Here is a 178,908-nt window from a genome sequence, read left to right as displayed (position 1 = left end):
GCAGTTTCCTCCCCGGAAGTAGGTCGATAGGAGCAGACGGCCGGGGCACGCGGGGCGGCGCTGGTGTCGACCATGCTCGGGTCGGTACCGTGATCCTGCGTACGTCCGTAACCGGTTCGGACGCTGCCCGGATCCCCATTCCGGGCGGCGGCGTGGCACCGTCGGCCCTACGAATATGCCACTCCAGGGGTCTTTCCACACAATTATCCACAGATGTGGAGAACCCTGGGGAACTGTGAAATGCCGTTGCGCGCACGCGTGACAACGCGTTGACCTGCGGATCTCCAGCAAGCTCCGAGCAACACGGGTTGCTGATCCGCTCGGGCGTGGCTAGGGGTGTGGACGAACTCACTGCGATACTCACAGGGTCTGACAGTGATATGCACAGCGCCTCTTCTCGGGCGCACCGTTGCCGCTGGTCGGGCCGCCGGACCCGAACGGGTGGGGCGAGTTTGACCCGCTCCGAGCCGATCAGTACCCTCGTACAGTCACCCTTTGGTGCGGTGGCGGTCTTGTGCTGACCGCGTGTAGGTCGTGATCGACCGACTGTGCGCCAAGACCGACGCGCCGATGATGACCAGAACTGCGATTCATCGCGAGTACCTGTTTCACCGAAAAGCTTCGGGCACCGACTGGTGCCCACTGACTCGAGGAGTGTTGACCGTGGCCAAGGGCAAGCGGACGTTCCAGCCGAACAACCGTCGTCGGGCGCGCGTTCACGGCTTCCGTCTCCGGATGCGCACCCGTGCCGGGCGCGCCATTGTTTCGGCGCGTCGCCGCAAGGGCCGCGCCGAACTCACTGCCTGATTCTCGCTCGCGGACGCTCGGGTGTTGCCTGAGCCGTATCGGTTGCATCATCGTGCCGACTTCTCCCGGACGGTGCGCCGCGGCCAGCGAATCGGGAGGCGCGATCTGGTCGTACATGTGCTCATGCACGGGTATGACGGAATCGTGGACGTGAATAGACGACATGGTGATCCAGCCGAGACGCTGGTCCGCGTAGGCGGGCCGCGCTTCGGCCTGATCGTCAGCAAGGCGGTGGGCAACGCGGTGATTCGACACCGCGTCGCCCGCCGCCTGCGTCATATGTGCGGCCAACTGATCCCGGAGTTGCCCGCCGACGCCGACATCGTGGTCCGCGCGCTGCCCGGCGCGGCGGACGCCTCCTCGGTGGAACTGCTGCGTCAGCTGCGCGGCGCGGTGTACAAGCTCGGGGTCGGATCGGCATGAGCCTGCCTGCCACGATCGGCCGGTTACCGGCGAACGCACTGATCTTTCTGATCGAGTTGTATCGGACCTATGTCTCGCCCACCCGCATGCCGGTGTGCCGTTTCACCCCGACCTGCAGCGAGTACGCGGTCACCGCATTGCGGACGCGCGGACTGTTCGTCGGGCTCGGATTGGCAGCCGTGCGACTGGCCAAATGTGCGCCCTGGCACCCTGGTGGGTGGGACCCCGTTCCGGAGCGGAAGCGAAGCACCGTTCGCACCGCCCCAGGGACCGTGGCAGCCACCGATCCGGCGCCGCAGGAAGCCAGCCTGCAGGCCGACCCGGTGTCGGAGCCGAACGCTTGGAAAGGATCACCGCGCGCGGTGATCGGCGATACGAACGACGGGAGTGCATAGAGCCGTGCTCGACTTCATTTATTACCCGGTGTCCTGGATCTTGTGGTTCTGGCACCGTGTCTTTGCCGCAGTGCCTGGCCTCGGTAAAGAAAGTGGCATCGCCTGGGCACTTGCCGTCGTGTTCCTGGTGTTCACGCTGCGCGTGCTGCTCTACAAGCCGTTCGTCAAGCAGGTGCGCACCACCAAGCAGATGCAGGAGCTGCAGCCTCAGATCAAGGAGCTGCAGAAGAAGTACAAGAACGACCGCCAGAAGATGGCCGTCGAGATGCAGAAGCTGCAGAAGGATCACGGCTTCAACCCGCTGATGGGTTGCCTGCCGATTCTGGCCCAGGTGCCGGTGTTCCTCGGTCTGTTCCACGTGCTGCGCTCGTTCAACCGGACCGGCCATGGTTTCGGCCAGCTGGGACTGTCGATCACCGAGAACGCGAATACGCCGAACTACGTCTTCAACGCGGCCGACGTCCAGTCCTTCCTGAGCGCCCGTATCTTCGGCGCGCCGATCTCGGCGTTCATCACCATTCCGAACACCGAACTGCAAGCCTTCGCCATCGACAATGTCGTCCCGAGCAAGGTGGCCATCGCCGCCGTCGCGATCCCGTTGATGATCATCGCCGGTCTGGCCACCCACTTCAACGCGCGCGCGTCGGTCGCCCGGCAGACACCGGAGGCGGCCGCGAACCCGCAGGCCGCGATGATGAACAAGCTTGCGCTGTGGGTGTTCCCGCTCGGTGTGCTCGTCGGTGGTCCGTTCCTGCCGATCGCCATCCTCCTGTACTGGGTCTCCAACAACATCTGGACCTACGGCCAGCAGCACCTCGTCTTCGGCAAGATGGAGAAGGAAGAAGAGGCCAAGAAGCTGGCCAAGATCGAGCAGCGGGCGCAGAACGCGCCGAAGCCGGGCGCCAAGCCGGTCAATACTCGGAAGAAGACGCCGCAGGATGCGGTCGACGAAGTCATCGATGCGGTGGATTCCGTCGACGCCCCGGCCTCGACCAACGGGACCGGCAAGACCACCGGCAAGGCCGCGGGGCAGCGCAGGCCGGGTGGCCAGAAGCGACCGGGCAACCGGGGCAGGGCGAACCAGAAGCGCCGCCGCTGATCGCATTTCGGTGGCCTGGTCGGCCACCACGCTGAGCAACCCCTTGATCGCGCACCGTCCGGCGGCGTAGCGCCCGGCGAGCGTGATGAGCAGATGAAGGAAACCAAATGACAGTTGAGACCGACGGAGGGGACGCCACAGTGGCGACGACGATGGTGAACGCCGAAACGGACGCCGACGATGTCGTGAATGATGCCGAGGAAGCCCTGATCGAAGAGGGCGAAATCGCGGGCGACTACCTCGAGCAGTTGCTCGACGTGCTCGACTTCGACGGCGACATCGATCTCGACGTCGAGGGTGACCGCGCCATCGTCAGCATTGATGGTGGCCGCGATCTGTCAAAGCTGGTGGGCCGCAACGGTGAAACGCTCGACGCGCTACAGGAACTGACTCGGTTGGCGGTGCAGCAGGCGACCGGTGTGCGCAGCAGGCTCATGCTGGACGTGGCCGGTTGGCGGGCGAAGCGCCGCGAAGACCTGAGCGCGCTCGGTACCGCCGCCGCGCAGCGGGTGCTGGAGTCGGGGGCGCCGGAGTCGCTGGCGCCCATGACGCCGTTCGAGCGCAAGATCGTGCACGACGCGGTCGCGGTGATCGATGGAGTCAGCAGCGAGAGCGAAGGCGTCGAGCCGAACCGGCACGTGGTAGTCGTTCCGTCCTGAGCGAGAGCCGGACACGTCAGGGGCACGGCGTATTTCGTCACCATGACGGGTAAGTGGTTGGATAGGGCCTCTGGTCTTCGGATCGGGGGCCTTGTTCATGTCCGGCAGCTGATTGTCCGCACGTCGCCGCTCCCCTGATCGATTCGAGTTCGGAAGGATGTTTCACGTGGAACGAGATCTCGGTGGAACCACCGCGTTGCCTGCCGAGCTGGAACCACCCGCGACGGCCGCGGCGGTCTTCGGCGACCGACTTGATCTCGCGCGCCGCTATTGCGCGGCGCTCGCCACCGCTGGCGTGGAGCGTGGCCTGATCGGTCCGCGCGAGGTTCCTCGCCTCTGGGACCGCCACATTCTCAATTGCGCGGTGATCGGTGAACTGATCGCCGAAGGCGCCTCGGTCGTCGACATCGGCAGCGGCGCCGGCCTCCCCGGAATCCCGCTCGCGATCGCCCGCCCCGACCTCCGCATCACCTTGGTCGAGCCGCTGCTACGTCGCACCATCTTCCTGAGCGAGTTCATCGAGGCCGCCGGTCTGGACGTCACCGTGGTACGCGGCCGAGCCGAACAATCCGGCGTCATGAAGGAAGCAGGCGGCGCGGACGTAGTCACCTCCCGCGCGGTCGCCCCCCTGGGAAAGCTGGCGCAGTGGTCCCTCCCCCTGCTCCGCGACCACGGCCGGATGCTCGCCCTCAAAGGCGTGAGCGCAGCCGAGGAACTCGCCCGCGACGGCGAGGCCCTGGAGCGGGCTGGCGCAGGCAACGCCACCGTCCTCGAATGCGGCGCCGGCCTCGTCTCCACCCCCACCTTGGTCATCAGCGCCGAACGCCTCCCCCGCGCCGAACGCGCCCCACGCCGCCGCAGCGAGCACGCGGCCGCACGCAAGGAAGCGAAGGCGGCGAAGCGCGCGGGCGACCCGACGCGTGGTCGCAGCCGTAAGACGCAGTAGGGCGGCGGGGCTTCGCCGTCGGCGGTTTCACATGAAACACAAGATGACTCGTAGCCGGACAGGCTGAGTCCGGGCGGCATCGGTAGATCCAAGTTGGCCGCACGGATTCACATGAAACTTAGAACCCTTCGCAGTGCCGGTGGAACTGGACGCACCAACCCGCTGTGCCGGGGGCCGCAGCCCGGCCCTTAAATCGGGAGACAGCCCACTCCCCCGACCCGAAGCCTCGTGGGCGCAGCCAAGATGGCGCGGGTGCGGAGTCGATGTGTGAGTCGCAGGATCGATTCGCACGGGGGCTGTTTCAGGGGAACCACCAATCCTCCCTGCTGGGCACCGGCGGCGGGCTCGTCTCCACCCTTTCGTATTTGCCGGGCGGCACGGCGGTTTCCTGGACCACACCGACCGAATCGCCGCGCGGGCCGATAGGCCGCGCCGCCCAGTCTCCGGGTGGTCCGGGTCGTAGGTATCCCGAGTCTCCAGGTCACCACAGTCCGCGTCGTCGATTGGCCCGCGTCGTGCCGCCGCAGGGATCTCCGGCGCTGCCGGGTGTCCCGGGCGGCGGCCGAGCGGCCCGGTCGCAGAGCTACCGAATGGCCGAGTGGGCGGGTCGCGGGGTCGCCGGTTGCCGAGTCGCGGGCCCGGCGGAATACCGCGTCTGCCGCGGCCGCCGTTCCGCCGGGGTGGCTGGGAGGCCTCGTCGCCGCGCCGCTGCGTGCTGGGTCGCCGGGTCACCGCAAGTCCGCGTCATCGATTCGCCCGCGTCATCCGGCCCTGCCATGTCGGGCGAGTTTCGGAGAGGCTGCACCCGCCGGGCCGCCGGGGATGCCGCGTTGCAGGGTGCCCAAGGCAGCGAATGACCGAGGCACCGATCGGCGATTGACCGTGGCGATTGGCCGAGCAACTGGGGTGACCGAAAAGCGGCGTCGTTAATAGGCCCGCAGCTGCAACCGCAGCACGGGGGCCACCGTGCCGGCGAGGCGCCGCGTTCGTGTGATGGCCAGGTTCCCCGGAGTGGCCGGGGTTGCCGAGTTGCCGCGTGGCAGGGTCGCCGAGTCACCGAGTTCACCGAGTGGCAAGTGGCCGTGTCATGTGGCCGAGTAGCCGAGCCGCTGAAGTCACCGAAAGGCGGCGTCGTTAATAGGCCCATGGCTGCACCGCAGCACGGCGTCGCCGTGCCGGCGAGGGGCCGCGTTCGCCTGGTGGCCAGTCGATGCGCTCCCCGGGGTGCATTGGAGTGGCTAAGTCGTTGGGCGGCTGGGTCGCCGGGACGGTCAGGTCGCCTGGTGGTGGGTCGCCGATTCGCGGGGGTCGCCGAGTGACCGCGCCGCCCGGTCAGGCTGCACCGCGCTGCCGTTTCGCCAGTGGCCAGTGGCCGAGTGACCGGGCGGCTGGGTCGTCGCGCTGCCGGGTGTCAGGGTTGGCCGAGTGGTTGGGTCACCGCGTGGAGTCGTCGCCGGTTGCCCGAGTCGTCGAGTGGCTGGATCACGGTGTCGCAGGGCTGCCGAGTCGCGGGGTTGCCGGGGCCGCGTCGCCGGGGTCGCCGAAAGTCCACGTCGTCGAGAGCCCCGCCGCCGTCGCGCCGGGTCGCCTTGCATGCGAGTGGCCGTGCCCGTTACCACGCTGCTGGGTCGCCGAGCTGCTAGCGGGCCGGTCGTGGGGTTCGCGCCAGGCGCCGAATGTTCCGGTGTCCGAGTGCCCGGTGTCCGAGTGCCCGTTGGCGGGTTGCCCGTTGGCGGGGTGTCCGTTGGCGGGGTGACCGGGCGGCGGGGTGACCGGGCGGCGGGGTGACCGGCGGCTGGGTCTGCTGCGCTGCCGGGGGTTTCCTGGGTGGACCGAGCGGCTGGGTTGAGGCGTCGTCGGGCGGCCGGGTCTCGGGGACACCGGGGACCGAGTGCCCGGTGGCCGAGTGGCGATGTGGCGATTCCGAAGGATCCATTCGCACTTACTGTTTCACGGGAAACATCAACCTCTGTCGGCGCTGGCGGCGGTCGGTCTTCCCACCTCTTTCGGACTTGGCACGCGGCATCGTGGTTTCACATGAAACATCGATGACTGGAGCGAATGGCCGCGAGTGCCGAGAGACCGCACTGCCGGGTCGCCGGACGTCTTCCGTTCGCCCGGGTGGCCGAGCTGAGTCGAAGATTGCCGAGAGGCCGCGTCGCGCTAGCGGGAGGCTGTGCCTGACGGGTGGCTGCGTCGCATCGCTGCCGGGTGTCCGAGTCGCCGGGTCGTCTAGTGGCCGAGCTGAGTCGCCGGGGTCGCCGAGAGGCCGCGTTTGCTGAGAGGCCGGGCTGCCGAGAGGCCGCGTCGCCGCGCCGCACCAGCGAGAGTTCGCGCCAGCGAGAGTTCGCGCCAGCCGGGTGGCTGGTCGCGGTGCTGCCGGGCGGCCAAAGTCACCGGGTGGCTGAGCCGCCGGATCACCGAAAGTCCACATCATCGGGAGGACTGCCGCCGTCACGTCGGGCTGTTCGCCGCAGGCCGGAGTTCGCGCCCGCCGGGCCGCCGCGCTGCTGGGGCGCCGTGTCGCCGAGTGGCTTGGGTGGCTGGCTGGCCAGGGGCGAGTGGCGGGGGGCCAGGTGGCCGCATCGCCGGGTGGCCGCGTCGGGGGTCGTCAGGGTCGTCGGGCCGCCGGACTGCGGGGTCGCGGAGCCGCCTAGCCGCCGGTTCGCCGAGTCGCCAGAGTGCCGAGCCAGCAGTGTCACCGAAAGTCCGTGTCATCGAGAGGCCTGCCGCCGCGCCGGGGTCGCGGGAGCTTGTCGGGTCACGCGCCGCGCTGCAGGGCCGGATGGCCGAGTGGGTGGGTCGCGGTGTCGCCGGGGTGGCCGAGTGGCCGAGTCGCCGTGTCGGGGTGGCCGAGTGGCCGTGTCGGGGTGGCCCAGTGGCCGAGCCGTTGGGTCGCCGAAAGTCCGCGTCGTCGAGAGACCGCCGCTGCACCGCCGCACCCGGGGTCGCCATGCCAGCGAGCGACCGTGCCTGGCCGGATCGTTGGGGGGCGCACCGCCGTCGGAGGGGCGCCGAGCTGCTGGGGGCGCCGAGTGGTGAGTCGCGGAGCGGTGTGGCGCTTCCGCAGGGGCTACTCACATGGGGGGCTGTTTCACGGGAAACATCAACCTCTCCACGGCATCCGGCGGCGTTTGGTATTCACCTCAGTCGTATTTGGCACGCGAGGCTGCGGTTTCACATGAAAAATTGAACCGGCCGCCGCGCTAGCCGAGAGGTGTGCCGCCTGGATCGGCGCGCCTATCGCAGCGCCGGGGGTGGCCGATGACGGAGTCGATGTGGCAGTTCCGCAGGATCTATTCGCACTTCGGCTGTTCCGCAGGAACAATCAGCTCTGTCTGCCGGGCACCGGTTGGCGCTTCGTCTCTACTCCTTGAGTCGTAGATGGCGGGCGGCGCTGCGGTTTCACATGAAACACCGTCCGAGTCGTCGCGCTTGCCCGATAGGACGCCGAAACCCGCGCCGTTGAGAAGCTCGCCGCTGAACCGCCGCCGTACTGGGTGCCGAGTGGTCGGGCGGTCGGTCTGGTCGCCGCGTCGTAGAGAGGACGCACTGCCAGGTCGCCGCGCCCGCACCGCGGCCGGACGCTTCCCCTGGTCGGCCACCGTCACCGGCATGCTCGCCCTCTACGCCGAACTACGAATCCCCCGTCCGTTCAGCCTGATCAGGGCTGGGCCCGGCTAGGAAGCGCTCTCGCACGCTGTCGGGTCGTCGCGCTGCCAGGTTGCCGGGGTGGTCGGGCCGCCGGGATGGCCGGAGTGGCCTTGGTCGGCGGGAGTGGCCGAGTCGGCGGGAGTGCCGAGTCGCCCGGGAAGGCCGAGTCGCCAGGGGTGGCCGCGCTGCAGAGTTGACGGATCGCCGCGGTGCCGGGACCGGAGAGAGACCGCGTCAGTCGATAGGTTGCGCCGTTGGATAGTCCGCCGCCGTGCTGGCGAGTCCCTGGGTCCACCGCGCCGGGAGACGTTGCGCCCGCCGAAACGCCTTGTCCGGTCGGGTCTCCGTGGTCGGAAGCGTCCGGGGCTAACCCGTAAGGACGTTGGTGGGGGCGGGGTTTCATGTGAAACAACGGGGATCAGTGGCTGAATGTGGACAGATTCGCGTGTCCTTTGTGCGTTGCCGCGATTCAGCTTTCTTATCGCGTCCGGTGCTGGCAAGCTAGTGGACGTCGGGCGTGAGCGTAGGTGCCACGGAGGATTTGGTGTCACAGCGGCGAGAGCTCCGCTCGGTCGATCGGGCGCCGCGAACCCGGTTGAGCATCATGTTCGAACCGACACAGCTGTTGATGACACGGCGCCGACGCTCGTCGGAAGCACGTGATCTGAAGTTCTCGGGTTAGGAGCTGTCTATGTCGAGCGGTCCGGCGAATGTTTCACGGGAAACTACGTCGCGTGTACCCGGAATGCTGGACTCCAGCAATTTCGACACGGAGACATTCGGAAGCACACCGTTCGGGAACATCTCCCCCAGCGAGACCCCGATCGCGGCCGAAGCGCAACGCGCCAGCCAGATTTTGCATCCAGGAAAGGTGACAGTGCCGAAACCGCACGAGCAACGCATCATCACCATCGCCAATCAGAAGGGCGGCGTCGGCAAGACGACCACTGCGGTGAATCTCGCGGCTGCCCTGGCGCATCAAGGGATGACTGTCCTCGTGATCGACCTGGACCCGCAGGGCAACGCCAGCACCGCCCTGGGGATCGAGCACCACTCGGGTGTGCCGTCCAGCTACGAACTCCTCATCGGCGAGGTGTCGGTCCGGGACGCGATCCAGCAGAGCCCGCACAACGAGCGCCTGCTGTGCATCCCCGCCACCATCGATCTGGCCGGTGCGGAGATCGAATTGGTGTCGATGGTGGCCAGAGAGGGGCGGCTGAAGGCCGCCATCCAGGAGGCCAATATCGCCGGCTATGACATCGACTACGTGATGATCGATTGCCCGCCTTCGCTCGGCTTGCTGACCGTCAACGCGATGGTAGCGGCCAAGGAGGTGCTGATTCCGATCCAGTGCGAGTACTACGCGCTGGAGGGTGTCGGCCAGTTGCTCCGCAATATCGGCCTGGTGCAGGCGCATCTGAATCCCGACCTGCACGTGTCGACGGTGATTCTCACGATGTACGACGGCCGGACCAAGCTGGCCGATCAGGTCGCCGAGGAGGTGCGCGGCCACTTCGGTGATGTGGTGCTGCGCTCGGTGATTCCACGCAGTGTGAAGGTGTCCGAGGCGCCGGGCTACGGCATGACGGTGCTCGATTATGATCCAGGCTCCCGGGGCGCGATGAGCTACCTCGATGCCGGGCGCGAAATGGCGGCCAGGGCGACGGCGATGGCGCATGCCGCCGCCGAAGCCGCGGAGTGAGCTGGCTGGATGACGGCCGGGTCGGCGAGACCCGGCGTGGTGGCGGAACGAGGAAGGGGTCAGTGGACCGATGAGTCAGGCGAAGAAGGGTGGGCTAGGGCGCGGACTTGCCGCGCTGATCCCGACGGGACCGGCGACGGCGCCGGGGCTCAGCAGTCAAGCGGCCAGCGTCATCGGTCTGGACCCGATCGGGCCGCAGCCCGCCTCGGCGTACCTGCATCGGGTCCCCGACCCGACCGACGACGACCTGGCTCCCGGCGGCGCGGTGTATCGCGAGATTCCGCCGGATCAGATCGAGCCGAATCCGAAGCAGCCACGCCAGGTGTTCGAGGCGGAAGCGCTGTCCGAGCTGGTGCACTCGATCAAAGAATTCGGCCTGATGCAGCCGATCGTGGTGCGTCGGGTCGAACCGGGTGTCGACAAGTATCAGCTCGTCATGGGCGAACGTCGGTGGCGCGCTTCGCAGGAGGCCGGCCTCGCCGCGATCCCCGCTATCGTCCGGGAGACCGCCGACGAGTCGATGCTGCGCGACGCCCTGCTGGAGAACATCCACCGGGTACAGCTCAACCCGTTGGAAGAGGCGGCGGCGTACCAGCAGCTGCTGGAAGAGTTCGGCGTCACCCACGAGGTCCTCGCCGATCGGATCGGCCGGTCGCGGTCGGCCGTGACCAACATGATCCGGCTGCTGAAGCTACCGATCTCGGTGCAGCGCCGAGTGGCGGCCGGTGTGCTGTCCGCCGGGCACGCCCGTGCGCTGCTCGGTTTGACCGCCGGGGCGGACGCGCAGGAGGAACTAGCCAAGCGGGTTGTCGCCGAGGGGTTATCCGTGCGCAGCACGGAAGAAGCAGTCATCCTGGCGAATCAGGAGACGGCGCCGGCACCGGACCCAGCTGCCCCGCCTACCCCGCAGCGCAAACCGATTCACATGCCGGGTTTGCAGGATGTGGCCGATCGGTTGTCCGGGTCGTTCGACACTCGGGTCATCGTGAGCATGGGCAAGCGAAAAGGCCGGATCGTCGTCGAGTTCGGTTCGGTCGATGACCTCGAGCGGATTGTCAGCTTGATGGAACAGAGCAAGCGCGACTTGTGACAGAAGTGACAGAAATAGACTTGTGAAAGCGATAGGTACGCACTCGCGGACGAAACGTCACTGTGACGGCGCGCGGATTTCCGTAAGTTAGCGGAGCGCATGGACTCCCGAACGGACCCGACACAAGTTCTTGACCAACAGCACAGCGACGTGGAATGAGGCGGGTTCTCTTGATCGCTTATTCTTGCTGGCGAGAAAGTATTAGCGAGCGAATCATGTCACTGCGCGCTTCGCGTGTGCCGGAGCCGAGCGTCAGCGAGGCGGCGGCATGAGCGTGGACGAATCGGACAGCTGGAGGCTGAGCAGACCAGTGTCGACCAGCGTCACAGCACTCACTCTCGGCGAGCTGGACCGGCTCCCCGCGCACTCCCGGCGTTGCGTGTTCTGGGAGATGGATCCCGCCGTCGCCGAGGACTCCCGCGGCTTCAGCGATCCGGTCTTCGAAAAGGAAGCCTGGCTCTCCACGGTCCTGCTGGAATGGGGTTCGTGCGGACAGGTGGCGACCGTCGACGGCAATGTCGCGGGGTGTGCCCTGTATTCGCCGCCGAGTGCCGTGCCGCGCGCCACCCTCTTCCCCACCTCGCCGGTCAGCCCGGATGCGGTCCTGCTGACCACGCTGCAGTCCGAATTCCCGTATAAGAACGCTGATGTCGCGAACCAGCTGATGCAGGCCGTGGTGGCCGATCTGGTGCGTCGTGGCGTGCGGGCGTTGGAGTCGTTCGGGATTCGCTCCGATCCGCCCTCGCATGCGCTGTCCGAGCGGTTCGGCTCGATGACGTTGATGGAGCGGATCATTTCGCCGATCAAGGGAGCCGGTTCCAAGGCGCCGGGGTCGATGACCGAGTGTTCGCCGGAAACCTGCATGATCGAGGCCGATTTCCTGGAGGACGTCGGCTTCAAGGTGGTGGCGCCGCACCACAAGTTCCCGCGTCTGCGCCTGGAACTCGACTCTGATCACGGGTGGAAGGAAGACGTAGAGCGCGCGCTCGATCAGCTGCTCGCGGCCGCCGCCATGACTCCCCCGGCGCGCGTAGGAGTGCGCTGAGGCTTCGTCCTGACGATGAAAGCGCCCCTGCCGACGAGATCGGCAGGGGCGCTTTCAGGTATAGCTACATGCGGTCGGCCGCAGCCAATTCCTCTGCCAACAGTTCCGCGAAAGTGTATGTGCCCGTTGGCTGATCGTCTTGACCGAGCAGATACAGCCGCTTGACCGAGATGAGGATGGCCTCGGCGATCACGTCGCGCATCCGCGGGTTGGTGAGCACCGTGGCGTCGTAATCGTTTGTCAGATAACCGATGTCGACCTGAACCGTCGGCATCTTGGTGAGCCGCAACAGATCCCAGGTTCTGGCGTGAGTTCGGCAGTCCTGCAACGAGGTTCGCGCGACAACCTCACGCTGAATGAACCCGGCGAGCACCTGGCCGATCATCGACACCGAGCCGTGCGAGTTGCCGAAGTAGAAACCGGCAACGCCGTTGGCCAGCGGGCTCGGGTTGGTCGCGCAGCGCAGCGAGATCATCAGGTCGGCGTCGAAGGCGTTCGAGGTATCGGCGCGTTCGGCATCGGTCGGGTTGGCACCCCACGGCCGCGACAGGAAGGTCTCCATGCCGGTCGCCGCCATCCGGCCTTCGAGCCGACTTGCCAAGTCCCACAGGATTTCCGACTCGTACACGTCGCCGTATTCGGTCGGTACCGGGTGTCCCTTGTCGGGGCCGCCGAGACCGGGATCGATGACGATGCGCTTGCCGGTCAGCTGCGGACCGGCCCGGTGCACCACCTCTTCCTCGGCGATCCGATGCGGATTGCCGCCGGTGACGCGGGCACCGAGCAGGTCGAGCGAGCGCAGCGTGTCCGGGCCGCAGATGCCGTCGGCGGCAAGGCCGATCTCGCGCTGGAAGGAGGTGAGCCCCTCATGCGTGTGCGGGCCGAAGTAGCCATCGACCCGGTGCACGTAGAAACCGAGATCCTGCAGCTTGCGCTGCAATGTCGCGACATCGTCGCCGTACAGCGGTGCGGAGAGCTGATAGATCAGCGTGCGCGCGCCGAGCCGGTAGGACGCTTCTTTCAGCGCTCGGTAGGTGGCCGGACCGACCACCCCGTCGACGAGCAACCCGCGATGCTGTTGGAACGCGCGGACCGCGGAATCGAGCCGGTGGTCGAACGCGGCCTCGGTATCTTTCCAGTACTCGCGCGCGTCGGCGTGATCGGTATCGACGTGTGCGTGTAGGAACCCGAGACTTGCCAGGGTGCTCCGAACCTCTGCTACGGCTGGACCGCTGTCGCCGTGACGAAGTCGGTGCATGCGTGAGAGCCCTTTCCTTCCGTCAATCCGGGTACCCACTCATGCGTTGGGATACACCTTCGCACGACCGGCGTCGGTCGATTGTCTCAGACCCGGACGGGAATTCGGCATTCCCGGGTCCAGGCATCCTACGGCGCGTCGGTGGATCTCGACGTCCTTTGGCGCCTATGGCAGTACAGCGCCAGGGATCAGATGACGCCGTCGAGTTCGCGCAAAAGGGCGGCTTTGCCCTTCGCTCCGACGATCTGCTTCACCGGCTTACCACCGCGGAACAGCATCATAGTGGGGAGCGAGAGGATCTTGTAATCGCGGGCGGTGTCCGGGTTGGCGTCCACGTCGATTTTCGCGACGGTCAGCTTGTCCGAGTGCGTACCCGCGATCTCCTCCAGCACGGGGGCGACCATCTTGCACGGCCCGCACCAGGAGGCCCAGAAGTCGACGAGGACGGGCTTCTCGCTGAGCAGCACGTCGTCGGCGAAGGACGCGTCGGTGACGGTGATCGTCTTGGCGTTGGCCGTCTTGGCACTGTCGGACATGGGTTCTCCCTTGCTGAATTGCGGCGCTCCCGTGGCCCTTCGTGGTCACGCAAACTACCGCCTTCGGGCCGTCGCTCGCGCTGCGGGCGATGCGACGATGACGACGTCAGTTGGCGGGCACGGCGACCGTGTGACCCGCGTGGTCCAGGGTGTTCGAGCTGATATCGCCCTGCTCGGCGAGCCAGCGCTCGGCGTCGATGGCGGCGCGGCAGCCGGTGCCGGCCGCGGTGATCGCCTGACGGTAGGTGTGGTCGACCAGGTCGCCCGCGGCGAACACGCCGGGCACCTTCGTCGCGGTCGACGGGTGCACCACCTGCACGTAGCCCTCGTCGTCCAGCTCGACCTGGCCACGGACCAGCTCGCTGCGCGGATCGTGGCCGATCGCGACGAACAGGCCGGTAGCGGCCAGCTGGGAGGTCTCGCCGGTGCGGGTGTCGCGCAGGGTGAGGCCGGTCACGCTGGTGTCGCCATGCACTTCGAGGACCTCGGCGTTGAGCACGAACTTGATCTTCTCGTTGGCCTTTGCCCGTTCGAGCATGATGCGCGAGGCACGGAACTCCTCGCGGCGGTGCACGATGGTCACGGTGCTGGCGAACTTGGTCAGGAAGGTGGCTTCCTCCATCGCGGAGTCGCCGCCGCCGACCACGACGATGTCTTGGCCCTTGAAGAAGAAGCCGTCACAGGTGGCGCAGGCGCTCACGCCGCGGCCGAGCAGCTTCTGCTCGCCCGGAACGTTGAGGTAGCGGGCAGCCGAGCCCATGGCGAGGACCACGGCGTAGGCGTGGTAGGTCTCGTCGCCGACGGTGACCGTCTTGATCGGGCCGCTCAGGTCGAGGGCGTCCACGTCTTCGGTGCGGATGTCGGCGCCGAACCGCTTGGCCTGCTCGCGCATCTCTTCCATCAGGTCCGGGCCCATGATGCCGTCGCGGAAGCCGGGGAAGTTTTCCACCTCGGTGGTGGTCATCAGCGCGCCACCGAACTGGGTGCCCTCGAACACCAGCGGCTGGAGCTCGGCGCGGGCGGCGTACACGGCAGCCGTGTAGCCGGCAGGTCCGGAGCCGACGATGATCAAGTCGCGAACTGGCGTACTCATGGGGCCCTTCCGGGAAGATATCAATCGGACGTCTCGGTCAACAACAGCGTAATGGCTATTGTTCCTGCACCGGTCGCCTCCCACGTGAGGTTGGGCTCAGTGCCGACACCGGGGCTTTCGGACACTAACGAGCGCGATTGTCGGGTAGGTCACTCAACCGATGTCTCGGAGTGCCAGGCGCTGGGGATCGTCTGTGGTGCAACCGGTTCCGACGACGAGGGCGGTCAGTTTGGGGGTGCGCGGCCCGGTGAGCAGGATCAGTACCGCGGCCTTGCCCTCGAAGTTGATGTCGTCCGAGCCCAAGATGGTGCGGTCGAGTCCGTTGGCGTGCACGCAGCGTTCGCGAGCGGCCGCGTTGCTGAGTAGGCCGGTGGCATCGTTGCGGCCGAGCGCGCTGAGCATCGCGGGCGAGCCGAGTTCGTCACCGAGTTGCGCGGTGCCGGAGGTCGGTTGCGCGGTCGGCGGGGCGTCGGTGCCGCGCAGTGCGGTGAGTGCGATCGAGGCGCAGGCCACGACCGCGACGGCGGCGGCCGCCGCGGTGAGCCAGCGGAGCCTGCCGCGCCTGCGGTCGTCGAGTGGGATCGGTGCGGCCGATGGCGAGGAAACCGCTGGTGGCGTGGAAACAGCTGGGGCATCGGCTGTTTCGACGTTTGCCGAGGACGGCAGCCGGTAGATGGTCGCGCCCTTTTCGGTGGGTTCCTCGTGCAGATCGAAACCATCGACGAACTGCTCGAGCCGGGCGGCGATGTCGTCGGGCATCGCGTGGATGATGCTGTCGCTGCGGCCGAGCGCGCGCAGTTCGGCGCTGACGTCGTCCAGTGCGTGCACGAAGCGCAGTGCGTCCCCGTCGCGCCGGACCGCGGGCCACAGCTGCTCGCGCAGCTCCGGGGCCACATTGTCGGCGTGCAGGTCGGCGAGCAACTCGGGCGAGAACGGAGGCTGCGGCACGGACCGGGTTGCCATCGCACCTCCAGTGTTCTCATCTGACATCGCGGGGATCCCCTCGAGGGTGGGGACTACATGGACATCGTCTACGGGTTCGTCACTATTAATGACGCATGTCAACTACTTCCGGTTCCCCGGATCGCGCAGAAATTCCAGCCGTTCTTGTAGCCGCTGCCTGCCCCGCGCGCAGCGGCTCTTGATCGTCCCCTCCGGAACACCGAGCATCGCGGCGGCTTCCGCCACGCTATACCCTTCCAGGTCGATCGCAACCAGTGCGGTCCGCTGGTCCGGCGGCAGTGAAAACAGCGCGTGATCGACGACGAGCGACATCTCCAGTTCGGCCACCGCGTCCCGGTCATCGCGTGGTTCCGGCATCGTCTCCGGGGTCAGTGAGACGGCTTTGCGGATCTTGTTGCGCCGGATCCGGTCCAGGCAGGCGTTCACCACGATCGCGTGCAGCCAGCTGCGCACCTCGGCCTCGGCCCGGAACGAGGCCGCCGTGCGGTGTGCCGACAGGAGCGCGTCCTGCAGCGAATCCGCCGCGTCCTCTCGGGTGTAGGAGGTGCGAAGGGCGGTCTGCCACAGATGATCGTTGTGCCTGCGCAGCAGCTCGGCGAAGGCGTGCCGCTGACCGCGCACGTGCGCTTGCAGCAGCTCGACATCGGTGTAGTCATCGCCCACGAACGAGCGTTCGCGGTAGGTGACAGACCGCGATGTCCCCCCGCGGAAATCCTCGTTCAGTTCCGACGACAATGCCAACCCCTTGGACAGCGCTCACGGTGGCGACGGGCATGAACGACCATCACCGAAATTTCGCAGCATCCAGGATCGAAAACACCAGAACCCGGGAAGCTCCCCTGCTGAGAGCGCGAGGAGATCATATCGTCAGTCGCGATCCGGCAGCAACCAAACCGCGGCGGCCCGAGGGGCGAATCCCCAAAGGGGCACAGCACAACCGATTTCGCGAGTGTGTGGGTAACTCATCGAATGCGGGCTGACCCGGCCGACTCAACTGCCGCCGGTCGCCGACGCCATAATCGCGGTACCCGAAGTCCGGCCTGAAAGCGCGGAGGGGCGGTCAAGCCGCAGCGTCGAGACGGATATCCGCGATCGAGGTTTGGAACTGACCACCGGAGTTCCCCAGCCCGGTGATCCAGACGAGCACATAGCGAGCGGCTTGATCGGTGCGTACCGGAATATCGGTGATCCCGTCACCGAGCTTGGCCGTACCGATCAGCTGGGTCTGATCCAGTGTCGGCGAGGCCGTCGGCGAGGTGCGGATCTCCACCGCGGTGCCCGCACTCGGCGAGTTGATCGAGACGTTCGTCAGCTTGGCCGGGCTGGGTAGCGTCGCGAGCAGCCCGACCCCCTTCTTCAGCGCCGGGAACTGCTGGAAGTACTGGTCCGTGCGCCACATCGTGGCGGGGTTCTGGTCCAGCACCGCGTTGACACTGCCGACGCCGTCCGGGGTGCCCTCCGGCGAGAACACCGATACCCCGGTTACCGGGACCGGCACGCCACCCGAGGCGGTAGTCGGCCCCGCGGCCGACGGCGTAGCGGCGGGTGGGCTGTTGTTGGTGGTGAGACCGATATTGCGTTGCTCGTTGAGCGGCGCGTCCGAAGCGCCCGGCGCGAACACGCTCACCATCCACCAGATCACGATGCCGACCACCAGTGCGGCCAGCACGCCGAGGCCGACCATGATCCACATCATCCGCTGGGATCTCTCCCGTTCGGCAGCGAGCAGTTCCGGGTCGGCGAGCGACTCGTCGGGAACCGGCTGCGGCCGCTGGCCGAGGCGGAGCACCGGGATGAAATCGGTCTTCTGATCCACCACCGACGCCTGCTCCAGCACGTGCTGCACGGTCGCGGCGGTGCGTACGCCCTTGTTCGACTCCAGCGAGCGCACCGCGACCGCGGAGATCTCGAAGGGCACCTCGGGTCTTATCTGGCGTGGTTCCACCGGCGTGCCGTCCGGGCCGAAGTCGGCAAGCCGCAACCCTCCGACAGTTGCGGCAGTGCCGGTGACCCCGCCGGAGCGGATCGGCCAGCGGGCGGTGATCAGGGCGTAGAGCATGGCACCGAGGCCGCGCACATCGGACTGCGCGTCCGAGTCGGCCAGGGTGCCGGGGAAGGCGAGCACCGCGTCGCCGGTCGCGCTGATCCGCACCCGGTCCGGGTGGTCGATGGACAGCGATCCGCCGCCGCGATGGGCCAGTTCGGCGGCCGAGGCCAGCGCGCGGATAGCGCGGGCGGCACCGATCGGCGACGGCACGGTTTCGGCCATCTCGCGCAGCGAGCGACCCGGCGTCCATTCGGCCACCACGATGCCGCCGGAGCTGCCGCGCACGACATCGAGTACCCGGGCCAAGCCGGGCGAGTTGATCCGGCCGAGGCGCAGCGTGCGGGACAGAATGGCCTGCGGGCCGTCGTGGCCGGAGTTGTCGCTGGCCTTCTGGTCGGCGTCGACGAAGGTCAGCGCGACCTCCCGGTCGAGCTTGATGTCGAGGGCCTGCCAGAACTTGAGGCCGCGCGCCCCGCCGTGCCCGGCGAGCAGCCGGTATCGGCCACCGGCCACCGACGCGCCGGGAATGAGCTTGGGGCCGCGCGGAGTTCGCCGCGAACCCAGGTTCTCGCCACCGAGCGGTGGCATCTCCGGTGACCCGATCGGGATCATCCCGGTGTCGTACATCGGGTCGCGTGGTGGCAGCTGACTCTGGCGATCGTGCGGACCAGGCTGGGCGGTGCCGGGCACCGGCGCGGCTCCCGGGTGGTCCGGCCCCGGCGCATCCTGATCCTGCGGACCTGCGTCGTGATCCGGCGGCCGGGCGCCGGTCGCACGGTTCACGTACGCGGGATCCGACGGCTGTCCCCCGGATGGCGGAGCATCGGTCGAAAGCCCGCCTGCCGTGGTCGCAGAAGAATCAGCGGCTGGGACGCCGCCCACCGCGTCGTCGCTCACCCTCGGTCCTCCTTCGCCCTGGTATGTCGAGGTTTCGGCGATTTCGCCACTTGTGCTTCTCTGCCGAACAGGGTACGGGAACTCACCCATGCCGGTGATGTCAACGGCGTCGGCTCGGATCACGGGTAGGACCATGGTCTGAGCATCCATGTACGGGTCGAACGCGGGGTACGCCGGAATCGGGTCTGGCCTGCGCAGAATCTGCGTTGCGTATGGGTCGTTGACCGGGCCGTCGAGATCGAGATCCGGCGCGGGCGGGGTCCAGCCGAGGCGGCGGGAGATCGCGACGGTGATGCCGACGACCTCGGGCACCCCGGCCAGTCGCATCAGGCCGAAGGCCACCGTGAACATGACGATCGCCGTGATCGCCACCCGCACGAGTGAGCCGGGGCCACCGAAGGAATCCGTCAGCCGCTCCAGCCCGAGCACCCGGTCCACGATCCACATGACGGCGCCACCGGCCAGCGACGAGAGCACCACTCGGGTGACGGTGCGCCCGACGTTGGACATCCGGAGATCGCCGAGACTGCGGTGCAGCAGGTATCCGCCGATCGCCGCGCCCGCGGCGAACCCGAGGCCGTTCGCGACACCGAGCACGATCACGACCTGATTGCTGTTGCTCGCGATCATCGGGGCCAATGCGGACAGCACGATCTTCACCGCGGTGATGCCGAGGATGATCCAGGTCGGTGTCCACGCCTGTTCTCGGGCGTAGAACACCCGCAAGTGGATCAGCACCAGCGCGTAGGGGATCAGGGCGAAGGCCGACCAACTCACCGCATACCCGAGCCGTTGCGCATCACCCGCGAAGCGGGCATAGCCGAACAGCGCCTGCCCCAACTCCGGGCCCGCCACCGTCAGGAAGGTGACCACGGGGACCAGGGCGATCATGGTCAGCCGGGTGGCGACCGAAAGGTCATCGACCACTGCCGGGGTATCGCCGTCGGCGGCGTTCCGGCTCAGCCGCGGCATGATCGCGGTGAGCACGGTGACGCCCAAGACGCCATACGGCAATTGGAGCAGCAGCCACGTGTACGAGTAGATCGCCGGGCCCGCCTCGTCGGCCGCCGAGGAGACGTGGTTGGCGAAGATCAAGCCGCACTGGCTGATCAGGACGTACAGGATGATGGCGGCACCCATGACGCCGAATTGCTTGAGCCGGGTGTCGATACCCCACAGTGGGCGCAGATCGATACCTTGCCGACGGATCGCGGGCAGCAAGGTGAATGCCTGGGCCACTACGCCGAGCGTGACGCCGACGCCGAGAACGAGCAGTTTCGGATCGCTCATCCGGACCGGGTTGAGGGTGATCTCGCCCGGCGTCAAGGCGTAGAGGCCGAGGGTGACGAGCACGACGACGTTGTTGATCACCGGTGCCCACGCGCCGGGTTTGAACACCTGCCGGGTGTTCAGTATCGCGGTGAACAGCGCGGACATGCCGTAGAACAGGATCGCGGGCAGAAGCAGGAAGGTCAGCGCGGTGGTCAGCGCGGTATTGACCTTGCCGTCAGCGGCCACGAAGACGTGTGTTGCCAAGATCGGCGCGGCGGCGGTGGCCAGCAGCGTGGCGGTGGCCAGGACCACGAAGGCCGCCGTGACGAGCCGCCGCACGAATGCGACGCCGCCGTCGGCGTCTTCCTTTTCGGCGCGCACCAGCGTCGGCACCACCATCGCGGTGAGCACCGCGCCGAGCACCAGTTCGGTGATCATGTTGGGGATCAGGCTGGCGGAGGTGAACGCGCTGGCGATGGCCGGGCCGAGCACGGTCGCCAGCACCAGCTGCTTGCCGAACCCGGTGAGCCGACTGATCAGCGTGGCAATGGCGATCGAACCGGAATCCTTGAGCAGGCGCGCGTTCGAGCTCTGCTGCTGGTCCTCGGTTTTGCCGGGGGCGGGCCACTCCTGAGTGCGCGGGCCTTTGCTCATCCTGGCCGGTTCGGCGTCCGCCGGATCGGGTCGGCGGCGGCGCGGCGGCGGGTACGGCTCCGGCCGGGCTTGCGGCGGAGCGTAGCGCGGCGGTGGCATCCGACCGGACTGCGGCGAGCCGACCGGTATCGGGCCGGACTGCCCAGGTCGCGGCCGAGGCGTTCCGGTCGGAATGGGACCGGATTGGCCGGGTGCCGGACGCGCGGGCCGCGGCGAGTTGGCAGGTGGTGCACCGGGCGCGGGGCGCGGCGAGCTGGTAGGTATCGCACCGGACTGTCCGGGCGCGGGGCGCGGCGAACTGGTGGGAATAGCACCGGATTGTCCCGGCGGTGGTCCAGGACGCTGACCCGGCGGCAGCGGCCGAGGCTGTCCCGGTCCCGGCGGTGGCGCCGCTGGATATTGCCGCTGTCCCGGGTGTGGTGCGGGCGCGGGACGCTGCGGTGGTCCCGGTGGTCTTTGCGGTGGTCCCGGTGGCATGCGCTGCCCCGGCCATGGCTGTGGCGGTGCCGACGGACGACTGACCTGCGGCACTCGCGGCGGGGGCGCGTCGTACGGGCCGGGACTCACGTCCGGCTCCTCGGCCTCCGCCTGCGGCGGTAGCCGTTCCCACGGCGCAACGGGCGCCCGACGGGCCGGTGGACCGTCGCGCCGATCGGATCGAGGCCGATGCGCCGATGAGTCATCGTCGCTCATCATGCCTCCTGCGCCCGGCGGGACAGCGGAACCCGGTCAGCTCGGCGAGCGGCCTCGAGGCTGAATCGCTCACCGTTCCTCCTGGTACTGCCCATCACTCGCACCGCCCCTGCGCCGACGCGAGCCTTCCGCGATTGTCCTCCACTCTGCCACTGTGGTTTGTCGGACGTCCAAATCCGGTAGACGCAGCCGCTGTCCGCGTGGCGAAATCGCACCGGACGGCGGATCGGGACACAGCGGCGGTCGTCGGCTGACCGTCCTTCACTGTGCCTCCTGATGCTCCTGCTGGATGACTCGCTTCTTGGCACGCCGGTACCGGTTGACCCGGCGCCGAGTGCTCGGGTCGAAACCCTCGTCGGCCGGATCGGGTTGGCCGCGGAACCGGCGCCACAAGCGGCGCCCGGCCAACAGGAAGAGCAGTAATCCGGCACATGCGGTAATTATTGCCAGGGCTTGACCATAGGCGTTCGAACGCACCGAAACCGAAGTGGCATTACCCAGCGCGATTCCGTCGGGTGTGGTAAGGGAAATCGGAATGACCAGGTTACGGCTGTCGCTGACCTCGGTCGGGATTTGGAACGAGCGTGTCCCCTTCGGCGGCAGTTGCTCCTCGCCGAGGTCGGTGATCTTCGTCTCGGCGGGTGCCTCGATCAGGAACTTGATCCGGATGGACACCGGCAGATCGTTGCGCGCGACCAGCAGCAACGGGCTCTGCTCGGAGGCGAGGGTGTACACCCCACCGGGCGGCAGCACGGTCACCGAACCATAGATCTTGTCCATCGCCCGCGTGGTCTGATCGATCCGCCGCTGCGCGAAGGTGTCCGCCTGCGTGGCGTCCCCGGTCCGCCGATCGGACAGGCTCAGCACCCGGATCAGATCGTCGCGCAGTGGGTCGAGGAACTGGCGTGGCGTCGGTTCGGCCTCCGGCACCTCGACGAGCGCGCGGGTCAGGTCGCTGATCCGGCGGCCCTGGTCGCGCACCGGCGCCACAAAACGGTCGGGCACGGCGTCCTGTGCCGCCTGCGGCAGGTAGTCCAGCTCGTACGGTTGCGGGTTCGGCGGCTGGGCGACCAGCTCGTGGAAGGGGCGCGGGACGGCGAGGTTGCCGCGCACCAGCAGCTCGATCTGGCGCAGCAGCGCCGTCGCTTCCTCTTTGTTCGCACCCCACTGCTGCGGCGGGACGAGCAGCAGCGAGCGCGGCTGATTCGGCTCCGGGTTCAGCGCCGACCAGGAGATCGCGCCGAGCGCGTCCTGCAGCCGGGCGGCACGGGAGTCGTTGGTGACCTCGTAACGAACCTTGGCGGGCGTGAACGACGGTGTCGGCGGATTCGAGCCGACCGCGGCGAGTGCCGTCGCGGACCAGATGTCGAATGTCGCGGCGTGCAGTGCCGGATCGACGGCCGGGGCGGCCGGATTCCCGTTCGGCACGGCCGGTTCGGCGGCGGGCGGCGCCGGCGCCGGTGCGGGCACGGCCGCGGTGACGCCGGACAGCCGAACCACTTCCGGGGCGGTGTGTTCGGCGGTTTGGTTCACCGTGTTCTGCGTGACGGTGGGCTGGTTCTTGGTGTCGCCTCGGCTGGTGGTCTGTTGTGATGCCTCGGATGTACCCGCCGTGCCCTCCGTGGCGACGGCGGAATCGGCGAGCACCGCCGTCCCGAAGCCATGGCTGCGCAACAAGATTCCGGCACTGGTATCGATGCTGCCGGAATCCGGCAGGCTGACGCCGCGCACCGACTTGGTGGCCAGGATCGAGTCGACGATCTCGGCGGGCGCGTTCATCGCCCGCGCCGACAGATCCGGATCGTTCACCGCCGCCAGCGCCGCGAGGTCGACCTGCGCGAACGGCAGCGCCACCGTGCACATCGACCCGGCCAGTGTGCGCAGCCGGGCCAGCCAGGTCTGTGCCTGCGCGGCTCCGGTGCCCGGCCTGGTCGCGCCGTCGGGATCGGACGGGCTGGCCAGCACCCGGTACCCCTTGGTCATTGCCTGCGCGGTGATCAGCAGATCGGGGTCGACGGCGAGACACACCGAGGTCGCGAGGGTGCGGTCGCGGCCGGGCACCGTGTCGAACACGCTCTCCAATGCGGCGAGCAACTGGTCGAGGCGGCCGCCCTTGCCGAGCGAGGCGGCCAGCTCGTCATCGGTGAGCTCGGCCTTCCCGTCCGCCGACCCCGGGTGGCCCGCCACCAGGCGTGGCCGGTCGGCCAGTGGCCACAGCAGCGTCGTCGCCACCGGCGCGTCGGTCGGCGCGGCCACCGGTTGGCCGGTCTCCGACGAATCGGCGCTGTTCGGCACGGGCGGCAACCCGAGCACCGGGAGCAGGAATCTGGCGTCATCGAGCCGGGCCTGGGTGCCGTAGGCCGGTTCGCCGTTCACGTTCAACAACAGCGGGTACACACCGGGCTTGCTGATATCCAGCGAGGTCGTCGCGCTGGCGCCACCCCCGCGCAGGGGAATGGTCACCGTGAACTTCTTGCGATCGCCCGGATCGAGTAGCGTCGCGATTTCTTCGAAGTCACCGTTCACGTCGTAGTTGACCTGATCCAGCCGCAGGGCCGCGCGAAGGTTGCTCGGCGCGGTGATCGCGGCCGCACGCTGCACGCGGACGCTGATGTCCTCGACCCGGCGATCACCGATATTGGTGACCGTCCCCGAGACGGTGAGGACCGGATCGCTGGTCGTGGTCACCGCGGTCGGCGTCACCGAATCCAGCGACAGCTTCAGGAATTTCGGTCCCGTCGCCGACCCGGTGCCGGTGGGTTGCGCCTGCGCCGCGCCGGGCAGCAGGGTCGGCAGCGTCGTCGCCGAACCGAGGATGGTCAGGACCGCCACGATGATCCGGAACACGCCCACCCGTCGCCCGGCCACCACCCCCGACCGAATCGCTACGCGATGCAGGCCCACCCGTCGCCCGGCCACCACCCCCCACGGAATCGCTACGCGATGCCGCCACACCCGTCGCCCAACCAACCCCCACGGAATCGCTGTGCGATGCCGAAAAGTCTGGGTCATCGCTTGCCGGTCTCCATCCGGTCGATCAGCTTGTTCGCCACCTCGGCCAGGCGCCGTTCGTCAGCGTAGGCCAATCGAGAGTGCAACTCGCTCAACGGGACCCACGCCACTTGGGTGACCTCCACGTCGGCGTCGGATAATTCGCCGCCGGTGGAACGCAATAGGTAATGATGCACGGTCTTGTGTACCCGACGACCGTCGGTGACGAACCAGTAATCGATGCTGCCGAGTTCGGCCACCACCACGCCGTTGATGCCGGTCTCCTCGGCAACCTCACGGATGGCGGTTTGCTCGGAGGTCTCTCCCTCTTCGATATGCCCCTTCGGCAGCGACCACAGCAACCGCCCGCGCCGATCCGTTCGCCCGATCAGCGCCGCGCTTCGCTTCTCCCTCGGGCCGTCCAAGCCATCGACCACAAGCCCGCCAGCTGAGGTTTCGCGCACTGTGCGCATGCGCGGTTTCGCCGCGTTGGCCGCCGAACCGCGGCGCCGAGGCTGGCGGCGTCGACTGTTCGCTCGATCGGCCGGAGACACCAAGCAATCCTACTGTGTTGGATTTGCCCTTCCTGCCGCCCGGCCGCTTCGTGGCCCTCGGGTGTCACCCATCATGAAGCCGGGACTCCCGCCTGCGACGGCGGCGTTGGAACACGACTGTGCGGTCGGCCACGAGTCCATCAGCTGCCGGATGTCGCTACCCGTCGGCACACCCCAGGTTTCGAGCGAAGCGAGACCGAGCATTGCCCGTTCGCGGCCCGTCTCGCGTCCGAGTGGCCGCAGCGCACGCGACGCAGTCGCCAGTCGTGGCCGCTCGGACGCGAGACACCAGGGGGCCGCGAACACGCGGCGCCGCAGGCGCCGCAAATGACACGGTAGGCTGCTATTTCGTGGTTTTGACCGAGTCCGAGGACGCAGAGCTGGATAGACGTACCCGATTGCTGGCTGCTGCGGCGGTGACGTTGGGCGGGCTGTCCGATGTGCTGGAACCGCTCGGCGAGATGTTCGCGGCGCGGGGATATGAGCTGTACCTGGTCGGCGGCAGTGTGCGGGACGCGGTGCTCGGGCGGTTGGGGACCGATCTCGACTTCACCACCGACGCGCGCCCGGAGCAGGTGCAGGAGATGCTGCGCGGCTGGGCCGATCATCTGTGGGACACCGGGGGTTTGGCGTTCGGCACGGTGAGCGGGTCGAAGGGCGGCCAGCAGCTGGAAATCACCACCTTCCGCAGCGACAACTACGACCGGGTCTCCCGCAATCCCGAGGTCACCTTCGGCGACACCCTGGCCGGCGATCTGGTGCGCCGGGACTTCACCGTCAACGCGATGGCCGTGCGGATCGGCGCGGACGGTTCGCTGGAGTTCGTCGACCCGCTCGGCGGAATGGACGCGCTGCTCGCGGGCATGCTGGATACGCCTGCCGCGCCGGAGGATTCGTTCAACGACGACCCGTTGCGCATGCTGCGCGCGGCTCGGTTCGTCGCGCAGCTCGGCTTCGAGCTGCATCCGCGGGTCCGCGAGGCGATCACCGCGATGGCCGATCAGATCGAGCGGATCACTGCCGAGCGGGTCCGGGTGGAACTCGACAAGTTGATCGGCGGCGCGCACCCGATCGATGGCATCAACATCATGTGCGAGACCGGCCTGGCCCAGCGGGTGCTGCCCGAGGTGCCCGCGATGAAGCTGGAGATCGACGAGCACCACCAGCACAAGGACGTCTACTGGCACTCGCTCACCGTGCTGCAGCAGGCCATCGATCTGGAGGACGGCGACCCCGACCTGGTGTTGCGCTGGGCCGCGCTGCTGCACGACATCGGCAAGCCGGACACCAAACGCAACGAGCCGGGCGGCGGCGTCAGCTTCCACCACCACGAGGTGGTCGGGGCGAAGATGGTGCGCAAGCGGATGCGGGCGCTGAAGTACCCCAAGCAGTTCACCGAGGATGTGGCCCGGCTGGTATTCCTGCACTTGCGTTTCCACGGGTACGGCAAGGGGCAGTGGACCGATTCCGCGGTGCGCCGGTATGTCACCGACGCCGACGATCTGCTCCCCCGCTTGCACAAACTGGTCCGCGCCGACTGCACCACCCGTAACAAGCGCAGGGCCGCCGCGTTGCGCGCCACCTATGACGAGTTGGAGTCGCGGATCGAGCGGCTGCGCGAGCAGGAGGATCTGGCCAAGGTCCGGCCGGATCTGGACGGCAACGCGATCATGGAATTGCTCGGTCTGCCACCGGGCCCCGAGGTCGGCAAGGCGTGGCGGTTCCTCAAGGAGCTGCGGTTGGATCGCGGTCCGATGACCCGCGAGGAGGCGGAGTCGGCGTTGCAGGAGTGGTGGAAGGCGCAGGGTTAGAAAAGGCCCACGGGTTGGAGAGGCCCCGGGCTAGAAGACGATCAGGGTGGTTCCGGTGACGATCGCGGAACGGATCTGCGCCAGATCGAACGATCCGGTGATCTCCGGCAGCTCGATCCGGAAGCGCACCAGGTCGCCGTCCCGGGTGGCGTGCACGATGCGCGCCTGATTCGGCAGCTGTTCCAGCAGCAGCGCGGGTGTGCCGATCATCCGTCGCGGGACCCGCAGGCCGAACCAGGTGGCTCGGTGCAGGTCGACGGTGACCCGGTTGTCCGTCACCGAGGCGTCCACCAGCGCCGTCAGCCGTCTTCGGCGGTGCTTGGCGCGGATCAGCCCGCTGTCGTCCACCTCGAGCTGCCAGTCCAGCGGCTGGGTGTTGATCCAGCCGACCAGCGCCGCGGTGGTGACCGTGCCATCGAGGTCGAGCCGCGCGGTCCGCACCTTCGTCGGCACGCCGGGGATCAGGCGAACGCCGTGCGCGATGACGGTCACGGCCTCGATCGGGTGATCGTCCCAGCGCAGCCGGGACAGCACCGTCTTGGTCTGGAAGTGCGCGCCACGGCGCCGGACCTTCAGCACCTGGAGCGTGGCGTGCAGGTCGTGGCCGAGCAGGGTGGCACTCACCTCTTGCCCGCCGAATCGACTGAGGATGCCTTCGCTGAGCACGGTCATCAGGGCGTCCGGCATCAGCGCCGTGACGGTGCCCGCGCCGAGGTCGGCGACCGGATCCACCCAGGAGGTGGTGACGGCGATCCACTGCTCCAACCAGGACTGCTCGAACAGGCGCTTGCCGAGATCGACGGCCCGCAACGGCGACCAGGACTTCGGATCGAAATACGTGGCCATGATTGGTCCGAGCGTACAAGCCGTCGCCGGACTCGACCATCGTGAAGTGACCCAGGTCGCGCTGTTCGCCGGTGAGCTGCGGATAATTCGCCGCGGTCCGGGCATTCTTGCTTGTAGAACGCCGTCGGAACGACAATCAGGTTTCTGTCTCCGACACAACGCCACGGGAAGGTTTCACATGCCGCTGGATCTGAACAGTGATCTCGGCGAGGGCTTCGGGCCGTGGACGATGGGCGACGACGCGGCGATGCTGGACATCGTCACCAGCGCCAACATTGCGTGCGGGTTCCATGCGGGCGATCCCTCGATCATGCGCCGGACCTGCGGACTCGCCGTCGAGAAGGGGGTCAGGATCGGCGCTCACGTTGGGTACCGCGATCTGGCCGGGTTCGGTCGCCGCGAGATCACGATGGTTCCGGCCGAACTGCGCGACGAGGTGCTGTATCAGATCGGCAGTCTCGACGCGTTCGCCAAGGCGGCGGGCGATCGGGTGCGGTACGTGAAACCACATGGTGCGCTCTACCATTCGGCCTCGCGCGACCGGCAGCTCGCGGACGCGGTGCTGGCCGCGATCACCGACTACGATCCCGGCTTGGCGCTGCTCGGCCCGGCCGGAACCCAGCTGGAAGAGGCCGCCGAGGCCGCCAAGGTGCGCTTCGTCGGTGAGGGCTTCGCCGATCGCGCGTACACGCCGACCGGCACGCTCGCCGCGCGCGGCCTGCCCGGTGCGGTGTTGCGTACCAACGAGGCGGTCGCGCAGGCGGTTTCGATCGCCATGTCGGGTACCGCCCGCACGGTCGACGGGTCCGGCGAGGTGGCGGTGCGCGCGGCGAGCATGTGTGTGCACGGCGACACGCCCGCCGCCGTCGAGATGGCCCGGCTCATCCGCACCGCCCTGGACGAGGTCGGGGTGCCGGTCGAACCGTTCGGCTGAAGCATGCACGGCAGCCGTTCGACGAAGGGCGGGGTGCGGTGATGCGCTCGGCACCGGATGATTTCGACCCGGATCGGCTGATCCGGCCTGCTGGTGATCGGGCGTGGCTGGTGCTGCCGTCCCACCGCGGTGAGGTAACGAAACTGGTTGCGGCGCTGCGAATCGGCACGCCGAGTGGCGTGGAAGATGTGCTGCCTGCCGCGGAAACAGTTCTCGTGACGCTGGTTTCACCGGCGTATGCGGAATCCGTCCGCCGCGCGATCGAGAAGATCCTGCGTGGCATGCAACAGCCTGCCGCAGACCAGGATTCGGACATTGTTTCCCGTGGAACACTGCCGGACAACGATTCTCCCGATGATCCGGTGGTGGTTCCGGTGCGCTACGACGGCGCCGATCTCGCCGAGGTAGCGCGACTGCTCGGGATCAGCCAGGCGCAGGTGGTGGCCGAACATACCGGCACGGTCTGGCGGTGCGCGTTCGTCGGATTCGCACCTGGCTTCGGCTATCTGGAGTCCCCCGATGCCCGACTGACCGTGCCGCGCCGGTCACAGGCCCGCACCACGATTCCCGCGGGCGCGGTCGCGCTGGCCGGTGGGTATTCGGCGGTGTACCCGCGCAGCACCCCCGGCGGATGGCATTTGATCGGCACGACCGACCTGCGGATGTGGGACGTGGACCGGGACCCACCCGCCCTGATCCGCGCAGGCGGGTTCGTCCGATTCGTCGACGAGGGGTCCAGCGGATGATCGTGATCGAGCAGGTCGGCCCGCTCGCCACCGTCCAAGACCTCGGTAGGCCAGGGTGGTTCGGCTCCGGTGTCGGCCCGGCCGGTGCGGCCGACCGCTCGTCGTTCCGGCTGGCCAATCGGCTGGTCGGCAATCCGGAGGAGTACGCGGGACTCGAGGTGCTGCTCGGTGGGCTGGTGTTGCGGGCGGATACGCATGTCACCGTCGCGGTCACCGGTGCGCCCGCCCCGGCCGTGGTGGACGCGACACCGGTCGGGCACGCCAGCGTGCTGGAACTCGAGGCGGGACAGGTGCTTCGGCTCGGCCTCGCGACCGTCGGCCTGCGGAGTTATCTGGCCGTGCGTGGCGGAATCGCGGTGCCACCGGTGCTCGGTTCGCGCAGCCGCGACACCCTGTCGGGCATCGGCCCGGTTCCACTGGGTCCCGGCGATACGCTGCCGATCGGGCCCGCGCCGAACACCATTCCGGTCATCGACTTCGCGCCGGTCGCCGATCCGCCCGCGGATATCGTCACGATCCGCGCGGTGCTCGGCCCGCGCGACGACTGGTTCACCGACCCGACAGCACTTTTCGAGGGTGCGTGGGTGATGTCCACCGACACCGACCGGGTAGGGGCTCGGCTGGATCGCCGCGAGGGACCGCCATTGGAACGAACGGTGGAACGCGAACTGCCGACCGAAGGCATGGCCCTCGGCTCGATCCAGGTTCCGCCGAGCGGACAACCGGTGGTGTTCCTCGCGGATCATCCGATCACCGGCGGCTATCCGGTGGTCGCGGTCGTCCTCGACGCGGACGTGGACGCCGTCGCGCAGGCACGACCCGGACAACCCGTCCGCTTCCGCCCGGTTCGAGCCGATCTCAGTTCGGCGAATCCAGCTGGGCGTGCATGAGATACACGTTGTAGCTGTCCCAGGACGAGAGGGTGAAGTACAGGTCCCGGCCGGTCGACCACGGATGGATGAAGCCGCCGTAGGATTTCGGATAGTCGCTGGTGGAGACGAGCTCTACCGGTTCGGTCCACACGCCTTGCGGGCTACCGGCATTACGGATCACGATCGCATTGCGGACCGGATCCAGGTACACCATCTGCCACTGTTCGTTGTCCCGGTCGTAGCGTACCGACAACTCCCCGGCCAGCCCGAGAACCAGTGGGGTGGCCTCGTTTTCCGCCGCGGGCGCCCAGCTGCCATCTACCCAGTATTGATAGGCGGACTTGTTGAGCACGTGGTCCTTCGGCACCCGCGCCAGCCCGATCATCCCCAGGCGTCCGTTGGGCGTACCGAACATGTAGACGTAGTCACCCTGCGGCACCATCGCCGCCACCTGGAACCGGCCGACCCCGAAGAGGTTGTCCCACTTGGCATGCTGATCCTTGGTCCAGGTGCGCCCGTTGTCGTCGGAGTAGGCGAGCCCGCCGAAGTTGCTGCGCCACAGGCCGGGAATCCGGCTCCATCGATTCACCGACATATAGCTCAGATATTGGCGATCGCCGAGGGTGAACCCGGAGGTCGGGATGGTGGTGATCTCCCAGTTCTTGATCTTGCGACTGGTCAGGATCTCGGCGGCGTGGCACGGGCTGTCCTGCACCATGCTGTCCAGCGACAGGCCGTCGGACAGGTCGCGATCGGTGCTGTAGCCCATGACGTTGCTGCGCCAATCCTGGTCTTCCTGACCGGCGCCGCCCACCTGCCTGCCCGCGCCGAAGGTGTCACCGAAGACAACGGCGACCTCGCCCGGCCTCGTCTCCCACATCACGCCGAGATCCGTGCCGTCCACCTGCCAGCGCACATCGGTGCGGTTCTGCGAACCGTGCCCGGTCACCTGACCTGCCAGTTCGACCGACGCGACGCGCGGCCCGGGCACCGCGGCGGCGAGCGGGCCCGGTTCGGCGGGGTGCACTACCTGCGGCGGTGCGGGCTGCGGTGCTGCACCGGGACTGCCGGGCACCGGGATGGGGATGGGTTCGATCTCGGGTTCGATCTCGATGCGCGGCACCTTGATCGGCGCCGTCGACCCCGACGCGGAACCCGAACTCGGACCGTCGCCGGACTCCGGGGCCGGGCTCGGATCAGGGTCCTGCTCAGGTTGTTTCGCGGGATCGCGGACATCGGGACACGGGATATGGCACGGATCGACCGCCAGCGGTTCGGGATCGATCCTGGTGTTGTCCGGTGGCGGGTCGGGTACCGGTACCGGGGTGGGTTGCGGAATCGGCACCGGAATGACGATCCGCTCCGGCAGCTCCACCGGCGGCGGGGGTGGCAGCGCCGGATCACGTTCGCGGTTCAGCGGATCGAAACCGACTTCCCCGCAACTGTTCACCGGCAACGGCGCCCACGGGAACGGACCCGACTGCGCGGCCGGGACGGGGAGCACTCCGCCGATCAGCGCACCGAACAGGACCGGTACCCACGGGAATTTGATTCCGCGTCGGCGCATCACGTCCGGCAGACCCCGCTATTGGGCGGCCCGGGTGAGCGGGTACGACCGGGTTTCGCAACCACCTAGTCGGTTTCGCCGAATATCGGAGTTCTTCGCCGGAAAAGCCATGTGTCGTTGACTCCTGTCGAATCGGGTCGAAGTGAAAATGAACCTACCGGAATGGTGTGTGCGAAATAGGGAACCGAAGGCCACTTGCGCGCGTCCAAACAAATATGAACGAGATCGAGTATGTGTTCGGCACGGGTGACGGTCCCGTGCACGTGTGGTCCAGCCAGGCCGATGTGGAATTGGCCGGGCCGGGTACGGCCGACGCCGTGCGCCTCGACTTCGACGGCGACGGCCTCACCGACGACGCCATGTGGGACACCGCGGGCTCCGGCGTCGCCGACGTGGCGGCGCTCGATCTGGACGACGACGGCGTCCTCGACCACTTCTATACCGATCCCACCGGCCTCGGCACCTGGAACCATCACATCACCGGAACCTCAGCGGACGCCGTCAGCGAACCACTCGACTGGATCGTGCGCACCGATCACCTCGACGCCAAGGAGCACGCCGTCCTGCCCGACGCCAGTGACCCAGCATCGGATTCGGTGCCCGAACAACCGGGTTTCGATGCCGGACAGTTGCCGGAAAACGATCATCCCGCGCCGCCCGCGGACGACCTACCACCGCCCGACCTACCCCACTACTTCGCTCAATGGCTGAACCCGGTCGGACGCCACCTGGACGACGATCCGATCATCGCCTGAATTCCGCGCTCCGGAAATTCACTCCGGTCCCCGGTCGACCGCCGGACCGGTCCGCCGACGCGCATTCAGTGCGATGGCGGCAATGCCCGCGCAATAGATTCCGGCACCCGCCACAATCACCGGCAGCGACCGGCCGTCGTCCGGGATAACCAGCGCGGCGGCGGCAATCGCCAGAATGAAGGCGATATTGAACACCGTGTCCTGCAGCGCGAATACCTGACCGCGCCGCGCGTCATCGATATCGATCTGCATGGTCGCATCGCCGGTCAGTTTGATCGTCTGCCCGGCCAGCCCGAGCAAGAACGCCCCGACCAGCAGCAGCTGATGCGCCCGCTGCACAGCCGACCCGGAATCGGCGAAGGCGATCGGGGTGACCAGCGTCAACTGCACCACCGTCGCCGTCAGCAAGCCGACCACCACCGTCCTCGGCCGCCCGAGCCGCGGAATCAGCAACGGCGCCACCACGGCGGCCACCAGCATCCCCGCCGCGGTCGCGGCAATGGCCACCCCGAACCCGAGCAACCCGCTACTCAACCCGGAACCCTCGGTCGGTGTCTGCCGCAGCACGAGCACCATGATCAAGGTGTTGGTGCCGAACACGATTCGATGCGTGCCGATACCCAGCATCGCGGTGGTGACCTGCACCGACTCCCACACCGCCGTCGCACCCGTGCGCAACCCGGTGGCGATGGCCCGCAGCGCACTCTCGCTCGCCACCTGGCCCGTGTCCGGTCCGAGCACCCGCGGTGCGAACCCCGCCGCCAGCAGCGCGCTCACCACCGACCCGACACCGCTCGCCGCGACCGCCACCGCCGAACCGAAATCACCCGCGCCGATCAAGCCGATCACCGCCACCGAGGTAGCCGCGCCCAGCCCCGCACACCCGGAAGCCACCGTGGCGAGCACCGAATTCATCGGCACCAGCCAGTGCTGAGCAAGCACCCGGGGCAACGCCGCCGACACACCCGACAGCACGAACCGGCTGATCCCCACCACCGCCAACGCCAGCAACAGCAGCGGCGTCTCCCCGATACCGGCGAGCAGCCCCGCGCACACCAGCCCGATCAGCACCGCACGCAGCACATTGGCCACCAGCAACACGGTGCGCCGATCCCACCGATCAAGCAGCGCCCCCGCATACGGCCCGATCAGCGAATACGGCAACAACAACACCGCGAAACCCGCCGCAATGGCCAGCGGATCGGTCTGCCGCTCGGGATTGAACAGAATCGCCCCCGACAATGCCGCCTGAAACATGCCGTCGCCGAACTGACCGGCGAACCGCACCAGCGCAAGCCGCACCACCCCGGGACTCTCCCGCAGCGCGGTCCGCAGCGGAACCGGCCGCTCATCCGAGGGAATGGAAGTCTCCGAACGAGAGGGAATGGAACTCTCCGAGCGACCGGTAGTGGACACGCGGTGAGGTTACTGGGTTTTTGGCCGCGCGGGCGCGGCGTGTTCGCGGCCCCGGGAAGTCTCGCGGCCGAGCGGCCGAGACTTGCGCCTGCGGCGCGTGCGCTTCGGCCACTCGGCCGCGAGACGGGCCGCGAACGGCGCTCGCAAAACTCGCGCGTGGTGGGTAGGTGGTGGGGCGTGACCGATCGTGCGGGGTGTGCCCGCGAGACGGGTCGCCGATGGCGGTTGATGGCTGCGCCGGCGGTCGGGTGTTAGTGCGTAACCTGCGGGGCGTCAATGGGAGTCGGTGACGAGGGCGCTTACTGCCTCGCGCATGTCGGGGGCCATGGGGAGGTCGTGCAAGGCGTCGGCGTCTATCCAGGCGAAGGCGTCGTGTTCGCCGGGGGCCAGCGCGACCTCACCGGGTTCGACGTCTACTACGAAGCTGTATTTGCGCACCTTGGACTTGGTTCTGGTGGCGTAGTCGAAGCCGCCGAGGAAGTCGGTGATGGTGCGCACACGCAGGCCGGTTTCCTCGAACAGTTCGCGCGCGACGCATTCGGCGAAGGTTTCGCCGGATTCGACTCCGCCGCCGGGTAGTTCGTACATGCCGCCGTGGTAGTCGTCGGGTACTCGGCGGACCACCAGAAGTTTGCGGTCGCGGAAGACCGCGACGCCGACGACGAAATGTGCGATGCCGTCGCGGCGCGCCTGGCTGCGGAGTTGTCGCTCGATGCGTGCGAGCGCCTCGGATCGCATCCCGCCGTCACCTCCGGTTACGTTGCCGCACTTCATATTACGAATCCGACACCGCTAGGGTGCCGGGTCGTGCCGCTGTCGTCGGCGGGGTCGCCCACCCGTTCGGCGTACCGGCCGGTTCTGCTCGCCTGACGTTCACCCGCTGGTCGCTCGCGTAAAATGCCGAGTGCAGGACAATTTACTAGGAATGTGGAGTACCGCGACGGATGTGCTCCTACCCTGAAAGGTGATCGGTGCACGGTTCCGAGAGGAGGACCATGATGTCCACACTCACGACACCACACATCGACGTCCATCGAGCAGGCGACCGCATGAAGACGCGGGTGTCCTGGTTGGATTCGAAGCACTCTTTCTCGTTCGGGGAGCACTACGATCCCGACAACACCCACCACGGCCTGCTGCTCGTCAACAACGAGGATGTCGTCTCCCCCGGCCAAGGTTTCGACACGCATCCGCACCGGGATATGGAGATCGTGACGTGGGTGCTCGGCGGCAGCCTGGTGCACCAGGACTCGCTCGGCCACAGCGGCATCATCTACCCGGGCCTCGCACAGCGGATGAGCGCGGGCACCGGCATCCTGCATTCGGAGAAGAACGACTCGTGGCGGCTGGACGGCGCCGAGCACCACGAGCCGGTGCATTTCGTGCAGATGTGGGTGGTCCCCGACGAACCAGGCCTGACACCCGGCTACCAACAGCTCGAGATCGACGACGCGCTGGCGACCGGCAGCCTGGTGACCGTGGCCGCCGGCTTGCCGCGCTACCGCGATCGCACCGCCATCGCCATCAACAGCAGCCACGCGGCATTCCACGTGGCCAGGATGCCCGGCGAGGCCGACCACATCATCGACCTGCCCGACGCGCCGTACCTGCACGTATTCGTCGCCCGCGGTGAGGTGGAGATGGAGGGCGTCGGCACCCTGGACGAGGGCGACGCGGTCCGGCTGACCAGAACCGGCGGCCAACGCGTCATCGCCCGCCGACCGTCGGAAATTCTGGTGTGGGAGATGCACGCGCGGTTGGGCGCCCAGTAAGCCGCGCCGCATTAACATCCGCCAATAGCGCGCGCGATCAGTAGGCGATCCCCGCGCACTCCGCCGGACCACCTCGTCCGGATCGAGCAGCGCGAGGCACCGACGGAGAGGAAGTCCATGTCGCAATATCCGCCTCCCGGCCAGTATCCCCCGCCCCCGGGATACCCGCCGCCGGGTGGTCAGTATCCAGGACAGCCCGCGTACTGGCAGGAGTCGCCGAAGGGCAAGGGGCTGGCGATCACCGCGCTGGTGCTCGGCATCCTCGCGGTGCTGAGCTTCTGGACCTTGGTCGGCGGCTACCTGTTCGGTGCCTTCGCGCTGATCTTCGGCCTCGTCGCGCTGGCGAAGACCCGGTCCGGTCGCGCGGGCGGCGCGGGCATGGCGATCACCGGCGTGATCCTCGGTGTGCTCGGCTTGATCGGCGCCATCGTGGTCACCATCATCGGCTACAGCTTCTTCGTCGACTCCGGTGGCAAGGACTTCTTCGACTGCGTGAACCGGGCGGGCAGCGACCAGTCCAAGATCGAGCAGTGCGAGCGGGACTGGAATCAGCGACTGGAAGACAAGTTCAGCATCACCCTGACACCCGCGCCTACTCCGTAATCGCCGCACAGGCCCTGGTCGCCGCCAGCACATCGCGGAGTTCGCGGCGAAAGCCGTTCTGCGGCGCGGCGATCCAGCTCCGGTAACCGGTGGACTCGTCGGTGGGTGATGGCAGCACGATGTGGCTGCCCGGCAGCGCGACCGAGGCGCAGACGCGGAACAGGTCGGCGAACAGTTCGGTGTCCAGATACGAGTTGTCGGTCGGGCCGGTCAGGAAGGTCCACCGGTTCGAGCGCGGGTGCGCGATGATCGGGCCCGGTCGCTGCTCGGCCTGCGTCTCGGTCAGCCGGTCGCGGACCCGGCGGCCGAGCGCGGCGGGCATGACCACCGCGCCGACCGCGCCGACTTCCAGCATGATTCGTCCCAGCGTGGGATCAACGACGCCGTACAGGCCGTGCTCCTTGCGATACCGGCGGCAGCGGGCGATGGCGTCCTGGATCGCCGTGTAGTCCTGGGCTGAGTAGTCGTGGGACGACGACGAATGACTGTCTTGATCAGTGCGGGACAAACTCATGACGAACCTCGCCTCGATGCGGGTGGATCGCGTGAAGTGGGGAGAATCGACCGCTGGCCCCAGACCCTAACGCCGCGCAACTGGCTTGACAATAGTCACACGCCGGAAAGCCGGCGAGCTACGATCCCCTGTCATGGCACCCGTCTCGCCAACCGTTGCCCGCTGGGAACTGGTGCTCCGGCTGCGGGAGCTGCGCGAACAACGCGGCTTCGATTCGGCCGGCTTCGCCAAGCGGGTCGGCTTCACCCCGGCCAACTGGTCGCACGTGGAAAAGGGCAGGCGCGTGCTCACCACCAACACCATCGGCCCGGTGCTCGAACTGCTCGAGGTGGAGGCCGAGGAGCGCGCGGAGTTGCTCGCGCTGCTGGAGGCGAGCAAGCAGCGGGGTTGGTGGACCAAATCGTCCGCGCTGATCGGGCCCGAACTGCAGCGGTTGTACGGCATGGAATACGGCGCGCAGTGCATACGCAGTTACGACAGCCTGGTCGTGCCCGGTCTCTTGCAGACCGAGGACTACGCCCGTGCGCTGATCAGTGCCGACGTGATGATCCGCCCGGTGCAGGTCGAGCAGCTGGTCGCCATCCGGATGCGCAGGCAGGAGCGGTTGCGCGGCAAGGAGCCGGTCGAGCTCACCGCGGTGATCGGCGAGGGCACCCTGCTGCAACAGACCGGAGGTCCCGAGGTGCTGCGCGGGCAGCTGATCCACCTGGCCGAATTGATCGAGGAGCTCGACACCATCGAGGTGCGGGTCATCCCGTTCGCCGCCACCGCTGGCGCGGTGCTCGGCGGGTCCAGCTTCCATCTCATCGACTTCGCCGGCGAACAGCTGCCGACCTTCGGCTGGGCGGAGAGCGCCGTCTTCGGCGGGGCGGTCGACGATCCGGAATTGGTGCGCGATCTGGGCTTCGCTTACGTTCGCGCACAAGACCAATCGCTGGATCATGACGAATCATCGACCCTGATCAGGACGTATGCCCAAGTGTAAAATCTGGCCATGGCCCCCACCGCTACTCCCCGGTCGGTTTTCACTGACTGGTTCACATCGACTCGGTCGAACAACGGCAATCAATGTGTCGAGGTCCGCTTCGATGGTGACGCGGTGCTCATACGTGACAGCAAATACCGCCGTAACCCGGCAAACCGCCCCGCGGACGAGCCCGTCATCACCGTTACCGCGCGCGAATGGACCACGTTCCTCGACACGCTCCGCCTGCGCGAGCGAACGCCGGGCGTACTGACCGCGCACACCGCGGCCGACGGTCACACCACGCTCCGGCACGGCGATACCGTCCTCGACTACACCCCGCAGGAGTGGGACGCCTTTCTGCTCGGCGTGCGGGACGGCGAGTTCGACCGCATCGCGCTGACCGCCTGACTTGGTAGCAGTCGATACGGTCGGGGACGGACTGTCGCGCGCCCGCCTGTTCGCTCCGCCCGGCCGAGGTCTGTCGACGGCGGCGCCCGGCAGCGCGTTTTCTGCATACTGGAGATCGTGACTTCCGAGCTGACCAGCCCTTCCGGTATCGATCTGTCCTACATCGACCAGGGCGTGCGGGTGCAGGACGACCTGTTCGCGCATGTCAACGGCAAATGGCTGGCCGACCACGAGATACCGGCCGACCGGGCGGTGGACGGCGCGCTGCGCACCCTGTACGACCAGGCGGAGCGGGATGTCCAGGTGATCATCCAGAACGCGGCCGCCGAACCGTCGGAACCGGGCAGCGATGCCCGCAAGATCGGCGATCTGTTCACCAGCTTCATGGACACCGAGACGGTGGCGGCCGCCGGGCTCACGCCGATCTCGGCGGAGCTCGCCGCGATCCATCAGGTCACCGACCGGAGTGCGTTCGCGACCCTGCTCGGCAGTTTGCAGCGCACCGGTGTCGGCGGTGCTGTCGGGTATTACGTCGACACCGACGACAAGAACTCCGACCGCTACCTGGTGCACGCCACCCAGTCCGGCATCGGGCTGCCCGACGAGTCGTACTACCGCCAGGACGAATCCGCCGAGATCCGGGCGGAGTACATCGCACACGTCGGCCGGATGTTCGCGCTGGCCGCCGCCGATCCCCGGATCGGCGCGCTGCTGCCGTCGGACCTGGATACGGTCGGGCAGCGGGTGTTCGAGCTGGAACGCAAGCTCGCCGCCGGACACTGGGACGTGGTTCGTCGCCGCGACGCCGAACGTAGCTACAACCTCACCACTTTCGCCGCACTGACCGCCGACTATCCCGAGTTCGATTGGGCGGCATGGACTTCGGCACTCGCTGCGGGCGTCGACAAGCCCGGCCCCGACTTGTTCGCCGAAGTCGTGGTGCGTCAGCCGGACTACCTACGCACCTTCGCTCAGGTGTGGGCCGAGGAATCGCTGGCCGACTGGCAGGCGTGGGCGGCCTGGCGGGTGATCCGTTCGCGCGCACCGTATCTCACCGATGAGCTGGTCGAGGAGAGCTTCGGCTTCTACGGCCGCACACTGACCGGTGCCAAGGAGAACCGGGAACGCTGGAAGCGCGGCGTTTCGCTGGTGCAGGACCTGCTCGGCGAGGCGGTGGGCAAATTGTATGTGGCCGAGCACTTCCCGCCTGCGGCCAAGGCTCGGATGGTGGACCTGGTCGCCAACTTGCAGGAGGCCTACCGCCGCAACATCGCCCAGCTGGACTGGATGGGCCAGGACACCAGGGCGGCCGCGCTGGCCAAGCTGGAGAAGTTCACCCCGAAGATCGGCTACCCGGACAAGTGGCGCGACTATTCCGACGTGGTGATCGACCCGGCCGATCTGGTCGGCAATTACCGCAACGGTTATGCCGCCGACCACGATCGCGACCTGAACAAGCTCGGCGGCCCGGTCGATCACGACGAATGGTTCATGACGCCGCAGACCGTGAATGCCTACTACAACCCCGGCATGAACGAAATCGTCTTCCCCGCGGCGATTCTGCAGCCGCCGATGTTCGACATGAATGCCGACGACGCCGCCAACTACGGCGGTATCGGCGCGGTGATCGGCCACGAGATCGGCCACGGTTTCGACGATCAGGGCGCCAAATACGACGGCGACGGCAACATGATCGATTGGTGGACCGACGACGACCGCACCGAATTCGGCAAGCGCACAAAGGCTTTGATCGACCAGTACAGCGTGCTGTCGCCCAAGGACCTACCGGACGAGCACACGGTCAACGGCGAATTCACCATCGGCGAGAACATCGGTGACCTCGGCGGCCTCTCCATCGCCCTGCAGGCCTACAAGATCTCCCTCGACGGCGCCGAACCGCCGGTGCTCGACGGCCTCACCGGTCTACAGCGCGTCTTCTACGGCTGGGCCCAAGTCTGGCGCACCAAGGTCCGCACCGAGGAGGCCATCCGCCGCCTCACCGTCGACCCCCACTCCCCACCGGAATTCCGCTGCAACGCCGTCGTCCGCAACATCGACAGCTTCCACGAAGCCTTCGAAGTGAAGCCCGGCGACGCGCTATATCTGGAGCCGACGGAGCGCGTGAAGATCTGGTGACCGGACGCCCCGGCTTTTGCGCCGTGTGACCGGAGTCGATGCAGAGCTCGATCGACTCCGGGCCGGGGAGCGCCGTCAGCGTAGGCGTTCCTCGGTTTCGGAATCGAAGAAGAAGACGTCGTCGAGCTTGGGGCGCAGCCGTAGCTGGTCGCCGAGCGCTACCTGGAAGCGGCGGTCGACTCGGACGACCACCTTGCCCGAGCGGCTGTTCCAGTCTTCGGCCACGCCGTGGCTGTAGACGAATGACTCCGCGCCCAGCTCCTCCAGCAGTTCGGCGGCGACGGTGAGGCCGCCGTCCTCGGTGGTCACCTCCCACGACTCGGGCCGAATGCCGACAACCACCCGCTCACCCGTTTTCGCGGTCCGCGGCAACGGGATTCGCAGATCATCCAGCACCGCCGCCCCGTCGCGCACGGGCGCCTCCAGCAGGTTCATCCCCGGCGAACCGATGAATCCGGCGACGAAGGTATTCACCGGATTGTCGTAAAGCTCACGGGGCGCGGCGATCTGCTGCAATTTGCCGTCCAGCAGCACCGCGACCCGGTCGCCCATGGTCATCGCCTCCACCTGATCGTGGGTGACGTACACGGTGGTGGTGCCGAGCCGCTTCTGCAGCGCGGCGATCTGCGAACGGGTGCTGACCCGCAGCTTCGCGTCCAGATTGGACAGCGGCTCGTCCATGCAGAACACCTGCGGCCTGCGCACGATCGCGCGGCCCATCGCGACTCGTTGCCGTTGGCCGCCGGACAGTTTCGCCGGTTTGCGGTCCAGCAGGTGCTCCAGTTCCAGCATCTTCGCCGCCTCCTGCACCCGCACCAGGGTGTCGGCCTTGTTCATGCCCGCGTTGCGCAACGCGAAGCCCATGTTCTGCGCGACGGTCATATTCGGGTACAGCGCGTAGCTCTGGAACACCATCGCCACATCGCGGGCCCGCGGCGGCAGACCGGTGACGTCCTTGCCGCCGATCAGGATTCGACCCGCCTCCACCGATTCCAAGCCGGCCAGCATGCGCAGGCTGGTCGACTTGCCGCAGCCCGATGGGCCGACGAGGACGATGAACTCGCCATCGGCGATGTCGATTTCCAGGCTGTCGACAGCGGGTGTCGGCGCACCGGGATACAGATGCGTCACCCCGTCGAACTGCACTGTGGCCATGGGCGTCGATCTCCTCGGATGAATTCGCGACGGCGGCCACGCCGAGGTGGCCGCCGACGGGTGCGGGCATTACTTGGGCAGTTTGGGCGTGATCTGCCGGTCGATGATGGCCTGCAGCTGGCTGCTGACATTGGCGAAAACGGTTGCCGGATCGGCGTTCTGCAGCCCGATCTGCTCCAACCCGGTGCCGATGATCTGGTCGCCGCCCGGCACGAACACCCGCGCGTAGTCCTGCGACTTGGTCAGCGGCAGCTGATCGATGGCGACCTTCGCGTTCGGGTTCTTCGCCAGGAAGTCCTGCACGCCCGGGTCGGCGACGGCCGACTTGCGCACCGGCATGTACCCGGTCGCCTGCGCGAAGTACGCCGTGTTCGACGCGTTGGTGATGAACTCGATGAACTTGAGCGCGTTCACTTTTCGCTGGTCGGAAATGCGCGCCGGAATCGCCAGACCGGCGCCGCCGGTCGTGACGCCGGGCCCGTTCGGGTGCGGCAGGAACGCGGTGCCGAACTGCAGTTTGCCTTCCGCGTTCTGCTTGATGCCCTTGAGGTCACCGGTGGAGGCGATGGTCGAGGCGATGACGCCGGTGCCGAAATCGACGGCGATCTGCGGCTTGATCCCCGCGTACTTCTTGGTGTGGATCATGTCGCGCAGGAACTGGCCCGCCGCGATCGTGCCGGGTTCGGTGAACTTCAGCTGCCAGCCGTCGGAGTAGGCGCCACCGAAGGTCCAGTTCGGGCCCTGGAAAGTCCAGGCGAGATAGTTCTTCGCGTCGCCCCAGCCGTGCGCGAGCTTGCCGTCGCCGACCACGGCCTGGATCTTCGGACCCCACTCGTCGAATTCCGGCCAGCTCTCCGGGCCACGGTCCGGCAGACCGGCTTTCGCCCAGACATCCTTGTTGTAGTAGAACAGCGGCGTCGACCGCGAGTACGGCAGCGCGTAGTGCTTGCCGTTGAACAGGTAGTCGGCGGCCAGCGAGTCGACGTAGTCGTCCAGCCGCACACCCGCGGCGCCGAAGTGCCCGTCCAGCGGTTCGATGGACCCGTTGAGCGCGTAGTTGAACCACCAGACATCGGACAGCACAACGACATCGGGCAGTTCACCACCGGAGAGCGCCGCATTGAACTTCTGCGACACCTCCTCGTAGTTCTTGCCCGCGTCGATCAGGTTGACCTTCAGGTCGGGGAACTTCTCGTGGAACCGCTTGATCAGCTCGGTTTCCTGATCCTTCGAGCTACCAGGGTGATTGGACCAGAAGTTGATGGTATTGGCGTCGCCGGACTGCTTGGCGCCACCGCCGGTGCCCGCGCACGCGGTGAGCGCCGCGCCCGCGGCGACGGCACCGGCCAGCCCGATGAATCCGCGCCGGGACAGCGCGGGGAACTGAGAAGTGGACACGTTTGTTCTCCTGTATCTAGTAGGCGCAGCCGGACGGAGTCCGTCTTTGGACCGCGCATGGCCGGAGCGAATGCGGAGGTACGCCTAACCTTTGACCGCACCCGAGGTGAGGCCTTTGATCATGTGGCGTTGCAGCAGCAGGAACACGACCAGGATCGGCAGCATCGTCAGCAACGTGCCCGACATGACCGGCCCCCAGTTGGTGACGCTCGGGTTCTCGGTGTTCTGCAGCAGCGTCAGCCCGACCGGCAACGTGGCGACCTCGGGGCCGTCGGCCATCAGGAACGGCCAGAGGTATTCGTTCCACTCGTTGACCAGCGTGACCACCGCGAAGGCGACCATGGTCGGCCCGGACATCGGCAGCACCACCCTGGTCAGCAGCCGCCACCAATTGGCGCCGTCCATCCTGGCGGCCTCGATCACCTCCGATGGCAGCGAAAGGAAATGGTTGCGCATCAAGAAGGTGCCGAACGCGACCCCGCAGAGCGGAACGATGATGCCCACCAAGGTGTTTCGCCAGCCGAGCTGGGAGACCAGCGCGTAGTTGGAGATCACGGTGATCTGGTTCGGCACCATCAGCGCCGCGATGATCACCAGGAACACCACCGACTTACCGGGGAACCGAAGGAACACCAGCCCGTACGCGCTGAACACGCCGAGCACGAACTTCACCGCCGAGATCACCCCGGTGACGATCAGTGAATTGCTCAGGAAGGTCCAGAACGGCAGCGTTGTGGTGGCATCGCGATAGTTCTCCGGATGCCAGCTGTGTGGCCAGTACACCGCGGGCTGCACGTAGATGTCCGGGCGGGCCTTGAACGAGGTGATGACGATCCAGAACAGCGGAACGCCGACAATGATCAGCACGCACACCATGGCCGCGTAACCGAGCAGCGTCACCCAACGTTGGCGGCGCTGGTAGGAAATCGTGCGGGACAGGCCGCTATTCGCCACAGCCGGATCCTTGATCACTGTTCGTTCCGATCCATGACGCGAACCTGCACCAGCGTGACGACCAGCAGCACCACGAACATGATGGTGGCCACGGTCGCGCCGTACCCGGCGCGGAAATTACGGAAAGATTCCTCGTACACCTGGTAGACCATCGTGGTGGTGCCGGTGCCGAGCGGACCGCCGCGGGTCATCACGTTGATGATGTCGAAGACCTGCAACGAGTTCAGCAGCACCGTGATCGACAGGAAGAATGTGGTCGGGCGCAGCTGCGGCAGCAGCACCTTGGTGAAGGTGGTCCACCGGCTCGCGCCGTCCATCTCGGCCGCCTCCATCAGCTCGGCCCGAACCCCTTGCAGCGCGGCCAGATAAATGACGAAGCTGTAGCCGAGATTCTTCCAGATGTAGGTCACCGTCACCATGAACAGCGCCCAGTGCGGGTCCTGATAGAAGTCGGGCACCTGTGCGACACCGATGCGGTGCAAGACATCCTGGACCAGACCGAAGCTCGGATCGAAGATGAACTGGAAGGCCACGCCGATGGCGGCGCCGGAGATGACGAACGGTGCGAAGATCGCCGAGCGGACCACATTGCGGCCGAACAACTTCCGGTCCAGCAGCAACGCGAGCGCGAGACCGAGCACCATGCTGCCGACCACCGCCGCGAGGGTGAAAACCACTGTGTTGGTGACGATGTCCCAGGAATCCGGCCGACTCCACCACTCGCGGTAGTTGGCGACTCCGATGAAAGTGGCCACCGGATCGGAAATGTTCCAGTCGTAGAACGAGAGCCGGATGTTGTCGATCAACGGCCGGTAGACGAACAGCGTCAGCAGCGCGAGATTCGGCACGACCAAAACGAGGAACAGGGCGTAGTCCTGCCAGGGCCGGTTGCGCAGACCACGTCCGCGCGGTTGGGGCAGTACTCGTTCCGGCCTCGCTCGCACGTCGCGCACTCTACGGACGGGAGCAAACAGTCGGTTAACGCCGGCCCCCCGACCGCTGAACTTCTCGAGCACGCGCACAGTGAATCAAAAAGCCGAACACCACGATCAGCAAACTGCTAATTGATCGTAATGTTCGGCTTCGTGACGTGTCTTGTGCCGCCGGAGCGGCGAACCTGCTAGTCGTTCCAGTCGCCCAAACCGTCGCTGGCGCTCAGCGTTCCGCCCTTGGTGTTCACGATGACGACCGGGTCACCCCGGCGGGTGTTCTCCATGAACCACTTGGCGTTCTCGGTGCTCACGTTCAGGCAGCCGTGGCTGGCGTTGGACTTGCCCTGCTGTCCGACCGACCACGGGGCCGCGTGCACGAAGATGCCGCTGTTGGAGATGCGGGTCGCGTACTCGACCTCGAGTTTGTAGCCCTCGGGATCGGTGACGGGGACACCGTAGGTGGACGAATCCATGATCATCTTGCGCAGTTGCTCGCCGACGATGTAGGTGCCGTTCGGGGTCTCGTGCTTGGGCTTGCCCATCGAGGTCGGCATCGTCTTCACCTCCTCACCATTGCGGGTGATGGTGATGGTGTGCGTGTTGTCGTCGGCCGTGCTGACCAGGGCGTCGCCGATCTTGAAGGCGCTGCGGGTCTCGCCCGCCTGCACCTGCACGTCGGTGTTGTCCGGCCAGAACTCGTTCGGCCGCCAGCGCACCTGCTTGTCGCCGCGCCAGTAGAAGTGGCCCGGCGCCGGCTTCGACGAGGTGATCTTGATGAACTTCTCGGCGGTGGCCTGATCGGTCACCGGGTCCTTGAAGTTGATGATGATCGGCTGGGCCACCCCGACCACCTCGCCATCGGCGATGTTGATCGAGGGCGGCGCGAAGTTCGGCTGCTGCGGCTGTGGCTCGGTTGCCGAACCGGCCGATCCGGAACCGAGCCCGGGGATGGGTTCGGCCTCGGCGGGCGCGACGAGCAGGACACCCGCCGCCGCGATGGTCGCGGACAACAGGGCGCCCGCCCGCAGCCTGCGGGTTAGCTGTGCCCCCCGGCGGCGAGCAGGTAGCGACCCGGTGTGCGAAGCGGCATGCATAGGTTTCTCGTCCATTCCATCTCTCGCGCACACGCGCAGACGCGCGCGTATGTCACGAGATCTCTCATCGGCGTGGGGCAAGCAGAGCGGCCCCACGGGTATTGACGGCCCGACCCTTCGTCCTTCCTACCGTCCAGGTGCGGCTGGAAGCCAGTGGCGTTTCCTATTGATTCAGACAGACCGGCCGGTGTGGTCGCCGTCACATAACCCGTTGTGGGCCATTCGGTTTCGCGAAAGGTACCGGTCAAGTCGGCGAGTCCGGTGTGCCGAATGATCTCGCTGGTCGGTCGCCATGAGGGCGGCGTCAAACGTCTTCGTGATGTAAATCACTCACCACACCGAACAGAATCGGGCGGTGCGGACCGGTTGCTATGTTGTGCGGCACCGAGATTGGCGCACGGCCGTTCGCATACTTCGGGGCCAGGCGCAGCCGCACCCGTCTGCGGGTTCGACCCGCCTAGGAATCGGTCTCGTCGATGACGACGGCCGGTTTGACTCTGCGCACCGTGTTGCGCGCGGTCGCCGCGAGCCGGGCGAGCCGGGCGTCGCCGAGCGCGGTCACCGCGTTGCCGAGTCGGTTGGTGACGAAGGCGACCGACATGCCGAGTTCCGGATCGGCGTAGGCCCCCGAACCACCGACGCCGTAGTGGCCGAACGCCTTTCGCGGTTGCTGCTTGGACATCAGCACCGGGCGGTGGTAGCCGAGGGTGAAGCGCAGTGGCAGGCCGAGCACGTAGTCGCGGCTCTCCGCGGGCTGCACCTGGTTGATGAGGTCGATCGTCTCCGGCCGCAGAAACTGCACGGTTTCGCCGCCGCCACGGCGCTCAACGAAGACCCGGCCCTCGTTGGCCAGCGCCCCATACATTCTGGCCAGCGCGCGCGCCGAGAAGACGCCGTTCCAACCCGGCATCACGGCGTCGTGCACCCGAGGGTCGCGGACCAGTTCGTCGAAGCTCTCCGGCATGCCCGCCTCGGCGAGCCCGCGAATCGGGCGAACCCAGGACAGCACCGACGAGGCGGTGTTCCAGCGGATCCCGGGCGGGCTCAGGTGCGGGAAGATCTTGGCGATCCGATAACGCTCGGCTTCCGGCACCCGGAACCAGAATTCGTCGAGCCCGAGCGGCTCGGCGATCTCCCGGCGCAGCACGTCGGTGAACGATTCGCCGGTGACCCGCTGCACGATCTCGGCGACCAGCCAGCCGAAGGTGATGGCGTGGTAGCCGGAGGTGCGGATACGGCGCGGATCCGGCGGGCTGTCGGCCAGCGCGCGGACCACGGCGCCGTAGTCGAGGATGCCCTCGCGGCCGGGGACCAGGCCGCGCACTCGATGCAGCCCGGCCCGGTGCGAGAGCACATCGCGCACCGTGATGTCGTCCTTGCCGTGCGCGGCGAATTCGGGCCAGTACTGGGCGACCGGCGCGTCGTAGTCGATCAGGCCGCGTTCGGCCAGCCGATGCAGCACGGTGGAGGCGACGCCCTTGCCGGTGGAGAAGGTCAGCGCGACGGTGCTGCCGTTCCAGCGCCGGTCCTTGCCTGCCCAGCCACCCCAGATGTCCACCACCGGCTTGCCGTCGAGGTAGACGGCCAATGCCGCGCCGCCGCGGCTCGGCTGGGTGAACATGCCGAAGAATTGGTCGGCGAGCCGGATGAATCGCGGGTCGACCAGCATCTCTTTGGGCGCGGCCAGCTTGCCCTTCGCCGGGTCGGCGGCGTCGAAGTCGCCCGCTGCCGTTGCCGAAACCATGCGGTCACCTCCTGACCACCGCGCATCGGGTGCGTCCCTCAGGGTAGCTGGTCCACCGGGGTCTGCCAGCGGCCGAAGGGCGTGCTCAGGCACGTGTCGCCGGTACGTGAATTCCAGGCGAAGGCCCCGCCGCCGAGGCACACCACGGTCCGGTCGGCGGTCCGCGCGCCGGCGCGGGACCCGTCGAGGGCGACCGACACAGCGATCGTCGGCGTGCCCGGGTTCGCTGAAATCTGGTTGTGGTCAATGGAACTGAGTGCGATCGCGTCCTGGCCGACGCCGATCGCGATCGGTATCCCGCCCGCACCGTCGCTGGCCCCCACCCCGCCGGCCGCGCCGATGCCGATCGCCATCGCCCCCGCGGTGGCATTCGCGTAGCCGACACCGTCGATTCCCAGAGATTTCGCCTGGCCGAGCAGGTCGGTGGCGGCGCGGCAGGCGGTGCGGCCGTCGATGACGGTGATGTCCGTGCCGTTTTCCGAGGTGCAGTGCACATCGGTTGCTGAGGCCACGGCGGGCAGCCAGAGAGAGGCGAAGACCGCGCCAGCCGAGCAGACAATCGTGCTGATCAGCTTCACGGTGACTCCTCTCGAACTACGAAACTCCACCATACCCAGATCGGTTGCTGGAACCTCGATTCCGCAGTCGAGTCGACGTGCGCGTATGCCATGGTGTATGCATGGCGTGTATTTCAAGCACAGCTAAGTTTTGTTTACTTCGGATTCTTACGGGGGTGTGAGTTCGGAGCGTTACAGCTCGGGAGGACTGTACGTGTCTGGTCAACTGACCTGGGGTCGAGTCGCGTCTGCGGCGTTTATCGCGATGGCCGCCCTAGCGGTGGTCGGCTGTAGCTCCACCATCAGCGGTAGCGCGCAGCCCGCAGTGAACAACGGCACCATCGATGCCGTCTCTACCACCCCGAAACCTTCGCCAGGCAAGCCCACTTCGGGCCGGCCGACCACCAGCAAGCCCACGCCGACCAAGAGCGCCAACATCGACTTCAAGGCCGAGGAGGGCGACTGCGTCACGCTCGGCGGCACCACCTCGAACGCCACCATCGAGAAGGCGTCCTGCGGTAGCCGGGCGGCGAATTACAAGGTGATCGGTAAGGCGCCGAAGAGCTCGCAGTGCGTGAGCGACGCAGACAACTACTACGCCGAGACCCTCAACGGCATCGAGCAGGGCGCGTACTGCCTGGACATCGACTGGGTCGTCGGCGGCTGCATGGACGTCGGCGGCGACGATCCCAAGCGGATCGACTGCACCGGGGCGGCGACCAGCAAGGGCGTCAAGGTCGTCAAACGGGTGGACGGCGCCGACGATGTCAGCGTCTGCGGCAGCGGCACGGGGTACGTCTACGAGGAGCGTCGATTCGTCGTCTGCGTCCAGGAACTCTGACACCGGCGATCTCCCCGCATCCGGCCATTATGTTGAGTCGGTGCGCACCACTGATCTGCCCCGGCTGAAATCGGCCACCGGCCGCTGGATTCTGCTGGCCACCATCCTCGGTTCGTCGGTGGCCTCGCTCGACGCCACCGTCGTGAACATCGCGTTGCCGCGGATCGGGGAGTCGCTCGACACCGATGTGGCCGGGCTGCAGTGGACCTTGAACGGGTACACGCTGACCTTGGCGTCGTTCATTCTGCTCGGCGGCTCGCTCGGTGACCGGCTCGGCAGGCGCAAAGTGTTCGTCTGGGGCACCATCGGTTTCGCGTTCGCCTCGGTGCTGTGCGGCGCCGCGGTCAATATCGAGATGCTGGTGTTCGCCCGCATTCTGCAGGGCGTGGCCGGTGCCATGCTGACGCCGGGCAGTCTCGCGTTGATCTCCTCGTCCATCGATCGGCGCGATCAGGGCGCGGCGATCGGCCTGTGGTCCGGCTTCGGCGGGGTCTCCGGCGCGCTCGGGCCGTTCCTCGGCGGCTGGCTGATCGAGCTGGCCGGCTGGCGCTCCATCTTCTTCATCAATGTGCCGCTCACCCTCGTGGTGGTGCTCGTCGCGTTGAAACATGTGCCGGAGAGCCATGATCCGAATGCCAAGACGCAACTGGACGTGCCGGGCGCCCTGGTGGTCGCGCTGGCGCTCGGCACGCTGACCTTCGGCTTGATCGAGACCATGCCGCTGCTCATTGTCTCCGGTGTGCTGTTGCTCGCGGCGTTCGTGGTGATCGAGATGCGCAGCGACCATCCGCTGGTCCCGCCATCGCTGTTCGCCTCGAGGGTCTTCACCGCTGCCAACCTGGTCACCCTCGCGGTCTACGCGGCGCTCGGCGGCGTGTTCTTCCTGCTGGTGCTGGAACTGCAGCTGGTGGCGGGATATTCACCGCTGATGTCGGGCGTGGCCACCGTGCCGATCACGCTGATCATGCTGGTCCTTTCGGCGCCCGCCGGACGCTGGGCGCAGGTGCACGGACCGCGTATTCCGATGACGGTGGGTCCGCTGCTCGCCGCGGGCGGCCTGGTGCTGCTGTTGCGGATCGGTCCGGACACCACGTACCTCACCGATGTATTGCCCGGCGTGCTCGTCTTCGGGTTCGGCCTCGCGGCCTTGGTCGCCCCATTGACCGGCGCCGTGCTCGGCGCGGTGCCGTCCAGCGAGGCCGGTATCGCGTCCGGGGTGAACAACGCCGTCGCGCGGACCGCGCAGCTACTCGCCGTCGCCGCGCTGCCCGGGTTGGCCGGCATCTCCGGCGCGCTCGGCGATCCGGTCGCCTTCCATCACGGATTCGGTACCGCCGTGTGGATCTGCGTCGGGTTGCTGCTGGCGGGCGCGGTGCTCGCGGCCGCCCTGCTGCGCCCGCCGCGCCGCACGCCCGCCCTGGACAGCGTCGACTGCATGCCGCAGTGCGCGGTGGCCGGACCCGCCCTGGCACCGACCCATAACGAGGCCGCCCATAACAAGAACTGAGCGGGCGCACCAGATCTCTGGTGCGCCCGCTCATTCTGTCTGTGGACTGTTCGGTAAAGCCCTAAATAGGCGTATAGCCTGCGCCTATGCCGCCGCGGGCATTCATGTCGTCGATGATCGCGGTCATGTTGGTGCCGACCTCGGGGCCGAAGCAGGCGATGGCGAGGTAGGCGTTCACCATGCCGACGAGGGTGGTGCCGATGACGACCGGTGCCCCGGAATCGCCTTCCACCACGCACATCTGGCTCCAGGTCTCCATGTTCGACCCGAAGACGTCACCCCAGCTGATACCGCAGGTGTTGCCGGTGGTCCGGCCTTCTTTGCAGACGATCATCGGGAATTGCGCCGGTGCGCCGAGCCCGGTGATGGTGACATTGCCGATCCGGTTCACCGGGATGATCTTGCCCGGCTCGAACTCGATGACCGCGTAGTCGAGCTCATGGTTGGAGTAGACGAACCGGCCGACCACGCCGGCGCCACGGTTGACCTCCGCGAAGACCTCGGCACCGGGATCACCGCAGTGGCCCGCGGTCAGACCGACCAGCCGTCCCGCGCCATCGTGACCGACGGTGGTGACGGTGCACTCGAATTGGTTGTCGATGATGATGCCGGAACCGCCGCCCACGACCGGCGGGCCCGGCTCCGCTTGCGCGGCCCCCGCGCCCGTCCCGAGCAGCGCCGCACCGAGGGTTACGGCGAAGGCGGCGTTGGCCACCTTGGCGAGTTTGCTGAACATGTCCCTCCAGACGTCGGAAGCCCGCACGATATCAATCTGTCGCACCCATCGTGTCAGTATTCGGGCCCGGGCGCGTCACCTAGTGAAGGGTGACCACGGCGGCGAGCCTTAACCCTATTTCCGACAGAATGACCTGTTTGTCTCTTATTTCGAATAATAGCCACACGCTATGAGAAAGGCCAATGTCCGGTTCGAGTTCGTAATCGAACAGTAGTACAACTCGGTCTGTTCTGTTCTGGAATCAAATGCCATTTTGAATGAATATTTTCCGAATAAATTGGTCGAACCCCCTTGTGTGGGCGGCCGATTCACCCGGCTGACCTGTAACTTGTTCCAGAAGATCACCCCTCCGCTTTGGGCTCTGACCCAATGTCGAGGCCTGCGGTCTTAGTGTTTCCGTCACAGTGATCGGGCTCTATGACTGCAATCACAGGAGGGTGGTGTGTTCTGGCTTACTACGTAGTAAGGTGCGTCAAGCAAACAAGTCGTCGGGGCAGCCAACCGGCGTCGAGAGGGGTTAGCCAGTGCAGTCGACCGAGAGTCCACCAACAGGATCACGGATGAGTGATGCGGTCGATTGGACCAAGGGTTACTGGGCGGACCATCCGAAGGCTTCACTGGAGACCTTCGGTCGCCAGATCACCATGGGAATCGCGGCAGTAGCCGAACTGTTCGTCGCAATCTTCCGGCGTCGCTTCCCCTTCCGTGAGTTCATTCGCCAGTGCGCGTTCATGTCCAGCGTCTCGGCGGCGCCGACATTGCTGGTCGCCATCCCGATCGGCGTCATCGTCTCCATCCAGGTCGGCTCGATCGCAGGCCAGGTCGGCGCCACCTCCTTCATCGGCGCGGCCAACGGCCTCGGCATCATCCAGCAGGGCGCTCCCCTCGTCACCTCGCTGATGATCGCCGGAGCGGTCGGCTCCGCGGTGTGCGCCGATCTCGGCTCGCGCACCATCCGCGAGGAGATCGACGCCATGAAGGTGATGGGCGTCGACCCGCTGCGCAGGCTGGTCGCACCCCGGCTCGGCGCGGCGATGCTGGTCAGCGTGCTGCTCTGTGGCTTCGTCGTATTTGTCGGCTTCCTGACTGGTTACATCTTCAATATTTTCGCGCAGGGCGGTACGCCGGGTTCCTATATCGGCACGTTCTCCTCGTTCGCGGTAACCCGCGATCTCTTTGTCGCACTGGTCAAATCGTTGATTTTCGGGCTACTCGCCGCGATCATCGCCTGCGACAACGGATTGAATGCCCGTGGTGGCCCCGGCGGCGTGGCCAACGCGGTGAATTCCGCGGTGGTGAGTTCCGCCATCATGTTGTTCGGGGTGAACCTGATCATCACCCAGGTGTACAACGCACTGTTCCCGTCACAGGTGGTCTGAGTGTCGTCGACGTATGTACCTCCGCTACTGCGGCCGTTCCAGCAGTTTCGTAAAACCGCGCAGGCGCCGGTCGATCTGCTCGCCAAGCTGGGCCACCAGGTGTTCTTCCTGCTGCGCTCGATCGGCTCGATCCCGTTGGCGCTCAAGCACTATCCCAAGGAAGTGTGGCGGCTGCTCTCCGACGTCACCTGGGGCAACGGGAACCTGGTCGTCGGCGGCGGCACCATCGGCGTGGTGGTCATTCTCAGCGCGTTCGGCGGGATGACCGTCGGTATCCAGGGCTACAACTCGCTGAACCTGCTCGGCTTGAGCCCGATCACCGGCGCCGTCTCCGCCTTCGCCACCACCCGCGAACTCGGCCCGCTGCTCGCGACGATCGCCTTCGCCGCGCAGGCGGGCTGCCGGTTCACCGCGCAACTCGGCGCCATGCGCATCTCCGAGGAGATCGACGCGCTGGAGTCCATCGCGATCCGGCCGCTGCCCTACCTGATCAGCACCAGGATGTTCGCGGCGATGATCGCGATCATTCCGCTGTACTGCCTCGGCCTGGCCATGGCCTACCTGTCCTGCGCGCTCACCGTGCAGCTGGTCGGTGGCACGCCGACCGGTACCTACCAGCACTACTTCTACCAATTCCTGGTACCGACGGACGTGATCTACTCCTTGCTCAAGGCGATCCTGTTCGTCGCGATCACCACGTTCATTCAGTGCTACTACGGTTTCTTCGCCTCCGGCGGACCGGAGGGCGTCGGCGTTGCGGCCGGCCGGGCGATCAAGGTGTGCATCATCGCAGTCGTCTTCGCGAACCTGTTCATGACATTGGCGATCTGGGGCGTCAACCCCGGCATCCGGATCTCGGGGTAGCACCAGATGATCATTGATCCCAGTGGGCGTGGACCCACGATGCGTCAACTGCTGCTCGCGGGCGTCGGCGGGCTTGTTGTCCTCGCAGTGGTGCTCGGCTTCCTGATGGCCAGGTACCAGGGCTACTTCGTCGAGAAGGTGAATGTCACCGCGAACCTCACCACCACCGGTGACGGGCTGCCCTCGGATGCCGACGTCAAGTTCCGCGGCGTGCTCGTCGGCGCGGTCAAGGAGGTCGAGGTCGCGGCCAAGGGCGAGCTGCAGAAGGTGAAGATCGAGGTGAAGCCGGAGTTCGCCAAGGGCGTTCCGGCCAACGTCACCGCCCGCGTGGTGCCGAGCAACCTGTTCGCCGTCACGTCGGTCGAGCTGGTCTTCAACGGCCCGGCGGATCAGTACCTGCGCGAGGGCTCGGTGATCGAGGAAGACCGCAGCGCGGGCACCATCGCCCTGCAGGACACGCTCACCACGGTCCGCAACATCCTGGACCAGATCGACCCGGTGCAGTTCGGTCGCGTGCTCGGCACCCTGTCGCAGGCACTCGACGGCAGCGGCCGGATGCCGGGCTCCACCGTCGAACGGTTCGATCGCTGGCTCCAGTCGGTCGACGACTCGATCCCGAACCTCGGTGTGCTGCTTGGCGACTTCTCCAGTTCGGTGCACGCCCTCAACCAGTCCGCGCCGGAACTGCTCGGCGTGCTCGGCACCTCGGTGGAGACCGCACGCACCATCGCCGACCGGCGCAGCGAATTGGTCGCCCTGATCACCGGCACCGGTAACACGGTCGACACCGTCAACAATCTGTTCGCCCGCAACGGGGACGTGGGCAAGCAGGTCACCCAGGGCACGAGCGACATGTTCGGCGCGGTGGCCGCGGATCCCAACGCGATCACCCAGACGATCCTGAACCTCGGCGAACTGACTCGCAGGATGGACTCCACCTTCACCTGGGGTCCGCAGAAGCAGCAGGTGTGGAACGCGGGCATCACGCTCACTCCGTACAAGCCGTACACGGTGGCCGACTGCCCGCGCTACGACGAGCTGGCCGGACCAAGCTGCTTCACCGCGCCCGCGGTGAACGAGCTGCCGCCGATGCCCGACAAACTGAAGCCACGCAAGCTCGACTCGGCGGCCGGGCTGCCGCCGGTGCTGCCGATGCCGGGTCTGCCTCTGATTCCGGGCATCACCACACCGGATGCCCGGCCCGCCGAGGGTGCTGTGCCGAGCATGCCGAATCCGTTCGCGGGCACCCCGCTCGAGGGCCTGATCCCGATGCTGCCCGGCTTCGGTCAACCGCCCGCCCCCGCGCCGGCACCGGCTCCCGATCCGGCCCCGGTGGCACCGGCCGCCGCACCGGCGAGCATCCCGTCCGCGGGCGCCATCTCCTACCAGGGTGACGCCGCGATCACCACGTTGCTCGGCCGCAAGCCGACCACCGCCGAATATCTGCTGCTGAGCTCGATTCTGAAGGGCGGGACCATGCACGTGGCCGAAAGCGGGGCGGGCCGATGAGTATACGTAAACCGCTGATCGGCTTCGGCATCTTCGCCATCGTGTCGATTCTCGTCACGGTTGTCGTGTGGAATACGTTGGCGCGCATCGTAGATGGCGACACGAACACCTATTCGGCAACGTTCTCCGACGTACTCGGCCTGCACGAGGGCGATGACGTCCGGATGGCGGGTGTGCGTGTCGGCAAGATCGAAAAGATCGAGCTGGACCGCGAGGCCAAGTCGAAAAAGCAAGTGGCGAAGGTGACTTTCGTCGTGCAGCGGGATCAAACCCTGTTCGATGACACCAAAGCCCTTGTCCGCTATCAGAATTTGATCGGTCAGCGATATGTGGCGCTGGCTCCGGGCAAGTCGTCGAACCCGGCGCAGCTGAAGAACAACGGGTCGATTCCGCTGGAACGGACCGAGCCGTCGTTCGATGTCTCCGGTCTGCTCAACGGTTTTCAGCCACTGTTCCAGGCATTGCAGCCCGAGCAGGTGAATCGCCTGTCGGAGACCTTCATCCAGGCCTTGCAGGGTGATGGAGTCTCGTTGAGCGCGTTCATCGTTCAGGCCGCACAGTTGGCCACCGATTTCCAGCGGCGGGACGCGATCCTGTCCGATGTGATCACCAACCTCTCCGGTGTGATGGCGGGGTTGGCCAGACGAGGTGATGAATTGGAGACCCTGGTGACCCAGACCCGGGCCTTGATCGGTGGGTTGTACGAGCAGGGCCAGTCCTTGCAGGCATCGACGGTGCAGATCGCCGACGCCACCAGCTCGCTGGTGGAGATGGTCGGTCAGATCCAGCCGAAGCTGCAGACCGCGCAGAACTCCACCAGTGCCGCGCTGACCCTGCTGCTCGCCAACGGCGCGAAGCTGGACCAGGCGGCCATCGACCTGCCCAATATCATCTCGGCCGCGGGCAGGCATACCTCCGAGGGTGGCTACGCCAACGCCTACCTCTGCGGCTTGGACATCTCGCTCTACGGCGTGCTGTTCCCGCGTGGGTTCATCCACAGCCTCGGTATCGGCGGCAAGGCACAGTCGGCGGTGTGCCGCCCATGATCACGAAGATGAAGACTCGGTTCAACAACAACCGCTACTTCTGGCTCGGCATCGTCGGCGGCGCCCTCATCGTGGTGCTGCTGCTCGCGTCGAGTCTGGTCAAGCTGATCGGCGTCGGTGAACAGTCGATCAAGGCCGAGTTCGTGCAGGCCGCCGGGATCAAGGTCGGCGACCGGGTCAGCGTCGCGGGCGTGACGAGCGGCCGGGTGGACGGGGCGAAGCTCGAGGGTGACCACGTGCTGCTGACGCTGAGCGTCGACAACGGCGTGAAGCTCGGCCCCGACGCGCGCGCCGCGATCAAGATGGCCACCCTGCTCGGCGCCAGGTACGTGGATCTGGACCCCGGCGACGGCTCCGGCCTGAAGGGTGGTCGAATCCCGCTGTCCAACACGGCGGTTCCGTACAACCTGGCCGACGTGGTGCAGGAAGGCACGCCGAAGTTCCAGGCGCTCGACACGAAGAAGCTGTCCGAGTCGCTGAACCTGATCAACCAGCAGATGGGCGATTCTCCGCACCTGCTGGCCCAGGCGCTCGACAGCGTCGGTGCGCTGGCCAAGGTGATGGACACCCGCCGAGACGAGGTCGACAGCCTGCTCAAGGATCTGAACCGGGTCACCCAGATTCTCGCCGACAATCGCAACAGCGTGCTGCTGGTGATCACCCAGGGCGAGGCCATCGCCAATCGGGTGATGGAACGCCAGGGCCTGCTGCGCCAGCTGCTCGACAATGTCGCCGAGCTCACCAGGCAGTTGCAGGAAATCGGCGCGCAGAACGACAACCAGCTCGGCCCGACCATCGAGCAGCTGAACATCATGGCCGAGGGCTTGCAGAAGAACAAGGACAACCTGGACCGGCTGCTGTCGCTGATGCCGCCGACGGTGCGCTACCTGGCGAACTCGTGGGGCGGCAGCGGGCCGTACGGCTCGGTCGGGTTGCCCTGGGTTTTCCCCGACAACTGGTTGTGCCGCGTCAACGTGATCGAGGGGTGCCAGTGATGACTCAGACGACTCAGCGGCTCCGCAGAGTGGCCAAGATGCTCGTGGTCAGCGCCGCGGCGTTGGCCGTCGGCAGTTGCTCGCTCGTGCCGAGCTCGGTGAACAACGCGCTCGGCAACACGACACGGATCACCGCCGACTTCGAGAACATCGCGGGTATCTACGAGGGCAACCCGGTCACCGTGCTCGGACTCGATGTCGGGAAGGTCGAGAAGATCGTGCCGAAGGGCACCCTCGTCGAGGTGCACCTGTCGATCAACAACGACGTGAAGATTCCGAAAGACGCGATGGCCGCGATCATTTCGCCGTCGATCGTCACCGACCGGCACGTCGAACTCACCCCCGTCTACACCAAGGGCGACACCCTGGCCGACGGCGCGCATCTACCGCTGGGCAAGACCAAGACCCCGGTCGAACTCGACACGATGATCAAGACCATCGATCAGTTCGCGGCCGCGCTCAAGCCGGAGCCGGGCACCGAGGGCATCGGTCCGCTGTCGGGCCGGGTGCTGTATCCGATGGTCAACGGCAACGGTGAGAAGATGCGGGACACGCTCAACGCGCTGTCCGGCGCGCTGAAGGTCGGCGTGGACAACAAAGACGCGGTGTCCAACATCATCATCAAGTTGAACGAGCTGACCACCATGCTGGCCGAAAATGACCAGTCGGTGCGGGATTTCAGCAATCGGATGACTCAGATGACCGGTCTGCTCGCCGAACAGTCGCCAGGCTTGCAGGCCACGCTCAACCAGGTCAACGACTTCCTGGCCAACACCAGCAGCACCCTCGTCCAATATCAGGACCAGCTGTCCGGTTCGCTGACCGGTCTGACCAACGTGACCCAGCAGCTGCGCGAGAACGCCTACGGCATCACCGAAGTCGTGGATGTCGCGCCGATGGTTTTCCAAAACGTCGACCGGATCATGAACCGCGAGCACGGTTATGTCCGGTTGGTCGGTGTGCTCGGCACCTTCCTCTCCGGTGAGATCGTGAGTTTGTTCTGCGAGCGGCTCCAGATGAGGGCGGACGGTTGCCGCACCGGAAATGTCCAGGACTTCGGGCCCGATTACGGACTCACCGCCGCACTGCTCGGACTGACGAAATGACGTACCGCATGACGATGAAGGCCCGCCGCGCACTGGTCGCGGTCGCGGCGGTGGCTGGGGTAGGGATCACCTCGGGGTGTGGGCTCACGGTGGAGAAGCTGCCGCTGCCCAAACCCGGGCTGTCCGGTGAGAGCTACACCCTGCACGCCGTGTTCGAGAACGCGCTGAACCTGCCGGATCAGGCGAAGGTGAAGATCGGCGGCTCGGATGTGGGGGTGGTCTCCAACATCAAGACCAAGAACTTCCAGGCCGTCGTGGATCTGACCATCCGCAAGGACATCGAGTTGCCCAAGGGCAGCACCGCCGAACTGCGCCAGGCCACCCCGCTCGGTGACGTGTTCGTCGCGGTGTCCAAGCCGAAGGCCGAACCGGGCGCCGAGATGCTGCGCGGCGGCGACACTCTCGGGCTGGACATGACCTCGGCGGGTGCGACCGTCGAACAGTTGCTGATCTCGATCTCCATGCTGTTCAACGGTGGCGGCGTCGCGGCGCTCGGCAAGCTGACCTCGGAGCTGGACTCCATCGTCGGCGGTCGCGGCGGCACACTTGCCCACCTGATCACCGAAATGACCGGGGTGGTCGGCAGTTTGAACGACAACTCGGCCCGGGTCGACAGTGTGCTCAACGAGTTCGCCACGTTGGCCACCACCATCGAGACACGGCGCGGTGAGTTGGGCCAGGTCGCGGACACGCTGCCGCAGATGATCGGCGCCATCGCCGAAAACAACCGGGCCATCGGTGAACTGCTGACCAAGGTCTCGACGACAAGCGCCGCGCTCGGCGATTACGCCGACAGCTCGGGTCAGCAGCTTGCCAGCCTGTTGGACAACACCCACCAGCTGATGGATGCGCTGGCGAAGACCGACAACACCCTCGGCGCCACCCTTGACGGCCTGCGGGAGATCCGGCCCAAGGTCGATGCGACCTTCCGCGGCAACAGCTTCGCCGTGTACGCCACGCTGACCAACCTCGACATCAGCGCGCTGTCCGATCCGGAGCACGGCAAGCTGCAGGATCTGAATGATCTACAAGATTTCGTCGGCTCCATGATCCAGGTGTTGCAGATCGTGCAGAGTCGAGTAGGTGGCCACCGATGACCTTGTTCTCGAAGCTGATGCAGCACAAGCTGGTTCTCTCCAGCATCGGGCTGGTGCTCGTGTTCCTGATCGGCGCGACCTATCTGATGGTGAGCATCATGCGGGTGAACCCGCTGCGCTCCACCTACACGGTCACGGTGAGCCTGGACCGCTCGGGCGGGCTGCAGCCGGGTAACGACGTGACCCTTCGCGGCTATCGGGTCGGCAAGGTGACCTCGATCGAGCTGACCGACCGCGGGCAGGCGATCGCCGCGGCGGCCCAGATCGAGAGCAAGTACAAGATTCCGGTCGACACCGCGATCTCGGTACAGGCACTGTCCGGCGCGGGCGAGCAGTACATCGACTTCCGTCCCGGCACCGAGCAGGGTCCGTACCTGCGCGACGGTGCGGTGGTGGCATTCGATCCGGAGAAGATCAAGACGCCGACCCCGATCTGGTCGGTCCTCGACAATTCCAGCACGCTCATCGCGCAGATCGATCCGGAGAAGTTCGGCGTGATCCTGCGCGAGCTCGACGTCGCGCTCAGCGGCGGCCCCGACCAGTTGCGCGGCATGATCAATGGCATCAGCCTGGCCATGGCGGGTTTCGACAACCTGCTGCCGCAGACGACGAATCTGATCGCCAACCTGCGCACCATCGCCGACACCACCTCGAACGCGCAGCCCGACCTTGCCACCCTGACCAGCAACTCCGGCACGTTGTTCAACCAGTTCAACAAGGCCAACGCCGAGCTGCAAGGCGTTCTCGAACGGGCGCCGGGGCAGCTGAACAGCCTCGGTGCGGTGCTGGACAAGACCACCGATCCGATCACCAGCCTGGCCACCAACTTCGCGGCGATGACGAAGGCGGCGCAGCTGCGCCTGCCCGCCTTGCGGGCGCTGTTCCCCTCGCTCGCGCTGGGCGCGGACGCGCTGGCGGTGCCCGCGCACGACGGCGAGTTCCACGCGATGATCGACATCTGGCCGCGGCCGTTCTGCACGTACAACTCCACCCGGATCCGCAACGAGGTCGTCCAGGACGGCACGATTCCCAAGTGGAACTACTGTGAGAACCCGCCGCCCGGTCAGGTGATCCGTGGGGCAGCGAACGCGCCGCGACCCGATGTGCCGAACAACGGCGCGCACATGCCGCCGGGTGTGGATCCGAACGAGCGGACCCTGCCCCCGATACGGTGAGTTGCCCCCGGCCCCGCGGCGACACCGTGGGTCCGGGCATACTCGCCGGTACAACGCGTACGGTTCGCCCGAGATGCGGGCCCGTTAGTCGATCGGTGCGCCCGCGCGCCGGGAAAGTGCAGGTTTGTATCGATGTCCACCGACGACGCCGACACCAACAAAGATGCCGAGACCGCTGAGGACAAGGCGACCGGGAGCGGTGCGACCGAGAAGTCCGCGGCAGCCGACCCCGAAGCCGCCGCCGCCGACAAGGTAGTGACCGAGAAGGTCGAGCAGACCAAGGCCGACAAGCCGGAGCCGAAGGACGATCTCGGTAAAGGTGCAGGCAGTTCGTCCACCGCAGGTCGTTCCCTGTCGCTGCCGTTGATCGCCGCGTTCGCGGCGGGCGTGCTCGCGGTGGCGGCGATCACCGCGGTGGTGGTGTTCTTCCTGCAGGGCAAGGATCGTGGCGAGAAGCTCGACGCGATCCACGATTCGACGGCGGCCGCCTGCACCTTCGGCAAGGACGTCTCGGTCTACGACTACTCGAAGAACCTCGACGACTACTTCACCAAGGTGAAGTCCAATGCGAGCGGCGAATTCCTCAAGGAGTTCGGCGACGCGACCTCGGCGCTCAAGGACGCCATGGTCCAGGCACAGGTGAAGTCCTGGGTCGATGACGTGCAGTGTGGTTACCAGTCCGGTGACAAGACCGAGGCGAAGGTGCTCGTCACGCTGACGCAGTACCGGACCAACTTCACCCAGACGACACCGGAGCGGCAGTTCGTCGTGTTGATCGCGCAGCTGACCAAGTCCGGTGACAAGTGGCTGGTCGAGAAGCTCGACTCGCCGCTGCTGAAGGGCGCTGGTTCCGGCCTGCCCGGCGCGCCCGGCGCCCCGGCCCCCGGCGTTCCCGCGCCAGGCGCGGATCAGCCTGCGCCGAACGGACAACAGCAGACGCCCCCGAATGGGCAGCAGACGCCGCAGCCCGGCAACTAGTTCGAGCGGGGAAACGACTGAGCGCCTCCGGCGGTGGGCCGAGCCACCACCGCCGGAGGTCATTCAGGCAGTCGCTCTGCCGCTGGCTGATCAGAACAGGGTTAAAGTCTGCGGCGCCGACGGCGCGGCCGCCTTCCCCGCGGCCTTTTCTCTCGGCGCTTCCGGCGCCGCCGGCGTTTCTTCCACAGTCACCACGGGGATTTCCGCGGTGTTCGCCTCGGCCACGGCCGCCGTCGCGGCGGCCTTCCGAGCCGCTTCACCGGCAAGCGCGTCGGCCTGCTCGTTGAAGTAGTTGCCGACATGTCCACGGACCCAACGGAACCGGACCGGGCCGGGTCTGCTGGCGATCGCTTTGTCGATCTGCCGGATGAGTTCCACGTTCTTCACGGCGCCGCCGGTGGAGGTGCGCCACCCGTTGAGCCGCCAACTCGAGATCCATTCCGACGCGCACTTGATCGCGTAGAGCGAATCACTTTCGATCAAAAGGGGTTCGGAGCCGGGATGGGCGAGGATCGCCTCCAGTACCGCGCGTAGCTCCGCGACCTGATTGGTGCCGGACGCGCCGCCACCGCTGCGCGAGGAGCCCTGATGATTGACCCAAGCCCAGCCGATGGCGCCGCCGGGGTTGCGGAGGCAGGATCCGTCGGTGCTCACGATGATCATGGCTGGCACCCTACGCAATCCGACCGACAAGATCGGTACCGTGGAATTCTTCTATCTCCCTTCGCAATTGGGACTCGGTGCGGCGGAGCGCCGATTTCACGGCGGAATCCACCAGACCGACGCAGAGGCGCCCGGCGAATCCGCGCGGTTGGCTGTACTCCGCCTCGGACGTCAGCACCGACCGCCCGTGACCGAGCGGATCGAAGCGCAGCGTCAGGGTCCCGGACAAACGCCCACGCAGCGTATACCCGATCACCACGTTGCGGCGATATTCGGTGACCTCGCATGTCATCGTCGGCCGCCAGAACGCCAGATGCGCGGTGGTCGTGAACATCGCGCCGAGGCCGGAGTCGAGTTCACCGGTCGGCTCGAAGTCGGCGACCGCGAACATCCAATCCGGTACGAACAGATGGTTGTCCGTATAGGTGAAGGCGACCTCGACGGGCGCTCCGACGTCACTCGCGTACTTGATGTGGCCCATAGGCCCTCCCGGTTCCACGACTGGCGTTAAAAGTACTACAGACTTCCTCTTTATTGGAGGGGTTGCGCAGGATTTGGTGAGGTGGGTTTTTACATTGCGACCGGCCGGTTGCTTGGTTGCTCGGCGCAGGTCAACAGCTTGATTAGACCGGTCGGTCGGTTCTGTGGCTCGTCGCTGACTCAGAGTTGATCGACGATGTGCTCGGCGATCGGCATGGCCGAGGTGGCCGCGGGCGACGGTGCGTTCAGCACATGCACCGAGCGCGGCGTGCGCTCGATCATGAAGTCGTGCACCAGGGTGCCATCGCGCAGCACCGCCTGTGCGCGAATCCCGGCCTCCCGCGGGCGTAGATCGGCAACCGTCAACTCCGGGCAGTACCGCCTGCATTCGGCCAGATAGCCGCGCTTGAACAGCGAGTTGCGCAATTCCCGTAGTCCGGTTCGCAGATTCGCCGCGGCCACCCGGTGCACGCCGGGGAAGCCGAGGACCGCACGCGCGTCTCTGGCGTCGAAACTGCCTTTGCGATACCCCTCCCTGGCCAGCCCGAGCACCGCGTTCGGCCCGACGGTCAGCGCGCCGTCGATGGTCGGGCTCAGATGGACGCCGAGAAAGGGCAGGGCCGGATCGGGAATCGGATAGATCAGCGTGCGCACCAGCCCGGCCCGCTCCGGCGGCAGCTGATAGTACTCGCCGCGAAACGGCACGATCCGGAAGTCGTTGCGCAGCCCGGCCATTCGAGCCAGCCGATCGGCCTGCAAGCCGCCGCAGACCACGAGGGTGCTGGCCGTCCACGCGCCCGCCGGTCCGGCCGCCGTGACCGCGGCGTCGGTCTCGGTGAGCGAGGTGATCTCGGCGCCGAACACGAGTTGCCCGCCCGCCGCCCGGACTTCGTCGGCCAGTGCGCTGGTGATCCTGGTGTAGTCGACGATGCCGGTGTCCGGAACGAACAAGGCGCCGACGCCGGTCACCCGCGGCTCGCGCCTGCGGAGTTCGGCGGCGTCGATCAATTCGACCGCGACACCGTTGGTTACCGAACGCTCGTGCAACGCCAGCATTCTGCGCTGCTCGGCAGCATCGGTGGCGACCAGTAGTTTGCCGCAGACCTGAAACGGAATCCCATGCGCCGCAGCGAATTCCTTGGTCCAGCGGGCCCCGCGCCGACACAGCCGCGCCTTCAGGCTGTCCGGCGGATAGTAGATGCCCGAATGGATGACGCCGCTGTTGTGCCCGGTCTGATGGGTGGCGAGCGCCGCCGCCTTCTCCAGCAGCACCAGGGACGCGCCGGGATGGCGATGCAGTATCCGATGCGCCGTCGCCACTCCGACGATGCCACCGCCGATCACGCAGAAGTCATAGGTGCTGTTCGGCATAGCGAGAACAGTAGGCCGAGAATTAAACCGCGACGCTGGGTTCCGTGCCACGCGGTGCCGACGGCTTGATCGCCTTCGTCGGTGCTGAGCCCGATTCGGGGACGGTGGTCGATCCGGGAATGGTGGACGTGGCGTTGCTCGACGCGCTCGTATCCGGCGCCGACTTCGTCTCCGATGCCTGCGGCTGGTTGAGTCGCAGGTCGTATTCGCCGAGTGACGGGTCGGTCAGCATCAGCACCACTTCGCCACTGCGCGTGTCGAATTCGGTGCGCAGCTGGGTAATGCTCGGGTTTCCTTCGGATCGGCCCTTGGCAGGGTCGGACTGCGGGACGCCCGTCAGCACGGTGAACGCGTTGGTGTCCACGGTGATCGCGATCGTGTCGGATCGGACGGTGGCAACCTGCGCCCCGATGTAGGTGTCACCGAGCCGCCATTTTCCACCCAGGGGGGAGGACGGCTGCCGTACCACCGTCGAACCACTATGCGGGTCAGCCGCTTTCGGGCTCGGTACGGGCAGGTCCGGCTGATGCCGGGCGAATGTCACCGGTAGTTCGTAGCTGCCACCGGTCAGCACGGCGTCCATCCACTCGGGATCGCTCGTCGCATCCTCGACCGTCGGCGCGGCCGGTGCGGCGTGCTCGCCGCCGGACCGGGTGGCATCGGCCATCTGGTTCACGATGTAGGTTCCCGCGACCACGGTGAGGCTGAGACTGGCGGCGCCGGCGAGCACGACAGCGGCGTGTCGCGCCATATGGACATGTCGGTGTGTTGTCACGATGCGTTCCTTCCCTCCGCCCCTGCTTCCCCTGGCAGTCGGCCCGCATCGTTGAAAGCCATACAGTTGTCCAGGTTACGGCGGGGCCGTCGAGGGCGCCGCCTCCGGGAGATCAGAATCACAGCGCCGCCGACGCCGCATCACCGACCGCCGCCGCAGCTCAGCGAACCGCCGCCGAATCGGTGGGGTGGTTTATGTTTCCAGTACCTCACCCGGGGGTAAATAATCCTCTAGCTGGCGAGCGTCATCCTCGACTGCCACATCGAGACACCCGGCCAATGGCGTCCGGCCGACACGAACGGCGCACCCAAGTGTGGCGCTCGCCCGCTCCCGAATCTTCGGACCGGGTCGGGTGTTGGCGACGGTCGGATGTAGTCATCCGGCCGTCGCTTCGTCTGCTGTTGTTTCAGCCGAACTGACCCGCAACCCGGCCCGCTCCCGTTGGTCCAGCGAAAGCCTGTGCGAGGGTGAGCCATTCCGCCGCGTCCCGACCGACCGCATCGATCGCGAGGTCGTCCGGATGGCGGCGTTGAGTCACCAGCAGGCAGAAATCGAGGGCAGGCCCGGTAACTCGCTGCGCGGCGTCCTCGGGTCCCCATGACCAGCTCGTGCCGTCGGGTGCGCCGAGCTCGACCCGGAACTCGGCCGAGGGCGGTGTCTTTCCGTGCACCGTGTACGCGAAATTCCTGGTCCGCACGCCGAGATGAGCCACCGTGCGCAGTCGCGCGGTCGGGGTGCGGCTGACGCCCATGGCATCGGCCACGTCTTGGCCGTGTGCCCAGGTCTCCATGATCCGTGCGGAGATCATCGAAGCCGCGCTCATCGGCGGGCCGAACCACGGCAGCTTGCTGCCCGCTGGTACCGCGCGCAACGCGTCGGTCAGCGACTTGCGGCCGCGATGCCACCGGTCGAGCAGGGCCGAGGGCGGTGCCGTCGACGCCTCCTCGGCGGCCTCGTCGACGAAGGTCAACGCCTTCGGCCCGGCCTCGGTGAGCAGGCGCTGGAAGCCGTCGGCATCGGCGGCGGCGAGCGTGGCGACCTCATCGGTCCAGGCCAAATGGCCGATCTGGTGGGCGATGGTCCAGCCGGGAGCGGGTGTCGCCCGGGCCCAGTCGGCGGCGGCCAGCGGGGCGACGATTCGTTCCAGATCGGCGCATTCGTCGGCGAAATCGGCGAGCAGCGCTTCGAGGTCAGCCATCAGTTCCCTGCCTTCGGTACGGCCGGGCACACCGCCTCGTGTGCCGTCGCGGATCAGCATCGCAGTGCCCGTAGAAAAAGGCAAGCACGCGTGCTTGTATTTCGGAAGACCGCCCAGAACGCCTTTTACCAGCCGAAAACGATCAAATGTGAGGCGCCGACAACCAGTCCGAGCAGCGCGCCGTGCAGATAGAGCAGCCACGCGTCCTGCTCGACCGACGCATAGAACATCTCCATGAACTCCCCCGGTGTCAGCTGGCGCAGCTTGCGCGCTGCGAAGACGTCGATGGTCTTGGCCTGCTCCCTGGTGAATTCCTCGTCCTCGACCAGGCTCGGCGCGAGGCCGACGGCGGCCCCGGCCGCGCCCAGCTTGAGGTTGTCGAATTGGCGGCGCCCGAGGGCGGCGCGCACGAACGAGGTGGTCGGGCCGAGCTGCCGGTGGATCTCGTCGGCGATGAGCCGTTCCAGCAGCTGGCGGGTCTTGTCGCCGTTCGGGCCGTCCAGCAGTTCCTTGGACAGGTTCGGCAGTGTAAGCACCTGATAGGCCAGGATGTGCGCGAGATCGGTCGCCGCCTGCGGCTGCCGCTTGGCCAGCAGCGCCTGCCGCCACAGGTACTTGTACCAGGGTTGCGGGTCGCCGGGCTCGAACACCATCTTGACCGCGATGACATTGACGATCACGCCGATCGCGGCCGACACCAGCAGCACGATCACCCAGCCTGGCACCCAGCCGAGCACCGGAATGTGGTGGTGCACATGCATATACAGCGCGAGCAGCAACCCGAACGGTGCGCCGAGCAAACCGATCCGGACCATGAAGCGCAGTTCCGGCGCCGCGATCGTGGTGGTCAGATCCTTGAGGATGCCGGGGTTGTCCTGCAGATACCGGATGACGAAGCTCTTGATGTCGATGAGCTGATCGACATTGTCGCCCAGTGATTCGAACGCGCGCCGCGAGAGCGCGGGCATTTCCCGGTCGACCCGCTGGTAGATGATCTGCTTGGCCGCACGCGGCACCGAGCGCCACAGGTCCGGGTTCTCCCGGTTCATCAGCTCGTCGACCAACGGTTGCACCTGTTTGCGGGCCAGCACCGCGACGTAATCGGCGATGCCGTCCAGGTCGAGTTCGTGGATGAAGTCGCGCGGACTACCGATCCGCATCAGCGCCTTGTCCACGCAGATGCTGGCCATCTTCTCGGCCCGTGCCGGGATGAAGCCCTGGAAGCCGAGTTGGCGCCCGTCCCCGGAGAAGGTCGGCAGCACCTGCACCCGGCGCGGGAAATACGGATACAGCAGGTGCAGTCCCGGAATCCGGATGCCACGAAACCGTTCCGGCCAGAACAACATCAGCACACCGGTCCAGTTGGTCAGCCAGCCGGCCAGCGCGCTGAAGATCGGGAACGTGACCAGATCGACCACGAACTTGGACTGGCCCGTCAGATCTTCCCAATCGATGAACACGCCGGCGGCGAGTGAACTCATCGATGGATCTCCCTAGGCTGAACCGGCGGAACCGCCGGTATGAGATATCAAGGCCCTCACATTGTCACTGTCCCGGAGCGAGTGTCAACGCGACCGGGACGGGGCTCGCGACGGTGCCTCACGGGGGAAAACGAAGACCCGATCGGGCACCGGCCTCCTGCACCCAGTCGAGCAGGATGCGCTGCCGTCGCACCTGCTGGCGTCGGCTGTGCTGACCGTTCATCCGTTCCGCCGCGCGGGCCCGGCGGCGGGATCGCCGCGAGAACAAGGTGCTCAGTTCGCCGGCCGGTGCGATGCCCGTGGTCACCGCCCAACCGACCACCGCCCGGAACCATTGCCGTTCGGTCCGCACCACCCAGGTGTAGATCACGGCGAAGATCAGGATGTACAGGATCGTCCGCGCGGCGATCGACCCGACCGGGACCCGCGCTGGGCTCGGCGCGTCCCAGCCGAAATGCAGTGCGGCACCGAGCAGATAGAACATCACGAAGACCTGGGCGCGCCGTCTGCCCGGCCAGTCCGATCGAGCCACCGCGAGCACGATGCCGATACCGGCCAGGCCGGTGAGCATCCAGTGCGAGGTGATGCCGGTGAGCAGCCGCACGACGCCGACGAGCACCGCGTTCGCCGGATCGTCCTGCGCGGACAGCAATCCGGCGTTGGCCTCGTAGGTGATGTTCTCGACCACCTGGAAGCCGAGGCCGGTGCAGCCGCCGAGCAGCAGTCCGTGGATCGGCCGATTCAGCAGGGGACGAAACAGCCACGCGACCGCGAAGACGCCGACGCCCTTGATCGCCTCCTCCACGATCGCCGCGGAAATCGGTGCCTGCCAGTTCATGGCGAACGCGTCACCGGCGAGATTCTGGATCACCCGCATGTTGTGATCGTTGGCGAACATGGCGATGCCGGGGCCCGCCAGCGCGCCCCACACGAAGCCCATGATGAGCGGCGTTCTGATCCGCCGCCGCGCCCGGAGGCGATCCAAATGCAGGATCAGCGCGCCGAATACGACGAGGGTCGCGAGGGTGAACGGCAAGCCCGCCAGCATGTCGCGCCAGGTCAGTGTTGCTACGGGGGCCAGTTGGAGGATCAGCCCTGACAAGCCGAGAATCGAGATCAGGCAGTACGTCCACAACAGCGCCGACCTCGGCTGGAACCAGCTCATCGGCGCACCGTCAATGTCTCCAGCACCTGCGTTAGCTCGGACAGGGTGGCGTCGTCACCGGCCAGCACCAGCGTGACCGCCAGTTTGTCGTTGCCGACGATGGCGCACACCCCGGCACGGTCCGAGCCGCGACAGGTCGGGCCACTGAAGCCGTTGCCCGTCTCGACCTCCCCACCGTCGAAGTACGCGTCGAACCCTTGTACGCCGAGCACTTTCAGCCGCCACCCGGTGGCCTCGGTGAAATCCGTGACCCCGCCCACCACGCTGACCGCGAGCCGCGACCCATCCGGCGCGGTCAGCACCGCGGTGGTCTGATCACCCGTCGGCCTGCGCTGCCACCCGTCCACACCGGAAAAGCGCACCGTGTCCGGCTCCTCCCCCGGCGCCGTCAACTCGATCTCGCCCCCTCGGTCCACCGCCGTCTCCCTGATCGGCACCAGCGCCGCGAGCACCGACGGCCCCGCGATCAGCGCACCGACCACCGCAAGCACCACCCCCGCCGGTCTCCAGTCATTCCCCCTGCGAGCCGGCTGGCTCATACACCTGCTCCCCTCGGCGGTCTCACTCCTGGGCGCGCTCTACCGAGAAACTGCCACCGACCAGCGGCGCAGCCGGATCCACGATATGCCAGGCAACACCATTTCCGCGGGAACCCGAAGACCGCCATCTCCGACAGCGTCACCGGTCGCCCTCGGACAACCCGCCGTCACGAGCGGTGACCCATACGAATTCGCGCGGGGCCGCTCCGCGACCGTGCCAGCGAGACTCCGACTTCGCCCACAGCGAACGATGGGCTAGGGGTGGAACAAACGTGGCGGGGGTGGGGTTGAGTAGGCATCGCTCAACTTTTGGAAGGGTCGAACACGTGACTACACCTCAGAACCTGCCGGTGCTGTTCCTGACCGATCCGATCGTGCTGCCGGGCATGGTCGTGCCCATCGAACTGGACGAATCGGCGCAGGCCGCCATCGACGCCGCGCGCGCCGCGAAAACCGAAGCCGTGCTGCTCGCGCCGCGGCTGACCGAGGGCTACGCCTCCTACGGTGTGGTCGCCACCATCGAACAGGTGGGCCGGATGCGCGGCGGTGCGCCCGCGGCGGTATTGAAGGCCGAGCGGCGTGCCAAGATCGGGCACGGGGTCACCGGTCCGGGTGCCGCGCTGTGGGTCGAGGCCGAGCCGGTCGAGACGCCAACGCCGGACGGCAGGACCAAAGAGCTGGCCGCCGAATACAAGAAGCTGGTCGTTTCGGTGCTGCAGCGCCGCGAGGCCTGGCAGATCATCGACGCGGTCAATCAGCTGACCGATCCGTCGGCGATCGCCGACACCGCGGGGTACGCGCCGTACCTGACCGACGATCAGAAGCGTGAACTGCTCGAAACCCCGGACGTGAAGCAGCGGTTGAACACGCTGATCGAGTGGACCAAGGACCACATCGCCGAGGCCGAGATCACCGAGAAGATCAGTGACGATGTCCGCGAGGGTCTGGAGAAGAGCCAGCGCGAGTTCCTGCTGCGCCAGCAGCTCAACGCGATCCGCAAGGAACTCGGCGAGGACGAGCCCGACGGCGCCGACGACTACCGCACCCGGATCGAGCAGGCCGACCTACCGGACAAGGTCCGCGAGGAGGCGTTGCGCGAGGTCGGCAGGCTGGAGCGGGCCAGCGATCAGAGCCCGGAATCCGGCTGGATCCGGACCTGGCTGGACACGGTGCTCGAGCTGCCGTGGACGGTGCGAACCACCGACAGCACCGATGTCTCGGCCGCCCGCGCGGTGCTGGACGCCGACCACCACGGCCTGGACGAGGTGAAGGACCGCATGGTCGAGTACCTGGCCGTGCGTTCGCGGCGGGCCGCGCGCGGGCTGGAGGTCGTCGGCGGGCGTGGCTCCGGCGCGGTGCTCGCACTGGTCGGTCCGCCCGGCGTCGGCAAGACCTCGCTCGGTGAATCCGTGGCCAGGGCCATGGGCCGCAAGTTCGTTCGGGTCGCACTCGGCGGCGTGCGCGACGAGGCCGAGATCCGCGGCCACCGGCGCACCTACGTCGGCGCGCTGCCCGGCCGGATCGTCCGCGCGATCAAGGAGGCGGGTTCGATGAATCCCGTTGTCCTGCTGGACGAGATCGACAAGGTCGGCTCGGACTTCCGTGGCGACCCGGCGGCCGCGCTGCTCGAGGTGCTCGATCCGGCGCAGAACCACACGTTCCGCGATCACTATCTGGATCTGGACCTCGACCTGTCCGACGTGCTGTTCATCGCCACCGCCAATGTCATGGAGACCATCCCCGGCCCACTGCTGGACCGGATGGAGCTGATCACCGTCGACGGCTACACCGAGGACGACAAGGTCGCTATCGCCCGCGACTTCCTGGTGCCGCGGCAGCTGGAACGCAACGCGTTGACCGCCGACGAGGTGACCGTCACCGACGCGGCACTGCGCGAGATCGCCGCCAACTACACCCGGGAAGCCGGGGTGCGGCAGATGGAGCGGCTGATCGCGAAGGCGTTGCGCAAGGCCGCGACTCGCCTGTCCGAGGTCGGCACCGACTGGGCCGCAGCCGAATCCGGCACAGCCGACGCTGACACGGCCACGGTCGAATCCAGCGTGACCGAACTCGGCTACGGCGCCGAGTTGGGTTACGACGCCCTGCTGAAGTCCGAAACGTCCTCCGGCAGCGTCGAAACGCTGACGATCGACCTGGCTGATCTCAAGGAGTACCTGGGCCGCCCGCGCTTCACCCCCGACTCGGTGGAACGCACCGCGGTGCCGGGTGTGGCGACCGGACTCGCGGTCACCGGCCTCGGCGGCGACGTCCTCTACATCGAGGCCAATGCCGCGGAGGGTGAGCGCTCGCTGACCCTGACCGGCCAGCTCGGTGACGTGATGAAGGAGTCCGCGCAGATCGCGCTGACCTACGTGCGCTCGCACCTGGAAGAGATCGGCATCGAGCCGTCGGTGCTGGATCGCAATATCCACGTGCACTTCCCGGCGGGCGCGGTCCCCAAGGACGGACCGTCGGCGGGCGTCACCATGGTCACCGCCCTGGTGTCGCTGGCACTGGGCAGGCAGGTGCGCGCCGATGTCGGCATGACCGGCGAGGTCACGCTGAACGGGCGGGTACTGCCGATCGGCGGCGTCAAGCAGAAGCTGCTGGCCGCCCAGCGCGCCGGGCTCAAGACGGTGTTCATCCCGGCTCGCAATGAACCGGACCTGGACGAGGTCCCGGCGGAAGTGCTTGCCGCACTGGAGGTCCGCCCGGTCGCCGACGTGGCCGACATCCTGGCCTACGCCATCGAACCGGTCGCCGAACCGGCGTTGGACGGCCCGGCCTTCGCGGCCACCGCCTGATCGCCCACCACTAGGCCGGGCACGGAACGTTCTCCGTGCCCGGCCTGGTGCGTGTTCAGGCGAGGAACGAGGCCACCGGCGGTGCCACGAATTCGGCAGGCGCGCCGTGGTCTTGGCCCTCGAGCACGGTGAGCCGTGCCTCCGGCAGCAGCTCGGTGAGCCGAGTCGCGGTGTTGCGGAAGAACTCCGGGCTCGCGTCGCCGAGCAGCACGAGTACCGGAACATCGACGGCGCGGACCAGGTCGAGCGGGATCACCCCGCCGGTGTCGGAATCGCCCATGATGGCAAGGTCATAGGGCATGGTCGGCGCCACCGCCTGCATCCCGGGGTCCTGACTGGAGGCCTGCGCCGCCTCCGGCGGAGCTCCGGCCGCGGTCAGGAAGATCCGCACCGCTTCGGCGGGTCGATTCTGTTCGACGGCCGCCGTTACCTGCTCCGCGAGTTCTCCTGCGCTCCTTTTACTTTCGTCGCTGTCGTCGCCGTAGGGCGGTTCGTGCAGCACCAGCTTGGTGATCGGCACTCCTGCCGCGGCGGCCCGCAATGCGAGACCGGCACCCGACGAGTGCCCGTACACCGCGGCCTTGCCGCCTAGTTCGTCGATCAACGCGGCCAGGTCCTCGATCTCCCGCTGCACCGCGTACGGCGCGGTGTCGCCGCTCTCGCCACGGCCGCGGCGGTCGTAGTTGATCACGGTGAACCGTTCGGCCAGCCGGGTGGCGAGGTCGTGCGTCATCGGCCGCGAGCAGAACATCCCGCTGACCAGGACAACCGGTGCGCCATCGCCGAATCGGTCGAATGCGATCCTGGTTCCGTCGGCGGAGGTCACGAAATCTGTCACAGCTTCTCCCTTTCGTCACCCATGCAGACGAGGCAGGCCCGGCGAATTAATCGGTGCCCCGGCAATTCAGGCGGCGTTGTCGGTCAGGTCGCGTTCGACCGACCGTGTGATGCCCTGTGCCACCGCGCACAGCACCGGTTCGGCATCGGCACTCTCGGCGTAGATCTCGCAGCGGACCACGGCCTGGCGCCGGGTCGCCCCGGTGACGGTGGCCACGGCGCGCAGCCGAATTCCCGCGGCGGGGCGCAGATAGGTGATGGTGAAGCCGCCGGTGAGGACGTTCGCGCCGAGCGCGGTGCCCGCGGCGAAGGTGAGCGCGTTGTCGGCCGCGTAGGACAGCACGCCGCCGTGCACGAAGCCGAACTGCTGGCCGAGTTCGGGGCGGATGGGGATGACCAGTGTGACGGTGCCGTCGCCGAATTCGGTGATTTCGGTGCCGACCAGCTCGGCGAAGGGTTGCGCGGCGAGCACCTTCTTGGCGAGGTCGATATCGATGGTGGAAGAAGTCATCAGTTGCCTTTCGTTCGCGCTGGTCCGGACCGGCCCGGACGCGATAGTTCTTGGGATGGGGCCTGTTTCACGGCCGGTGCTCGGCCGTGCGCAGCGTCAGCCAGGCCGCGTCGGCGAGTTCGTCCGCGACGTCGGTCGGAGCGGCGAGCATGTCGCCGCCGAGCCACTGCCGCGAGTACTCCTGCGCGGGCCCGAGCCACAGGGCGTACACGAGGTCGAACGAGAGATCACGCACCGCGCCATATCCCGCGTGTGTGCGCCACCACCGGACCACGTTGCGCATGAACTCGCGGTTACTGTCGCTTTCCCGCACGCCGGGCGGCCGCGCGGAGGTGAGAACCTTTGCGCGGTACTGATTCTCGGCGACCCAGCGCAGATGTTCGCGCACCCCCGCCGTGATTCCCGCCTTGGCGTCGGCGCTGTCGCCCACCGCGGCCCAGAAGTGCTGCTGGTAATCGACGAGCGCATTGGCCCAGACCTGCCGATACAGATCCGCCTTGTCCGGAAAGTGGTGATAGAGAGCGCCGACGCTGGCGCCCGCCGCGTCCCGGATCTGGTTGAGCGTCGCCTCCAGCGCGCCTTGTTCCGCGAACTGCCGCTCGGCCGCCAACAGCAACCGATCTCGAATCTTCATATACAGAATTTAGTTCTGTTTTTTGGACAACGCAATGGCCGACGCAGGAACGGACGGCCCAGGAGAAGGTCAGGCAGGCCGTGGTCGTCCCCGCAGCCACTCCAGGAAGGAACGCCTCGGACGGCGCGGGTACTTCACGATGAGCCCGCCGGAACCGACTCGGCCGTCGATGCGAAGCAGCGGCGCGCCGGGCAGTACCGGCCCGGTGGCCTTGTTCCGCACGTCGCCGCTTTTGGTCTGCACCCGGTCGACGTCGACCAGCCAGCCGCGCGGCACGATCAGCTTGATGGTGCCGGAGCCGACGGACGCGTGCAGCACCACCTCGCGATGGGGGCAGAGGGTCTGGGTGAAATTGATTTTGATGGTGCCGGAACTGCATTCGGCGGTGATCTCGGCGGGCACGATCCACTGACCGGCCTTCGTGCGCGACCCGCTGCCGATGCGCAACTCGATCGGCTCCCGCGCCATGGCGTGCGCAGGCAGATCCGCCGTGACGGCCATCAGCTCATCGGTCGTCCGCGCCGTATAGACCGTGACGAGCCGTCGGTCCAGCTCCATCAGATCGAGTCGCCCCTCTTCGACCGCGAGGTGCAGCTGCCGTGCGGCGATTTCCCGGTCGGCGTGCCCGACCCGGACGGCAGGCGGCGGGGCGGGCTTGTCCTGTGCATCGGTCATCGGGATGCTCCCCCTTTTCATGCTCACCGAAATCGTAGGCCGGTTGCCGCACCCGCGCACCGCCGTCAGCGGGCCATCGGAGCGGAATGCCGGCTGCTTGTCACCCCGGTGCGGTATGACGGTCATATGGCCAGGTGGCTGTTGCATGTCGATCTCGACCAGTTCCAGGCGGCGGTGGAGTTTCGCCGGCACCCGGAGTTGCGCGGCCTGCCCGTCATCGTCGGCGGCAACGGCGACCCGACCGAGCCGCGCAAGGTGGTCACCTGTGCCTCCTACCCGGCGCGCGCGTTCGGCGTCCGGGCCGGGATGGCGTTGCGTAGCGCGCAGCGCAAATGTCCCGAAGGCGTGTTCCTGCCCCTGGACATGGCCTGCTACGAGGAGGCGTCGGACGAGGTCATGTCGCTGCTGCGGACCTTCCCCGGCCGCGTCGAGGTGTGGGGCTGGGACGAGGCCTTCCTCGCCGCCGACACCGACGACCCGGAGGCACTGGCCCGCGAGATCCGCGGCGCGATCGAGCAATTGGAGCTGTCCTGCTCGATCGGCATCGGCGACAACAAGCTCACCGCCAAACTGGCCACCGGGTTCGCCAAATCGACCGGCAAGTCCGCCGCCGGACCGGCCACCGATGCGGGCGCGGCCGCCGGCGTCTTCCGCCTCACCGCCGCGAACTGGACCGAGGTGATGGCACACCGCCCGACAAATGCCCTGTGGGGCATCGGAACCCGGATCGCCAGTCGCCTCGCCGACCTCGGCATCAGCACCGTCGCCGACCTGATGGCCGCCGACCGGCAGCGCCTGGCCGCCGAATTCGGCCCGACGACCGGCCCCACCTCTGGGTCCTCGGCCACGGCAAAGGCGACACCGACGTCACCACCGAACCGCGAGTCCCGGTGGGCCGCAGCAAGTCCGAAACCTTTCCTCGTGACCTCACCGATCCGGCCGAGATTCGCGACCAGGTCGCGCGGCTGGCCACCGAGGTCGCCGAGGAAATGGCCGAAGCGGGCCGCATCGGCACCCGGGTCTCGGTGACCGTCCGGACCAACACCTTCTTCACCCGGAGCAAACAAGAAAAGCTGCCAGCGCCCACCATCGATCCCGCCGAAATCGCCGAAACCGCGCTCCGCATCATCGACCGCTTCGACATCGACCGCCCCGTCCGCCTCCTCGGCGTCCGCCTCGAACTCGTCCCGGAGTAGTCCGCATCCCGTCTGTGTCAGCCGCACACACAAGCTGTGCACCCCGACAACGCGGGCGTGCGACAGACGTCGGGATCTGTCCAGGTGGGCGGCAACGCTCGTATGCTCGTCGGCATGGAGTTCTGGGCGATGGTGGCGCATGAATCTGACGGCGGGATCGTTCTCACCAAGCAGGAGGTGGGCGAGGAATTCCTCGGGCCGGGTGAGGTGACGATCAAGGTGCACTTCTCCAGCGCGAACTACAAGGACGGGCTGGCGATCACACCCGGCGGCGGGGTGGTGCGGAAATATCCGATCATTCCCGGCATCGATATCACCGGCGAGGTGGTCTCCTCCGAGGACGACGATTTCGCCCCCGGCGACCTGGTGGTCGCACACGGCTACGACATCGGGGTCGCGCACCACGGCGGGTACGCCGAGTACGCCAGGGTGCCCGCCGACTGGGTGGTGAAGCTCGACGGCCTGAGCCCGCGGGACGCCGCCGCGCTCGGCACCGCCGGTTTCACCGCGGCGCTGAGCGTGCAAGCCCTGCTCGACCGGGGACTCACCCCGGAGGCGGGCGCGGTGCTGGTCACCGGTGCGACCGGTGGTGTCGGCAGCGTGAGCATCGACATCCTGTCCGGCCTCGGCTACGAGATCGTCGCCTCCACCGGCAAGACCGACGCGGGCGATCTGCTCAGCGAACTCGGCGCCAACGAGGTCATCGGCCGCCTGCCCGAGGATCCCGAAGCCAAGCCGCGGCCGTTGACCAAGGCCCGGTGGGCCTCGGCGGTGGACAGTGTCGGCGGCAAGTCGCTCGCCTACATCCTCAGCGCCATCGGCTACGGCGGCGCGGTCGCGGTCAGCGGACTGACCGGCGGTTCCGACCTGCCGACCACAGTCATGCCGTTCATCCTGCGCAACGTCGCCCTGCTCGGCATCGACTCCGCCTTCGTGCCGATCGAGAAGCGCCGCGAATTGTGGACCCGCCTCGGCAATGAGCTTCGACCACAGCACCTTTCGACGCTGACCCAGTTCGCGCCGGTCACCGACGCGTCGAAGGTCCTGCAGTCCATCCTCGGCGGCACCCACACCGGCCGTACCGTTTTCAGCGTCCTCGGCGAATTCTGAACGGACCGAAAAGACCTGCCCGACCAGCAGTGCTGATCGGGCAGGTTTTCGCTGAATTCGGTTGTCCTACTTGACCAGTGCCGCCTCTTCGAGCGGGCCATCCACGTCCGCCGGGGCGGTCTTGTTGTTGCGCATGACGATCAGCGCGACGATCGCACCGGCCAAGATTCCGGTGCCACCAGCGAGGAAGCTGGTCGACATGGCGGTGGTGAAGGCCTCCCGGGCGACCGCGACCAGCTCGGTGTCGCCGGTGCGGGCGGCCAGGGCCAGCGCGTCGCCGATCGAGGTGCGGGCGATCTCGGGGGCCGAATCCGGCATGTTGCCGGTGAAGGTGCTGGCCAGAATGCTGCCGAGCACCGCGATGCCGAGGGCGGCGCCCGCCTGCTGAATGGTGTCGTTCAGCGCGGACCCGACACCCGCCTGCTCCGCTGGAACGGCGCCCATCAGCGCGGCGATCGCCGCGGGCTGCGCCAAGCCGGCACCGGCCCCGAGCACGATCAGCGCGACGGTGAGCACGCCGAAGCCGCTGTCCGGGCCGAGTCCGGCCAGCAGGCCGAGACCGACGGACGAGACCAGCATGCCGGTGACGGCAAGCGTGCGGTTGCCGACCTTGCTGCCAAGGCCCGCGCCGAGCCCGTTGAACACGATGGAGGCGGCCATCATCGGGATGAAGGCCAATCCGGCCTCGGTGGGCGAGTAGCCGAGCACGAACTGCAGGTACTGGGTCAGCACGAGCAGCAGCCCGCCGTTGGCGACCTGGACCAGGGTGAGCGACAGGCTGCCACCGGCGAAGTCACGGTTGCGGAACAGGTTCAGCGGAACCATCGGATGCTCGACCCGCTTCTCCCACACCACGAAGGCGACCAGACTGACGACGGCGACGGCCATCGTGATCAGCGTGGAAGCGTGATCGAAACCGCCCTTGGGGAATTCGATGATGGTCCACACCAGCGCGGTCATCCCGATCATCGACAGCAGCGCACCCGGCACGTCCGGCGCGGTCCACGGTCCCTTCGATTCCGGCATCAGCACCAGCGCGGCGACAATGGCAATGGCGGCCACCGGAATGTTGATCAAAAACGCCGCGCCCCACCAGAAGTGCGCGATCAGCACGCCGCCGAGCACCGGTCCGCCGACCAGCCCGAGCACCGAGGCGGCGCTCCAGAAGCTCATCGCCTTGCGCCGTTCCGCGTCGTCGAACACGGTGATCAGGATGGACAGCGTGCTCGGCAGCACCAGCGCGCCACCGATGCCCATCACCGTGCGCGCCGCGATCAACTCGATCGCGCTCGTGGCCAGCGTGGCGCCGAGTGAAGCCACGCCGAACAACACCAGACCGATGATCATCACCCGGCGCCTGCCGAACCGGTCGGCGAGACTGCCTGAGGTGAGCAGCAGGCCCGCGAACACCAGGATGTAGGAATCCAGGATCCATTGGATGTCCTGTGCGCTCGCGTTCAGGTCCTCGGCCAGCGGCGGTACCGCCACGGCCAGCACGAAGTTGTCGATGACCAGGACCAGCGTGCTGAGGCACAGCACGATCAGAATCCACCAGCGCTTCGGATTGCGGGTGTCCATCGCGTCCATCGGAAACTCTCTTCTCACGGTGTTGCGTACGGTGTTCTCTTGTTGCGAACACAGTACGCATCGTTTCTGGCTGTACGCAAGTGCGAACATCGTGCGCTATGCTCGGTGGCAACGGAAGGAGTCGACGTGGCCGTCGAAAAGCAGCAGATCGGATCGGTATGGACGCGACCGCGCCGTGGCCGCGAACAACCGGCTCTGACCAGGGAACAGATCGTCGCCGAGGCGGTCGGCTTGCTGGATTCCGAAGGCATGGAAGCGCTGACGATGCGCCAGCTCGGCGCCCGGCTGAATGCCGGTGCGACCTCGCTCTACCGGCACGTCGCCAATCGAGACGAGCTCATTGAGCTGGTCGTCGACGAGGTCTACGGCGAGATCCGGGTGCCCGAGATCGCCGATCCGGCGGACTGGCGCACGGCAACCGAGACCTGCGCCGAAAGCATGCGCGCGATGATCCTGCGGCACCCGTGGATGGCGTCGACGCTCGGCCAGGTCGGGCTGTCCTACCTCGGCCCGAACGTCATGCGTCTCAACGACGGTCTGGTCGGGCTATTCGAAGCGGGCGGCTTTCCGGCGGCGGAGGCGGGCGACGCCATCAGTGCCGTGATGAGTTATGTCGTCGGGATGGGGATCAGCGAGGCGGCTTGGCTCGCACTGCTGGCCCGGACCGGCCAGACGGAACAGGAGCTGATCGACCAATTGCGACCCGCCGCCGAGGAGGCGGCCAAGGACTATCCGAGGTTCCAGCAGGACGACTGGGACATGAACCCGACCGAGCGCCGGGACCGGAAGTTCCGCTACGGCTTGGATCGCGTCCTGGACGGACTGAACGCCCGCCGGGGCTGAGCCCGATTACGCCGGTGGCTGAACTCGATTGAGCCGGGGCTGAACTCGATCAAGCCGGGGCTGAGCCCGATTACACCGGGGCTGAGCCCGATTACACCGGGGCTGAGCCCGATTACACCGGGGCTGAGCCCCAGCTCGTTTCAGTGCCAGGTGTGGTCGGTCAGTGGGGTGCGCGGGCCGAATTTCGGCTTGTGCGCCTGGCCGCTGATCTCCAGTAGCCGGACGGCTCGATAGCGGTGCGGGCGAAGCGGTTCCAGGTATTCGACCATGGTGTCGTCGTCGATGGGGTGGCCGAGCAGGGTCCAGCCGATGATGGCCGCGAGGTTGAAGTCGCCGACCGACAACGCATCCGCGTCGCCGAAGGCGCGCTGAGCGGTCTCGGCGGCGGTCCACACACCGATGCCGGGGATGCTGCGCAGCCTGCGGGCGGCCTCGGCCGGGTCGACACCCGCCGCCCGTTCCAGTGAGCTCGCCACCCGGGCGGCCCGCACGATGGTTTGCGCCCGCTGCGGCCCGACATTGGCGCGGTGGAAAGCCCAGGACGGGACCCGGCGCCAGGTGTCGGCGTCGGGCGGCAGCCGCAGGCCCTCCGGTGCCGGGCCCGGCGCGGGATCGCCGAACTGCCGCACCAGTTTTCGCCACGAACCACGGGCCGAGATGGTGTGCACCTTCTGCTCCAGCACCGCGGGCACCAACGCCTCGAAGACCAAGCCGGTACGCAACATCCGCAAGCCGGGGAAGCGGCGATGCGCCTCGACGAGCTTCGGGTGGTCCGGGACGAAGCCGTCCAGATCCTCGTCCAGGCACAGCATGTGATCGAGGCCGTCGAGGAATTCCTGGGCACCCGGCCCCCACGCTTGTCCGTGCACCGCGCACGGCCCGGACTGGGTCAGCCGGTAGGTGACGGGGCCCGACGACATGCGTGAGGCGTGCCAGTGCGCACCGTCGCGGGTGGTCTGATGGCACGGGTCGCCGGCGCCACGGCGCAGCGGCGCGATGGTGCACGCCAAGTCGATCGGACGGTCGGACGTCACGGTCCTGGCCAGACCGGTTGGGTCCACCTCCGGCTCGACCATCGCGTTACGCATCGGACCATTCTGCCCGATGGCGTGCGGCGGAATGCGTGCCCGTCCGCAGTCGATCGGGAACCACTTGCCCACAACCGAATTCATCGTTTTTCGATGCCGATTCCGCATGACAGCAGGTCCACGGTATTTTGTAACGCGAAGAATGGACGTGGCGATATTGGTTCCGATCGGCAAACAGCTGGCAGTCGCCACATGGAGGTATCGAATGATCACCAACTTGCTCAACTGGTTGCTCAACGCCTGGGGTGGCGTTTCCGCAGGTAGCTCGGGTTACCAGATTCCGCCAGGCACACTGCCATTCGGCAGCTGACCGGTATCGCGCACTCGCCGTGCCCGTCGGCTCGGCGAGCGCGCGAAAGTCTCACTGCTCCAACAGGAACTGCGCCAGATGGCGGCCCCGGCGACCGGCCAGCTGGGCGGCCTGGGTACGGCAGGAGAAGCCGTCCGCGAGAAATACCGCATCCTCCCCGGCGGTGCGCAATGCGGGCGACAAACCGTTCTCCGCTACCGCGACCGAAATGTCGTAATGGCCGTTCTGCATTCCGAAGTTTCCCGCCAGCCCACAGCATCCGGTGATTTCAGTCACATTGATACCCATTGTGGCTAACACCTGGCGATCGGCATTGAAGCCGAGAATCGCGTGCTGGTGACAATGCGGCTGAACCACCACTGTTCGGCCGGGCCGGTGCGGTGGCTCCCAGTTCGGTTGTTCGGCCAGGAATTCGGCAAGGGTGCGTACAGCCTGCGCCGTTGCCGCCGCGCGCGGGTCGTCCGGTAGCAGCTCGGGTAGATCCGAGCGCAGCACGGCGGTGCAGGACGGTTCCAGGCCGACCACGATGCCGCCTTCTCGCACGTGCTCATCGAGCGCGTCCAGCGTGGCACGCAGGCGTGTGCGAGCCCCATCCAACTGGCCGGTGCTGATCCAGGTGAGTCCGCAGCACACCCGCCGGACGGGAATGCGCACCCGGTAACCGAGCGACTGCACCAATTGCGCCGCGGCCAGCGCGATCTCGGGATCAAAGGCGTTGGTGAAGGTGTCGATCCACAGCATCACCTCGGGTCGATCGGCACTGTCCCCCGAGGTGCTGGCTGGACTCTGCGTCTCGGTCATTGCCGCACCGGTGCGTGGGTTGTCCTCCGACGCACCCGCCGACCCCATGGGCGGTGCGACGCCGCCGAGGTCGCGCCAGATCCGCCGGAAACTACGATCCGCCAGTCGCGGCACCTCGCGGCGCGGATCAATACCCGCCGCGCGCAACCCGATTCGGCGCAGCACGACGACCTCGGCCAGCGCGTTGGCGGCCCGCGGTAGGCGGGTCGCGACGGCCAGCCAGCGCGGCAGCCAACCCAGCGAGTAGTGATCGAGCGGCCGAGGGCGGTGCCGATAGCGGCGATACAACGCCTCGGCCTTGTAGGTGGCCACGTCGACGCCCGCCGGGCAATCCGACCGACAAGCCTTGCAGGACAAGCACAGATCCAGGGATTCGGCGACCGCGTCGGACGACCACGGCAGCTCGCCGCGCACCACTTCCTGCAATACCCTGGCCCGGCCTCTGGTGCTGTCCTTCTCGTCCCGGGTGGCCAGGTAGGACGGGCACATGAAGCCACCGGCGGCCCGCGTATCGGCGCGGCACTTGCCGACACCAACACAGCGGTGCACTGCCGTACCGATATCGCCGTTGTCGTGCGGGAACGCGAAGCCGCCCGCAGCGTGGACCAGTGGCAGCTCGGCCACCCGCAGGTCGGCATCGACCGGTCGCGGCTCGACCAGCACGCCGGGATTGAGCACATCGTCCGGATCGAAAAGGGCCTTGTATCCGGCGAATACGTCGAGCACCGGACGGGAGTACATGAGCGAGAGCAGTTCCGACCGAGCCCGGCCGTCGCCGTGCTCGCCGGACAGCGAACCGCCATGCCGCACAACCAGTTCGGCGGCGTCGAACAGAAAGCGCCGAAAGCGTTGCGGGGCATCGGCGATCGGTAGATCCAGCCGGACGTGGATACAGCCGTCACCGATGTGGCCGTACAGCAAGCCGTCCACCCCGTGCTCGCGCGTGAGGTCGGCGAAATCCCGCAGGTAGGCGCCGAGCCGCTGCGGCGGCACCGCCGCGTCCTCCCAGCCCGGCCAGGCCGGGTGGCCGTTCGGCGTGCGACCGGCCAGGCCAGCGCCGTCGGCGCGGATGTGCCAGAGTGCCGCCGCGGCAGCGGGATCGGTGACGATGCGGGAATCGAGCGCGTCGACGGACCGGCGCAGTTGTTCGGCGACCGCCACGGCCTCGGCGGGGGTGTCGCCCACCGTCTCCACGAACAGCCACCCGCCGCCGCGCGGCAGGTCCGGGACGGTGCCGCGATGGGCGCGGACGGCATCGACGAGCCGCGCGTCGATGCCCTCGACCGCGGTCGGCGCGCACGCCATCACGGCGGCGACATCGTCCGCGGCGGTGGCGATATCGGGGTAGCCGAGCACCGTCAGCACGGTGGCCTTCGGCAGTGGAACCAGCTCGACCGTCGCGTCGAGCAGCAGCCCGCAGGTGCCCTCGGACCCGACGAAGGCCTTCGCCACCGCCGAACCACGTTCGGGCAGTAGATGTTCCAGCCCATAGCCGGAGGCCTGCCGCTCGAAGCGACCCAGCTCGGTGCGCAACACCGCGAGGTTCGCCCTCGTGAACTCGGTGAGCCCGGGCAGCACGGACAGGTCGTCCGCGAGCGTCCGCTCGACACCGCTGCCGTCGAGAATGCGCAGTTCCCGCACCGTGTCCGAGGTGCGGCCCCAGGCGACGGCGCGCGGCCCGCAGGCATTGTTGCCGATCATGCCGCCGAGGGTGCAGCGATTCTGCGTGGACGGGTCCGGCCCGAACCGCAGCCCGTGTGGTCGAGCCGTGCGCTGCAACTCCGAAAGCACGACACCGGGCTGTACCCGGGCGACCCGCGTCTGCGGATCCACTGCCAGGATCCGATGCATATGCCTGCTGAAGTCCAGCACCAGCCCGGGGCCGACCGCATTGCCCGCAACCGAGGTGCCACCGCCCCGCGCGGTTACCGACAGCCCGTTGTCCTTGGCGAATTCGAGGGTGCCCGCCACATCCTCGTCCGTGCGAGGAAACACCACCGCCCGGGGCGGCACCCGATAGTTGGAGGCGTCCGCCGAATACTCGGCGCGCCGACGCGCCGACGCATCGACCTCGCCGCCGATCCTGCCGCCCAGCGCCGCCACCACCCGGTCCTCGCTCACCACGCCAGCCTAAGCGTCGTTGGAATTTCGCTGTGCGGGGAATTCGGGTGGGGTGGGATTGGCTTGCTCTCAACCTTTGTTGAGGTCTTAGTGTCGGTGGCGACGGCTTTGATGGGGTGGGGAGCGAGAGGGAGTTCTACGTGAGTATCGAATCGGTGGCGTGGAGTCAGATCTATCGGCGGGCCAACGCGCCCAAGGAGCAGCGGCCGTTCAGCATGGCCACGGCCCGGCGCATTGTCGGGTTCGCCGCGCCGCATCGCCGCCGCATCGGGGTGTTCCTGCTGCTCAGTGTGGTGTCCGCGCTGCTCGCGGTGGCCACGCCGGTGCTGGCGGGCCGGGTGGTCAACAACATCGTCGGCGGCGCGGCGCCAACGGTCGTGGTCAAGCTCGCGCTGATCATCGGCGCGATCGCGGTCTTCGACGCCGCGCTCGGGCTGGCCATCCGCTGGTTGTCCTCGCGCATCGGCGAGGGTCTGATCCTGGACCTGCGGACCGCGGTCTTCGATCACGTGCAGAAGATGCCGATCGCCTTCTTCACCAGGACCCGCACCGGTGCGCTGGTCAGCCGGTTGAACAATGACGTGATCGGTGCCCAGCGCGCGTTCAGTGACACGTTGTCCGGCGTGGTGGCCAATCTGGTGACCCTCGCACTCACATTGGGCGTGATGCTAAGCATCTCCTGGCAGATCACCCTGCTCGCGCTGCTGTTGCTGCCGGTGTTCGTTCTTCCCGCTCGGCGGATGGGTAACCGGCTGGCCGACATGCAGCGCGAGGCGGCCAAGTTGAACGCCGCCATGAGCACGCAGATGACCGAGCGGTTCTCCGCGCCCGGCGCCACGCTGGTGAAGCTCTTCGGCCGACCGCGGCAGGAATCCGGCGAGTTCGAGCTGCGTGCCCGGCGGGTGCGCGATATCGGCGTGCGCACCTCGATGCTGCAGACCGTGTTCGTCACCTCGCTCACCCTGGTTTCGGCGCTGGCGGTGGCCCTGGTCTACGGACTCGGCGGCTGGTACGCGCTGCGCGGGCAGCTGGACGCGGGTGCCGTCGTGGCGTTGTCGCTGCTGCTGACCAGGCTCTACACGCCGCTGACCGCGCTGGCCAGCGCCCGGATGGAGATCATGGCCGCGCTGGTGAGCTTCGAGCGGGTCTTCGAGGTACTCGATCTGCGGCCGCTGATCGAGGACGCGCCGGACGCGGTGCCGGTGCCGGCGGGACCGGTCGCCGTCGAACTCGACAATGTGACCTTCGGGTACCCGTCCGCCGACAAGGTGTCGCTGGCCTCGCTGGAGGACGTCGCAACCCTGGACACCCGCGGCGGCGTCGACGTGCTGCACAAGGTGTCGCTGCGCGCCGAGCCCGGCCAGCTCATCGCGCTGGTCGGCTCGTCGGGTGCGGGCAAATCGACTATCGCCCAGCTGGTTTCCCGCCTCTACGACGTGGACAGCGGCGCGGTGCGGTTGAACGGAACAGACGTGCGCGAGTTGACCACCCAGTCGATCAGGGAGACCGTCGGCCTGGTCACCCAGGACGGGCACCTGTTCCACGACACCATCCGGGCGAACCTGCTGCTCGCCCGGCCAGAGGCACAGGAGGCCGAACTGTGGGATGCCTTGCAGCGGGCTCGGTTACGCGATCTGGTCGAATCCCTGTCGGACGGCTTGGACACCGTGGTCGGCGAACGCGGCTACCGGCTCTCCGGCGGTGAACGCCAGCGCTTGACCATCGCCCGCCTGCTGCTCAAGCAGCCGCGCGTGGTCATCCTCGACGAGGCCACCGCCTCGCTCGACTCAACCTCCGAAGCCGCTGTCCAGGAAGCACTCTCGGAAGCGCTGGATGGCCGGACGGCCCTGGTGATCGCGCACCGCCTGTCCACCATCCGCGCCGCCGATCAGATCCTGGTGCTGGAGGACGGCCGAATCATCGAGCGCGGCACGCACAGCCAGCTGTTGGCGGCCGAAGGCCGGTACACGGAGCTGTACCGCACCCAGTTCGCCGACGATTCCGCACCCGTCGCGGCCTGACCCACCGGCCCGATGACATCCGGTCATCGGGCCGACCAGCAGCACCCGCCTACTGCGTCGACGGGTCGGCGTAGCACGTCATATCTTCGGCGGGCAGCGTTCCCGTACCGAGATAGGTATTGATCGCGTCGTTCACGCAGCTGCTCAGCCCCGGCCGGAAGGTCAGGTGAATGCGGACATCCTGCAAGGTGACCAGTCGCGACTCGGACATGTACTCGTGCAGCCTGCGCGCATGGACGTACGGAGTACGGGGGTCGCCTGTCGCGCTCAGAATGAGCGCGGGTACCGCATTGCGCACAACGGTCGCGGGTTCGACCGGACTCGGCCAGAACGCGCACGGCTGAATATTGCTCGCCATCGCCCCGAACACCGGCTGGGTGGCCCGGCTCTCCTCGATGTTGCGCCAGTACCAGCCCGGATCGCGCGGCACCCCGACGTCGCCACAGGCGATCTGCGCCAGCGCCGAGTTCTCGCCGTCGCGCAACGCCTTCAGGATGGCGCCGAGCCGCGGCGAGCGTGCCGCCGTCGGCGGACCGCCCGCGGCATCGGCGATCTCCCGCACCGTCTCGGCCATCGCCACGTTCAGCCGGAAATTCGTCAGCAGTCCGTGCAGCACGAACGGCAGCCAGTGATCGTCGACAGCGAAGCCGTCGATGACGATCGGCTGCCGCGCCGCGGCCCGGACCAGGTCCTCGATCGTCGTCCGCACCTGCTGCGGCGTCGACCCGAAGTGGTAGGTGTCGTCCTTGGTCGCGGCCCATGCCGCCCAGTCGTCCAACGCGATCTCGTCCGCCGGACCCCAGTCCTGCACCAGTCCCGCCCAGTACCGGTCCGGATCGATCGCGCTGTCCAGTACGATCCGTCCGCTGCGTTCCGGGAACATCTGGGTGAACACCGCGCCGAGGTAGGTGCCGTAGGACAGCCCGAAGTAGTCGATCTTCTGCTCGCCGAGCACACCACGGACGACATCCATGTCCCGAGCGGTATTACGGGTGGTGAACTGCCGCATCATCTCCGGGTCGTGGATCAGGCACCCCGCCGCCATGCCCGCCGACTGCACGGTGTCGTGCACGAAACCCAGCGGGTCCAGACCGGCCGACCGGATCATCTCGCCGACCGGCCAACCGCAGCGCGGGCTGCGCCCCGACTCCCCGACGCCGCGCGGATCCATCCCGATCAGGTCGTGCGTGGCCAGCACCTCCGGCGTCAGCACGTCACCGAGCAGGTCGACGCTGTCCAGCCCTTCCCCGCCGGGCCCGCCCGGATTGCCCAGCAGAATCCCTTGCCGCCGAGCCGGATCGGTGGCCTTGACCCGCGATATCGCCACGGTCATCGTCCGGCCGTCGAGCCTGCTGTAGTCGAGCGGCACCAGCACGTCCGCGCACTCGCCACCGGCTTTGTCCAGATTGGCGATTCCGCAGGGCTTCCAGTGGAGTTCTTGGCGGTAGAACCGGTCCATCCCGGTCGAGCCCGCGTCGGTGCCCGGCGCGGCATTGCCGTAACCACTGACCGGCACGGCGGTCAGCACCGAAACCGCCAGCACTGCCACCGAACCTCGGAACAGCCTCATCAACACCAGACTTCGCCTCTCACACGCCCACATGCCTCGTCGCGCAGAGAACGGTATCGGATCGCGGCTGTTTCGGTCGGGTGCCGAGTGCCCTCAGGACGGCAGCGCGCGCTCGTCGAGCACGCACTTACCCGCTTCTACCAGCGTGGTCCGGGCCCGGCGGCGGACCAGGCAACGGTCGACGGTGCAATCGAGGTGTAATTGCATTGCCGCGTGCGCTTGTTCGTTGGTCATCACGCCGGGATCGGTCCCGCACGCCAACATCGCGGCCACATGCATATTCAGGTTGGTGAGTTGCATCAGGCGACTCCCGCCTCGTGCCGGTCCTTGGGCCGACGATGTCGAGTCGGCGCTGGGTGATCGTCGGCCCAGGAGGATTGCCGCACGGCCATCCCGACCGCCTCCAGCGCGGTCAGCCCGACCTCGTCGGCGAGCTCACCGACGACGTCGAGCAGGGTCGGCACCACTTCGGCAACCCGCAATGCGGCAACGGCTTGCGCGCACGTCAGGGTGCGGCCGGGGAGGTAGGAAACCACCCAGCTCCCGTGGCCGACGCTGCGTGCTCGATGCGCGGTGAGATCGCTGGTCATCAAGGACGACGCTATGACATGTACAGCCATGACTCCTCGTTCCTGCGGGCGACTCCTGGTGAGTGCCCGGAGGTTTCGCGGCGACGCCACTGCGGGCGTTCGAGCCTCCGGGCATACTTCCAGCACACCATTGCCGGATGCATGAAACAACGCCCGCGATGGATATCCAAAGATTTCGCGCGAATTCCCAGCACGAAAACCAGCCGGGAGGGGAGGATTCTCCATAGTGGACGAAAGAGCCCGCTGCCCAAGCGAAGTGACGGGGAACCGAGCTTGCTGGTTGCCCCCGGAAAACCACGGGTGAGCAGCCGAACACAGAACGGAGCGTGCTGTGTCAGCGAGTTCGGCAAGAGCGTCAACGAGTTCGGAGCGAGCGTCCGGATGGTCTGACAAACCGACCGGTACCGACAGCGCCTCCTCCACCTTACCGCGCCGGCAACTAGGCAGATATCTCCGCGACTGGCGCACCCAGGCGGGACTGACCATCGCCGAGGCGTCCCGGCTGATGGAGTGGGGCGCAAGCACTCTGCAACGCCTGGAGAAGGGTCAAGCCGATCGCATCCGCACCATCGACATCCAGGAACTGTGCCGCATCTATGGCATCCCCGACGAGCTGGCCGATGGTCTCAAGGGTTTGGCCCAGCAGGCCGCGGTCAAGAGCTGGTGGCACGCCTACGGCGACCTGATCCCCGAAAACTTCGACGTCTATGTGGGTTTGGAGGCCTCGGCCCAGCAGCTGAGCTCCTACCAATCCGAGCTGGTGCTCGGCCTGCTGCAGACCGCGGACTACGCCAGGGCGCTGCACCGGCTCGGCTACCCGGATGACACCGCCGCCGAGTTGGAGCGGCGCGTGCAGCTGCGGATGCAACGGCAGGCATTGATCACCAGGAAGGCCTCGCCGGCCACCGTCGCCGTGGTGTTGCACGAGTCGGTCTTGCGCCGCGTGGTCGGTGGCGCCAAAGTGATGGCGGCGCAGCTACGACATCTTGCCGATTTGAGTACCAGTGACAATGTTTCGGTGCGTATTCTGCCGTTCGCGGCCGGCATTCCGCTCGGAGATTCAACTGGACCGTTCACCATTCTGGAGTTCGGTACCGATAGCAAGGGGCAGCCGGTAGAGCCACCCGTGGTGTATGTGGAGGGTTTTACCGGCGATCTCTACCTCGAAAGACCGGTCGATGTGCAGCGGTATCATCGGGCACACGAGTGCCTCCAGCGCGCCGCGCTGGATATACAAACCAGCAGACATCTGCTCCGGCAGATAGCGAAGGAGTTTGCGGCATGAGTATCGATCTTATTGGGGCGCAGTGGTTTACGAGCACGCGCAGCGGCAGCAAGGATTGCGTCGAGGTCGCTTTCCTCGACGGCGGACATGTCGGTGTGCGCGACAGCAAGAACCCCGGTGGCCCGGCTCTGGTTTTCGGTCCCGCGGAATGGGATACGTTCACCGCCGGAGTGACGGACGGCGAATTCAGCCGTTCGTGAGTATGGCGCGAGCAGCGACATCGAGCGCAGGCGAGGAGAAGTCGTGAGTATCAATAGTGGCGCGAATGTCGACCTGACCGGAGCGACGTGGCGCAAGGCCGGTGCGGGCGCGGGCAACGACAGCGTCGAGGTGGCGCAGCTCGCGGATGGTCACGTCGGCCTGCGCGACGGCAAGAACCCCGACGGGCCCGTACTGATCTTCACGCCCGCGGAATGGGCCGCGTTCACCGCCGGTGTGCACGACGGCGAGTTCGACCGCCCGGAATAGCGCGCGTGGGCCCGGCAGCGTCCTGTGCGCGCCGGGCCTTACCGTGTCCCGCACCACGCGGATCAACAAGATCACAAAACGGTTCAGATCCGGCAACAAACCCGGTTTCGCCCGGAGATCTTTTGGGTAGTTAATTTTTTGTGGACCGTGGGCTCAAAGGTTCCCACTCCCGGTACAAGAAATTGCGGCCTGGGGATTGGGTGGAATGGCTGATCGTCGCGCTGCTGTTCGCGGTGACCTCGATCGGCGTTTACATCCTCACCGGCTCACTGCTGTCGGCTCTGTTCGTCGGCGTGTTGGTGTGGGTGGTCGCCGTCGGCGTGGTGGCGATGTTATGACGGGTGCGCCAACCGGCCGAGCCTGAAACTCGGCCGGTTGTCATCGGCGTCAGCGACGAAAAAGCTTGTTGCCCAACCACACCAGCGGATCGTACTTACGATCGGCCACGCGCTCCTTCATCGGGATCAAGGCATTGTCGGTGATCTTGATATGTTCCGGGCAGACCTCGGTGCAGCACTTGGTGATATTGCAGAGGCCGAGTCCCTGCTCGTCCTGGGCGAGGTCGCGCCGATCGGCGACATCCAGCGGATGCATCTCCAATTCGGCGATCCGCATCAGGAACCGCGGCCCGGCAAACGAGGTCTTGTTCTCCTCGTGGTCACGCACCACGTGACAGGTGTTCTGGCACAGGAAACATTCGATGCATTTGCGGAACTCCTGGGAGCGCTCCACATCGACCTGCTTCATCCGGTAGTCGCCCGGCTTCAGATCCGCGGGCGGCGTGAACGACGGTATCTCCCTGGCCTTCTGGTAGTTGAAGGACACGTCGGTGACCAGGTCCTTGACCACCGGGAAGGTGCGCATCGGGGTCACCGTGATGACCTCGGCCTCGGTGAAGGTGGACATCCGCGTCATACAGAGCAGCCGCGGCCGCCCGTTCACCTCGGCCGAACAGGAACCGCACTTGCCCGCCTTGCAGTTCCAGCGCACCGCCAGGTCCGGCGCCTGGGTGGCCTGCAACCGGTGGATGATGTCGAGCACCACCTCGCCCTCGTTCACCGGCACGGTGAAGTCGTGCAGTTCGCCGCCGTCGAGGTCGCCGCGCCATACGCGGAATTTGGCGTCGTAACCCATCGCTACGCCTCTCGCTCTGTCGATGTCCCGGCCGCCGCCGGGTGCCCGGCGATTTCCGCCGGGGTGTAGTACTTTTCGAGCTCGCCGAGTTCGAAAAGGGCGAGCAGTTCCGGCCGCATCGGGGTCTGCGCCTTCGGCGTCACAGTGACGTCAGGGATGGTCTCCCCCGCCGTGCTCGGATCCACCGAGCAGACCAGCAGCTGGTTCCGCCAGGCGGGATCCATCGACGGATGATCGTCGCGGGTGTGCCCGCCCCGACTTTCGGTGCGCAGCAATGCCGCCTTCGCGACGCACTCGCTGACCAGCAGCATGTTCTCCAGGTCCAGCGCGAGGTGCCAACCAGGATTGAACTGGCGGTGACCCTCGACGGTGACCTGCTTGAACCGGGCGCGCAGTTCGGCGAGCTTGCTGAGCGCCTCGCGCACCTCGTGTTCCTTGCGGATGATCCCAACCAGGTCGTTCATCGTCTGCTGCAGGTCGGTGTGCAGGGTATACGGATTCTCTCCCGTGCCCTCGGTAGGCGGGTCGAACGGTGCCAGCGCGACTTTCGCGGCCGCCGTGATGTCGGCGTCGGTGATCGTCGGCCGTGCGCCGAGCTGCTCGACATACGCGGCGGCGCCGAGCCCGGCCCGGCGGCCGAACACCAGCAGGTCCGACAGCGAATTACCGCCGAGGCGATTGGAACCGTGCATGCCGCCGGAACACTCACCCGCGGCGAACAAACCCGGCACCGTCGCCGCCCCGGTATCGGGATCGACCTCGATACCACCCATCACGTAGTGACAGGTGGGGCCGACCTCCATCGGCTCCGCCGTGATATCCACGTCCGCGAGCTCTTTGAACTGATGGTGCATGGAGGGCAGCCGGCGTTTGATCTCCTCGGCGGGCATGCGCGAGGCGATATCGAGGAAGACGCCGCCGTGCGGAGTCCCGCGACCGGCCTTGACCTCCTCGTTGATCGCGCGCGCGACCTCGTCACGCGGCAGCAGATCGGGGGTGCGGCGCGCGGAATCGTTGTCGCGCAACCACTGATCGGCCTCTTCCTCGGTTTCGGCGTACTGCCCCTTGAAGACCGGCGGGATGTAGTCGAACATGAACCGCTTGCCCTCGGTGTTCTTCAGCACCCCACCGTCGCCGCGCACACCCTCGGTGACCAAGATGCCCTTGACGCTCGGCGGCCAGACCATGCCGGTCGGATGGAACTGCAGGAACTCCATGTTGATCAGCGTCGCCCCGGCCCGCAGCGCGAGTGCGTGGCCGTCGCCGGTGTACTCCCACGAATTCGAGGTCACCTTGTACGACTTGCCGATGCCGCCGGTCGCCAAAACCACCGCGGGCGTTTCGAAAAGGATGAATCGGCCGGATTCGCGCCAGTAGCCGAACGCGCCGGAGATCCGGTCCCCGTCCTTCAGCAATTCGGTGATGGTGCATTCGGAGAAGACCTTGATGCGCGACTCGTAGTCGCCGGTCGCCGCGTAGTCCTCCTGCTGCAGCGCGACGATCTTCTGCTGCATGGTGCGGATGATTTCCAAGCCGGTGCGGTCACCGACGTGCGCGAGCCGCGGATAGGTGTGGCCACCGAAGTTGCGCTGGCTGATCCGGCCGTCGGCGGTTCGATCGAACAGTGCCCCATAGGTTTCCAACTCCCACACCCGGTCGGGCGCCTCCTGGGCATGCAGTTCGGCCATGCGCCAGTTGTTCAGGAACTTGCCGCCACGCATCGTGTCCTTGAAATGCGTTTGCCAGTTGTCCTTTTCGTTGGCATTGCCCATCGATGCGGCGCAGCCGCCTTCGGCCATCACGGTGTGCGCCTTGCCGAACAGGGATTTGCACACCACCGCGACGGAGTGGCCGTGTTCTCTGGCCTCGATCACCGCACGCAATCCGGCGCCACCGGCCCCGATCACGACGACGTCGTACTTGTGCCGTTCAACTTCTGGCATGGCCGCGAATACTCCTGGGGTTGGGGCGGATCAGTTGATGAACCGCAGATCCGAAATCGTCTTGCTGGCAACCAACATGACGTAGAAGTCGGTCAGCACGAGGGTGCCGAGAGTGGTCCAGGCCAGCGCCATGTGCCGGGTGTTCAACTTGGAGACCTGGGTCCAGAACCAGTAGCGCACCGGATGGGTGGAGAAGTTCTTGAGCCGCCCGCCCGCGATGTGCCTGCACGAGTGGCAGGAGAGGGTGTAGGCCCACAGCAGGATCACGTTGACCCACAGGACGATATTGCCGAGGCCGAAGCCGAATCCGCCGTCCTTGCCGTGGAACGCGACGATCGCGTCGTAGGTGTTGATCACCGAAACCACCACGGCCACATAGAAGAAGTAGCGGTGCACGTTCTGGATGATCAGCGGCAGCCTGGTCTCGCCGGTGTACTTGGCGTGCGGCTCGGCGACCGCGCAGGCGGGCGGGGAGAACCACACGGCCCGGTAGTAGGCCTTGCGGTAGTAGTAGCAGGTCAGCCGGAAGCCGAGCAGGAAGGGCAGCACCACGAAGCCGAGCGGCAGGATCGCGGGCAGCTCGCCGAACGGCGTGCCGAAGTGGCTCGAACCCTCGACGCACGAGGTGCTGAGGCACGGTGAGTAGAACGGCGTCAGGTAGTGGTAGTCCGGAACCCAATAAGCCGTTCGCACATAGGATCTGATCGTCGCGTAGATAACGAACGCGGCCAGCCCGAGCACCGTGAACAGTGGCGGAATCCACCATCGATCGGTACGCAGGGTACGTTCGGAAATTCGAGCCCTTGTTTTGCTGAAGACGCCGGTCCCCGCTTCCGGGGTGGCGGCGGTCGGTGCGGCACTCACGACCGCGCCTCGCTGACGCTCGGCACCGTCGTGAATGCCGAGGGCGCTGTGTTTTTGGTTCGATCGCTGCGCTCACTCACTGGTGGATGCCTCGCTGGTCTGCTGTGCGGGTGGTCATCGTTACCTCCGCAATCGAATGTGATGCCCAGCACCATACGACACCCCCGCTATCGCTCGAGCAGGGTCCCGGCATTCCGGACCCGCCCGGATGCCCGTGATTTGCGCCACATTGGATGTCACTTCAACCGATGTGGTCGAGCGGTGAACGGACCGCAAACACTTCGAACTCGTCTAAAACAGAACAGGATTCGAGGGGTCTCCGCGTAAACGAAACCCGAAGTCGAAATTCCGACGCGCCGATCGTCACACGGCGGCAACAAATCTGTGGTCACCTCTTTCCGAGATGCACCCGCTGACGTGCGCAGATGCCATTGTCGCGGCGGACTCGGCCGGGGGAAGGAGCACCAAGATGAGACGAGCGGCGATAGTCGCGCCGGTCCGGACGCCCAGTGGGATCGAAGGCGGAGCGCTGTCCGGAATGCCGCCGGAATGGATGGCTTCGACGGTGCTGTCCGCAGTGGTCGAGCGTTCCGGGATCGACCCGACGCGCATCGAGGACGTCGCGATGGCGTGTGTCGACGGCGGTCTGGCTACCGGGCCCGCGTTGAGCAGGGTTGCCGCGCGGGGCGCGGGGTTGCCGTTCGCCGTTCCGGGTTTCCTGACCGATCGGCGCTGCGGCAGCGGGCTACAGGCGGTGATCACCGCGGCCATGATGGTGCAGACCGGCGCCGCCGACGTCGTGGTGGCCGGCGGCGTCGAGTGCGCCCCGGATGCCGCTGCCTGCCATGGAGAATCGGCGAACGCGTCCGATCTGGCCAATGCCGAGGAACTGGCCCGCTATTACGGCATCAGCCGGGCGGCCGCCGACGAGTTCGCGGTGGCCAGCCATCGCAAGGCCGCGCGCGCCTGGCGGCAGGGCACATTCGCCGCCGAGGTGATCCCGGTCGGCGTGCTGGACGAGCCGGGCTGGTCCGATCCCGGCCTCGAAGGCACCGGAGGACACCGGATTCTGCGCGACGAAGGCGTGCGCGAGGACGTCTCCACCTACACCTTGGCCGCGTTGCGCCCGCTGGTCTCGAACGGCGTCGTCACCGCGGGCAACATGAGCTCGCACCGGCACGGCGCGGCGGCCTGTCTCGTCGTCGCCGAGGACCGGCTGGTCGATCTCGGCCTGACCCCGATGGCGTATCTGGTGGGCTGGGCCGCGGCCGGATGTGATTCGGACACAGCGACGCTCGGCGCGGCGCCCGCTGTCGCAAAGCTGCTCGGGCGCACCGGATTCGCGCTCGACGAGATCGATCTGGTCGAGGTGAACGAGGGATTCGCGGTGGAAGTGCTTGCGCTGGCGCGGGAATGGGATTTCGATCCGCGAAACCGGCTGAATGTGAACGGCTCGGCCATCGCGCTCGGCCATCCGGTCGGCGCCACCGGCCTGCGGATCATGACCACGATGCTGCACGAACTCGCCCGCACCGGTGGCAACTACGGCCTGGAGGCGATCGCACTCGGCCATGACCACGGCATCGCGGCGCTGTTCGAATCGGCGAAATCGGATCCCATCGCCGAAACCCCGCGCGGCGCCCGGTTCCACGGTGCCCGCCCGTCCCGGCGATTCGGCCGCCACCGCGCCTGACTCACCGATGGGTGGGGTCGACGCAAGGATGCGCGGGCCCACCGGCACGGAGTGGGCCCGCGCATCCGACAGTGTGCGTTAAGTGGTCCTCGGGCGGGAGTGGAAACCCAGGCCCTCGTCCTGCGCGCCCATCCAGGCCGCCTCGTCGGACTTGCTGTCCGGGACGTAGATGGTGTCCTGGGGGCGGCGGCGGATCTCCGGCGGCGGTGACTGCTCGAGTTCGTCGGCGTCGATGACGAGCCGTTCGAGGTCGTTCTCCAGCCGCCGCACCATGTTCGCGTCGCCGTAGTGGGCCCGCAGTGCGCCGATGGATTGCCGGAGCTGGCCGACCGTGTAGCGGAGTTCCGCGATTTCGCTGCGTGTCATCGATACCTCCTGTGTTCCTGGCAGACATGCGAACTCGGTGGGTAGCGGGTATTTCCATGGTCTGCCTGGAACCGCGCTGCACCAAGTCGTGTGACTCACCACACAACGTGATCTACAACACAGTACAGAAAGAATTCGATTCTGGCTCGTCGGCTGGCAAAGTTCGGCAGTTCGCCCAAATGTTGCCCACACGCGTCCGCCGCGTCTGGTGCGAACGCCTGATCGGCCGCCCCGGACGATCCGGCGCGACCCAGCACTCATCCGGCGACGGCGAATTCCGGCCCCTGCCCACGCATGCTGGTGACAACCTGATCGACCAGCCCGACGATGGACACCGCGACCTCCTCGGCCCGCTCGAAGATCACGCTGTGCCCCGCCCCTTCGAGCGGAACCAACTGCGAGCCGGCCAGCTGCGAGGCGAGCACCACCGAGTGCGCGAACGGCACCACGATGTCCGCCGTGCCCGCCAGCACCAGCGCCGGAATGGCGCCGAGCCGGTGCAGTGACGCGGTCTCGTCGAAGGTGATCAGCGAGCCGAGAAAGCTCGACATGGTCAGCAGCGGCGTGTCGTTCAGCATGGCCGTGGCGACCGCGACCATCCGCGGATTCACCTTTCTGGTACCGGAATTGGCGGCGCGCATGATCGGTTCGAAGATCCGACGGGACAGCCGCTTGGAGCCCTGCATGACGCGCGGCGCGCGCACCACGGCCACCTGCAGCGAGTTCACCGCCCGCCGCTTCAGGAACCGGCCGAGCCCCACTTCGGTGATGCCGTTGGCCGCGCCCGCGATCAGGCCGACGCCGACGACGCGGGTGCCGATCATCTCCGGGAACAGCCGGGCGTAGGCGAGCACGACCATCGCGCCCATCGAATGGCCGACCAGGATCACCGGGCCGGTCGGTGCGACCGCGCGGAGCACGGTGTCGAGATCGCGGGCGAGCTGGTCGATGGTGTAGGTCGACGGGTGGGCCTCGCCGGATTCGCCGTGGCCGCGGTGGTCGTAGAAGATCATCCTGGTCTCGGCGCCCCACTGACGAAGCAGTTGGTCGCGCAGGAAGGACCAGGATTCGGTGCGCAGGCAGTGGCCGTGCACGAACACCACGGTGACGGGTGCGGTATCGGTGCCGAAGGCGCGGACCGCGAGTGGCACGCCGTCCTCGGCCGGCACCGTGACACGGTGACCGTCGTAGTCGGCGGCGCAGCGGGCGATGATCGTGGACATGAGGTTCTCCTGAGGAGGGTGCATCCCTGCGGAGCGTTCTGCCCGGTTGTCGATATACATTTCCGCTGCGTTAACGGCCCATACCTGCCGTTATGGACAAGTTGTCCAACCGACGCTTGCCCGCCTCTCCGCGTATTCAGGCCAGACTCAGGTGCCACGACAGAAGCGTTGGCGCCCGGCGGTTGTAGTGGGCCAGGTCAGCCGGTACCCGGTGAGTTACCCATGTACGTGCGAGATCAGATGTCTCGGAAACGATCAGGAAATCTAAGGGCCAGTAGGTTAAGCGCTAGATTCGATTAGATAACTCTGACCGATCGTCGCTTGCCGAGTATTGGGCTATCTTTCGGATTCCCTAGAGTCCCCTAGTCTCGGCTACGAAATGACCGCCCTCCCCTTGTTGTGAAATCTACGGCTATCTAGTGTTTTGCCGATACCAATGAATATTCACCGATCGGTGGCACCCGCCGGACGTCACGCTCCTGGCACAGCGTTATCGAGCGTGACGCCCGGTGGGCGGCCGACCGTCCTCCGGTCAGGACCCGGCGTGGCTGCGGGTGGACGGCAGGAACGGGCGTAGCAGGTTCGGCTCGGTCGACGGGCCGAGCTGCCATTCGGCGATCCACGGCCCGGTCCCCTCGCTTGGATCGAACACACCCTCCTCCACCCAGGTGTATCGGCCGGTGAGCACGCCGTGGGCCAGCGTGCGATCGTCATCATCGGTGTTGTCCCACAGCGCGTCGAACAGCCTGCGCACCCGGACCCGGGACTGCCTGCAGAAGACGTCCGCGAGTTCCGTCGCGGCTTCGGCCGCCGCCGCTCCCTCGGCACGCAACGACTGGGCCCGCACACAGGCGGCCGACATCGCGAACAGCTCGGCGCCGATATCGACGATCCGCCCAAGGAAGTTCTGCCGGTATTCCAGCCCCGCCTGCCAGCGACCCATCGCGTACATGAGCGACCTGGCCTGCTTGCGCGAGCTGCGCTCGATGAACCGCAGATGCCGGGCGAGCGTGCCGAACTCGGGATAGGTCGCGGGTACCGTTCCGGCGCCGACCGCGAGCTGCGGGAACCACTTGGCGTAGAAACCGGTCGCCCCGACCGCCGCCTTGGCCTTGTCCTTGAATTCGGCCTTGCGGTCCACCAGCGCGCCCGCCGCGGACATGTGCGCGTCGGCCATCTCCCTGGCGATCAGCAGCCGCATGATTTCGCTGGAGCCCTCGAAGATGCGATTGATGCGCAGATCGCGGACCAGTTGTTCGGCGCCGACCGCGCGTTCGCCGCGAGCCGCGAGCGATGCCGCCGTCTCGTACCCGCGACCGCCCCGGATCTGCACCAGCTCATCGGCGATCGTGCAGCTCATCTCGCTGGCCCAGAGCTTGGCCAGCGCCGCCTCGATCCTGATGTCGTTGCGGGCTTCGTCGCACATGGCGGCCGATAGGTCGAGCGCCGCCTCCAGTGCATAGGTGGTGGCGGCGATGAAGGCGATCTTCTGGCCGACCGCCTCGTGTTCGCCGACCGGCTTGCCCCACTGCACCCGTTCGGCGCTCCACTCCCTGGCGATCTTCAGTGACCACTTCGACGACGCTGTGCACAGCGCCGGGATGGCAAGCCTGCCCGCGTTGAGGGTGGTGAGCGCGATCTTCAGGCCGTCACCTTCCCGGCCGATGAGATTGCCCTTCGGCACCCGCACGTTGTGCATCCTGGTGACGCCGTTCTCGATGCCGCGCAGGCCCATGAACGCATTGCGCCGCTCCACCGTGATGCCAGGCGAGTCGGCCTCGACGACGAACGCGGAGATGCCGCCGCGATGTCCGTCGCTCTTGGGCACCCTGGCCATCACGACCAGCAGCTCGGCGACGACACCGTTGGTGGTCCACAGCTTGACGCCGTTGAGCTGGTAGGCGTCGCCATCCTCGATCGGGGTCGCGGTGCTCGCCATCCGGGCCGGGTCGGAGCCGACGTCGGGCTCGGTGAGCAGGAAGGCGCTGACCGCCCCCGCGGCGCAGCGCGGCAGGAACTCCGCCTTCTGATCCGCGGTGCCCGCCAGCTTCAGCGGTTCGGGCACCCCGATGGACTGGTGCGCCGAGAGCAGCACGCCGAGGCTGGGGTGGGCCGAGCCGACCAGCATCAGCGCGCGGTTGTAGCCGAACTGGGAAAGACCCTGTCCCCCATATGATTCCGGGATTTTCAGGCCGAAGCAGCCGAGCTCGGCGAGGCCCTTGACGTACTCGTCCGGGATGCGGCCTTCGGCTTCGATCACGCGACCGTCGATGGATTCGCAGAACGGCCGCAGCCGGGCCAGGTAGGCCTCGGTGCGCGCGGCGTCCTCCGGGCCGGGCTTGGGGTAGGGGTGGATCAGATCGAGCCGGAACCGTCCGAGAAACATCTCCTTGGCGAACGATGGTTTGGCCCAGCTGGTTTCGCGGGATTCCTCGACCAGTGCGCGGGCCTGTTCTTCGGTGGCGTCGACTTTCGCGGCTGTCGCCATGATGTCCTCCTCGGACGTGATCAGGATCACATTCGAGTGTAGGAACTTTAGTTACTCGCCGGTAGGGCTGTGGGTGGATTGATTTCTATCGATCTCTAATGATCTTGGTAGAGAAGGTTATCCGGGGCTATCCCATCCGCCGGCGTCCGGCGACTCAGACGCTGCGCAGATAGCGGCCGAAGTGCGGCACGGTGAATCCGATCGTGCCGCGCTCGGCCGAGTAGATCAGCCCCTTCTTGATCAGTCCGTCGCGCGCAGGCGAGAGCGAGGCGGGCTTGCGGCCCAGTTCGGTGGCCACCGCCGAGGTCGCCACCGGACCGTCGTCACCCGCCAAATCGGCCATGGCGCGCATGTACTCACGCTCGGCGGGCGTTGCCCGTTCGTAGCGGGAGCCGAAGAAGCCGACCGCCAGCTCCTCCTCCGCGGTCGGTGAGGCCACCTCGACATCCTCGGCGGTGATCGGACTTTCCGGCGCCTGGTCCCAGGCCGCCTTGCCGTAGGCCTGCACGAAGTACGGATAACCATCGGCCTTGTGGTACAGGGCATCCAGGGCTTCGTCGGTGAACTTCACCTCTTCACGCTCGGCGGGCGCGATCAGCGCCAGATCGGCGGATTCGCGGTCGAGCCGATCGATGCGGTGATAACTGAACAGTCGCTCCGAGTAGCTCTTCGAGGCGGACAGCACGGCGGGCAGGTGCGGCAAGCCGGCGCCGACAACGATGAGCGGCGCGGCGTCCTGGCTCAATTCGTGGCAGGCCCCGCAGATCGCGGAGATATCGGCCGGACCGAGGTCCTGCATCTCATCGATGAAAATTGCGATGCCGACGCCGATCTCGCCGGCCAGCGCGGCCGCCTCGACCAGCAGCTCGACCAGGTCGATCTCGATATCGCCGGAGTCGGCCCGGCCGGTGACCGCGGGCACGTCGATGCCGGGCTGCCAGCGTTCCCGCATGCCCTTGTCGGCGGTGGCGCGTAGCGCGAACGCCTTGAGGATGCCGAGGAAGTCGTCGACCCGCTCCGGATTGCGGTGTGCCATGGCGATCGCGCGGACGGCCATGTGCAGCGCGGAGGACAGCGGGCGGCGCAGGTCCTGGTCCGGCCGTGCCTCGATCTTGCCGGTGCCCCAGCCGCGGGAGATGGCAGCGGAGCGAAGTTGGTTGAGCAGCACCGTCTTTCCGACGCCACGGAGGCCGGTGAGCATGACGCTTCGCTCCGGACGGCCACGCGCGATGCGCTCGAGCACGATGTCGAAGGCGGTGAGTTGCTTGTCGCGCCCGGCTAATTCGGGTGGGCGCTGTCCGGCTCCGGGAGCATACGGATTCCGCACGGGGTCCATGCCCTAACACCGTAGCCCGTTCCGTCCGGGAAATCTGTCCCCATCTACGGCGTGTCCTAGATATAGCTAGCGGTCGGTATTGCACGATGCTCTCGCAGTATTGCCATAGGCCCGGAAGTCACTACGCTGGTGGCGTTTCCGGCGAGTATCGGAGGGGCATGTCCGACGAACCCACCCCAACCACCGCCGAGGTGGTCGAATCGTGGAACGTTCCACCGGATGCCACGGTGGCGCGGCGCATTCGCTCCAACATCCTGGTGGCGATAGAGCGCGGCTATGACGATCCGCAGCTCGTGGCGGATCTGGCGGTCGGCCCCTTGGTGATGGCGCTCGGTCAGCTGGAAGTCGGGCTCGCCGATGCGCGCCGCCGGATCGTCGAACTCGAGCGGGCGCTCGCCGAACGCGGCGGCGAGTCCCCGAACGGCCTCGAATCCTGAGTTCCTTGCGGCGGATTCGCACCGCCGCAGGCCGTTCGGTAACGGGTGCTCGATGGCCGATATCGTGTCGTGACCCAGCGGGCGTGTCGGGAAACCGGGCGTTCGTCCAGCGAGTTTGTCGCCTGCGGAAAACTTGCAGGTCTGTGCGCTGGACAACACCGCGTCGGCATCGTAATCTCTTCGTGACTTAGTGGAGTCCTGTCGTTTCGAAAGAGAAGCGGCGCCACGGAGTTACCGCCTTAACGGCTGTCGGGGCCATCTTCCCGGCTGCCGTGCCGGGATCACCCAAAGGTTCGTCTGGGTGATGCCTTGCGGCCATTTTCTGGTCAGCGAACCCGGTCGGCGGGAGAGCACGAAGATCGGAGACGTAGCTCGGTGGGTAAACACAGCTTGCAGCGGGATTCTCGCTTGCCGAATTCCGTCAAGGGTGCCCTCGTGATGGGCGCGGTGGCCGCGACGACCGGGGCCATGCCCGCGATCCCTGCGATGGCGGCAACCATCAATATCCCCGGACTGGGCAACTTCGATGTTCCTGTGCCACAGGAATACGAAGCGCCGGTCCAGCAACTCAACCAGCAGATCCAGCAGGCCGTTTCGGCCATGCCCAACGCACAGGTTCCCGGCGCGCCGCAGCAGGCCGCACCCGGCGTCCCCAATTTCGCGCCGAACATGCCCGGCCTGTTCAACCAAGCTCCCAGTGCCAGCGATATCGCGCTCGACGCCGCCAAGACCAAGGTCGGCGCGATGTACTCCTGGGGTGCCGCTGGTCCCTCCAACTTCGACTGCTCCGGCCTGGTCCAGTGGGCCTACCGGCAGGCAGGCATCGAACTCCCCCGCACCAGCTTCGAGCAGTCGCACGTCGGCGCTCCGGTGGCCTTCCAGAACCTGCAGCCCGGCGACATCGTCGTGACCAACGGCGGCGGCCACGTCGGCATCTACGCCGGTGACGGCAAGCTGCTCAATGCGGTGCAGTCCGGCCAGCCGGTCACCTACACCCCCCTCCGTCCCGACCAGGTGGTCACCGCACGCCGTATCGTCTAACGCGTGGCCCCCGCCGACAACGGCATCCGCGCAAGCGGAAACAAAAGTACTGCGACGCAGGCCCGAGTCGATTCATGGACTTGGGCCGTGCGCCTGTTCAAAACGAGATCCGCTGCCGCCGAGGCATGCCGAGGTGGACACGTCCGCGTCAACGGTGCCGCGGCCAAACCCGCCCAGCCGGTCAAGCCCGGTGACGAGGTGCGTATCCGCCTCAGCGGCGTCGAACGCATCGTGATCGTCGAGCAGATCATCACAAAGCGCGTCAGCGCCCCCATAGCCGCGCAATGCCTGATCGACCGCAGCCCGCCGCCACCCTCCCGCGAAATCCTCGCCACCATGCCGCGACGTGACCGCGGGTCGGGACGACCCACCAAACGCGAACGGCGCGAAACCGATCGGCTCCTCGGCCGCACCGACGAGTGAGCGCGAGCGGCACCGGGTGACATCATCGCGGCCCGCGGACCCGATCAGCGGGCGCGCTCAGATCATTGCGACGGGGTCGAGATGACCCGCGATATAGCGGGCCCGGCATTCACCGCGGCGCAGCTTGCCGCTGGTGGTCTTGGGAATCCGGCCGGGCTCGACCAGCATCACCGCGCCGGGCAGCACCTCGTGTGCGGCCGCGACGGCGGTGCGGATCCGGCGGGCAAGCACCGACAGCTCGGCCGGTTCGACGGCCTCGACGGTGACCAACTCCGCGACCACCACCAGTTCTTCGCGACGTCCGTCGTCGTGCCCGAAGGCCGTCACGTGCCCGGGTCGCACCTCGGGGGCGCAGGCTTCGACCGTCGCCTCGATATCGGCCGGATAGTGATTGCGGCCGTCGACCACGATGACGTCCTTGCGGCGTCCCGCGATGTAGAGCTGATTGTCGAACCAGAAGCCGAGGTCGCCGGTGCGCAGCCAGTGGGCGTCGCTGCCGGGCATGGTGGCGTGGAAGGCCGCGGCGGTGGCGTCCGGCCTGCCGTAGTAGCCGTCGCACACATTGTCACCCGCCACCCAGATCTCGCCGACCCGGCCGGTGGGCAACTCGACGCAGCCGACCGGGTCGACGATGCGCACGTCCTGCCCGGCGGGCGCGCCGCAACCGACGAGCGGCGCGCCGATGAGCGGTTCGGTCCCGTCGTCCAGCGGAATCGCCCGCCCGTCGGCCAGCGCGGCGCGGTCGAAGCGGTGCGCCACCGGCTCTTCGCGCCAATCGCAGACCGTGACGCTGAGCGTCGCCTCGGCCAGGCCGAAACCCGGTGTATGCGCGCGATGCCGGAATCCGTATTCGGCGAAGGCCTCGGTGAATTCGGTGAGCACGTCGGCGCGGACCGGCTCGGAGCCATTGAGCAGCATGTCGAGCCCGGACAGGTCGAGACCAGCCCGTTCTTCCGGCGTCGTCGCCGAAACAGCGAGGGCCAGACCGAAATTGGGCCCGCCGGTGATCCCGGCACGGTAGTCGCTCACGGCACGCAGCCACCGGATGGGCCGCTTCACGAATTCGGCGGGGGCCATGGTCAAGCCGGGCACGCCGCAGTAGAGCGGCAGGGACATGCCGAGGATGAGGCCCATGTCGTGGAAGAACGGCAGCCAGGTCAGGATGGGCTTGTCCGGCGCTGGCTGCAGCGCGTGCCGCAGTTGTTCCAGCGCCGTTGTCAGGTTCGCGTGAGTGACCCGGACGCCCGCGGGTGACTGGGTCGACCCTGAGGTGTACTGCAAGTAGGCGAGCTCGGCACGGATCGGATCGACGACCGGTTCGGCCGAATCACCTTCCGGCGCAGTCACATCCGCCGGGAGCCGCAAAGCCTGACCGAGCAGTGGTCCGAGCACCGACTCGCTGGTCGAGTCACTGTGCGACAGCAGGGCGAGGGCGGGCCGCGCGTCGGCGATGGCAGCCAGCAGCCGTTCTCTGTTGCGCGAACCCGCTGCCGGAAACAGCGGCACCGCAATGCGATTGCAGTACAGGCAGGCAAGAAACGCGACGGCATAGTCGAGTCCGTGCGCGCAGAGGATGGCGACCCGGTCACCCGGTGCGCTCGCGGTCCGAAGTCGCGCCGCGAGTTCGCCTGCGGCGGCGTGTAAACGCGCGTACGTCACGGCGACGGGACGCCGTTCGTGCATTCGATAACGGAGTTCGGTGTAGGCGACCGTATCCGGTCGGGACGCGGCCCACTCGGCGACCCGTACGGCGAGACTGTTGCGAATTATGGTCGGTGTCACGGGCCCTCGCTGGTGTGCACGGCGACGACCCGAGTACCAAGGGCGGCGGGCGCAAGGAGATCCGACAGTCGTACCGCCAGGGGCGACGAATCGGTATCGGGTGTGTACTCCACTGCGCAGAGATACGTCCCTTCGTAGCGCAATGCCTCGGACAGCAACGCGCCCCCGCGCAGCGTGTCGAAGGCGGTGACGCCCGCCCGTCGCAAGTGCGGCGCCGCCTCTTGCGAACCCACTGCCCACGCGCCCCAGCCGATGCTGAGTACACCCCGCCCCGGATACGTCAGCGCAAGGGAGTCCATCGCGGCGTTGGCGGCGGCGTAGGCGGCCTGGTCCTGGCCGCCGAGCGCGCCGGTGGCGGCGGAGAACAGCAGGATGAAATCGGTCGGGTCGGCCGCGGTGAGCTCGATCAGATTGCCCGCGGCAGTCAGCTTCGGTGACAACATCCTGGCCACCTGGTCAGGGGTGGCCGCGTCGAAGGCGGCGTCCACCGTGCTGCCCGCCGCATGGACCAAGCCGCGAATGGTGGAGCCGCAGTGGCGAATGTCGTTGAGCGCGTTGGCCAGGTCAGCCCGGTCGGCGGCGTCGCAGCGGACCACGACGATCCGGTCTTCGAGTCCGTCGAGCAGCGGAGGCACCGGACGGGGCGCACGGGTGAGCACCACGACGTCACGTGCCCCGGCATCGAGCAGCCAGCGCACCGCGACCGCGCCTACCGCACCCAACCCGCCGGTGACGACGTAGGTTCCGTTGGTGTCGATGGTGGCCTTGGGAGTCGGCCGGAGTCGCGCGGCGGTGAAGCGGCGAATCGCGAGATCGCCTGCGGAAAGGCGAATTTCGGCGAGCAACCGAGACGTGTCGCTCGTCCCCGCCGCAACGAGCCGACACAGTGGTGGCAGGTTCCGGGTGTCGGCATCGGCCCAGACGAGACGGACCACGCGATCGGATTCCAACTGCAGGGACCGCACCAGGCCGGCGATCGCCGCCGGGACCGCAAGGTAGTCGGGATCATCGGTGTGTGGCACCGGCGCTGCGATCGGTTCTGGCAGCACGATCGTCAATGAAGCTGTGCGCTCGTCGGCTCGGGCACGTTGCAGCAGTGCGAGGACGCGGCCGACCGTCGCCGCAGCACTCCCTTCGGGTCTTGTGCCGGATGCCCGTGCCGAGGATCTGTCGCCGGTAGGCCAAACCAGTACGACCGCGGTGGGGGCGCTACCGGTGCTCGCCGCCAGCAGGGTGGTGACGAGGGGGCTGGCGGTCTCGGGTTCGCGGGCAATGAGATCGGTGGGCATGGTGCCGTCGAGCAACTCTGCCAACTGAACGGCGAAGTCTGATTCGCCGATCACCAGAGCGCGCTGGGCGATGGGGTTCGCCGAACCAGCGAGACCGACGGACTCGAGGTCACGAGGTTCCCAAGTTTCCTGGCGAAAGGGAGCGGCGCGATCGGCGTAGGCGTGGCACGGCGCAACGGCGACGCGGGCGGGCGAATCCTGTTCCGAGAGTTGGATTCGCACCCCGGAAAACGCCAGGCAGGGCACGCCGTGCTGATCGGTGCCGATGACGTCGCCGATGAGTTCGGTGGAGGTGCGCTCACGGAGGAACGCGTGCGCCTCGAGAACAGTTCTGTTCGGTTCCGACGACAACCACGCGGAGTCCATACCGATCGGCAGCGGGACCACACCGGCGGGCAGTTCGTCATAGATCGTCGCGGCGAGCAGTTGCAGACAGCCGTCCAGCGTTGCGGTGCGGGACAATTCGGCGGCGTCGAAGAGGCCGATCGCGGTATCCGTTCCGGTCGCGATGCCGCGCAGGACCCGCAAGCGCGGCCCGTACTCCAGCTGTCGACAACGCAATTGGTCGTAGAAAGCAGCGGGCGCGATGATCCGCATACGGTGTCGCCCAGCCCGGTTGGCATCAACCACCCGCATCCATGCGACGATATCCGCGGGTGTGGGGTCACTGGCCGGCCGGGCCGAAGCCAGCGCTCCGGCCGCCGTGACCTCCGCCCGCAGACCTCCATCGCCATGCTTGCGATAAGCGACCTCCGGCAGGACCGTCAGCTCGGCCCGATCGTGCACCACGAAGTCGGTGAGCACAGTCGCCGCCCCAGTGCTGGTACGTGTCAGATGTAGCAGCCTGCGCAGCCAGAACGCGACAGGCACGGTCGCCGCACCCTGGACCACGTGGTCGGTGAGATCGTCTGCCGGGAAGGGCTCTTCAGCGGCCTCCGGCACCGCGGCGACCAGTGGAAATCGGCGCTTGCGCCACTCACGCCGTGGTGCGGCGGCAGTGAACGGGCCTTGTGCGGACCAGTCGACCGGTCGTCCTTCGAGATGAAGTCGGGACAGGCAGCTGAGGAATTCGCCCGCCTCATCGTCGCGAGAGGCCACCGAGTGCGCGGCGTCGTGAAATTCGGGATGCTCCCGGACGGCCGGAATCAGCACAGGGTGCGGCGCGACCTCCAGCACGGTGGACAGGCCGTCCTCGGCGGCGCGCTCCAGCGCCGCGCCGAGTTCGACTGTCCCCGAGGCATTCTCGGACCAGTATTCGCCGTCCAAACTCGCCGTCGAGATCAGCTCGCCCCGGCGGACGGTGGAATACATCGGGGTGTGCGGTACTGCGGGCCGCAGATCAGCCAGCGCTTCGACGAACCCCGGTGGCACGGTGGCGATCCGCGGGGCGTACGCCGCCGAATCGTCGGCGATCCGCAGCGCGGACATATTGCGGCGCTTGGCCCGTCGGACGAGCGTATCGATGTAGCGCGCGGTACCGGACACCACCACGGACCGCGGACCGTTGATCGCCGCGATGCCCACCTGCGCGCGCATCGGCTCCACCAGCTTCGCCGCCTCGTAGGGCGCTGCGGCCAACAGGGCCATCGCCGCGTGCAGATCCGGTCGGGACTTGCTGCGCCGCACCACGACCAGCGCCGCATCCGACAGCGACAACGCGCCGCTGACGACGGCCGCGGCAACCTCGCCCAGACCGTGCCCCGCCACCGCGTCCGGCCGAATACCCCAGGCTGCCAGCAATTCCGCCATCGCCACCTGGAATGCGAAGATCGCGGGCTGCACGTATTCCGCAGCGTGCGGGCCGTTTCCGGAGCTCCCGTTACCTGCCGCCAGCGCGAAGCCGTGCCGTGGCGTCCAGATCCGTGGACCACCTGCCGCGGTGATCGCATCGGCCGTCCTGGCCAACGCGGCGGCGAAATCGCTGTGTCGCGCCGCGAGCGAGCGCCCCATCGCCAGATGCTGACCACCCGGCCCGGGGAACAAGAACAAGACACCACCCCGCCGCCGCGTCGTGGACGGCCCGAGCACCGCGCGGCCCGAGTCGCCGCGCGCCACTGTGCGTAACTGCGCCACCGCATCCTCGCGATCCCGCGCCAGCACGCATAGTCGATTCCGCTCTGGCAGCAATCTGGCAGCCGCGGCGGCACTTTCCCGCAGTGACCCGTCGCCGAGTTCGAGCTGGTCGGCGAACTGAAGCGCCTGTGCGCGCAGCTCGTCGGTATCGCGGCCGGTGATCGGGATCAGTACCGGCGACTCGTCTCCGTGCGCTACGGGTGCTGCCTCGACACCGCGGAGCACCGCGTGCGCATTGGTGCCGCCGAAGTCGGCAGAGCAGACCCCCGCGCTGCGTTCGCCGCGCGGCACCATGCTCCAGTCGACCGGTGCCGTCGGCACCCTCAGCCCGCCCTCGGCCGTCTTCAGCAGCGGGTTCTCGGTATGAAAGCCGAGGGTGGGAGCGATGACACCGTGGTGGATGGACAGCGCCGTTTTGATCATGCCGATGATGCCCGAGGCCGCCTCGAGTTGCCCGATATTGGATGTGACCGATCCGATCCAGATCGGCTTGTCGCTGTCCGTAACGCCCTGTGCGACAACGGCTGCCAGCGCGCCCACTTCCGCCTCGTCGCCCACTGACGTTCCGATGGCGTGGCATTCGATATATCCAGCCGTGCGGGGGTCGAGCTCGGCTCGAGACCAAGCTGTGCGCATCGTGTCCTGCTGTGCGCGACCGTTCGGTACATGGCGGCTGTTGGAGTGACCGTTCGCACCGACCGCCGTCCCGGCGATCTCCGCGTACACCCGATTTCTCTCGCGCACCGCGTCTTCCGTGCGCTGCAGGATCACCACAGCACAGCCCTCGCCACGGCAGTTGTCCTCCGCACCCGCATCGAACGGTTCGCACCCGTCAGGTGCGCGGAACCGGCCCTCCGCCAGTGCGTCCGAGGCGTACGGCAGCAGCGTGAGATCGATACCGCCCACGATCGCGAACGGCACCGTCTCATCGACGAGCAGTCGCACCGCCAAGTCGACAGCTGCCAGTGAGGACGCCCCCGCGCTGTCCAGCACCATGCTCGGTCCGTGTAGATCCAGCACGTAAGACAGCTGGGTGGCGATCACGCTGAGCCCGGAACCGGTGACGGCACAGTGTGCGTCGGCACCGTCGCAGCCGAGCGCGGCGCTTCCGTGGTCGTAGCCGCACGCGCCGAACAGCACCGCGCCGCCCGAACCCTTCACCCGATAACCGATCCCGGCGTCATCGATGGCCTCGACCGCCACCGCCATGGCCAGCCGCTGCCGCGGGTCCATGCGCGCGGTCTCCCGGTCGGCGAGGGCGAACCAGTCGTTGTCGAACGATTCGATGTCGTCCAGGTAGCCGCCGCGCCGGGTGCCGAGGCGTCCGTCCGGTGGCATTCCGGTGGCGTCGCGCCGCGCGAGCAACATCCGCCAGAATTCGTCGCCGCCCCCGGCGCCGGGTACCCGGCAGCCGATGCCGACGATCGATACTGCGGCCGTGGTCATCGCATCGCGAGGTACTCGACCAATTGATCTATGTCCGGATAGTCGAATATCGCGCTGAGCTCGACCTCGACCCCCATGGCATCCTCGAGGCGCGCCGTAAGCCGGGCCAGCTGGGTGGAATTCAAGCCGAGGTCGGTGAACGGCGCGCTGGTACACACGGCCGTCTCGTCGACGCCGAGCAACTCGGCCACGGCAGTCACCGCCGCGGTCGTGAGCGCACGCCGACTGTGCACCATCGAGCTCCGATCCATCCCGAACGCAACTACCCACCGAATCGGCGGCTCGTCTCGACCGCCCAGCTACCCCCGCGATTATGCCGAGATATCGCACCGCGGAGAAGAGCCTTTTGTGCGGCGCACCCATCGCCTACCGTGACGAGGTGAGCGAATACTCCGCACGGCTGGCCGACGGACGACCTGGAACCCTCCGCACGCTGGCACGCTGTTGCGTGGCGCTGGCCGCGACGCCGGGCAGGCTGCTCCGGCCGCGCCGAGCCGACCAGGCGTTTCTCGCGAGCCTGGTGACCGCGCCCGCACCGAAAGCACAGGCGACCGTTCGACTGACCTCGATCATGCAGGCCAAGATGGCCGCACCGACCATCATCGTCGCTGAGGGTGTGCGAAGTCTGCGGGAGTTGCCGATGTCGATGGGCGCCTTCTTGGTCGAGCACCCGCGGGCGAGATTTCTTGTCGACCCCGCTATCTGTTCCGACGTGCACGAGCGCGTCTTGCCCGGCCACCCCTTCCCCGTCGGCAAACTGGTGTCTCCGGAAAAGCCGGTACTCGGGCTGAGCAACGCGCTCGCGGCCCGCGATCTCGCACCCGCCGACATCGACTTCACCCTGGCCACCCACCTGCACTGGGACCACGTCTCCGGCCTGCTCGAGCTACCGGACTCGATCGAACTCAGAGTCCCCGCGGTGGAATACGACTGGGCGATGCGCGGCGACGAGGCGCCGATCGGCGTGATCCGGGAACCGTTGCGCGGCCAGTCCGTCGCGCCGGTGGAACTCGACGGCCCGCCCGTACTCACCTTTCCGCGCAGTCACGACCTCTTCGGCGACGGTGCTGTTGTCCTCGTCGACCTGGCGGGCCACACCCCGGGCAGCATCGGCGTCCTGCTCGCGGTCGACGACGGCACCCGGGTACTGCTCGTCGGCGACGCCGTCTGGAACACCCTGCAAATCAAGCTGATCCGCGAAAAGGCCCCGATGCCAGGCCTACTCTTCGACGCCGACCGCGACACCGCTTTCCGCACCATCCAACGCCTACACGCCCTCCCCGCCGACATCGAGGTCATCGCCAGCCATGACTACGACGCAGTCCTCGCCAGGGCCTAACCGGCAGATCCGGTCAGCGGCGGGTGATCAACTCCAGTGCTTGTGCCGTGGTCAGGGCACCGGCGGTGACGAGGTCGAGGTTCGTCAAGGATGTCTCGTGCGCTGCCGCGGCAGCCGCGGCGGTGCAGTCGGCCATCGGGTGGACGGTGAAGCCCAGATCGGTGGCGTGCCTTGCGGTTTGCTCCACGGTGATGTTGGTGGCGACGCCGGTGATGAAGAGGGTGTCGATGTCCTGGCCCGCCAACCACTCGGGCAGTTTGTTGCCCGCCAGTCCGGACAGCTTCTGGTTGTCGAATACCTCGGACGGTTGCGCCGCCATCTCCGGGATGAGTTGGCTGCCGGGAGAATCCGGCCGGAACTCGGTCTGCGCCGCGCCCACCGACCGCATGAAGCCGGTATTGCGGACCAACTCCCCCTCGCCGACCGGAATGGTGAACCGGGTGAAGATCACCGGAACTCCGTGCCCGGCCGCCGCTTCGTGGAAGGTCACCGCGTGCTCGACCGCGCCGCTGGCCGCGACCGGCGCCGCGAGCATGGGCCCGAAGAAGCCTTCGGGCTTGATCACATTCACTTGCCAGTGCAGCGCGAGCACGGCCGCGCGGATACGTGGAATCGCCATCCCACGACCTTACATTAGTTAACTAAAGTCAGGATGAATAATCCTTGCGCAGTAGGACTTTCACTACCTTGCCGCTGGCATTGCGGGGCAGCTCCGGAACGATCACCAGATCCTTGGGATGCTTGTAGCGAGCCAGGTTCTCGTTGAGGAACGTCGTCAGCTCGTCCAGGGACAGCTCGTCCTCGGCCGAGTTGAGCGCGACGACGGCGACCGGGACCTCGCCCCACTTCTCGTGCGCCCGGCCGATCACCGCGGCCTCCCGAATCTTCGGATGCGCGAACAGCACGTTCTCCACCTCGGCGCAGTAGATGTTCTCGCCACCGGAGATGATCATGTCCTTCTTGCGGTCCACCACCCAGATGAACCCCTCCTCGTCCTGGCTGACCAGGTCGCCGGAGTGGAACCAGCCGTCGGCGAACGCCTCCGCCGTCGCTTCCGGCTTGTTCCAGTAACCCTGCATGAGCGTCGGCCCGCGGTAAACGATTTCGCCGATCTCGCCGGGCGCGACATCATTCATCTCGTCGTCGACGATGCGCGCCTGGATGGTCGGAATCGGCTTGCCGACCGAGCCGAGCTTGCGCAGCGCGTCCTTGCCGTCGAGCACGCAGGTGATCGGCGACATCTCGGTCTGCCCGAAGACCGCGACATTGAACGCGTTCGGGAAGCACTCGGCCATCGCCTTCAGCACCGTGTCGGAGGCCGGAGCCGCACCCCAGCTGAGTCCGGTAAGCGCGAGCTTGCGGTTCTTCACCGTCGGCTCGGCGCAGATGGCCTGCCACTGCGCGGGCACGCAGAACGCGCTGGTCGCCTGCTCCCGCTCGATCGCGTCCAGGAATTCGGTGGGATCGAACGCACCGAGCGGATGCAGCACGGTCTTCGCGCCGAGCAGGAAATACGGTGCGAGACTGCCGAGTCCGGCGATGTGGAACAACGGTGAGGTGCAGAAACCGATCGAGTCCGGTTCGATCGCGAGCGCCCGGATGCACGTCAGCGCCTGGGCATTCATGTTGGCGTGCGACAGGATCGCGCCCTTCGGACTGCCGGTGGTGCCCGAGGTGTACATGATCAGCGAGGGGGTGTCCTCGGGAATGTCGAGCGGCGTGTGTGGCTCGCCACCCTCGGCCAGCACGTCGTCGAAGCCGAGCACGCCGTCGGCGGTCTGCCCGCCGATCACGAAACAGGTTTCCAGCGTGCCGGATTGCGCACGCACCGCGGTGGCCAGCGGCTGCAGCATGGTGTCGGTGACGATCGCCTTCGCGCCGCTGTCGCTCACGATGTAGGCGACCTCGGGCGGGGTGAGGCGGAAGTTGACCGGCACCGCGATGGCGCCGAGCGCGTTGATGCCGAACACGGCCTCGATGTATTCGGGGTAGTTCAGCGCCAGGATCAGCACCCGGTCGCCGAAGCCGACACCGCGCCGGGCGAGCGCGTCGGCGAATTTCAGTGAGCGTTCGTGCAGCTGCCCCCAGGTGGTATCGGCCCCACGGAACCGCAGCGCGACCGCGTCCGGGCGCATCTGCGCGTGCGCCGCGATCTGATTGTTCCAGTGGTTGCGCCGCGACCTGAGCGGCTCGTCGAGCGCCTGCGCACCGGTGGTCATGCCACGAACTCCTCTCGGACCGTCACCTGCGTCCGCCGGGGTGGCCGACAGCCGTGACGGGCTGAACTGAGAGCAGAATAACAACTAACTTATCCGGTGAGCAAGGGATCCAGATATGAACCGCCGTTAATCGACGGCCGCCGATCACTCTGCGGGGAAACTGGCTTCTAACTGCATATTTTCGTCCGATAGCGAACGCTAAGACTGGTTGTGGGAAGCTCCGAAGTAACTCAACGATGCGAATGTCGGCTTACTTACGGGTTGAACACGAGTGGATCCCCGTGTCACCATTCAGGCCTACGGGCGAACTGGCACGCCCGCGCGAGGCATAGGAGAGCGCAATGCTGCGGACCAGGTTCACCGAAACCTTCGGCGTGGAACACCCGATCGTGCAGGGCGGGATGATGTGGGTCGGCCGTGCCGAACTCGTCGCGGCCGTCGCCAACGCGGGTGGGCTCGGCTTCATCACCGCCCTCACCCAGCCGACACCGGACGACCTGCGCCGCGAGATCGCCCGCACCCGGGAGTTGACCGACAAGCCGTTCGGCGTGAACGTCACCATCCTGCCCTCGATCAACCCGCCGCCGTACGCCGAATATGTCCAGGCGATCGTCGAGAGCGGCGTCAAGATCGTCGAAACCGCGGGCAGCAATCCGGAGCCGTTCCTGCCGTACTACCAGGACGCGGGCATCAAGGTGCTGCACAAGTGCACCAGCGTGCGGCACGCGCTGAAGGCGCAGCGGATCGGCGTCGACGGCGTCAGCATCGACGGCTTCGAATGCGCGGGCCACCCCGGCGAGGACGACGTGCCCGGCCTGATCCTGATCCCCGCCGCCGCCAGGGTGCTCGACATTCCGATGATCGCCTCGGGCGGCTTCGCCGACGCCAGCGGACTGGTCGCCGCCCTCGCCCTCGGCGCCGACGGCGTCAACATGGGCACCCGCTTCCTGTGCACCCAGGAATCCGCGGTTCACCAGAAGGTCAAGGAACAGATCGTCGCGCACACCGAGCGCGACACCCAACTGATCTTCCGCACCATGCACAACACCGCCCGCGTCGCAGACAACGAGATCAGCCGCAAGGTGGTCGAAATCGAAAAGGCGGGCGGCACTTTCGACGACGTTCGCGACCTGGTCGCCGGCGCCCGCGGCCGCCGCGTCTTCGAAGAGGGCGACCTCGACGCGGGTATCTGGAGCGCGGGTCAGGTCCAGGGCCTCATCCATGACATCCCCACCTGTGAAGAACTCATCACCCGCATGGTCCGCGAAGCCGAAGCCCTCATCACTGCCCGACTCGCCGAAACCGTTGTCGCCTGACCGGTTGCCGCAATTCGTAGGTCGGTGCGCGCCTCAGATGGCGAGAGCGGGCGGAGCGGGCGCGGGACGAGCGGGTGGTCGGTAGGCGCGCCAAGCTTCGGTGAGACGGCGGGCTGCTTCGGTGAGGATGTCGGGCGGGTGCAGGAAGTGGACGCGAATGTGGTCTGCACTGCCGCCGTTCGGGTCGAGCCCGCTGCCGGGCAGGATGGCGACGCCATGGCGCAGCGCGGCCTGCGCGAACGAGGTGCCGTCGCCGTAAGGCAAACGCACCCAAAGGGTTTGGCCGCCCGTTACCGCCGGGACGTGCCAATCGGGCAGTAGCCGAGCGAGTTCGGCACGTAGGTGGTCGTGCCTGGCTTGCCGTTCCGGTGCGAGCCGGGCACAGACGGCAGCCAGGCGCGGCACCAATTCGGCCGCCGCCAACTGGGCAGGGACGTCGCCGCCGAGATCGTGCACCGCGCGAATCCGGGCGAGCCTGGCGATGATCGGAGCGGCGGCCCGGATCCAGCCGATGCGAAGCCCGCCCCACACGGTCTTGCTCAGCGAGCCGACCGTGATCACCGCCGCCGAGTGGGCGGCCAGTGGTGGCGGCGTGCTGAATCCGGGAAAGCCGAGCTCGGCGAGCACCTCGTCTTCGACCAGTGGAACACCCGCCGCGGCCGCCGTTTCCGCCAATCGCCTGCGCGCCAGCGGGGCAAGCACCGACCCGGTCGGGTTCTGAAAAGTGGGGATCACGTAGGCGAGGGCCGGACGATGCTCGCGCACGGCAGCGGCGAAACCGGGCAGCCCGGGTGGCAACCCCTGCACAACGGCCGCTTCCGCCCGAAACGCCTCCAGCGCGGGCGGCGAACTCGGCGATTCCATCAATACGTGGTCGCCCGGTTGCAGCAGACCTCGCGCCAGCAGCGAAAGCGCCTGCTGCCCACCGGTAGTGACCATCACCTGCTCGAAAGCTGTTGGCACGCCACGGCTTCGGTAGTACTCGGCGATGGCGTGCCGGAGCCGGGGATGACCGGTCGGGTAATACCCGATATCGCCGATGGTCGCGGCGAGCTCCGGCAAGATCCTGGCGTAGCACTCGGTCAGTTCCACCGGCGGGGTGTCCGGCGCGGCGCAGGCCAGCGCAATCACATCGGGACGCGGTTCGAGCAGGTCGAGGAACACCGGCGCGCTGGTGGTGTCGACGGGCCGGGTCGGCGGGTGTCCGGCTACCCGGGTGCCGCTGCCCTGCCGCCGGACAATCCGGCCCTCCGATTGCAGCAGGTCGTAGGCGGCGACCACGGTGCTGCGTCCCACCGCCAGCGTGCTCGCCAGCACCCGGTCCGGCGGCAGCGGGGTGCCGGGTGGCAGCTCACCGTCATCGATCAGGCAACGCAGTCGCGCGGCCAGCAGCGCGTACAGCGCCCCACGACCCGCGGACCAGCGACCGAGCCGTTCGGCGACATTGATTGGATCCATTGCCAGACCAATTCTGCCGGATTGGCCATGGAGCGGTGACCGCGGCCGTCCGACGATTACTGCCATGACAGCAGCAAGAATCACCGGGCCGGTATCGATCCACGGGGCGATCGCCGGGCTGCCCGGTCCCTTCCAGCAGCGCGAGCTGGCCGTCGTCAACGACACCGTCGTGCGGGTCGCCCAGCTGGCGGGCGAATTCCCGTGGCACCACCATGACGAAGACGAACTGTTCCTGTGCTGGGACGGCACGTTCCGGATCGAATTGGACGGACAAGATCCGGTGACTCTGCACCCCGGCGAGTTGTTCGTGGTGCCCAAGGGTGTTCGGCACCGGCCGGTCGCCGACGAGCCCGCGCACACCTTGCTGATCGAGCGCCCGGAGACAGCGCAGTACGGAAACTGAATCAGCCTGCTCGGACCCGCCTGGACAGGCCCGGCCCGAGCAGTTTCTCCAGCCGCTGATACGCCTCGGTCGGCGGCAGCGGCGGGTCGGCATCGGCGATCGCCCCGAGCACGCCGACCACCCCCCAGGACAGAAATGTCATGGTGGCGGCGAATTCGGCCTCGTCCATGTCGAGTTGTTCGGCGAGCCGTTCGGCGAGGATTTCGGCGACCATCTCCCGTGTCGTCCGCAGCAGCAGCGCACCGCTCTTGCGGCCGAGCAATGCCTGGTACACCTCGGGATTCGCCGCGGCCAGCTGGAACAGCGTGTGGACCGGCGCCAGTGGCGCGGCATCGGCATCGGCGGCGGAGCCGGGCGCGGTCACCGCGGCGCGCAGGTAATCGGTACTGCTCAACAGCAGCAGATCGTCCTTGTCGCGGAAGTGCGCGTAGAACGTGGACCGTCCGACATCGGCCCGGTGCAGGATGTCCCGTACCGAGATGCGGTCGTAGCCGCGTTCCAGCATGAGTTCGATCAACGCCCGATGCAGCAGGCTTTTGGTCCGCCGTACCCGGCGATCCGTGCTGCCCGTCAGTCTTTTAACGTCCGACGACAATGTGCCTCCCGTACAAATGTCGCGAATCCGTCCCGAACGGAACGGTTTCCGTAGTTTTGCCTCTGGTCGATGCGGCAGCACTTCCCGACCATGTACACATGACCAAAAACGCACCCCAGTCTTCCATTCGACAGGGCCACCATGACACCGAAACCGGAGTTCTGCTTACCAAGCCACGCAGTTATCGGGCATTCAAGGCCATATTCTTGCTCGGCCGAGGCAGCCGCCTCAACGCTCGGCTCGTCACGCTCAGCGGCGCGGCACCCGGCGATCAGGCGGTCGATATCGGTTGTGGCCCTGGCGATCTCGCCCGAGCGCTGGCCAAGCGAGTCGGTCCGGAAGGCAGCGTAGTCGGCGTCGATCCCGCGCCGGAAATGCTCGACTACGCGACCGGACATTCCCGTGCGGTACCTAATTGCCGATTCGAACTCGGTGCCGCTCAGACACTGCCGCTGCCCGACGCTGCCTTCGACGTGGTCACCTCGACCTTCGCCATGCACCATATCCCGGAGGCACAACGCCCGGCGGCCGTCGCGCAGATGTTCCGGATACTGCGGCCCGGCGGCCGGTTGCTGCTTGCCGATACGCATCCGACCGGCCGAGTATTGCCCACCGTGGTGCGCGTCATGGCACGTTTCGCCGCACGTCGCACCCACGACGAGACCGCAGTGCACAAGGACCCGTTGGCAGCGGTGGACATTCGCCGCTATCGCGACATGCTGAGCACGGCCGGATTCAGCACCGTGGAATTCCACCCTGTCGCACCGGCGACCGGAGTTCTGCTCGCCACCAAGGAAACCAGCGGCTAGATCATGTCCTTCGAGGCGAGCCAGCGCATCGTCGGCCATCCGCAGAACACCGGCAGCCAGCAGGTGAGCACCCGGTAGAGCAGTACCGAGGGCACCGCGATGGTCGCGGGCAGGCCGAAGGCGGCGAGACCACCGATCAGCGCCGCCTCGACGGCGCCGACGCCACCGGGTGTCGGCGCCGCCGAGGCCAGCGTGCCGCCGATCATGGTGACAATGGTGACGGTGACGAAGGTGGTGCCGCCGCCGAACGCTTCTACGCTGGCCCACAGCGCCCCCGCCATGCCGAGGGTGATCGCGGCGCAGCCGAGAATGATCACCGAGAAACGCTTGGGGTCGCGCGCCAGATCGGCGAGTTCGCCAAGCACTTCCTGCAATTGCGGGCGCACCGAATTATTCAGCCAGCGCCGCAATTTCGGTACGAACATGAAGGTGCCGATGATGCCGACGCCGACACCGGCCAGCAGATACAACACGGTGGCATCCGGGACGAAGTGGGAAAGGTCGGCGGAGGTCCCCGCCGCGATGCTGAACACGACGAGCAGGCTGAGGTGCGTGATCACCTGCACCGCCTGTTGCAGCGCCACCGCGGCGGTGGCGCGCACCGCGCCGATACCGCCGCGCTGCAGGAATCGCACGCTGAGCGCGAGCCCGCCCACCCTGGCCGGGGTGGTGGTCGCGGCGAAGGTATTGGCGATCTGCATGATCACCAGATTTTTGAAGCTCACCGCGCCGGACGCGCAGGCCCACAGCGCCGCGGCCGCGCCGACATAGGTCAGGCTGGAGACGGCGAGGCCGAGCAGTGCCCACCACCAGTTGGCCGTCTTCAGCTGGGTGAAGAAGGTCGGCACCGCGCTGATGAACGGGTAGGCGACGTACACCAGCCCGATCAACAGCACCAGCTGGATGATCTGATTGCGGGTGAACCGGGTGATCTGCTCGGCCTCGATCCGGTCCTGCCCGGTCTGCTTGCGCACCTCGTCGCGGGCCGCGGCCAAGGCGTCCTTCCAGCCGGGCACCGTCTTGCGGAGCCCGGCGGGCATGGCGGACTTGGTCAATCGGCTGGCCGCGGCGAGCACCGGCTGCTCGCCCAGCGATTCGATGGCGGCGCGTACCGCCGGTTCCTTGCCGAAGATCGCGGTCGTCGACACCAGCAGCTGCGCGATATCGGATTGCTGCTGCTTCGCCGAGGCGCCGTACTCGGCGCTGGCGAATCCGCCGAACAGCGTGGTGCCGTTGTCGATTCGGATCTCGGTGGGGCGCAGGTCACCGTGCGAGATCTGCCCCTGGTGCAGTACGCCGAGCGACTTCCACACTCCGGTCAGCTGATCGGCGGGTAGTTCGGTGATCCGGGCGCCCTTCGGCAGCGTGTGCGCGTGCAGCATCCAGCCGCGATCGAGGGCCGCGACCGCGACCGGCGTGCTGCTGGCCAGGCCGAGCTCGCCGACGGCGATCGCCATCAGCGCGCGATGCTCGACGGCGCGGTGCAATGATGTGTGCAGCGCCGCGGTTTCGCTGGCGCGGAAGGTGAGCCAGCGCCACAGCTGGCGTAGCGCACCGAAGCTGCGCTGGTTCTTGCCGTACATCTCCACGACGAGTCCGCGTTCGGGTCCGTCGACGGTGGCGGCCAGCACCAACGGGCCGCGTCCGGCCGGATGCACCACGGTGAACCCGGTGACCGTGTGCCCGCGTTTGGCCAGCACCCGCACCGCCGCATCGAGCGGCACCTCCAGTGCGGGGGTGCCGACCACCAGCACGATCACCGCGCCGACCAGCCAGCCGACCGCTAGTCCGAACATGGCCCTGGCGGGCACCACTGTGCTGACGACCAGATGGATCGGCGCGAACGCCAGCAGCAGGAACCACAGATACCGCCGCGGTCGGGTGGGCAGCCACGGGCTCGATACCGTCAGCACGGCCGCGAGCATGGCGATCCAGCGCGGGTCGTCCATGAATTGCGACAGGAAGGTATCGAGCCGGTCCGGCACCTGCAGATGCCATTTCGGCGCCGAGAGGCCGGTTCCGGTGATCGAGAGCAGCAGTCCGGCGGTGAGTCCGGCCGCCGCGTAGCCCGCGAGCAGTTTCCACTGCCTGCCGATGATCAGTTCGATCAAGATGGCGAACGGCAGCGCCAGAATCGCCATGCCGTAGACGAGGTACACCAGGTTCGACTGATCGGGATTGAGGAAGCCGACGATGTTGGACACCGAACGTTCCAGCGCAAGCCATTCCGGCCGGGTGATCAGCGACGCCGCGATGACGATCGCAACCCACAACGCCGCGAGCACCACTCGGACGATGTCACTGGTCCGCCGGATCAGCGGTTGTAGCAGGTTGCCCGTTACCGGGATTTCCCGCCCGTCGACTCGCATGTGTAGGTACTTTCGGCTCGAGTTGGAGCTGCGTCGGCCACCCTCGCTCACCTTTCGGTGAGTATGCAGGAGACCGGCGAGCACGATACACACCAACACGCCGCGGATGTCCTGGCCAAATGGGCGTCCGCCCAGGCAGCTGTGTTGTATCTCACCCGGCTCCGCTGTTGAACCTGACATAGGTGTCAGATTCGAGAATCGGCGGTATGGACAACGAGCTCTACGACTACAGCCCCATCGTCGACCGCGCACCGATCCACTGGCCCGACGGCGCCCGGGTCGCCTTCTACGTCGGCCTCAATGTCGAGCACTACCAGGTCGATCGCCCTTCCACGAGCATCTTCCCCGGCACCGCCCACCTCGCCCCCGACCCGTTGAACTATGGGTGGCGCGACTACGGCCCGCGGGTCGGCATCTGGCGGATCATCCGGATACTGGACCGGCACGGCATCCGCGCCAGCGCGCTGCTCAATTCCGATGTGGTCGAGCAGCATCCGCAGATCATCGAGGCGGGCCTGGCCAGGGACTGGGCCTGGCTGGCGCACGGCAAGAACAACTCGATCTTCCAGGCCGACATGTCCATCGAGGAGGAGCGCCGCTATCTGACCGAGGTGGTCGAGACCATCGAGCGGGCGACCGGTCGCAGGCCACGCGGCTGGATGGGACCCGCACTCACCGAAACCTTCCACACGCCAGCGCTGTTGGCCGAACTCGGACTGAACTACGTGCTCGACTGGACCAACGACGACCAGCCGTACCGGTTGACTGTGCCCGGGATGTTGAGCGTCCCCTACACGGTCGAGCTGAACGACAACACCCTGTTTCTCGGCAAGGGGACCAGCGGCCCCGACTTCGTGCGGATCGTCGAGGACCAACTCGACCAGCTCTACGCCGAGTCGGCCGACAGCGGCCGGGTCATGGCGCTCGCGCTGCACCCGTTCGTCATCGGCCAGGCGTTCCGGGCCAAGTACCTGGACCAGGCGCTCGAGCGGGTGGCGAACCATCCGGGGGTCTGGCTGACCACGACCGACGACATCGCCGCGCATTTTGCGGGTGCGTCACCCCTTGCCGAATCCGCGCCCGCCGAACACGATCAGGTCAGTTGAGGCGTACTCCGCCTTCGCTCAGGCCAGCGCGGGTCTGCGGACGGACTACGTCCCATTGCTGATCAGAGGATGCTCGGGAGGCAAGAATGGCTGTGCAGGACCAGGATCTGACAGGCAAGACGGTGGTGGTGACCGGTGCGAGCTCCGGCATCGGCGCCGAGGCGGCGGTGAAACTGGCGGAGCTCGGCGCCACCGTCGCGGTGGTCGGTCGCTCGCCGGAACGGACGGCCGAGGTGGCGGCCAAGGCGGGCGCGGAGCCGTTCCTCGCCGATTTCGCCCGCTTCGACGAGGTGCGCAAGCTCGCTCACCAATTGCTCGACCGCTACCCACGCATCGATGTGCTCGCCAACAACGCGGGCGGCGCCTGGCCGAAACGCACCACGACCGATGACGGCAATGAACTGACCTTCCAGGTCAATCACCTGTCCCCGTTCCTGCTCACCACCCTGCTGCTCGACCGGCTCGTGCAGTCGCAGGCCCGGGTGATCAACACCGCCAGCGTGACCTATCGGGCGGCGAGACTGAACCTCGACACCGTCAACGCGCGGACGGGTTCGTTCACCCAGATGGGCTCCTACGCCGCGTCGAAGCTGGCGAACATTCTGTTCACCAGGGAGCTGGCCCGGCGTACCGAGGGCACCGGATTGCTCACCGCCGCTTTCCATCCCGGCGCCGTCGCCACGCATGTGTACGACCACGCCCCGTTCGGCCTCGGCCTGCTCATCCGGTCGCCGCTGGCCAAGCCGTTCTTCATTCGACCGGAAAAGGGTGCCGAACCACTGGTGCACTTGGCGACGACGCCGGACGGCAGCATCAACGGGCAGTACTTCCACCGGTTCAAACTGGAACCGCCGAGCAACAAGCAGGCGGTGAATCCCGCTCTCGCGCAACAGTTGTGGGAAATGTCCGAGCGTATCACCGGGTCGGGAGCGTAGCGGTGGTCAGTGTTCGGCCTCGGCAAGCTGGGCGTCGCGGCCGTTGTCCGCCGCGTCCGGCTCGACGCCGACGCCGAACACACCGCCGGTGAAGGTGCTTATATCGAGTTCGACAATCGCCTGCGCGACCTGCTCGGTGGGTACCAGTGCCGGAAAACTGGTGGGCGCGATGGCATTCGCGCGCACGCCGAACTCGGCGAACTCGTCGGCGATATTCCGGGTCAACTGATTGAGCGCGGCCTTCGACGCGGAATACAGCGTCTGCCCCGGGTACACCTCCGAGCCGGAGATGCTGGAGACATTGACGATGTTCCGGTTCCGCGCGCGGTTCTCCGGTCCGGCGTGCAGCCAGAACCGCTGCGCGAGCCGAGCCGAAAACCTTAGCGGTACGCCTACATTCAGTGCGAAATGCGGTTCGAACTGCTCCAGCGCGCCGTCGCCGTCGACGATGCCGCGCGGGTGCAGCCGGATGTGTGCGGCATTGTTGACCAGCAGGTCGACCTTGCCGTACCGGGCCAGCGCGAGATCGACCACCCGCTCCACCTCGCCCGGCTGGGTGAGATCGGCGCGGACCACGAATATCCGCGAATTGTTCTCCGGCACAGCCTTTTCCGGATCGAGCGGATCGACGAACCACTCCAGCTGCGACGGCACGGCGGGCGTGCGGGTGCGGCAGACCGCGACGATGTCGTATTCGGTGTAATAGGAACGGCAGAAGACGTCGCCGAGCGTGCCGCTTGCGCCCGTGATCAGGCAGACCCGGCGTTCACCAGTAGACAATTCTGTCTCCTCCCCAGCGCTGCAAGGCGTCGTCCTTGGTGCGGTGCGCCCACATCACCAAACTATTGCGATCCTTGGTGTTGTTGCCCGCGAAGGTGTGCCAGGTCCGCGGCGTGACCTCGAACAAAATCAGCGAATTGTCCAGTGGCGGAACGAGGGTCAGCTCGGGCAGCTTCTCGCCTTCGGACATGTTGTCGTAGAGCGCGGTCTCGCCGCCGTCACCCGGCTGCCAGCCCGGGTTGCCGAAATAGAACAGCACGGCCACGGCACGCACCGACTCGCGCGCGATGACACCAGGGGCACGCTCGCCGGTCTTGGTGTTCACCGTCTCGTCCGGCAGCCGCACCTCGTCGGGACCGGGCGGCTCGCCCGGGAACCAGCCGGGGTTGAGATCGTTGTGTGGCCAGCCGTACGGTGCGCCCGGCGCGTGATGGTGCAGTGATCCCTCGATATCACCGGTCGCCGTGACGCCGGCGATGCCCGCGATGAGGTCGTGCCATTCCCTGGAGACGAACACACCGAGCGGGCCGTCCCGCAGATCGGCGAGGCGGACGCCGTCGGCGCTGTAATCCGCCGCGACCTTCCCGAACAATTCCGGCCGTTCGCGCCGAAGCCGGGTCAGCTCATCGGTCATCCGCTGGTAGAACTCCGGCACGAATACGTCCCGGGCATACACGTGCGGGAACGGCTGATTGCGGCGTATCCAGCGCCGATGGGCGAACAGGTCCGCGAACCGCTGTGCTTTCGCCGGTGCGTCCAGTACCCACTCGGTTGTCACCATCGCTCCCTCACGGTCGAACCCACTTGCGATCATAAGGGCGTGCGGATGACCTGCGTTGGTGGTGTTCGTTTTGTGCGTCAGCGGGATGCGGCGGGATCGTCAGCCAGGCCAGCGAGTCGATCGCACGACGCGGTTTCCGGCCACCCCTCGTGTTCCGGACGTCCGCGACCGTGCGGCCGGGGTTATGCGGTGACCGTCAGAGATGCCTTATCGTTGGTCGTCTCGGGGAGATCGGCGGCGGCGAGCATGCCGTATTCGTAGTCGTCGAGGGGGAACTTGCGGTTGCCGCGGCGCGCCTCGAAGAACCCAGATGGACGCACATAGGTGGTGTCCCCCTGGGAATTCCGGTAGTACGTCGGCACGTGACCGTTGAGCTCGGTCAAGTAGAACCGCAGTGCGGCGGCCTTGCGGTGGATGCGTCGATGGTAGGCGTCGTGCACCGATTGGCGAACCGCCATTACCGAGGCTTTTCTGCGCCGTGCCTCGGTGATCGCGCGCACCGCGTGATCGGCGGTCATCTCGACGAAGGCGTGCCAGCCACTGCCGGTCCACGAGTACGGCCCGACCAGCATCCACCGGTTGGGCAGCTCGGGCAGCGCCACACTCTGATACGCCTGCAGGCCCTGCTCGGTGAAGAACGTGCTCAGGTCGAACCCGTTCCGCCCGACGATGGTGCCCGGCTTGTAGGTCTCCGGATCGGAGAACACCTCGTATCCGGTGGCGAGCACGACCATGTCGAAGGTGTGCTCGACGCCGTCGGCGGTCTCGATGCCCGCGGCCGTGATCCGCTCGATGGGCTCGGTGATCAGCCCGACATTGTCCCGATTGAAGGCGAAGGTGTAGTTGGACATGGTGGGCCGCTTGGCAATCGGACCGTAGTCGGGTGCCAGCGCCGCCGCGGTGGCCGGATCCTTGACCACCCAGCGCAGATACCGCCGATACGCCGCGATCGCCACCGCGTCCGCCGTGCGCAGCACGGGCCGCACCGCCCACATCGGGGCCGAGACACCGGCGCGCAGCCCGATATCGATGACGACGAGCACCGCATTGTTGATGCCCGCCTGCACGCCGGGCAGCCGCAGCACGGTCTTCACCGACTCCGGCACCGCCATATCGGGTTTGGGCACCGACCAGACCGGGGTCCGCTGGAACACCGCGAGCTCGGCGACGTGCGGGGCGAGGGACGGCACGATCTGCACCGAGCTCGCGCCGGTGCCGATGACGGCGACCCGCTTACCGGAGTAGTCGTAGTCCTCGTCCCAGTCGCTCGGCCGCTGCAACTTGCCGGTGTAGGAGGCGAGCCCCGGGATGCCCGGATCGTCCTTCGGGTTGACGAAAGCGCCGACCGCGCTGATCACGAAGCGCGCGGTGACCACCGATCCGTCGGCGGCGTGCAACCGCCACAGATGCCGCTGCTCGTCCCAAACTTGGCGCACGATATCGACGCCGAACCGCAGGTGCGGGTAGAGGCCGAACCGTTTCGCCACGTCGACGTGATAGGCCTTCACCTCGGGTCCGCGCGGAAAGAACCGGGTCCAGTTGGGGTTCCGGGCGAACGAGTACTGGTAGGTGAGGGCGGGCACGTCCACACTCAAGCCGGGGTAGCGGTTTTCGTGCCAGCTGCCACCGACTTCGTCGGCACGTTCGAGAATGGCGAAGTCCTCGATACCGGCCTCGCGCAGCTTCACTCCCGCGGCGATACCGCCCGGACCGGCACCGATGACGACCACCTCGTGGTCTTTCGGCGTGGCTACCATGTGCGTGCTCCAGACTGTTCGATCGGCCGGGCGCCCGAGAAGCGCGCCGCGAGGAAGGCGAGATAGGCGATGAAGCCGACCGATCCGATCGGCCTGCTCCGCCGGAAGGTGATCGCCAGTCCCAGCACCACTTCGGTGCAGCCGTTGCGATAGGTCCAGCGACGGGTCGATCGCGGGAAGGCCCGCGCGGTCAGCTGGTCGAAAGCCCGCGGCGCCGTGAAATGCGCCGCGCCGGTACCGGCGAGCCCGAGCCCGAATGCCCGGGCGCGCTTACTGTCCGGCGGTCGTGCCGTGATCACCACGGGCGGCTTGGCTGTCGCCATGGCCCGGCTCGCCTTGCGCCGTCCGCGTCGGCCGATGATTCTGCTGCGCATTGTCTCTCCTCGGTACGACTAGGTCCGGACGCTCAGCCTGCGGCTGCGGACCAACTCGGCCAGGGCCGCGTTGGTGAACGAATCCGACCGGACGTCCGCGCTATCGCCGGTCACGCCACGGCGCACCTGGGTGAACGAGTAGTGGTCGAACGGGAAGTGCTTGTTCCCCCACCACATTTCCAGATGGGTGCTCGGCCGAATTGCCGCCGGATCACCCTGATAGTTGACGTAATAGGTATTGGAGTCCGCGCACGCGTCGGACAGCCACATCGTCTGCGACGCGCGGCGCACGCACTGCCGGAAGTAGGCGTCGTGCGGCTCCTGCTTGATCTCCACCGCGGTGGCGCCGCGCTTGCGCGCCTCCTTGATCGCACGTGCCGCATGCCTGCTGGTGCATTCGATCATCGCGAGATACGAACCCGCCGCGAACCCGTACGGTCCGGTGATCAGGAACAGGTTCGGGAACTTCGGCACCGTCACGCCCTGATACGCCTGATAGCGCTGGCGATCCCAGAATTCGCCGAGGTCGAGGCCGTCCCGGCCGACCAGCGGGTACGGCGGTGTACAGCCCTTGTCCATGACCCGGAATCCGGTGGCGCACACCAGCACATCGGTCTTGCGCAGCACTCCGTCCGCGGTGACGACGCCGGTCTTGGTGACCTTCTTGATCGGATCGGTGACCAGCTCGACATGGTCCCTGGTGAAGGTGCGCAGGTATCGATTCGACACCGACGGCCGCTTGCACCCCGGTGCGTAGTCCGGCGTCAGCCGTTGTGCCAGCTCGGGATCATCCGGCAACTGCGCCCGGTACAGCCACCCGCCGCCGCGCTGAGCGAGCTGCACCACCCGGGGAATCCGGCTGTGGAACACCCCGACGCCGGAGATGCCGAAGTCGATGCCGAGTGTCACCGCCGCACGCAGCATTCGGCGCAGCGGACTCACATTGACCATGAGGTTCTTGGCGAACGTGGGGATCGGGAAGTCCGGTTTCGGTGCGACCCAGATCGGGCGCCGCTGGAATACCGTGAGTTTCGCCGCGATATCGGCCAGCTCCGGAATCAGTTGCAGCGCGGTCGCACCGGTGCCGATCACCGCGATCCGCTTGCCCGCGTAGTCGTAGTCGTGATCCCACTGCGCGGTGTGCACGATCTTGCCGCCGAATTTGTCGATGCCCTCGATATCGGGCATCTTCGGCACCTCCAGCCCGCCGACCGCACCGACGACGAATCGCGAGGTCACCTCCTGGCCGGTGTCGAGCTTGCCGCGCCAGAGGTGGTTCCGCTCGTCCCACGCTCCGGCAACGAACCTGGTATTCAGCAGGATTCGCGGCCGCAGCCCATACTTGTCGACCACCTGGTCGGCGTACGCCTTCACCTCGGCGCCCGGCGCGAACATCCGCGACCACACTGTGGGCGGCTCATAGGAGAAGCTGTAGTACACCGACGGAATATCCACCGCCACACCGGGATAGGTGTTCGCCTGCCAGGTCCCGCCGATATCGCTGTTCTTGTCCACGATCAGAAAGTTGTGGATGCCCGCCTTGCGGAGTTCGACGCCCATTCCGATGCCGCCGAAGCCCGCGCCGATGACGACGACTTCGAAGTCGGGTTGCTCGACCGAACGCGAGTGCGCCGCCTGCGCAGGTGCTATCGACACGGTTACCTCCGTTGGTAGTGCTACGGCGACGATAACACTGTCTGGGACAGATTGGCCAGGGGCGCCGTGGCCTGGCGAGGCACCTCGCCCCAGTCGAGCGACGGCCGAGAAGTCGCCGGTCGACCGGGGTCAGCCCACCGACATCTGGCGGTTCTGCGTTCCGGCGCGTTGTTTGCGCACGGCGGCCAAGTCCACCGGCCGATCCGGGTCCGGGTCCTCGATGGCGCCGAGTGCCTCGGCGAGCATGGGCAGCCAGCGCAGGATCTCGTCGCGGTAGGGACCCTCGGCTTCCAGCTGGCTCAGCACGCCGACCAAGGTGAGCGCGGAGCGCGCGAACGGGGTGAAGTAGGCGGGCATCGTCATCTCCCGCACCACATTCGACAGCCGCGGATTCGTGGTGCGCAGCACCTGCCTGCGCAGCCACGGCGTCGTCATCCGATACGTCGGATGCTTGAACGGCTCGCTGCACGGCGCGATCGCGGCGTAGAGCGCCTCGATGTCGAAGGTGCGTCCGGAGGCCACGAAACCGTGCCGCCGGGTGGCCGCCGCCAACTCCTGCGGCCCGCCGCCATCGAAAAAGGCCTTGCAGTAGTCCAGCGCCAGCTCCTGGAAACCCTCCGGCGGCCAAGCGCAGCAGGCCCCGAAGTCGACCACGCCGAGCCGCCCGTCCGGCAGCACCCGGAAATTGCCGGGATGCGGGTCGGCGTAGAGCAAGCCGTGCTGTCCCCAGCCGGAGGTGACGAACCGGAGCATGAGCATGCCGACCCGATTGCGCTCGGATTGCGCACCCGAGGCCACGATGCGGGTCAGCGGTGTGCCCTCGACCCATTCGGTGATCAACACGTCGCCGCGCTGCGCGACCACCCGCGGCACATAGAAGTCCGGATCGTCCGCGTAGGCCGCGGCGAAGGCGCGTTGATATTCGGCTTCGGCCGCGTAGTCGAGTTCCTCGCGCACGCAGTCGCAGATCGCCTCGGTGACCGCCTTGACGTCGGCACCGGGCAGGAAGATGGTGGCCAGGTGGCAGATTCGCCGCAGTTGGTCCAGGTCGCCCTCCACGGCCTGGCGGCCGCCGGGATACATGACCTTGACCGCGACCGGCCTGCCGTCGTGCCACACCGCGCGGTGCACCTGGCCGAGCGAGGCCGCGGCCGCGCGCCGATCGTCGAATTCCTGGAAATGCCAACGCCAGTCCTCGCCCATGCTGGCCGCGATGGCCTCGTGCACGGTCTTCGGCAGCATGATCGGCGCCGAATCCTGCAGTTGGCTCAACGCGATCCGGTAGGGCTCGGCGATCTCCGGCGGCAGTGCCAGTTCGTAAATGGCAAGCAGCTGACCGAGTTTCGCGGCACAGCCCTTCAGTTCGCCGAGCACCTCGAACATGTGCTGCGCGGTACGCATCTGGATGTCTCGATTGACTTCTTCGGACGATCTGCCGAGCGCCCGCTTGCCGACGCCCGCGGCCTGCCGCCCGGCGAAGGCCAACGGCAGCGCGGCGAGCTTGGCATTGCGAACAGCGGTGCGAACTGGGGGTTTGCCGTCGGACCTTGACGCGAACAAGCGCGAGCGCCTGCTCGTTGAACCCTCGTCAGAACTATCGCCGCTGCGCCGGATCGCCATGACTCACCTCACACTGTGCGCGGACCAGTGTTGCACACGTGCAGTCTGGCACAGTAGGGCTTAGACTGTCTGGGACGTATTCGAACGTAGTCGAAAGGTGACTTCGATGGGATCCCAGACGGTAGTCGCCGACGTTGCCGATGAGTTGGCACGCCGGGTTGCCGCGGGGGAGTATCAGCCGGGGGATCTCATGCCGTCCGTCCGCCAGGTGGCCGAGGAATTCGACATGAACCGGGCGACCGCGCAGCTGACGCTGGGGCGGTTGGAGACGAACGGTTTCGTCGAAGCGCGCCGCGGCAAGGGCTTCACCATTCGCGATGTCCGCGAAGCCGGCGGTGTCGATGTGTACCGGCAGCTGTTCCGCTTCTCGATTCCGATGCCGGACATCGCGATAGAGATGTTCCGCGACATCGTCGATGTCGAGCGCGGCATCGTGATGGAGACGCTGCTCGCCTATACCGGCAGCGAACAGGCGATCGACCAGGCCGTGCTGAAGGCCGAGATCGATAAGCTCGAATCCATTGCCCGGCAGGACGATCCAGACCTGCGCCAGATTCTGGCGGTCGAGGTCGGCCTGGTGCGCAAGCTGCTCACCGCGCTCGGACTCACCATGCAGCGGGCGATTCTGAACTCGGTCGGTGAGATGGTGCTCGAGGTACCGGAAGCGGTCGAGGCGTTCTTCGCTGGCGCGCCGGACCTGCACGTGCTGGTCTGGCGGGCGCTCGCGGCCGTGTGGGATTCCGGTTCCGGACCGTCCGACGCGCAGGTCGCGCTGTTCGAGGATCTGTTCGGGATGTACCACGAGCGGGTGATCCTGCGCTTCGAGGAACTGGTCGGCGGGGCCGACGAGCACGCGGACGACGGGCACGCGGCCACCGCCTGATCGCACCAGCATCGACACCATCGGTCTTGCGCGGCGATACATCGGGCCGTCCCCACCCTCGGCTATCTGTCTCAGACAAAGGTAGGTGAGGGTCCGGCCCAGGTGTGCCGACGGGCCTCGGTCAAGCCGGTATTCGGCCGAGGACCTGTGGCATACCTGGCTCAATTCTCGACAGATTCCGGTGGGGCCCAATACGTTTGCAACCCACGCCGCCGCGGCATGCGCTCGACCGCGCGCTTGGCGAAGTCGATCGCCGTTGGATGATCGATCACCAGCCGGGCGAGAAGTTCGAGTTCGGGCCCGGTGACGATCCGCAACGCGGTGCGAGTCGTGCGCGGCAGCGCCCTGGCGATGCGATATCCCACCCACGCCTCCGGGCGCAGCGTCTTGACCGCTTCGTTCTTGGCGATCGCATCGACGATTTTGTGTCCCGCCTTGTCCGGATGCATGCCCAGGATCGACATGCCCTTGGTGATGCCCTGTTTGCCGATCGCGACCTGATCCGCGGTCACCGACGAAACCGCCGCTGTCGCCGCGAGATTCGTCGCGATCAGACCGGGGCACACCACCGTCACACCGATCTTGTGTGCGGCGAGCTCGGCGCGCAGCGTCTCGCTGAAATGCTTCACCCCCGCCTTGCTGATGCTGTACGGCGTAACGAGTCGGGCGGGTGCGAAGGCCGCCATGGAGGAGATGTTCACCAGGTGGCCGCCGGTGCCGCGCGCCACCATCTGGGCACCGAAGATCCGGCAGCCGTGGATCATCGCCATCATGTTGATATCGATGATGCGCCGCAAATCGTCCAGCGGGACGTCGAGAAACGGTCCGCCCACCAGGATTCCGGCATTGTTCACCACCACGTCGGGTACGCCGTGATTGTCTTTGACGTAGGCGCCGAACGTTTCCAGCGCAGCGGTGTCGGCGACATCCAGCGCATAGGGAAAGGCCAGCCCGCCCGCTGAACGAATGAGCGCCACAGTGTCTTTCGCGGTCGCATAGTTGAGATCAGCGACGATCACCTCCGCCCCGCGCTCGGCGAGCGCCTTGGCGGTGCCGCGACCGATGCCGCTGCCCGCCCCGGTGACGACGGCGAGGCCGGGATAGAAGTCGGTCATCAGGTTCTCCTCGTGCTCATGCCGCCGCGTTCCCGCGGAACAACCGCCGCAGTCGGCCGCGGTAGGCAACGGTGCTGCCGGTCAGCACCTGCTGGTGGAAGGCGCCGATCTCGCGAAAGGCGGCCCGGCCCTCGGGCAGTATGTCGGCGCCCGCGACGAAGACATGCGCCTGCCGATCCCAGATCTGCAGTCGGCACGGGACTCCCGCCTCGCCGCAGCGTGCGGCGAGCTGTTCGGCATCGGCGAGCAGCACCTCGTTCGAGCCGACGAGGATGAGTGCCGGTGGGAGCCCGGTGAAGTCGTGGTCGACCGGCGACCAGGCCGGGTCGAGCTCGCCGCCGATCCGGTAACCCCAGCGGGTGATCAGATCCAGGCCGCGGATCGGAATGACCGGGTCCCGCAGGGCGTTCGGGTGCGCGTACTTCGCGGCCGGATCGAGATCGGCCCACGGCGCCAGCGCGGTGATGCCGCCGGGCACGGGCAGTCCGGCAGCACGTGCGGCCAGTGCCACGCTGAAGGCCAGCCCGGCGCCCGCCGAATCGCCCGCCACGATGATGCGCTCGCCAGAAAAGCCACGGTTCAGCAGGTAACGGTAGGCGGCGACGCCGTCGGCAATGCTGTCGGTGATATGTGCCTGCGGCAGTTGGCGATACGCCACATTCAGCACGGGCATATTGCTGGCCCGCGCGATCTTGGACACGATCCGCCGGTGGGTGCGCAGCCCGCAGGAGACGAAACCGCCGCCGTGGAAGTAGAGAATCGCGGTGTCGGTGCGCATGCCCGGATCCGCGGTGCCTCGATGCCAGACCCACTCGGCATGGCAGTTGTCGAGCAGTACCGTCCTGCGCCGGGTGCCCGCGACCGCGACGAGTACGGCGGCCGGTGCGTCTGTGTAACTGCTGATCGTGAAGATCCTTTTACTTCGAACGGGTCCGTATTCGCCTGCGATAGAAAGGGTTTCGAGGCTGGCCCGCACCGTCGCGAACAGCAGTGGGTTGATCACGCGGGAAATCAGGCTGGCCCGATTCGGTATTTCCACGGTGACGCTGGAGCGGGCCTTCGGACCGTCCGGCAGGTGCGCCTGCTCGACGGGGATCTCGATCGCGGTCATATGCGGTTCCTCCAGGCAGGAATCCCTTGCGCGCTTCGGCAGTGGGCGCGTCAGAAAAGTGTACACTGTCTCAGACAGTAACAGCAGTTCTGCTGGCGGATCCGCGAACAAGGGAAGTCACATGGCAGGCTTCGACAACGAGATTGTCGTCATCACCGGGGCCGGGAGTGGCATCGGCCGCGCGACCGCGCAGCGCTTCGCCCGCCGCGGCGCCACCGTCATCGCCGCCGACATCGACAAGGAACGCGTGGTGGACACCGTGGCATCGATCCGCCTCGAAGGTGAACGCGCCGTGCCCTACCAGGTGGACGTGTCCGACGCCGAAGCGATGGCGGACTTCGCCGACGATGTGTACAGCGCGCACGGTGTGCCGCGGGTGCTGGTCAACAACGCCGGATTCACCACGGCCGGACCATTTCTGGAGCACACCATCGAGGACTGGGATCGGTTGATGGGCGTGAACCTGTGGGGTCTGGTCTACGGGTCGACGTTCTTCGGCAGGCAGATGATCGACGCGGGCACGGGCGGGCGAATCATCAACGTCACCTCGGTCGCCGCCTTCACCCCGATTCCACTCAGCACGCCCTATTGCACGACCAAGGCGGCCGCCCAAATGCTCACCGAGGGTTTGCGATTGGAGTTCGCCGGAACCGGCGTCGGGGTGAGCGCGATCTGCCCGGCGTTCGTCGATACCGGCTTCTACGATTCCGCACAGGCGGTCGGGTTGGCTGATGTCGCGGCGCGGCGCACCCGCAATATCTCCAGGTACGCCGCCAAGCTGGTCGCGCACAGCCCGGAAACGATCGCGAAAACGATTGTGCGCGTTGCCGCCCGGAATCCGGCGGTGGTGCCGACGCCGATCGAGGCGCGCGCCCTCTATCTGGCCACCCGGGTATCACCGGGCGGCGCCCGCGCGGCGGCGCGCTTACTGAAGGTGGACGACCTGTCCGACCTGATGAACCGGTTGATCCCCGAAGCACTGCTGGGCCGACTCGACCGCTTCCTCGCGAAGCGGCTGGACTAGCGGACGATCGGCCGCCGCCCTGGCCGGGGAGCGGTCGAGGGGATCGATAGTCGCAACGGCGTACCGTTTTCTCCCATGACCGTCTCATTCGAGCCGTTGCCCGCGATTCCGCTGGATTCCTGGCGACCGACCAAGGAGACATTGCACCGCTTCGCCCAGATCGTGGGCAAGGTGGCGCTGGCCAAGGGCATCCGGCGCAACCACTGGTGGCACATGACCTACCGGCTCACCGCCCGCGGCTGGACCACCGTCCCGCTCGGCTCCGCGCGCAACGGGCCGGTGTTCACCTGCGCGTTCGACTTCTTCGATCACGTGCTGCGGATCGCGACGGATCAGGGCATCGAGGTCGAGATCGATCTGATCGATCAGTCGGTCGCCACCTTCTATGGTGACGTGCTGCACGGCCTGCGTGACCTCGATGTGGATGTCGTGCTGGCGCACCCGCACCCGTTCGATCTACCGGACGCGCGGCGGCCGTTCGAGGACGACGACGAGCATCGGGACTATGACCCCGACAAAGCACAGCACGCTTTTCGGGTACAGAGCCAGGTCGGGCGGATACTGGAGGAGTTCAGCGCGACCTACTCCGGCAAGATCAGCCCGGTCCAATTGTTCTGGCACACTTTCGATATCGCGGTGCAGCGGTTTTCGCCGCGGCATATCGAGCTGCCCGACACGGTGGATTCGGTGACCCGCGAGGCGTATTCGCGCGAGGTGATCAGTTCCGGATTCTGGTTCGGCGACGACAAAGTACCCGAGCCGACCTTCTACTCCTACACCGCGCCCGAACCCGCCGGTCTGGCCGAACGCCCGCTGACCCCGGCCGGCGCATACTGGGTCGCTTCCGGCGCGGGCCATTCCGCGTACTACCCCTACGACACCGCCCGCGCGACCGCCGACCCGGTTGGCGCCGCACTCGAGTTCTTCCAGTCCGTCTACGCCAACGGCGCCGAGCTCGCCGGGTGGGATGCCGATCAGCTGGTCTGCTGGGGCGGCATCACCGACCCGGTGCTCCGCGAAAAGGGCTGGCCGGAGTGGCCCGACTGACTACAGTCCGCCGTTGAGCTTGTTGAGCCGATCGCAGGCCTCCACGTACTCCTCGATCAGTCGTCCGACCACGTCGGCGGAGCGCTCGACCCGTTTCATCATGCCGACCACCTGGCCGACCGGGTTGAAGTTCACGTCCTTGGCGGCCTCGGGGTAGCGGTGCCCACGCTTGACGCCGTCCAGCGCCACCATCATCTGCAGCGGCATGGGCAGCGGGTCGGGGGTGTCGGACTGCTCCCAGGCATCGGTCCAATCGTTGCGCAGCATGCGGCACGGCTTACCGGTCCACGAGCGCGAACGCACGGTGTCGTGGCTGGAGGCATCGATATAGGTCTGCATCTGCGCGGGTGGCACATTGGCCTCCTCGACGGTCAGCCACAGCGACCCGGTCCACGCGCCCGCCGCGCCCATCGCCATCGCGGCGGCGACCTGGCGACCGTTGCCGATGCCGCCCGCCGCGAGCACCGGCAGGTCGCCGACGGCGTCGATCACCTGCGGCCACAGCACCAGCGACGAGATCTCCCCGCAGTGCCCGCCGCCCTCGGTGCCCTGGCAGACGACGAAGTCCAGGCCCGCGTTCTTGTGGTTGAGCGCGTGCTTCACCGAACCGCACAGTGCGCCGATGAGCTTGCCGGAGTCCTGCACCTGCTTGATCACATCGTCGGGTGGGGTGCCGAGGGCGTTGGCGACCAGCTTGGCCTTCGGGTGCCGCAGGATCACCTCGACCTGCGGGGCCGCGGTCGTCGCGGTCCAGCCGAGCAGCTGGTTGTGCCGCTCGCCGTCGGGCAGCTGCGGGACGCCGTGGTCGGCCAGGATCTTCTCGGCGAAGTCGCGGTGGCCGTGCGGAACCAGCTCGGCCAGTTTGGTTTCCAGCTCGTCGGGGGTGAGGCCGTCCATGCCCTTGCCCTCGTATTTGCTGGGAATGACCAGGTCGACGCCGTATACGCCGTGCACATGCTCATCGAGCCAGGTCAGCTCGACCTCGAGCTCGTCGGCGGTGAAGCCGACCGCACCGAGCACGCCGAGGCCGCCGGCATTGCTGACCGCGGCCGCCACGTCGCGGCAGTGGGTGAACGCGAAGATGGGGAATTCGATCCCGAGCCGTTCGCAGATTTCGGTACGCATGGCGTGCTGGTCTCCCTCACCGCTCCGCCGCCGCGAACGACGAGCAGCAGCTGTCCTAGAACGAGTTACATAGTTGTCCGCGGTGCTCGCGGGTCCACGGTCGGACCCCGACCCCTCGAATCAGCCGCGGGTCGCGGGTATCGCCATGACGCGGCCGCGACTTCCTCGACGGGTCGGTGCACCATCACTCGACAGTAACACGTTCTAGTTTTGCCCGGAATGGCTCCGTCAGACGGCGGCTTCCTCCAACTCGGTGAGCGCGTTCTCCAGGTGGTCGAGCAGCCGGGCGAGTTCGGGCACGCTGCGTCGGCAGCCGACCAGGCCGAAGTCGAGATTGTCCGCATTGGTGGTCAGCGTGATGTTCACGGCCTGGCCGTCGAACGGGATGGACATCGGGTAGGTGGCGTCGAGGCGGGCGCCGTTCCAGTACATGGGTTCGCGCGGGCCGGGCACATTCGAGATGACGATGTTGAACGCCGGGCTGGTCAATGGGATGAGGCCGGGGAGCAGGCTGAGGGCGAGCGGGCTGAGCATCAGTGCGGACAGCGCCATCGTCTGGGTGTTCGACAGCGAGCTGTAGACGTCCTTGCTCTTGCGCATCGAATCGCTGACCACGCGCAGTCGGTCCAGCGGGTCGGCGATATCGGTGCCGAGATTGCACAGCACCGCGCCGACCTTCACACCGTTGGTCTCGGTGTCGTCCGGCGAGCGCAGCGACATCGGCACCATGGCGATCAATGGCTTGTCCGGCAACGCGTTTCGCTCGGCCAGGTAGGAGCGCATGGCCCCGGACGACATGGTGAGCACCACGTCGTTGATGGTCGAGCCGGTGGCCTTCTTCACCTGCTTGATCCGTTCCAGCGGCCACGAGCGGACCACGGTGCGGCGGGCGCCGCCGATGGGCACGTTGAACATGGTGCGTGGCGCCTCGAACGGCAGCGTCAACTGCTGCTGGAGCAGGGCGGCGCGGGCCACCCGCAGCATCGCCGGTCCGGATCCGGCCGCCGACAACAGGTTTCGGGCCGCGCCGCGCAGTATGGAAGGCGACTCGGCGTTGTCTTTGCGCGGTGTCCTCGGCAGGTTCCATGGGGCGCTGGATTCACCCGTCGGTTCGCTGGTCAGTGTCCGCTGGAGCACGCGTTGCGCGGAGACGCCGTCGATCAGGGCGTGGTGCATCTTCGAGTAGACGCCGAAGCGGCCGTCGGCGAGACCCTCGATGAGGTAGATCTCCCACAGCGGACGATGCCGATCGAGCAGCGTGCTGTGCAGTACGGACGCGAGTTCGACCAACTGGTCCATCCGACCTGGACGCGGCACCGCCAACCGGCGTACGTGGTACCCCAGTTCGACGTCGGTTTCGCGGGTCCAGGCCATTCGCGGTGCGCCGAAAAGGGTGGCCGGGCGCTTACGGAAGGTCGAGTCGATGTCCTTGCAGGCCAACAACTTTTCGTGGGTGACGCGGGCAAAGTCGGGTCCGGCGTCTTCGGGCGCCTCGAACAGTTGCAACGAGCCGACGTGCATCGGGTGTTCGCGGGATTCGGCGAGAAGGAAGACGGCATCGATCGGTGCGAGGAGTTCCATGGTGTGGTCGCCCCCTGACGACAGTGGTGTGGTTGCAATCGAATCGACCACGTTGTCGGGCGGGCCCGCGCGCAGCCATGAATCCTGCGCGACACAATCAACTTACCTGGACCGGACGGCCTCTGCTGTGCGAATCAGCGAAGCTTCGTGACCAGCAAGTAGGCTTGCTGGAAACGTTCGTCCGGGTCCGGCTCCCGGACCAGCTGCGAGCGCACCGTGAACCCGGCGTCCCGCAACAATCCGGCAAGCCGTTCCGGCGACCACCGGTAGGCGCGAGTCACCTTGTGGTCGAACGCCTCTACCGTGTCGGGTGCGTCGGTCGCCTGGAATCCCAGCAGCGCGTGCCCTCCCTCTTCTACTACCCGATAGAACTCGGTCAACACCTGGGGAAGTCGCTCGGGCGGCAGATGGATGGTCGAATACCAGGCGACGAGCCCGCCGACGCTGGCGTCGCCCAGCGCCAGTTGCTCCATCGCGCCCTCGGTGAACGTCAGCTCCGGGTACCGTCGCCGCGCGAGGGTGATCATTTCCGGCGACAGGTCGATACCGAACGCCTCGAGGCCGAGGGTGTTCAGGTGGGCGGTGATGCGGCCAGGGCCGCAGCCGATGTCGGCCACCGTGCGGGAACCGTTGGCGTGCACGAGTTCCGCGAAAACGGCCAGCATCGCGCGATCGTACGGTTGCCTGGCGAGAATGTTCTCGGTGAATTCCGCGTAGACGGTCGCGATGTCGTCGTAGGCGTTGCGAGTAATGTCCACGTCGGCGGGGGTGCTCCGATTGTCAACCACCCCAACATCATCCATGCTTGTCCGGCGCGTGCTGAACCCAGGTCGCTAGGGCGTACGCGACGACCCGGACGCTGCCTCCGGACGAGTTGGCGGCAGCACTGTTCTGTCGTCGACCGCCGTCGGCCGCTCCGGTAATTGGACGGCCGCCTCGGGAGCGGCCGGGGTGGTGCACAGCGCGTCCTCCGGTGTCTTCTCCCGGTTGCGGGCGGTGCCGAGGATCGAGCCGAGGATCACCAGCGGGAAGCCGATCGCCATGCCCGCGGTGAGTGGTTCGCCGAGTGCCGTCACGCCGAGCACGATCGCCACCGCCGGATTGATGTAGGTGATGACCGTCGCGCGGGCCGGGCCAACCTCGGAGATCAGCGCGAAGAACAACAGGAACGCGACGGCCGTGCAGAGCAGCGCGAGGCCGAGTACGGACAGCGTCGCATCGGCGGGATAGCTTGTCGGCCTGCGCAATGCCGCGAACGGCGCGTAGATCACCGAGGCGACGATCAGGGACGCGGTCACCACACCCAGCGGCGGCAAATCGGCGAGCGACCGGTTGATGACGATCGGGCCGAGCGCGTAACCGATGGTGGTCAGGCCGATCGCGGCCATGGCGGCGGGGTTGGACAGGTCGATATCGAGACCGACCAGCGCGGCCACCCCGGCAAACCCGACGATCAGCCCGGTGACCCGTCCCCGGTCGAAGCGGTCGCCGCCGAGCTTGGTCACCGCCACCACCGCGATCAACGGCACCGCCGCGATCAGCAAACCGACGGTCGAACTATTCAACGTGGTCTCCGCGAACCCGATGAACCACCACGGCCCGACGATCTCCAGGACGGTGTACAGCAGCAACGGCCGCCACCGCCGGAACACCGGGCCGAGCGCCTTGGTGTACAACGCGATCGGCAACAGCACCAGCGCCCCGATCAACGTCCTGGCGAACGCGACCGCGACCGGATCGAAGTCCGCCACCGCGATTCGGATCATCGCGTACGGCACGCCCCAGATGACGCCCATCGCCAGGAACAGTGCCCACCCACGTTGCGTCATCGCGCGACCACCGCTCGGCACAGCACAATGGGGGAGATTCGGGTAACTGGCATGCTCCACTCGCTTTCGATCAACCGGGAGCTTATACAGAACGTCGGATCACCCGACAGGTCCACTTCTGGCCGCTGCGGCCAGGCCACTTACCCAGTCGAGAACAGCGACGCCTCAGACAGATTCGACCAGCGGGCGAACGCGTTCGGCACTGCCCTGACCGATGTGCCAGGTACAGGCCAAGCCGAAGGCGGCCACCCGGCCGGTGTCCACAATGCTGCGCACCGCACCGGAGACCGCTTGCAGGCTCGGTCCGTCCGGTGCGGGGAAGAGCAGTCCGGGCAGGTCGCCGGGATCGACCACATCGCAGTCGAGATGCAGGTAGAGCGGACCGTCCGGCAGGTCACCGAGATCGTGCACCGTGCGGTGAAGGATTCGAGCCGTCCGCAAATATTCCGCTTCCGGCGGATCGAGGTCACGGCCGTCGACCAGGAGGGCGCGTTCTTCGGGGATGTCGCGCAAGCCGATTCGATCGGCGAGCAGGTGCCGCCCGTAACCGGTGAGCATCCGCAGTGGCATTCCGCCGAGGTAACCGGACGTTGACGTCTCCAGCGTCTGGACGTCGCCGTGTGCGTCGAACCAGACGATCGCCGGGTCGATCCCGGCCCGCTGCAACCCGGTCACGATCCCGAGCGACGTCGTGCAGTCGCCGGACGCGACGATCGGCCGGTCGCCCTCGCGGACCGCTTGCGCCACTCGCTCCGCCACCGTGTCGTACAGCACGGCCATTCGTGCCCATGGGTCGTCGACGTTCGGTAGCTCCGCCGTGATCACCGCATCGGGGATGATCGGCGGGTCCAACTCGGGCTTGTGCTCGTCGAGGTGGTAGGGGACGAGAAAACGCATGGGCCCGAGCCTAATTCGGCGACCGGTGGGCGGCACTCCATTATTCGGCGACGATTCGGTGATCGCGGCGCTGACCAGGCCAGGTGTGGCCGGACCTCGACAGCCGCGGGCGCGTAGACTCATTTGGTGAAGCAACTAACGATCGGTGTAGTCGGGACCTCCCGCAAGGAGGACGAACACCGGTTGGCCATCCATCCGGCGCACCTCGACCGGATCGATCCCGGGCTTCGCGACCGCGTCTTCCTCGAGCACGGCTACGGCGACCGATTCGGCTATACCGACGAGCACTTGGCCCCGCTGGTCGGCGGGCACCGCACCCGCGAAGATCTGTTCGCCGAATGCGACGTGCTGTTGTTGCCCAAGCCGTTGCCCGAGGACCTTGCGAATCTGCGCCCCGGCCAAGTGGTGTGGGGGTGGCCGCACTGCGTGCAGGACGAGCGGATGACCCAGCTGGCCGTCGACCGTGGCCTCACCCTGATCGCCTGGGAGGCGATGAACCACTGGACGAAGGAAGGCAACTTCAGCGTCCACGTCTTCCACAAGAACAACGAACTCGCCGGCTACTGCTCCGTCCTGCACGCGCTACAGCTGCGCGGATCCAGCGGCGACTACGGCCGCCGGATGCGTGCGGCCGTGATCAGCTTCGGCGCCACCGCCCGTGGGGCGGTCCGTGCGCTCAACGCGCTCGGCATCAGCGACGTCACCGTGCTGACCCAGCGCAGCGTCTCGGCCGTCGCCTCGCCGTTCGCGTCCGTCCGGATGCAGCATTTCGAGCGCGACCCCGCCAACCCCAGCCGAACCCTCGCCCTCAAGGCGCCGGAACCCGGGCCGCTTGCCGAGATGCTGGCCCAGTACGACGTGGTCGTCAACTGCATCCTCCAGGACACCGAGGAACCGCTGATGTTCGTGGTGAACGAGGACCTACCGCTGTTCGCCCGCGGCACCCTGTTCGTCGACGTCTCCTGCGACGAAGGCATGGGCTTCGAATGGGCTCGGCCCACCTCGTTCGTGTCTCCCATGTTCACCATCGGCGACGACCTGCACTACTACGCCGTCGACCACAGCCCTTCCTTCCTGTGGAACTCGGCCACCTGGGAAAACTCCGAAGCCCTGCTCGAATACCTCCCCATCGTCATGGCCGGTCCCGACGCCTGGGACGGCAACGAAACCGTCCGCCGCGCAATAGAAATCCGTGACGGCCGAGTCCAAAACCTTCGAATCCTCTCCTTCCAGCACCGCGCCGCCGCCTACCCTTACGCCATCGTCTGACCCCTGGTCGCCGAAAAGACCCTGCCCGCCGCGTAGTGCGGTGGGCAGGGTCTTTGGGTTTTCGGTCAGTTGGCGGCCGTGGGTGGGCTGGTGGTGGTCGGGGCCGCCGATTCTGTTGTTGTGGTGGGCGGTGCGGTGGTGGTCGGCGTTGCGGTCTCGGTTGATGTGACCGAGGGCGGGGCCGGGGAGGTTGTGGTCTCCGGAGTGACTGTCGTGGTCGGCGGTATCGAGGTCGCCGGGGGCGTGGTGGTCGTGGTGCCGCTCGGGGTGGTGCTGGTGGTTGTCGGGGACGCGGTGGGGGTCTTGGTCGGTGCGGCGGTGGTCGCCACTACTTCCTTGTAGGCGGCGGCGAGTTCGGCCGGTGCCGGCTTGGCGGTGGCGTCGACCTTCTTGCCTGCCTGCGCCTGCTTCGCCAGGTGGGTGATCCAGGCTGCCGCGTATTCGGCGGAGGTCAGTGGCTTTCCGTTGGCTGGGTCGGCGTCACGCCAGTAGTCGAAGTGGTGGCCGCTGTGGTTCGGGCCGAGGGTCTGCTTGTACGGGTCGCTCATGACGACCGGGATGGTGTTCTGGTTCGTGACGATGAGACCGATGATCTCGTTCAGCACCTTCTGCGGCAGGTAGGCCAGCGGCGACATGTCGCCTGCCGCGATCGCGTCCGCCTTTGCCGGGGTCTTCGGCGTCTGGCCCGGCTTGTAGGCCGGATCCGACACCTTCAGCAGCACCTGGAGGAAGGTCTCGTCACTCTGCATCCAGTTCGGCTGCGACTGGATGTCCGCGAGTGCGGCGAGTGCGATACGGCTGAGGACAACGGCGACGTCCTGCCCGGTCGCCGGGGTGAGCCCGTCCTTTTCCAGCGCGTCGACGTTCAACTGCCTGCCTACATTGACCACCAACTGCAGCAGCGAAATGTTTTCCGGTGCCGCGCAGGTGAGATCGCCGTCGGAGCAGAACGATGCGATCTTGCCGTTCAGCGCACCGAAGTCACCGCCGGTACCCGGCAGCGCTCCCTTACCCGGAGTCGGGTTTTTGCCATTCTGATATTTCTGGTCGAAGCCGTCGGGATTGCCGTGCGGATCCTTCGCGCCGATGAACGGCCCGTCTCCGGCCGAACGGCCCGCGTCGGCGAGGATGACGACACCGACGACATTGTTCGGATCGACGATCCCGTACGCACCGTCTTTGTCGGCTTCCTGATGCCCGACCTTCATCGCGACGCGGCGGACGACGTCGGCGCCCTCGCTGTATCCGACGATCGAGAACTTGGTGTCGGGGCACGACCGCGCGATCTCCCGCATCACCTGTTCGGTATTGGCGGCACCGGCGTTGACGGCGTCTTCATAAGTGGCCATGTTCGCCGGATACGCGATGTACACAGCGGCATACGAGTCGGGGTCGACGGCACCGTTCGGCGCGTTGACGACCGGATCGACCCACTTGCTTTGGTGATCACCGGACATCGCGGCGGGCAATTCTTTACCGTTGGCGTCGAGCAGTAGTTTCGTGGTCCCCGCGACTGGCGTGTCACCGCGCCCGGCGACCGAGATGGTCACCATGTCCCTGCACTCCGTGACGGACGTGGTGAGCTGTGTATCTCTGGTCTGCGGCGTCGATGTCAGCGCCAGCGAGGCGGCGACGACCGCCGCCACTCCGAGCACCGCCGGTGCGGCGACCGCCGAAGCGATACGGTGTCGCGCGAAGAACTCGCGAAAAGCCATGTCCTGATCCCCATTCCATAACCAACAAGTGGACGGACAAAGCCCCCCGACGGGCAATGCGTCACCAAACACGTCGGGAATTGGGATGCGAGCGTTACGCTGTCGGGTCCATAAGGCGACGAACAGCACAGCTCGGTCACGCCCGGTCGGCATTGCCCATGGAAATGGGGGCATCGGGGAATTTTGCTAGCGCGCGAAACTATTAGTTATCCGAACAGCTCGGCCGCTCGTTGTCGATCCACACCGTGGGCCCCGTTCCATGCGGCAAGAGGCATCGGAACATCGGAGCGATGGGAACGCCCGAGGGTGGCCCAAGCGCGGGAATGTTCCTGGACGTCCACCCACAGATCTGTGCGCAGGCCGACCGCGGGCTGCGGTAGTACACCGACGTCGGCCAGCCCCTCCAAAATGCGGTAACGAAGGCCCGCATTCGATTTCGGGATCACCTTCGCCTGTCCGAGCAGCACGACCGCGCCACTGGGCGACACCTCGACCGGCGCCGCGGACAGCACGTCCAACATCGCGTCGAACACTTGGCGGTCCTCCGGTGTCGGCGTGATCGGCGCCAGCGTGCCGAACTCCGCGAGATTGATCGTCGCACCGATGAGATTCGACCACGGTTGGCCCTGCCAGAATCGGAGCCGCAGCTCGGTCCGGTCGACGGTGTTGCTCTGGTTCGCTCCGCAGATTCCGCAGGCGCGCAGTTCGGGGATGGTCCGGTAGCTGTGCTCGGGCAGCTTCGCACACCACACGTAGCCGTCGAGCACCGGAAGTCCGCGCCGCGCACTGCCACCGACCCCGGCCACGAAGGCGGTGGCGACCTGCCGCCAGTCGAGCTTCGCCGCCCGCCCGACCTGTTCGTCGTGATCCCAGGTCACGAAGTCGTTGACCACGATGCCGACGGAATCCAAGTACGCCCGATCCGCCGCAGGCAGCGCGTTCTCGTCGACCACGCTTTCGCCCAGCGCGGAGTCCCAGAGTTTTGCCCTCGGGCGATATGCGGCGTCGAGAATGCGGATCGTGCGCTTGTCCATGCGGTGACTGTATGGGCTGGAGCCGCAGGCGGATTCGACGCCGACGCGGGCCCACCGCGCGTGGCATCGCCGGTGATGTGGCCAGAGTGATGGGCGGCGTTGCCTCGACGCGCTCGACGAACTGGTTGCGGCCAGGCCGGAGAAGGCCTGCCGCGCCCGAGGTGCAGGCAGCACCGCCGGTGTGAATGCATTGGCGGATTACCGCTAATAGTCTTGACGAATGGCGTATTGGGATGTCATTATCAATATAGGAAGGCATCGGGAAATGCGATGTCTCTTTATTTATGCCCTCGACATCGGTCGAGTTGGCGTGTAATTTAGGACTTCGCACCGGGGCGAGTGCTGTCCAACTCTCGAAATACGAAATGACTGTAGAAAGTGACACTGTCTGCGTGTCACCGGCTACCCGTTGTTGTCGAGTCATGTTCGGGCGGCGTCCGGTCGGCGCGCAATGTGAATACAGCCCACAGGACAAGCAGATACCGTGACGACCGCGCGAACGCGTGGGCGGCGCGAGGTGCTGGAAGGACGCATCTTGGCAGTCTCGAGTCAGACCAAGGGCAATGCCGCTATACCCGCCGATAGTGCGATCGCTGGGGCGCCGAAGCGGGTCTCATTCGCCAAACTCCGTGAGCCCCTGGATGTTCCGGGCTTATTGGAGATCCAGACCGATTCGTTCGAATGGCTGATCGGCGCGCCTGCCTGGCGCGAACGGGCAGCGGTGCGCGGCGAATCGGCCGCGGGCGGATTAGCGGAGGTGCTCGACGAGATCAGCCCGATCGAGGACTTCGCCGCGACGATGTCGCTGACGCTCTCCGAACCCCGTTTCGAGGAGGTCAAGGCCTCGATCGAGGAATGTAAAGACAAGGACATGACCTACGCGGCGCCGTTGTTCGTCACCGCGGAGTTCATCAACAACAACACCGGTGAGATCAAGAGCCAGACGGTCTTCATGGGTGATTTCCCCATGATGACCGACAAGGGCACGTTCATCATCAACGGCACCGAACGCGTCGTCGTCTCGCAACTGGTGCGCTCGCCGGGCGTCTACTTCGAGCACACCACGGACAAGACCACGGACAAGGACCTGCACAGCGTGCGCGTCATTCCGTCGCGTGGTGCGTGGCTGGAGTTCGACATCGACAAGCGCGACACCGTCGGCGTTCGTATCGACCGCAAACGCCGTCAACCCGTGACCGTCCTGCTCAAGGCGCTCGGCTGGACCAGCGCGCAGATCACCGAACGGTTCGGCTTCTCCGAGATCATGACGACGTCCCTGGCCAAGGACAACACGCCGGGCACCGATGAGGCGCTACTCGACATCCATCGCAAGCTGCGTCCGGGTGAGCCGCCGACCAAGGAGTCGGCGCAGACCCTGCTGGAGAATCTGTTCTTCAAGGAGAAGCGCTACGACCTGGCGCGCGTCGGTCGCTACAAGATGAACAAGAAGCTGGGCATCCACACCGGCGAAATCATCGGGTCACGGGTGCTCACCGAGGAAGACCTCGTCACGATCATCGAATACCTGCTGCGTCTGCACGGGGGCGAGCGTGTCATGACCGCGCCCGGCGGCATCGAGGTGCCGGTGGAGGTCGACGACATCGACCATTTCGGTAATCGCCGGTTGCGCACCGTCGGTGAGTTGATCCAGAACCAGATCCGGGTCGGCCTGTCCCGGATGGAGCGCGTGGTCCGGGAACGGATGACGACGCAGGACGTCGAGGCGATCACGCCGCAGACGCTGATGAATATCCGACCCGTCGTCGCGGGAATCCGGGAGTTCTTCGGAACCTCGCAGATGTCGGTGTTCCTGGACGAGCGGAACCCGCTGGCGAGTCTGACCCAGAAACGTCGCCTTTCGGCGCTCGGGCCGGGTGGTCTGACCCGGGAACGCGCCGGTCTCGAGGTCCGCGATGTGCACTACAGCCACTATGGCCGGATGTGCCCGATCGAGACGCCCGAAGGTCCGAATATCGGGCTGATCGGTTATCTGTCGGCGTATGCGCGGGTCAATCCGTTCGGCTTCATCGAGACGCCGTACCGCAAGGTGGTCGACGGCAAGGTGACCGACGAGGTCGACTACTTGTCCGCAGACCAGGAAGACCTGCATGTCGTGGCGCAGGCGAATGAGTCCCTCGATGCCGAGGGGCGGTTCGTCGATGCGCGAATCGTAGTGCGTCGCAAGAATTCCGAGGTCGAACTCGTCGACTCGGCCGAGGTGGACTACATGGACGTCTCGCCGCGCCAGATGGTGTCGGTCGCGACGGCGATGATCCCGTTCCTCGAGCACGACGACGCCAACCGCGCTCTCATGGGTGCGAACATGCAGAAGCAGGCCGTGCCGCTGATTCGGTCGGAGGCTCCGCTGGTCGGGACCGGTATGGAGTTGCGTGCCGCGATCGATGCCGGTGATCTCGTGGTGAACGAGAAATCCGGTGTGGTCGAGGAGGTTTCGGCCGACTACGTCACGGTCATGGCCGACGACGGCACGCGGAAGTCCTATCTGATGCGCAAGTTCGCTCGCACCAACCAGGGCACCTGCGCGAACCAGCGTCCGATCGTGGACGAGGGTCAGCGGGTGGAGTCGGGTCAGGTGCTGGCCGATGGGCCCAGTACCGAGAACGGTGAGATGGCCCTGGGCAAGAACTTGCTGGTGGCGATCATGCCGTGGGAGGGCCACAACTACGAGGACGCGATCATCTTGTCGCAGCGTCTGGTGGAAGAGGATGTTCTCACCTCGATTCACATCGAAGAGCATGAGATCGATGCTCGTGACACCAAGCTCGGTGCCGAGGAGATCACTCGCGACATCCCGAATGTTTCCGATGAGGTCTTGGCTGATCTCGACGAGCGTGGGATCGTGCGGATCGGTGCCGAGGTTCGTGATGGTGACATTCTGGTCGGCAAGGTCACCCCGAAGGGTGAGACCGAGCTGACTCCCGAGGAGCGGCTGTTGCGGGCGATCTTCGGTGAGAAGGCCCGCGAAGTGCGTGACACCTCGCTCAAGGTGCCCCACGGTGAGTCGGGCAAGGTCATCGGTATCCGGGTGTTCTCGCGTGAGGACGATGACGATCTGCCTCCCGGTGTCAACGAGTTGGTGCGGGTCTACGTGGCGCAGAAGCGCAAGATCCAGGACGGTGACAAGCTCGCTGGCCGGCACGGTAACAAGGGTGTGATCGGCAAGATCTTGCCGACCGAGGACATGCCGTTCATGCCCGATGGCACGCCGGTCGACATCATCCTCAACACCCATGGTGTGCCGCGTCGTATGAACATCGGCCAGATCCTGGAGACCCACCTCGGCTGGATCGGCAAGGCAGGCTGGGACATTCAGCTCACCGACGGTACTCGCCCGGATTGGGCGAAACGATTGCCCGAGGAGTTGTTGTCGGCGGCCCCGGATACGAATCTCGCGACACCGGTCTTCGACGGTGCCAGGGAGGAAGAACTCGCCGGGCTGCTGGCGTCGACACTGCCCAACCGCGACGGCGACGTGATGGTCGGAACAGACGGTAAGTCAACACTATTCGACGGCCGAACCGGTGAACCCTTTCCGTACCCCATCGCCGTCGGCTACATGTACATCCTCAAGCTGCACCACTTGGTCGACGACAAGATCCACGCCCGTTCGACCGGTCCGTACTCGATGATCACCCAGCAGCCGCTCGGTGGTAAGGCACAGTTCGGTGGTCAGCGCTTCGGTGAAATGGAGTGCTGGGCCATGCAGGCCTACGGCGCCGCCTACACCCTGCAGGAACTGCTGACCATCAAGTCCGACGACATCGTCGGTCGCGTCAAGGTCTACGAGGCGATCGTCAAGGGCGACAACATCCCCGAGCCCGGCATCCCCGAATCGTTCAAGGTGCTACTCAAGGAACTCCAGTCGCTGTGCCTCAACGTCGAGGTCCTCTCCGCCGGCTCCGCTATCGAATTGGACCAAGGTGACGACGAAGAGCTCGATCGCACCGCTGCGAAGCTCGGAATCACGCTGTCCCGCAACGAATCCGCATCGGTCGAGGATCTGCCGGGCTGACCCGCCGGTCCGAGCTGCCGCGCACCGGATTCTCGGTGCGCGGCAGTCCGAGCCGTGCGCGGCTACTCGGCAGACAGGCTGTCCCGCAAGGCTTTTATCGCGGCAGTCGGCGCATAGCCCTCGGGCACGCCTTCTACCAGGATGATGTCACCTTCGATGTGTCGCGAGCGCAGCGGCGCGATCTCCTGGTACGCCGGTGAATCCCACCAGGCCCGAGCCTCGTCGATCCCGGGAAAGCCGAGCAGCACAACGGCTCCGGGCCAACTGCCCTCCTTCACCTCGTGCGGCGTCGCGTGCACGAGGTAGCGGCCGCCGTACGGCTCGAAAGTACCGGGCAGGCGCTCGATGTACTCGACGATCTCCGGGTGCGGGGCAGCGTCCTGTAGATGAGCGATGACGTAGGCGGGCATAGCGTCCTCGGGGTCGATCGGGTTCTGTTACGCGATCATGACAGCCGGACCGTCCAGAGTCGATTACCTGCGAGGTAAGCGGCGGCCGTCCGCGTCGTCGGGCTCGCCGACATCCGAGCCGACGTTGCATTCGAAGTCCGCCCGAAAAATGTCGCGGTGGGATGTCGAGAACCAGCCCGCGGCTCCGTCCCAGGAGTAGAACACGGCCACAATGGGCCGTACCGCATCTAGGAGAACACAATGGCCAAGTACCTGTTGCTCAAGCACTACCGGGGCGCGCCCGCATCGGTCAACGACGTGCCGATGGATCAGTGGACGCCGGAGGAGGTTTCGGCCCACGTGCAGTACATGAACGACTTCGCCGCTCGGCTGGAGAGCACCGGCGAGTTCGTCGACAGTCAGGCGCTGTCTTCGGAGGGCACGTTCGTCCGCTACGACGGCGAAGGGCGCCCGCCGGTCACCGACGGCCCGTTCGCGGAGACCAAGGACCTGATCGCGGGCTGGATGGTGATCGATGTCGACAGCTACGAGCGGGCGGTCGAGCTGGCGGGCGAGTTGTCCGCAGCCCCCGGCGCGGGTGGGAAGCCGATCCACGAGTGGCTCGAACTGCGTCCGTTCTACGCCCCGTCGCCGACCGTTACGGAGTGACGCATGGTGGATGAGGCCCTGCTGCGGACCCTCACCCCCACTGTGATCGGGATCCTCGTCCGCCGCGGAGCAGACTTCGCGGCGGCCGAGGATGCCGTGCAGGAGGCGCTGGTCGAAGCGGTGCGCGCCTGGCCGGATGATCCGCCGCGGGACCCCAAGGGCTGGTTGGTAGCGGTGGCCTGGCGCAAGTTCCTCGACGCCGCCCGCGCCGAAACCTCCCGGCGGCAGCGCGAGGAACGCGTCGAGGTCGAGCCCATGCCCGGCCCGGTTGCGGCGGTGGACGACACACTCCAGCTGTACTTCCTGTGCGCGCACCCGTCCCTGACACCGGCCTCGGCCGTCGCGCTCACGCTGCGCGCGGTCGGCGGTCTGACCACCCGGCAGATCGCGCAGGCCTACCTCGTCCCAGAGGCAACCATGGCGCAGCGGATCAGCCGGGCCAAGCGGACCGTCGCGAACGTCCGGTTCAACCAGCCCGGTGACGTCGCCACCGTGCTGCGCGTGCTCTACCTGGTCTTCAACGAGGGCTACTCCGGCGACGTCGACCTCGCCGCCGAGGCGATCCGGCTCACCCGCCAACTAGCGGCGAAGACCCATCATGAGGAGGTGGCGGGCCTGCTCGCGCTCATGCTGCTGCACCACGCGCGGCGTCCGGCACGGACCGGCCCCGACGGCAGCCTCGTCCCGCTCGCCGAGCAGGACCGCAGTCGGTGGAACACTCGACTGATCGCCGAGGGCGTCGACATACTCCAGGCCGCCCTCACTCGCGACCGATTGGGCGAGTTCCAGGCCCAAGCCGCTATCGCCGCGTTGCACGCCGACGCCCGCACGACCGAGGAGACCGACTGGGTGCAGATCGTCGAGTGGTACGACGAACTGGTGTGCCGCACCGACAACCCGGTGGCCCGTCTCAACCGCGCCGTCGCGGTCGGCGAGGCCGACGGGCCGCGGGCCGGTCTGGCCGCCCTGGCGGAACTCGACCCCACCCTGCCCCGCTACGCCGCCGTCGCGGCATACCTGCACGAACGCGACGGTGACCCGGTGACCGCGGCGCGGCTATACGCCGAAGCCGCCCGATCGGCGCACAGCCTCCCCGAACGCGACCATCTCACGCGACAGGCCGCACGGCTGAACGCGCAGCTGCGCAGTTGAGCGGCGGGATCCTTTGCGACCGAAGCGGTTACGGGACCGCGACCGGGTTCAAGCAACTGGCCGGTGGATCGACCAGGAAGCAGATGGCCGGGCTACGGGTGGGGCGGTAGTCGGCCGGAACACCGCCCGCACCAACGAGCTGCGTGTAGGTGCCGACCGCATCGGTAGGTCGGCGAACGAGGGCTGGGTCGGTGCGCACGTCGACGGTGTAGAGGCCGAAACGCGGTGTGTAACTGCCCCATTCGTAGTTGTCCGTGAGGCTCCAGTAGTTGTAGCCGATGACGTTCATGCCATCGGCCTTCGCGCGCTGGATCCAGTAGACGGTGTCGCGCAGATGATCGCTGCGCGAGTAGCCGTCCGGCCGGGGCCGTCCGTTTTCGGTGGGCATGCCGTTCTCCACGATGTACAGCGGCTTGCCCGGGAAACGGCGCGAATAGTGTTGCAGCGCGTAGTAGATGCCCTCGGTACGCAGGGGCAACTCCCAGATGTTCGTACCCGGCAGGTTCGGTATAGCGGATCCGGTGGCTCGGGTGATGGACCCGAGCAGCGACTGCGCCGGATCGTAGCCGAAGTAGTAGTCGATGCCGACGTAGTCGAGCCGGTGCGCCACGCGATCGAGGAACGCCCCGTTGACCTCGGCCTCCGAACCGGCGACGTAGCCGACGTTGCTGGTCACCTGCGCACCGGGCTGGACGTGGTGGATGTGGTCGTAGATGGCGTTGTGCGCCTGCGCGATCCGCTCCATCATCTCGCCGGCATCGGCGGCGCCCCGGCGGACCTCGTGCGAGATATAGGCGGCGGGCTCGTTCACCGCGACCCACAGCGGGTTGTGGGCGGCATAGCGATCGACCACCGTACGCATGTTGGACAGCCAGTCCTCGACCATGCCCGGATTGCGCCAGCCGCCGCGGTCGACCGCCCAGCCCGGGTACACCCAGTGGTCGAGGGTGATCATCGGTCGCATCCCGGCGCGCACGATATTCGCGATGACGGCATCGTAGAAACGGAACGCGTCCTCGTCCCAAACCCCCGGCGCAGGTTGCACTCTGGCCCACTCGATCCCGATCCGGAATACTCGCACGCCGAGGTCGGCCGCCAAATCGATGTCCGACGCATAGCGGTCATAGAAGTCGACGGAATCGTGCAATGCGTCGTAGTCGGGATGCGACGGGATGTACCGCGTCCAATTGCTGTCGGGCGCATGACCTTCGGACTGGAATCCGGAGGTCGCGACACCCCAGAGAAAACCCGGGTCCACCGGCGGTGTGGCAGCGACCGGCCGGATCGGCATGGCCGCCGCGGATTGCGTACATAGCAGCATGCTCGATGCGGCGGCGAGTACGGCGAGGGCATACCTACGAAACCGGAATCGCATCACCTCAGGGTAACTGGATGCTCACCGTCGACGTGCGGATGTCGCGATAGTCCCGTTCGGCGAGTCGTGCCCTCACTGGTCAAATGGGTCAGAGACGCAGACGGTTCGGCGATGGCGTTTCGTCGGCGTCGGCCAAGTCGTCGAAGCGCGCCCTTGCCTGCTCGACCTCGGGCAATGTGCTGGTGGACCAGTGCAGGAGCGCGTCGATGAGGTCTTGCAACGTCTTTCCGAGCGGCGAGATGCGGTACTCGACGGCGACAGGCCGCGTACTCGTGACGATGCGTTCGACCATCCCGTTGCGCTCCAGTCGCCGAAGTGCCGCCGTGAGCGACTTCTGCGTCACGACCGGGATCGTTCGACGGAGTTCGTTGAAGCGCAACGGACTCTCGCACAGCGCGTCGAGGACTTGGAGCGACCACTTGTCGAGCACCTGGTCGAGCAACTCGCGGTGCTGCTCGGTGAGCTGCGGGGTGTCCGAACGTGCTGGCGCGGTTTCCGGCATGACACCTAGTCTCGTTGAAGTTCCGTTCGAGTACCAGGTAGACATCGGATACCTACTCCGACAGCGAAGGGACACCCCATGGCAGTGCAGCTGCTGACCCCCGAAGGCATGTTCACTCCCGTTCCGTACCACCACGTTTCGATCAGCACAGGCACTCGCCAGGTGCATGTCGCCGGTCAGATCGCGCGCGACGCCGCAGGCAATCCGGTCGCGACCGGTGACCTGACCGGTCAGGTCGCCCAGGCGCTGCGCAACACCGCACTCGGCTTGGCCGGGGCCGGTGCAACCTTCGCCGACGTCATACGTCTCCGCTTCTTCGTCACCCACTGGACCCCGAACAAATACCACGACTTCATCGCCGGAATCGAACGCGTCACAGACGAACTCGGCCTACCACAGCCATTGCCACCCCTCTCGGCAATCGGCGTCGACTACCTATTCGAACCCGACGTCCTCGTCGAAGTCGAGGCATACGCCGTCCTCGACTGAGCGTCAACCGACTGCGGTACGGAAAGAGACGGGCTTCGTTTCTCCAATGGCAACTTCCCAGCCGAAGCCGGTGACGGTCACCAGATGTCGGCCCAGACGGGCCGTTTGGGAATGTCGAACAACGCGGCATTCTTGTGGACCACGACGGGAACCGAGGAGCCGACGCTCAGTCGCTCGGCCAGTGCCCGCGCTTTGACCTCGCGGAATTGCGGGTAGAAGTACTGCTTCTGCACACGGGTATCCGCACCCGAGTCCGGGTGCGGGAACTGGGCTTCGATCCGCACCCGCCACAAATCGTAGTTGAGCGGACCCTGACGGTACTTGCGCCGCAGATCCGACTCGACCACCACCGCGGAGATCGCGATCCCCGTCCGCCGCAGGTAATTCCGGCGCAACCGCCATGCGGCGGCCAGCACTAACATCCACGCACCTATGCCCAGCAATGCGCTCACCGGAAGAAATAGCGCCATCGCGACTTGCGAACCGGTCCATCGGGCTACCGCGACCCCCAGGTTCAGCGCACCCGCCATGAAGGCCACCGCCGCTACCGCGACACCCAGCGTCCACACCAGCGACATCGGGCCGATCATCTTGCCGGACCGCCCCATAGCCAACTCCTCGAGAATCCGGCAGCAACTTACCGACTGTAACGGCACTTCGAAACGCGAAGTCACGGCACAAAGCGTCTCAGCGCCAGCGCCGCTCATCGGGGTAATCATCGAAGTCGTCCGGCCAGTCGCTGGGGCCGACCACGGTTTCGCCTCGTCGCGGGCGACGGGTGGAAGTCTCGGTGAGCGGCAAAGGGGGGCCCGGCGGTGGCGCGGGCGCTCGGGGCGGTTCCGGAGTCCACTTCCAGATGAACAGAGGCGAGCTCTTCATCTCCGCGACTTCCGGTGGTACCGGGCGGGCGAGGGTTTCGATGTCGCACCAACGGCATTCACCGCTACCGACTCGTTCGGCGTATGTCTTGAGCGCCGGGGACGCGGTGTCCATACCGGCCACCATCGCGATGAATTCCTCGGTCACCTCGGTGGGACCGTCGAAGAGTTCGTCGACGTCGACGTTGGCCAGGCGGATGGTGGCGGTGCGTAGATTATCTACCGCGTCCATGACCTTCCGGGCGATCGCCTCCACCTCAGGGTCGAGGTCGGGCTCCCGCATGCTGCCCCATTGTCGTCTCGTCATACCGCGTTCTCCCACGGGGCGGTGCCGGACCCGGCGTCATACGACTGTGTGGGGCGGTTCACGGTGTCGCCGTAATGGGAAATTTGTTCGATATCTTTGCCGAGTGCCGCCACGCGGGTCGCGTCATCAATTTTCTTCGTGACGGGCGCGACGGCCTCCTCCAGCTTCTGTTTCGCATTCTCCTTCAACTGGCCTACCGGGTCCTTGATGATGTCGAGGAGCTTCTTGAAGGCATCGGCAAGCTCTTTGATCTTGCCGACCACGTCGATGGCGGCTTTGATGAGCACACCGATGTCATAGACCAGCTTGGCGATGCGGGCCGCCCCGAGACCCGGCACGGCCGCGGACAAGATATTGGCGACCGACTTGAGAGCGCCCTTGATGTCGTCGAAATCGACGTACTTGTTGAGCATCCCCCACAGCTTTTCGAGGATGAGTTTGATGCCGCTCCTGATCTCGTCGGAGACCTTGCCGGCACAATCACTGACGATCCGGCCGACCGGACCTTCCCATTTCATTGCCGCAGCCTGCTTGGCCGCCCACTCGCTGAAGGCTACGGAGGCTTTACCGTCCCAATGGGGTTTGCCGCCCGTGCTACCGTCGATCCGCTTCACTCCGGATTCGAGATTCTTACCGCAAGCCTCGAGCCCGTTGCCGGCCGCCTTGTAAACCTCGCCGAGCCTGCGGATCTCGGACCAATTCCCCGGAACCGGCTCCAAGCACTGGACCAGCGGGTCGTATTCGGTTCCTGCCGCGCGAGTGATGCTCTTGATGGACTCGTTCACACTGCCGAGCACCGGGAAAACCTCGGCGATGAGACCGGCGAGCTCCTCTTTGTTCGCCGCTGGCGATTCGAGTTTGAAAGACTCCGGCTTCGGGTAGGTCGCGGGACCGACGTATTGCGCGGTCACGCCGGTCTCTTCGGCGCTGTCATCCACCGAGAGAATCGATTCGGTATGCGCGTTCAACTCGGCGTAGGTCTTCTGATCCTGGCTGTGATACATCCAGGCGGCCTTATTGAGCTCGGTGCTGGTGCCCAGGGTGGTATTCGCGAGCAACGCGTGGCGCTGAGACATCCAGTCAGCCGCATCATTGATAGGAGCCACCAGCGTGTCGATGATCGGCCCGTGGAGCCAATCCGCCGCCTTCCCCTCCTTTGCCACGAAGCTGGACGCCAGCAGGGCGTCCCCAGCTATCGAGGTGACAAGATTACTCAGACCAGCAATTTCGCTGGGATTCGCCGCGAATGTCTCAGCCATCCGTATAACGCCCTAACTCTGTAGTTTCCCCGAAGTGGAGCCAACATCGTTGCCCCGCAGCCGAACTCGCCCGTCCGGACTCTAGGCGTGCGGGCATGGTCAGTCAATGGGCATGGTCCGCCAGATGGAGGTACTAGTTGGTGCCGAGTGATTCGCTGAAAGTTTCGGCGACCTGGCGGATCTGGTCACAGGCCGACGGCACGGCAACCGGACCTGGGTGCACAAGCAGGCCAACCCTGAAAGTCCCGTCGGATGATTTGATCGCCGCCGAGCAAGCGTTGTCGCTCTGCGGAGTCCGGTACAGCACAGTGTCGCGCCCGCCGATCGGGTCGGAGTTGAAGATGCTGTGGCCCGGGTTCTTTCGGATATCGTCAAGAGTCAAGTCGCTCGAGGTCACCGACACCAAGCCGGTGGGGTACTTCTCGCCATCGACGAGTGTCTCACGCCAGAATTGGCAGCCGATTTCCGTGAGAACACTGGAAACGCTTTCGGCTGTGTATCTTTCGCGAGTCGCCGGATCGAATCCGGTCCGGGTCACCAGGTCGTCGCCCACACTCACACACGGATCGAACCGAACCGGTTTGGCGCCGGTCTGCAACGGCGGCGGCGGGACGGCCACCTGCACGGAGGCGGTCGGTCGGGCAGACGTCACGGGCGAGGCCATCGTCGAAACCCCCGTGCTCGCACCCTGGTCGGTGGAACTACCAGCACAGGCGACCAGCATCGTCGCACTCATCACCAGACAACCAGCGGCGAAGCTTCTTCTCATGATCGAACCCCCCGCTCGTTGAGGTCGTCGCCCCTATCCTGGCGAGACCACACGGTTACTAGCCATCAGTGATCATCGCAGATCGCAATCTAGCCCGAACCACCTGGCCCGCATGGGGGGTCGAGTCTCAATACTCGTGGCGGATGCCATCCCCCTGACCTAACGATTTTTCCCTTGTCTCAGGTGGTCGTCCCTCTGACACTCTGCTATCGCAACGGCTCCAGCGGGCTCACCGTGGCCTTCTTCGCAGCCACCGCCATCGGCCTCCGGCGGTCTTCGGCTCGGGCTGGCGCTGTCGCTCCCGGACCGCGATGAACCATTCCGCGGCGACCTGCGCTGCCCTGAGCGGGGCGATGTTGTCGCGGCGCAGTCCGTCCGGCCCGGTGTCGATGCCCGCTTCGGTGAACCGGACACCGTCGTCGCCGAGGATGGATGTCGGACTCCAGCCGCCGCGGAGGGAGACGCCGTCATAGTCGACGCGCAGGGTGTCACGGATCCAGCCACTGCTGTCGACGAAGTCGAGGGAGGCGATCACCCACAGGGTGCCGTCGTCGTCCGCGTAGTACCAATCGTCGATGTCTGGCACCCGTGCTCGCAACGCGGCGAAGAACCTCAGTTCGTCGGGCGTTGGATCTTGAACGCGCACCGTGCAATTGTGTCCGATTGCTCCCCTTTGTGCAGCGGTAGCTCGGCGACTACCAGCATCGTCGGACACTACTGCCGCCGAGGATGGATGTCGGACTCCAGCCGCCGCGAGGACGGTGTCCGAGGAATGGCTCACTACTCGGGTGACATATAGCGAACCGAACTGCTGCAGCAACTGCCAAGCGACGGTGGCGGCGCGGCGGCGCCCGCGCCGGGTGCCGCCCTGCCGCCAGCGCATAGGCCGTGCCGGTCAGGTCGTGGGCGCTGGCGTGCACCGTCGCCGTCGCCGCGATCTGGCTCCGGGTTGTCCATGATTCGGCGGATGGGCCTGGCTGCGAGGTGTTCGAAAATCAGTGGCGCGGCGCCGCTGTGCGCCATTACCGTGCTGCCGGACCAAGTCGTCTAGTCGAGGGTATGCCGTTGTACATCCTGTGAGACCTCCCGAGTGCTGATTTGTCGCGCGTCGCACATATGCGCCGCGCTTCTTTTTGCTGCGGACTTCTCACTGGAACAGGTGTACTACTGTGCTCGAAAACTGGGTGGTTGTGCCCACCTGCCTACCTACTATTCGCCGTCGTTGCCACGCGTGCGCGTCAGAGCGCTTCCGGGCAAGCGGCAAATTTCGCGTCAACGCGAACCACAAGCTCATCGACGCCTGGCTCCTCGCGCTCTGTACCGGCTGCGGGGAGACCGCCAAGCTCACTGTCCTGGAGCGGATGAATGTGCGCTCCGTACGACCTGAGCTGCTGGACCGGCTGCACGACAACAACCCTGACCTGACAGCTGAGCTCCTCCAGGACCCGGTCGTGCAGCGTCGCAATCGCATCGCCCTCGACTGGGACAACGCTTGGCGTCTCGACACCGGCGGATCGGATCAACTGGCGGACGAGGCAATCGACGTCTCGGTCCGCTTTGCTGCCCGGATCCCCGTCCGACCGGTGCGACTGATCGCTGAAGGTTTCGGCTTTTCCCGAGCCGAAGTCGAACGACTACTCACCGACGGAAATCTCGTTTCGGCAGTCCGGCTGAGCGGCAAGCTCTCCGGCGACTTCACCTTCACCCTCAAACGCTGACCCTTCGTCGGGAGCACGGGCCTGTCCGGCATGATCCGCCGGACAGGCCCGGCCCGACCACCGCGGACCAGCTGCGGGTACCGGTGGATGGCACAGGCCGCCCACTCATCGGCTGGACAGTGGGACACCATGTTTCGAGCTGACCGCAAGTGGGAAGCGCCGACAAAGACCATGGCGGATCCGCCACATCACCGCCAAACATTCTGAGATTCCGCCACGAGTTTCGAGATCTGTAGGGTCCCAGAAGTCGTGGCCACTGCCGAGTCGCTGACCTGCAACTTCTCGCTAGTCTCACGCGGTGGCCATTGCAGTTTGTCTCAGAACTGTGGCCAATCCTCATGCCGCACACGATGATCGGGTCACCACGCAGGTCGTTTGCTACCGCTGTGCCACCGCGCTGACAGTCGTGGGACCACCGACAGCAGGTGATCCACTGAGAGAACATGTGCCAGATCCGCTATGCGGACCGATCATGACGACAGCAGCCGAACAACCGGTAATGCCGAATACAGGATGGTTTTGAAACCTGCCAGTATCGAGAATCGAACGATTTCGCGGCACCACCAGGTGGATGTAGAGCGGGCCGATGCGCTCTACGACTTCACTGGCCGTACCAGCAAGCGCACCGGGCCTAGCGGTGGTGTGGTCGGGAGGTGACTATCCCGACTTGTCCTACCGGCGGTGGGCGATAGGTCCGATGAGTAGGGGCTGGTCCAGCATGTCTGCCGTGAACGACACTCCAGTGACCTTCGCCGCCAGGGCGAAGGCTCTCGGCACGCCGGTGCTGAGGTTGATGTCCCAGGCGTCCGAATTGCTCTCGGGTTCATCTTCATCGGCGTCATAAATATAGTCATCGTCGGTCATGTCCAGCTCCATGCCCAGCTCGCGCATGTAGTCGTTGAGCCGGTCGGGGTCGCTACCCCAACGGATATGTGGATACCACAGTCGGTGGCCGGTCACGATCGTCCCGCCGATCGCGTACTCGAGGCTGTGCACGGCGTAGTCGTGTCGAGTGATCGCCAGGACCTCACAGTCTCGCGATAGTTCCGCCAGCATCTTGTGGTCGGTCATCCACCACCCGTACGGTGCGATGGCCACGCTCCATGCACCGGCCCGAAACACGCCCACGTGACCGCCGCCGTCTCCGCCGCCAGCCTTGTCCTTGAGCTCTTCGAAGTCCGACTCCTGGCCGGAGTCGTCACCGTTGCTGAAGCGGCGCACCACCTCCGACGGGTCCAGGTTTCGGAAAAAGGCGACGCTGAAGATCACGCCCAGTGGGCCCGCTTGGCTCTCGGATGCGTTGAGCCACTGAAATGGGGCCAGGGGATCGGTTGTCGCCATAGGGGTCATGGTGGCAGACCTCACCGACAACCATTCGATCGTCTGGGATGCCTGATCGGCCCGCTGGCCTCGGCGCGGGAGGGGTGGCCCTCGGCACCGAGCACATCGGACCGACGGCCGGGACCGCCCGAAAGCACTGAAATGCCGCATATCGGTCGTTCGGGTACCGGCGGCATCCGCCAACCAGCAGCGCGATAACCGGTTCCACTTCTGCGCAGCTGCCGCTGGTCCCGCGACTGGCAGCGTGGTGGTCCTCGGCGGCGGTGGCAATCGACACCGCGCAGGGCTGTTGCTTGCGGAATCTCACGTCGGTGGCCAACTGGCCAAGTCGTGGCCAATCATTCTGAGATTTGGCCACGACTTCTGGGGCCCTACAAGATCTACAGCGACCGCTAGCCGCGGGCCATATCCACGAACCGGCTCAAATGCAGCTGGTGCGCGACGGTGATGGTGGCGGTAGGGCCGTTACGGTGTTTGCCGAGGATGAGGTCGGCTTCGCCGCCGCGGGGGTCGTCTCGTTCGAAAGCGTCGGGGCGGTGCAGCAGGATGACCATGTCCGCGTCCTGCTCGAGCGAACCGGACTCGCGAAGGTCGGAGACCATGGGGCGCTTGTCGGTTCGTTGTTCGGGACCACGGTTCAGCTGACTGATCGCGACCACCGGAACTTCGAGCTCCTTGGCGAGCAGTTTCAGATTTCGCGAGAAGTCCGAGACTTCCTGCTGCCGAGATTCGACTTTTTTACCGGAGGTCATCAGCTGGAGGTAGTCCACGACAACGAGTTTCAGATCATGGCGCTGTTTGAGCCGGCGCGCTTTGGCCCGAATCTCCATCATCGTCAAGTTCGGCGAATCGTCCACGAACAGCGGCGCCTCACTGATCTCGCTCATGCGGCGGGCCAGTTTCGTCCAGTCGTCGTCACTCATCCGCCCCGATCGCATATCCCCGAGCTTGATCTTCGCCTCGGCAGACAAAAGACGCATCACAATTTCCGTGCGACTCATCTCCAGCGAAAAGATGACACTCGGCAAGCCATGTTTGATCGAGCAGCTCCGCATGAAATCCATTCCCAGCGTGGATTTACCGACACCAGGGCGGGCCGCGACGATGATCATTTGGCCGGGGTGTAGGCCGTTGGTTATTTCGTCCAGTTCGGTGAAGCCGGTGGGGACGCCGAGGGAGATGCCGCCGCGGCTGGCGATGGAGTCGATTTCGTCCATCGTGGGCTGGAGGAGTTCTTCGAGCGGGAGGAAGTCTTCGGTGGTGCGGCGTTCGGTGACCTCGTAGACCTCGGCTTGGGCGCGGTCGACGACCTCGGCGATGTCCTGGCCGTCGGCGCCCGCGTAGCCGTACTGGACGATGCGGGTGCCTGCTTCGACGAGGCGGCGCAGGATCGCCTTCTCGGCGACGATCTCGGCGTAGAAGCTGGCGTTGGCGGCGGTGGGGACGGTCTGGGTGAGCGTGACCAGGTAGGGCGGTCCGCCGATGCGCTTGAGTTCGCCGCGGCGGTCGAGGCCTGCCGAGACGGTCACCGGGTCCGCGGGTTCGCCGCGACCGTAGAGGTCGAGGATGGTGTCGTAGATGAGTTGGTGTGCGGGGCGGTAGAAATCGCCGGGTCGCATCACCTCGATGACGTCGGCGATCGCGTCCTTGCTCAGCAGCATGCCGCCGAGTACGGACTGCTCGGCCGCCATGTCGTGCGGCGGCTGGCGGCCGAAGTCCTCACCGGGCGGTTCGGTGTGTCCGCGGTCATCGACGACTGCCATGAGACTCGACCGTCCTCTCTCCACCCACCGGGCTCACCCTATTGATGACTGGTTCTACTCTCGGGCTCCGACACGTCGGCCGCAGCGGCAGCGGCGGCCGTCCGCGCGATGGTTGGCGCCACCCGCGGGTTCCAGCTATCGGTGCGGTATCGACGAATTTTGGATGTTCGGGGCCGTTCGTTCACGACGTAGCGACGAACCTAGGCGACCCGAGGGGCGGTCACCAAACCCTCCTGTGCACACACCTGTGGATAAGTTGGGGACTGTTCACCTAACCGTGTGCACCCCCTGTGTACTACTTGGGGAAAACCCAGCTCATCCGGCGACAACACGCAGATAGATATCGATTTCCTGATCTATCCACGTGTGGATGAATAAAGTCGCGGCGTGTCGGCCAAGTTGAACAGCCGGGCGTGTTGGGTTAACAGTACGGGTGACCGCTATGAGCTGAATCACATTGCCACCGGTCGGTTTCCTGACTGATCCACAGGCCCGGCGATGGGAATGCCGATGACCAGCGGTGATTTGCCGAGAACCTTCCGTACGGCAAGGCCAGGCAGCAGGCAAACAATTAGCTATTCAGGAAAGTGGGCAGCATCGCACACCGAAGACCACTCCCGTGCCGAACACGGGAGTGGTCTTCGAGGTAGTGCTATTTCAGCTGGCAGCGACCGTCAGGTCGAACTTGGCCACCACGTCCGGGTGCAGGTGCACCACGACGTTGTGCTTGCCGGTCGACTTGATGTGCGACTTCGGCAGCTCGATGCTGCGCTTGTCGACCACGGGCCCGCCGGCCGACTTGATGGCCGCGGCGACGTCCGCCTGGGTCACCGAGCCGAACAGCTTGCCGGTGCCCGCCGTCTTCACCGACAGCGAGACCGACTCCAGGCCCTCGATGGCCTGCTTCAGCTCGTTGGCGTGATCGAGGTCGCGCACCTTACGGGCGTCCTGCGCCCGGCGGATGCCCGCGACCTGCTTTTCGGCACCACGGCTGGCAACGATCGCCAGGCCGCGCGGCAGCAGGAAATTGCGGCCGTAGCCGTCCTTGACCTCGACGGTGTCGCCGGGCGCACCGAGGTTGTCCACGTCAGCAGTCAGAATCAACTTCATTTGCGTGCCTCCCTTACTCAGCGAGCCGTCGACACGTAAGGAAGCAGGGCCACCTCACGCGAGTTCTTCACGGCAACCGCGATATCACGCTGGTGCTGCACGCAGTTACCGGTGACCCGGCGGGCGCGGATCTTGCCGCGATCGCTGACGTACTTACGCAGCAGCGCCGTGTCCTTGTAGTCGATGTTGACGATTCCGGACTTGGCTTCTTTGCAGAACGCGCAAGCCTTCTTCTTGAGCACCTTTTCGCGCGCTGGCGCTTTAGGCATGGTCGTTTACTCCGTAATCATTGATGGTCCACGCTGGGTGGACCTATGAGAGCCGTTGATCAGAACGGCGGTTCGTCATCCATGCGGCCGCCCCCGAAGGAGCCTGCCGCGGGCGCACTGCCCCAAGGGTCGTCCTCGGCACCGCCGGAACGCCCACCGCCACCACCGGAGCCGGCCGGGGCAAAGTTGCTGCCTCCGCCGGAGCCACCACTGCCGCCGGACCCGAAGCCGCCGCCGCCTCCGCCGCCACGACTGGTCTTGTTGACCTTCGCGGTGGCGTAGCGCAGCGAGGGACCGACCTCATCGACCTCGAGCTCGACGACCGTGCGCTTCTCACCCTCGCGGGTTTCGTAGGAGCGCTGCTTGAGTCGTCCGCTCACGATGACTCGGGAACCCCGGGTCAGGCTTTCGGCGACATTTTCCGCAGCTTCGCGCCAGATATTGCAGCGCAGGAACAGCGCTTCGCCGTCTTTCCATTCGTTCGAATTGCGATCGAACACACGGGGAGTCGATGCGACGGTGAAATTAGCCACCGCCGCTCCCGCGGGCGTGAATCGAAGCTCGGGGTCGGCCGTCAAGTTTCCGATGACGGTGATGACCGTGTCGCCTGCCATGTGGTTCCTCCTGCTCGGTTTGCAGTCCGCGTCTCGCTGTTGCGCTAGAGCCTAGAGACAGGCTCCGACGCAATCGAGGGTTGCGGGACTACTTGTCGTGGCGCAGAACCTTGGTGCGCAGCACCGACTCGTTCAGGCCGAGCTGGCGGTCGAGTTCGCTCACGGTCGCGGGCTCCGCGGTCAGATCGACCACCGCGTAGATGCCCTCGGCCTGCTTGGCGATCTCGTAGGCAAGCCTGCGGCGGCCCCAGATATCGACCTTGTCGACCTTGCCGCCATCGGTACGAACCACGTTGAGCATGGTCTCCAACGACGGACCAACGGTGCGCTCATCCAGACTTGGATCGAGAATAACCATCACTTCGTAATGACGCACGGACCAATCACCTCCTGTGGACTAGGAAACGGCCACGGGCTCTCCGTGGCAGGAGGGTCGTCGCGTCAGCAACCCGACAAGGCTACATGACCAGCCGCTGACCACTGAAATCGATCCCGTCGGCGAGGGAACGCGGGCATTGGCCCATCTCGCCGCTTAGTGTGGTCCACATGCCGACCGGACTCGTCGACAGCGACCTGATCGCGCGCCGCGTGACTCGTCGCGTGGCGCTGGTGGCGGTGGTGGTGCTGCTGTGCGGGCTCACCCTCGCGCTGGCGTACGCGAACAAGGCGCGTTGCGCGGGTGCGCCGTTCGCGGCGGACGGCCGCAGTACGGTATTCGATGTCGCCAAGGATTCGGATGTCTGTTACTCCGATATCCAGTTCCTCTGGCTCGGTCGCGACATCGACCAGCATGTCTTCCCCTACGTCCATGGCGGTATCACCGACAACGGGATGCTGGTCGGCGGTGCGGTCGAATATCCGGTGCTCAGCGGCACGCTGATGTGGCTCGGTGCGCTCGGCGCGGACAACGACGCCGAGTTCCTGCGGCACTCCGCGCTGCTGCTCGCGCCGTTCGCGTTGCTGACCGCCTGGATGCTGGCCCGGCTCGCCGGGCGCGCGGCGCTGCTGTGGGCGGCGGGACCGCCGCTGGTGCTCTACGCCTTCCACAACTGGGAACTTCCCGTGGTGTGCACGGCGGTCGCCGCGGTGTACGTGGTCGCCACCTTGACCCGATATTCCTTGCGCACCAGGGGAATGCTGGCCGCGGTGCTGCTCGGTCTCGGGTTCTGTCTGAAGCTGTATCCGGGAATCTTTGTGCTGCCGCTGCTGGCGTACGTGCTCACCGGTGGCGTCGAGCGCGACCGCGACGAACCGGGTTTCGACGTGCGCGGCGCGCTGCTGACGGCGGCCGCGGCTATCGGCACGGTGTTCGCGGTGAACCTGCCGTTCGCGGTGGCCGGTTACGAGGGCTGGCGCGCGTCGATCACTTTTCAACAGTTGCGCCAGGCCGATATCACCACGAATTCCATTTGGTACTGGGGGCTTCGACCGCTCTTCGGGCCGGATACCGCGAGTGAGGCGTTGTTCCAGCAGGTCGTTTCGGTCGCCTCGCCGACGCTGGTGCTCGCTGCGTTCACCCTGGCCATGTGGCTCGGCTGGAAGCGGTATATCGCCACGGGCGTGTTCCCATGGGTCGGTGTGAGCGGTGCGATGCTGTGCGCGTTCCTGCTGTTCCACAAGGTGCATTCGCCGCAGTACACGCTGTGGCTGGTGCCGTTCCTGGTGCTGCTCGAAGTGCCGTGGGCGATGATCGGGGCCTACCTGCTCGCCGACGCGGCCATCGGCATCGGCGTGTTCCGGTACTTCTATTCGCTCGGCTCCGGCAAGCCGGTGGAGACGATGGAGAAGATCGTTCAGTTCGGCGTGTGGGGCCGGGCCGTGCTGCTGGTCGCGCTGTTCTTCGTGTTCCTGCGCGCACTCCCGCGCGGCTTTCGGCGCGTTCCGCCGCCGGTGCCGCGATTCGCTCCGGGGGAGTTGATCCCGGTCGGCTAGCTGCCTCGTCGGTGTCAGACCGCAAAGCCGCGCTTCCGGCACCCGCAACGTGCGTCACTGCTCGACGCACAGCGTGGTGACCGCCACTGAACAGTTGCTCGAGGCTTGTCGAAAGCCCAGCTCGAGTGCCGGTCGAGGCACCTCGGCAGTTGCCCCCAGGTACGGGTCGACCTGAGCCTGTGGATGTGCGGGTGCTGACTGGACGCTGGTCCGCTTACCCTGATCGGGCTACCGACACATCGAGGCTGTGGAGAACGGAATGGATCAGGCGGACGCGGGCGCGTTCTCGCCCGCTGTGCTGCGGTTCACGCTGCTCAACGGGGTAGAAGCGCACCGTGCCGAGCAGATCCTGCCGCTCGGTCCGCCGCAGCGGCGGGCGGTGCTGTGCGTGCTGGCGTTCCGGCGGCGACAGTGGGTGTCGGCGTCGAGTCTGCTTGCCGCGTTGTACGACGGTGTGCCGCCTGCCAGTGGTGTCGGCGTCATCCAGACCTACGTGTCGGCACTGCGCCGGGTGCTCGAGCCGGACCGCAAGCCACGGACGCCGCCCGCGATCCTGCTGTCCGGGCACGGCGGATATCAGCTGCGGATCGACGATGAGCAGACCGACCTCGGGGTGTTCGACCGGTTGGTCGGTGATGCGGCCCGTGCACGGGAAGCGGGTGACCTGGTGCGGGCCGAAGACGACTATGCGCATGCCCTTGCCCTGTATGCGGGTGAACCACTGGCCGGGCTACCCGGCCCCTTCGCGCAACGCCAGCGTGCGGCGCTGGCCGAGCGGCGGCTCACCGTGCTGGAGGACAGCCTCGATGTCGCTGTGGTACTTGGCCGTTCCGACACGGTGATCGATCGCCTGCGGGTGCTCACGGCGGAACATCCACTGCGCGAACGCCCGCGCGCCGTGCTGATGCGTGCGCTGTACTCCCGTGGCCGCCAGTCCGAAGCGCTGGACGTCTACCGCGAAACCCGCAAGCTGTTGATCGATCAGCTGGGCGTCGAACCAGGGGAGGAACTTCGCTCGCTGCATAACCAGATCCTGTCCGGCGAGAGTGTGGCACAACCGGTTTCCGGCGCGGGGCCTACGGGTGGGTCGGCGGTTCGTGCGATCGACATCGCGGCCGTCGAATTGCGCGACCTGGCAGCCGATCGTAAGACGGCGACCAACCCGGCTGACCGCGTCGCGCAGCGAACTGCGCAGGCAGTCGAGGCGAGCTCGTCCGTCTGGCGACCGAAAGACGCTGCTGCGCCGGAACTTTCCGGCGGCGCGGCAGGCCATAGGTCCACCCTTGAAACGCTGCCGCTCCCGCAGGGTGCCGAACATCGTCTCGCCATGGTCTCGGCGCTGTGGCCCGAACCGGTAGAGGTGCCGGACTCGGCGTCGCCGCTCGTCTTCGAGCGGGACCAGGAGTTGACCAGGATCGCGGCGTGGACCGCGCGCGCGGTCGCGGGTAACGGTGGGCTGGTGGTGATTTCGGGGCGGCCGGGGTTCGGCAAAACCCAGCTGCTCGACGAGGTGGCGCGACGGGTACCGGGGGCCCGGCGGGTGGATCTGCTGCCACCGTGGGACGGTGCGCCGCCACTCGGTCTGATCTCCGAGCTGACCGACTCCGCCATATCGGTGCGGGACACCGATGCGCGGATAGTGGAAGCGTTGTGTGCCAAGCTGATCGAGGACAGCGCAGACCGCCCGCTGGTCGTGCTGGTGGACGGCGCGGAGCAGATGGATGAGCGGTCCGCGCGGGTACTGACCGCGGCGGCACCGCGCCTGCGCAGGATGCGCGTGCTCGTCGTGGTGGCGCTGGACGAACGCTCCTGGGAGCCGGCGATTCTCGACCTGCACGCCCGGCTGGAGCCGATCGCCGTCGCGGTATTGCGACCGAGCGGACTCAGCGTCGCCGCCATCGAGGGGTTGTACGAACGACGCACCGGGACCGTCTGCCCGCCGGGACTGGCTGCGGACATTCAGCGGGCTACGGCCGACATTCCGCTGCTGGCAGGCGCGTTGATCACCGACCTGGCCGCACTGCGCGACCACGGGCACATTCCGGATTACCTGCCCGAAGGCTGTTATTCGCGGTCGATCAGCCGACTGCTCGGCCGGTACTCGCCGGGCGGGGTCGGCATGCTGCGCGCGCTCGCGGTGCTGCAGGACGTCGCGCCGACCGTCGAGGTGCTCGCCGCCGGGTGCGCCGAACCGGTGAGCGTGATCCGGCACCGCTGCGAAGTACTCACCGCCAGTGGGATTTTGGCTTCGGTGTCGCCACCGGTCTTCCGACATCCCTTGATCGGCAATACGCTTCGCTGGCTCGGCCGCAACGACGACACGGACCGCATCCGGATCGCCGCCGCCGAGCAAGCCCGCAGCGCCGGATATTCGGCCCGCCAGGTCGCGGCCTACCTGGCCGATCTGGTCGGCGAGCAGTACGCCGGGTGGACGGTGGTGCTGCTGGACGCGGCGGAGGAATGCCTGCGCAACGGCATGATCGGCGACGCGGTGCAGCACCTGGCGGCGGCATTGCGGATCGCCGCGCCGGAAGGTCGCGACGACATCCTGGTCCGCCTCGGCCAACTGGAGTTGTGGACCAATCCGGCCGCGGCCCGCGCACATCTGGACGAAGCGCTACGCGGCCAGCGCGATCGCCGAGTCGCGCCGACCGCGCTCATTCCGCTGGCCTGGACGATGTCCACCCGGTCGCAGGCCGGTGCCGCGATGGCGCTGCTGGACGAAGTACTCGCGGAGACCGAGCAGCGAGACGCGTTGGCAGCCAGGGACATCCGGTCCGCTTCCTGGGCCGTCGCCGGGTTGACCTCGGCGACGTGGAACGACTTCGTCGCCGCATTGCGCGCCGACGGCCGCACCGACCAGATCACCACGGCGATACTCACCTGGGACGACGCCTTCCGCGTCCGGCGCACCGCTCGTGCGACGCTCGCGCGCTTCCCCGCCGAACCCGATCCGGACCGCGGCTGGGATGTGTTGCCGCAGCCGCTGGTCGGGCTGCTCGCACAGCTGTCCATGTGGTCCGGCGACCTCGCACTGGCCAGACAACTCAGTGAACAGCGCAAGGATCATCACTTCGGCACCATCGACGTCTACCGTCTCATCCTGCGCTCGGAAGTGCTGCTGCGTTGCGGCGATTACCGGCGGGTGCTGCGCGAGGTTGCGCCGACGGTGGGCACCCTGGACGACGAGTCCATCCGGCCGCCGCTCGCGCTGGTCGCCCAGTACGCACACGCCCTGCTCGAACTCGGCCGACTCGCCGAAGCCGAGCAGTGGCTCGCCAGCGTCACCGAGCATGCCAATCCCGAAACTTGGGAGTGGACAGTGGTTATCCACGTCAAGGGAATGCTCTGTGCCGCCCGCGGCGATTCCCGTCAGGCCGTCGCGCACTACCTCGACTGCGGTCGCCGCATCGCCGCGGTGGGCATCCGCAATCCGGCCCACATCCCCTGGCGCAGCTCCGCGGCCATGGAACTCGTGCACCTCGGTGAGCGCGAACGGGCTCGCGAGCTCGCCGCCGCGGAACTCGAACTGGCGCACCAGTGGGACACCCCGGGCACCATCGGAAGGGCCTTGCGCGCAACGGCTTCGGCCGCACCCGGCGGAGTGGACGCGGAGCTGCTCGAGCAGGCCGTCGGCTTGCTCCGCCGCTGTGACTCGCCGGTCGAACTGATCCCCGCGCTGCTGGAACTCGCCGCGGTCCGGCACGACAGTGGTGACACCGATGCCGCTGGGGATCTGCGCTGGGAGGCCCGCTCGCATGCCGAAAACATCGGTGCTACAAGGTATCTCGAACACATTGGTGGCCTGCTCGGTGCGGCCGCAAATATCCCGTCATCCGGCGGCGTGCCCACCGGATGACGGGAATCGGCGTGCTCACTGAACGGCGGCGGCCCGGGCGATGAGGTCGGCGATCGCGCCCGGCTGGGTGATCATCGAGGCGTGCCCGGTCGCCAGCGACACGATGTGCTCCTCGGGCGCCACCTGATGCGCCATCTTGGTCTCCAGATCCGGGTGGATCATCGCGTCCAGTTCGGAGATCTGGTACCAGGTGTTGTGTCGCAGCGTCTCCCACGCAGGCGTCGCGGATCCCGAACCAGCAAGGGAGAGAACGGAAGTCGGCTTCTGCGTGGCGGCGAGCAGTGCGGTCTCGCGCGGGTCGGCATCGGCGGCGAAGTCGGCGTGGTAGCGGTCGCGGGCGATGATCAGATCCGGGGTGTCCTGCGCACCGATGTTCACCAGGTCCGCACCGCTGGGCAGATCCTGCCCGAATTCCTGGTTGATCTGGAAGGCGGACTGGTCCGCGGTGGGGGCGTACGCGGCGACGAACACCAGCCCGGTGACATCGGCGCGGCCCGAGCCTGCCTGGCTGATCACCGCGCCACCGTAGGAGTGGCCCACCAGGATCGTCGGTCCGGTCAACGCATTCAAGTCGCGGGTGACCGCGGCAACGTCGTCGGCGAAGCCGCGCAGCGGCAGCTGGCTGGCCACCACGGTGCCGAAACCTTTGTCGTGCAGGCGCTCGATCACCTTGTTCCAACTGGACCCGTCGGCCCAGGCACCGTGCACGAGCAACACATTCGGGGTAGTGGTCATCGGTCTTCCTCCAGTTCACGTCGGATCGCCGGAACAGGTGGGCGATCGATCCCCCACAGCATCGCCAGCCGACTGAACGTGTCCTGAATAACCACCGAACGCCCTGCTCGCAGCGCGATCCGCAGCCCACCACCCGCGCTGGCGTGCCGCACCCGTGCTGGCGTAGCGAACCCGTGCTGCCGCGCCGAACTCGCGCCGACTCGATGCCCGCACACCTTCTTGTGAGCCGCACACCCGCTATACGGGTGTGGGCCTACGACAAACGGTGTGCGCCTACGACAAACGGTGTGCACACCCCTCTACTTGCGGGCGCTCTGCCAGTTCATCCCCCAGCGGTAGGCCTCGTCGATTTCTCGCTGGGCACCGTTGATGTAGTGCACTTCTCGGTGCACGGTGATGCCGGAGCCTTGGTTCTGCAGCAGTGCGATGGCGCAGGAGCGCGCGCCGTCCACGGGGGAGTCGAGGCGGACTTCGATCTGCGGGCCCGCGGTGGGGAACAGGGTGACCACACCGTCGGCGGCGGCCCAGTTGGGCACGCCCTCGTAGATGAAGGCGAAGATCAGAATGCGCCGGAACAGTTCGGGCCGGGCGAGATTGATGTGCATATTCTCACCGCCGGCCGCGGTACCGCTGCGGTCGTCGCCGTCGAGCTTGATGTACGGCTCGGCGTCGAGTGCGCCGAAGTTGTTGCCGACCGCCTGTACGACACCCTTGTTGCCGTTGGCCAGTTCGTACAGGCAGCCGAGGTCGAGATCGACCGGCTTGGCCCGGCGGAAGAATCCCCCCTTCGAGCCGGTGGACCAGTTCAGGTTGACCCGCATGGTGCCCTGCTGCTCACCGGGTTTGGTGAGGTTGATGCTCGGTGTCGCCTTGGAGAGGGTCACCTTGGATAGGTTGACCCCACCGGCGTTGCTGTCGATCGCCATCGGCGCGATCCCCTCAGTGAAAATGGGAGCGGCAGCGGTCCTCCCGAGGGAGTGGCCGCTGCCGCACGAGTTTTCGGCTGCTGCCGAAAATCAGCCTACCGGGGTCGGCTCTCGTTTGCTGTCCACTTCTTGGTCGTCCTCGCGCCGGTTGCGCAGAACGCTGCTGATGAATGCCGCGCCGATGAACGCCACACCGACCAGTCCGGTGACGAGTTCGTTGACGTGCACGCCGATCGAGATGAACAGGATGATCGCCAGCGCGCCGATCGCCCAGTGCGCGCCGTGCTCCAGGTACACGTACTCGGCGAGGGTGCCCCGGCGCACCAGGTACACGGTGATCGACCGGACGAACATGGCGCCGATCAGACCGAGGCCGAGCGCGATGATGATCGGGTCGGAGGTGATGGCGAACGCGCCGATCACGCCGTCGAAGGAGAACGACGCGTCGAGCACTTCCAGGTAGAGGAACAGGAAGAACCCGGCCTTACCAGTGGCCTTGACGAGATCCGATGGCCCACCGGCGTGTTCCTCGGTGTGGAACATCGAGCCGAGGCCGTCCACCGCGATGTAGATGATCATGCCGAGCATGCCGGCGAGCAGCACGGTCGCGCGCTCGTCGGCGGGCGTGAGCAGTTCGGCGGTGAGGACGAGGCCGATGCCCGCGACGACCACCGACAGCATGTCGAGCTTGCCGACTCGGGCGAGCGGACGCTCCAGCCAGGACAGCCAGGTGATCTCACGCTCTTCGAAGATGAAGTTGAGGAACAGCATCAGCAGGAACATGCCGCCGAACGCCGCGATCTGCGGATGCGCGTCGGTGAGTAGCGTCTCGTAGCTGGGTTCGCCGTTCGGGAAGTACGGGGCGTCGCCTTCGGGCGGGTCGAGTGCCAGATCGAGCGCCCGCACCGGGCTCAGGCCCGCGGTGACCCACACGATGGCCAGCGGGAAGACCAGGCGCATGCCGAACACGGCGATCAGCACGCCGATGGTGAGGAAGATCTTCTGCCAGAACTCGCTCATCCGCTGGAGGACTGTCGCGTTGATCACGGCGTTGTCGAAGGAGAGTGACACTTCGAGGATGCCGAGGATCGCGGCCAGCGCCAAGGCGGTCGGCCCGCCGTACAGGAATGCCACGACGAGCGACAGCACCGTCACGATGATTGACATGCCGAAAATGCGCAGGACCACGCGGGGACCTTTCGTTTGCGTCGACCGGACGGCTAGCTGTCCGAGCGCTTGTCTGATGAAACCGATTTGGCGCCGCTGATACCAGCGTGGCGGGAGAACGCTCGCTTGTCCAACGACGCTCGGCCCTTCGGCGTTCCCGGCGCACCGGTGTTGCCTGGGCGCACGACGAGGGGGCCCGTCGCCGGGCCCCCTGCGAACCTCTGGATATTCCTTAGACGTTCACGCCGTAGTCACGAGCGATACCGGCAAGGCCAGCGGCGTAGCCCTGGCCGATGGCGCGGAACTTCCACTCCGCACCGTTACGGTACAGCTCGCCGAACACCATGGCGGTCTCGGTCGAGGCATCCTCGGTGAGGTCGTAGCGAGCCAGCTCTTCGTTGCTGCTGCGGTCGACGACGCGGATGTAGGCGTTGCGCACCTGACCGAACGACTGCTGCCGAGTCTCGGCATCGTAGATCGAGACCGGGAAGAAGATGCTCTCGATGGTCGGCGGGGTGTTGGCCAGGTCGACGTTGATGACCTCGTCGTCGCCCTCACCTTCGCCGGTCTTGTTGTCACCGGCGTGCTCGATGGCGCCTTCCGGCGACTTCAGGTTGTTGAAGAACACGAAGTGCTGGTCGGAAAGCACTTTCTTGTCCGCGCCGGTCGCGATGGCGCTGGCGTCCAGGTCGAAGTCGGTACCGGTGGTGGTCCGCACATCCCACCCTAGGCCGACCGCGACGGCGGTCAGGTTAGGCGCCGCCTTGGTCAGCGAGACATTGCCGCCCTTGGACAAACTGACACCCATGCGGGATTCCCTTTCAATAGAGGTCATTGGTTCCCAGCATGTCCGAATCGCCGGGTACGCCTTACGACAGTAGTAGGTTTCCGCGAACTTGCGTAGGAACCCGCAGAACCCTCGGTGAACACGGGAGATCTCTAAGATCGGGGCGTGGTAGGTCGTAGGCGGGGATGGTTCCGGTCATCGGGGAACAACCAGTGGATCGAACAGGCGAGGCAGTCGCTGGCATCCGCGTTCCTCGATATGGACAGCCGTCAGAGCGCCGCCGAAGCGGCGGTGCACGCGGCCGAGCAGGTGTTCCCGGACCGGCGGCTGGCCGCGGCCTGGGAGCCGGTGCGCAGCCGCTGCTACGACGCGGCGGCCGCGTATGTGACCATGACCGAGCAGCTCGAGCAGGCCGAACGCGACGGGACCGCGCTGCCGCAGGGCCCGCAGCAGGCCGAAACGGTGACCAGGCAACTGACCGAAGCGGCCCGCGCCGTCGACGAGTTCTACCGCGGCAATCAGGCACAGCTGGAGAACGCGGTCGCCGTCCTCGGCGCGGTGCCGCAGCTGGCCGAGCAGGTGAAGATCGCCGCGGCGCGGGTGCGTGGTCAGGCGGCGACATCCGAGTACGCGAATTACCCCTCGGTGCGCGAACAGACCGCGGCCGTGGATGAGGCGCTGCTCACACTGGAAGCCGCTGGTTCCGGCGCGTCCGCCGCGACGGTGCGCGATGCCGCGAATCGGCTGGAGGCGGCGACGAAGAGACTGGCGGATGCGTTGGCGCAGGCGCCATCCCGGGCCGGCGCCGCGAAGACCGCCATCGCCTCGGTGACCACCCGGCTCGCCGCGGCCCGGACCAAGGCCGAGGGTCTCGCGCCTGCCTACTCGGCGTTGCTGCGCGAGTTCAGCGCTGCGAGTTCGGCGGATCTGACCGACAATGGCCGGGAAAGCCAGCGAGCCATCGACGCCGCGGATGCCGCCCTGGCCCGGGCGCGTGCGGCGGCCGCGGAGAACGACCCGGAGATTGCACTTGATCTGACCACATCCGCCCGCGGGTATCTCACCGAAGCCGAGCAGCTGGTCGAGGCCGTCACCAAACGGCTCACCCTGTTGCGTGAAGTCCGGTCCGACCCGCAAGGCAAGGCCAAGGCCGTACGATTTCGGCTGCGGGACGCGCAAATGCTCGCGGTGAGTCGCGGGCTCGTCACCGAATGGGGGTCTGTGCTCGACGCGCAGGCCGCACGGATCGACCGAATCAGCGAAACACTGACGGGGCGGCACCCCGACTACTGGGCCTATGTGACGGAGCTGGACACCATCACCGCCTTCATAGCCGGGGTAGTGGATCGAATGAGAAAACAAGCAGGACCACGACGAGAATGAGGGTGGGATAACGATGACCGCAGGCATCGCCGTCCAGCGGGAGGTTTCCCTGCGGAAGCGAATGCCGCTGCGCCATTTCCGGCAGCTGCACGGTCCGGAGGCACGGGATCTTTTTCACCGCGAGCCGGAGCCGTTCGGCGACGATTACACCGATCGAGAACTTTTGGCGATCGGACTCGGTGCGACGTTGTACGCCCCGGCGACTCGGCCGGATCTCGCCCAGACCATCAGCAAACGCGCCGAGCGCGGGGTGTGCTCGATGGTGATCGATCTCGAGGACGCGGTCGCCGATGACGAGGTCGAGTCGGCCAAGCGGCAGACAGTGGCGGCGCTGAACCTGCTTGCGGTCAACGGGGATTCGAATCCGCTGCTGTTCGTTCGGGTGCGGGACGCGGACACGATCACCGAGATCGTCGAGCAGTTGGGGGCCGGTGCGTCGGTGTTGACCGGGTTCGTCTTTCCCAAGTTCGACAGCACGACGGGGCCGAAGTATCTGGACGCGTTGAGCGCCGCGGTGCAGCGGCTCGGCCGGCCAATCTACGGGATGCCGGTACTCGAATCGGCGGGTTTGGTGCACCGGCAGACCCGGGATCAGGAACTGACACAGATCGCGGAGCTGCTGGCCGAGCATCGGGAGCGGGTGCTCGCGGTGCGGGTCGGGGCGACCGACATGTGCTCGACGTTCGGCATCCGGCGCGACCGGGATCTGACCATCTACGACGTGCGGGTGGTCGCCGATGTCATCGCCGACATCGTGAACTACCTCGGCCGCGCGGATGGGACCGGGTTCGTGATCACCGGGCCGGTCTGGGAGTACTTCGCCGATCACGAGCGGATGTTCCGGCCGTTACTGCGCACCGCGCCGTTCGAGGAATCCGATGCGGTGCCGTTCCGGCAATACCTGGTCAGCCGGGACCTGGACGGGTTGTTGCGGGAGATCACCCTGGACCGGGCCAATGGGATCCAGGGCAAAACGGTGATCCATCCGTCGCATGTGGCGGCGGTGCACGCGTTGTCGGTGGTGACGCACGAGGAGTACTCGGATGCGTTGGATATTTTGCAGGTCGATGTCGGCGGCGTCGCGGCGTCCGGATATCGGAACAAGATGAATGAGATGCGCCCGCACCGTAGTTGGGCGCGGCAGACATTGTTGCGGGCGCGGGTGTTCGGTGTGGCCAATAAGGGAGTTTCGTTCGTGGATTTGCTGACAGCGTTGGTCACTGTATGAGTGCGCTCGAATTATTGGGAATTCCTTGGGCAACAAAAACTCTCGGTCTTCGATTGGAACACGCGGAGTCCTACGGCACGGTGGATGGTCGGCCGGTCAGCGCGCTGCCCGCGGAGCTGGCGATCGCGGAATTGATCCAGCCGGGCCTGCGGCGTAATCCGCGGCGCGCGCATCTGTTGGTCTCCACGGTGCTCGGTAAGCATCTGCCGACCGATCCCCTTGTCGTGCTGGACGGCGGGAACCGGCTCGGTGACCTGGTGCGGGACGTGCTCGGTGACCGCGAAGCGCTCGTCCTTGGCTTCGCCGAAACCGCCACGGGGATAGGACATTGCGTGGCGGCCCGGATCGGCGCGGTGGGCTACCTGCATTCGACGCGGCGGGACGTCGCCGAGGCGGAGACCCTCACGGGCTTCGAGGAGGGGCATTCGCACGCCACCTCGCATCAGCTGCAACCCATGCCCGCCGAAATCTTCGTCAACGATCTCCCGCTGGTGCTGGTCGACGACGAAATCTCCACCGGCGCCACCGCGCTCGACGCGATCCGGGCATTGCACGCGTTCTCGCCGCGCTCGCAGTACGTGCTGGCTTCGCTCGTGGATATGCGGGTCGAGGCGGATCGCATCGCCTTCGACAAGGCGGCGGCCGAGATCGGCGTCAGCATCGACACCGTCTGTTTGGCCTCGGGACACACCGTACTGCCGGACGGACTGGTCGATGCGGTCGCGAGCTTGCCGGAACCCGAGCTGAATCCGGTTGCCGCGCAGCGTGGTTCGTGCACTCGCCTGGAATTGCCCTGGCCTGCTTCGGTGCCGGAAGGGGGCAGGCACGGCATACTGCGTTCGGATGTCAGCGCATTCGACGCGGCCGTCGCCGCCGCCGACGAGGTGCTGCGGACGCGGCTGGAGCTGGAATTTCCCGGTAGGCCCGTCATCGTGCTCGGCCACGAGGAACTGATGTATCTGCCGCTGCGGCTGGCGGCGGGGTTGGCCGAGTCCGGCACGCCTACTCGGTACCAGACCACCACGCGGTCACCGGCCTACGTGCTGGATGAGCCCGGATATCCGTTACGTCGTGGATTCTGTTTCACCGCACCGGAAACCGGCCAGGACCAACCGCGCTATCTGTACAACGCACACTGGGCGGCGGAATTCTCCGGCGCTGCCGAGCAAGCGTATTCGGCTGACGCAATGGGTGATCCGGTGCTGGTCGTCGTCATCGATCCACCGGCCGACACCGAAGAACTTGTCGCGGCCGGTGGGCTCGTCGATGTGCTGACAGCCTCGGGTTCGGATGTGCTGGTGGCGGTTTTGCCCGGCGCCGATCCGCGGCTGCTGCACGCCGCGCGCAGCGCAACCGCCCGGTCGCTGCTCGCGCCTCTGCACGGTCCCGAGTTCGGTTCGTATGCGGCGGAGGAAGTTTCCTGGCTGCTCAAGGACCTGTCCGACGTCGACCTCGAAGCCGATGTGGCCGACCGGGAGCACCGGATCCAGTCCGGAGCCGCACACTACGCGGAGTCGCTGCCGATCGAGTACCAGCCGGACGCCGCCTACCGTTCGCTGTTCGACGAGGTGCTCGCCGACAGTGCCGAGCGGCTGGCACTCGCTGTGGCGACCGTCGCGGAACTTGTTGTGGCGGAACGTGGCAACGACATCGTGTTGGTGTCGCTGGCGCGGGCGGGAACGCCGATCGGGATTCTCATGCGCCGGTGGTTGCGGTCCGAGCGCGCTGCCGGACTGCCGAGTCTCGACGTTCCGCACTACGCGGTGTCGATCGTGCGTGACCGGGGCATCGATGCGGTAGCGCTGGACTACCTGGCGCAGCACCATGATCCAGCCTCGATCGTGTTCGTGGACGGCTGGACCGGCAAGGGCGCGATCACTCGGGAGCTCACCGAGGCACTCGACGCGTATCACGCGGCGGGCGGTGCCCGGTTCAACGGCGAGCTGGCCGTGCTCGCCGACCCCGGGCATTGTGTGCGCACCTATGGCACGCGCGACGACTTCCTCATCGCCTCGGCCTGCCTGAACTCCACCGTGTCCGGCCTGGTTTCCCGCACGGTGCTGAACGACAGGCTGATCGGGCCAGGAGAGTTCCACGGCGCCAAGTACTATCGCGAGCTGTCCGGCGACGATGTCTCGTTGCGCCTGCTCGACACGGTGAGTGCCGCATTCGAGGTCGTCCGCGATCGGGTGCCCGCGGAAGTCGCCACAGTCCGAGCCGGCGATCGTACGCCCACTTGGACCGGCTGGGCCTCCGTCGAGCAGGTGCGTGCCGAATACGGCATCGCCACGGTGAATTTCGTGAAGCCGGGGGTCGGCGAGACCACCCGGGTGCTGTTGCGGCGGCTGCCGTGGTTGGTGCTGGTCCGGGAGCCCGACGCACCCGAACACGCGCACATTCGCATGCTCGCCGCGGCCCGCGGCGTGCCGGTCGAGGTCGTGCCCGACCTGGCCTACTCGTGTATGGGACTGATCAAGGACGTGCAGCAGCAGTGATGGAGCTCCGAAGACCCCGAAGACAAACGCTGATCGCCACCGACCTGGACCGAACAATGATCTACTCGCGCAACGCCTTCAGCGCGAATTCCGACGTACCGACCGTCTGCGTGGAACATCTCGAGGGCGCGCCGCTGTCGTTCATGACGACGGCGGCGGCCCTGCGCATGCAGTCGCTCACCGAGCCCGCCGCCGTCATTCCGACCACCACGCGGACCATCAAGCAGTTCGCGCGCATCCAACTGCCCGGGGCTCCATGGCGTTACGCCATCACCAGCAACGGTGGCAACATCCTCGTCGACGGTGTCCCCGATCTGCGCTGGCGCATCGACATTGACGCCAAGGTCCGCGCGGGTGGCGCGACCCTGTCCGAGGTCACCGCCGAACTCCGCACCCGGATCGACGATTCGTGGGTCACCAAATTCCGCGAGGCCGACGACCTCTTCTGCTACCTGGTCGTGCGCCCCAAGGAAGTCCCCGACGGCTTCCTGGCCGAATGGGATGCCTGGTGCCGTGTGCGCGGCTGGTCCGCCTCCCAGCAGGGCCGCAAGATCTATTCGATGCCCGATGTCGTCTGCAAGAGCCATGCCGTGGCCGAGGTCCGCCGCCGCCTCCTCGAATCCGGCGAACTCGACGCCGAGGCAAGGACCTTCGCGGCCGGTGACGGCGCCCTCGACGCCGAGATGCTGCGCGCCGCCGACTACGCCATCCGCCCACGACACGGCGAACTGGAACACCTGAACTGGACCCACCCCAACCTCACCATTACCCGTGCCACCGGCATCCTCGCGGGCGAGGAAATCATCAACTGGTTCATCAAGGGCTCACCGCAGTCCGCTGCCTAGGCCCTTCGACGGTGCTGGGGCATTCGCCAGCGACAACTGACCGCCGCCGCCGGGCATCTGCCGGTGACCGACAATGCTCGGGTGCGGGTACTGGTGACAGGGGCGAACGGATATGTCGGCGGCGCTGCTGCCGAGCTGCTGCGGTCCCATGGTCATGATGTGGTCGGACTGGTGCATCGGGAGCGAATGAGGGTTCCGGCGGGGCTGCCGGTTCGGACCGCCGACCTGCTCGACACCGACGCGCTGACCGCGGCGGTCCGGGACCGGGACGTGGTGTGTCACTTGGCCGGGATCACCCGCGTTCGCGAATCCTTCGCCGACCCACTGCGCTTCTTCGAGGTCAATGTCGGCGGCACGGTCTCGCTGCTACGAGCGATGGCCGAGACGCGGGTGCGCGGCCTGGTCTTCGCGTCCACCGCGTCGATTTACGGCACGCCGCAACGGCAGCCGATGTCGGAGGATCTGCCGGACAATCCGCCCCACCCATACGCGGCAAGCAAACAGGCCGCCGAATCGGTGATCGCCACACAGGCGGCGACCGGCGACCTCGCGGCTGTTGTCCTGCGGCTGTTCAACATCGCGCGGTGCCGACCCGGATCCGACCAGGATCGTGCCGCGCATCCTCTCCGTAGCGGGGGGTGCCGCTCCCTGCCTGGCGATCAACGGTGACGGCACCGCCGTCCGCGACTACGTGCACATCGATGACGCCGCAGCAGCTTTCGTGGCCGCGATGACGCACCTGCCCGACCCTGGCGGGTGCCGCCGATACAACATCGGCAGCGAACGCGGCACCAGCGTCGCCGAACTCGTGGCCGCGGCTGCCCGGATGACCGGCCGCCGCATCCCCGTCGAGCATCGCCCAGCGGCACCGGAGCCGCCACAGCTGGTCAGCAACAGCGACCGCGCCCACCGCGAATTGCACTGGAAAGCCACAACATCCGATATCGACACGATCCTCCGCGACGGATGGGCGGCCCGGACCAACAGCGCAGGCTAGGACTCGCCAGATGATTCCCGCCTCCCCCACAAAAGTTGTGCACACCTCACAGGGGGTAGATGGTCTGTAGGTAGGAAGGGTCTGTGGGGTTCCAACAGACCAAGGGGGTGTCGCCGGGCTACCCGATGCGGGTAGCGATTTGCTCGGCGACGGCGGTCATTCCGTCGCGGGTCGGGTGGTAGGAACCCATCACGGCGGCGATGTCCGGCTTGCTGGTGAAGGGGGTGGTGAAGCCGGTGACCCAGGAGTCCGGAGCGCACGCGGTGTGCGTCTGGTCGGGTACCTGGATGAGGTCCGCGCCTGCCGACCGGGCCGCACGGGCGGTCGCGGCGAGCAATCCGTCGTAACCGGCGCGCGCGGCTGTCGCCTGCTTCGGCTGAAGTGGGACCGCGGCGCAGGTCGTCGCGTCGCGGTCGAGCACGGGCAGGTAGTCGACGAAGAGCACCCTGGCACCCGGCGCCTTCGCGTGCACCGCATCGGCGATGCGTACCAGGGACTGCTCGACGCGACCGTAGTCGGTGTCGACCGACGGTGCGGCGACTCCGCCGCCGCCAAGCGCGCACACGCCGGTCACCGCGTCGGCGGCCGGTGTGGGCAGCGAAAAGGCTTGGGCGGCCGAGTTTCCGCAGCTCTGGGCGATCATCGTGCCGACTAGCCGCAGGTCGTTGCCGCCGATGGTGACAGTAACGAGGCGGGTATCCGCGGTCACGGCATCGAGCTGGACGGGCACCGAACGTCCGTCGTGCAGTCGCTGCGGGGTGTCGAGGATGTTCGCGGTGGTCGCGCCCGAACAGGTGACGTCGACGAGCGAGAGCCCGGCGGCTGTCGCGAGCTGATGTGGATAGTTCTGCGCGGAGCGAGCACATCCGGCGTCGATGATCGGCGCGATGCCCGGCCCGGCGGCGTACGAACTGCCC

The 178,908-nt window shown here is 66.7% G+C and carries 153 protein-coding genes and 2 pseudogenes (1 of these 155 running past the window's edge); 67 read left to right on the top strand and 88 right to left on the bottom strand.

Annotation, left to right across the window (positions count from 1 at the left end; all coding sequences use genetic code 11):
* The first annotated feature begins 663 nt into the window (after window positions 1-663).
* The 10 genes from rpmH to KV110_RS41240 all read left to right on the top strand — a co-directional run bounded on the left by rpmH (window position 664) and on the right by KV110_RS41240 (window position 11,820).
* Entirely contained in the window at window positions 664-807 is a 144-nt protein-coding gene (rpmH, locus tag KV110_RS41285; protein ID WP_005516618.1) for a 50S ribosomal protein L34, read from the top strand.
* Between the two features lie 21 nt (window positions 808-828).
* Window positions 829-1,230 (top strand): ribonuclease P protein component, encoded by a 402-nt coding sequence (gene rnpA, locus KV110_RS41280; RefSeq protein ID WP_218472496.1) that lies wholly within the window; start codon window positions 829-831, stop codon window positions 1,228-1,230.
* Window positions 1,227-1,625 (top strand): membrane protein insertion efficiency factor YidD, encoded by a 399-nt coding sequence (gene yidD / locus KV110_RS41275; protein WP_218472495.1) that lies wholly within the window; start codon window positions 1,227-1,229, stop codon window positions 1,623-1,625. The genes rnpA and yidD overlap by 4 nt, the downstream gene beginning before the upstream one ends.
* Window positions 1,626-1,629: 4 nt before the next feature.
* Window positions 1,630-2,724, top strand: a complete 1,095-nt coding sequence (yidC, locus tag KV110_RS41270; protein ID WP_218472494.1) for a membrane protein insertase YidC — start codon at window positions 1,630-1,632, stop codon at window positions 2,722-2,724.
* A gap of 152 nt (window positions 2,725-2,876) precedes the next feature.
* Window positions 2,877-3,383: a Jag family protein gene (locus KV110_RS41265; protein ID WP_378743362.1), complete on the top strand. Its 507-nt coding sequence runs from the start codon at window positions 2,877-2,879 to the stop codon at window positions 3,381-3,383.
* Between the two features lie 157 nt (window positions 3,384-3,540).
* Window positions 3,541-4,329, top strand: coding sequence for a 16S rRNA (guanine(527)-N(7))-methyltransferase RsmG (gene rsmG, locus KV110_RS41260; protein WP_246634273.1), 789 nt, complete (start codon window positions 3,541-3,543; stop codon window positions 4,327-4,329).
* Window positions 4,330-7,836: 3,507 nt separating this feature from the next.
* Window positions 7,837-8,013 (top strand): hypothetical protein, encoded by a 177-nt coding sequence (locus KV110_RS41255; RefSeq protein ID WP_218472491.1) that lies wholly within the window; start codon window positions 7,837-7,839, stop codon window positions 8,011-8,013.
* A gap of 715 nt (window positions 8,014-8,728) precedes the next feature.
* A complete protein-coding gene (locus tag KV110_RS41250) occupies window positions 8,729-9,685 on the top strand; it encodes a ParA family protein (protein ID WP_246634272.1) in 957 nt (318 codons plus the stop codon).
* A gap of 70 nt (window positions 9,686-9,755) precedes the next feature.
* Window positions 9,756-10,775, top strand: coding sequence for a ParB/RepB/Spo0J family partition protein (locus KV110_RS41245; RefSeq protein ID WP_218472490.1), 1,020 nt, complete (start codon window positions 9,756-9,758; stop codon window positions 10,773-10,775).
* A 310-nt stretch (window positions 10,776-11,085) separates the two neighbouring features.
* Window positions 11,086-11,820, top strand: coding sequence for a GNAT family N-acetyltransferase (locus KV110_RS41240; RefSeq protein ID WP_218479540.1), 735 nt, complete (start codon window positions 11,086-11,088; stop codon window positions 11,818-11,820).
* Between the two features lie 64 nt (window positions 11,821-11,884).
* Here the strand turns inward: KV110_RS41240 and KV110_RS41235 are convergent, their stop codons facing one another.
* The 6 genes from KV110_RS41235 to KV110_RS41210 all read right to left on the bottom strand — a co-directional run bounded on the left by KV110_RS41235 (window position 11,885) and on the right by KV110_RS41210 (window position 20,540).
* The gene (locus tag KV110_RS41235; RefSeq protein ID WP_218472489.1) at window positions 11,885-13,078 is read right to left on the bottom strand and encodes an N-acetylmuramoyl-L-alanine amidase; all 1,194 of its coding nucleotides are present in this window, start codon (window positions 13,076-13,078) and stop codon (window positions 11,885-11,887) included.
* Window positions 13,079-13,266: 188 nt separating this feature from the next.
* Window positions 13,267-13,614 (bottom strand): thioredoxin, encoded by a 348-nt coding sequence (gene trxA, locus KV110_RS41230; protein WP_218472488.1) that lies wholly within the window; start codon window positions 13,612-13,614, stop codon window positions 13,267-13,269.
* A gap of 106 nt (window positions 13,615-13,720) precedes the next feature.
* Complete coding sequence (gene trxB, locus KV110_RS41225) at window positions 13,721-14,707, bottom strand: thioredoxin-disulfide reductase (protein ID WP_218472487.1); 987 nt, start codon at window positions 14,705-14,707, stop codon at window positions 13,721-13,723.
* A 153-nt stretch (window positions 14,708-14,860) separates the two neighbouring features.
* Entirely contained in the window at window positions 14,861-15,670 is an 810-nt protein-coding gene (locus KV110_RS41220) for a hypothetical protein (RefSeq protein WP_218472486.1), read from the bottom strand.
* Window positions 15,671-15,772: 102 nt separating this feature from the next.
* The gene (sigM, locus tag KV110_RS41215) at window positions 15,773-16,333 is read right to left on the bottom strand and encodes an RNA polymerase sigma factor SigM (RefSeq protein ID WP_246634861.1); all 561 of its coding nucleotides are present in this window, start codon (window positions 16,331-16,333) and stop codon (window positions 15,773-15,775) included.
* Window positions 16,334-16,730: 397 nt separating this feature from the next.
* Complete coding sequence (locus KV110_RS41210) at window positions 16,731-20,540, bottom strand: lipid II flippase MurJ (RefSeq protein WP_218479538.1); 3,810 nt, start codon at window positions 20,538-20,540, stop codon at window positions 16,731-16,733.
* 329 nt (window positions 20,541-20,869) lie between these two features.
* Here KV110_RS41210 and KV110_RS41205 point away from each other — a divergent pair, with 329 nt between their 5' ends.
* Complete coding sequence (locus KV110_RS41205; RefSeq protein WP_218472484.1) at window positions 20,870-21,061, top strand: hypothetical protein; 192 nt, start codon at window positions 20,870-20,872, stop codon at window positions 21,059-21,061.
* Between the two features lie 433 nt (window positions 21,062-21,494).
* On the opposite strand, the gene KV110_RS41200 is transcribed toward KV110_RS41205, so the two are convergent.
* Window positions 21,495-24,245: a DUF6049 family protein gene (locus KV110_RS41200; RefSeq protein WP_246634271.1), complete on the bottom strand. Its 2,751-nt coding sequence runs from the start codon at window positions 24,243-24,245 to the stop codon at window positions 21,495-21,497.
* On the bottom strand, window positions 24,242-24,778 hold the full coding sequence (locus KV110_RS41195) for an NUDIX hydrolase (RefSeq protein ID WP_218472483.1): 537 nt from the start codon (window positions 24,776-24,778) through the stop codon (window positions 24,242-24,244). Before KV110_RS41195 ends, KV110_RS41200 begins: the two co-directional genes overlap by 4 nt.
* Window positions 24,779-25,128: 350 nt before the next feature.
* On the opposite strand from KV110_RS41195, the gene KV110_RS41190 reads away from it, so the two are divergent.
* The gene (locus KV110_RS41190; RefSeq protein ID WP_393537483.1) at window positions 25,129-26,589 is read left to right on the top strand and encodes a CCA tRNA nucleotidyltransferase; all 1,461 of its coding nucleotides are present in this window, start codon (window positions 25,129-25,131) and stop codon (window positions 26,587-26,589) included.
* A 30-nt stretch (window positions 26,590-26,619) separates the two neighbouring features.
* Here KV110_RS41190 and KV110_RS41185 read toward each other — a convergent pair whose 3' ends face one another.
* Entirely contained in the window at window positions 26,620-27,435 is an 816-nt protein-coding gene (locus KV110_RS41185) for a hypothetical protein (RefSeq protein ID WP_218472482.1), read from the bottom strand.
* A 178-nt stretch (window positions 27,436-27,613) separates the two neighbouring features.
* Here KV110_RS41185 and KV110_RS41180 point away from each other — a divergent pair, with 178 nt between their 5' ends.
* From KV110_RS41180 to KV110_RS41170, 3 genes are read left to right on the top strand one after another with little or no spacing between them, the layout of a single operon-like run.
* Complete coding sequence (locus KV110_RS41180; RefSeq protein WP_218472481.1) at window positions 27,614-28,369, top strand: LamB/YcsF family protein; 756 nt, start codon at window positions 27,614-27,616, stop codon at window positions 28,367-28,369.
* Between the two features lie 41 nt (window positions 28,370-28,410).
* The gene (locus KV110_RS41175) at window positions 28,411-29,115 is read left to right on the top strand and encodes a 5-oxoprolinase subunit B family protein (protein WP_218472480.1); all 705 of its coding nucleotides are present in this window, start codon (window positions 28,411-28,413) and stop codon (window positions 29,113-29,115) included.
* Complete coding sequence (locus tag KV110_RS41170) at window positions 29,112-30,005, top strand: 5-oxoprolinase subunit C family protein (protein ID WP_218472479.1); 894 nt, start codon at window positions 29,112-29,114, stop codon at window positions 30,003-30,005. The genes KV110_RS41175 and KV110_RS41170 overlap by 4 nt, the downstream gene beginning before the upstream one ends.
* On the opposite strand, the gene KV110_RS41165 is transcribed toward KV110_RS41170, so the two are convergent.
* Window positions 29,974-31,554 (bottom strand): glycoside hydrolase family 183 protein, encoded by a 1,581-nt coding sequence (locus tag KV110_RS41165; RefSeq protein ID WP_218472478.1) that lies wholly within the window; start codon window positions 31,552-31,554, stop codon window positions 29,974-29,976. The two genes, KV110_RS41170 and KV110_RS41165, sit on opposite strands and share 32 nt — an antisense overlap.
* A gap of 215 nt (window positions 31,555-31,769) precedes the next feature.
* Here KV110_RS41165 and KV110_RS41160 point away from each other — a divergent pair, with 215 nt between their 5' ends.
* Window positions 31,770-32,309: a hypothetical protein gene (locus tag KV110_RS41160; protein ID WP_218472477.1), complete on the top strand. Its 540-nt coding sequence runs from the start codon at window positions 31,770-31,772 to the stop codon at window positions 32,307-32,309.
* Between the two features lie 18 nt (window positions 32,310-32,327).
* Here KV110_RS41160 and KV110_RS41155 read toward each other — a convergent pair whose 3' ends face one another.
* Together KV110_RS41155 and KV110_RS41150 are read right to left on the bottom strand one after the other, a co-directional pair.
* Window positions 32,328-33,671, bottom strand: a complete 1,344-nt coding sequence (locus KV110_RS41155; RefSeq protein ID WP_393538194.1) for an MFS transporter — start codon at window positions 33,669-33,671, stop codon at window positions 32,328-32,330.
* Between the two features lie 327 nt (window positions 33,672-33,998).
* Window positions 33,999-34,463 carry an NUDIX hydrolase gene (locus KV110_RS41150; protein WP_218472476.1) on the bottom strand — a complete coding sequence of 155 codons (465 nt, stop codon included), beginning with the start codon at window positions 34,461-34,463 and terminating at the stop codon, window positions 33,999-34,001.
* A gap of 260 nt (window positions 34,464-34,723) precedes the next feature.
* Between KV110_RS41150 and KV110_RS41145 the strand changes: the two genes are divergently transcribed.
* Entirely contained in the window at window positions 34,724-35,497 is a 774-nt protein-coding gene (locus KV110_RS41145; protein ID WP_218479530.1) for a pirin family protein, read from the top strand.
* A 117-nt stretch (window positions 35,498-35,614) separates the two neighbouring features.
* Window positions 35,615-36,100, top strand: a complete 486-nt coding sequence (locus KV110_RS41140) for a DUF4190 domain-containing protein (RefSeq protein ID WP_218472475.1) — start codon at window positions 35,615-35,617, stop codon at window positions 36,098-36,100.
* Here the strand turns inward: KV110_RS41140 and KV110_RS41135 are convergent.
* Window positions 36,090-36,614 (bottom strand): hypothetical protein, encoded by a 525-nt coding sequence (locus KV110_RS41135; RefSeq protein ID WP_218472474.1) that lies wholly within the window; start codon window positions 36,612-36,614, stop codon window positions 36,090-36,092. The two genes, KV110_RS41140 and KV110_RS41135, sit on opposite strands and share 11 nt — an antisense overlap.
* A 133-nt stretch (window positions 36,615-36,747) precedes the next feature.
* Between KV110_RS41135 and KV110_RS41130 the strand changes: the two genes are divergently transcribed.
* The 3 genes from KV110_RS41130 (at window position 36,748) to KV110_RS41120 (ending at window position 40,125) form a co-directional block, all read left to right on the top strand.
* The gene (locus KV110_RS41130; RefSeq protein ID WP_218472473.1) at window positions 36,748-37,599 is read left to right on the top strand and encodes a Scr1 family TA system antitoxin-like transcriptional regulator; all 852 of its coding nucleotides are present in this window, start codon (window positions 36,748-36,750) and stop codon (window positions 37,597-37,599) included.
* A gap of 9 nt (window positions 37,600-37,608) precedes the next feature.
* Complete coding sequence (locus KV110_RS41125) at window positions 37,609-37,989, top strand: DUF397 domain-containing protein (RefSeq protein WP_218472472.1); 381 nt, start codon at window positions 37,609-37,611, stop codon at window positions 37,987-37,989.
* Between the two features lie 108 nt (window positions 37,990-38,097).
* A complete protein-coding gene (locus KV110_RS41120) occupies window positions 38,098-40,125 on the top strand; it encodes a M13 family metallopeptidase (protein ID WP_393538196.1) in 2,028 nt (675 codons plus the stop codon).
* Window positions 40,126-40,200: 75 nt separating this feature from the next.
* Here KV110_RS41120 and KV110_RS41115 read toward each other — a convergent pair whose 3' ends face one another.
* The 7 genes from KV110_RS41115 to KV110_RS41085 all read right to left on the bottom strand — a co-directional run bounded on the left by KV110_RS41115 (window position 40,201) and on the right by KV110_RS41085 (window position 47,980).
* Window positions 40,201-41,280: an ABC transporter ATP-binding protein gene (locus tag KV110_RS41115; RefSeq protein ID WP_218472471.1), complete on the bottom strand. Its 1,080-nt coding sequence runs from the start codon at window positions 41,278-41,280 to the stop codon at window positions 40,201-40,203.
* Window positions 41,281-41,349: 69 nt separating this feature from the next.
* Window positions 41,350-42,678: an ABC transporter substrate-binding protein gene (locus tag KV110_RS41110; protein WP_218472470.1), complete on the bottom strand. Its 1,329-nt coding sequence runs from the start codon at window positions 42,676-42,678 to the stop codon at window positions 41,350-41,352.
* 84 nt (window positions 42,679-42,762) lie between these two features.
* Window positions 42,763-43,554 carry a carbohydrate ABC transporter permease gene (locus KV110_RS41105; protein ID WP_246634859.1) on the bottom strand — a complete coding sequence of 264 codons (792 nt, stop codon included), beginning with the start codon at window positions 43,552-43,554 and terminating at the stop codon, window positions 42,763-42,765.
* 92 nt (window positions 43,555-43,646) lie between these two features.
* Window positions 43,647-44,576, bottom strand: coding sequence for a carbohydrate ABC transporter permease (locus KV110_RS41100; protein ID WP_218472468.1), 930 nt, complete (start codon window positions 44,574-44,576; stop codon window positions 43,647-43,649).
* A gap of 176 nt (window positions 44,577-44,752) precedes the next feature.
* Window positions 44,753-45,673, bottom strand: a complete 921-nt coding sequence (locus KV110_RS41095) for a L,D-transpeptidase (RefSeq protein ID WP_246634269.1) — start codon at window positions 45,671-45,673, stop codon at window positions 44,753-44,755.
* A gap of 442 nt (window positions 45,674-46,115) precedes the next feature.
* On the bottom strand, window positions 46,116-47,327 hold the full coding sequence (locus KV110_RS41090; RefSeq protein ID WP_218479524.1) for a serine hydrolase domain-containing protein: 1,212 nt from the start codon (window positions 47,325-47,327) through the stop codon (window positions 46,116-46,118).
* Window positions 47,328-47,440: 113 nt separating this feature from the next.
* Window positions 47,441-47,980, bottom strand: a complete 540-nt coding sequence (locus KV110_RS41085; RefSeq protein WP_218472467.1) for a DUF6764 family protein — start codon at window positions 47,978-47,980, stop codon at window positions 47,441-47,443.
* A 193-nt stretch (window positions 47,981-48,173) separates the two neighbouring features.
* Between KV110_RS41085 and lppU the strand changes: the two genes are divergently transcribed.
* Entirely contained in the window at window positions 48,174-48,800 is a 627-nt protein-coding gene (gene lppU, locus KV110_RS41080; RefSeq protein WP_218472466.1) for an LppU family putative lipoprotein, read from the top strand.
* A 40-nt stretch (window positions 48,801-48,840) separates the two neighbouring features.
* Window positions 48,841-50,307 carry an MFS transporter gene (locus tag KV110_RS41075; RefSeq protein ID WP_218472465.1) on the top strand — a complete coding sequence of 489 codons (1,467 nt, stop codon included), beginning with the start codon at window positions 48,841-48,843 and terminating at the stop codon, window positions 50,305-50,307.
* A gap of 61 nt (window positions 50,308-50,368) precedes the next feature.
* Here KV110_RS41075 and KV110_RS41070 read toward each other — a convergent pair whose 3' ends face one another.
* Window positions 50,369-51,043, bottom strand: a complete 675-nt coding sequence (locus KV110_RS41070; RefSeq protein WP_218472464.1) for a S1 family peptidase — start codon at window positions 51,041-51,043, stop codon at window positions 50,369-50,371.
* Window positions 51,044-51,603: 560 nt separating this feature from the next.
* Here KV110_RS41070 and KV110_RS41065 point away from each other — a divergent pair.
* The 9 genes from KV110_RS41065 (at window position 51,604) to KV110_RS41025 (ending at window position 61,192) form a co-directional block, all read left to right on the top strand.
* Complete coding sequence (locus tag KV110_RS41065) at window positions 51,604-52,422, top strand: ABC transporter permease (RefSeq protein WP_218472463.1); 819 nt, start codon at window positions 51,604-51,606, stop codon at window positions 52,420-52,422.
* Window positions 52,423-53,286, top strand: a complete 864-nt coding sequence (locus KV110_RS41060; protein WP_218472462.1) for an ABC transporter permease — start codon at window positions 52,423-52,425, stop codon at window positions 53,284-53,286.
* A 6-nt stretch (window positions 53,287-53,292) separates the two neighbouring features.
* Window positions 53,293-54,795, top strand: a complete 1,503-nt coding sequence (locus KV110_RS41055) for an MlaD family protein (protein ID WP_218472461.1) — start codon at window positions 53,293-53,295, stop codon at window positions 54,793-54,795.
* On the top strand, window positions 54,792-55,841 hold the full coding sequence (locus KV110_RS41050; protein WP_218472460.1) for an MCE family protein: 1,050 nt from the start codon (window positions 54,792-54,794) through the stop codon (window positions 55,839-55,841). The genes KV110_RS41055 and KV110_RS41050 overlap by 4 nt, the downstream gene beginning before the upstream one ends.
* Before the next feature lie 8 nt (window positions 55,842-55,849).
* Complete coding sequence (locus KV110_RS41045; protein ID WP_378735200.1) at window positions 55,850-56,836, top strand: MCE family protein; 987 nt, start codon at window positions 55,850-55,852, stop codon at window positions 56,834-56,836.
* A complete protein-coding gene (locus tag KV110_RS41040) occupies window positions 56,836-57,942 on the top strand; it encodes an MlaD family protein (RefSeq protein ID WP_218472458.1) in 1,107 nt (368 codons plus the stop codon). The genes KV110_RS41045 and KV110_RS41040 overlap by 1 nt, the downstream gene beginning before the upstream one ends.
* An 8-nt stretch (window positions 57,943-57,950) precedes the next feature.
* Window positions 57,951-59,039: an MCE family protein gene (locus KV110_RS41035; RefSeq protein ID WP_218472457.1), complete on the top strand. Its 1,089-nt coding sequence runs from the start codon at window positions 57,951-57,953 to the stop codon at window positions 59,037-59,039.
* A complete protein-coding gene (locus KV110_RS41030) occupies window positions 59,036-60,214 on the top strand; it encodes an MlaD family protein (protein WP_218472456.1) in 1,179 nt (392 codons plus the stop codon). Before KV110_RS41035 ends, KV110_RS41030 begins: the two co-directional genes overlap by 4 nt.
* 132 nt (window positions 60,215-60,346) lie before the next feature.
* Window positions 60,347-61,192: a hypothetical protein gene (locus tag KV110_RS41025; RefSeq protein WP_218472455.1), complete on the top strand. Its 846-nt coding sequence runs from the start codon at window positions 60,347-60,349 to the stop codon at window positions 61,190-61,192.
* Between the two features lie 90 nt (window positions 61,193-61,282).
* Here KV110_RS41025 and KV110_RS41020 read toward each other — a convergent pair whose 3' ends face one another.
* The 8 genes from KV110_RS41020 to KV110_RS40985 form a co-directional block, all read right to left on the bottom strand.
* Window positions 61,283-61,855: a ribonuclease H family protein gene (locus tag KV110_RS41020; RefSeq protein ID WP_218472454.1), complete on the bottom strand. Its 573-nt coding sequence runs from the start codon at window positions 61,853-61,855 to the stop codon at window positions 61,283-61,285.
* Between the two features lie 10 nt (window positions 61,856-61,865).
* Entirely contained in the window at window positions 61,866-62,336 is a 471-nt protein-coding gene (locus tag KV110_RS41015; RefSeq protein ID WP_218472453.1) for an SRPBCC family protein, read from the bottom strand.
* A gap of 179 nt (window positions 62,337-62,515) precedes the next feature.
* Window positions 62,516-63,706, bottom strand: a complete 1,191-nt coding sequence (gene lhgO / locus KV110_RS41010; RefSeq protein WP_218472452.1) for an L-2-hydroxyglutarate oxidase — start codon at window positions 63,704-63,706, stop codon at window positions 62,516-62,518.
* 22 nt (window positions 63,707-63,728) lie between these two features.
* On the bottom strand, window positions 63,729-64,481 hold the full coding sequence (locus KV110_RS41005; RefSeq protein WP_218472451.1) for a hypothetical protein: 753 nt from the start codon (window positions 64,479-64,481) through the stop codon (window positions 63,729-63,731).
* A gap of 406 nt (window positions 64,482-64,887) precedes the next feature.
* Complete coding sequence (locus KV110_RS41000) at window positions 64,888-65,679, bottom strand: TIGR03084 family metal-binding protein (RefSeq protein WP_218472450.1); 792 nt, start codon at window positions 65,677-65,679, stop codon at window positions 64,888-64,890.
* Window positions 65,680-65,804: 125 nt separating this feature from the next.
* Window positions 65,805-67,160: a DUF445 domain-containing protein gene (locus KV110_RS40995; protein ID WP_218472449.1), complete on the bottom strand. Its 1,356-nt coding sequence runs from the start codon at window positions 67,158-67,160 to the stop codon at window positions 65,805-65,807.
* 118 nt (window positions 67,161-67,278) lie between these two features.
* Window positions 67,279-68,325 carry a PrsW family intramembrane metalloprotease gene (locus KV110_RS40990; RefSeq protein WP_218472448.1) on the bottom strand — a complete coding sequence of 349 codons (1,047 nt, stop codon included), beginning with the start codon at window positions 68,323-68,325 and terminating at the stop codon, window positions 67,279-67,281.
* On the bottom strand, window positions 68,322-68,864 hold the full coding sequence (locus KV110_RS40985; RefSeq protein WP_218472447.1) for a hypothetical protein: 543 nt from the start codon (window positions 68,862-68,864) through the stop codon (window positions 68,322-68,324). Before KV110_RS40985 ends, KV110_RS40990 begins: the two co-directional genes overlap by 4 nt.
* A 326-nt stretch (window positions 68,865-69,190) precedes the next feature.
* Between KV110_RS40985 and lon the strand changes: the two genes are divergently transcribed.
* The gene (gene lon, locus KV110_RS40980; RefSeq protein WP_281427727.1) at window positions 69,191-71,668 is read left to right on the top strand and encodes an endopeptidase La; all 2,478 of its coding nucleotides are present in this window, start codon (window positions 69,191-69,193) and stop codon (window positions 71,666-71,668) included.
* Between the two features lie 55 nt (window positions 71,669-71,723).
* Here the strand turns inward: lon and KV110_RS40975 are convergent, their stop codons facing one another.
* The 4 genes from KV110_RS40975 to KV110_RS40960 all read right to left on the bottom strand — a co-directional run bounded on the left by KV110_RS40975 (window position 71,724) and on the right by KV110_RS40960 (window position 74,325).
* The gene (locus KV110_RS40975) at window positions 71,724-72,506 is read right to left on the bottom strand and encodes an alpha/beta fold hydrolase (protein WP_218472446.1); all 783 of its coding nucleotides are present in this window, start codon (window positions 72,504-72,506) and stop codon (window positions 71,724-71,726) included.
* 66 nt (window positions 72,507-72,572) lie between these two features.
* On the bottom strand, window positions 72,573-73,016 hold the full coding sequence (locus KV110_RS40970; protein ID WP_218472445.1) for a PaaI family thioesterase: 444 nt from the start codon (window positions 73,014-73,016) through the stop codon (window positions 72,573-72,575).
* A gap of 67 nt (window positions 73,017-73,083) precedes the next feature.
* Window positions 73,084-73,650: a TetR/AcrR family transcriptional regulator gene (locus KV110_RS40965; protein WP_218472444.1), complete on the bottom strand. Its 567-nt coding sequence runs from the start codon at window positions 73,648-73,650 to the stop codon at window positions 73,084-73,086.
* 69 nt (window positions 73,651-73,719) lie between these two features.
* Window positions 73,720-74,325 carry a DUF1707 SHOCT-like domain-containing protein gene (locus tag KV110_RS40960; protein WP_218472443.1) on the bottom strand — a complete coding sequence of 202 codons (606 nt, stop codon included), beginning with the start codon at window positions 74,323-74,325 and terminating at the stop codon, window positions 73,720-73,722.
* A 126-nt stretch (window positions 74,326-74,451) separates the two neighbouring features.
* Between KV110_RS40960 and KV110_RS40955 the strand changes: the two are divergent.
* Together KV110_RS40955 and KV110_RS40950 are read left to right on the top strand one after the other, a co-directional pair.
* Window positions 74,452-75,521 (top strand): annotated as a pseudogene (locus KV110_RS40955) (DNA polymerase IV).
* Between the two features lie 114 nt (window positions 75,522-75,635).
* Window positions 75,636-76,631: an oxidoreductase gene (locus KV110_RS40950; RefSeq protein WP_218472442.1), complete on the top strand. Its 996-nt coding sequence runs from the start codon at window positions 75,636-75,638 to the stop codon at window positions 76,629-76,631.
* Between the two features lie 66 nt (window positions 76,632-76,697).
* On the opposite strand, the gene KV110_RS40945 is transcribed toward KV110_RS40950, so the two are convergent.
* Window positions 76,698-78,218: an MFS transporter gene (locus KV110_RS40945; protein ID WP_218472441.1), complete on the bottom strand. Its 1,521-nt coding sequence runs from the start codon at window positions 78,216-78,218 to the stop codon at window positions 76,698-76,700.
* Window positions 78,219-78,344: 126 nt separating this feature from the next.
* Here KV110_RS40945 and KV110_RS40940 point away from each other — a divergent pair, with 126 nt between their 5' ends.
* Window positions 78,345-79,061 (top strand): TetR/AcrR family transcriptional regulator C-terminal domain-containing protein, encoded by a 717-nt coding sequence (locus KV110_RS40940; RefSeq protein WP_218472440.1) that lies wholly within the window; start codon window positions 78,345-78,347, stop codon window positions 79,059-79,061.
* Window positions 79,062-79,201: 140 nt separating this feature from the next.
* Here the strand turns inward: KV110_RS40940 and KV110_RS40935 are convergent, their stop codons facing one another.
* Together KV110_RS40935 and KV110_RS40930 are read right to left on the bottom strand one after the other, a co-directional pair.
* The gene (locus KV110_RS40935) at window positions 79,202-80,149 is read right to left on the bottom strand and encodes a DNA-3-methyladenine glycosylase family protein (RefSeq protein WP_218479521.1); all 948 of its coding nucleotides are present in this window, start codon (window positions 80,147-80,149) and stop codon (window positions 79,202-79,204) included.
* 361 nt (window positions 80,150-80,510) lie between these two features.
* Window positions 80,511-83,384: an FAD-binding and (Fe-S)-binding domain-containing protein gene (locus tag KV110_RS40930; protein ID WP_218472439.1), complete on the bottom strand. Its 2,874-nt coding sequence runs from the start codon at window positions 83,382-83,384 to the stop codon at window positions 80,511-80,513.
* Between the two features lie 137 nt (window positions 83,385-83,521).
* Between KV110_RS40930 and KV110_RS40925 the strand changes: the two genes are divergently transcribed.
* Entirely contained in the window at window positions 83,522-85,402 is a 1,881-nt protein-coding gene (locus tag KV110_RS40925; RefSeq protein WP_218472438.1) for an ABC transporter ATP-binding protein, read from the top strand.
* A gap of 49 nt (window positions 85,403-85,451) precedes the next feature.
* On the opposite strand, the gene KV110_RS40920 is transcribed toward KV110_RS40925, so the two are convergent.
* The 3 genes from KV110_RS40920 to KV110_RS40910 form a co-directional block, all read right to left on the bottom strand.
* Window positions 85,452-86,972, bottom strand: a complete 1,521-nt coding sequence (locus KV110_RS40920; RefSeq protein WP_218472437.1) for an alpha/beta hydrolase — start codon at window positions 86,970-86,972, stop codon at window positions 85,452-85,454.
* A gap of 93 nt (window positions 86,973-87,065) precedes the next feature.
* Window positions 87,066-87,272, bottom strand: a complete 207-nt coding sequence (locus tag KV110_RS40915; RefSeq protein ID WP_218472436.1) for a hypothetical protein — start codon at window positions 87,270-87,272, stop codon at window positions 87,066-87,068.
* Window positions 87,272-87,562, bottom strand: coding sequence for a hypothetical protein (locus tag KV110_RS40910; protein ID WP_343224155.1), 291 nt, complete (start codon window positions 87,560-87,562; stop codon window positions 87,272-87,274). The genes KV110_RS40915 and KV110_RS40910 overlap by 1 nt, the downstream gene beginning before the upstream one ends.
* Window positions 87,563-87,893: 331 nt before the next feature.
* Here KV110_RS40910 and KV110_RS40905 point away from each other — a divergent pair, with 331 nt between their 5' ends.
* The 4 genes from KV110_RS40905 to KV110_RS40890 all read left to right on the top strand — a co-directional run bounded on the left by KV110_RS40905 (window position 87,894) and on the right by KV110_RS40890 (window position 89,653).
* Window positions 87,894-88,847, top strand: a complete 954-nt coding sequence (locus KV110_RS40905) for a helix-turn-helix domain-containing protein (protein WP_218472434.1) — start codon at window positions 87,894-87,896, stop codon at window positions 88,845-88,847.
* Entirely contained in the window at window positions 88,844-89,047 is a 204-nt protein-coding gene (locus tag KV110_RS40900) for a DUF397 domain-containing protein (protein ID WP_218472433.1), read from the top strand. The genes KV110_RS40905 and KV110_RS40900 overlap by 4 nt, the downstream gene beginning before the upstream one ends.
* Window positions 89,048-89,090: 43 nt before the next feature.
* Complete coding sequence (locus tag KV110_RS40895; protein WP_218472432.1) at window positions 89,091-89,315, top strand: DUF397 domain-containing protein; 225 nt, start codon at window positions 89,091-89,093, stop codon at window positions 89,313-89,315.
* Between the two features lie 200 nt (window positions 89,316-89,515).
* A complete protein-coding gene (locus tag KV110_RS40890; RefSeq protein WP_246634268.1) occupies window positions 89,516-89,653 on the top strand; it encodes a hypothetical protein in 138 nt (45 codons plus the stop codon).
* A gap of 49 nt (window positions 89,654-89,702) precedes the next feature.
* Here KV110_RS40890 and KV110_RS40885 read toward each other — a convergent pair whose 3' ends face one another.
* From KV110_RS40885 to KV110_RS40875, 3 genes are read right to left on the bottom strand one after another with little or no spacing between them, the layout of a single operon-like run.
* Window positions 89,703-90,449, bottom strand: coding sequence for a succinate dehydrogenase/fumarate reductase iron-sulfur subunit (locus KV110_RS40885; protein ID WP_218472430.1), 747 nt, complete (start codon window positions 90,447-90,449; stop codon window positions 89,703-89,705).
* A gap of 2 nt (window positions 90,450-90,451) precedes the next feature.
* Window positions 90,452-92,392, bottom strand: a complete 1,941-nt coding sequence (locus KV110_RS40880) for a fumarate reductase/succinate dehydrogenase flavoprotein subunit (protein WP_218472429.1) — start codon at window positions 92,390-92,392, stop codon at window positions 90,452-90,454.
* Between the two features lie 30 nt (window positions 92,393-92,422).
* The gene (locus KV110_RS40875; protein WP_218472428.1) at window positions 92,423-93,256 is read right to left on the bottom strand and encodes a hypothetical protein; all 834 of its coding nucleotides are present in this window, start codon (window positions 93,254-93,256) and stop codon (window positions 92,423-92,425) included.
* 469 nt (window positions 93,257-93,725) lie between these two features.
* Here KV110_RS40875 and KV110_RS40870 point away from each other — a divergent pair, with 469 nt between their 5' ends.
* Window positions 93,726-94,949 (top strand): acetyl-CoA C-acyltransferase, encoded by a 1,224-nt coding sequence (locus tag KV110_RS40870; RefSeq protein ID WP_218472427.1) that lies wholly within the window; start codon window positions 93,726-93,728, stop codon window positions 94,947-94,949.
* Window positions 94,950-95,027: 78 nt separating this feature from the next.
* Here the strand turns inward: KV110_RS40870 and KV110_RS40865 are convergent, their stop codons facing one another.
* The 4 genes from KV110_RS40865 to KV110_RS40850 all read right to left on the bottom strand — a co-directional run bounded on the left by KV110_RS40865 (window position 95,028) and on the right by KV110_RS40850 (window position 100,362).
* Complete coding sequence (locus tag KV110_RS40865; RefSeq protein ID WP_218472426.1) at window positions 95,028-95,315, bottom strand: hypothetical protein; 288 nt, start codon at window positions 95,313-95,315, stop codon at window positions 95,028-95,030.
* Window positions 95,316-95,572: 257 nt separating this feature from the next.
* A complete protein-coding gene (locus tag KV110_RS40860; protein WP_218472425.1) occupies window positions 95,573-96,538 on the bottom strand; it encodes an alpha/beta fold hydrolase in 966 nt (321 codons plus the stop codon).
* Window positions 96,539-97,070: 532 nt separating this feature from the next.
* Complete coding sequence (locus tag KV110_RS40855; RefSeq protein ID WP_218472424.1) at window positions 97,071-99,026, bottom strand: acyl-CoA dehydrogenase family protein; 1,956 nt, start codon at window positions 99,024-99,026, stop codon at window positions 97,071-97,073.
* A 154-nt stretch (window positions 99,027-99,180) separates the two neighbouring features.
* A complete protein-coding gene (locus KV110_RS40850) occupies window positions 99,181-100,362 on the bottom strand; it encodes an ATP-binding protein (RefSeq protein WP_218472423.1) in 1,182 nt (393 codons plus the stop codon).
* A gap of 158 nt (window positions 100,363-100,520) precedes the next feature.
* Between KV110_RS40850 and KV110_RS40845 the strand changes: the two genes are divergently transcribed.
* The 3 genes from KV110_RS40845 (at window position 100,521) to KV110_RS40835 (ending at window position 102,263) form a co-directional block, all read left to right on the top strand.
* On the top strand, window positions 100,521-100,799 hold the full coding sequence (locus KV110_RS40845) for a hypothetical protein (RefSeq protein WP_218472422.1): 279 nt from the start codon (window positions 100,521-100,523) through the stop codon (window positions 100,797-100,799).
* 438 nt (window positions 100,800-101,237) lie between these two features.
* Entirely contained in the window at window positions 101,238-101,840 is a 603-nt protein-coding gene (locus KV110_RS40840; protein ID WP_218479519.1) for a C40 family peptidase, read from the top strand.
* A gap of 24 nt (window positions 101,841-101,864) precedes the next feature.
* Window positions 101,865-102,263 (top strand): RNA-binding S4 domain-containing protein, encoded by a 399-nt coding sequence (locus KV110_RS40835; protein WP_218479516.1) that lies wholly within the window; start codon window positions 101,865-101,867, stop codon window positions 102,261-102,263.
* Between the two features lie 57 nt (window positions 102,264-102,320).
* Here the strand turns inward: KV110_RS40835 and KV110_RS40830 are convergent, their stop codons facing one another.
* The 3 genes from KV110_RS40830 to KV110_RS40820 are packed head-to-tail and all read right to left on the bottom strand — an operon-like array spanning window position 102,321 to window position 109,089.
* Window positions 102,321-104,045, bottom strand: a complete 1,725-nt coding sequence (locus KV110_RS40830; RefSeq protein ID WP_218472421.1) for a fatty acyl-AMP ligase — start codon at window positions 104,043-104,045, stop codon at window positions 102,321-102,323.
* Entirely contained in the window at window positions 104,042-108,853 is a 4,812-nt protein-coding gene (locus KV110_RS40825; RefSeq protein ID WP_218472420.1) for a type I polyketide synthase, read from the bottom strand. Before KV110_RS40825 ends, KV110_RS40830 begins: the two co-directional genes overlap by 4 nt.
* Window positions 108,850-109,089, bottom strand: coding sequence for an acyl carrier protein (locus KV110_RS40820; RefSeq protein WP_218472419.1), 240 nt, complete (start codon window positions 109,087-109,089; stop codon window positions 108,850-108,852). The genes KV110_RS40825 and KV110_RS40820 overlap by 4 nt, the downstream gene beginning before the upstream one ends.
* 143 nt (window positions 109,090-109,232) lie before the next feature.
* Between KV110_RS40820 and KV110_RS40815 the strand changes: the two genes are divergently transcribed.
* Entirely contained in the window at window positions 109,233-110,192 is a 960-nt protein-coding gene (locus KV110_RS40815) for an MBL fold metallo-hydrolase (protein ID WP_246634266.1), read from the top strand.
* 13 nt (window positions 110,193-110,205) lie between these two features.
* Here the strand turns inward: KV110_RS40815 and KV110_RS40810 are convergent, their stop codons facing one another.
* Together KV110_RS40810 and fadD5 are read right to left on the bottom strand one after the other, a co-directional pair.
* On the bottom strand, window positions 110,206-110,811 hold the full coding sequence (locus KV110_RS40810; RefSeq protein WP_218472417.1) for a cysteine hydrolase family protein: 606 nt from the start codon (window positions 110,809-110,811) through the stop codon (window positions 110,206-110,208).
* A gap of 28 nt (window positions 110,812-110,839) precedes the next feature.
* Window positions 110,840-112,411, bottom strand: a complete 1,572-nt coding sequence (fadD5, locus tag KV110_RS40805; RefSeq protein WP_218472416.1) for a fatty-acid--CoA ligase FadD5 — start codon at window positions 112,409-112,411, stop codon at window positions 110,840-110,842.
* A gap of 341 nt (window positions 112,412-112,752) precedes the next feature.
* Between fadD5 and KV110_RS40800 the strand changes: the two genes are divergently transcribed.
* Complete coding sequence (locus tag KV110_RS40800; protein WP_218472415.1) at window positions 112,753-113,727, top strand: NAD(P)H-dependent flavin oxidoreductase; 975 nt, start codon at window positions 112,753-112,755, stop codon at window positions 113,725-113,727.
* A gap of 33 nt (window positions 113,728-113,760) precedes the next feature.
* Here KV110_RS40800 and KV110_RS40795 read toward each other — a convergent pair whose 3' ends face one another.
* The gene (locus KV110_RS40795; RefSeq protein WP_218472414.1) at window positions 113,761-115,185 is read right to left on the bottom strand and encodes an aminotransferase-like domain-containing protein; all 1,425 of its coding nucleotides are present in this window, start codon (window positions 115,183-115,185) and stop codon (window positions 113,761-113,763) included.
* 64 nt (window positions 115,186-115,249) lie between these two features.
* Between KV110_RS40795 and KV110_RS40790 the strand changes: the two genes are divergently transcribed.
* A complete protein-coding gene (locus tag KV110_RS40790; protein ID WP_218472413.1) occupies window positions 115,250-115,588 on the top strand; it encodes a cupin domain-containing protein in 339 nt (112 codons plus the stop codon).
* A 1-nt stretch (window position 115,589) separates the two neighbouring features.
* Here KV110_RS40790 and KV110_RS40785 read toward each other — a convergent pair whose 3' ends face one another.
* The gene (locus tag KV110_RS40785; RefSeq protein WP_246634265.1) at window positions 115,590-116,183 is read right to left on the bottom strand and encodes a TetR/AcrR family transcriptional regulator; all 594 of its coding nucleotides are present in this window, start codon (window positions 116,181-116,183) and stop codon (window positions 115,590-115,592) included.
* A gap of 98 nt (window positions 116,184-116,281) precedes the next feature.
* Between KV110_RS40785 and KV110_RS40780 the strand changes: the two genes are divergently transcribed.
* On the top strand, window positions 116,282-116,992 hold the full coding sequence (locus KV110_RS40780; RefSeq protein ID WP_218472412.1) for a methyltransferase domain-containing protein: 711 nt from the start codon (window positions 116,282-116,284) through the stop codon (window positions 116,990-116,992).
* Here KV110_RS40780 and KV110_RS40775 read toward each other — a convergent pair.
* On the bottom strand, window positions 116,989-119,361 hold the full coding sequence (locus KV110_RS40775) for a lysylphosphatidylglycerol synthase transmembrane domain-containing protein (RefSeq protein ID WP_218472411.1): 2,373 nt from the start codon (window positions 119,359-119,361) through the stop codon (window positions 116,989-116,991). The genes KV110_RS40780 and KV110_RS40775 overlap by 4 nt on opposite strands.
* A gap of 206 nt (window positions 119,362-119,567) precedes the next feature.
* Here KV110_RS40775 and KV110_RS40770 point away from each other — a divergent pair, with 206 nt between their 5' ends.
* On the top strand, window positions 119,568-120,467 hold the full coding sequence (locus KV110_RS40770) for a polysaccharide deacetylase family protein (RefSeq protein WP_218479512.1): 900 nt from the start codon (window positions 119,568-119,570) through the stop codon (window positions 120,465-120,467).
* Between the two features lie 86 nt (window positions 120,468-120,553).
* Entirely contained in the window at window positions 120,554-121,402 is an 849-nt protein-coding gene (locus KV110_RS40765) for an SDR family NAD(P)-dependent oxidoreductase (RefSeq protein WP_246634264.1), read from the top strand.
* A 6-nt stretch (window positions 121,403-121,408) separates the two neighbouring features.
* Here KV110_RS40765 and KV110_RS40760 read toward each other — a convergent pair whose 3' ends face one another.
* The 6 genes from KV110_RS40760 to KV110_RS40735 all read right to left on the bottom strand — a co-directional run bounded on the left by KV110_RS40760 (window position 121,409) and on the right by KV110_RS40735 (window position 128,310).
* Window positions 121,409-122,182: an SDR family NAD(P)-dependent oxidoreductase gene (locus tag KV110_RS40760; RefSeq protein WP_246634263.1), complete on the bottom strand. Its 774-nt coding sequence runs from the start codon at window positions 122,180-122,182 to the stop codon at window positions 121,409-121,411.
* Window positions 122,169-122,963, bottom strand: coding sequence for a 2OG-Fe(II) oxygenase family protein (locus KV110_RS40755; protein WP_218472410.1), 795 nt, complete (start codon window positions 122,961-122,963; stop codon window positions 122,169-122,171). Before KV110_RS40755 ends, KV110_RS40760 begins: the two co-directional genes overlap by 14 nt.
* 182 nt (window positions 122,964-123,145) lie before the next feature.
* Window positions 123,146-124,720, bottom strand: coding sequence for a flavin-containing monooxygenase (locus tag KV110_RS40750; protein ID WP_218472409.1), 1,575 nt, complete (start codon window positions 124,718-124,720; stop codon window positions 123,146-123,148).
* Window positions 124,714-125,094, bottom strand: coding sequence for a hypothetical protein (locus tag KV110_RS40745; RefSeq protein ID WP_246634262.1), 381 nt, complete (start codon window positions 125,092-125,094; stop codon window positions 124,714-124,716). Before KV110_RS40745 ends, KV110_RS40750 begins: the two co-directional genes overlap by 7 nt.
* Window positions 125,095-125,112: 18 nt before the next feature.
* Window positions 125,113-126,744, bottom strand: coding sequence for a flavin-containing monooxygenase (locus tag KV110_RS40740; protein ID WP_218479504.1), 1,632 nt, complete (start codon window positions 126,742-126,744; stop codon window positions 125,113-125,115).
* Window positions 126,745-126,879: 135 nt separating this feature from the next.
* Window positions 126,880-128,310: an ABC1 kinase family protein gene (locus KV110_RS40735; RefSeq protein ID WP_246634261.1), complete on the bottom strand. Its 1,431-nt coding sequence runs from the start codon at window positions 128,308-128,310 to the stop codon at window positions 126,880-126,882.
* Between the two features lie 166 nt (window positions 128,311-128,476).
* Between KV110_RS40735 and KV110_RS40730 the strand changes: the two genes are divergently transcribed.
* Entirely contained in the window at window positions 128,477-129,253 is a 777-nt protein-coding gene (locus KV110_RS40730) for a GntR family transcriptional regulator (protein ID WP_218472408.1), read from the top strand.
* Between the two features lie 161 nt (window positions 129,254-129,414).
* Here the strand turns inward: KV110_RS40730 and KV110_RS40725 are convergent, their stop codons facing one another.
* A complete protein-coding gene (locus KV110_RS40725; protein WP_218472407.1) occupies window positions 129,415-130,368 on the bottom strand; it encodes an SDR family NAD(P)-dependent oxidoreductase in 954 nt (317 codons plus the stop codon).
* Between the two features lie 16 nt (window positions 130,369-130,384).
* Window positions 130,385-131,479 (bottom strand): alpha/beta hydrolase, encoded by a 1,095-nt coding sequence (locus KV110_RS40720; protein WP_218472406.1) that lies wholly within the window; start codon window positions 131,477-131,479, stop codon window positions 130,385-130,387.
* A 121-nt stretch (window positions 131,480-131,600) separates the two neighbouring features.
* On the opposite strand from KV110_RS40720, the gene KV110_RS40715 reads away from it, so the two are divergent.
* On the top strand, window positions 131,601-132,503 hold the full coding sequence (locus KV110_RS40715) for an SDR family NAD(P)-dependent oxidoreductase (RefSeq protein ID WP_218472405.1): 903 nt from the start codon (window positions 131,601-131,603) through the stop codon (window positions 132,501-132,503).
* Between the two features lie 75 nt (window positions 132,504-132,578).
* Complete coding sequence (locus KV110_RS40710; protein ID WP_218472404.1) at window positions 132,579-133,550, top strand: DUF5996 family protein; 972 nt, start codon at window positions 132,579-132,581, stop codon at window positions 133,548-133,550.
* Here the strand turns inward: KV110_RS40710 and KV110_RS40705 are convergent, their stop codons facing one another.
* From KV110_RS40705 to KV110_RS40685, 5 genes are all read right to left on the bottom strand, one after another.
* Window positions 133,551-134,675 (bottom strand): NAD(P)H-dependent flavin oxidoreductase, encoded by a 1,125-nt coding sequence (locus KV110_RS40705; RefSeq protein WP_218472403.1) that lies wholly within the window; start codon window positions 134,673-134,675, stop codon window positions 133,551-133,553. It lies immediately after the preceding gene.
* A 228-nt stretch (window positions 134,676-134,903) separates the two neighbouring features.
* Complete coding sequence (locus KV110_RS40700; protein WP_218472402.1) at window positions 134,904-136,256, bottom strand: WS/DGAT/MGAT family O-acyltransferase; 1,353 nt, start codon at window positions 136,254-136,256, stop codon at window positions 134,904-134,906.
* A gap of 134 nt (window positions 136,257-136,390) precedes the next feature.
* On the bottom strand, window positions 136,391-137,044 hold the full coding sequence (locus tag KV110_RS40695; RefSeq protein ID WP_246634260.1) for a class I SAM-dependent DNA methyltransferase: 654 nt from the start codon (window positions 137,042-137,044) through the stop codon (window positions 136,391-136,393).
* Window positions 137,045-137,089: 45 nt separating this feature from the next.
* Entirely contained in the window at window positions 137,090-138,085 is a 996-nt protein-coding gene (locus KV110_RS40690; RefSeq protein WP_218472400.1) for a DMT family transporter, read from the bottom strand.
* A gap of 165 nt (window positions 138,086-138,250) precedes the next feature.
* Window positions 138,251-138,982, bottom strand: coding sequence for an arginase family protein (locus tag KV110_RS40685; protein ID WP_218472399.1), 732 nt, complete (start codon window positions 138,980-138,982; stop codon window positions 138,251-138,253).
* Between the two features lie 126 nt (window positions 138,983-139,108).
* Between KV110_RS40685 and KV110_RS40680 the strand changes: the two genes are divergently transcribed.
* Complete coding sequence (locus KV110_RS40680; RefSeq protein ID WP_218472398.1) at window positions 139,109-140,251, top strand: N(5)-(carboxyethyl)ornithine synthase; 1,143 nt, start codon at window positions 139,109-139,111, stop codon at window positions 140,249-140,251.
* A 65-nt stretch (window positions 140,252-140,316) separates the two neighbouring features.
* Here the strand turns inward: KV110_RS40680 and KV110_RS40675 are convergent, their stop codons facing one another.
* On the bottom strand, window positions 140,317-141,966 hold the full coding sequence (locus tag KV110_RS40675; protein WP_218472397.1) for a cutinase family protein: 1,650 nt from the start codon (window positions 141,964-141,966) through the stop codon (window positions 140,317-140,319).
* 206 nt (window positions 141,967-142,172) lie between these two features.
* Window positions 142,173-143,000 carry a hypothetical protein gene (locus tag KV110_RS40670; RefSeq protein WP_218472396.1) on the bottom strand — a complete coding sequence of 276 codons (828 nt, stop codon included), beginning with the start codon at window positions 142,998-143,000 and terminating at the stop codon, window positions 142,173-142,175.
* Between the two features lie 535 nt (window positions 143,001-143,535).
* Here KV110_RS40670 and rpoB point away from each other — a divergent pair.
* A complete protein-coding gene (rpoB, locus tag KV110_RS40665) occupies window positions 143,536-147,033 on the top strand; it encodes a DNA-directed RNA polymerase subunit beta (RefSeq protein ID WP_393537513.1) in 3,498 nt (1,165 codons plus the stop codon).
* 62 nt (window positions 147,034-147,095) lie between these two features.
* On the opposite strand, the gene KV110_RS40660 is transcribed toward rpoB, so the two are convergent.
* Window positions 147,096-147,443, bottom strand: a complete 348-nt coding sequence (locus tag KV110_RS40660; RefSeq protein WP_218472395.1) for a DUF1330 domain-containing protein — start codon at window positions 147,441-147,443, stop codon at window positions 147,096-147,098.
* A gap of 240 nt (window positions 147,444-147,683) precedes the next feature.
* On the opposite strand from KV110_RS40660, the gene KV110_RS40655 reads away from it, so the two are divergent.
* Together KV110_RS40655 and KV110_RS40650 are read left to right on the top strand one after the other, a co-directional pair.
* Complete coding sequence (locus KV110_RS40655; protein ID WP_218472394.1) at window positions 147,684-148,091, top strand: YciI family protein; 408 nt, start codon at window positions 147,684-147,686, stop codon at window positions 148,089-148,091.
* Window positions 148,092-148,097: 6 nt separating this feature from the next.
* Window positions 148,098-149,243: an RNA polymerase sigma factor gene (locus KV110_RS40650; RefSeq protein ID WP_218479499.1), complete on the top strand. Its 1,146-nt coding sequence runs from the start codon at window positions 148,098-148,100 to the stop codon at window positions 149,241-149,243.
* Window positions 149,244-149,271: 28 nt separating this feature from the next.
* On the opposite strand, the gene KV110_RS40645 is transcribed toward KV110_RS40650, so the two are convergent.
* Both KV110_RS40645 and KV110_RS40640 read right to left on the bottom strand, forming a co-directional pair.
* On the bottom strand, window positions 149,272-150,618 hold the full coding sequence (locus KV110_RS40645) for a family 1 glycosylhydrolase (RefSeq protein ID WP_218472393.1): 1,347 nt from the start codon (window positions 150,616-150,618) through the stop codon (window positions 149,272-149,274).
* Window positions 150,619-150,706: 88 nt separating this feature from the next.
* Window positions 150,707-151,120, bottom strand: coding sequence for a winged helix-turn-helix transcriptional regulator (locus KV110_RS40640; protein WP_218472392.1), 414 nt, complete (start codon window positions 151,118-151,120; stop codon window positions 150,707-150,709).
* Window positions 151,121-151,198: 78 nt separating this feature from the next.
* Between KV110_RS40640 and KV110_RS40635 the strand changes: the two genes are divergently transcribed.
* Window positions 151,199-151,609, top strand: a complete 411-nt coding sequence (locus KV110_RS40635; protein WP_218472391.1) for a RidA family protein — start codon at window positions 151,199-151,201, stop codon at window positions 151,607-151,609.
* A 77-nt stretch (window positions 151,610-151,686) separates the two neighbouring features.
* Here KV110_RS40635 and KV110_RS40630 read toward each other — a convergent pair whose 3' ends face one another.
* The 5 genes from KV110_RS40630 to KV110_RS40610 all read right to left on the bottom strand — a co-directional run bounded on the left by KV110_RS40630 (window position 151,687) and on the right by KV110_RS40610 (window position 155,468).
* Window positions 151,687-152,217 carry a hypothetical protein gene (locus KV110_RS40630; RefSeq protein ID WP_218472390.1) on the bottom strand — a complete coding sequence of 177 codons (531 nt, stop codon included), beginning with the start codon at window positions 152,215-152,217 and terminating at the stop codon, window positions 151,687-151,689.
* A 79-nt stretch (window positions 152,218-152,296) separates the two neighbouring features.
* Entirely contained in the window at window positions 152,297-152,794 is a 498-nt protein-coding gene (locus KV110_RS40625) for a hypothetical protein (protein ID WP_218472389.1), read from the bottom strand.
* Window positions 152,791-154,053 (bottom strand): hypothetical protein, encoded by a 1,263-nt coding sequence (locus KV110_RS40620; RefSeq protein WP_218472388.1) that lies wholly within the window; start codon window positions 154,051-154,053, stop codon window positions 152,791-152,793. Before KV110_RS40620 ends, KV110_RS40625 begins: the two co-directional genes overlap by 4 nt.
* A 133-nt stretch (window positions 154,054-154,186) precedes the next feature.
* Window positions 154,187-154,777 carry a DUF3558 domain-containing protein gene (locus tag KV110_RS40615; protein ID WP_281427840.1) on the bottom strand — a complete coding sequence of 197 codons (591 nt, stop codon included), beginning with the start codon at window positions 154,775-154,777 and terminating at the stop codon, window positions 154,187-154,189.
* 274 nt (window positions 154,778-155,051) lie between these two features.
* Window positions 155,052-155,468, bottom strand: coding sequence for a hypothetical protein (locus tag KV110_RS40610; protein ID WP_218472386.1), 417 nt, complete (start codon window positions 155,466-155,468; stop codon window positions 155,052-155,054).
* Between the two features lie 523 nt (window positions 155,469-155,991).
* On the opposite strand from KV110_RS40610, the gene KV110_RS40605 reads away from it, so the two are divergent.
* Window positions 155,992-156,540: a DUF1062 domain-containing protein gene (locus tag KV110_RS40605; protein WP_246634259.1), complete on the top strand. Its 549-nt coding sequence runs from the start codon at window positions 155,992-155,994 to the stop codon at window positions 156,538-156,540.
* Window positions 156,541-157,212: 672 nt separating this feature from the next.
* Here KV110_RS40605 and KV110_RS40600 read toward each other — a convergent pair.
* From KV110_RS40600 to rpsF, 6 genes are all read right to left on the bottom strand, one after another.
* A complete protein-coding gene (locus KV110_RS40600) occupies window positions 157,213-157,881 on the bottom strand; it encodes a DUF6461 domain-containing protein (protein ID WP_218472385.1) in 669 nt (222 codons plus the stop codon).
* 392 nt (window positions 157,882-158,273) lie between these two features.
* Complete coding sequence (dnaB, locus tag KV110_RS40595; protein ID WP_218472384.1) at window positions 158,274-159,644, bottom strand: replicative DNA helicase; 1,371 nt, start codon at window positions 159,642-159,644, stop codon at window positions 158,274-158,276.
* Between the two features lie 657 nt (window positions 159,645-160,301).
* A complete protein-coding gene (gene rplI / locus KV110_RS40590; protein WP_218472383.1) occupies window positions 160,302-160,754 on the bottom strand; it encodes a 50S ribosomal protein L9 in 453 nt (150 codons plus the stop codon).
* Window positions 160,755-160,771: 17 nt separating this feature from the next.
* On the bottom strand, window positions 160,772-161,023 hold the full coding sequence (gene rpsR, locus KV110_RS40585; protein ID WP_014989074.1) for a 30S ribosomal protein S18: 252 nt from the start codon (window positions 161,021-161,023) through the stop codon (window positions 160,772-160,774).
* Between the two features lie 59 nt (window positions 161,024-161,082).
* Window positions 161,083-161,637, bottom strand: coding sequence for a single-stranded DNA-binding protein (locus KV110_RS40580; RefSeq protein ID WP_218472382.1), 555 nt, complete (start codon window positions 161,635-161,637; stop codon window positions 161,083-161,085).
* A gap of 88 nt (window positions 161,638-161,725) precedes the next feature.
* A complete protein-coding gene (rpsF, locus tag KV110_RS40575; RefSeq protein WP_040740039.1) occupies window positions 161,726-162,013 on the bottom strand; it encodes a 30S ribosomal protein S6 in 288 nt (95 codons plus the stop codon).
* 170 nt (window positions 162,014-162,183) lie between these two features.
* On the opposite strand from rpsF, the gene KV110_RS40570 reads away from it, so the two are divergent.
* Both KV110_RS40570 and KV110_RS40565 read left to right on the top strand, forming a co-directional pair.
* Window positions 162,184-163,569, top strand: coding sequence for a glycosyltransferase family 87 protein (locus tag KV110_RS40570; RefSeq protein WP_218472381.1), 1,386 nt, complete (start codon window positions 162,184-162,186; stop codon window positions 163,567-163,569).
* Window positions 163,570-163,828: 259 nt separating this feature from the next.
* A complete protein-coding gene (locus KV110_RS40565; RefSeq protein WP_218472380.1) occupies window positions 163,829-167,428 on the top strand; it encodes an ATP-binding protein in 3,600 nt (1,199 codons plus the stop codon).
* Window positions 167,429-167,443: 15 nt separating this feature from the next.
* Here the strand turns inward: KV110_RS40565 and KV110_RS40560 are convergent, their stop codons facing one another.
* The 4 genes from KV110_RS40560 to KV110_RS40545 form a co-directional block, all read right to left on the bottom strand.
* Window positions 167,444-168,163, bottom strand: coding sequence for an alpha/beta fold hydrolase (locus KV110_RS40560; RefSeq protein ID WP_218472379.1), 720 nt, complete (start codon window positions 168,161-168,163; stop codon window positions 167,444-167,446).
* 299 nt (window positions 168,164-168,462) lie between these two features.
* Window positions 168,463-169,089 (bottom strand): TerD family protein, encoded by a 627-nt coding sequence (locus KV110_RS40555; RefSeq protein ID WP_218472378.1) that lies wholly within the window; start codon window positions 169,087-169,089, stop codon window positions 168,463-168,465.
* A 90-nt stretch (window positions 169,090-169,179) separates the two neighbouring features.
* Window positions 169,180-170,277: a DUF475 domain-containing protein gene (locus tag KV110_RS40550; protein WP_218472377.1), complete on the bottom strand. Its 1,098-nt coding sequence runs from the start codon at window positions 170,275-170,277 to the stop codon at window positions 169,180-169,182.
* 211 nt (window positions 170,278-170,488) lie between these two features.
* Window positions 170,489-171,064: a TerD family protein gene (locus KV110_RS40545; RefSeq protein ID WP_218472376.1), complete on the bottom strand. Its 576-nt coding sequence runs from the start codon at window positions 171,062-171,064 to the stop codon at window positions 170,489-170,491.
* Window positions 171,065-171,208: 144 nt separating this feature from the next.
* Here KV110_RS40545 and KV110_RS40540 point away from each other — a divergent pair, with 144 nt between their 5' ends.
* From KV110_RS40540 to KV110_RS42145, 5 genes and pseudogenes are all read left to right on the top strand, one after another.
* Window positions 171,209-172,426 (top strand): hypothetical protein, encoded by a 1,218-nt coding sequence (locus KV110_RS40540; RefSeq protein WP_246634258.1) that lies wholly within the window; start codon window positions 171,209-171,211, stop codon window positions 172,424-172,426.
* A gap of 13 nt (window positions 172,427-172,439) precedes the next feature.
* Window positions 172,440-173,654 carry an HpcH/HpaI aldolase/citrate lyase family protein gene (locus KV110_RS40535; RefSeq protein ID WP_218472375.1) on the top strand — a complete coding sequence of 405 codons (1,215 nt, stop codon included), beginning with the start codon at window positions 172,440-172,442 and terminating at the stop codon, window positions 173,652-173,654.
* Complete coding sequence (locus KV110_RS40530; RefSeq protein ID WP_218472374.1) at window positions 173,651-176,149, top strand: phosphoribosyltransferase; 2,499 nt, start codon at window positions 173,651-173,653, stop codon at window positions 176,147-176,149. The genes KV110_RS40535 and KV110_RS40530 overlap by 4 nt, the downstream gene beginning before the upstream one ends.
* Complete coding sequence (locus KV110_RS40525) at window positions 176,149-176,994, top strand: HAD family hydrolase (RefSeq protein WP_218472373.1); 846 nt, start codon at window positions 176,149-176,151, stop codon at window positions 176,992-176,994. Before KV110_RS40530 ends, KV110_RS40525 begins: the two co-directional genes overlap by 1 nt.
* 63 nt (window positions 176,995-177,057) lie before the next feature.
* Window positions 177,058-177,991, top strand: a pseudogene (locus KV110_RS42145) (NAD-dependent epimerase/dehydratase family protein).
* Window positions 177,992-178,109: 118 nt separating this feature from the next.
* On the opposite strand, the gene KV110_RS40510 reads toward KV110_RS42145, so the two are convergent.
* Window positions 178,110-178,908, bottom strand: the 3' portion of a protein-coding gene (locus KV110_RS40510; protein ID WP_246634257.1) for an SGNH/GDSL hydrolase family protein. 116 nt of this gene lie beyond the right edge of the window; the window shows 799 of its 915 coding nt (coding positions 117-915); its start codon lies off the right edge, out of view; the stop codon is at window positions 178,110-178,112.

Source organism: Nocardia iowensis (assembly GCF_019222765.1).
Lineage (GTDB): Bacteria > Actinomycetota > Actinomycetes > Mycobacteriales > Mycobacteriaceae > Nocardia > Nocardia iowensis.
Note: the sequence above shows the minus strand (reverse complement) of the source record. Positions and strands in the feature narration are given on the sequence as shown.

Excerpts from the sequence above, each read along its gene's own strand:
- KV110_RS40915 (WP_218472436.1), bottom strand. The coding sequence starts at position 87,272 with ATGCAACTCACCAACCTGAATATGCATGTGGCCGCGATGTTGGCGTGC.
- KV110_RS41115 (WP_218472471.1), bottom strand. The coding sequence starts at position 41,280 with ATGGCCACAGTGCAGTTCGACGGGGTGACGCATCTGTATCCCGGTGCG.
- KV110_RS41025 (WP_218472455.1), top strand. The coding sequence starts at position 60,347 with ATGTCCACCGACGACGCCGACACCAACAAAGATGCCGAGACCGCTGAG.
- KV110_RS41185 (WP_218472482.1), bottom strand. The coding sequence starts at position 27,435 with ATGGCCACGTATTTCGATCCGAAGTCCTGGTCGCCGTTGCGGGCCGTC.
- KV110_RS40600 (WP_218472385.1), bottom strand. The coding sequence starts at position 157,881 with ATGGCGACAACCGATCCCCTGGCCCCATTTCAGTGGCTCAACGCATCC.
- KV110_RS41165 (WP_218472478.1), bottom strand. The coding sequence starts at position 31,554 with ATGCGCCGACGCGGAATCAAATTCCCGTGGGTACCGGTCCTGTTCGGT.
- KV110_RS41095 (WP_246634269.1), bottom strand. The coding sequence starts at position 45,673 with ATGGACGAGAAACCTATGCATGCCGCTTCGCACACCGGGTCGCTACCT.
- KV110_RS40795 (WP_218472414.1), bottom strand. The coding sequence starts at position 115,185 with ATGGATCCAATCAATGTCGCCGAACGGCTCGGTCGCTGGTCCGCGGGT.
- KV110_RS40985 (WP_218472447.1), bottom strand. The coding sequence starts at position 68,864 with ATGAGCCAGCCGGCTCGCAGGGGGAATGACTGGAGACCGGCGGGGGTG.
- KV110_RS41065 (WP_218472463.1), top strand. The coding sequence starts at position 51,604 with ATGAGTGATGCGGTCGATTGGACCAAGGGTTACTGGGCGGACCATCCG.
- KV110_RS40965 (WP_218472444.1), bottom strand. The coding sequence starts at position 73,650 with ATGAAGATTCGAGATCGGTTGCTGTTGGCGGCCGAGCGGCAGTTCGCG.
- KV110_RS40560 (WP_218472379.1), bottom strand. The coding sequence starts at position 168,163 with ATGACCACTACCCCGAATGTGTTGCTCGTGCACGGTGCCTGGGCCGAC.
- KV110_RS40910 (WP_343224155.1), bottom strand. The coding sequence starts at position 87,562 with ATGACCAGCGATCTCACCGCGCATCGAGCACGCAGCGTCGGCCACGGG.
- trxB (WP_218472487.1), bottom strand. The coding sequence starts at position 14,707 with ATGAGTACGCCAGTTCGCGACTTGATCATCGTCGGCTCCGGACCTGCC.
- KV110_RS41200 (WP_246634271.1), bottom strand. The coding sequence starts at position 24,245 with ATGACCCAGACTTTTCGGCATCGCACAGCGATTCCGTGGGGGTTGGTT.
- dnaB (WP_218472384.1), bottom strand. The coding sequence starts at position 159,644 with ATGGCAGTCGTCGATGACCGCGGACACACCGAACCGCCCGGTGAGGAC.
- KV110_RS40765 (WP_246634264.1), top strand. The coding sequence starts at position 120,554 with ATGGCTGTGCAGGACCAGGATCTGACAGGCAAGACGGTGGTGGTGACC.
- KV110_RS40685 (WP_218472399.1), bottom strand. The coding sequence starts at position 138,982 with ATGCGTTTTCTCGTCCCCTACCACCTCGACGAGCACAAGCCCGAGTTG.
- KV110_RS41055 (WP_218472461.1), top strand. The coding sequence starts at position 53,293 with ATGATCATTGATCCCAGTGGGCGTGGACCCACGATGCGTCAACTGCTG.
- KV110_RS41245 (WP_218472490.1), top strand. The coding sequence starts at position 9,756 with ATGAGTCAGGCGAAGAAGGGTGGGCTAGGGCGCGGACTTGCCGCGCTG.
- KV110_RS41105 (WP_246634859.1), bottom strand. The coding sequence starts at position 43,554 with ATGGTGTGCGTGCTGATCATTGTCGGCGTTCCGCTGTTCTGGATCGTC.
- trxA (WP_218472488.1), bottom strand. The coding sequence starts at position 13,614 with ATGTCCGACAGTGCCAAGACGGCCAACGCCAAGACGATCACCGTCACC.
- KV110_RS41135 (WP_218472474.1), bottom strand. The coding sequence starts at position 36,614 with ATGAGTTTGTCCCGCACTGATCAAGACAGTCATTCGTCGTCGTCCCAC.
- KV110_RS41265 (WP_378743362.1), top strand. The coding sequence starts at position 2,877 with ATGGTGAACGCCGAAACGGACGCCGACGATGTCGTGAATGATGCCGAG.
- KV110_RS41030 (WP_218472456.1), top strand. The coding sequence starts at position 59,036 with ATGACCTTGTTCTCGAAGCTGATGCAGCACAAGCTGGTTCTCTCCAGC.
- KV110_RS40970 (WP_218472445.1), bottom strand. The coding sequence starts at position 73,016 with ATGACTTCTTCCACCATCGATATCGACCTCGCCAAGAAGGTGCTCGCC.
- KV110_RS40570 (WP_218472381.1), top strand. The coding sequence starts at position 162,184 with ATGCCGACCGGACTCGTCGACAGCGACCTGATCGCGCGCCGCGTGACT.
- KV110_RS40705 (WP_218472403.1), bottom strand. The coding sequence starts at position 134,675 with ATGCGTACCGAAATCTGCGAACGGCTCGGGATCGAATTCCCCATCTTC.
- KV110_RS40990 (WP_218472448.1), bottom strand. The coding sequence starts at position 68,325 with ATGAGCTGGTTCCAGCCGAGGTCGGCGCTGTTGTGGACGTACTGCCTG.
- KV110_RS40850 (WP_218472423.1), bottom strand. The coding sequence starts at position 100,362 with ATGGACCCCGTGCGGAATCCGTATGCTCCCGGAGCCGGACAGCGCCCA.
- KV110_RS40960 (WP_218472443.1), bottom strand. The coding sequence starts at position 74,325 with ATGACCGATGCACAGGACAAGCCCGCCCCGCCGCCTGCCGTCCGGGTC.
- KV110_RS41020 (WP_218472454.1), bottom strand. The coding sequence starts at position 61,855 with ATGATCATCGTGAGCACCGACGGATCCTGCCTCCGCAACCCCGGCGGC.
- KV110_RS40845 (WP_218472422.1), top strand. The coding sequence starts at position 100,521 with ATGTCCGACGAACCCACCCCAACCACCGCCGAGGTGGTCGAATCGTGG.
- KV110_RS41070 (WP_218472464.1), bottom strand. The coding sequence starts at position 51,043 with ATGTTCAGCAAACTCGCCAAGGTGGCCAACGCCGCCTTCGCCGTAACC.
- KV110_RS40920 (WP_218472437.1), bottom strand. The coding sequence starts at position 86,972 with ATGAGGCTGTTCCGAGGTTCGGTGGCAGTGCTGGCGGTTTCGGTGCTG.
- KV110_RS40770 (WP_218479512.1), top strand. The coding sequence starts at position 119,568 with ATGGACAACGAGCTCTACGACTACAGCCCCATCGTCGACCGCGCACCG.
- KV110_RS40670 (WP_218472396.1), bottom strand. The coding sequence starts at position 143,000 with ATGGACAAGCGCACGATCCGCATTCTCGACGCCGCATATCGCCCGAGG.
- fadD5 (WP_218472416.1), bottom strand. The coding sequence starts at position 112,411 with ATGACCACCGGTGCGCAGGCGCTCGACGAGCCGCTCAGGTCGCGGCGC.
- KV110_RS40840 (WP_218479519.1), top strand. The coding sequence starts at position 101,238 with ATGGGCGCGGTGGCCGCGACGACCGGGGCCATGCCCGCGATCCCTGCG.
- KV110_RS40810 (WP_218472417.1), bottom strand. The coding sequence starts at position 110,811 with ATGGCGATTCCACGTATCCGCGCGGCCGTGCTCGCGCTGCACTGGCAA.
- KV110_RS40535 (WP_218472375.1), top strand. The coding sequence starts at position 172,440 with ATGACCGCAGGCATCGCCGTCCAGCGGGAGGTTTCCCTGCGGAAGCGA.
- KV110_RS40725 (WP_218472407.1), bottom strand. The coding sequence starts at position 130,368 with ATGACCGACTTCTATCCCGGCCTCGCCGTCGTCACCGGGGCGGGCAGC.
- KV110_RS40900 (WP_218472433.1), top strand. The coding sequence starts at position 88,844 with ATGAGTATCGATCTTATTGGGGCGCAGTGGTTTACGAGCACGCGCAGC.
- KV110_RS40710 (WP_218472404.1), top strand. The coding sequence starts at position 132,579 with ATGACCGTCTCATTCGAGCCGTTGCCCGCGATTCCGCTGGATTCCTGG.
- KV110_RS41140 (WP_218472475.1), top strand. The coding sequence starts at position 35,615 with ATGTCGCAATATCCGCCTCCCGGCCAGTATCCCCCGCCCCCGGGATAC.
- KV110_RS40545 (WP_218472376.1), bottom strand. The coding sequence starts at position 171,064 with ATGGGTGTCAGTTTGTCCAAGGGCGGCAATGTCTCGCTGACCAAGGCG.
- KV110_RS40730 (WP_218472408.1), top strand. The coding sequence starts at position 128,477 with ATGGGATCCCAGACGGTAGTCGCCGACGTTGCCGATGAGTTGGCACGC.
- KV110_RS41045 (WP_378735200.1), top strand. The coding sequence starts at position 55,850 with ATGAAGACTCGGTTCAACAACAACCGCTACTTCTGGCTCGGCATCGTC.
- KV110_RS40870 (WP_218472427.1), top strand. The coding sequence starts at position 93,726 with ATGAGACGAGCGGCGATAGTCGCGCCGGTCCGGACGCCCAGTGGGATC.
- rplI (WP_218472383.1), bottom strand. The coding sequence starts at position 160,754 with ATGAAGTTGATTCTGACTGCTGACGTGGACAACCTCGGTGCGCCCGGC.
- KV110_RS40855 (WP_218472424.1), bottom strand. The coding sequence starts at position 99,026 with ATGGCGACAGCCGCGAAAGTCGACGCCACCGAAGAACAGGCCCGCGCA.
- KV110_RS41150 (WP_218472476.1), bottom strand. The coding sequence starts at position 34,463 with ATGCGATCCGAGGCGCTCGCACGCATCGAGCGACAACTCCGCAGCCAG.
- KV110_RS40615 (WP_281427840.1), bottom strand. The coding sequence starts at position 154,777 with ATGCTGGTCGCCTGTGCTGGTAGTTCCACCGACCAGGGTGCGAGCACG.
- KV110_RS40885 (WP_218472430.1), bottom strand. The coding sequence starts at position 90,449 with ATGGGTTACGACGCCAAATTCCGCGTATGGCGCGGCGACCTCGACGGC.
- KV110_RS40630 (WP_218472390.1), bottom strand. The coding sequence starts at position 152,217 with ATGGGGCGGTCCGGCAAGATGATCGGCCCGATGTCGCTGGTGTGGACG.
- KV110_RS40620 (WP_218472388.1), bottom strand. The coding sequence starts at position 154,053 with ATGGCTGAGACATTCGCGGCGAATCCCAGCGAAATTGCTGGTCTGAGT.
- KV110_RS40880 (WP_218472429.1), bottom strand. The coding sequence starts at position 92,392 with ATGCCAGAAGTTGAACGGCACAAGTACGACGTCGTCGTGATCGGGGCC.
- KV110_RS41175 (WP_218472480.1), top strand. The coding sequence starts at position 28,411 with ATGCGCTCGGCACCGGATGATTTCGACCCGGATCGGCTGATCCGGCCT.
- KV110_RS40700 (WP_218472402.1), bottom strand. The coding sequence starts at position 136,256 with ATGGAACTCCTCGCACCGATCGATGCCGTCTTCCTTCTCGCCGAATCC.
- KV110_RS40995 (WP_218472449.1), bottom strand. The coding sequence starts at position 67,160 with ATGAGTTCACTCGCCGCCGGCGTGTTCATCGATTGGGAAGATCTGACG.
- KV110_RS40800 (WP_218472415.1), top strand. The coding sequence starts at position 112,753 with ATGCTGCGGACCAGGTTCACCGAAACCTTCGGCGTGGAACACCCGATC.
- KV110_RS40755 (WP_218472410.1), bottom strand. The coding sequence starts at position 122,963 with ATGGTGACAACCGAGTGGGTACTGGACGCACCGGCGAAAGCACAGCGG.
- KV110_RS40775 (WP_218472411.1), bottom strand. The coding sequence starts at position 119,361 with ATGCGAGTCGACGGGCGGGAAATCCCGGTAACGGGCAACCTGCTACAA.
- KV110_RS40715 (WP_218472405.1), top strand. The coding sequence starts at position 131,601 with ATGGCAGGCTTCGACAACGAGATTGTCGTCATCACCGGGGCCGGGAGT.
- rpsR (WP_014989074.1), bottom strand. The coding sequence starts at position 161,023 with ATGCCTAAAGCGCCAGCGCGCGAAAAGGTGCTCAAGAAGAAGGCTTGC.
- KV110_RS40745 (WP_246634262.1), bottom strand. The coding sequence starts at position 125,094 with ATGCGCAGCAGAATCATCGGCCGACGCGGACGGCGCAAGGCGAGCCGG.
- KV110_RS40565 (WP_218472380.1), top strand. The coding sequence starts at position 163,829 with ATGGATCAGGCGGACGCGGGCGCGTTCTCGCCCGCTGTGCTGCGGTTC.
- KV110_RS40525 (WP_218472373.1), top strand. The coding sequence starts at position 176,149 with ATGGAGCTCCGAAGACCCCGAAGACAAACGCTGATCGCCACCGACCTG.
- KV110_RS41015 (WP_218472453.1), bottom strand. The coding sequence starts at position 62,336 with ATGGGCCACATCAAGTACGCGAGTGACGTCGGAGCGCCCGTCGAGGTC.
- KV110_RS40690 (WP_218472400.1), bottom strand. The coding sequence starts at position 138,085 with ATGACGCAACGTGGGTGGGCACTGTTCCTGGCGATGGGCGTCATCTGG.
- KV110_RS41125 (WP_218472472.1), top strand. The coding sequence starts at position 37,609 with ATGGCCCCCACCGCTACTCCCCGGTCGGTTTTCACTGACTGGTTCACA.
- KV110_RS41170 (WP_218472479.1), top strand. The coding sequence starts at position 29,112 with ATGATCGTGATCGAGCAGGTCGGCCCGCTCGCCACCGTCCAAGACCTC.
- KV110_RS41040 (WP_218472458.1), top strand. The coding sequence starts at position 56,836 with ATGACTCAGACGACTCAGCGGCTCCGCAGAGTGGCCAAGATGCTCGTG.
- KV110_RS41220 (WP_218472486.1), bottom strand. The coding sequence starts at position 15,670 with ATGGCAACCCGGTCCGTGCCGCAGCCTCCGTTCTCGCCCGAGTTGCTC.
- KV110_RS40675 (WP_218472397.1), bottom strand. The coding sequence starts at position 141,966 with ATGGCTTTTCGCGAGTTCTTCGCGCGACACCGTATCGCTTCGGCGGTC.
- KV110_RS40555 (WP_218472378.1), bottom strand. The coding sequence starts at position 169,089 with ATGGCGATCGACAGCAACGCCGGTGGGGTCAACCTATCCAAGGTGACC.
- KV110_RS41210 (WP_218479538.1), bottom strand. The coding sequence starts at position 20,540 with ATGAGCAAAGGCCCGCGCACTCAGGAGTGGCCCGCCCCCGGCAAAACC.
- KV110_RS40660 (WP_218472395.1), bottom strand. The coding sequence starts at position 147,443 with ATGCCCGCCTACGTCATCGCTCATCTACAGGACGCTGCCCCGCACCCG.
- KV110_RS40945 (WP_218472441.1), bottom strand. The coding sequence starts at position 78,218 with ATGGACGCGATGGACACCCGCAATCCGAAGCGCTGGTGGATTCTGATC.
- KV110_RS40935 (WP_218479521.1), bottom strand. The coding sequence starts at position 80,149 with ATGCGTAACGCGATGGTCGAGCCGGAGGTGGACCCAACCGGTCTGGCC.
- KV110_RS40865 (WP_218472426.1), bottom strand. The coding sequence starts at position 95,315 with ATGACACGCAGCGAAATCGCGGAACTCCGCTACACGGTCGGCCAGCTC.
- KV110_RS40645 (WP_218472393.1), bottom strand. The coding sequence starts at position 150,618 with ATGCGATTCCGGTTTCGTAGGTATGCCCTCGCCGTACTCGCCGCCGCA.
- KV110_RS40635 (WP_218472391.1), top strand. The coding sequence starts at position 151,199 with ATGGCAGTGCAGCTGCTGACCCCCGAAGGCATGTTCACTCCCGTTCCG.
- KV110_RS41235 (WP_218472489.1), bottom strand. The coding sequence starts at position 13,078 with ATGCACCGACTTCGTCACGGCGACAGCGGTCCAGCCGTAGCAGAGGTT.
- KV110_RS41000 (WP_218472450.1), bottom strand. The coding sequence starts at position 65,679 with ATGGCTGACCTCGAAGCGCTGCTCGCCGATTTCGCCGACGAATGCGCC.
- KV110_RS40860 (WP_218472425.1), bottom strand. The coding sequence starts at position 96,538 with ATGTCCACGATCATCGCCCGCTGCGCCGCCGACTACGACGGTCACCGT.
- KV110_RS41035 (WP_218472457.1), top strand. The coding sequence starts at position 57,951 with ATGACGATGAAGGCCCGCCGCGCACTGGTCGCGGTCGCGGCGGTGGCT.
- KV110_RS41050 (WP_218472460.1), top strand. The coding sequence starts at position 54,792 with ATGAGTATACGTAAACCGCTGATCGGCTTCGGCATCTTCGCCATCGTG.
- KV110_RS40790 (WP_218472413.1), top strand. The coding sequence starts at position 115,250 with ATGACAGCAGCAAGAATCACCGGGCCGGTATCGATCCACGGGGCGATC.
- KV110_RS40625 (WP_218472389.1), bottom strand. The coding sequence starts at position 152,794 with ATGACGAGACGACAATGGGGCAGCATGCGGGAGCCCGACCTCGACCCT.
- KV110_RS40950 (WP_218472442.1), top strand. The coding sequence starts at position 75,636 with ATGGAGTTCTGGGCGATGGTGGCGCATGAATCTGACGGCGGGATCGTT.
- KV110_RS41250 (WP_246634272.1), top strand. The coding sequence starts at position 8,729 with ATGCTGGACTCCAGCAATTTCGACACGGAGACATTCGGAAGCACACCG.
- KV110_RS41160 (WP_218472477.1), top strand. The coding sequence starts at position 31,770 with ATGAACGAGATCGAGTATGTGTTCGGCACGGGTGACGGTCCCGTGCAC.
- KV110_RS41180 (WP_218472481.1), top strand. The coding sequence starts at position 27,614 with ATGCCGCTGGATCTGAACAGTGATCTCGGCGAGGGCTTCGGGCCGTGG.
- KV110_RS40820 (WP_218472419.1), bottom strand. The coding sequence starts at position 109,089 with ATGGTGCACAGTCGGCGTGCGCTCACGACCGCGGCGGTGACTGCCGTG.
- KV110_RS40530 (WP_218472374.1), top strand. The coding sequence starts at position 173,651 with ATGAGTGCGCTCGAATTATTGGGAATTCCTTGGGCAACAAAAACTCTC.
- rsmG (WP_246634273.1), top strand. The coding sequence starts at position 3,541 with ATGTTTCACGTGGAACGAGATCTCGGTGGAACCACCGCGTTGCCTGCC.
- KV110_RS40780 (WP_218472412.1), top strand. The coding sequence starts at position 116,282 with ATGACCAAAAACGCACCCCAGTCTTCCATTCGACAGGGCCACCATGAC.
- KV110_RS40640 (WP_218472392.1), bottom strand. The coding sequence starts at position 151,120 with ATGCCGGAAACCGCGCCAGCACGTTCGGACACCCCGCAGCTCACCGAG.
- KV110_RS41130 (WP_218472473.1), top strand. The coding sequence starts at position 36,748 with ATGGCACCCGTCTCGCCAACCGTTGCCCGCTGGGAACTGGTGCTCCGG.
- lhgO (WP_218472452.1), bottom strand. The coding sequence starts at position 63,706 with ATGCCGAACAGCACCTATGACTTCTGCGTGATCGGCGGTGGCATCGTC.
- KV110_RS40825 (WP_218472420.1), bottom strand. The coding sequence starts at position 108,853 with ATGACCACGGCCGCAGTATCGATCGTCGGCATCGGCTGCCGGGTACCC.
- KV110_RS40720 (WP_218472406.1), bottom strand. The coding sequence starts at position 131,479 with ATGACCGCGATCGAGATCCCCGTCGAGCAGGCGCACCTGCCGGACGGT.
- KV110_RS41090 (WP_218479524.1), bottom strand. The coding sequence starts at position 47,327 with ATGCTGGTCGACCCGCGATTCATCCGGCTCGCCGACCAATTCTTCGGC.
- KV110_RS40655 (WP_218472394.1), top strand. The coding sequence starts at position 147,684 with ATGGCCAAGTACCTGTTGCTCAAGCACTACCGGGGCGCGCCCGCATCG.
- KV110_RS40580 (WP_218472382.1), bottom strand. The coding sequence starts at position 161,637 with ATGGCAGGCGACACGGTCATCACCGTCATCGGAAACTTGACGGCCGAC.
- KV110_RS40750 (WP_218472409.1), bottom strand. The coding sequence starts at position 124,720 with ATGGTAGCCACGCCGAAAGACCACGAGGTGGTCGTCATCGGTGCCGGT.
- KV110_RS41145 (WP_218479530.1), top strand. The coding sequence starts at position 34,724 with ATGTCCACACTCACGACACCACACATCGACGTCCATCGAGCAGGCGAC.
- yidD (WP_218472495.1), top strand. The coding sequence starts at position 1,227 with ATGAGCCTGCCTGCCACGATCGGCCGGTTACCGGCGAACGCACTGATC.